Raw genomic sequence first — 228785 nt, 5'->3', positions numbered from 1 at the left:
GGCAGGACTTTGCCGCCCACACCGACGGGCATCCCGATCGACCCGCGATCGCCTTCCTTTCCAGTTGTCTATTTGCGGATCTTGTAAGAGGAAGCTGTACCCCGATATGGGGGTTGTGGAGGTCTCCGTTTTCGATGGACAATCAACGTACCCGAGCGCCTATGGTCTGGCCCCTTCCCAGACACGGCGAGATACCGCAGATCGTGGCTTGCACGCGACGCAGGTACCAGGCATCCGCCTAAAACTCTCTCTCCGCAGCGTTGCTAAAGGGTTCATTCTTGCTGTCCGATTTCGCGTGCGCCACCGCGTTCCCACCAACCCTGTTGCCCCGGACTCTTGGGCGGGCCAACACGTGACACCGCGCACCCCTTTACCGACCTGCCCACAGTGTGGGCGCACCGTCTGGACCGCCAGGAATGCCTTCTTCGGCATCGGACTCTCCGTCCACCGCTATGTACGGGTGTGTTCCGAGTGTTACTGGACCGAGTTTGTGCGCGGCAGGCCGGACAGGGTCGACGGCGACAAAAATACTGCACCGCCACCCAGGTTTCTCGTGTTCATCCACCTGCTTTGGAATCGAACTTTCGGCCGCAGTGAGGCACCGTGAGTCCCCGGCCTGCCAGTCCCATCTGCAACCGACCAACAGTTTTTGTTTCCACTGCGCTGGCGACGAGTCCACGAGGAGTCAAATGAGAATATTGCTGAAGACGGCTACGCGGTTCCTGTACGCGCGAATGCTGGCCGAGTCATCCTCGGCACCGTATCCGTCGGATGCACCGCAGGCACATGGCAGCGGACCAAACCCAGATCGAGTGCTCCTGATCGGCACAGGGCCTGCGGCAGGAAGGGGCGTGGTTTCCCATCAGATTGCGCTTCCCGGCCGACTGGCAACTGAGCTGTCGCACATAACTGGTCGCGGTGTGGACACTGACGTCATGATCAATAAGAAGCGCGGCATCAGCGCGGTGAATGGCGCACTGGACGGACTCGACCTGAGGAAATACGACGCAATTGTGGTGACTCTGGGCGCAACCGACGCGTTTGCCCTGATCCGGCCAGAGCGTTGGGCTGAGAAGATGATGGGATTGCTGAACCGGATTCTGGACGCGTCCGCACCCTCCACCGTGGTCGTCATCGCCGGAGTCCATCCAGCCACAGCGCCGGGCCAACACGGGCACATCCGATCCCGCGTCGATGAGCATGCCAGGATGCTGAACCGCATCACCCAACGGATCTGCGGTCAAATAGATCGAACCAGTTTCGTGCCGCTTCACTCCTCGACGCAATTGCTAGAGCCCCGTCGGACTTCCGATATCTATTTGGCATGGGCACAGCACATTGCGGGATGCCTTGCGCCTTCTCTCTCAGCGGTGGCATCCCAGCCGGACAATGCTTCGAATGCGCCCCGTGAACTGCGGATCCAGCCCCAACCTGTCGCCGAAAGGCAACGCTCCCTGGCCGATCTCGGCATCGCGGAGACCGGGCCCGAATGGCGATTTGATCGTGTCGTCGCGCTAGCCCGCGCCTACTTCGACACGCAGTTCGCAGCGTTCGTTTTGAGCGACGGGCACAGGGTGTCTTATAAATCCAGGAGCGGATTTCGCGGCACTCCGCGAATCGCCAAACTGGTCTCGGCAACCATAGACACCGCAGTGCCCTTGGCAATCGCAAACGCGAGAACGGACCAACGTTACAAGCCGTCCATCCTTGCAACCTGCGCCGACGTTGGCTTCTACCTCGGATATCCGATCGAGTCACCGGCCGGCTACCGCGTCGGTGTCCTTTGTGTGTTCGACCAGACTCCCAGAGTTACCCGCACCGCGGACAACATCATGCTTCGGGACCTGGCCATGACGCTCCAACGAGAGCTGTGGTCCCAAGCGGAGGTAGTAGAGAATGTTTGAGCAGGTCCACAACCCACAGCATCCCCAAGCTCAAGAATCCGACGACCATCCAAGCCTGACCATCGCCGGCTGGTACGCATTGACGCAAATTCAGGCTTGGGGATTGCTCGTTTGGCACCCGAGACAGGACAAAAAAACTGCCTTGGTTATCCTCAACGACCCGGCTCGAACTTCCCTAAACCCGCGAACAGTCAATCTCTTGATCGCGGCATGCGTCTTGACCGAGGTAGAAGGAACTCTGGTTGTAACCGACACAGGCATCGCGGCGCTCAACGACCGACCGCAAGTCAAGGCACGAATGCGCGCAACAGGTGTCATCTAAAGGGCATTCCTAGTAGGGCTCGTCACCGAAGCCCAGTCAGGTAAGGCCGGTGACTCGCGGACCGCGTCTTATCCGCCGCCGGAGGTCTCCGAGGGCAGCAGTTCGGCGGCCATCACCTGATTCCGCCGGCTCAGCCTGCATCCTGTGCATCTCACCCGCGACAGCGCGGGAGCGGCGGAGCCCGGCGCCCCAAGGCGATGAAGCGACTCATCTTTGCCTACGAGCAGTGGCACAAAGTCGCCAAGCCGAGGGGAGCACGTCGCACGAGTGTGGTTCATTTGCGCCGTGATCGCGGCAGCGAACGCCTTCGTCGGCGCCTGATGGGGGGCACGCAATTTCTTGTCGCCGTTGCTGTCGTCGACAGCCCTGTGCTGGACCCGACACACGCGTTTTTGAGTGCACTTCTACCCGAGATTTAGTGCGCGATACGACATACAATTGAGCTATGACACCCACGGTGACATCCGCTCAACGACCGGGTCTGCGCGCGTATGAAGACTCAGTCCGGCTCCCGTTCCCTGAGCTGGTCTCGCGACTTCGGGAGATCCTCGGAGTGCGGCTGGTGGCCTACATCGGCGGCGTGAAGTCTGCGCGATCCGTCTCAACGTGGGCTGAGGGCACAGGGGCGCCTGGTGAGGTCGATCGTGAGCGGCTGCGTCACGCATTCCATGCTGCAGCACTGCTGAGAGAGCAGTACGACGCGACGACGGTGCAATCATGGTTCAAGGGTATGAATCCCTCGCTGAATGACGACGCGCCGGCGCACGTTCTACACGGGGTTGACCCGCTGAAAGGTGCCCGAGACGTGATCGCCGCCGCAAAGGCGTTCGCGAACATCGGATGAGCGGACAATGACGTCATGCAAACACTCCCGATCTCGGCAGTCCAGAATCAGCTAAACGAGCTCGTCGATGCTGCGAACGTCACGCGCGAGCAGATCACGATTACCAAGAATGGCTCACCGGTTGCTGTGCTGGTTGGCGCTGACGAGTGGGAGTCCCTCCAGGAGACACTCTTCTGGCTGTCCCAGCCCGGAGTGAGGGACTCCATCCGCGTAGCGCGTGCTGAGACCGCCTCTGGTGAGGGCCTCTCCGAAGAGCAGATTCGCTCTTAGTTTCGGCAGCCTTCGCGAGCTGGACGTAAATCAAAGGGTGACCGTCAACTTCTGGGTACGCGGCCACCGGCACCACTGGTTGCAGCTGCACGGAAGAGGGCCGACAAGCTCGGGATGACGGTCAGCGACTATCTCATCACGCTGCTCGCCCGAGATCTCAACCTCCCCGAGTTCGCGCCCAAGCCAGACGATGCAGGCATGGTCGACGACGCTTTCAGCGGCTGAGCGCCACCAAATGACCCCACCGGCTGTAGCCGGAACAGCGCTTGATAAAGTTATCAACGGCCAAGTGCTTTGATAAAGTTATCAGCGGCGTGGCTTTACGGTGGTTATTCGGTGGGAATACAGGTAACTTTCGGTATGTACGCCCGTAGTGTTGCCGGAGACGCCAGAGAAATGAGGCCCCAGTGGTCAACCAGACAACAGAGACTCCCGCGGCCAACACCGCCTATGAGCGAACGATTCGACTCGGCATCCGAGAGATCACACGGCGCTTGAACGCTTGCCTGGGCGGGACGCTCGTCGCCACACTTGCAGGATCGAAGGACACCAAGGCTTCGCACAGGTGGGCCAAAGAGGGCGGCCCCCAGCCGAGACCTGAGGCGATCAAACGACTCACGTTTGCCTACGAGCAGTGGCAGAAAGTCGCTGAAGCCGAGGGCGAGTATGTCGCCCGGTTGTGGTTCATCGGGGCCAATCCCTGGCTCGGCTACGACACCCCCGTGAACGCGATCCGCGAGGACCGCCTCAAAGAGGTCGGCCACGCCGCGCAGGCCTTGGTCGACGACGCGTTCAGCGGCTGAGCCCGCCATGAGTGACTTCCAGGACATCCACGACGTCGTCCGCGAGCTGAACGCAGCCCTTGGCCCGACTCTCGTCGCAGCGCTGTCCGGGTCGAAGGACCGAAGCCTCCCCATCCGGTGGGAGAAGGCCGACGGCGCCGAACCTCGCGCAGAAGCGGCACGCCGGCTGACGTTCGCGCACCGCCAGTGGAGACTGCTCGCTGCCGCGGACGGAGAGCACGTCGCTCGCCAGTGGTTCATCGGCGGGAACCCGCATCTGAGCGAGAACACCCCGATCACCGCAATCCGCGAGGATCGCCATGGCGATGTCGCCAATGCAGTTGAGTCGTTCATCGCCGACGCACATGCACGTACCGCAAGCCCAACCCGGGCTGTTGACCAGGCAGAAGTCGAGCGCCGGATGAGTTTCGCAGATGCCGCTTTGGGGGTTGCTGGCCACCAGGTCACTGACCCCATTCTGAATGAACTGGCTCGGCAGACCGCTGGCGGTACGCTCACGACCGAAGAGGCAATCGCTCGTGGCCTCAAGCACATCGACGCCCGGTAACGGTGGCCACGAAGTTTCGTGCCTGGGATGACAATTTCATCTCAGGCACCACTGTTTGCGGCCGTCTGGACTTCCGAATACATTCCGAATACCGTGGCCACATGATCCTGAGCAACGAACCTCGCATCACGACTCGGCGCTCATCTGACCTAAGCAAGCACTCGGCCGATGTGTTCGCCGAGGCCGAGAATCACATGGTCCAGATCACTCGCCGCGACGGTGAGCCACTTGTGCTGATGTCTCAGCGCGAGGCCGACGCCCGCGCGGTGCTGCTGCAATTCGCAGCAGACCTCATCACTGTCACGCTCGATGATGAGGGCACCCTCGCATCACGAATGGCCGACCGGTTCCCGTGGATGCTGGCGTTGTCGCCGGAGGATCAGGCAAAGTGCGCGCAGGATCTCGTCGACGCCGCTCGAGCGTCGTTCGCCACGGGACAGCCCCACCTCGCCATCGCCGAGCTCACCTCCTGGCGCGAGACGGCAACCGCGATCGCTGCTGGACTCTCAGGCCACCCAGGCGCTCGTCGATGACTCTCACAATGATTGAGCCCGCCGAGGATTGACATATATAGTCCGCAATCGGACCATATATGTATGTCCTTGTCCACTTCGCAAGCCGCGGCAGAGCTCGGCGTCACCGCCCGGCAGATGCGGCGAGCCGCCGTCAGCGGACGCATCGTTGCCGCGAAGTCCGGGGCGGCCCACGCATTCTCTCCGCGTCAGGTGCAGGCGCTCGAGCGGACATCTCATCGGGGCCGTGACTGGACAGAAACCGCACAGCGGGCCGCTCTTGACCTGCTCGCCGACGGAAAGACCGCTGAGCTCACGAGCACAGAACGAAGCCGACTGAAGCGGCGCATTCGTGACTCTGAGGTCGGAGCACTTGCCGGCCAGATCCTCCGAGGCCGCGTCACGCTGAGACGAGCTGCAACTGACGAGACCAAGAGTCGTTTCGTTTCGGTGCTGGTCAGTGAGCTTGGCCTCTCCGCTGGAGGCGGGCTCGGTGTTCTGGTCGCCAAAGATGCTGCCCGCGAAGCCCGAAGGGCTCGTCTGGGACTAGACGACTCGGGAGACATTGCTGTCGTTGAGGGCGACGAGGCGCATCGCAAGGTTCTTGAGGCTTTGGCTCTGTACATGTACGGCGATGCGCGCGAAAGCTCAGCCGCGGCCAAGTGGATTGCAGCTGCTCAGGATGCCGTATGAACGACGCCCCCTGATCAGCGTCGACGCTCGATCCAGCAATTGGGAAGAGTCGCCCTGGCCATCAGCTTTCGAGCTAGCGCGCCTACTCCCGCAAAGCTCGTGGACGCTGGTCGGTGGTCTCATGGTGAAGCTGCATGCTGAGCTCGCTGAGTTACCAGCCCCGCGCACGACAGTCGATGTGGACTCGGCCCTCCACCTCGAGACCCAGGCGATCACTTTTGCGGAGGCAGCGGCAACCCTGCGCGTGGCTGGCTACGTCCTGGATACATCCACCAAGCACGCTTATCGCTTCGACCGAGGAGCTGACCGGGTCGACGTCATGTGCTCGGACCGACAGTCCATCTGGCGACGACACAGGTACCAGGGGCGACCGCTGTTCGGGATACCCGGAGGCACCCGCGCGCTCCAGCAGACCATCAACGTGGACGTGATGACCGGCGCCGACGCGGTCAGACTCGTCATCCCCACACTTCGTGGTGCCCTCGTGCTGAAAGGGGCTGCCTATCTGGCGGACTCCCGGGATCGAGGCTGTCACGCTGAAGACGCAGTGGTCCTTCTGGCGTGTATGGATGATGCCAGCGAGGCGCTGCTCGGGCTGAGCCAGCAGGGCCGTCGGCGGGTACGCGCACTTGTCAAAGTACTGACCGAGCAGACGGCGCCCTGGGCCAACCATGATGCCGTCGTTCAGGCGCTTGGTCGGGAAACACTCGCTGAGCTAGCCGAACTGCTCGGCAGGTAGTCATAAAGCGGTGACGCCAAGGCGGCTCTCGCGGTGCTCGTCAGGCCCCCGATGTCCGAATCTTGCAGGAAGGCCCCGACATGCCCCTCTCCGCACTGTTCCGAGACGAACGCATCGAGTCATGGAGCATGACTGCTGACGAGTGGGTTCAGCTCAAGCGCGACTACCGGACCTCTGGTCTCGTCATGACATGCGGCCATGACGGTATCCCGAAGACCAGCCGCCTCGGCACCCAGTTCTTCGCCCACAAGTCAGGTGTCGACTGCCAGCTCCACGAAGGCGGCCCGGAGTCGCCGGAGCACCTGGCGACCAAGGCGGCCGTTGCCCGTGCTGCGCGCGAGATCGGCTGGGAAGCCATCATCGAATTCCCGGCTGCCGACCGCTCGTGGATCGCCGACGTCTTAGTGTCGAACGGCGAGCGGATGATCGCCATCGAAGCTCAGTGGTCGCCGCAGTCGCTGTCCGACTTTGAGCGCCGCCAAGCTAGGTACCGGGCGGCCGGGATCGAGTGCTTCTGGCTCACGGCTCCGGCCAACTCTCTGAACGCGTCGACGGTGCCGCACTACGAGCTGGCAGGCGACATCGACAACCTGCAGCTGTGGATGCCCGTACTGCCGAGCCGACGGAGGTTTGCCTTGGAGCAGAGCATCAAGGACATCCTGCAAGAGACCATCTCGCCGGTCGCCGAGTTCGTGGCCACGAGCGCCGCCATCAAGACACAGATGTCCAAGTGCTGGAACTGTGACCGGTGGATGTCGCTATGGACCGTGCTCGAGCTGGACCTGGAATCACGCTGCGGCGAGAGCACGACACTGACGTGGCGAGACCCATGGCCACTGTGGGCGCCGCGCAGGCACGAGCAAGCCATTGAGGCACCGATCCGAAGCGCATTCGAGAAGAGTGACCTCCCGGCAGCGGCGACGCTGAAGCTGAAGCTGAAGCGTAGCGACATCGCCGAGACCAGGTACGTCGCAATGAACTGCCCGTCGTGTGGCTACGTCCAAGGCGACGGGTTGATCAAGTGGCACTGGGACGCCAGCCAGTTCACCATTCCGTTCGGCGCAGGCCTGCGGCTGCCCTTCACTGACCACGTGCGCGCGCGACGGCACGTCTGCCGCGACATCGGCCGCGGACGCTGCTCCCAGGAGCCGACGAGCGACTCCGGCTATCCCGACGCTCTTCTCTACCCGCCGGCACATGAGCACGTAGAGATCGACGGGTACCGCGAGGAACGGGATGGGCTTCCTCCGCGCGGGTCGAAATGGCTCCAGGAAACCCGGTAGTGATCCACCAGGGTCCCCCTGGCCGAGGTTTTGCAATCCTCGATCGGCGGACTGGTGATGGGTGCATGCGACTCGCATTGGACTCGAGCGCCACTCACGTTGTCCTCCTAACTGCCGACTATCCGACGATGCCTCAGTAGTGGTTTGATTGTGCTCACCCGGAGCTGCTAACCAGCAGTCCACTGATCTGCGGATCAGTGATCGGGTCACGAAATGATCGGAGTTGATCTTGAAAAAGTGGACAAGTAAGGCGCTGGCTATCGCCGGTGCACTCGCACTTGTGCTGACGCCCACAGGCGCAGCGTTCGCTGACCAGAGTGCTGCTGACCAGAGCGCCGCAGACAAGGTTTCTGCAGACAAGTCACATCCTGTGCCCTTCACTGAACCTATTGCCGACCACTTGATCATCGATGGGGAGAAGGTCGCCGTCACAGTGATGGAGCTTCCCCCTTCGGGCCCGGTGGAGATCATCGGCGCTGGACCGTCACAGTTGGCTGAGGTCGTAAGCGGCGAGATCGTAAACGGCGAGGTCGTCACCGACAACCCCGTCGCCGCCAAGAGCCTGACCGATGTCGCGCCGATGGCTGCCTGTAGCTGGAAGAACTGGGTAGCCCCTGCTGGAGGTGCCTACTACCAGTCGGTCGCCGGTTGCTACGTGATTGGCGCGAGCACATCGACACAGGTCGGATACAACATCTCGATCAACACGTCCACAGTTGCTGGCGCCTGCGGCCAGGCTCTCGGGTACAAGCTCGTCCCGGGCAGCAACGGCTCGTACTACTACGCCGGGTACTGGCAGGCCCTCGGATGCAAGAACCCTGGACAGCTCATTCAGGGGACCGTCAACTGGGGCAACGTTGCAGCGTCGAAGCGGGTCTTGATGGCCTCCACCGGCGGCATCGCCGGCTCGTCAGGACAGTTCCTGTAGCCGAGTGACGCTTAGTCTCAAAGCAACAGTGAGTGCCGCTGCCATCCTGGTGGCGGCACTCACTGCGTGCTCTAGCCCAGACAGCCCGTTTCCGGGGCAACCCGCCGACGAATCACAACCTGCGCCTAGCCGGCTCGAATTGGACTCCGTCTCCGACCTGGCCGGATCGTTCACCTGTGACGAGTTGTACATGCTCGAGGACGACATGTACTTCTACGATCGCATGAAGGGCTTCGACTGCTTCGAGGATGGCGAAGTCGCACTACTCTTTCGCGCATACCAGAACAGCGAATCACCGGGCCAAACACTCGAGATGCTGTTGGGAGTCGTGACAGAAGATCTCCGCCTCATAACTGACGCGAATTGGGTGGCCGTCGGAACTCAGGAGAACCTGCGGACCATCCAGGGCCTTGCAGGCGCGAGCACACAAGACTCCGGAGCACTTCCGGCTGCTGTGCCCCTGTCTGAGCGGCAGTACGCACTCAACTTCTGCGTCGTTACAGGGAGCACCATAACCGTGAGCCTCCTGGACCAGACTCCGGTGGTCGACTCATCCGAAACGTACCCTGGGCTCCTCTCGGTTGCTGAGGCAGTTACCGACAGGATCAAGAAATCCGATCTCCCCGCGCACCAGCGCACCGTCTATGGGCTATCGCAGTTCGGTTCACCCATCAAGAACTACTGCGAAGAGATCTTCCCGCTCGCGGGATAGTCGAGAGGGCTTTCATCTGCCCGAATGAATGCTGACCCATGAGCGGAGTACTCGTCGGGCCGGCGCCTCGGTGCCGGGTGGATCACCCGACCCAGGTAGAGATCCTGGATCGATTCACCGGCACTAGCGATCGGACCTCGGGCCCTCTCCCGCCGCTTGCTGGTGAGATCACGCACCAGTCGAACCGCGTACCCCACGGTGATGGTGGCCCACAGGATCCAGGCGAAGGTGGTGAGTGTTTGCGTCGCGACGACTCGACCGCCGAACATGTTCACGCCGGCGAGTAGGACAAATCCGATGACCACCGCCGTCAGCAGCAGAATGTTCATTGCTCTTCGTGTAGTTAGCCACCTCATCGAAACGTCACCTACTTCTTCGGGGTCAGTACTGCATCGTATTCTTCGATTGTACGCGCGCACCCCCGGTATGGCCCTAGGTCGTCCCCAGCGTCGGAACGGAAGGTCGACCGCTCTAACTAGTCGACGATCTCGAACTGATCGCCGAACTCCTTCGCCGTCAGGGCATCCGTCGCCACTATCAGCACTGCCCCATCACGGAGGAAGACATCAGACGGCCCCGCTTCGAGCTTCCCGCTTGCCAGGAACTCGTCCATCGCTCTCTCAGATGATGCCTCGTAGAAGAACACCAGCTTCCCGTTCTCGAGAGGCGTGCAGATGCCTGTCTTGGTGAGCTCAGGACCGACCGTGAATTCCGTGATCGAACCGTCGGTGCCCGTGCCATCGTCGACCTCGCACCCGATCTTGTCGAACACCCTCTCGATCGTCATCCGATCTGGCTCAGGCTGAGGCTCGGCAGTACAGCCGGCTAGCGATGCGCCGAGAATGACGAACGCCGCGGCAACCGTGAAAAGACGCAAGGAGGACCCCCTGTCGTGTGTGGTAGTGCCCACCTTAGTGGCCGTCCTCAAGTACCCGACGTGACGCGCAGTCAGAGACGCAACTTATCGGCCTCCGATGGCCAAGTGAGACCATGGTCTTCCACGCATCGAACCTCTGCTTCCCTTTTTTCAGCTCAGCCGCATGTCACTTCAAGGGGCGGTTTTCTATACCCGATAATCGCACTTATCCGCACTATCGGCCTTAAGAGCCGCGACGGCCTTAAGGCTCGAATCTGGCGATAGTGAGCTTCTCACAGGGTGTTACGCGCTTCGCCAGGAGTACGTCGACGCGGTGTTGATTTCGGTTCGCACGACACATCGGCGGCTGACCGCCATGAGATCGCGAGCATCACTCCGGTCGCTGAGACGTCGGAAATCGAGTGCTCGTACGGGAACGCTCAACGGGACAGCGACCTCAAGCGGATCCGCTTGCGGGTCCATAGGCGTTCAGGGGGCTTCGCCCGCGCACTGGGTCCGCAGCGTGCTTCAGCAGGGTGGCGTTAGACGCGCCTCTAAGCACATGGGGCCGAGGGGCGCGTCGATCTGTGGAGTCTCAAGCCCTTGCTTCGCGAGATGCTCCCACGGGGCCCACGCGGACGCGTCGGAGAAAACCGATAATCTCAGTGCGTGACTGATACTGGCCGAGCTTCTTGGGTGCACACGCCCACGGGGGTGATCATCGTCAACGGCGTCATCGCGGCTATCGTCGGGGCGGTGACCGGCTGGGTACTCAATAACGCCAGCTCGATTCCTTGGGATCGCGTTCTCTGGATCGGCCTCGCGGTTGCAGGTGCTGCGTTCATCGCCTTGTCACTGCTGGTGAAGCGGTTGCGCGAGATGATCTGGCGACGACCCGTCGTGTGGGTGTGGTCCCTACGTCCCGTCACCGCACGCCGCCACGCCCGCGAACTCGCGGCAGCTGAAGAGGCTCGGCGTGCGCTCGCAATGCGTGCTGACAAAGCCCTGGACCAAATCAGAACCTCGCTTCAAGGCGTCACTCTCCAATTTGCGACGCAATTGGGTGATAACAAGCAGCGAGTCGACCTGGTCGTGAAAGCTGTCGAGGATCTGGACAAGCATCTCAAGGCGATCAATGACAGATCGGCCGCGCTCACCATCGACCAGAAGTCGAACGCTCCCGCGACTCCCGCCGCCGAGAAGCCATCTCAGTCGGAGGTGCTACCCGCTTCCCCCTTACCGAGGTGGCGCCTGATCCACCCGGATCGACGTGACGATGCGCAGGCCGCAGACGGGCAATTCCTGCTGCAGAATCTCATCGACGGCAGCATCGCGAAAAACGTGCGCATCGAGAACACGGGTGAAGGCTATTTCGAGTTCGAAGATGCTGCGTTCTGGTCGGACATGTCCGGAAAGAAGTCGAACACGTTCGGCGGCACCATTGCTAAAACCGAGCCGTCGGGCAGTGTCCAGCTTCGAGTGAGCTACCTCGACTACCTCGAGAGGGAACGGGACGTCCTTTTCTTAGTCAACCGAGACGGCAGCGTTCGGCAACGAACCGACGAAGAGCGCACGCTGTACATCTGAGCGACCCAATGCAGGCGAGAGGGCAACGCCTTCGATCAGCCTCGCGACTATCAAGGGACAGAACTACGGGTTGAAGCTCGGGCACCCAGCAGTGGACCTCGTCGAACTGCGCGGGGCCTTGAATCGAACCTTCTCAATGGTCGCCATTGGGAGATACATACGGTGAAGGCGCTAGCCTCTGCCCATGACACCAACTCCGACGTCGCCGCCGCCCGAGAGCGCGACCGGTGCGCCGGCGTGGCCCGCCGACTGGAGCCAGTTCATCCCAGATCTGGACCTGAACCGCCCTACGACAGGGACGCGCCGTGGCACGCCGTCATCCCCCAGCATGTCGGCCCGCTCCGAGAAGATGGCTCGATGGACGATCCTCGCCTAGATCAGCGCCGTGAATGGAGCGGCGAATGGTGGCTCCCGGAGGCGCCCGAACAAACCTTCGGCGGCGTCCTCACCTACGAGCCCGGGAAGGAATTGAGCCTCCGTCTGATCGGTGGGTGGCGGTATACCGATCCGGTCGAACCGTTCCCGGGAGTCCGCTTCGGGCGAGGTGAATACCGCCGCTGGCCGATCATCCACGGCCGAACGGGCGAGACGCCGCTGACGGTCATAGACGCCTGGGTGGTTGAAGCGCGGGGCGGTGACGACGACCGGCCGGACGGGCTCAGCATCGGCGCGATGACGCTCCTCGTTGATCTCCACCTCGATGCGGAGAGCGACCGGGCATTCATCTCTGGCTGGGTGACGACCGAGAACCTCAGCGAGTGGACCCGACGAACTGGTTTACGCAATGACCGAGCAGCCGGACTGAAGGCTGAAAGGCTCGAGCCGTTGGAGGCGGCGACAGGCGACCTGACAGTTCGACTCCACACGCTGTCGTCGCACCAATCATAGAGTCGGAAACGGGACGGCTACCACGTTCAGCATTGGGAGCAGGCGGCGATGGAGTTCAAGTCGGACACGCCTCGGCCGATGGATGACTTCTTTGAGCCGATGGGAAGTGTGAGCGACCTCATGACGCTGTCGACGCTCGCGCCCTGCACCGACATCACTGTGCGTCTCTACACTCCTCCTATTCCGGGCCGATATCCCGAGGAGCATGTCCTCGCGACCGCCCCGCACAAGGTTGACGTCTATCAGTACCGGACGCTGACGCCGGAGCCAGCAGCCGGTGCAGCTATCTGGATCGACTTCATCATGAGTCGCGAGGACAAACCGTTCGAGGATTTGATCCCGCGGTGGTTCGAACTCCGCGCGATGTTCAAGGCCGCCCTCGACATGGTGCTTGGACTCACGTACCTAACGGACGGGTATTTGCAGACCCGAGTGGTGAGCGCGGTCTCGGCGGCCGAAGCCTTCCATCGCGCGCTCAACACGTCGCCGCCTCTATCCGACGCGGAGCACTCCAGCCTGCGAGACGTGCTGTTCGCCGCCGTGCCCGGCCAGTACAGGCAGTGGCTGCACGATAGGACGCGGTATAACCAACCCACTCTGAGGGAGCGCCTGGTCGACCTCGCTCGCCGCCCGGGCCCGTTCATGAAGGACCTCGTCCCGAATCCCGACTCCTGGGCCAAGGCGGCCGCGCACTCGCGCGATGGCGTCGCCCATTTCGGCACGGTCGGCCACTCCCGCTACGACGAGCTTCACGCGATTGTCAGAGTCACGGCCGCAGTCGTGACCATGAATCTCCTCGGCGAGCTCGGGATCTCTCAGGACCGGATGCTCCGGGCGCTCCATGAGAACCGCGACCTACGCTGGACGTGCGAGCTTGCGCGCGAGCACTTCGGGGAGGCACCCGCGGTCGAGGCGGCGCGCTAAGCCGGGTCGATGTCCGACTCCTCTACGGTCGAGTCGGCACCCGCCAGCGGCACCGTCTGTGCGCCAGATCCCGAAACTGGAGCGGAGTCCTTCAGTGCCCACCACGGCTTGTGTGCTCAGGCCGCGCGGCGGCTTCTCAACGAGCGTCGCCCGCATAGGGATCAATGATCGATACAGTGGAAAGTAAATTCACCCATGGCGACCTGACGCCTGCGAACGGAGCCTCGTTGACCTCCTCTTCATCCCCCGCAGTGGCGTCGTTCGGGCGCGTCGGATTCTGGCGCGGCGGCTCCCTTCTCACCCCCGAAATGACCTCCGCCATCGAGCGGCTCGGCTACAGCACGGTATGGATCGGCGGGTCCCCCGATGCCGACCTCGCCTTCGCGGAACGGCTCCTAGACGCGACCGAGCACCTCACGGTAGCCACCGGCATCGTCAATATCTGGAAGTCGTCAGCCGAAGAAGTCGCGGCATCCTTCCACCGCCTCGAACGAACACACCCAGGTCGGTTCATTCTCGGGATCGGCATCGGACACCGTGAGGCCCTCGGCGAGCAATACCAGAAGCCGTACTCGGCACTCGTCTCCTACCTCGACACACTCGACGCGGAAGGCGTGCCCGCCGAGCGGCGCGTGATCTCGGCACTCGGACCGCGAACCCTGAAGCTCGCCGCGGAACGCTCCGCGGGGACGCACCCCTACATGACCACGCCTGCACACACCCGTTTCGCGCGCAGCATCATCGGCCCGGGGCCCCTTCTAGCGCCAGAGCAACGACTCATTCCTAATACGGATGTTGCGGCAGCCCACGCGACGGCCCGCTCATTCCTTTCCCGCTACCTCTCGCTCTCGAACTACCGCCGGACCCTCGAGAACCACGGCTTCACGGCCGCCGATCTTGAGGATGGCGCGACTGACGACGCAGTCGACGCACTCGCGCCCCATGGCACATCGAGTGAACTGGCCGCCGCTGTGCAGGGGCACCTAGATGCCGGAGCCGACCATGTCTGTGTCCAGATACTCCCGGCGCGGGAGGACCCGCTGGCCGCGCTGGAGTCGCTGGCAAGCGAGCTGGGCCTCCGCTGAACACTCGCAGAACGGCCGAGAGCCCGCCGCCCGGTCCCGACCAGATCTGACAGCTGAGAAGGTCTAGCTTGGGCCGATACGCATCCCGTGACCAGCGTGTCTGTACGTGATCCGTTGCGGCGACCCTTGCCGGGACACCTGGGTTGTCTGGAAAGCGGATCCTCGAACGGACACCGGAACACTCTCTGGTCAGATTTCGCGCGCCTGCCGCCGCCACTGTGCGGTGCGGATCACGTTGACGATGTCGCACCCAGCGCGATACGCAGTTCACCTTTCGCTCGTTGGTAACGGCCTCTCGCGGTTGAGGCAGGGATCCCGACCACTTCCGCTGCCTCCGCGATTGTCAACCGCTCCCAATGGACGAGCGTCACAATCTCCTCAAGGTCTGGCCCGAGGCGAGCGATCGCGTCCCGAATTTCCAAGTTTTCGTCGGCGGACGGAGCCGTCGACTCGATGGAATGTCCACGGATGCGGTCTGAAAGTGCCCATCGACGACGTTCCCCGCGACGGTGATTGAGCAGTACTCCGCGCGCCACCCCGAACAGCCACATACGTGCGCGCTCGGAATCGGGCGGAACATCGTTAACCCGACGCCAGGCAATCACGAATGTTTCACCCAGAAGGTCGGGGGCGTCCTGAGCACCCACCCGACGCTTGAGATACGAAAGCAAATCGACCGAGCTCTCCTCCAATGCCCGTTCAAGAAGAGCCCTCGGACGAGTCCGGATCTCGATCACTCGGCTACGCGGACGCACTGGATCTCCATATTCGTGCTCCATTGAGCTTCGCTGAGCCCAAGCGTGAACGCTTCCGCCCGCAGGACGTCACCGAGCGCGTCATAGACGGCCGCAACATAGACATCATCCTCAGAAGGACCTTCGGGCGGACTCATCACATCCGAAACGCTACCGTCGGGGTTCACAGCCACCATCGACACGCTAGTGTCACGACCCAACACTTCCCGGATTGAGCCGTCGATATCGGCCGCCCCGATCGCGTCCATCGCCCGGAAATGGTCGGCGAGGTCTCGGTCGTACACCGTGGCCATCTGACCGTTTTCGTTGACGTTTGTTACATCGAGCATCTGCACGCGGGCTTCGCATTCGCGGTCACTCGGCAATGTGAACGGGTACACCACATCAGGGTCCTGCGCCCATGGCGCCCAGTTGAACATGGTCGTCGCAACAGCAGCACTCGCGCCGCCAACGAGTAGCACCACGAGCCCTGCCCCGACCACAATTCGGGTTGGTCGCCTCCGCGGGGGCAAGCTAGCCTGCCTCGCCTCGGACGACATCGAAGCAAGCTCCCGCCGGAGCTTTGGGTTGGCGTCCACTCCCGGGGGTGCGGTGCGTTCCAGCAAGGTGTCGAGCGGGTCCGGCGTGTCATTCATGCGTCCTCCTGAAGGGTTCACTACCTGACCTGTCCGACAGAGCGCGAAACGTCCACGACGCCGCCAAAAGACCTACCGGATCGCCTCCGGCCGCTTGCCGTCGGCGGATGCCCACGGACGACAACCAGGGCCACCCGCAAGTCGGACGTCTTGCGGGAGGGTTTCTGGCCGCTCCCCTCCTGGAATCTGAGGCGCCCGCAGCTTGCTCTGTACTGGTCGCCGTCCGTTATGTTCCAATGCTGTAATCGAAGCACGCACGTTCCATCTCGACTTCGCTAGAGAGGCAGCGCCTGTGATCGAATCCGCAACTTTCGTGATTAGTGCATGGCACCATGTCGTGGACTTCGTCATAGCGCCCTTTCCTCCGGCAGACCCCGTAGCTGCCCTGCAGACGGCGATGCGCGGCGGGATGCAGGAGTCTGCGCTGATAGTGCCGCTGGTTTCCACCGGCGTATATGCAGGTCCCATTGATTTGACTGTCGAGGTCCTCGACGCGAGGCCGGAGGCAACCCCGCCAGAGTGGGAAGACATCCACGAGCTGTCCCTGATGCTCCCGGAGGGACGGGCCTACTTCAACCGGTCGGCAAGCTTCGAGAGAAAGGATGTCGGGACCATCATGGGTGATGAGAAGGGCAGCTATCGTGCGCGGCTCCACGCCAGCGGCCGGGACGCAGCATATGACGGGGTCGTGGAGTCACCCTTCGAGCGGCACTTGGTCCAATTCTGGAAGGAACCGCCATCACCGGTGTCTGTCTTGTCCTCGCAATCACAGGGCGGCAAGAGTCTGCCGCGTTTCATCGAGATGTGGCAGGGGCCTCCCACCGCCACGAGCCCCACCGAACCACGCCCCATAACCCGCGAGTCACGGGCCGATCGGATGTACTGAGCTGTGATCACAAATGTTGTCGCGTGACAGGCCAATCCGGACATATTGCCAAGTCCGGACACGCCAACTGCGCGTGAATCGGGACGGGAGTTTTCAGGAGTCTCGCCATCGAACTTCGGACACTACATCGTTAGCGAGTCGACGGCCCGAGGGCAATGCGAAGTCGGTATCGCTCGCGCACCAGCCACACATTTCACAAGCCGAACCTTCAACGGGACGCTGTGCGATCCCACCCGATCACGCGAAGGCTTGGAGGAGCTAGCCGCTAAGCGGGGTCTAACTACACGAAAAGGCAACGAATTCGAAACGATCCGCGCGGACCGTTGATGATCTTCTACACACACCTGAGATAGTCGGGATTATGCCTCTCGTTTCAACTTGGAGAACTCCATGACGGTCGCCCGGCGTCGCGGCTGGTGGTTCGCGATCGGCGCTGCCAGCGGTGGCGCGGTCGTTGCGACAACCGTGGTCATATGGACATTCGTGCCGGTGGCATGCACCACAGTGGGTTACGAAGACATTGCACCAATCGAACTCAGCCTTCCCGCAGGGCTCAGCGACAATGCGGAGATTGCGGCGTGCTTCGATATGAACTGCACAATGGTTGTGTTGAAGTCCGACGACGCCGGTAACTATGCTGTCCCGCAGAAGGCGCCATTCCTCGGGCCTGGCGAGACACTGCCTGTCAGCACGACGGGGGTCCGTGTTGAGGTGCGCGACGGCGGTAAGGTCGTCGCCGATAACCGCTTCGGGATCTCAACGGTGTCGGATGCTCCGTTCTGGTCCCGTTGTCCCGCCCCGTTCCACTACTCGCCCGTCACCGTGGGTGGCTGACTCCAGGGTGCCAGGGGAAATCGTCCGAGGGACGGTTAGCGGAACCTTCAACGGTGCAGGAGGTAGTCGGCCACGCCGCGCGGGTTCGACAGTGCGATGAGGTGACCGCCGGGCACAACATCCGGCTCAAGGCTAAGGCGATCGCGCGCGATTCCGCGCTGGAAATCGAGTGGGAAGAAGCGGTCCCCTCCGCCAGTGAGCGCCCGGATCGGGATCCCTCAACGCGACAGCGCAAAGCACTCCGTACCGGGGAAATTTGGACATCAGCCTTGGTCGCATCAGATCCGCATTGGCTTCCTGGTGCATGAGGCCGCGCTAAGCAGATTTTGCCGCTTGGCTTGTTTCATTCGCGGCCGCGGCTTCAGTCACCGTGGTGCCTAGGCGGCCCCGATATGAGTCTGAACGCTTGGCGGCGCTGGTAGACGACGGGCTCAATTATTTTCAGGTCGCATAGGCGATCCAATGCCAACCCGGTAGCGTCTTCAGTCGTTGCCGCTAGGTCTATCGTGGACAGAAGATCAACAAAAGACCTCCGAGCCCCGCCCCTGTAGTTGTAAGCGACATCGCGTAGAGCATATCGATACAGGCTTCGATTGATGATGATTCCAGCACCGTCGTCAATCGCCCGATGTGATCTTCCGGGTTCGCCATCCATCTCAATGATTCTCTGGCTGTGGCTGCCGAAATAGTCTGAGGATTCCTCTCCGAGACGGTTCAACGCTTCTTCTTGGACGTCCGGATTATAGAGCGCCCGCAGGATACCGCTGGCTTTCCTCTGGGCCATAGTGGATGCGAGGTACCCGAATACGATGACAATGACTGCTACCCAAAACAGTGGATAAAACATTGCCGATGGGAGTTCCACGTCGCCAACGTTGAAGTAGGTTCTAAGTCCGTAGGCGGAAAGTATTAGCGCACCGACCCCAGCGAACGGTAGTGAGCGTGCTTTAGTAAAATCGGCCGATGCCTGGGTGGCTGTGACTCTGACGTTTGTCCTCATGGTCAAGGTTGGATCTGGACGTGACGGCGTGACAATCGGCTCCTTGGCAATGTTCTTTTGGAAGGCCTCCATCATCTGGCTCACGAGTGAGACGGGTACTAGATCTGTAGATGAGGACGCCCCTGCTTGGCTAGTCCCAAGAAGTTCACCGCGAGCCTCAATGAGAGCAAGTTGTCGCCTGTGTTGCTCAGGGCTGGGTTGGGGCACTTGTAGGTCTCTGAGCTCGACATTGATAGCGCTCAGGAGACTTTCTTTAGTGGGCTCAGCTCCAGGACCGAGATCGATTCCCAGTCGCGCAGCAAGGTCAGGTATTCCAAGGAGGGGCATCCTTGAAACTTACTCTGCGCTGGTCCGAGCCGACATCGGGTATGTCGATGGAAACTTCGAGGTGCTTCTCGGTTCAGAAAGGGGGGCCCGCAAGCCAGACGTCTAGCGGGAAACGGATGCGTCCGGAAGCCGATCCCTCAGCGGACGAGACGACTTGCATCAGTCTTGGGGACGATGTCGTGGTCAGGGCTGCGCTCTATCGCGCGGGCGGACGGATTCGAGTGCGAAGGGTGGGAGCAAGTGGGGCATACCGATACGCTCTCGCTATGGAGACCGACGAGAACGTGCGACGCAAGGCGCTGCTGCGCGAGCTCTCAGAGGTCGAGAACCGCACGATGTGGAGCGCGCAGGGCCAGTTCGAGCAGGCGAAAGGCTGGCAAAAGCTCAACCTCTGGCTCGGGTCGCTCGCGGCAGGATCAGCTGCTGTGTCGGGTGCGCTGGTTCTCTCGTCGTCCGGACTGGACATCCTCGGCGGAGTGCTCGCGCTCTTCGCAGCTGCCGGGGGCGCAGTGCTTACAGTCGTGAATGCCTCTCAACGCGCGACGGCGGCGACGGCCGCCGCAAACGCCTACCTTGAGATCCAGAATGCTGCCCGCCGGGCGCGTTTGGTCGACACCCCGTGGATGGACATCGAGGAAGGTCGAGCCATCCTGCAAGGCCTGACGGAGCGGATGGATGAGCAGAACAGGTCCGCCGAGCCCATCTCCCCTCGGGCTCACCGGAAGGCAGGGCGCAACATCAAGGCCGGCGGGCAGACGGCGACTTTCGACGAGCTTGCCACCAATGCCTGAGCGGACGATTGCGACTGCGTTCGAGGCTCTGCTGTCAAGGAAGGTACCGACGGATGGCGAGCGGTCAGCCGCCGCTCAGCACCGCGCATCCATCGAGAAATCACTCTCGCAACTGGAGAACTTCGGACTACGAGAAACAGGGTCGTTCCGTCACGGAACAGCGGTACGAGGGCACTCGGACGTTGATGTCCTCGTGAGCCTCGGCGGAGGTCGACCTGCAAGCTCCGACACCGCGCTCGAACGCGTGCGAAGTACTCTTGCGCAGTCGTTTCCGCTGACACCAGTGCGCGTCAGCCGTCCCGCTGTTGTCGTGAACTTCGCGAGCGGCGCCGAGCGTTGGGAGGTCATTCCCGGCTACTATTTGCGCGCGAGCGGCGACCACGTCGTCTACAGCATTCCCGCTCCGGGCGGCGGGTGGATGGAGACCGCACCGTCCGCGCATCTCTCGTATGTAACGGACGTGAACCGATCCCCCTCCGGCGGCGCAAAGGGCCTTGCTCGGCTGATGAAGAGCTGGAAGTACGCCAATCCGAGCGGCGTGAAGGTCTCGTCGTTCTATCTGGAGATGCGAGCCTCGCAACGAATGGCGGGAGAGTCGTCGTTCATTCCCTACCTCGACTTTGCTTACTTGATCCGCGGCCTCGCCAACAACGGGCTGGCTGACATGAACGACCCCACCGGGCTCACGGGTCGGTTCCGTGCGGCATCAACGGAGTCCTACCGCTCGACTGCCGTGGCGATGCTAGCCGCCGATGCAAAGCGCGTTGCGGATGCCATCGAGCTAGAGAAGGCCGGCAGACGGTCGGCAGCGTTCACGAAGCTCGCCTACGTCTTCGTCGGTACGACCTTCCCGTCGCAGTTCTACTGACGCCCCTGCGGCGTGGTCGCCCGGTCAGTCATCATCGCGAAACTCGCTGCGCGCCTCGTGCCGTATGGGGAGGCTCGGTGAACACTCCCTCTCGAACACTGGGTTCCGCGCTGCGTGTGCACGTGTGGTGCCCGTAGGGCCCGCCCGTAAAGACTTCGCACTCACCTACCTCAAACGCGACAATCACCTGAGGCATCACTGGCACATATCTCACCGACTCCGCCCATATGGAGACGAGGTCGGAAGGCGACATGGTTCAGTTGTTTAGATTCTGAGATCCAGCTTCGCCATCATCGGCCTTGTTCATCACTTGGACGAGCTCACGATGGAGACGAGGGCAGCCGTCTGGAATCATCGGCGCTACCCGATTATTCAAGCCTCTGCCGAGATCAATTCGTCGCGGTGCAGGTGTCGGTTCGCAGCGTTAGAGTGCGTCCATGAGAATCTTTGGCACCCCGGACGCAGAGTATTACGTCTCCGATCGTGTTGCTGAGTTGGTCGACACGCTGTCCGCAGAACTCTCAGCAACGGGGTGCTCCTGTCGCGTGACAGTCCCGGCGCACATGCTCGACCAGTTGCGCGAAAGCTACGTACGCGACCACTGGGCCGAGATTCTACTTCCAGCACAGATCAGGTGGGGTCGCACGGAGTCTGCTCTTGAGCCCAAAGAGGCCAGCAGCGCTGTCTTCCAGATTGCTGCCGCGCTGCACGAACTCGCACCGTCAAGTCACCCTCGCGTGGAGAGTCCGTACGTGCCCGAGGGCTCGGGCGAGTCCCGCAGCGACTCCTGGGACTATGTGCGAACCGTGACCGTGGATGGGGTCTAGACCATGTGTGCGTCGTATGGTCTGGATCCGCGTGAAGGTGACTACAAGACCCTGACCCGTTTGATGGACGAGGAGTCACTTCGCAGCCTTCAAGAGTGGGTCAAGAGGAACGAGCGCAAGCCGGTGCGGCCTACCGGGAGGAACCTCCGGAACCTGAATCCGATTGTGCGTGACGCCGGAGATGGTGCGCGTCTTGAGCTTGGTTGGTGGGGCTACTTGGCCAAGGGCGAGCCCGTGAAGTGGCCGACAATCAACACCAAGTCGGAGAGGTTGAAGGAACAACCCGGCACAGCCAACGGGCGTGTTCTGGTGCCGGCCACCGAGTGGTGGGAGAAGCAGAAGCCGTCAATGCAGTGGTTTGACTTCGCGACCTCCGAGCTGTTCTTTATGGCTGCCGTGACGAGGGGCGGCACGCCAGCGGGGGGAAGTCCTGTCACGTGCTATTCGCTGGTCATGCAGCCCGCACGCTCCGATCTGGCTCACCTTCACGACCGGATGCCGCTGCTCATCCCGGAGAGCTTCTACGGTGAGTGGCTTGACCCGGGCCAGGGCGGAAGTCGAGAGCTGATTGAAGCAGCGATCGCCGCCGGCCAAGAGGTCAATGAAATGGTGCGAGCTGCATCGAGCACGGGACCGGACCTGACGAAACCTACCCGCCAAGGCCGCGGGGATGCGACCCTGGACTTGCCTGGCTTATGAGGTTCGTGTGCGCTGCTGACGCTGCGCCCCTGAGCGTCCGGTAGTAGCCGATCAGCTGACGATCGGCCCGTGCAGATGCCCAGGTCACTACCCGATATCCGATCTCGTCACCCTTTCGAATGATCCGGATAATCCCGTAGCACTTCTCCATCGAGTCGACCATGTACCAAACGCCCGGCTCAGGCTCCCTCGCGGCCATGATTGGATGCCACTTCGGCTCCGACGTTCGTGCTCTTCGAGCGGCCGTGTCGAGCGCATCCTGACGAGAGTGCCGCATAGTAAGAAATCATCCTTTGGCGTGTCGCGAGGTTGGTCGTATGCTCGTTAACTCTCGAATGTATGTTCGAATGTTTGAGGAGTCAAGAATGATCGCAACCACCGACACCGTGGCCGTCTGGCTCACCGACGGCACCCCTGATCGACTCGTTTGGAACGGCAAACGATTTCGGGTCAGCGACCGCCCCACGCCGCTCGAGGATGAGTTCTATTGGGTCACTCACCCGCCAGCCGGAATCGTCGGATGGCGATTTCAGGGCACAACCGAAGATGGGACAACTCGCATGTTCGACATTCGACAGAACGGTGGTGGATGGACGCTCGTGCGGGTCTACGTGTAGGTGCGTGGATGCGACGTCCGAGTCCGGAGGCCCCAATCCGCAGGCTCAGAAAATACGTCCTAAAGCAGCTCGCACCGCGAATTTCGCACTCCTGAGCCCGCGCAAAAAATGCCTCAAACTGGCTTACGAGCAGCGGACGGCATGGCGCTTGGCGAATTGGTGGACGCTATTCGCTCCTTCTAATCGATGAGGCAGTCGTCAAATTTTCCCGGTCGTGCAAGACGGTCCGCAAACCGTCAGTATCATTCACCTCACTGTCTGCCAGGAACTCGAAGTCGGTATCGGGTAACTCGGGGGACTCATTGTTGTCTACTGGTCTGAGCATGGGCCGATGCTATCGGGCCTCGATCTCGACCTGTTCGAGTTATCCACAGTGACGCGGCGCGCTCCGGTGATCCTCTCGAAGGCCCTCCGTCAACTCTGTCAAATGGGATGGCGGCCGGACCCTGATTGACACATATTCGGCGGATTCTCGACCTGCTCGATTGGGTACACCCCGGTTGACAGCCCGCCGATAGGCTCGAACCATGCGCGAGGGATCAGGTTTCACCAGTCAACAGTGGTTCACTGGGCTACTCCCAGAGGTCACCTCTGCTCGCCGTGTCCTTGCCTCGGCCGACCGCCTTCTTCGGCAAGAAGGAACGCTGGAGCGCGACCTCGACGCTGTGCTTGCCACCTATTCGATCGGTGTAGAGCGTTTGATGAAGCTCGCGCTCGGAACTGCGGCCGTGTCCCGTGGCGAAGGGTGGCCCAAGAATATGGGTTTCACGCGAGATGGTTGGGGTCACGCGCTCGACGAGATGGACGCCCGGCTGCGTGACACCCTCCGAGAGGCCGTGGCCGAGGGCGACTGGGAGCACAAACGGCTTCTAGATTCGTGGATCTGCACTCTGGACAACGATCCAGTCTGGACTGCTGCGATCCAAGCGCTCAGGAACTACGCGGACGCCGGTCGCTATCACCACTTGGACCAGATCCGAGGTGGCGAGGTTAAGTCCCGATCGTCGCGCGACATGTGGGAAGAAGTAGAGCGAGCAGCGATCGACAGCGACAAGGCGCTCTCGGACCTCTATAAACGTGCACTCGACGGCGATGACTTCGATTCGTTTGAGTTAGTTCTACGCGGTGCGGTCGCGGACGCGATCAACCGCTGGGTGAGCATCATCTGCCTGTTCGGGTTTCACGGGGTCCTCGGAGAGGATTGGCGTGTCATTGGCGCCGACGCACTACCGGATGACGCGCTACCCGTGCGCTCGTTACCGGGGTGCGAAGGAACCTAGAAGGGAATTTCTGCCTGGATTCGATCCAGTCCATCTGGGGAACCGCCGAACCGGTCCGCTCTCATAGGTCGAAGGTCGTCTGGGAGCGCCATTCAGCGATGAATCTATCCGCGAGCGCTCTTGACGCTCCTCGGCCCTGGCCCTCTTCGCGGAACATGTTCGCGACAGATTTGCGGAAGATCCGCTGCCAGGCCGCCTCGAATCCCGTTGACGGAAGCTCCACGAGAATACGTGGCTGACCGTCGGTGCTCGTGAACGTTGAATCGACGTCGCCCTCAAGTAAGTACATGCTTCTCGCTCGAAGGATGTTGTCGATGGCACCCGCGAACTTGGGGAGCTCGAACCCGATTAGGAACTCGGTAGCCACCGGTCGCTCGAACTCGAGTTGGAGGCGCACGACGTCCGAGCTTCCAAGCGCGGTCGCCCATTGCGATTTGCAGTCACCGGCGGGTGTGTGTGCGTGTGCACGGATGAGCTCTGTGATTTCGGGGTGGCCCGTCGCATCGACCATGATTACTGGAATCAGCCTTCCACCGGCCGTGTCAACGTTGGCGATGGCTGCGGAACTGGTGGCCGGTACTACCCGATCTCGTGGGGATCGCTGCACTCTCATGAGGTGGGCGTCCTGGCATTAACTATCTCAACAGGTATCTCGCTTTTGTTCTCGAACGTGTCGGTGAAGATAGCCACGAAGTCTCGCGGCCTCCGCCCTTCGAGGAGCCCCACCGCAGCGAAGAACCTGACATCTCCTTCGAGACTCGTCCCCGCAGCGATGGTCGCGGGGAGGTTGAGCGCACCGTCGGCGTCAAGGCTATGGAGACGCAGCGAGACGAGGCTGGCGTCAACCATGTACCGGATTTCCAGCTCACCGGATGTGATCGCATTACTAGCGTCGGTTGGGTTCTTCGCTCTTACGCGAAAGGTGTACTCGGTGCCGAGGTCCGTCGTGACCGACGAGCTCTCCAGGTACGTGATCACGACCTTAGGTTGACGACGAGCTTCTTGGCGCCTCGTCGCGTTGAGTGAGCGGATCGCCGTAATGAGTCCACCAAAAGCGATAGCTGAAGTGACCAGCGACCAGCCAAGCGCAAGAACGCTGATCTTGATTGCGGGCTCGGCCGCGAAGAACCAGTCGACGGGATTGAGCGCGGGATTCATGTGCGTGATCCTCCGAATCAGTAAGCCACCGCTGCGCGGTCGTAGGCGAACCTGGCATCCGACTCGGCAAGGACCTTCGCTCTCACCTCGGCGAGCTTGAAGTCGAGCACGCGGAGCTCGCCATCGATCCGCGAGATCGACTCGATCCGGTGGAACCGGTCGCCATAGACCTCGGCGAACCTAGCCATGCCGTGAAGTTTCCAAACAGCGTCAGGCAGCCAGGAGCCATGCGGGTCGACGATGCTCGCTCGCACACCGGACTCGGTGTCGACGAAGAATAAGAAGTCAGGCCGCAGCGTGCGCCAGTCCCCATGGCGGTCCTGGTAGGCGATGCTCATGGAGTCACGCCCGCCGGTTGGGTTTCGGTACCACGCGAGCATGTCGCCGTGCGAGATCTCCGTGTCCAGCACTTGAATCTCATCGGGGTTTAGCTTCCCGACAGGAAACATGCCCTTTTCATCCGCGAGCAGATGGAGCGGACGTCGCTCGAGCAGCTGCGTCGACTCGCCAACGGAGCGCTTCATCTCCTCCTGCCGGTTTCTCGGTAGTGCCATCGAGATCAGCTGCGGGTCCGTGCTCATGGCGGTGATCTCGGCGTACAAGCTCTGGCGGGACTCGGACAGCGCCTTGATAGGGACGCGATGCTGGTTCAGCCATTCTGCCGAAATTTTGTCGGCCGCCTCGTCGAGCGCGGGCCGCGTTTGCGGCAGCATCGCCAGCGCAGCTACGCGGACGTGGGCGTCGCGAAGCATTTCCTCGTCGTCAATGTTCCCAGCGAGATGGTCGATGTATGTCCGAGCGATATCCGGCGTGATTGTACGCGCCCCATTGCGATATGAGTCTTGTATCGCACGGTCGTCGGCGACCTCCATCCAAGCGTCGTCCCGTCGGAGTCCGTGACGTGCGGAGCCGTGGAGGGTCGCGCCTGCGACGGTGAGCACGTCCGTCTTCGCCTTCTCCAGCTCGCTTGGGTATTGGGCTGCAAGCCCGTTTAGAACGCCGTGGAGCCGCTCGTGAGCGATCTTGCCAGCTTCCGGTACCAGCCGGTCCGCTGCAAGCGCGTGCGCCAGCGAGGTCAGCCGCTTGATCGGGTTCGCGTGCTTGCGAGGGAGCGTCTCCGCGGGGAGTTCAGTGAACAGGTCCCACACCTCGTGAGGCACGCCACTGTTCGGCGTCATGAGCTGCGGGTCAATGAGGACACGCTGCCCGGCTTCGCTGCCCCCGATCAGATCGTTGCCCATGATCTTCTCTAACACCAGGCTGGCAGTGGCCTTATTGAAGCGCGGCAGGATGCACTCGACGCTGTTCAGGAGGTTGTCACCCTCGATTCTGCGGGCGAGAGGACTTCGAATCATGCGGCCGAGAAGTTGCGTGATGTGCGTCTCGTCCTGCGCAGGACGGAACGACACCATCACTTCGGCGCGGGGGCAGTCCCAGCCGGTGCTGATTGCGTCCTTCGCGAGCAGCACGCGGACATACGTCGCGTCTTGGACGCGCTCAGGAGAGATGTACGGCACGCTATGCGGTCCGAACGTCTGCGCGGTGTGGTCGCCGAACACGTGAGCGAGCGAGTCCGGCTCCAGCTCTGGCCATTCGTCGCGAATCACATCGATTGCCGAGGACACCTCCGCTGGGGAAGGCTTGTTCGGCACTTGCAGCACCAAGAGCGGTTTGACCGGCTCGGGGTCGTCCTGTGCTCGAGCGTACTTCGCCCACGCATCGGAGAGCGCCTTGACTTTGCGAACGCCGCGGCGCAGAAGCACGGTGTTGAAGTCGCCCGTCTCCGCTGGGAAGTCGAGAATGATGTCGTCCTTGAGAAGACCGGACTCCTGGATGCGCATGGGGTCGACCGTGATCGTTCGGAGGTGAAGACGGTTTTCCTCCACCTGAGCCGCATGCATCGCCTCCTCGAAACGCTGCACTGTCGCTGAGATGCCCCACACGATTGGCATCGGAGGCACGCCGCTTTGGCCGTTGATAAGGCGCTTCACTATCGTCGGCGTGTCGGAGGCGCTCTTGCCCATTCCCCTGTGGGCCTCGTCGAGGACCATGTAGAGCGTGAGCTTTTCGTCCTCGATCGTGTTGCGCAGGGTGTCCCAAAATGTAAACGGCACAGTGTCGGGGTGCGCCTCGATGCCGGAGAGCACGTTCGAGTCGTCGTGCCCTCGCACGAGCAAGCTGTTTCGGGAGAGCTTCGAAGTGTTGAGAAAGTAGACGTGACCGGCCTGGAGCTTCGGGTACCTGAACGGGTGTTCGACGGTGACAAGGCGGTTCCGAAGCCGGTCAGACGCCTGCTCGAGCCGGTGCCGCGTCTGCTGGTTTAGCGACGGGTCGTCGCTAAACCACAGCACGACCGCGCCAGGATCCGGTATCACGTCGAAGTCGTCGCTACCCCAGAAGAGCGCCTCGATCACGGCAGCTGCCATTACAGTCTTGCCTGAGCCGGTTGCCGCAGTAAGTGCCACAGACCCGACGCGCCTGCGTGCGCCGTGGTAGATCTCGCGCGCGTCAGCGAGCTCACGCAGAGTGTCACCGACGGCGTCAGATTGATAGTCCTTGAGTGTGAAGCGCATCAGAAGTCCCCTGTGCTCTCGCAGTTGCGGAGGTAGTCCTCGTAGAGGCGCACAGTCTCAATTCCCGAGATCTCGTTCGCGACCTGCTGGTAGCGGCCCTCGTCGTCCGTGACGATATAGGCGATGCGCAGATCATCCATTTCCTGTAATGCAGCCACGAACTCGGAGGCCTGATCGAGGTCCTTGAGGATGCCGTACGTGTCGGCGACCTCCCAGCCGTCGGGTACGGCTTCGATGCGGTTGCCGGTGGCCCCTGCCCGAAGCCAAAGCATCGGCGCGATGGCGGCGAACGCACGATCGTTGCTCACCGTCCACGGCGACTCGTAAGTCAGCGTGAAAAACGCAGCGTTCTCCTCGAACCCGTCGGCCATGTTGAACTCGTCGGCGAACTTATAATCGCCCTTGATTGGCTCGCCGTCTGGTGTTGTGCCTGTGATTGCGGCGCGAATCCGCGGCTTAGTCACGTACTCGCAGATCCCGTGTTGCTCCCAGGCAGCATCGCCAGGTCGTAGTTCCTGCTTTCGCAGCTCGATTTGCTCCTCGGCGGAGACTTCGTTGTTTGTCACAAGGATGCACTGCCGTCGCCCGTTGTCTTGACGGTTGAGGCGCATGACGGCATGAGCTGTAGTCCCGGACCCCGAGAAGAAGTCGACGATTACCGCGCGAGGCTTGTGAGCGACGAAGAACCGAAGGACGTCCTCGACGGCGTAGAGGGACTTCGGGAATGGGAATCGACGTCCTGGCAAGATTCGCGCCAGCAACGCAGACCCAAATGTGCTTGCGTCGTGGGATGGGATATCCCACTGTGTGCCAGGAACGAGGGCGGTCCGATACTCTGAGTCGTCGACAATGACGGACCCGTCCGGACGGTGCCCGATGACGGGGTATGTGCCGTCAAGGACCTTTTTCTGCTCGCCAGAAGCCAGATGATAGAGCGCCATCCCTCTTGGCGTGAAACCACCCAACCGGACAAATCCCTGGCTGAGAGCGTTGCGCAACGACTCAGCATTTCGTCCCCAGGTTCCGTGCGACCCGTCCTGCCGAATTGGCCAGATCGCAATAGTTCCGGCGGGCGCCTTGACCGATTCAATATTTGCATCCGCCGAAATTTCATCACCAACTGAGTGAACTGAGGACCCATCCTCATGCACGTACAGCGGATAGAAGAGGTTTGGCCGCGCCACGCGGCGTCCGTTGTCGCCTCGCCGTGAAAGCTCTTGCCAACGTATACGGTCTTTGCGCTTTCCAGAGGTCTTACCGAACCAAGCCGGATCCAGCACCAGTGGCGAAGGGGCTGCCTCGCCGAAGTAGACGAAAAAGATGTACTCGTTGCTGCGCCCGAACTCGCCTCTTCGCGCAGAGCTCGCGGGATTGATCACCGACGAAACCATCTGGATGCGAGCCTCGGGGAAGGTCTGCTCCAGCAGCAGTCCAAGTCGGAGGTACTCCTTCTCATCGATCGTAACGATGAGCACCGAGTCGTCCGGTTTCAGTAGTCGCTTGGCGATCTTGAGTCGCCGCTCCATGAACGCGAGCCACTTCGAGTGCCTGTATAGATCGTCGCCCTCTACGTAATCGTTGTTGTATTTCCAGTCCCGAGCCCCCGTGTTGTAGGGCGGGTCGATGTAGATCGCATCTACCGCGTGCTCGTGTGTAAAGGTCAGCTGCTCGAGGACGTGGAAGTTCTCCCCGTTAATGACTGTGTGAAACGGCTTGTCTCCTCCGTGCTCCACTGTGTCGTCCGGTCTCAGGCCCGGGTAGATCCGGTCGCGGAACTCGGCGACTAGCACGAGATCGTCAAGTGGCACAGTGGCCGTCTCATCGCCGGCCTCGTCGAGGAGCGAGATCTCCGCACGCTCGCCTGTGATCGCCTCGACGCGCCACAGACGCTGGTCGCCGCGTGCGGTCGAGCCCCGGGGAGTGAGGACGCGTACCTTGCTTGCCTTGCGGGTCTTGTGCCCCGGAAGCTCGACTGCCTCGGGAGCGTGGCGCTCAAAGTTGAGGCCGAAGGGAAGTCGCTTCTGCAGCGGCCGGAGCTCTGCCTCCAGGTCCTCACCAAGCTGCGGATCAAGCTGTTTTGCAGCGCGCAAGAGGTCCGATAACCGCGACAATGAGCGTCCCCCTTTACGTAACTAAAGTTCGCCAACTCATGCAGACGTGGGCGGCGAACCTGATGCCGATCCTATCGGAGCGCGAAAGTGCTGGAAGAGCGCCATGGCCTAGGCACAGATCCCTCTGAACTAGCGCGAAACGCCTAGCCCCAACGTCGGCTGCTTCGAAAGGTCTGCGGAGTTGCTGTACTCGTGACTCGGACCGAGCTCGAAAGAGTGACGCGGGGAGCCTTACCATGCTGCCAAGCTGATCGAATGAGCTACGAAAGCAACCCACAGGCGTGGCGTGAACGGCTCAAAGCCAAGCTCTCGCCGGAGCGCGTTCGTTCGACATTGGCGTTCGCCGGTCTGTACCAAATGGTGCACGAAATGCTCAAGCGCACCGTCATCGAGGACGTCAAGGGCTTTTACGGACACAGCCCGCTAGACGACGGCACGTGGCTTACGGGCGAGCACGGGAAAGAGTCGTACAAGCGGGACGTGCTCGCTCTGGCGCCAAATGCACCGTTTCGCGCGTCTCTGGAATGGCTACGAACTTCGGAGGCAATTACGTCGACACAGGTTGCCCGGCTAGAAGAGATCTACGATCACCGTCATGAACTGACTCATGAACTCGCGAAGTTCATCGTCGACGTCGATTCAGAGCCTGATGTCGACCTACTGACGGATGCCGTTCAGATCATGCGCGATATCTCCCGCTTCTGGGTACAGGTCGAAAAAGACATAGGGACGTTCGACGACCACGGCGACGTCGATGTCAACGACGTCCATCCCGGGTCGCTGCTTGTCCTCGACATGTGTATCCAGGCCTACGTTGGTGGACTCAACCTGCCGGCAGCGGGAACGAGCAAATAGCGGGCTCCTGCTTGGTGCGGTTCAAAGCTCGCGTGGGGTCCGTCGCCCCGACTCAGTTGCAGTTTCCGCTCGACTCCCGGCATTTCAGGGGATTAGGCCCCGCTTATCCAAATTGTGCATTGCCTGATCTTGAGCGAGGAAGATACCAGCGATGTTCTCCACCAAGTTGTTCTGTTGCTCGCCAGTGAGTGCTTCCCATCGCGGTCGCTGCCCAGCTGTCGCAGCCGACTGCTGATCCGCCAGGCACCGGGCTGTCTCTTCTACGAGATTCACACGAAACACGGACCACTCATCGCGCCAAGTTGCTTCAGTCATTCGTTCCTCTTGATTGACCCGGATGCCCGGCATCGCCGACAACGGAGACACGCCAGCAAGGTACAAATTTATCGAGCAATTCATTCGACCAGTAGTCCACTCATATGTGAGCAAAATCGTGCACAAGGTGGACCTGGTCACGCTCACGTGGGCACGCTTTATGCCGGCAACAGCACTCGAAAAATGCTTCACTGTGCTCGTGGAGAAGTCACGTGGTGGACGTCCGTCAAAGGGTAGGCGGCAACTTCTTGGCACGCGCCCGCCACTTCCGCTCGCAAAAGCCGCACGTAACCGAGCCGACGAACTTGGGATGACCATGAGCGACTACCTGGTGACGTTGATCGCTCGAGACTTGAATTTGCCGCCATCCGCACTGCCTCAAAAAGAACAGCGCCAAGACGAATCTCCCAGCCATACTGAGGTTCTCGAGGCCTTCCAGTACCTCATGGATACGATCCAGTCGGAAGGCAATGGCGTTGAACTGGTCCTTCGGGTGGCTGTCGACCTGATCCAGAACGCCGGCACCCCCACTCACGCACCGTTCGACGCGCAGGGCACCCAGATCGAGTCCGGAGACTTCTCCGCCGAGTAGTCAAGTCTTGAGTCGGGCACCACGGCGGAGTTGGCGCCGCCGTTCGGACAGCGACACAGCGAACGCGTCAGAACGCCCGTCCACGTTCAGCGGCAGCGAAATGCCTGCCAGCAGTTCACTCTCGAGCTCCCAAGGCTCGTCATCCACAACCCAACTGATACGGGCGTGCTCGTTCATCCAGCGGGTGAGCTCAAGTTCGCCCTCCGGACCCCAGTTCAAGCGGCCACGGTGCATTCCGAGGGTGAGTCCCAGCTCGTCCAGCAATAAGACGCCGAGACTCAACCGGAGCGTCGATCGGGAGGCGTCCTTCCTTGCGTGCGTCGTCAGACGGGCACGGAGTCGACTGGCGCTCTCGATGCCGGCCGAACTCGGCTTCCGAGGAGCGATCCCGGCGTACAGTAGCTCGCGTCCTTCTGCCATGGCGTACCCGTTGGTTGGGACAGAAAGGGCGCTCGGGGTAAACCACCAGGCGTAGACGCCCTTCTCACGGGGAGCTGTATGAACGTCGACGAGCTTCGTGAGAAATTCCGGAGATAGGACACGGCCGGCGTTCGACAACGGGTTCACTGTGCCGCGATTTCCGCGTGAGCGTTGTCGACTTGCTTCTGAAACGAGGGCACCCAGCGCGTGAGTGTCGGGAGGTCGTCCCATCGGACAATCAAGGTGAAGCCTGCCTTCCTCTGCTTCCCGATGTTCAGTAACTCGACTCGGACAACGAACGGAATCTCCAACGTCTTGAAGTGCGCGCTGAGCTCCGGAATTCCCGCACTCCATTCCGTTGAGGCTCGCTGACTTCGCCAGATGCAGAAGCCAAAGTCAGGCTCGAACCACATGTAGCTCCTGAGGTTCAGCGTGCCGACGAGTTTCCGTTGGGCGGTGCGTTGCTCGGGGGTGAGGGCCATGCGCTCCACGCTAGGGGACGTTCGGCCGACGCGACGGGAGGCGCCACGAGGGCCGGCACCTCTCGTCGGACCGAACCTACTGACCGGGGACGTAGACGTTAGCCGCCCAAGGTGGGTCGCTCGGCGCTTCGTTTCGCCTCGATCATAGCGTCGTCTGCGACGAGTTCCGATCGGATGCGATCGCGACGATGCTGCCGCTTTCGCGCCGCTGCGAGATGCGGATCGACTCCCCGAGAGTTCCTGCCCGGCTCGTCGAGGACTGAACTGGTCCCGTCGACCAGCTCCGCGCCTGTCTGCTGCTCCGTTCCCACCGAGACGTCCGTGGGGGCCTCCGCGACCTTTGGAGCGCTTACAGAGGGCTCCTGGGCCTCCTGGGCGTGCTTCCTAAGATTCGCGGGCCTCACCTCAAGCGCCGCCATCGCCTTCGTCGGTTGCTCGGACGCTGGATGAGTCACTGTCTCAGCCTTCTGCGCCATCTGCGCCTGATCGATTGCCTTTGCCGCCTCCTTTTCCCGGAGGTACGCCGAGATCATCCGGTCGCTCTCGACCGTGATCTGCGCGTTGGCCTCTTCCAGCGATGCCTGCACTTGTTCCTTCCACAAGCGCGCCGACTTCGCGCGGCGAGTAGAACGCCGGGGCACAGGAACTTGGGAAGGAAGGACGACAGGCTGCTGCGTCGCGTCGAACGCTGCGGCGATGGCGTCGTGCGTGAACTCCGACGACAGCGCCGAGGCCTTGCGTCTACGGATGCGGTGCTTCGGCGTGGTCGTGTCCCGCATTTTGAAGGTGAACCCCACGGAGGTATCCCCCGGTTGCTTTCCCGCGCGGTTACGGCTCTTGACCTTGTGCTCATCGGTGACCAGCTCAACGCCCCGAGCATGACACGCCGCCGTGAATAGGGCGGTGAAATGCTCCATGCTCGGCGAGGGTGCGGCCAGGGTCTCGACCAGCGCCTCGACCTTTGCCTCGGCACACAAATCGCCGAGCTGCTGCTCGTACTCGGGTAGTTCGCTCCGCCTGGTGGCCCAGGCGTCAGTCGGTTGCTTCGGCTTCGCTTCGAGCACCTGCATCCCAAGGTCGACCATCAGCTCATCGTTGGCCTTCTTCACCTGCCAGTGCACACGGAAATCACGGAGCGCCTTGCCGGTCCCTGTGTCGTGATTGAGAACTTTGATGTGGGCGTGTGCCGCACGACCTTTGCCATCGGCGTGCACCACGACCAGACATGGAGAGTTCGGATGCATTTTCTTCGCCAGCATGAAGCCGGCATCGCCGACTCGTTGAAGATCCGCCCGGCTATCCACGTCGAACTCCTCGGGTGAAAACGACAGCACGTAGCTTTGAGCTTTCACCTTCCGGCTGTTCTGCCTGGCGAGCTCGTCGCCCAAGGCCACGAAGTCCTCGACGCTCGGAGCGTCGCAATAGAAGCCCGGCGCGAGACGGTTCGTACCCGCGACCTTGTGCTTCTTCTTCTTCGCACCGACACCGAACACCAGGTAGTCAGCGCTTGCGCGGATGTCATAGTCAGACTTGACATCAGTGACGCTCATGGCTGCCCTCTCCCACCGAGCACACCGATGGCCTGCGCAACCTGCTCAGCCAGCGCCTCGACCACGGGAGCGAGCGCCCCGAGGTCGAGCACGCCTTGGTGCGAGGCTCGCACGAGCTGATTCAGGTTCACGCCCACACGCTTCACCTCGACGCGCGTCGCATCGATGACAGCGACCTGCTCTGGCGTAATTGCCGGCGAGGCCGCCGATGCCCCTCCCTCGTCGGGGGCACGCCCCTCCATCGTGCTAGCCGCGGCGCAAGCCGCGCCGCGCACAAACGCCGAGGGAGCGAGCCCGCGTCGTCGAGAGACGCGCTCCACCAAAGCGAGTTCAGCGTCGCTGAACCGCGTGTCGATGCGCTGGTGGCGTGACTCCGGCGCCCGTTGCCTCGCAGCTCCACCGCTCATGGTGACACCTCCAAGGTCGGAGCATTGAAACGGGTTGTCTCCAAAGAAGGCAAGCAGGCACTCTGTCGGACATCGCTTCGCTCGTCCTCCAGTGCGCCGCTTGCGAGGGGCAGGGCTGCGCCCTTCCCCTTCGATCCCCAAACCCGAAGCACGGCATCGCGCCCTGGTGCTGACGCACCCGAGCACTCGCCGCGCGCAATCCACTGACCGCCCATTAGAGCGCACCTACGACGCCGCGCCCGCTGTGGCGAGCGTCGGCATCGCCGCTGCTGACCATCTCAGCACGCTGAGCATCAGCAGGCGGGCGAGGCAGGCGTCGAGCACGATCAGCTCGCCTGACCGCCTCGGCATCGAGCTGCGCCCGAGCCTCGGCACGTAGCTTCTCGTAGGCGCTCGGGTGCTGCTCTTGCAATAGCACGACGACGCGCAGGTCGAGCGCCTGCTGCTGTTTCCGCTCGCGCTCACGCAAGCCACGGAGCTTCCTCTGCGCAGCTTCCTTGACTGCTGCAATCTCTTCCTCGATGGTACTCATTAGGTCCTCTGTTTCGTCTTGATGATTGCTGATGAGCCCCTTCGGAGGGCTCGGTCATGGGGGTCACCCGAACATTGCGTAGTCGATCGGCAAGCCGGCAGCCTGATCTCGTCGGACCTGCTCATACACCTTCTGTTGGCGGAAATCCTTGAAGTCACCTTCAAGGCGATGGAGGTCGAGCATGCGATCGAGGTACACGTTCGGATAGCGCTCGCGCACATCACGAGCGGTCATTCGGCCCTGCATTACGTCGAGCCGAATCTGGCGAACGTTGGGCGTCGTGGCATTGCTTTCCCGCGCCGTCAGCGCATTCACCTCCGCGCGCCAGTCGAAACCCTCGGAGGCGAACACCTCCGCGTCTGGATAGAGGTACTTGCCCAGGTCCTGCTGGCTTTGATGCTCATGCGTCAGATAACGCACGGCCCGGGCGAAGGAGCCCGTATCGCCGCTCTTGCCGACGAGAGGCTTTACGATGGCGGGCTTGTCGAAGTAGTCCTTGACCTGGTCGACCGTACGTCCGTCCTTGAGTTCCACGAAGGCGTGCGCGTGAGTCGCCGTGTCGGGATCCTTGTCGTGAACTATGCCCGCATAGCGGATTACGTTCCTACGGTCGAAGGCCGTCTCGATGTCGATCCTTCGGATGAAGTTCGAAACCACCGAGAGGCGACGGGGGCGCTTGGGACCCTGTGATTCTGTTTCTGCTATCTTGACCATGTGAAATTGGTTCCTTGAAGGGATCACGAACGCCCGATACTCGACATGTCGGGCGTTCTTCTTTTGGTGGGCGAAGCGCTGGCGTTCTAAGCGGCGTCGGCGAAGAGTTCGCGGAGGGAGCGCTCGCTAACGCGCACAGTGCGGCCCTTGCGAAGAGGGCGGAAGGTTTTCAACTCGCCCGCGTCAATCATGCGTCGGACAGTCTTAAGACTCACGTCAAGGCGTTCGGCCACATCGGGCAGAGAGTAAGCACGCAGCATGTCGTCTGCGAGCGGTTCATTCATAGGGTGTGTTTTGAACACAGGTCATCCTTGCTAAGCGATTATTGCTTTTTGCAAGGGACCACCGGTGAGCCATCTCAGGCTCAAGCTCCGCTGTGTGCCCGGCTGGCACGCGTCCTCAAGTGTTGGCCGCCTTTGGCCCGCCCCGTGTTGATGTCTTAAGGGCAATGTCTAGAGATTCCGACTTTAGCCGGTTGACCGCCTATGGCGTCATCTGACACGCCGACATCTTCGACGGGTACCACGCTGGTACCACGGAGTCGTTGCGGAGTGCCGATAAATGCCAAAAACCCCCGGTTTCCCGGGGGTTTTTCTGTGTGGGCGATACTGGGATCGAACCAGTGACCTCTTCCGTGTCAGGGAAGCGCGCTACCGCTGCGCCAATCGCCCGGCGCTTGTTTCTACAAGTTGTTGAGTGGAGGTGGCGACGGGATTCGAACCCGTGTGGACGGCTTTGCAGGCCGCTGCCTCGCCTCTCGGCCACGCCACCATGGTGGGTTCTCACACGTTGCTTTGCTGCACGTACCGTTCTTTCGCTGGTGTGATACTTCACTCGAGCGGATGACGAGATTCGAACTCGCGACCCTCACCTTGGCAAGGTGATGCGCTACCACTGCGCCACATCCGCACTGCTCGCATTTCTGCGTGCTGCATGACTCTAGCCGATTATTTCTGGCATCGCCAAACCGTGACGGGTGTCGCGCAAAACCTGTGGCAAGATTATGGGCGCGGGCGATTGGCGCAGTTGGTAGCGCGCTTCCTTCACACGGAAGAGGTCATCGGTTCGAGTCCGGTATCGCCCACTCCGCTTCGCGTCTCCGCGGCCTTCCACCGGCTACCAGGGCCAGGGGAACCGCGACCAGCACGCAATACACCACGCACACGATCACCGCTGTGCCCTGGGCTACCGGCAGCGCGAACGAGCCGGTGTAGAAGAACCCGCGGGTGGGTTCGAGCAGCCCGATCATGAGAAGCCCGGTTGCTCCCCCGACGAGGTTCGTGATGGCGATAGCCCCCGCCAGGGAGAATCGCGCAGCCGTCTTCCTGAAGGCGATCACACTGGCGATCGTGCCCGCGAGGAGTCCGGTGATCCCGGCCGTGGCCGGCTCCAGGAAAGCGCAGGATGCCGTCGCAGCGGCCAGGCCGGTGATCAGGCCGATCACGGCACCATTCGTGCTGTTGCGCCCCCTGAGCATCCGCTCGAGGATGACCGCTACGACCAGGGAGGTTCCGGCGAGCACCACGCTGTTGATGACGATGGTGAGGACGAACGGGTTCAGGTCGAGCTCCATGACCATCAGCCAGCCGATCCACAGCGCGGCGATGCCGGCCAGGAGCACGGGCCTCGGCCAGCTGCGCGGGATACGTGGCGACCCCTGGCGATCACGATGCGGAATGAACAGCAGGATGGCGAGTGCGCCGACGCCGCCCCCGAGGTGGAACGGGATTGCCCCGGCGAAATCGTAGGCGCCGACCGCCTGCACGTACCACGCTGTCTGCCCGCCGAAGATGCCCCAGGCGACTGGGATGAACACCAGGAGCAACCAGCCGGCCGCGAAGATCGCAGCGGATGCGCGGCTGCCGCCTCGGTGCACCACGGCCGCCGCCTGCACGAGGGTGGCCGCAGCGCCCGCCAACACGAGCACCGCGACCAGGACGATTGTGCCAAGTGCCATAGCTGCCCTCCAGGTGAATCCGCCTGAAGACTAGCGAAAGATCGCCGACGCCGTTTCATTCTGAGACGTCCGTGATCACTGATCACCGTTCAGGCGTTCTGGATGGCGTAGCCTTCTTCGCCGTGCATGACCTTGTCGAGCCCGGCAAGCTCGTCCTCGTTCCTCACCCGGAAGCCCATCGTCTTCTCGATGGCGAATCCGAGTGCGAATGCGACAGCGAATGAGTAGGCCAGCACGGCGGAAGCAGCCACCAATTGCACCGTGAACTGTCCGAAGTCTCCCCCGGTGAACAACCCGGTACCGGTGGCGAACAAGCCGAGGTACAGCGTGCCGATGAGGCCGCCGACCAGGTGGATCCCGACGACGTCGAGCGAGTCGTCGTAGCGGAACCGGAACTTGAGTTCGATGGCCAGCGCGCAGGCGGTCCCTGCCAGCAGACCGAGGAACAACGCCCAGCCGGGAGTGAGGTTGGCGCAAGCCGGAGTGATCGCCACCAATCCGGACACAGCACCGGATGCCGCTCCGACCGCAGTCGCTTTGCCGTCCTTGAGCTTTTCAACCACCAGCCAACCCAGGATGGCTGCCGCCGTCGCACCCAGGGTGTTGACAACGATCAGACCAACCCCGGCCAGGCCATTGGCGAACTCCGCACCGGCGTTGAACCCGAACCAGCCGAACCAGAGGATCGCGGCGCCGAGGAGCACCAACGGGACGTTGTGGGGCTTGTGCGCACCCTTCTCGAAGAGCACGCGCTTGCCGAGAACCAGGGCGAGGGCCAGGGCTGCAGCCCCCGCGTTGATGTGAACGGCGGTGCCGCCGGCGTAGTCGATCACCGCGGGCAGCCCCAGCACTTCGCCGAGGTTGAGGATCCAGCCGCCACCCCACACCCAGGCGGCCACGGGGAAGTAGACGAGGGTGGCGAAAAGCCCGGCGAAGAGCATCCAGGCCCCGAACTTGGCGCGGTCTGCGATGGATCCGGAGATCAGCGCCACCGTGATGATCGCGAACGTGGCGCCGAAGGCGGCACCGATCAGCGTCTCATTGTCCGCAGATCCGAGGCCGAAGTCGCTGAACGGATTCCCGGCGAAGTCGCCCGGGTGTGCGACGGCCGACATATTGAACCCGTAGAGCACCCAGAGCACCGCCACCAGCGCGAGCGAGCCGAAGCTCATCATCATCATGCTGACCACGCTTTTCGCCTTCACCAGTCCGCCGTAGAAGAAGGCGAGCCCCGGCGTCATCAAGAGCACCAGGGCTGTGGCCGTTATCGCCCAGGACAGTTCGCCAGAATTCATGGTGTGCACCTCTCGTCGGTTTGGTGCACTCAGTGTCCGGCCGGGACGTTTCCGGTACGGCGCACGAGTGTTTCCGCGCTGTTACGAAGGTCGGCGCCGCGTGAACAACGTGTTTCGGCAGCAAGAGGCCGGGCCGGACCCGACGGCTATTCGGCGTCCTGGGAGGTCAGTGCGATCATCCGTGACACTGCACGGAGGTACTTCTTCCGGTAGCCGCCAGCCAGCATGTCGGCAGCGAAGACCTGGTCGATCGGGATCCCGGTGGCGATGATCCGGACCTGGGCGTCATACAACCGGTCAACGAAGGCGACGAGCCGCAGGGCATCCGTCTGGTTCCTCAGCAGGTGCACGTCACGGAAACCGACGGCTGAAAGCCCCTCGACCAACTTCACATAGCGGGAGGGGTGCACGCTCGACAGGTGCCCCAGCACGGCGCCGAACGAGTCGACGGTGATCGCGCCCTCGACCTCGGCGACCGCCGCAGCGAACTCCTCGTTGCTGAGCGAGATCGCGCTGCCAGAACGGTCCCGGTGCCGGTAATCGATGCCGTCCACCCGCAGCGTGGTGAACTGTGCGGCCATCGCATCGATTTCGCGGAGGAAGTCGACCGCCGCGAACCGGCCCTCGCCAAGCGCGTTGGGAGGAGTGTTGGAGGTGGCCGCTACCCGGGTGCCGCTGCCGATCAACTCGGAGAGCAGCCGGGTCATCAACCGGGTGTCGCCCGGATCGTCGAGTTCGAACTCGTCAATGCAGATCAGCGTCGCACCGCGCAGGGTCTTCACGGTTTCGGCGTAGCCGAGTGCGCCGACCAGGGCGGTGTATTCGATGAAGGTGCCGAAATACTTCCTGCCCCTCGCCAGGTGCCAGAGGGCCGCGAGCAGGTGGGTCTTCCCGACGCCGAATCCACCGTCGAGGTAGATGCCCGGTTTCGCCTCCGGGGACTTCCTCCGCGAGAAGAATCCCTTGCTCGATGTCGTGGCTGCAGCGGCGAAGTTCCGGATTGCGGCCACGGCCGCGCCCTGTGACGGATAGTCGCGGTCCGGTCGGTAGCTCTCGAGGGTCGCCGTCTGGAACTGCCGGGGAGGGGTCAGGTGGGCGACGATCTCCGCGCCGCTAAGCTGAGGACTGCGCTCGAGGATACTCGCGGGCGGCCCTGGCTGGTCGGCGGTCAAGTGTGTGGCCTTGTCTCTTTCGGCGATTGCTGCTGGCGGATTCTCGTTCGCGATCATCCGCCCACTGGCTTCCCGTCACACATCGACGCTGGCCGCGCCATCGGGCGACAGAAGGCATAAAGTCGAAGTACTGGGATATCTCCCAGCTTAACCCGACTATTCACTGCATTAATTCGCACGCCGTGAGCGTGCACTGGAGGAACAAGATGACCATCGAGGTCGACTCATCCGCAAAGTTCGCTGAGTACGCCCACCCGGAGCGCCTGGTTAGCACTGAATGGCTTCAGGCTCACCTGAAAACGCCCGGCCTGGTCATCGTGGAGTCGGATGAAGATGTGCTGCTGTACGAAACCGGGCACATTCCCGGCGCGGTGAAGATCGACTGGCACACCGATCTCAACGACCCGGTGCAACGCGACTACATCGATGGGGAGCGTTTCGCCGAGCTGATGATGTCGAAGGGCATCAGCCGCGACAGCACTGTCGTCATCTACGGCGACAAGAACAATTGGTGGGCCGCATACGCCCTCTGGGTCTTCACCCTGTTCGGTCACGAGGATGTCCGTCTCGTCGATGGCGGGCGGGTCAAGTGGGAGGCGGAAGGACGCGAATACACCACTGAGGTCCCGAAGCCGGCTCGCAGTGAGTACCCGGTGGTGGAGCGTGACGACTCGACAATCCGTGCCTTCCGCGAGGACGTCCTCGAGCACTTCGGCAACCCGCTGATCGATGTCCGGTCACCGGAGGAATACGTCGGCGACCGAACCACCGGCCCCGGCTACCCGGAAGAGGCGACCCTCCGCGCAGGCCACATCCCGACAGCCAACAACATCCCCTGGGGCAAGGCGGTGGCGGAGGACGGCACTTACCGGCCACTCGGCGAGTTGAACGCCCTCTACCGTGACGGTGCCGGCCTGGAGGACGGCGATGACGTTATCGCCTATTGCCGGATCGGCGAGCGTTCTGCACACACCTGGTTCGCGCTCACCCACCTGCTCGGGTTCGAGAACGTGCGCAACTATGACGGTTCGTGGACCGAGTGGGGCGCAGCGGTGCGGGTTCCCATCGTCCTCGGTTCAGAACCCGGCGAACTGCCAACGAAGTAGTCAAGGCGCGCGGGGGATAATGGAAGCACCATGGTGAACCCAGAAGCAACCACCGATCCACTCCCCCGCGCCCTGGCCGAAATCCGGGACGAGTTCCTCGCGCTCGACCAGCCGGACCGTCTCACCCTGCTGCTCGAATTCGCGAACGAGCTGCCCGATCTGCCTGAGCGGTATCGCGACCACCCCGACCTGCTCGAACGGGTCCTCGAATGCCAGGCGCCGGTGTACATGTTCGTCGAGATCGACGACGACCGGGTCGTGCACCTCTACGTGACGGCGCCGCGGGAGTCTCCGACAACCCGCGGCTTCGCCTCCATCCTCGCCCAGGGCCTCGCGGGGCTCACCGACACCGAAGTGCTCGCCGTTCCGGACGACTACCCCCATACGATCGGGCTCACTGCCGCCGTGAGCCCGCTGCGGCTGAGGGGGATGTCGGCACTGCTCGGACGAACCAAGCGCCAGGTCACCGAGAAGATGGCCGCCTGACGCCGCCCGGATCGCGCAGCCAGTCAGTGATGGCACTCCGCCACCGTTCCTCGTCGTAATTCCAGAGCCGGGTATGCCCCGCGCCGGCGAACGGCACATGGGTGACGATGTCAGGCCGAAGACCGGCCAGCGCCCGCGACCCCGTTGACGGGACGAACGTGTCGGAGTCGCTGTGCATCAGCAGGGTGGGCAACGACAGTTCGGCCGCCCGTGCCACGAAGTCGAGTCTCGCCAGGTCGATGGCCGCCGCCTGGCCGGTGAACCGCCTTCCCCACCCGCTGCCGATGAGCCGGTACGCCGCGGCGCGGATCGGCCCGGGGATACGCAGCGCGCCGGCCTGGTGGTCAAGCACCCGGATCCAGTCGACGACAGGAGAGTCGAGGATGACCCCGCGCACCACCCGGGACAGCGGAGACCTGGTAACGCATTGCAGCACCACCGCGCCGCCCATCGACCAGCCCATCAGCACAACATCCGTTGCACCTCGCGACAACGCAAAGCTGATTGCCGCCTCGACGTCCTGCCACTCAGTATCGCCCAGTGCGTACCGGCCGTCGCTGCTGAATGGGGCCACGCCGTCGTTGCGATAGGAGATCAGCAGGGAGGTATAGCCCGCGCGGTGGAACACCGGTACCGAGCGGAGCGGCTCCCGCCGGTCTGCGCCACGGCCATGCACCTGGATGACCCAGCGTCCCGCAGAGTCGGATGCGGGCACCAGCCATGCAGGCGCCGGCCCCAGGTCGGTCTCCACGACCACGTCCTCGAACTGCAGTTCCAGGTTCTCCGGCGACTCGAAGTACGTTCCGCTCACCCGGGTCCTGAGCCCCGGCCGAAGTGTCCCGCGCTCCTCCGAGATGAGGCGCCTGGTGACCGCCCCAGGCGCGATCGCGGTGATCTCCCCCACCTTCGCGTAACCGCGGCCGCCGGAGAAGTACAGCGAGTAGCGACCCGGGACCGTGGCATCCGGATGATCGCTGAGGGTGATGGTTCCGGCCTTGCGATCCACTCGCCGCACGACCACGTCCTCCGGCCGGACGCCGACCGGGATGATCACCAACCTGGCGACCCGCAAGGTCACGATGAAGGCGGCGACGGCGAGACCGAGGAGTGTCGCTGAGAGGATTGCGGGAAGGGCAAACCACCATCCGATGCGCCCGACGGCGTGCCTGCGCGAATCTCCCACGGTCAAACTTTAGTCTTCACGAGTGTCCGAAACTGCTGCAGGGCCACCCGTGCCCTCACCATTCGACGAAGCCGTGGCTTCTGTCCGCCGCGCCGCGCCGCGAACCGAGCTCAACGTCTCGGAGATTCCCGCCCCAGGCAACCTGGCACCGTACTCGATTGCGTTAGCCGCAGACGTCTCTCCGGCTCCGCACGGAACAGACTCCGATCTCGGCACCGGCCGCTTCATCCTGCTCTACGACCCTTCCGCCCCGGAAGCCTGGGGCGGTGTTTTCCGGGTGGTCTGTTTCGTGCAGGCACCACTGGAAACCGACATCGGAATCGACCCGTTCCTGGCCGATGTCGCCTGGTCCTGGCTGGTGGATGCGCTGGAGGCCAAGGGGGCGCGGTACGCCGCTGCCTCGGGCACCGCGACCAAGATCATCTCCACCGGTTACGGCGAGCTGGCCGATCAGGGCGACGGTGCGCAGATCGAGGTTCGGGCCTCCTGGACGCCGACGGATGCCGATATCGCCTCACATGTGGAAGGCTGGGGTGAGTTGTTGTGCATGCTTGCCGGGCTTCCGCCCGCTGAAGGAGTGAGTTCCCTATCTGCTCGAAGAGCCGGACGTGAGTAGCGCCCACCCCCCATCGACGCCTTCACGCGACCACGCTGTCTTCACGCCGATCGATACGCGCCAGGGCTACCTGGACGCGGTTGCCGCCATCTCCGCAGGAAACGGGCCGATCGCGATCGACGCTGAGCGGGCATCCGGTTTTCGCTATTCGCAACGCGCGTACCTGATCCAGATCTTCCGCCAGGATGCCGGTACCTTCCTGTTCGACCCTCCAGCCGTCGGTGACTTTGCCGAGCTGAACGCGGCGATCGAGGGGGCGGAGTGGGTGCTCCATGCCGCGAGCCAGGATTTGGCCTGCCTCCGCGAGGTCGGACTGCAGCCGACGAAGATCTTCGACACCGAATTGGGAGCACGCCTGGCCGGCCTGCCGCGCGTCGGCCTCGGCACGGTGGTCGAGTCGCTGCTCGGCATCCATCTGGCGAAAGAGCACTCAGCGGCCGACTGGTCGACCAGGCCGTTGCCGTCTTCCTGGCTGATCTATGCCGCCCTCGACGTTGAACTGCTGGTCGACCTGAGAGATGCAGTCGCCGCACTCCTGGAGACCCAGGGCAAGTCCCAGATCGCTGAAGCTGAATTCGATGCCGTACTGCATCGGGAACCGCGCGCCGGTTCACGAGGCGAAGGCTGGCGGCGGTTATCCGGAGTCAGTTCGATCAAGGGGGCAAAGAACCTGGCCGTGGCACGGGAACTGTGGGAGACGCGGGATCGGTACGCCCAGGAGATCGACACGGCGCCCGGCCGGTTGGTCCCCGACTCCTCCCTGGTGGCGGCCGCGAAGGCGCTCCCCGCAACCAAGCGGGACCTGGCCGCGCTCAAGGAGTTCAACGGCCGGGCCTCTCGCTCTGAACTGGATCGCTGGTGGGCCGCCATCGAGGTCGGTGCCGCCAGCACCGATGTTCCCCAGTTGCGCACCAACGGCGACAGCCTGCCACCGGCAAGGGCCTGGTCGGTGCGCAACCCTGAAGCGGATGCCCGGCTGAAGCTGGCCAGGACGCGACTCACCGACCTGTCGGCCGAACTGAGCATCCCCATGGAGAATGTGCTCACGCCCGACCTGCTGCGACGCCTGGCCTGGAACCCACCCGAGCCGGCGACACCATCGGCCGTCGGAGTGGAACTCGGCAATCTGGGCGCCCGGCAGTGGCAAATTGACGCAACCGCACAGTTGATTGCGGAAGCCTTTGTGGATGCGGGCCAAACGACTGAACCGCCTGCGGAATCAGCTTCGTAGGAACAGTCAAAGGATTCTGTCGGCAAAAACGCCCAGCCTAGGATCGGAACAGACCTGAAACCTAGGAGGCATTTGTGGCCGAGAGACATGAAGTCGTGTTCGTCGACGGGGTCCGCACCCCGTTCGGCAGAGCCGGCGAAAAGGGAATGTATTGGCAGACCCGGGCGGACGACCTCGTCGTCAAGGCCATGACGGGCCTGCTCGAGCGCAACCCGAGCCTGCCTCTGGACAGGGTCGATGACGTCGCGATCGCAGCAACCACCCAGCAGGGCGACCAGGGACTGACCCTGGGCCGCACCACGGCAATCCTCGCCGGACTGCCGCTCTCGGTGCCAGGCTTCGCCATCGACCGGATGTGTGCCGGCGCCATGACCTCGGTGACGACGCTCTCCGGTGGCATCGCCTTCGGTGCCTACGACGTTGCCATCGCCGGCGGCGTCGAACACATGGGGCACCACCCGATGGGTTCCGGTGTCGACCCGAACCCGCGCTTCGTCGCCGAGAAGCTGGTGAACGCTGAAGCCCTCAACATGGGGAACACTGCGGAGAAGATTCACGACCGCTTTCCGAGCCTCACCAAGGAGCGCTCAGACCGGTTCGCGCTGGGGAGCCAGCAGAAGCTCGCTGCTGCCTACGAGGCGGGGAAAATCCAGCCAGACCTGATTCCGGTCGCCATTCGCAGCGGTTCCGGATGGGGGCTCGCCACTCGTGACGAGGCTCCCCGCCCCGACACGACCATGGAAGGGCTGGCCGGGCTGAAGACCCCGTTCCGTCCACACGGCCGGGTCACGGCGGGAAACTCCTCCGGTCTCAACGACGGCGCCACCGTGAGCCTGCTGGCGAGCGAGACTGCCGCCAGGGAGCTCGGGCTCACCAGCAAGATGAAACTGGTCAGCTTCGCCTTCGCCGGCGTCGAGCCGGAGATCATGGGGATCGGCCCGGTGCCTTCCACGGAGAAGGCACTGAAGAAGGCCGGCCTGGGCATCGACGACATCGGGCTGTTCGAGTTGAACGAGGCGTTCGCGGTACAGGTCCTGTCACTCCTCGACCACTTCGGCATCGCCGACGATGACCCCCGGGTCAACAAGTGGGGCGGCGCGATCGCCATCGGGCATCCGCTCGCCTCGTCTGGTGTGCGACTGATGATCCAATTGGCTCGCCAATTCGAGGAACACCCCGAGGTGCGCTACGGGCTCACCGCCATGTGTGTCGGTCTCGGCCAGGGCGGATCGGTTATCTGGGAAAACCCCCACTACGACGGAAAGAAGCGCAAATGACTCTCGAAATCACTGCAGCATCCTTCGACGAGCTGCGCGCACGATCGGTGGACGAGGTCGTGAGTCACTCCCTCGTTCGCGATGTGCCCATCTCCGGCGGCAAGACGCTCGCCCTCATCACCCTGGACAACGGCCGGGATCACACCCGGCCGACCACCCTGGGCCCAGTCACCCTGCTCGAGCTGGCAGAAGTGCTGGATGCCCAGAAGAAGCGTGCCAGTGCAGGCGAGATCGCCGGCGTCGCCGTCACCGGTAAGCCGTACTTCCTTGCCGCGGGTGCCGACCTGAGCAAGGTCAGCGACATTCCGAGCAAGGACTTCGCGAAGAAGATGGCGCAATTGGGCCACTACGCCATCGGCAAGCTCGGAACCCTCGGCGTGCCGTCATTCGTCTTCATCAACGGGTTGGCGCTCGGCGGTGGACTCGAGATCGCGCTCAACGCCGATTACCGCACGGTGGACAGCACCGGCGCGGGAATTGCGCTGCCGGAAGTGTTCCTCGGAATGATTCCCGGATGGGGAGGCGCCTACCTGCTGCCCAATCTGATCGGGATCGAGAACGCGCTCAAGGTCGTCATCGAGAACCCGCTGAAGAACAACAAGATGCTGAAGCCACAGGAGGCGTTCGACCTCGGGATCGCGGACGCGATCTTCGACTCCACCAGCTTCCTGGAGCGTTCCATCGCCTGGGCCGACGGCGTGCTGTCCGGTTCCATCACGGTCAAGCGTCCGAATGAGCCTGGCAAGATCGAGCGCGCGGTGAAGTGGGATATCGCAATCGGCATGGCCCGCAAGATGCTGGAGAGCAGGATCGGCACAGTGGCGAAGTCGCCCTATGCTGCGCTGGACCTTCTGCAAGCCGCCAAGAAAGTGGATCAGGAAGCGGCATTCGCGCGGGAGGACGACGCCCTGGCCGAACTCGTCTCCGGTGACCAGTTCGCGGCGAGCATCTATTCCTTCAACCTGGTTCAGAAGCGCGCGAAGAAGCCGGCCGGGGCCCCGGACAAGTCGCTGGCGAAGCCGGTCACCAAGATCGGCGTCGTGGGTGCGGGGCTGATGGCCCAGCAGTTCGCCCTGCTGTTCGTACGTCGCCTGAAGGTTCCGGTGGTGATCACCGACCTCGACCAGGCGCACGTTGACAAGGGCATCGCCTACATCCACGGTGAGATCGACGCGCTGCTGGCGAAGGGCCGCCTCTCACCGGACGACTCGAACCGGCTGAAGGCGCTGGTCACCGGCACTACGGACAAGTCAGACTTCGCCGACTGCGATTGGGTGATCGAGGCGATCTTCGAAGAGCTCGAAGCGAAGCAGAACGTGTTCGCCGAGATCGAGAAGCACGTCTCCGACACCGCCGTCCTGGCCACCAACACCTCATCGCTGTCGGTAGAGCAGATCGGCTCCAGGCTGAAGCACCCGGAGCGGCTCGTCGGCTTCCACTTCTTCAATCCGGTCGCCGTCATGCCGCTGATCGAAGTCGTGAAGACACCGAACACGGATGATGAGACCCTGAGCACCGCGATGGTCACCGCTGCGAAGCTCTACAAGAATGCGGTGATCACTGCGGATACCCCCGGCTTCGTGGTGAACCGAATTCTCGCGAAACTGCTCGGCGAGGCAATGCATGCCGTCGACACCGGAACGCCGTTCGCGGTCGTCGACAATGCGACCAAGCCGTTCGGGTTGCCGATGACCCCGTTCGAACTGCTCGAACTGGTCGGCCTGAAGGTCGGAGCGCACGTGCTCGACACGCACCACGCTGCCTTCCCAGAGCGCTTCTTCGAGAGCGAGAACCTGCACCGCCTGGCTGAGCACGGCAAGATCTTCGAGCGTGACGGCAAGGGCAGGATCAAGGGCTACGACAAGACCGCAGAAAAGATCGTTGCAGGTGGGCCGAGTTCCCAGAAGAAGGCCCCGATGACAGGCGAGGAGATCCTGCGCCGGGTCGAAAACGGGCTGGCCGACGAGATCCACCGGATGCTCGAAGACGGGGTCGTCTCGGCGGCGGAAGACATCGACCTCTGCCTCATCCTGGGCGCCGGCTGGCCGTTCCAGATGGGCGGGGCAACGCCATACCTCGACCGGGTCGGAGCTTCAGAACGAGTGTTCGGCGCGACCTTCCACAACCCGACCATCAGCGGAGTCGCCTGACACCAGGCCGCCACCCGGCATTCAGCAGTCGCCTGCTCAGCTTCCGGGTGTGATCCGCTCATTCAGCGTGATCGCATCCGGAAGCTGGCGGGCGATGGGAATCTTGCTTCCCAGCACCTGGGCGACCACGTCGCGCGCGATCGCCTGGGGAGTCAAGCCGACCTGCTCCATGATCTCTGCACGCGAGGCGTGGTCCAGGAAGGCGTCGGGCAGGCCGAGTTCTGTCACCGCAGTGTCGACACCCGCCGCACGCAGATCCTGGCGGATCCTGGTGCCCACTCCCCCGACTCGTACCCCGTCTTCGATGGTCACGACGATGCGGTGATCCGCGGCAAGCTCGATGATGCTCTTCGGCACTGGGACGACCCAGCGGGGGTCCACAACCGTGGCGCCAATCCCCTGGGCGGCCAGCCGTTCCGCAACCTCTAGACCGAGTTCTGCCATCGGGCCGACGGTGACGATCAGCACATCCTTGTGGGCGGCTTCCCTCAGGACATCAACCCCGTCGTGCGTCCGGCGCTCGGCGTCGAAATCCTTGCCAACGCTGCCCTTCGAGAAACGCAGGACAGTCGGGCCGTCATCCACGAGGACTGCCTCAGCCAGTTCCTCGCGCAGGCGCGGGGCATCACGGGGAGCAGCCAGTTTGATGCCGGGAATGACCTGGAGGATCGCCAGGTCCCACATGCCGTGGTGGCTCGGTCCGTCCGGGCCGGTGACCCCGGCACGGTCGAGCACGAAGGTGACGCCGGCCTTGTGCAGTGCGACATCCATCAGCAGCTGGTCGAACGCCCGGTTGACGAACGTCGCGTACATGGCCACCACCGGATGCAGGCCGCCGAAGGCCAACCCGGCGGCCGAGGTCACTGCGTGCTGCTCGGCGATGCCGACGTCGAACACGCGTTCCGGGTGCTTGGCGGCCAGCTTGTGCAGCCCGGTGGGCCTGAGCATGGCAGCGGTGATGCCGACGATCTTCTCGTCGCCATCAGCGAGACGTACCAATTCGTCAGCGAACACCGAGGTCCAGGACTCCCGGCCGGGCTCACCAAGCGGTTCACCGGTCTCCGGGTCGATCTGCCCGACAGCGTGGAACTGGTCAGCCTCGTCGAGCATGGCCGGCTCGTAGCCCTTGCCCTTCTGGGTGATCACATGGACGATCACCGGGGCGGAATACTTCTTCGCCTGCCTCAGAGTCTCCTCGAGGGCACGGATGTCATGACCGTCGACAGGGCCCAGGTACTTGATATCGAGGTTCGAGTAGAGCGCGGTGTTGTTGGTGAACCGGCTCAGGAAGCCGTGCATCCCACCACGGACGCCGCGGTACACGGCACGGCCTGGGCCGCCCAGCCGATCGAAGAACTTCCGGCTGGACGCATGCAGGTCGCGATACGACCGCCGGGTCCGCACGTCGTTCAGGAAGCGCGCCATGCCGCCGATCGTCGGCGCATAGGATCGCCCATTGTCGTTGACGACGATGACCAGGTTGCGGCTGTTGTCGTCACTGATGTTATTCAGCGCCTCCCAGGTCATGCCGCCGGTGAGTGCGCCATCACCGACTACTGCGACGACGTGGCGATCCTGTTGACCGGTCATCTCGAGGGCGCGGGAAATTCCGTCGGCCCAGGAGAGCGAACTCGACGCGTGAGAACTCTCGACAACGTCGTGAACCGACTCCGAGCGCTGCGGATAACCGGCCAGCCCACCCTTGAGGCGGAGACGGCTGAAATCCTGCCTGCCGGTGAGCAGCTTGTGCACGTAGGACTGGTGACCGGTATCGAAGACGATCGGGTCACCAGGCGAGTCGAACACGCGATGGATCGCAATGGTCAACTCGACAACGCCGAGGTTCGGGCCGAGGTGTCCCCCAGTCTTCGAAACCTCGGTGATGAGGAACCGCCTGATCTCACCAGCCAGCTCGACGAGCTGCTGCCTGGTGAGAGCGTCCAGGTCGCGTGGGCCGTGAATTGTCTCGAGTATGCCCATCTTGCGAGCCTAAACCAGCGACCTCAAAACATACTGGAGGATGCCACCGTGGCGGTAGTAGTCGGCCTCACCCGGGGTGTCGATGCGTACCACTGCGTCGAACTCAACGGTCCCCTTGCCTGCCGGCGAGTGCTCAGTCGGTTCGGCAACCACGTGCACCGACTTCGGCACGCCACCATCGTTGAGCGCGGTGAGCCCGGAGATGCTGATCTGTTCGGTGCCATCGAGTCCGAGGGTCTCCCAGCTTTCGCCGGCCGGGAACTCGAGCGGAACGACGCCCATGCCGATCAGGTTCGACCGGTGGATCCGCTCGAAGCTCTCGGTGATGACCGCCTTGACGCCCAGCAGGCTGGTTCCCTTGGCCGCCCAGTCACGGGATGATCCTGAACCGTACTCCTTGCCGGCCAGCACCACGAGTGGCACCCCTGCGGCCTGGTAGTTCTGGCTGGCGTCGTAGATGAACGCCTGCGGAGCATCCGGCTGGGTGAAGTCGCGCGTGTAACCGCCCTCGACGTTGTCGAGAAGCTGGTTGCGGAGGCGGATGTTCGCGAAGGTTCCGCGGATCATCACCTCGTGGTTGCCGCGACGCGAACCGTAGGAGTTGTAGTCCTTGCGGTCGATGCCGTGCTCGCTCAGGTAGTGACCAGCCGGGCTCTCACCCTTGATCGATCCAGCCGGGCTGATGTGGTCGGTGGTCACCGAGTCGCCCAGCTTGGCCAGCACGCGAGCACCGGTGATGTCGGTCACCGGAGTCATCTCGAGAGTCATGCCGTCGAAGTATGGGGGCTTCCGTACGTACGTCGAGGACTCATCCCACTCGAAGATCCCGCCGGCAGGCGTCGGTAGTGAACGCCAGCGCTCGTCCCCATCGAAGACGCCCGCATACTCCCGGGTGAACATCTCGGAGTCGATGGAGTTGTCAATGGTGCGCTGCACCTCGGCGGCGTCCGGCCAGATGTCCTTGAGGAACACATCATTGCCCTCGGTGTCTTGGCCGAGCGCATCCGCTTCGAAGTCGAAGTTCATCGACCCGGCGAGGGCGTAGGCGATCACCAGCGGGGGGCTGGCCAGGTAGTTCATCTTGACGTCCGGGTTGATCCGACCCTCGAAGTTGCGGTTTCCGGACAGGACCGCCGTGACGGCGAGGTCGTTCTCATTGATGGCCGCGGAGATCTCGTCGGCGAGCGGTCCGGAGTTTCCGATGCACGTGGTGCAGCCGTAGCCGACGGTGTAGAAGCCGAGGGCCTCCAGATCACGGTCGAGGCCGGACTTCTCGTAGTACTCGGTGACGACCTTCGATCCGGGGGCCAGGGTGGTCTTGACCCACGGCTTCGACTTCAGGCCCTTCTTGGCGGCGTTCCGCGCGAGCAGGCCGGCCGCGAGCATAACTGACGGGTTCGAGGTGTTGGTGCACGACGTGATGGCCGCAATGGTCACCGCCCCATGGTCGATGACGAATTCATCGCCACCGTCCACCGAAACGATGCTCGGCTTGGACGCCGTCGAAGGCGAGTGACTCTTGTGGGTGTGGTGGTGGTGGCTCTGCTCACTCTCCGGAGTGTTTCCGGGAGGGTCGGATGCGGGGAAGGACTCGGCCACCTGCAGGTCGACCAGGTCGTGGTCGATGGTCGCGTAATTGTTGAGGTCGCTCTCGAACTGCGCCTTCGACCGGTTCAGCTCAATGCGGTCCTGCGGGCGCTTCGGGCCGGCGATGGATGGAACGACCGTGGCGAGGTCGAGCTCGAGGTATTCACTGAACGCGGGCTCGACCGATGGGTCATGCCACATTCCCTGCTCCTTCGAGTACGCCTCGACCAGCTGGACCTGCTCCTCGCTGCGCCCGGTCAGGCGCAGGTAGTCCAGCGTGACAGCGTCGATGGGGAACATGGCGGCGGTCGAGCCGAACTCCGGGCTCATGTTGCCGATCGTTGCCCGGTTGGCCAGCGGCACCTGGGCGACGCCTGCACCGTAGAACTCGACGAACTTGCCGACCACTCCGTGCTTCCGCAGCATGTCGGTGATGGTGAGCACGACATCCGTCGCTGTCACGCCGGCCGGAATGGAGCCGTTCAGCTTGAAGCCGACCACCTTCGGGATCAGCATGGAGACTGGCTGGCCGAGCATGGCCGCCTCGGCCTCGATACCGCCGACGCCCCAGCCGAGAACGCCGAGGCCGTTCACCATGGTGGTGTGCGAGTCGGTTCCAACCAGGGTGTCCGGGTAGGCCTGGAGCACAGTACCTTGTCCTGAGCCCGTCGAAGGGACCTCACGCGTGTAGGTGACGCGGGCCAGGTACTCGATGTTCACCTGGTGCACGATGCCGGTGCCTGGCGGGACGACTTTGAAATCTTCGAATGCGGTCTGGCCCCACCGGAGGAACTGGTAGCGCTCTCCATTGCGCTCGTATTCGAGTTCGACGTTGCGCTCCAGTGCATTGTCGCTGCCGAACAGGTCGGCGATCACGGAGTGGTCGATGACCAGTTCAGCGGGGGCGAGCGGGTTGATCTTGTTCGCGTCGCCGCCGAGGTCGGTCATGGCCTCGCGCATGGCAGCGAGGTCGACGATGCAGGGCACACCGGTGAAGTCCTGCATGATGACGCGGGCAGGCGTGTACTGGATCTCGGTGTCCGGCTCCGCTGCGGGATCCCATCCGGCAACCGATTCGATCTGCGCCTTGGTGACGTTCTTGCCGTCTTCGGTGCGCAGCAGGTTCTCCAGCAGCACCTTGAGGCTGTACGGCAGCTTCGCCGAGCCCGGTACCGCGTCGAGCCTGTAGATCTCGTAGTCGGTCGACCCAACCGTCAGTGTCTTCTTCGATCCGAAACTGTTGACTGACGACATCTGTCGACTCCCTTGCTGAACGTGATGGCTGCAAGCCTAAGACAGTGCGCTGCTTTGGGCCAATGCCGCTACCGGCTGTGCAGTTGCGCCAAAAGTATCTTGACGTCGAGATAAATATACCACTCTCACCCGGGCAGGGCTGAATCACCGGAGGTCGTGTCGCCGCCCAAAGCCGGCCGCGGATAGACGGTGCGCACCAGAAGCCAGGTCACCCAGACCATCCCGGCGTACAGCGGGACACCCATGATGAGCTTGGTCGCGGCGAGCCATTCGGTCTGGCCGGACAGGTACAGCGGCGCCTGCACCAGCAGTCGCGCCGAGAACAGGCCCACCCAGAGCCAGGTCGCCAGCACCAGCACCCGTCTTTTCTGCAGATTCTCGCGCCATGCGGTTCCCTCGTTGGCCAGGAAACCGACGATCACCCCGATGAATGGCCACCGGAGCGCGATGCTGGTCAGCAATACGACGACCGAAACGACGTTGATGATGAGCCCGGGGAGGAAGTTGTCCTCCGTGCGTCCGGTCAGCATCGCCAGGACGGCGGAAATGCCGACCCCGAAGAGGCCGGCGAAGGCCAGCGAAGCCGAAGTCCTGGAGATCAGCCGGATGGCGACGAAACACAGCGCGACCGCTACCGGTGCCAGCACCGACATCACCAATTCGTGCGTGATCGTGTAGACCACCAGGAAGCCGAGGCCGGGGAGGATCGATTCGATCAGCCCACGGGTGCCGCCAATCGCCTTCAGCAGGGAAGACGCACGCGGAACCTCGCCCGGAGCCAGGTGCCCGATCGATGACTTTCGAACGGCATCCTCGAGGCTGGCCCTGATGGCATCCTTCGCGGTCTCCGGAGTGTCCGCTGCCGGTTCGTCCACGGCTCTCACAGCTTGGTCGCGGGTGCGACCTGATCAGGGGCGCTGCCGGTCTTCGGCATGTGCAGGGGAATCAGGTCTCGCGGAGGCATGGGAGTCGAACCGCGGACGACAACGATACTGCGGAAGAGTTCCTCGATCTTCGCGGCGGCCTCCGGCTTCGTCGCGCCCTCACCGGCGATCACGCCGCGGAGAAACCACCGAGGCCCGTCAACGCCGATGAAACGGGCCAGCCGCTTGGTTCCGGGTTGCCCGGGGGCAGCCGCAGGCACCTCGGCGAGGAGCTCAGGCCCGAAAGGCCCAGTGGTGAGTTTCGTCGTGCCACCCTGTTTGGCGATCTGGTCACTGATCTGCTGGCGGATCTCGTGCCACAGGCCGGTGGACCGAGGAGCAGCGAACGGCTGCACCTGCAGTGTCGACCCGGCATAGTCCAGTCCGACAGCCACCACCCGCTTGCTGCCCTCCTCGACCTCGAGCCGTAATTGCAGGCCCTCGCGGGGAACGATCTTCACGCCGCCGAGGTCGACGTATGGTCGGACGGCGTTGGCCTCAGCCTCATCGAGGGGTCCTGCCTCCGCCCGGTCAGCAGGGGCGGACTTCGCCTGGCGCGCCGCTGCGTCCTGGTCGTCGATGGTGCCCTCGATGTTATCGCTCACGCGTGTTCTCCTTGCATAGGTTCACGGTACCCGGTGGACCCGAATCCCGCCTGGCCACGCTGGCTTCCGGGAAGGGAATCGACCTGGATGAAACGCGCACGACTGACCGGGGTGACGATCAATTGGGCAATCCGGTCGCCCACCGCGATCGAGTATGGCTCCCGCTTGTCGGTGTTCAGGATGGTCACCCTGATCTCGCCGCGATACCCGGCGTCCACGGTGCCCGGGCTGTTGACGATGGTCACGCCGTGCTTGGCCGCGAGCCCACTTCGAGGAACGACGAAGGCCGCGTAGCCGTCCGGCAGTGCTATCGAAACACCGGTTCCGACGGTAGCCCGCTCCCCCGGCGCCAGCACGACAGCCTCCGCCGCGACCAGGTCGGCTCCGGCATCCCCGGGATGCGAGTAAACGGGCAGCATCCCGCTGGCAATGAGTACTTCGACGGTTTCAACCACGAGACGAGGGTAGTGCAGAACCACTTCACCGGCGCGCGCACGCTGCAGGGCGATCATCTGATCGAATAGGGCCATGACCTACTACCGAGAACGCCTCTGGCCTTCCCCCTGGATCTACCTGTCGCTCGGCCTTGTCATACCGGCTTCGATACTCGTCTTCATGCCGATCAACCCCGTGGTCGGCGTCCTCACCGGTGCTGGACTGTACCTGGGTTGCGCCGGCCTGCTGACGGCGACAGCACCGACCCTGCTGGTGACAGACCATCAATTGGTGGCCGGTCGTGCCTCCCTGCCACTGAGCCTGGTTGGCGAGGCGACCGGGTTCGAGGGCGCAGAAGCCACCCTGGAGCGAGGCCAGCGCCTCGACGCCCGCGCCTGGCTCCTGATCCGCGGCTGGGTGGGGCCCGTCGTCAAGATCGTCGTCTCCGACGAGTCAGACCCCACACCCTATTGGCTGGTTTCCACGCGTGATCCGCGGGCTTTCATCTCGGCGATCACGACGGCGCAGGAGTCAGCGGCGTCGTGACGTGCGCATTGTCGAGCTGAACGCTCCGTTCAGGCAGCGCACTCGAGGCAGATCGCCCCGAGCTTCTCCTGATGATCGATCTGGGAACGGTGCTTCACCAGGAAACAGCTGATGCAGGTGAACTCGTCGGCCTGCGGAGGCAGCACGACAACGTCGAGGTCCATGTCGGACAGGTCAGCGCCGGGGAGTTCGAACCCACCGGGGTTGTCGGCGTCGTCGGCGTCAACCACCCCTGACATCTTGTCTGGGACGCGCTCCTTCAGTGCCTCGATGCTTTCAGAATCATCGTCGGTCTTACGAGGTGCATCGTAGTCGGTTGCCATGCCCATCCAGTTCTGGTTTGTGCCGACATGTTCGTATTCGGCGGCGACAGTTTGCATCATCCGGTAGTGAATTGCAAACCACTGTGAGACTCCCGGGAATGCTGCAACAGACCGAACTTGCGGCACGCCCGAGTTATTCCCGCCCGGATGATGAATCACGTGACAATCTAGACCCGAACATGACGGCCGGAAAGGCGATCAGCATGCAAGACCTGAGAGTCATCGGAGTGGAGAACGGCTCACTCCTGGTCACGTCCGACGACGGCGAGCACTACCGCATTCCCATCGATGAGGTGTTGCAGTCCAAGATCCGCCAGGCCGCACCGGCTGCGGGCAACGGGCGCAAGCTGTCTCCCCGCGAGATCCAGGCGCATATTCGCAGCGGAATGTCCGCTCAGGACGTCGCGTCGATCACCGGAGTGGCGCTCGAATACATCGAGAAATTCGAAGGCCCCGTTCTCGCCGAGCGTGAGTATGTCGTCAGCGCTGCGCTGAGCGTCCCGGTGCACACTGCGATGGAGACTGATCCGCTGGGCGAAGGTTCGACCTTCGGAACCGTCATTCGCGAACGGCTCCACGACCTGGGCGCCACCGGCGAACGCTGGGCGAGCTGGAAAGAGCAGGGTGGCGGCTGGGTCGTCAAACTCGCTTTCACCGCCGAACAGGTGGATCACGACGCCCGCTGGCAGTTCGACCCCAAGAAATCCGCACTGGCACCACTGAACGGCGACGCGGTGACGCTGTCGCAGCAGGGCGAGCTGGCTGGTGCATTGATCCCACGGTTGCGCGCCGTCAGCACCGAAGACCGGGTCCCGGACAACTCCCGCTTCGACAGCGGCGCCTTCACGGAAGAAGAGCTTTCCGGGCACGACACGGCACCCTACGTCGACCCGTTGCCGTTCAATCGCGGGGGTCACTCTGCTGTGGTTCCCGGCGCCATCAATACCGGCACCACCGGAACGACCGCCGATGGCGAAACCGCTGAACTGGGTCACACCGCAGACCTCCTTGAGGCCCTCCGTCGCCGGCGGGGCGAACGAGAATCCGCCGCCTTCGATGATCAGGATGACGCGCGCTCGGCCCACCCGTCGACCGGCAGCATCCGCGTCATCGATGTGCCACTCGATGACTTCTCAGCTGGCGACAGCGCTCCAACGCCACCACCGGCAAGTTCGGCGGCGCCACCGGCCGATGCGCATCCCGGCCCGACGAGGGTCGGCACGCCCAAGCCGGTCGTGTCCCTCTCCAGGCCGGGCAAGAAGGGCCGGGCGGCAATGCCCAGCTGGGACGACATCGTCTTCGGCGCCAAGTCTGACGACGACCTTTAGTCGACCGGAACGTGAGCCGACGCCTTCAGGCGAACGCTCCGAACCGTAATAGCGGCACCAGCTGCTCGTCCAGGGTCATCGAACCATGCTGTCCGATCATGGTGCGACCGGACGCGCGCTCGTCCCTGCCGTCGTAGTAGGCGATCGACTTGCGCGCGGCGACAAGCAGGTCCCCGATACGCGCTTCGACCTCGGCGTGAACGGATGCGCCGAACCAGCCAGCCGAAATCGCCTCGGCCCGGGTGGCGACCCACGACCTGCCGGACTCCGACTCCCGCCACCGAGAGGTGACCGTCTCGCGGAGAGGAGTCGAAGCATCCGGTTCGAAATGAAGCTGCAGGCAACGCGGTTCACCGGCGACATGGCGGATGCCGTCCAATAGTGCGGGATCGGAGTCGAAGAGCACATGGTTGTGAGCGGCCACGTCGATGACCCCGTGGTCCGCGGTGAGGATCAACCCCTCACGACTGCCCAGCGCTGGCGCGAAGGCACGCACAGCCGCGTCGAGCTCTTCCAACCGGTCAGCCCATTGTGCCGACTGCCACCCGTGCTTGTGCCCCGCCTGGTCGAGCTCGGGCACGTACACGTAAACCAGCGCACGATCGTGCGAATCCAGGATGCGTCGGGCCTCCGCCAGCCGTTCCTCCATGGAAACGGCGGCCCGGTATTCGGCCCCGCGCAGCACGGCATGGGTGAAGCCGGTGTTGCGGTAGCGTTCGACCCCGACCGCGAAGGCGGGCACACCGGCATCCGTCGCCCGCTCGAAAATCGTCCTGCTGCGCTGCCAGGTGGCCGGATCCAGCAGCGCATCCCACCCGGTGAGCTGGTTGACGATCCGGTCATGCTCGGGGTCGAGCACGGTGTAGCCGATCAGCCCATGCACTCCGGGCTCGTCCCCGGTGGTCAGGGATGCCAGCGCCGACGCCGTCGTGGTCGGAAAACCGGCGGTGGCCGTCGTGCCTGCGTTCAACAGCGGCGCAAGAGTACGGGCGTGACCCGCGGATGCCCTGAGCACGGATGCCCCCAGCCCGTCGGCGAGGAGCACCACCGTTTTGTCGACCGGCGGCAGCGAGAGCGGGTTCGCCTCACCAGAGGTGGCGGACAGGCAACTTCGCAGAACATCGGCAAGGCTAAACCGCACCGATTTAGGGGCCGATAGCATGAGGGCAATCCTATGACTACACCTGCATCCACGATTCCCGAAGACTCCGGTGAACGCATCGACGTTGTCGATGTCGCCTCTGAAATGGAGGGCTCGTTCCTCGAGTACGCGTACTCCGTCATCTATTCGCGCGCCCTGCCTGACGCACGTGACGGCTTGAAGCCTGTCCAGCGACGCATCCTGTACCAGATGACCGAGATGGGGCTGCGGCCCGACCGGGGCCACGTGAAGTCGGCCCGAGTCGTCGGAGACGTGATGGGCAAACTGCACCCGCACGGCGATGCCTCCATCTACGACGCCATGGTGCGCCTCAACCAGCCGTTCATCATGCGGGTTCCGCTCATCGACGGACACGGCAACTTCGGGTCGCTCGATGACGGCCCGGCCGCACCCCGCTACACCGAGGCCCGTCTGGCACCCGCAGCCACGGCATTGACCGCAGACCTCGACGAAGATGTCGTCGATTTCGTGCCCAACTACGACAACCAGCTGACCCAGCCGGAGGTGTTGCCCGCTGCCTTCCCCAACCTCCTGGTCAACGGGGCGAGCGGCATCGCGGTCGGCATGGCCACCAACATGGCCCCGCACAACCTCATCGAGGTGGTCGGGGCGGCCAGGCACCTGCTCGAGCATCCGGATGCCTCCCTCGATGACCTGATGAGCTTCGTCCCGGGTCCCGACCTGCCTACCGGTGGCACCATCAGCGGCCTGGAAGGCATCCGTGACGCCTATGAAACCGGGCGCGGAAGCTTCAAGACGAGGGCCAAGGTGTCGATCGAGCCGGTCACGGCCCGCAAGACCGGGTTGATCGTCACCGAGCTGCCGTTCATGGTCGGCGCCGAGAAGATCATCGAGAAGATCAAGGACGGTGTCACGTCCAAGAAGCTCAGCGGCATCTCGGATGTGACAGACCTCACCGACCGCAAACGCGGGCTGCGCCTCGTGATCGGCATCAAGACCGGGTTCAACCCGGAAGCGGTGCTCGAGCAGTTGTACAAGCACACCCCGCTGGAAGACCAGTTCAACTTCAACAACGTGGCGCTGGTGAACGGCGGCCCCAGGACCCTGGGTCTGCGAGAACTGCTGCAGGTCTATCTTGACCACCGCATCTCCGTGACGACGCGGCGAAGCCGCTTCCGGCTGGCGAGGAAGCAGGAGCGCCTGCACCTCGTCGAGGGACTATTGGTGGCCATCCTGGATATCGACGAGGTGATCCAGGTCATCCGCACCAGCGATGATTCGGAGCAGGCCCGCACCCGCCTGATGGACGTTTTCGACCTCAGCCACGTGCAGTCCGAGTACATCCTCGAGTTGCGGTTGCGCCGCCTGACCAAGTTCTCCCGCATCGAGCTGGAGGCCGAGCGCGACCAGTTGCGTGCTGAGATCGCTGAATTGGAGCTGCTGCTCAGCGATCCGGTTCGGGTACGTCACCTGGTCTCGCACGAGCTCGAGAATGTGGCCGAGAAGTACGGAACGCCGCGTCGCACCATGCTGACCCACGCGCGCCCCAGCGTCGCAACGGGTTCATCGAAACAGGCGGGTTCGTCGAAGCAGGCACCCATTCTCGAACATGCGGATGTTCCATGCCGGGTGATCCTGTCTACCACCGGGCGCGTGATCCGAGTCGACGTGAGCGACGATGCGGATGCACCGGCTCGCGCCTCGAGGCGGAGCAAGCACGACGCGATTCGGGCAAGTGTCTCCACCACCAGTCGAACCGAGATCGGCGCTGTCACGTCGACCGGACGGCTGATCCGCCTCTCGCCCGTGGACCTCCCGGTGCTTCCCGGAAACTCGATCCAGCTCGCTGCCGGTGTCACGATCGCGGAGTACCTCGCCATCGACACGAAACGTGAACGGGTCGTCGGCCTGGTCTCGCTCACCGCTGAGGAACCGGTAGCCCTCGGAACCAGGCAGGGTGTTGTCAAAAGGGTGGTGATGGCGGATGCGCCGCACCGGCCAGACTTCGAGATCATCTCCCTGAAACCCGGCGACGAGGTCGTTGGCGTGGTTCAGGGCTCGGACGACGATGAGCTGGTGTTCGTCACCTCTGACGCTCAGCTGCTGCGTTTCCCGGCGACGGCCGTGCGCCCTCAGGGGCGAAGCGCCGGCGGCATGGCGGGCATCAAGCTCTCGCCCTCAGCGGAGGTCATTCACTTCACGGCGATCGCTGACGCGAGCGACTCCGTCGTTGCGACAATCTCCACCTCTGCGGCGACCATTGCCGGAACCGACCCCGGGCGCGCGAAGGTCTCGCAGCTGGCCGAGTTCCCGGCGAAGGGTCGCGCAACGGGCGGCGTTCGCGCGCACGCCTTCCTCAAGGGTGAGGACATGCTCAGTGTGGCGTGGGCGGGACCGGCTCCCGCGTTGGCCGTGGCCTCCGACGGTGCGCCGCGCTCACTCCCCGAGGCTGGCGCCAAGCGTGACGCGTCCGGTACACCACTGGATGCCGTCGTCGGCTTCATCGGCCACGAGCTGTAGGTTCGGCTGCCCGTTGAGCCAGTACAAAATCGTGGATACGCCAGAGGCTGTCGCCTCAGCAATCGAACAGCTCCGCGTTGGAGGCACGCGCCTAGTGGTCGGGATTTCTGGGTACGCAGGCTCCGGAAAGTCCACTCTCACCCGAGACTTGCTGGCCCGCGTTGACGGCTCCGTTCGCATCCGTGGCGACGACTTCTTGGATCCGACGCGTTCTCACCACCGCTCCGCTGACTGGGATGGCGTCGACCGCATTCGGCTGCTGCGGCAAGTCATCGTCCCATTCCGTTCTGCGCAAAAGGGCTCATTCCAACGCTTCGACTGGAGCACTCGAACGCTGGCAAACCCGGAGCCGCTGCCGGATGCCGCCGTCCTGATCATCGACTGCATCGGGCTGTTCCATTCAGACCTTGAGGGAGCGTTCGACCTGACAATCTGGGTTGACGCCGAACCGGGAATTGCCGCGCAGCGGGGCAGAGAGCGCGACCATGACCTCGGTCGGCAACACGACGCCCTCTGGGAGGACGTCTGGGTGCCAAACGATCGCGACTTCGATGAAACCTTCAAGCCGCGAGAAGTGGCAGACATCATTTTTCTCGCCAATTGAAGCGAGTTTCCCAACCCTTCTTCTGCTTCGCGCATTGTTCCGTGGGTCGCTTGTGCATATGCGTGCGCGCTGCAGCGTTCGGCTAGCGGCGCCCGTGGCGCCCCGCAGATCCGTACACGCACCGTGGAACCGAGCGCGGACCTGCCGGGAGGTCGATCGGCGGAAGCAGCCGCGCTGTCGTTTGAGCGTTGCGCCGCGACGAATACTCCAGCGCACCACTCGAATCACCGCGCCGGCGACCAGGGGCAACCTGTCAACCAGTGAGTTCGACCCGCGCGTGCAAGAAACACCTACGAAGGGAGTGGGACGGTAGGCGACTGATGCTAGACGTCGATGCGCTCGCGCGAGAGGTCGTTGGAACCGGCAACGATGAACTCCTTGCGGGGGGCGACATCGTTGCCCATCAGGAGCTCGAACACCTTTTCCGAGCGCTCCGCATCCGTGATCTCCACGCGGCGAAGGGTGCGGTGGCTGCGATCCATGGTGGTGGTGGCCAACTGGTCGGCATCCATCTCCCCCAGGCCCTTGTAGCGCTGGATCGGATCCTGGTACCGCTTCCCCGACTTCTTCAGCGCAGCCAGGACGCCCTGCAGCTCAGCCTCGGAGTAGGTGTAGACCGTGTCGTTCGGCTTAGTGCCCGGGTTCATCACGACCACCCGGTGAAGCGGAGGCACGGCGGCATAAACGCGGCCGTCGCGGATAATGTCCGGCATGTAGCGGAAGAACAGCGTGAGGAGGAGCGTCCGGATGTGCGCACCATCGACATCCGCGTCGCTCATGATGATGACCTTGCCGTAGCGGGCGGATGACAGGTCGAAGCTGCGACCGGATCCGGCACCGATCACCTGGATGATCGACGCGCACTCGGCGTTCGACAGCATGTCCGAGATGGAGGCCTTCTGAACGTTCAGGATCTTCCCGCGAATGGGCAGGAGCGCCTGGTACTCGCTGTCCCTGGCCAGCTTGGCGGTACCCAGGGCCGAGTCGCCCTCGACGATGAACAACTCGCTGTTGGCGACATCGCTGCTGCGGCAGTCGACCAACTTGGCCGGCAGGGAGGAGTTCTCCAGCGCGTTCTTGCGACGTTGGGTCTCCTTGTGGGCTCTTGCCGAAACTCGCGACTTCATCTCGGCAACGACCTTGTCGAGCACCAGCGCGGCCTGCGTCTTGTCGTCACGCTTGCTGGAGCTGAACTTCTCAGCCAACGCCTTGGCGACGACGGATGAGACGATGTTGCGAACCGCAGGAGTCCCCAGGATCTCCTTGGTCTGCCCCTCGAACTGCGGCTCCGGGATGCGTACCGTCAGTACGGCGGTCAGGCCGGCAAGCATGTCGTCCTTCTCGAGCTTGTCGTTGCCGACCTTGAGCCGGCGCGCATTGACTTCGAGTTGGTTTCGGAGGAACTTCAGCATCCCGGCCTCGAAACCGGCCTGATGGGTGCCGCCCTTCGGCGTGGCGATGATGTTCACATAACTGCGGAAGACGGTGTCATATCCGGTGCCCCATCGCAGCGCAACGTCGACCTCGCACTCCCGGTGCAGTTCAGTCGGCACCATGTGCCCCTTGTCGTCGAGAACGGGGACGGTCTCGGTGTACTGCCCGGTGCCGGTCAGTCGCCAGATGCCGGTGAGCGCCGGATCTTTGGAGAGGAACTCGACATACTCGGCGATCCCACCGTCGTAGCGGAACGATTCCTCGGTGGGCGGGCTCTGGCGGTTGTCGGTGATCTCAAGGCCCAGGCCTTTCACCAGGAATGCCGTCTGGCGGGCTCGGGCGACAAGCTCCTCAGTCTGGAATGTCGCACCCTTCGTGAAGATCTGCGGATCCGCCCAATAGCGCACCCGCGTGCCGGTCACGCCCTTGGCAACCTTGCCGACCACCCTCAATTCACTGCGCTTCTCGAACGGGGTGAACGGGGAATCCGGGCTCGGCTCCCCCGAGTCGGCGAACACCCCGGGCTCCCCGCGATGGAAGGACATGGCCCAGGTCTTGCCGCCGCGGTCGACTTCGACGTCGAGCCTCGCTGACAGTGCGTTGACGACGGATGCTCCGACGCCGTGCAGTCCACCGGATGCCGCATACGATCCGGTGCCGAATTTTCCACCGGCGTGCAGCTTGGTGAGGACGACCTCCACGCCGGACAACCCGGTTTTCGGCTCGACATCCACCGGGATGCCGCGGGCACGGTCGCGAACCTCGACGCTGTCATCCTGGTGCAGGATCACCTCGATTTTTTCCCCGTAGCCGCCTAGCGCCTCGTCGACCGAGTTGTCGATGATCTCCCACAGGCAGTGCATGAGGCCGCGGGAATCGGTGGAGCCGATGTACATTCCTGGTCGCTTGCGGACCGCTTCAAGGCCTTCCAGGACCGAAAGGTGCCTCGCCGAGTAGTCCGAGTTTGTCACTGATTCTCCTTAGTGCGACCGAGCTGCGCACCGCCGAAGACCGCAGGGAATGGCGGCTGGGCGGGCGGTGTTAAGACTAGTGAGCCGCGCAGACAACCTTCGCATCCGACACCCGTCGGCCGAGGGTTTCCTACGCGGTCAGCGAAATGCGCCCGCCGCCTCACCCATCCTGCGGCAAGGCGTGCTTGTATAGATGCACGGAAGTTAGTCGTCAAGAAAATTGGAGGAGCAACGTGTCCCACATTGCACCCGGAACCACAGCTGTAGACGAGCTGGCCTCCGCCCACGAGCTCACGGCGTCAGACCGCTGTGACAGTTGTGGAGCCCAGGCCTACATTCGCGTTTCCATCGGAAACAGCGAGTTGCTCTTCTGCGCTCACCACGGCAAGAAGCACCAGGAAAAGCTGGCTGCGGTTGCCACCGAGTGGCACGACGAGTCAGCACGACTCCTCACCGAGGCGCGCGGCTAGAAAGTCCGCCCAGGGCCACAGCCGTTACCGGCCGGTGACGACCCGCGGGATCGTCGCCGTTAGCCGCGTCACGATTTCTTCACCGATGGTGCCCATGCCGTCAGCCCACTCCTGAAGGGTGGGCTCGCCGGCTGAGCCGTCGCCGAAGAGCGTCACGGTGTCACCGACTTCCGCAGCCCTTCCGGTCACGTCGATAAGCGTCTGAGACGGGTCGACGCGGATCACCGGCACACGGTGCCCACCGATTGCGACCGTCACATTGCCAGCAGCGTCGGCAAGGATTCCGGATGCGCCACCAATCGGCAACTCGCCCAGCACCCGGCCGTCTTCCTCCCTGATGCGATGAATCGGCGCGCGCAGCGTCATGACCGGTCGAAGCCCGAGCTCTGCCGGCCCAACTCCTCCGCCGGGAGCTATCCCGTACAGGAAGGCGCCAACCCGCACCAGGTCGAACCGGGCATCCGCCCTCGCGTAGGATGCTGCACTCGCGGCGACATGGACCACCACGTCGCGAACACCGTGCGCTTCGGCGATCGACACTCCGCTCTGGTGCTCGGCGATGGAGCGGCTGTCGTCATCATCCGTTTCCTCGGCCAGGTGCGTCCACAGCCCGGCGACCTTGACCAGCCCATCGCGTTCGAGCGCTGCCGCCCGTTGCACGAACCGCTCCCACTCAGCCGGAAGCACTCCAGCCCGGTGCAGGCCGGTATCGAGCTTCAGGTGGATGCGTGCCCGGGTCCCGGCTGCGGCGCCGGCGGTGGCCACGCGCTCCAGCACCGCCTCATCGGTGACCCCCAAGTCGATTCCGGCCCGAATGGCCTCGGTAAGGTCGTCACCACTGTCGAACACCCACGCGAATACCATTGCGTCCGGAGCCCGGCGGCGCAACGAGAGCGCCCCCGGAAGGTCCAGCGTGCCGAACCTCGTCACGCCTTCATCGAGGAGTACGTCTACAGCGGCGTCCACCCCATGCCCATAGGCGTCGTCCTTCACGACGGCGAGCAGCGCTGCCGGCGCCACTCGATCACGCAGCAGGCGCACGTTGTGGCGCAGAGCATCGACGGACACGAAAGCGGTCGCCTCGGTGATCCTCATGTGGCCACCACCCTGCTCACGCGATGGTCCAGGCAGGCGAGAACGCTGAACGGATGCTCGCCAACCGACTCCGCCCACTCCGCCAATGGGATCTCGGCAGAAGCCGGGTCGCCAAAGAACGTCACCCTGTCTCCGGCGGCAACGGAGGCGTCTCCGGCATCGATCACCAGGACATCCATCGCCACCCGGCCGACAATCGGCATCCGCACGCCGCGGGCGGTGACGGATGCCCGGTTTCCGGCTTTACGGGGAAGCCCATGCCCGTAGCCGATCGCCACCAGGGCGAGCGTTGTCGGTGTCGTGGTGCGGTAGGTGTGGCCGTAGGAGACTCCGGCACCTGGCCCCACTCGTTTGACTGTCAGGACCTCGGCATCCAGTCGGGGTGGATGCGTCTCCAGGGACTGCACGACGTTCGACACGGCAGCATCATTCACGGCTGCATTGTTCAGGGCGGCGGATGCCAGCAGTGAAGACTGCCCGGCGGAGAGGTGGAGGGCACGGGCGGAGAAGCTCACGATCACCCCGTCCCGCCTGCCGTCCAGATTCCTCCACTCTACCGCCCCGTATGATTGGGGGGCACGTTGTGATGGTGGCCGATGGGAGACACACCGCTGTGAAATTGAAGAACCTGGGTGTGAAGAGTCGCCTTCAGTACCTGTGGCGTCGGGCCCGTGGCTTCGACGCCGCTTCTCTGACGTCCCGGGCGAGCGCAGTCGCTGCCGCCCATGGCAAGGCGACGCCGATCATCGTTGTGGACATGCTCTGGTCTGCCGCCTTCCGCAACGTCGCGTTCCAGGATTATGTCGACTACGACTTCGCCATCCTGACGCGTGCCGAGCGTGCGACGTACATGACCCACTCCATCTCCAACCACATCGCGATGAAGTACGACCACCCCGATTACCGCGAGGTCTTTCACGACAAGACTGCGTTCAACCGTGCGTTCGACGCGTACCTCGGCCGCGAATGGCTCGACGTGAGCTCTTCTTCGGTCGATGCGGTGCGCGAGTTCACGCAGCGCCACGGTCGGGTGATGGGCAAGGTTCCGGTCAGCGACTCCGGCCACGGCGTTTCACGCTATGAGGCGGATGCGATCAGCGACTGGGAGGCCTTCCGCAGCGAGCTGATCGCCAAGGGGCAGACCCTGCTTGAGGAGTACATCAGGCAGCACCCCACGCTGGCGGCCGTTTGCCCCGGTACCGCGAACACCACCAGGGTCACCACGTTCTTCGACGGCGACAAGACCCATGTGCTCTCCATGGCGCAGAAGTTCGGTCGCGGCGAGGCAAGCGACCAGCAGACCTTCGGCGGCTTCTACACGATGCTGAACCTGGACGGCTCATCACGGGGACGCGGCTACGACTCTCACGACAGCGTGCACGAGACGCATCCGGAGTCCGGGGTGTCGATTCCCGATTTCCAGCTGCCGATGGTCGACGAACTGTTCGAGTTCATCGACCAGGTCGCCCGAGTGGTGCCGCAGATGCAGTATGTCGGCTGGGATGTCGTCATCGGGGAGACCAGGCCAATACTGGTCGAAGGCAATTGGGCGGCGGGCGTGTACGAGAACAAGCCGAGCGTCACCGGCATCCGTACTGGCAGCCTGCCGAGGTACCGCGAAGCGATCGGGTTCTAAGCGGGGCCTACGCCGTGCGGCGGATGATGCCCATCGGCGTGCTCTCGCGCCCCTGACCGAGGGGGTTGTCCAGCAGCAGCCGCTCCATGGCGCGGGTTCCGGCGCGGTCCATGGTGGAACCGAGCACATTCCCGCCCAGGTCGTTCATGTCGACGATCAGCACATCGACGTTCTTGCCGATGGCGTCGCGCAACTCGCGTGCGACGTGCGTCGGGCGATCGGGGGCGAGCACCACGTGCGAGTTGTATGGCGGGATGGTTCCGCTGGTCGGTCCATCGATTCCCCGGGCCTTGGGCCCGGCAACCCGATAGAAGTCGCCACGCCGGCCGAACAGCTTGGTCACCGCGGCGACCACGGCAGCAAAAAGGATGCGAGGGGTACCGCACTCTCGCAGCGCCATCTCCATGGTCTGCGGAAGTCCCAGGCCGATGCCGTTCGGGGTCTTGGTGACATGGTTGGACAGCCAGGTGGCCAGCTTGCGCGGCTCAATGGATTCCGTCGGAAACGAGCGACCCTGTGTGATGGCCACGATCTTCTCGGTCACGAAGAGAATGTCGCCGTCTTCCAGGCGGTCGACGGCGAAGTCGGTGACGACATCCGTGATGTCATCATCACTCAGCACCAGCTTGGTCTTGATGGGAATTCGCTGGTACCGCACGCCGTCCTGCACCGCTTCGAGCTGTTTGCCCGCGTTCGCCTCATCGGCCATCCCGGCGCACCTCTCTCCTGACCGCTCGCACCAGGCTTCTGCCTACTCCAGGTAGTCGCGCAGCGACTGGGAACGTGAAGGATGGCGGAGCTTGGCCATGGTCTTCGACTCGATCTGGCGGATGCGCTCACGCGTCACGCCGAAGGTGTCACCGATCTGGTCCAGGGTCTTCGGCATGCCGTCGCCGAGACCGAAACGCATCCGGATGACGCCCGCTTCGCGCTCGGACAGGGAATCGAGCAGCGACTCCAGTTGCTTCTGCAGCATGGTGAATCCGACCGCGTCAGCAGGCACGACAGCCTCGGTATCCTCGATGAGGTCACCGAATTCGCTGTCACCGTCTTCGCCGAGCGGGGTGTGAAGGGAGATCGGCTCGCGACCGTACTTCTGCACCTCGACGACCTTCTCCGGGGTCATGTCGAGTTCGCGGGACAACTCTTCCGGGGTGGGCTCGCGACCGAGGTCCTGCAGCATCTGGCGCTGCACGCGGGCGAGCTTGTTGATGACCTCGACCATGTGCACCGGAATGCGGATGGTTCGGGCCTGGTCGGCCATGGCGCGGGTGATCGCCTGGCGGATCCACCAGGTGGCGTAGGTCGAGAACTTGAAGCCCTTGGTGTAGTCGAACTTCTCGACGGCACGGATGAGCCCCAGGTTGCCTTCCTGGATGAGGTCGAGGAACTGCATGCCGCGGCCCGTGTACCGCTTGGCCAGCGACACAACGAGGCGGAGGTTCGCGCCGAGCAGGTGGCTCTTGGCCCGCTGCCCGTCCTTGGCGACCCACTGAAGTTCACGCCGGGCGGCGGGCGACAGCTTGTCGGCCTCGTTGGCCAGCTTGTCCTCGGCGAACAACCCGGCCTCAATGCGCATGGCGAGTTCGACTTCCTCAGCCGCGTTCAGCAACGCGACCTTGCCGATCTGCTTCAGGTAGTCCTTGACCGGGTCGGCGGTGGCGCCGGTGATGGCGGCGGAGTAGACCGGAACTTCGTCTTCGTCGTCAACGAGCGACAGTACCAATGCGCCGGTCGGGAGGGCTTCGTCCTTACTGGTCGACTTGGTCTCGTCCGAGTCGTCGGCGTCGTCGTGCTCGTGATCCGTCGCCTTCGACTCGTCTTCATGCTCGTCGGCCTTGGCCTTGGCCCTGGCGCCGCGCTTGGCCGGCGCTTTCTTGGCGGCCGGCGCCTTCTTCGCGGGAGCCGTCTCCGCCACAGTCTCAGCAGGCTCCTCGGGCGCAGCCTTCGTCCCCTTCACGGTCTTGGGGGCAGCCTTCGCGGCGGTCTTGGCCGCAGCCTTCTTGGCCGGCACCTTCTTGTCAGCGGGAGCCTCGTCCTTGACGGCAGGCGCAGCCTTCTTCGTCGCAGCAGCCTTGGGCGCAGCCGTCTTCGTCGTAGCCGTCTTCGTCGCGGAAGCCTTGGCCGCAGCTTTCGTCTCCGCCTTCTTAGGGGCGGTCGCTTCCGGCGTCTGGTCCGTGGTGTCGGTGGTGGTCTTGGTTCGGGCAGCCATACGGTTACCTTTCATTCGGGTCGAAGCGCTGAGTCAGCCGCGAGGCAGTGGAGCAGTGCAGCGTCGTTGTTTGACAGCATCGTTTTTGGACAGCACCGTTTTTTGACAGCCTCGTTTTTGGACAGCATGAAGACCCATGTCAAGTCCTGGACATGCGCGCACTTCGAGTGCCGTCACTCCAAGACCATCAAACGGGTCTTGTCAACAATTATTGCATGCTTTGACCGGGCTTCCCGCCACGGCGCCGACGCTTCCATTCTCTAACCCATACAACCCACAAGGGGGCTACCTGTATTCCCTCTTCCTCGTGAAGGAGGCGTCGAGTGCGACGCCTGGCGTGCAGCATGGCAGCGATACCGGCCCCCACCACCACGAACTGCACGAGGAACGCCACGCGGAAGCCCTCCCACGAGAACAGCTCGTCCGGCAGTCCGGTCGCCATCCGCCAATGGTTCATGAGGTCGAGAATGGTCCCGATGAGGAACATGATGACGAAGGTGGCGAGGAATCCGCCGACGTTGACGATTCCAGTGGCGGAGCCCAGGCTTCGTTGCGGGTTGAACTGCCGCGCGAAGTCGAAACCGATCAATGAACCGGGGCCGCCGACGCCCAGGACGAGGATCAGGATACTGACCAGCCACAGCGGAGGCTCGGTCGGCCAGGCGAGGACGACAGCCCAGGCGGTCAACATCATTGTCACGGCGGTCAGGACCAGGTTCGACCGGCGCAACGGGAACAGTGCGGACAGGAGTCCGAGGATGGGGCCGGCGACCATTCCAGCCACGACCAGGAGGGCAAGGAGTCCCGCGGCAAGCTCGTTCGAGTAATGGAGTGCCCCCACCATGAACGGAAACCCCCAGAGCAGAGCGAAGACCGTCCCAGGCGATTGGGTGACGAAGTGCGACCAGAAGCCGAGCTGTGTTCCCGGCCGTCGCATGGCTTCTTTCAGCTGGCGTATCGACTGCCGGAAACCCCGGGCATGTTCTGCCGGGTTCAGCTTCTGCGGGCTGTTGGCGACGAACACCAGAACGATTAGGAGGACAACCGCTGAGGCCACGCCTGCGCTGGCGAACGCGGTGGTCCACCCGAATCCCTGAAGCAGCCAGGAAAACGGGACAACCGAAAGGATCTGGCCCAACTGGCCGATGTTCCCCGTCCACTGCGAAACCTGCGGCAGGATTCGGCCGGAGAACCAGAACGAGAGGAGCCTCAGCACCGATATGAACGTCATGGCGTCGCCGGCGCCGACCAACAGGCGGCCGAATAATGCGAAGCCGAGGTCCGCGGTAGACGCCAGCATCAGCTGTCCGGTCAGCATCAGCACGCCGCCGAAAACGATCAACACCTTCGGTCCGACCCGATCGAGAACCATCCCGACGGGCACCTGCAGCGCGGCGTAGACCACGATCTGAATGACGCCAAGGGACGAGAGCAGCGAAGCAGAGATCTCGAACCGTTCGATGGCCTCCACCCCGGCGACCCCGAGGGATGAGCGCTGGAGCACGGCAACCATGTAGGCGGCTACCGCAGCCCCCCACACCAGCCACGCCCGCGACGAATTCACGGTTAGAGCCTAGGCGAGACTCCAACGGCCGAATGCCGGTCACACCCGGTGTTAGAGGTGGTCCTCCGACGAGCCGTTGTCTTCCCCGTGCCTCCTGGTGGCGAGGAATTTCTCGAGCTCCGCCGCGATCTCATCGGCCGTCGGAAGCTCGCCGTCTTCATCCGTCAGCGGGGACCGCATCGGGTTTCCCGCCATATACGAGTCGTGGCGTTCCTCAAGAGCGCCGACCAGTTTGGCGAGTTCGGGGTTCCCCTCAACCTGGGCATCGATCTTGGCCACGAACTCGCGGCCCTCCTCACGAAGCTGGTCGGTCGGGAAGAGCAGCCCGGTAGCTGCCGACACCCCGTTGAGGGCGGCAACCGCGGCATCGGGATACTCAGTGTCTGCCAGGTAGTGCGGGATGAGCAGTACGATCCCGGCCGTGGGGAGTTCGGTGTTCTGCAGGCGGTACTCCACCAGGTGCATTGCATTGGACGGAACCTGGGTGTGCGGCTTCCACACCGACATCGCGTCGATCAACTCGGTGCGGTTCCCGCTCACTGTGACGCCGATCGACCTGGTGTGGGGCACCGGCATCGGAATCGCATGGACCCAGGTGGCGGATGCGACGTTCAGCCCGTCGATGAGCTCGAGGACTGCGGAGGTGAAGCGTTCCCACTGGAAGTCGGGCTCGTAGCCGCTGAGCAGCAGGAATTGCTGGCCGATCTCATCCTTCACCAGGTACAGCGCCAGCCTTGCCGGCCGGTAGTTGGTGAGGTGGTCCTGGTCGAAGTAGATCGTCGGCCGGCGGGCGCGGTAGTCGAGCAGCGAATCGTTGTCGAAGGTTGCGACCAGCCGATAATCGAGGCTGTCGGTGAGATATTCGGTGAACTGGGTGACCGCAGAGCCGGCGTCGGCGAAGCCGGTCAGGCCGGCAACGAGCGGAAGCCCCTCCGGGACGACGAACGCGTCGTCCTCCCACTCGAACAGGCCCTCTGGTGTAAGCATGCATTCACTCTAACCGCGGGTAACTGGGCACTTCGGCTGAACCGGCCGTTAGCCGAACGCCGTCAGCGAACAGCCGTAGCATGGGGCACATGACTGTGCCTGCGCTCGCCGTTTCCACCCAATCCCCCACCACCATCAGTACCGACGTCCTGGTCGTTGGAGTACACGCGACGGATGATGGCCCTCGCCTGGCGACCGACCTTCCCGAAGTCGCTTCCCTCGCCCCCCAGCTGGCCGCTATGGGCGTGTCGGGCGGCAAGGACGAACTCACCCGGCTGCCCGGGATCGGCTCAGCTGCGAGCGTCGCCCTGATCGGGCTCGGGCCGGGCGACGTTTCGCCCACCACACTCCGCTACGCCGCCGGTTCAGCCGCGCGCCAGCTTGTCGGCGTCGACTCGCTTGTGATCGCGCTGCCGATCAGCACCGACGCGGATGCCCTCGCCGTCCTCGAGGGTGCCGGTATCGGCGCGTACTCCTTCACCCGGTACCGTCACGCGTCGAAGGAGAAGACCAAGGTTCCCGCGACCACGATCACCGTCCACTCCACGCTGGAGACCGCAGGCACGATCGTTGACCGCGCCCTTACGGTGAGTGAGGCCACGCACCAGGTGCGCGACCTGGTGAACATGCCGCCGCTCGACCTGTACCCGGAGACCTTCGCTGACGCCGTCATCGAATACGCGGAAGGGCTTCCGGTGGAGGTGGAGGTGCTCGCGCAGGATGAGCTGACAGCGGGGGGCTTCGGCGGATTGCTCGGGGTCGGCTCCGGCTCCCCCCGTGGCCCGCGCCTGGTGAAGATCAGCTACCAGCCGGCAGGGGCTTCCAAGCACCTCGCCCTCGTCGGCAAGGGCATCACCTTCGACACCGGCGGGCTTTCCCTGAAGCCGCCGGCCTCGATGGTCGGCATGAAGTACGACATGACCGGAGCCGCAACCGTCATGTCGACTGTGCTCGCTGCCGCCCGGCTCTCGCTGCCGCTGCGGATCACCGGCTGGTTGTGCCTGGCCGAGAACATGCCATCCGGAACGGCCATCCGACCGAATGACATCCTGCGGATTCGGGGCGGCAAGACGGTCGAGGTGCTGAACACCGATGCGGAGGGCCGCCTGGTCCTGGCCGACGGCCTGGTCGCAGCCGGTGAAGAGCATCCGGATGCCATCATCGACGTGGCAACACTGACCGGGGCCGCCATTGTCGCGCTGGGCAACCGCTATTCCGGCGTCATGGGTTCCGATGACCTGGTCGGCAGCGTGCTGGCGGTTGCCACCGAAGCGGGCGAGCCGATGTGGGGCATGCCCCTGCCCGAGGAGCTCCGCGCGTCGCTGAACACGGACGTCGCCGACATCGCCAACGCCAAGATCGGCAGCACGGCAGGCGGAATGCTGCTCGCCGGTGTCTTCCTGCAGGAATTCATCGGCACAGTGTCAGAGGATTCCTCCGACCGGATCCCCTGGGCGCACCTGGATATCGCCGGCTCCTCGAACAACGGTGCCGGAGGTTATGGCTTCACCGGAAAGGGCCCGACGGCGGTAGCGGTGCGCACGCTGCTCGGCGTGGCAGAGGAAATTTCTCGGGCGTAGTAAGGTTTTTTGGGTACGAAACTTCCCTGAATCAGGCCCGGGCGGATCAGCCATGGGGTCACGCAGAAACCTGAACCACTAGGAGTTGCCGGGTGTCCGAACAGAATTTTGATGTTGTTGTCGTTGGTGGCGGAAGTGGCGGTTACGCTGCAGCCATCCGCGCATCCGAGCTCGGTCTCTCGGTCGGCCTGATCGAGAAGGACAAGCTCGGCGGCACCTGCCTGCACGTCGGCTGCATCCCCACCAAGGCGCTTCTCCACGCCGCAGAAGTAGCGGATGTCTCGCGCGACTCCGCGAAGTACGGCGTCAAGACCGCCTTCGAGGGCATCGACATCGCCGCAGTGACCGCCTACCGCGAGGAAGTGGTCGCCAGCAAGTACAAGGGCCTCGGCGGCCTCATCAAGGCCCGCGGCATCACCGTCATCGAGGGTGAGGGCAAGCTCGTTGCGCCGACCACCGTCGAGGTGGCTGGAAACCGGGTCACCGGCAAGAACGTGATCCTCGCCACCGGGTCATACTCCCGCTCGCTCCCCGGCCTCGAAATCGGCGGGCGCGTCATCACCTCGGAGCAGGCACTCGAGCTCGACTTCGTTCCCAACAAGGTTGCCGTTCTCGGCGGCGGCGTCATCGGCGTGGAGTTCTCCAGCGTGTGGAAGTCGTGGGGTGCCGAAGTCAGCATCATCGAGGCCCTGCCGCACCTCGTGCCCAACGAGGACGAGGCGATCAGCAAGCAGTTCGAGCGCGCATTCCGCAAGCGCGGCATCGAGTACTCGCTCGGGGTGCGCTTCCAGAGCGTCACCCAGGATGAGAACGGTGTCGTCGTCACGCTGGAGAACGGCAAGACCATCGAAGCAGAGCTGCTTCTGGTGGCCGTCGGCCGCGGCCCGTCAACGGCAGGCATCGGGCTCGAGGATGTCGGTGTGGAGACCGATCGCGGATTTGTCACCACGAACGAGCGCCTGGCCACCAACCTGCCGAACGTCTACGCGGTCGGCGACATCGTGCCCGGCCTGCAGTTGGCTCACCGCGGCTTCCAGCAGGGAATCTTCGTCGCTGAGGAGATCGCCGGACTGAACCCGCAGGTCATCGCCGATGTCAACATCCCGAAGGTCACCTACTCCGACCCCGAGGTCGCGTCGATCGGCCTCACCGAGGCGAAGGCGAAGGAAGCCCACGGAGCGGACAACGTGTCGAGCTACGACTACAACCTCGCCGGCAACGGCAAGAGCCACATCATCGGAACCTCAGGGCTCATCAAGGTGGTGCGGGTCAACGACGGTCCGGTGGTCGGGGTCCACATGATCGGTGCTCGCGTCGGCGAACTGATCAGCGAGGCCCAGCTCGCCGTCAACTGGGAGGCATACCCCGAGGACGTTGCACCGTTGATCCACGCCCACCCGACCCAGAGCGAAGCGCTCGGCGAGGCGTTCCTGGCCCTCGCAGGCAAGCCTTTGCACGCGATGTAGCCCGAGCGCCGACGCGCACGAGGGGCAACCCGACGGTGAATCTCTGCCCGTTTCATGGCAGCCAGCCGCAGGCAAACTAAGCTGAACCCAACAACACTGCTATAAGGAGCAACCCTGATGAGCCAATCCGTCAACCTCCCGGCACTCGGTGAGAGTGTCACCGAGGGCACGGTAACGCGCTGGCTGAAGAACGTGGGCGACCACGTCGAGGTCGACGAACCGCTGGTCGAAGTATCCACCGACAAGGTGGACACCGAGATTCCTTCGCCGATTGCCGGTGTGATCGAGCAGATCCTCGTCCAGGAGGACGAGACCGTCGAGGTTGGCACCGCTCTCGTCACCATCGGAGATGGAACCGCCGGTGGAGCAGAAGAGGCGCCGGCAGCCCCCGCAGAGGAGGCGCCGGCAGCAGCCGAGGCTCCCGCTGAGCAGGCACCAGCAGCCGCCGAAGCGCCGGCTGAGGAAGCAGCAGCAGCTCCTTCCGAGGAAGCACCAGCCGCAGAAGCTCCAGCCGAAGCGGCACCAGCAGAGGCACCCACCGAGGAAGCACCTGCCGCCGCTGAACCCGCCCCGCAGGAGGCACCGGCTGCACCGCAACCGGCAGCGCCACAACCAGTAGCCGCGGCGCCGGCAGCTCCAGCCGCTGAGCCCCCGGCCCAGGAACCAGTCCAGGAGTTCCTGCCGTCATCAGTCCCATCGGCCGTGCCCTCCAATGACGCTCCAGTCCCAGCCGCCGCGCCGGAAGCTCCCACTGAGCCGTCTATCGTGGCGAATGCCGGCTACGTGACCCCCCTGGTTCGCAAGCTGGCCAACGAGCGTGGCATCGACCTCACCACCGTGAGCGGTACCGGCGTCGGTGGCCGCATCCGCAAGGAAGACCTCACGGTGGCTCCCGCACCGGCTGCGCCGGCTGCTGAGGTGGAGGTGTCACCGCTGCGCGGAACGACAGTTCCGATGTCACGCCTGCGCAAGATCATTGCCGAGCGCGCGGTTGCGTCGATGCAGGCATCCGCCCAACTCACCTCCGTGGTGGAGGTGGACGTCACCAAGGTCGCGACCTTCCGCGATCAGGTCAAGGCCGACTTCCTGAAGAGCACGGGCAACAAGCTGTCGTTCCTGCCGTTCTTCGCACTTGCCACCGCCGAAGCGCTGAAGTCGTACCCGATCGTCAATGCGACGATCGATGGCGACAGCATCGTCTACCCGGCCCAGGAGAACATGAGCATCGCCGTCGACACCGAACGTGGCCTGCTCACGCCGGTGATCAGTGACGCTGGTTCGCTCAACCTTGCCGAGCTGGCGGCTCAGATCGCAGATCTGGCCGCGCGCACCCGCGACAACAAGCTGACCCCGGACGAGCTCAGTGGTGGAACGTTCACGCTGACCAACACCGGATCCCGTGGGGCACTGTTCGACACCCCGGTGGTGTTCATGCCGCAATCCGCGATCCTGGGCACCGGAATCGTCACCAAGCGGCCCGTGGTCGTGACCGCTGAGGGAAGCGACTCGATCGCCATCCGCTCGATGGTCTACCTGGCGCTGTCCTACGATCACCGCATCGTCGATGGTGCGGATGCTTCGCGCTTCCTCGTGCAGGTCAAGAACCGCCTCGAGGCGGGCGACTTCGCGGGCGACCTCGGAATCTGAAGAGACGGCATCTAAAGAGACGGCATCTAACCAACGAACGGTGCAGGGCCTTCCAGGAGGCTCCTGATCCGCCAGCCAGCCTCGGTCCTGATCATCATCAGGACCGAGGCTGTGGCGTTTCCAGAAGGTTCACCGAGCCCTGGATCCACAGCCAGCAGTACCGTGTCGCCCATACGGTCGATGATGCTAATGCCGCTTCCCGCGAAAACGTCCTCGTCAAGCTCACCGCCGTCCTCCACGCCCTGGATGCGGGTGGCGTCCGCGTGCCAGGCAGCGGAGTCGGCCTGGTGCACGGTATCGAGACAGAGGATCGAGCGTTCTCGCAGGCATTGCTCACGGCGTTCCAGCAACGCCACTGCGGCGGCAACAGGATCGTCACCGGCGGCGACGCTCGGTGCGACTGGTTGTACCGGAACCGTCAGGGCATCGACAGTGGCATCGGCATTGCCGGCTCCTGGTGCAGCTTCCGGTACCTGGGCCAGGGTGATTGCCACGACTACGGCGAGAAGTCCGCTCCCGGCTACAAGCCAGACGCGCCTCCTGACCCGCCGGATCGCGTCCACCGTGCCGGCCAGACGGTCGACAAGCCACTCCGGTAGCCTCTCCGCCTGGCGAGCCGTCCACTCGGCTGCTCCCGTACGCTCCGGTGCGTCGACCACCGGGCTGACAGCTCGGCCCACCTCGAACCGGTGCGGAACCACAGCCTGCGTCGCGTCCGGGCTGAAGTTCACCGGGACAGCGTCAGAGAACGCGAACAGGCCGCGCGCCAATTGTGCCGGGTAGCCGGGGACGCGTCGTTGTTCAGCCACCCAGGCGGAGAAGTCGCCGGCACGCACCGCCGGGTCGACCACGCGGGCGAGCACCGACCTGACCAGGGCCGTCAGAGCATCCAGGTCGGTGGACACTCCGGCATTCGCATCGAGTTGTGCCGGTGTGATGGGCTGCCCATCACCGGGCGTGATCACCGTGGAGGCGCCGAACCCGCTCAGCACGGGGGCGCCCGTGGCGTCGAACAGCACCGCAGCGGGCCCGATGCGCCCGTGAGTCACACCCAGCCGGTGCAGCTCAGTGACCGCGGCGACAAGCGGGGCGAGTATGGTGACGGCCTCCCCCGCCTCCAGCGAACGCCGGTCCGCGAGCAGGCGAGCCAGCCCGCTCGGCTCCAACCGTTGCAGGATGAGGCTCGGGGTGTTCCGGGGCCCGGTGGCAAGGTCGAGGAGGCGCACGATGTGGGGGTGACCCAGGCGGCTCAGCGCGGTGATCTCCGCGTCGATGGCCTCGTCAGGGGTGCCGTCCTTGAACACCTTGACGGCTGCCAGCTCCGGTGTGCCATCCGGCCTGCGACCGGCGTGCCCCAGGTACACGTCTGCGCGGCTGCCCGAGCCGAGTCTCCGAATGATGCGATATCCGCCGATCGAGTCCACTCCCCCACCCTGAAGGCATGCCGCCGTCAGACTGGCTGCTCTACGGGACTGGTGAACTCCTCCTGCTTTGGCGACGCAGTGAGGAGAAGAGGGTGCGTGAGGCCGTATCCTTATGGGTATGGCCCGAACTAAAGACAAGGCACCCAAGCCGCCCAAGGAAGACGGTCGTCTGAAGCAGATGTACCGGGTCTTCCAGATGACCCGCCGCTACGACCCGAACTCCGTCTGGTGGATGGCGGGGGGCTTCGCGCTTCCCTTGATCCTCGGTGTCGTGATCGGTATCGTCACCTCCGGCGGTGCGGTGTTCCCACTGATCCTGTGGATCGTCTCAGGTCTGATGGCCGGCGTGCTCGCCTTCCTGATCATCCTCGGCCGGCGCGCGGAGAAGGCCGCCTACTCCCAGATCCAGGGCCAGCCTGGCGCCGTCGGCGCCGTGCTCAAGAGTTCGCTTCGGCGAGGCTGGACCGCCAGTGAGCTTCCGGTCGCCGTGAGCCCGAAAACCCAGGATGCCGTCTACCGGGCGGTCGGACGCGGTGGCGTCGTGCTGATCGCCGAAGGACCGAAATCGCGCACGACGAAGATGTTGGACGAGGAGCGTCGCAAGGTCGCGCGTATCCTTCCCAACGTCTCGGTGCACTTCCTGCACGTCGGGCCGGATGAAGGCTCTGTGCCGCTGCACAAGATCCCATCGACGCTCGGCAAGTACAAGAAGGCACTCAACAAGGCGGAGATCTACGCGGTCAGCAACCGGATGTCGTCGCTCACCAAGGGCAGCCTGCCGATCCCCAAGGGTGTCGACCCGTTCAAGGCGCGCGCGCCGAGGCCTCGCTAACGCGTCAGCGCCTCACCAGCACAGTTCCCGCGATCTTGTCGTGGAGTCCACGCTGGTCTGAATCCCAGATCAGTGGCGGAATCACCGCGCAGACCAGCACGGTGCGCACCACCGGCCGCCACCAGCCGATCCAGCCGCCTGTGATGGGCACAACCCTCAGCCCGACGAGAAGGTGGCCGATGCCGCCGGCGACGAGCGTGATGAACACGATTTGCGTGATGGCGAAGATCAGGGTGGATGCCAACCCGTTGTACTGGAAGAACACGGCTGACAGCAGGGCGGCCAAGGCGAAGTCGATGGCGAGTGCGGCAATCCGCCGGCCCGGACGGGCCACCGATCTGGGGCCGGATTCGGGAAGGCTGAGCCGCTCTCCCGGCCAGCGGGGGGAGGCGCCGGTAGGCTGGGTAGTGGTGGAGGGCATCCGTCAATCCTATGAGAACCGGCTGACGTAACACCGCCGAAACATTTGCGACACCGCCGGGAAATCCCGTGCCGCTAACCTCCCCACGTGGCTGCGAACGCAGTTGCATCGACAACCAGGACCAGTTGGAGTTCAACCACATGTTCACTGATTCAGCCGAGGTACTCCAGTACATCAAGGACAACGATGTGAAGTTCCTTGATATCCGCTTCACCGACCTGCCAGGAGTGCAGCAGCACTTCAACATCCCGGCATCGACGGTGGACGAGGAGTTCTTCACCGTCGGCCAGCTCTTCGACGGCTCGTCGATCCGGGGCTTCGCGTCGATCCACGAGTCGGACATGCAGCTCATTCCTGATGTCACCACCGCTTACATCGACCCGTTCCGCGTCGAGACCACGCTGATCATGCTCTTCGACATCTACAACCCGCGGAACGGCGAGATCTACGCCCGCGACCCGCGCCAGGTGGCCAAGAAGGCCGAGAAGTACCTGAGTTCGACCGGCATCGCCGACACCGCGTTCTTCGCCCCAGAGGCAGAGTTCTACATCTTCGACGACGTTCGCTACGAGACCAGGCAGAACTCCAGCTTCTTCTCCGTCGACTCCGAAGAGGGCGCGTGGAACAGCGGGCGCGTCGAAGACGGCGGAAACCTCGCCAACAAGACGCCGTTCAAGGGCGGCTACTTCCCGGTCAGCCCGGTCGACAAGCAGGCTGACCTGCGCGACGACATCTGCCTCAAGCTGATCGATGCCGGACTCATCCTCGAACGGTCCCACCACGAGGTGGGTTCCGGCGGGCAGGCCGAGATCAACTACCGGTTCGACACCATGGTCACCGCGGCAGACGACATCCTCAAGTTCAAGTACATCGTCAAGAACACGGCGGAAGAATGGGGCAAGACTGCCACATTCATGCCGAAGCCGCTGTTCGGCGACAACGGATCGGGCATGCACGTGCACCAGTCGCTGTGGAGCGACGGTAAGCCGCTGTTCTACGACGAGAGCGGCTACGGCGGCCTCAGCGACCTCGCGCGCTGGTACATCGGCGGACTGCTGAAGCACGCCCCGGCTGTTCTGGCGTTCACCAACCCGACGCTCAACTCGTTCCGTCGTCTCGTCCCCGGTTTCGAGGCTCCGGTCAACCTGGTCTATTCGGCCGGCAACCGCTCGGCTGCCATCCGCATCCCGATCACCGGTACCAACCCGAAGGCGAAGCGCATCGAGTTCCGGGCACCGGATGCCTCGGGCAACCCCTACCTCGCATTCGCGGCCCAGCTGATGGCCGGCCTGGACGGGATCAAGAACCGCATCGAGCCTCATGAGCCGGTCGACAAGGACCTGTACGAGCTGCCGCCTGAGGAGGCGCGGAACATCCCGCAGCTCCCGGCGTCGCTCGAGGCAGCCCTCGAGGCTCTGGAGGAGGACCACGACTTCCTGCTCGCGGGAGGGGTGTTCACGATGGACCTCATCGAGACCTGGATCGCGTACAAGCGCGAGAAAGAGATCCTGCCAGCAGCCCAGCGGCCGACTCCGATCGAGTACGAGCTGTACTACGGGGTCTAGCCTTCGACAAACCGGGCCAGTCAGCCGGTGGCGGGCTCGAAATCATCCGTGATGCCGTAGAAGTGCCGTTCGAAGACGGTCCTCGACAACCTGGTAACGCGCAGGTAGTCGTCCTCCAACTGGCTGGCTGAGCCCGGCGGATAGCCCATCAGCCGGGCGACGCCATCCAGTTGCTGCCGATCCCGGGGAAGCACATCGGAGGTTTTCGCGCTCCAGAGGGTCATCGCGGACCTCGCACGCGCGGCGAAGATCCAGGCGCTGCGCAGCTTGGCCGCATCCTCTTCGGGTACCAGGGAGTGCTTCACCGAGGTGGCCAGCGCGTCGAGAGTCGAGGTCGTCCGCAGCTCCTCGACAGCGGCGCCGTGCTGCAATTGAAGAAGCTGCACGAACCATTCGACGTCGCTGAGCGACCCGCGCCCCAGCTTCAGGTGGCGGTTGGGGTCGGCGCCCTGCGGGAGTCGCTCAGACTCCACCCTGGCCTTGATGCGCTTCACCTCACGAACCTGCTGGTCGGTGATCGCCAGCGGAAAGCGCACCTCATCGGCCAGGGCGTCGAAGGCGCGCCGAAGTGCCTCATCCCCCACCATGCCCTTGGCGCGGAGCAACGCCTGCGCCTCCCAGGTGAGCGACCAGCGCTCGTAGTACGCGCGATACGAGTCCAGGGAACGGACGACAGCGCCGTTCTTACCCTCCGGCCGCAAGTCGATGTCCAGGTCGAGCGTCAGCTTGAGGTCGTCCGAGAGCCTCAGCAACTCCGACACCAAGTGCTCCGCGCGCTTCTGGGCGTCTGCGGGGGTGGCGGACAATGCACGGTAGACGTACATGACATCCGTGTCCGAACCGAAGCCGAGTTCCCGGCCGCCGTACCTGCCCATGCCGATTATGGCGAATTCGATTCCGTCGTTGTCGCGGCGCAGGGAGTCCAACAGTCCGCTGAGCAGTGTCGTGGTGACATCCGCCAGCGCGTGGCCCAGCTGGGCTGAATCGATGAATCCGAGCATCCAGCCCAGCGCCAGCCGGAGCACCTCGCGACGGCGCGCCGCCTTCAGTACGGTGGCGGCAGCATCCGGGTCGTCATAGCGCGCAACGGTCGCCTTCGCCTCTTCCGCGAGGGTCGCCGCCGACCGCGGAAGCAGCTCAGCCTCGTGCTCAAGCCAGGCGGCGGCCTCAGGAATGACCTCGAACAGGCCGCCGATGTACCGGGAGCCGGAGAGCACCCGCGTCAGGCGGCTGGCAGCGCCAGAGGAGTCTCGCAGCATCCGCAGGAACCAATGCGACTCCCCCAGGTCCTCATTGAGCCTGCGGAAGCTGAGCAGGCCGTAATCGGGGTCCGCGCCGTCGGCCAGCCATTGCAGCATCACCGGCAGCAGCGTGCGCTGGATCTGTGCCCGACGCGAAACCCCGGCGATCATGGCACGGATGTGGCTGAGCGCACCCTTCGCATCGACGAAACCGATCGCAGCAAGGCGTGCGGATGCCTGGTCGCTGGTCAGCGCGAAATCCTCCTCCGGGAGAGCCGCCACCGCCGACAGGAGCGGCCGGTAGAACAAGCGTTCGTGCAGAGTGCGCACCGCGCGCTTGGTGGCATGCCACCGCTCGACCAGCGCATCCGCCCCCGCGTTGATGCCCACCGCACGCGCCAGCACCCGCAACTCGTCCCGGTCGCGCGGCATGTGGTGGGTGCGCTGCAGGCCCGTGAGTTGGAGCCGATGCTCCAGCAACCGGAGGAACCGGTAGTGCTCGGCGAACGCCGCGGACTCCGTGCGCCCGATATAGCCTTGCGCGGCCAGTGCCTCCAGGGCAGCGAGGGTTCCCCGCTGGTGGACAACATCATCCGTCTGCCCGTGAACCAACTGCAGCAACTGGATGGTGAACTCGATATCCCGCAGTCCGCCTGGTCCCAGCTTCAGCTGGACATCAACTTCGTCAGCCGGAATGTTCTCGGTGACGCGCTCCCGCATCCGCTGGACACCTTCGACGAAACCGTCACGGGAGGCGCTCGACCAGACCTTCGGGGCCATGCCGGCCACGTACCGGTCACCCAGCTCGCGGTCGCCGGCAAGCGGTCGGGCCTTGATCATGGCCTGGAATTCCCAGCTCTTGGCCCAGCGTTCGTAGTATGCCAGGTGCGACTCCAGGGTGCGCACCAGCGCGCCATCCTTGCCCTCCGGCCGCAGGTTGGCATCGACCTCCCACAGCGGTGGCTCCCGGCTCACCCCGTGGACGCCGCGCATCGTCTGGACGGCCAGGGCGGTGGCGACCTGCACGGCACGCTCCACCTCGATCCCCGTCGTTGCCTCCACCACGAAGATCACGTCGACATCGCTCACGTAGTTCAGTTCGCGGGCGCCGGCCTTGCCCATGCCGATCACCGCAAGCCGGGTCGCAGCCACCTCCTCCGGCGGGAACGGCACGTGCCGTCGGGCGACGGCGAGGGCGGCATCCAGCGCGGCGCCGGCAAGGTCCGACAGGGCGCGCGTCACCTCGTCGATCGCACCAACCGGATCCGGCCGACCAAGGTCGTAGGCGGCCAACCTGGCGAGCTGGCTCCGGTAGCGGATGCGCAGCGCGTCCCAGGCTTCCTCCTCCCCCGCGGCATCCGCCACCGACTGCAGCATGACGCTGCGGTACTCCTCGACTGAAGGTGGCTCGATGACCGGGTCGGCCAGGGCGGTGAGCTCCGTCGGGTGACGCAGGAAGAACTCCGCAATCCCGCCCGACGCGCCGAGAGTGCGGATGAGCCGCCGAGCGTCATCCGGTTTGCCCAGGAGCGGTTCGACGTCGGCGCGAGAGGCCAGCAGGAGGTCGTTCAGCCTGGCCAGCGCCTGATCGGGGTTGGCAGCATCCGAGAAGACCGGAAGCACCTGGTCGATCGGGTGAACCTCCGAGACCTCCGCGATGAGGGAAGCCGCCCGGCCGAGGGAGGCGAACCCGAGGCGCGCCAGCGCGGTGAGGCTGCTACTCGGACGTGACATCGCGGAACCCGGACAGCGGTCAGAGCATCTTCAGGTTGCGAGCCAACTCGTATGGCGTCACCTGTGCCCGGTATTCCTTCCACTCCTGGCGCTTGTTCAGCAGCACATAGTTGAAGACCTGCTCGCCCAGTGTTTCAGCGACCAGCTCCGAGTTCTCCATGAGCGAGACCGCGTGATCGAGGCTGGCCGGGAGGGGGCTGTAGCCGAGCGCACGCCGCTCAGAATCGGTGAGCATCCAGACGTTGTCTTCCGCCTCCGGCGGCAGCTCATAACCCTCTTGAACACCCTTCAGCCCGGCCGCCAGCATGAGGGAGAACGACAGGTAGGGGTTCGCTGCTGAATCGATGGCGCGATATTCGACGCGCGCACTCTGGCCCTTGTTCGGCTTGTAGAGCGGCACCCGCACCAGGGCGGACCGGTTGTTGTGCCCCCAGGTGACGAAGCTGGGAGCCTCGTCGCCGCCCCACAGCCGCTTGTAGGAGTTGACGAACTGGTTGGTGACTGCCGTGATCTCCGGGGCGTGCCGCAGCAGGCCGGCGATGAACTGGCGTCCGACCTTCGACAGCTGGTACTTCGCACCGGCCTCGTAGAACGCATTGGTGTCTCCCTCGAAAAGCGAGACGTGGGTGTGCATTCCCGAGCCAGGGTGATCGGTGAGCGGTTTCGGCATGAACGTCGCGTACACGCCCTGCTCGATCGCGACCTCCTTGACGACGGTGCGGAAGGTCATGATGTTGTCCGCTGTGGTCAGCGCATCCGCGTAGCGGAGGTCGATCTCGTTCTGGCCGGGGCCACCCTCGTGGTGGCTGAACTCGACCGAGATGCCGAGGTCTTCGAGCATCCGCACCGAGCGGCGCCGGAAGTCGTGGGCGGTGCCGCCCGGAACGTTGTCGAAGTAGCCTGCCGAGTCGACCGGGATCGGACCCTTCTTGCCGAACTTGGAGCTCTTGAGCAGGTAGAACTCGATCTCCGGATGCGTGTAGAAGGTGAATCCGGCGTCCGCGGCCTTGGCCAGGGTGCGCTTGAGAACGTTGCGCGGGTCGGCGATCGCCGGCTGACCGTCGGGAGTCATGATGTCGCAGAACATCCGTGCGGTCGGGTCGATCTCTCCCCGCCACGGCAGGATCTGGAAGGTTGCCGGATCGGGGTGGGCCAGCACATCCGCTTCGTACGTCCTGGTGAGGCCCTCGATCGCCGACCCATCGAAACCGATGCCCTCGGCGAACGCCCCCTCTACCTCGGCTGGCGCGATCGCGACGGATTTCAGGGTGCCGACAACGTCGGTGAACCACAGCCGAACGAACTTGATGCCCCGCTCCTCGATCGTGCGAAGAACAAAGTCGCGCTGCTTGTCCATTGGCTCCTCTTCGTGCATTCTTCATGCCTGGTGAGGCCAATAATCCCGGCCCCTGCTGCCCACCATTAGGCTAGTGGCTATGCCCAGAATTCGCTTGGCGCTGGCCCAAACCAACCCCGTAGTCGGTGACCTGGCCGGCAACGCGGGGCAGATTATCGACGCGGCCCGCAGCGCGGCCGCCCACGGAGCCGACCTGCTGGCTACCGGCGAGATGGCGATCTCTGGTTACCCGATCGAAGACCTGGCTTCGCGGCCCAGCTTCCTGGAGGCCGCACATCGCGAGGTTCGTCACCTCGCGAAGCAATTGCAGGATGCCGGGCTCGGCGACCTGCCGGTGATCGTCGGGCACCCGGATGGTCCGTTCGAGCCGCGGGCGATTGGCACCAGCAACGCGCCGACCGCCATCGCGCACAACAGCGCCAGCGTGCTGCATCACGGCCACGTGAAGGCGACCTACTCGAAGCACCACCTGCCGAACTACTCGGTGTTCGACGAGTATCGCGTCTTCATTCCGGGCGATGAACTACTGGTCCTGCGCGTCAAAGACGTCGACATCGCTGTGATCATCTGCGAAGACCTGTGGCGGGACGGCGGGCCGGTGGCCCGGGTTCTCGACGCTGACGCCGGAATCCTGCTCACCCTGAACGCCTCCCCCTTCGAGCGCGACAAGGACGAGGTGCGGCTGCCGCTGGTCACCCGCCGGGCCGTCGAGAGCGACACGATCGTCGCGTACGTGAACATTGTTGGCGGACAGGACGACCTCGTGTTCGACGGCGACAGTGTCGTCGTCGATGGGACCGGGGCGATCCTCGCGCGCGCACCGCAATTCTCTGAGCACCTGCTGGTCGTCGACCTTGATGCCGCCGCCGCGACCGATGCACCGGCCTCGACGGATATCCAGCGCGTGACACTCGACGTCGAGGCCGGCACGCCACCACCGATCTCCACACTGGTCGCCGAGCTGGGCGACGACCGGGAACAGCTCTGGAATGCGCTCGTTCTCGGTGTCGGCGATTACGTGCGCAAGAACGGCTTCCGTTCTGTCATCCTCGGGTTGTCGGGAGGTATCGACTCCGCGGTCTGCGCTGTCCTCGCTTCGGATGCCATCGGGCCGGAAGGCGTGTACTGCGTGTCGATGCCGAGCCGCTATTCCTCCGACCATTCGAAGTCCGACGCCGAGGACCTCGCGGAACGGGTGGGACTGAACTTCCAGGTGCAGGCCATTGCCGATCTGGTTTCACCGATCGAAGAGCAGCTCTCCCTGACCGGCATAGCGGCCGAAAACCTACAGGCACGGGTGCGTGCTGTGCTGCTGATGGGGCTCTCGAACACCCACGGGCACCTCGTGCTCACGACGGGCAACAAGTCGGAGCTCGCGGTCGGATACTCCACCATCTATGGCGACTCGGTCGGCGGTTTCGCGCCGATCAAGGACGTTCCCAAGTCACTGGTCTGGGAGTTGGCGCGCTGGCGGAATGATGAGGCCGTGCGTCGCGGCGAGACACCGCCGATCCCGGAGAACTCGATTGAGAAGCCGCCGTCGGCCGAGCTGCGACCCGGCCAAACGGACGAAGACTCGCTGCCGCCTTATGAGGTGCTGGATGGCATCCTGGACGCTTACGTCACCAGGAAGCTGGGAGCGAAGGATGTTGTCGCGCTCGGTTTCGATGCGCAAACGGTCGATGAGGTCACCACGCTGGTCGATCGGGCCGAGTGGAAGCGCCGCCAGGGCGCGATCGGCCCGAAAATCTCCGGAATGGCGTTCGGACGCGATCGCCGTCTTCCCATCACCTACCGCCCCAGCGTCAGCGACTGATCCACGTGATCCCGAACGGAATAGCCAATATCCGCAGAATAGAGTGGCCCCATGACTGATCCAGCAAAGGCAGCCGCGCAGGCGGGACTCAAGAAGGTTCGTACCCGGCATTTCCAGTCCGCGAAGGAGAACGGGATCAAGATCGTCGGCCTCACCAGCTATGACCAGCTGAGTGCGGGAATCTTCGACAAGGCGGGCATCGATTTCCTGCTGGTCGGTGACTCTGCCGGCAACAATGTGCTGGGATTCGACACGACCCTGCCGGTGACGGTCGATGAGTTGATCCCCCTCACCCGAGCGGTCGCCGGCGCGGTCTCGCGTGCTTTCGTCGTGGCGGACTTGCCGTTCGGCTCCTACGAGTCCAGCCCGGAGGAAGCCCTCCACACAGCGTTCCGGTTCATGAAGGAGACGCACGCGCACGCGGTCAAGCTGGAGGGCGGGGTGCGCAGTGCTGAGCAGATCCGCCGGATCGTGTCGGCTGGAATTCCGGTCATGGCCCACATCGGTTTCACCCCGCAGAGCGAACACGGGCTCGGTGGTCATATAATCCAAGGACGCGGCGAAGGGCTCGAACAGCTTCTCGCCGACGCACACGCCGTCGAAGATGCCGGCGCGTTCTCTGTGGTGCTGGAGATGGTTCCAGCCGAGGCCGCTGCACAAGTGACCAGGGAATTGCGTATTCCGACCATCGGCGTAGGTGCCGGCCCGGACGTCGACGGCCAGCTCATGGTCTGGACGGATTGGGCTGGACTGAGCTCTGGTCGTATTCCCAAGTTCGTCCGGCAATATGCAGACCTCAATGGAATTCTGACGGATGCCGCCACCGCCTATAGAACGGATGTTGCAAACGGCGCCTACCCGGCACCCGAGCACAGCTACGAGTGACGCCGATGATCCGGTGGCGCGTCTTCTGCCCCCAGATCTAGGGATATTAATGTACCTTTCCACCACTTCGACCAGCCAGGAATCCTACGAGCAGACCACCCTGGCCATCCACGATGTGTATGAGCAGACCGTCGCCCGCAACCCCGGGGAGCCTGAATTCCACCAGGCCGTGCGGGAAGTCCTGGATTCCATCGAACCGCTGATCGCGAGCCATCCCGAATACATCGAGGCCGGCATCCTTCAGCGCGTTGTCGAGCCCGAGCGGCAGGTGATGTTCCGGGTTCCGTGGGTCGATGACGCCGGCAAGGTGCGGGTGAACCGCGGCTTCCGCGTGCAGTTCAATTCGGCTCTCGGCCCGTACAAGGGTGGCCTGCGGTTCCATTCCACGGTCAATCTGGGCATCATCAAATTCCTCGGTTTCGAGCAGATCTTCAAGAACGCGCTCACCGGTCAGGGGATCGGTGGCGGCAAGGGCGGCTCTGACTTCGACCCGCACGGCCGCAGCGATAACGAGGTGATGCGCTTCTGCCAGAGCTTCATGAGCGAGCTCTACCGCCATCTCGGCGAGCACACCGACATCCCAGCCGGCGACATCGGCGTCGGCGGTCGGGAGATCGGCTACCTGTTCGGCCAGTACCGTCGCCTGACCAACCGGCACGAGTCCGGAATGTTCACCGGGAAAGGTGTGCAGTGGGGTGGCGCGCAGGTGCGCACCGAGGCCACCGGGTACGGCGCCGTCTTCTTCGCTGAAGAGATGCTCGCGACCAGGCACGACGGCATCGAAGGCAAGACCGCAGTCGTCTCCGGCTCGGGCAACGTCGCGATCTACGCGATCGAGAAGGTGGCGCAGCTCGGCGGGAAGGCGATCACCGCATCCGATTCCTCCGGCTACGTCGTTGACGAGGACGGCATCGATGTCGACCTTCTCAAGCAGCTCAAGGAGGTGGAGCGCGGGCGCATTTCCGAGTATGCCGAGCGCAAGCCGAACGCCCGCTTCATCTCGGGCGGCTCCGTGTGGGACGTTCCGGCAGAGTTGGCGTTCCCTTCGGCGACTCAGAACGAGTTGACGCTGCCCGATGCCGAGGCGTTGATCCGCAATGGGGTCATCGCGGTCTCAGAGGGCGCCAACATGCCGACGATGGCGGATGCCGTGCACCTGTTCCAGAACGCCGGCGTCCTCTTCGGCCCGGGCAAGGCGGCGAACGCGGGTGGGGTGGCGACCTCCGCGCTGGAGATGAGCCAGAACGCAGCACGTCAGCACTGGGACTTTGAGACGAGCGAGGAGCGCCTGCGGAGCATCATGAGCACAGTGCACTCTTCGGCCCGCAACGCCGCGGAAGAGTTCGGGCGCCCAGGCGACTATGTCGCCGGGGCGAACATCGCGGCGTTCCGCACCGTCGCAGACGCCATGCTCGCCCAGGGCCTTATCTGATCGACCGGCGTCAGCTGTTCTCCGCTGCGTCTTCCTCAGCCCATTTGCGGGCACGTTCCGCGATGATCTCGGGAGCCCGCGCGGCATCCTCGCGCGTCTCGAACGGACCGTCCCGCTCGGAACTGAGCGACTGCGGGCCTTCTTCGACTTCACCGGTAACCCGGTTGTACCACCACTCGGTCATGGGAACTCCCGTCGTGAACCTAACATGGATCATATGCCGAAGGACCTGAACGGACACCTCATCCCCGGGGCGCAGTCCCCGCCACGCGCGGTGCCGGCCGACATCGTGCGTCCAGAGTATGTGGGCAGGAAGGGTCCGACCCGGTTCACCGGGTCTGATGTCTATCCGCCGGAGAAGGTGGCCTTGATCCGGGAGTCGGGCAGGATCGCTGCTGAGGCAATCCGGCTGGTCGGTGAGAACGTGCGCCCGGGCATGACGACAGACGAGCTGGATGCCATCGCGCACGGCTTCCTGCTGGCGAACAACGCCTACCCGTCCACGCTCGGCTACCGCGGTTTCCCGAAATCCATCTGCAGTTCGGTGAACGAGGTCATCTGCCATGGCATCCCCGATGACACCGTCCTGGAAGACGGCGACATCGTGAACATCGACATCACCGCCTACAAGAACGGCGTACACGGCGACAGCAATGCCACCTTCATCGTGGGTACGGCGTCCGCGGAGGTCACTGACCTGGTGAACCGCACCCGTGAAGCGCTGGGCCGCGGCATCAAGGCCGTAGCACCCGGCCGCCAGGTGAACGTCATCGGGCGCGCCATCGAGTCCTACGCCCGGCGGTTCGGGTACGGGGTGGTCCGCGATTTCACCGGGCACGGCGTCGGTGAGGCCTTCCACTCCGGGCTCATCATTCCGCATTACGACTCGGCGCCCCGGTTCGACACCGTCATGGAGGTAGGGATGGTGTTCACGATCGAGCCCATGCTGACGTTGGGCACGCACGAGTGGGACATCTGGGCGGATGACTGGACGGTCACCACCAAGGACAAGAGCGTCACCGCCCAGTTCGAACACACCCTCGTCGTCACGGAGCGTGGCGCCGACGTGCTCACTCTCCCCTGACCGACCTGACCTGACTTCCTGACCGAAAGGCAGTACCTCGTGACGCGTGCAGTGGGAATCGACATCGGCGGCACCGGAATCAAGGCTGCCATCGTCAACGTGGACAGCGGTGAGCTGGAGTCCGACCGCCTCAAGGTGTCCACACCGGAAGGCGGGTCGCCAGAGGGCATTGTCGGGGCGGTTGTCTCGCTCGTCGAAGAGCTCGGCGTCGACGACGATCATGCCATTCCGGTCGGTGTCTGCTTCCCCGCCGTGATCCTGAACGGCACGACCATGTCGGCCGCCAACGTCAGCAGTGAGTGGATCGGGCTCGAGGCGGAGGCCCTCTTCGAGCGGAATCTGGCCAGGGACATCCATTTCGTCAATGATGCTGACGCCGCCGGATACGCGGAAGTGCGTTACGGCGCAGCGGCCGGTCGTTCCGGCCTCACCATCGTGACCACCCTCGGCACCGGCATCGGTTCGGCGTTCATCTACAACGGTGTGCTCATTCCGAACACTGAACTCGGGCATCTCGAGCTGGATGGCGCGGTTGCCGAGCACCGCGCAGCGAACAGCGCCCGTGAGGAGGAGGAGCTGAGCTGGGAGGTGTGGGCCGAGCGCCTGCAGCGGTACTACTCACATCTGGAAGTGTTGTTCTCCCCCGACCTATTCATCGTCGGCGGCGGCGTATCGAAGGCGCACGACGAGTTCCTGCCACTCCTGAAGCTGCGCGCGCCGATCGTACCGGCAGAGCTTCGCAACAATGCGGGCATCCTCGGCGCCGCCGCGCTGGCGGTCCGCGGACTCTGACAGGGGTGAATGGGCCGGCTGTTACGCCGGGTTCTGTCCCCACCTTGCGGTGCTGGACGGCCATCTATCTCGAGACTACGTTGCCGCAGCCCTCTAGCGGTCTACCCGGGAACTGGGCGAGCAGCCTGTAGCGTTCCCTGTCTGACCTTGCTCCGAACGAGGTTTACCTAGCCGGCCGGGTCACCCCGGCCGCTGGTGGTCTCTTACACCACCGTTTCACCCTTACCCCGGGCCTTGCGGCCCGTGGCGGTCTGCTTTCTGTTGCACTTGCTCGCGGGTTACCCCGGGTGGGCGTTACCCACCGTTCTGCTCTACGGAGCCCGGACGTTCCTCGGCACCCCTGCACCCTTTTCAGAGGCAGGGAGTGACGCGACCGTCTTGCCGACCCATTCGCCCTCATTCTACGGGCAGGTGCAGCGTCTACCGGCGACTACAGCCCGGATTCTGTTGTGCGGACGAGGATCGCCTGGCTGTCCGGGCAGATCAGCACGTCGTCAGGTGCGGCGGAACGGATCGCGTCGAGGTCGTTGGCATTGAGTTTGACGCCACTGGCCATCGACACGCCGCCCTGGAGCAGGGACGCCCCGAAGCCGTAACGCTCACGCTGGCGCTCGTACAGTGCCAGCAGGTCCTCCGGCAGCTTCCCGGCAATGGTCGCCCGGTTGGCTTCAGCGTGACCGCGCTCCGAGTTGATGCCGGTGAGAGCGGCGTCGCGTTCCTGCTCCTTGGCGCTGATCTTCGCTTCCAGCTCGTCGAGGGCGGTACGGGTCTTGGCCACCGCCTGCTCTCGCTCCTCCAGCGTCTCCATGACGCCGAGCTCGATCTCCTCCAGGTCGTTCTGGCGCTTCCTCAGCGCTGTCAGCTCTTGCTCAAGGCCAGCGACGTCCTTCACCGATGATGTGGTGTCCAGTCGGTCGCCATCGCGCTTGATCCGCGCTTCGACAACAGCGACGTCTGCCTCGATGCGCCCCAGCTCGAGCCGGGTGTCTTCTGCCTCGCCCGTCTCCGTACGAAGCTGCGCGCGCGTGGCATCCGCCTCGGCATTCAGGCCGGCAATCACCGCGATCTGCGGAAGGCTCTTCGCCTGGTGGCCGAGCTGGCTGAGCTTGGTGTCCAGAGCCTGAAGGTCGAGCAGGTGCTTCTGGATGTCTGGGCTGGCTTTCAGGGGCATTGGGGCCTCTCAGGCTTTCCGGCGGTCATGGTTGCTTGCAGTGCTATTGCACAATCGTAAAATCCCAGGGGTCGGTGCGCAGGTCGCTGACGGTAACGGTGAGCGCCGGGAGCGCTTCACGCAGTTCGGCGGCCGCGGTTTCGAGCCACAGCCACTCGCTCGCCCAATGCGACACGTCAATCAGTGCCGGGCCGCCGGCGATCGCGGAGTTCGCCCGCGATTCCGAGGCCGGGTGGTGGCGAAGGTCGGAGGTCACGTAGACATCCGCCCCCAGCACTGCCGGTGCGCTCAGGAGCGAATCACCGGCACCGCCGCAGAGGGCGACCCGCTGGACCTGCTGGTTGTAGTCGCCGGCGACGCGAACGCCGCTGGCAGTGGCCGGCAGCAGCTCACCGAGCAGGCGGGCCAGCTGGCCGAGAGTGGTCGGCTGAGGAAGCATGCCGACGCGGCCGATTCCCTGGCTCGGGTCGGCAGACGGGGCGATCGGCGAGACCTCGGTAAGTCCGAGCATGGACGCCAGCACACCGGATGTGCCCGTCTCGACGACGTCGGCGTTGGTGTGGGCTGCAATCAGGGCGCAATTGGCGCGGATGAGCCTGCCGACCATCGCCCCCTTGTACCGGTCTTCGGCGACCGTCGTCACGCCGCGCAGCAAGAGCGGGTGGTGCACCAGCAGCAGGTCTGCACCCAGCTCGATGGCTTCGTCGATGGTTTCGGCAACCGCATCGACCGCAAGGTGGACCGAGGTGACCGGCGCCGTCGGAACGCCCACGAGGAAGCCTGGGGCGTCCCAGCCCTCGGCGCCGGTAATGGGCCACAGCCGCTCAATGACGGCGTTGACTTCGGCGACGGATGCTGACACCTCGACAGTCTACCGACTAGCCGCGACCGGATTCCTGCCGCCGGACGGCACCGATGCCGACCAGGATCGGCATCAGGATGGCTATGCCCAGCGCGACCAGGACCCCAACATCGGACTGCGCCAGGTCACTGCCGAGCGGCATTCCCGCGGGCTCCAGCAGGTAGCCCTGCCAGGCGAGCCAGCCGACGGAGGCCGTCGTGAACCCGTAACCGACCGCGCTGGCGGCAACCAGCACTCCGAGGTTGACCCAGCGGAAGTCGGCGTATGTTCCCCCGCGCTGAACCAGCGAGCGGGTGTCGAACCGACGATTACGGATCATGACCTCGGCGGTGAAGATTCCCAGCCAGGAGGCTGTGGGTACGGCCAGGGTGGTGGCGACATCGCGGAAGATCCCGGACAGGTCGGCCGCCGTGAGCACCAGCACCACGGTGAGCGCGCCCAGAAGGGTCCCGACGGCCAGTACAGCCAGCTCCCGCCGCAGCGGCGCCAAGGCGACCAGCGCGAATCCTCCTGAGTAGATGGAGAGGATGACGCCGGAGAGCAACCCGATGCCGACGGCGGCGACCAGGGGCACCATGAACCACGCGGGGACCAGTTCCGTGAGGGTCGCGATCGGGTCGTCAACGAAGCCTGATGCCAGCGACGGGTTGGATGCCGCCAGCAGCGCCCCGAAGGCGATGAGAACGAACGCCGGCAGGGCGTTCCCGAACGAGGCGGTCAGCATGGAACCGGCGGCAGCGTTGGAGGGACGCTGGTACCTGGCGAGGTCGCCGGCCGACGTCGACCAGACCAACCCCACGAAACTGAACACCAGAATCGCCCCGGTGAGCACCAAGACCCACGGACCGTCGCCAATGGTAAGCGCTGCTCCCACATCGACGAGTGGCCAGCTGATCATGATGAGACCGATCACCAGTGCAGCGGATGCCACACTCAGCACCAGCTGGACCTTCGCGAGCAGCCGATAGCCGAAGAAGGCAACCACCAGTGCGATGAGGAACCCTATTCCGGCGGTGGCGATGGTCAACTGCAGCGTGCTCAGTCCGCCATCCGCCCGCGCTGCCACGAGAAGCCCGGCAGTGACCGACGCGAGCAGCCACAGCAGGACCCCACCCCACAGCAGGCGGGTTACCAGGGCGAGAATCCCGGGAACGGCATTGCCGATGAGGCCGAAGGTTGCCCGGGACGCAATGATGGTCGGCTGCCCACTCCACTTGCCGGCAAGGGTGCCCAACCCGATCGGCAGGAAGGACAGCGCCACCCCGGCAAGGGCTGCGACGATCGACTGGCGAAGGCTCATTCCCAGGGACATCAACACTCCCCCGAACACGATGCTCAGCACCGAGGAGTTCGCTGCAAACCAGAGCCAGAACAGCCGTAAGGCGCGACCTGTGCGCTGCTCCGGCAGCGTCGGCTCTGCGCCGCTGGGCTCGGGGCCGAACACCCGCTGGGCGGGGGTCACGGGTTCCGGAACGATGACGACCTCGCCCGGTTCGGTGCGGGGGCTCCCTACCGGGGCCGCTGGTGCGGCAACGTCGATGACATCATCATCGTCATCGTCATCGTCATCGTCATCATCCTCTTCACCGGCGTGGCTGTCCGTCGCTGAGGCGGAGCGGACATCCGCAGCCAGGACTGTCGATCCCGTGGTGTGCGGCGGTTCCTCCGGCTCCACCAGGTCGTAGACGACAGGCTCCGGTTTGTCCGGTGCCGTGGATGGAGCGGAGGCAGACGCATCCGGTGGTGCCGAAATCGGCGCCGAAACGGGTGCGGAGGCTGACGGTGGAATGATCTGGATCGCCCCGGTGAATGTGACGCGAGTCTCCTCGACGACGTCGAGCGCTTCCGGTGTGCCGATGGCGAGCATCGAGCTCTCCCAATTGCGGAACTCCCGGGCCTCCTGCTCCCGAATTCGAAGCTGTGCCTGCAGCTGCTCGATCGCCTCCAGGACTCCTCCGTCCTGAAGGCCCTGCTTGTCGAGCGTAGCAACCAAGTGGTCGTCGTCAAGAGAGCGTCGCTCCGGCGGCCGTGGGAACGCAGATCCGGGCGGCGGCGTCGCCACTGTCGCAGGGTTCGGTGGCGGAGCATCCGGGAGCTGTGTCGGCTGGAAACCGGACCGGGAGAACTGAGCATACGCGTCGGCCAGGGGCGGCGTGAAGGTCGCCCGCCGCGGACCGGCGCCTGCGCCGTCAGCCGACGTGGGCCGGCCGTCGCCCGCGCCGTCGTCCTGCTCCATGCCGCACATGTTATCGGCGAAATACCGGTCCGAGACGGTGACTGGCCGTGGCGGGTGCACGGAGTTTTCAGGGTCGTGGTGGGCCCTACCGGGATCGAACCGATGACATCCACGGTGTAAACGTGGCGCTCTACCAGCTGAGCTAAAGGCCCGTCTGCCCGGCTGGCCGGGCGACGAAAGTCAATAGTACAGCCCCGTGGGGGCCGACCTAGACTCGGCCACATGGCGCGTGCAACCGAAAGTTCAGGCAAGGCGAGCGATCGACGGAACCGGGCCGAGAAGAAGGCGGCCCGCGCCGAGCATCGCTGGCCGGCGGTTCTCGCCCTGTTCGTCGCGTTGACCCTCTACATGCTGTTGCCGAACAGCGTGTTGCCGCTCTGGCTTCGCCTGACCGTGGTCGGCATGGGCCTCGCGCTGCTGGTTCCCGTGCTCATCCTCAACCCCCATCGGTTGAGTCGGCAGACCGAGTGGTCGCGCTTGCTGTCGATCGGCCAGGCACTCCTTCTCATGGCGGTCAACCAGTACGCCATGGTGCACCTGATCATCCAGCTGGTAACCGCCAAGGAGTCCAACGGCCCGTCACTGCTCGTTGCGGCGGTGCAGGTCTGGGTGGCGAACGTCATCGCTTTTGCTCTGGTCTACTGGGAGCTAGATCGCGGCGGCCCGGTATCCAGGCGGCACGAGAAGCGGAGCGACCTGCCGTTCGCGGATTTCCGCTTCCCGCAGGACGAGGATGCCGACGCGATCGATGAGGTCGCAGCCAGGTCATCGGAGAAAATGGACTGGGCCCCGTCGTTCATGGACTACCTCTACTTCTCCGGCACCAACTCGATGGCGTTCAGCCCAACCGACACCATGCCGCTCTCCCACCGTGCGAAAGCCCTCATGCTTGCCGAATCGTTCGGCGGCTTCGTCATGCTCGCGCTGGTGATCGCCCACGCGGTCGGTCAGTTGGGCGGCTGAAGCTAAGCCATAGCGAGCGCGTCCAGGGCCTCCTGATACGCGTCCAGCGACCTGGCGGTTCCCGGCTCGCTGACGAAACGTGAGCGGATGACACCACCGACATCGATTACGAAGGTCGCCCTGGCAGCAGTCCCCCGGTCCTCCTGGAACACGCCGTAATCCCGGGCGACTCCCCCGTGCGGCCAGAAATCCGCCAACAGGGAGAACTGGTAGCCCTCCTGTTCGGAGAACACCCGCTGGGTCGCCTTCGAATCGACGGAGACGGCCAATAGCTCGACGCCCTGCTGCTCGAACAATGCGAAGTTGTCACGCAGCTCGCAGAGCTCACCCGTGCAAATCCCGGTGAACGCCAACGGGAAGAAGACCAGCGTCACCGGCTTCACACCCCGGAACTGCGACAACCGCACCGACTCGCCGAACTGGTTGCGCAACTCGAAATCCGGCGCTGCGGTGTTGATGTCTGCCATTCCGGCGGCTCCCTTCCAGGCCGGCCACCGGCATCCGGCGTCTCGGCGATCCAATTCAAACTAAGCTTGTTCAGCCTAGAGAACCAGCACACTGCCGCAATCCGGCCGTGCTGCGCCACTGGCTTGTACCTGTCTACGAAACGAGAACGAGGTAAGGGTGACGATTCACGATCAGGACCCGTACTCGGTGAACCACACCGATTCCGACCCGCAGGAGACTGCCGAATGGAACGAGTCCCTCGACGGGCTCGTGAAAACCCATGGCAGGGCCAGGGCCAGAGAAATCATGCTGAGCCTGCTCAAGCGGTCGAAGGAGTTGCAGGTCGGTGTTCCGATGGTTCCCACCACGGATTACATCAACACCATCCCGGTCGAGGACGAACCAGAGTTCCCCGGCGATGAGGAGATCGAGCGCCGCTACCGCCGCTGGATCCGCTGGAACGCCGCCATCACCGTGCACCGCGCCCAGCGGCCGGGCATCGGCGTCGGCGGTCACATCTCCACCTACGCGTCGTCCTCCTCGCTGTACGAGGTTGGACACAACCACTTCTTCCGCGGCCAGGACCACACCGGCGGCGGAGACCAGATCTTCTACCAGGGCCACGCCTCCCCCGGCATGTACGCGCGCTCCTACCTGGAAGGGCGCCTCTCCGAAGACCAATTGACGGGCTTCCGCCAGGAGAAGTCACATGCTCCGACGGGTATCCCGTCGTACCCGCACCCGCACCTGATGAAGGACTACTGGCAGTTCCCGACCGTGTCGATGGGCATTGGCCCGCTGAACGCCATCCACCAGGCGCAGATGAACAAGTACCTGACCAACCGCGGCATCAAGGATGCGTCCGACAGCAACGTCTGGGCCTTCCTCGGCGATGGCGAGATGGACGAGGTCGAAAGCCGCGGTGCACTGCAGCTGGCGGCCAATGACGGACTCGACAACCTCAACTTCATCATCAACTGCAACCTGCAGCGCCTCGATGGCCCGGTGCGCGGCAACGGCAAGATCATCCAGGAACTGGAGAGCTTCTTCCGCGGTGCCGGCTGGAACGTCATCAAGGTGGTCTGGGGTCGCGAATGGGACGACCTGCTCGCCAAGGACACCGATGGCGCCCTGGTCAACCTGATGAATCGCACGCCGGACGGCGACTACCAGACCTATAAGGCCGAGAGCGGCGCCTATGTGCGCGAGAACTTCTTCGGCCGCGACCCGCGCACGCTCCAGCTGGTTGAGCATCTCAGCGATGACGAAGTGTGGGGGCTCAAGCGCGGTGGGCACGACTACCGCAAGGTGTACGCCGCGTTCAAGGCTGCCAACGACCACAAGGGGCAGCCGACGGTCATCCTGGCCAAGACAGTGAAGGGTTACGGGCTCGGCACCTCCTTCGAGGGCCGTAATGCGACCCACCAGATGAAGAAGCTGACCCTCGACAACCTGAAGACCTTCCGCGACGAGATGCGCATCCCGATCACGGATGCCCAGCTCGAGGCCGACCCGTACAGCCCGCCGTTCTACCACCCCGGCGAGAACGACGAGGCCATCCAGTACATGCACGAGCGCCGGCGTGCGCTCGGCGGCTACCTGCCGGAACGACGGTCCAGGTACACGCAGGTGAACCTTCCGGACGTGTCGACCTACGACGTCGTGAAGAAGGGCTCCGGCAAGCAGGAGATCGCCACCACCATGGCGTTCGCCCGCCTGCTGAAAGACCTGCTGCGGTCGAAGGAATTCGGCCAGCGCATTGTTCCGATCATCCCGGATGAGGCGCGCACCTTCGGCATGGACGCGTACTTCCCGACCGCGAAGATCTATAACCCGAACGGCATGCACTACACCTCCGTCGACCGTGAGCTTCTGCTCGCGTACAAGGAGAGCGTTCAGGGCCAGATCCTCCACGTCGGGATCAACGAGGCCGGCGCGTTCGCCGGTTTCACCGCAGCCGGAACGTCCTACTCCACGCATGGCGAAGCGCTGATCCCGTTCTACGTCTTCTACTCGATGTTCGGTTTCCAGCGCACCGGCGATGCCATGTGGGCGGCCGGCGACCAGATGGCGCGCGGCTTCATCATGGGTGCTACTGCCGGCCGCACGACGCTCACCGGTGAAGGCTTGCAGCACGCTGACGGCCACTCGCCTCTGCTCGCCTCGACGAACCCGTCGGTGGTGTCCTACGACCCTGCCTACGGCTATGAACTCGGTCACATCGTGCGGGCCGGACTCGACCGAATGTATGGCGGGAATCACCCGGACCCGGATGTCATGTACTACGTGACCATCTACAACGAGCCGCTGGTGCAGCCGGCCGAGCCGGAAGAGCTCGACGTCGACGGACTGCTCAAGGGCCTATACCGGCTCAAGCAGGGCGCCGACGCGCCGCTCAAGGCCCAGCTGATGGCATCCGGTGTCGCGGTGCCCTGGGCCCTCGAAGCCCAGGAGCTGCTTGCCAACGACTGGGGGGTGTCGGCGGATGTCTGGTCGGTCACCTCGTGGGGCGAACTCCGCCGTGACGGTCTCGCCGCGAACGAGCACAACTTCCTCAACCCCGGCGAAACCAAGCAGGTTCCGTACCTGACTGAGAAGCTGTCACAGGCCGGCGGACCTTTCGTCGCGGTCTCGGACTACATGCATGCAGTGCCAGACCAGATTCGCCAGTTCGTTCCCGGCGACTACGCGACATTGGGCGCCGACGGTTTCGGCTTCTCCGACACCCGGGCAGCCGCACGCCGCTTCTTCAAGATCGACGGGCCGTCGATTGTGGTGCGCACCCTGCAGTCATTGGTGGAGCGAGGCGAACTCGACCCGACCGTCTTGCGCCAGGCGATCGAGAAGTACCAGCTGCACGATGTGAACGCCGGCACGACGGGTTCGGCCGGCGGCGAGAGCTGACGGTCGGGTAGGCAGCCATGGCGACAGTGCGAACCAAACAGCAAACCCTTGCCTGGCTGAAGACTGTCTCCGGAGAGCTCGCCACCGCCACGCTCAAACGCCTCGAAGACACGCTGCCGTGGTACGGCGACATGCCCCCCGGTCGTCGCTCGGCGGTGGGCATGGTGGCGCAGAACGGCATCACGTCGTTCATCCACTGGTACGACGATCCGACCTCGACGCCGTGGATTGCGGCGGATGTCTTCGGTGCAGCGCCGCGGGAACTGCTCCGCTCGGTCAGCCTGACCCAGACACTCCAGTTGATCAAAGTCACCGTCGAAGTGGTCGAAGACCGGGTCAAGGGCGGTGACGAGTCGCTGCGCGAGGCCATCCTGCTCTACTCGAGGGAGATCGCCTTCGCTGCGGCGGATGTCTACGCGCGGGCCGCCGAGGCACGCGGACTCTGGGACGCGCGGCTGGAAGCGCTGGTCGTCGACTCGATCCTGAGTGGCGAGTACGACGATGAACTGCCCAGCCGCATCGCCGCGCTCGGCTGGCATGGCCACGGCGAGGTGTCGGTTCTCGTCGGCACCGCGCCGAAGATGCTCGACGTCGACATGCTGCGACGCACCGCGAGGCACCTGGACGCCGACGTTCTGATCGGGGTTCAGGGCAGCCGACTGGTGCTGGTGATCGGCCGTGCGCGGCCGATGCCGCTTGAGGGCGAAGACGATGACGGCGCCGAGTTGGTCCCGTTCATCGACATTGCGAAGGCTCTCGAGCCCGGCTTCGGCGACGGTCACCTGGTGCTCGGGCACGAGGTTGGCTCACTGGTGGACGCCTCACGCAGCGCGAAGGCCGCGCTCGCCGGATTCGCTGTCGCGCGATCGTGGCGAAACGCTCCCCGGCCCACCCTCGCAGACGACCTGCTTCCCGAGCGTGCCCTGGCCGGCGACGCCCTGGCACGGGCAACCCTGATCAACCGCATCTACCGGCCTCTTCAGGCGCACTCGACCGAGCTGCTGGCCACCCTCTGGTGCTACCTCGACAACGGCCGCTCGCTGGAGGCCACCGCCCGAGAGCTCTTCGTCCACCCCAACACGGTGCGGTACCGGTTGAAGCGGGTGTCTGAGGTGATCGGCTGGGACGCCACTGGTGCGCGCGAATCGCTCATCCTCCAATCAGCACTGATTGTCGGTTCGATAGCCGATGTCGAGCCAGGCGCTCGACGGAGACAGACCTGATCAGGGCAGACCACTTGATTGTGGGACACGAACAAGGCTCCGCCGAATTCTTGGTCGCACCTGCACAGCCCAAACACTCGATCGATTGGGAGACTAGATAAGTGATCGTCGTCGTCTGCCCAGGCCAGGGCTCCCAAACTCCCGGTTTCCTCGACCCCTGGGTTGCCGAACCGCGCTTCCGCGAGCATCTGGATGCGCTCTCCGACGCCGCATCGATGGACTTGCTCGCGCACGGGACCGTTTCGGATGCCGACACCATCCGAGACACTGCCGTGGCACAGCCGTTGATCGTCGCCGCAGGCCTGCTCACCCTTCGCGCGTTACTCGATGGCCGCCGGGACAAGGTCGCCGGCGTTGCTGGCCACTCGGTGGGCGAGTTGACGGCCGCAGCTGCCGCCGGCATCCTCTCCGAGCATGACGCCATGACGGTGGTGCGCGAACGTGGAGCAGCCATGGCGGATGCTGCCGGCCAGGCGAAGACCGGAATGAGCGCGGTCATCGGCTCCTCCGAGGAGGAACTGCTGTCCACATTGGAATCGCTCGGCCTCGAACCGGCGAACTTCAATGGTGGCGGGCAGATCGTCGTCGCCGGCGACCTTGGCGCCCTCGACCGGCTCAAGCAGGACCCGCCTGCCGGAGCTCGCGTGATTCCGCTGCAGGTCGCTGGTGCATTCCACACCCGGTATATGGCTTCCGCGGTCGAGCGCCTTCGTGCCGTGACTGCAACGGTGGACAGTCACGACCCCTCGCTGACCATCTGGACGAACCACGATGGCACCGCGGTGGATAGCGGTGCGCGGTTCGTCGAGCTGCTGGTCGGCCAGGTCTCCTCCCCGGTACGGTGGGACAGGACCATGGAGTCTCTCGCAGCTGTCGGAGTCTCCGGAATTATCGAGGTCGCGCCAGCGGGCGCCCTCGTCGGCCTTGCAAAACGCGCACTCAAGGGCGTGCCGACCGTCGCAGTGAAGACGCCGGACGACCTGGATGCCGCATACGCCTTAATCGATGGGAACTCATGAGCACTCCAATTCTGAAGCAATCACGCGGGGTCGAGTTCACTCGCATCTACAGTTACGGTGCCGCTCGAGGCGACCTCGTGGTCCCCAACAGTGAGCTGATCGGACCGATCGACTCCAGCGACGAGTGGATCCAGCAGCGCACTGGCATCATCACTCGGACACGGGCATCCGTCGGCGTGCTCGCCGTCGACCTGGCAACGGATGCTGCCAAGGAAGCGATTGAGAAGTCGGGTATCGCACCCGACAAGATCGACCTGGTCGTCATAGCGACCATCAGCAACGTGATCCAGACGCCATCGATGGCCGCCGTCGTAGCAGACCGCGTCGGAGCCAACCCAGCTGCGGCCTATGACACCAACGCAGCCTGTGCCGGGTTCAGCTACGCCGTAACCCAGGCGGATGCGCTCATCCGTTCGGGTGCAGCACATTACGCACTGGTGATCGGCGCCGAGAAGCTGTCTGACGTGGTCGATCCCACCGACCGTTCCATCTCGTTCCTGCTCGGCGATGGCGCCGGCGCCGTCGTGATCGGGCCGAGCGACACGCCCGGCATCGCGGCACCGGTCTGGGGTTCCGACGGGTCGAAGGCGCACGCCGTGAGCATGAATGCGACGCTGATCGATTTTCGTGAGGGCGATGCCAACTGGCCGACGCTCCGCCAGGAAGGCCAGACGGTTTTCCGCTGGGCCGTCTGGGATATGGCGAAAGTGGCCAAGCAGGCGTTGGAGGAGGCCGGGATCACCTCAGCCGACCTCGCCGCGTTCATTCCGCACCAGGCCAACATGCGCATCATCGACGAGTTCGCCAAGCAGCTGAAACTGCCTGAGACCGTGGTGATCGCACGCGACATCGCCACCACAGGCAACACCTCGGCCGCATCGATTCCGCTCGCCACTCATCGGTTGCTTGAGGAGCATCCGGAACTCAGCGGTGGCCTCGCCCTGCAGATCGGATTCGGTGCCGGGCTCGTATTCGGCGCCCAGGTTATCCGGTTGCCCTAAACTTGACCACGGTCATAACGACACCCCCAAGGAGAAAACAACAATGGCATTGTCAACCGAAGAAGTTCTGGCCGGCCTCGCCGAGCTGATCAATGACGAGACTGGTATCGCAACCGACACGGTTGAGCTGGACAAGTCGTTCACTGACGACCTGGACATCGACTCCATCTCGATGATGACGATCGTCGTCAACGCTGAAGAGAAGTTCGATGTGAAGATTCCGGACGACGAGGTGAAGAACCTCAAGACTGTCGGCGACGCCGTCAGTTTCATCGTCAACGCGCAGGCGTAGTACCACCACAACGCGGGCGGCCAGCCAGCACTGCCCCGTCTGGGACCGTGTCTCGGCTGGTCCGGCCCGCGTTTGTCACCGTGTGACCCACTGGAGATGTCATGACCAAAAAGATCGTTGTCACCGGGCTGGGAACCAGCTCACCGCTAGGCGGAAACGTCGCCGACTCGTGGAAAGCGCTACTCGCCGGAGAATCGGGCGTCAGCACCCTCGAGCAGGACTGGGTCGCCGAGTACGAGCTTCCCGTCACTTTCGCCGCCCAGGCCAAGGTTCCGTCGTCCGAGCTCCTGGAGCGCGTGGAGACCAAGCGTCTCGACCCCAGCAGCCAGTTCGCCCTGATCGCAGCCAGGGAAGCCTGGGCAGATGCCGGCTCCCCCGACATTGATCCCCTGAGGATCTCCGTTGACTTCGCCACCGGTATTGGTGGCATCTGGACCCTCGTCGACGCATGGGAAGCCCTCCGCACCCGCGGCCCTCGCCGCGTGCTGCCCATGACCGTTCCCATGCTGATGCCGAATGGCCCTGCCGCGGCCGTGAGCATGGCGCTCTCCGCGCGCGGAGGTGCGCGCACCACGGTGTCTGCCTGCGCATCCGGAACCGAGTCCATCGTCAACGCGTACGCACACCTGCAGGCCGGGCTGACGGATGTTGTCATCGCCGGTGGAAGCGAAGCGGCCATCCACCCGCTGCCCATCGCCGCGTTCGCCGCCATGCAGGCGCTGTCGAAGCGCAACGACTCTCCCGCAACGGCCTCGCGCCCGTACGACGTCTCTCGGGACGGTTTCGTGCTCGGTGAGGGTGGTGGCGCCATCGTCCTGGAGACGGAGGAACACGCCCTTGCCCGCGGTGCCCGCATCTACGCCGAGCTGACCGGCGGGTCGGTCACCAGTGACGCCCACCACATCACCGCACCCGACCCCGAAGGATCGGCCGCGGCTCGGGCAATGAAGATGGCCATCGACCAGGCAGGCGCTTCCATCGATCAGGTGTCGCACATCAACGCCCACGCCACCAGCACCCCGGTCGGCGATATCGCCGAGTACAACGCCCTGTTGCGCATCTTCGGTGATCGCCTGCCCGAGATCCCGGTCTCGGCGACGAAGGCGGCGACCGGCCACCTGCTCGGCGGAACCGGCGCGCTGGAAGCCATCTTCACGATCCTGGCCCTCCACGAGCGCACCGCGCCGCCGACCATCAACCTGAACGAGCAGGATCCGGCGATTCCCCTGGACGTGGTCACTTCACCGCGTCCGCTCGGTGGCGGGCCGCTGTTCGCGCTCAGCAACTCCTTCGGCTTCGGCGGCCACAACGCCGTCGTCGCGTTCCGCAGCGTCTGATCGGGGCCTCCGACCGTATGCGCATCGCCATCGTCAGCGACTACTTCCTGGATTATGTCGGCGGGGCGCAGACCTCCATGCTGCAGCAGCGGCTGGCACTGTTGCAGGCCGGCCACGAGGTGGTCTTGGTGTCTGCGACCCGGGAACGCGGGCGCCGCTTCCAGGTCGGGGCCGAGGGCTTGCGCATCCGCCCGCTGTTCACCCTGCCCGGCGTCGAGTTGCCCGTCATCCCGAACAACACGACGACGACGGATGCCCTGGAGACCTATTTTCGGAAGCTCGGCGTCGAGGTCGTCCATGTTCAGACGGAGTTCGGGCTGGCGCATGCTGCGGCTCACGTCGCGCGCCGGATGGGAATCCGGGTCATCCACACTGTTCACACGTTCTACTGGGCGAGCGACGGCGGCTGGCACGCCCCATTGGCGCCGGTGCTGCGGAGCGCACTCACCCGGTTCACCCGTTCGACCATCCCCCGGCTGGAATTCACTCCCCGGCCGGTGGACAACTTGTTGCGCAATGTCACGCTCGGCATGGCGTTGGCGGCGGACGCCGTCGTCTCGCCGTCCGCGCATCAGGCTGCGGACCTCCAGAAGGCCGGGGTCGTGGGGCCGATCGCTGTCGTTCCCAACCCGATCGCCGATTCGCCGCGGCCGCCGGTGCCGCTCACAGCCGAGTTGGCCGCCGAGCCGCGTTTCCTCTGGGTGGCGAGATGCGAGGCGGTGAAACGGCCGCTGGTCTTCGCTGAGGCGGCGATCAAGGCACTGGAGCGAACCGGCAACGGCTTCAGCGTGGACTTCGTCGGCGACGGTTCTGAACTTCCGGCCTTGCGGCGCCTTGCGGAAGGCCACCCGAACATCCGCGTGCACGGTTCCCTGCCGCACGAGAGGGTCCTCGATCTCATGGACGGTTCGGCCGCAGTCGTGCTCACTTCCCTCGGGTTCGACAACCAGCCGATGACCATCGCCGAGGCCGTCAGCCGGGAACGCGGGGTGCTCTACTGCGACCCGAAACTGATCGAGGGGCTCGGTCAGGCGGGTTTCCTGTCGACGACTCCGGATGCCGACGGGCTGGCGGATGCACTTGTCGCCCTCGCCAATGAGCCGTCACGGCTGGTTGAGCTGTCGCAGGGCGCCGCCCGTGACCACGCGCTGTTCAGCGCTGCCGCCTATGTGACCAGCATCCTCAGGGCGTACGTGGGCTGAGTCACTCGCTGACCGAGGGTATCGAAATCCCTGGACCCAGGTTTCGATACGCTCCCTGCGCGAGCTACTCAACCCGCAGAAAAGGCGTCAGCCGACCTTGTGCAGCCACACCACCTGATTGTTGTCGCTCGCGTGACGGAACGCCTCGAGTTCGTCATCCCAGGCCTGGCCGAGGGCGAGGCGAAGTTCACGGTGCAGTTCGAAGGCGTCGGACCCGGCGATCTCCATCGCGTAGCGAATCCGGTCTTCCGGGATGACGACGTTGCCGGCGGTGTCGGTCTGGGCGAAGAAGATGCCGAGGTCCGGGGTATGAAGCCACCGTCCGCCGTCACTGCCCGGGGTGGGATCTTCGGTGACTTCGAAGCGCAGGTGTTCCCAGCCGCGCAACCCGGAGGCGATGGCGGCGCCGGTCCCCTGGTCGCCTTCCCAGTAGAACTCCGTGCGCATCGAACCCTTGAGCACGGGTTGTTCGGCCCAATCGAAGTTCACGGCGCGGTCGAGCGCGCGCCCGGCAGCCCACTCAACATGCGGGCAGAGAGCACGAGGAGCGGAGTGAACATAGATCACTCCGCGTGCGGTTGCTGCAGCCACAATTTCTCCATTCCGTTTGGTTCGACTTCCCCATCGACCACCGGAATGTGCATTGTGTTCACAGCGTGGTTGTTCAGTTAGCTGAAGTTGCCTTCACCTGCATTATGCCTGATCACGGGGGCGAATCACAACAGTGTCATTAGTGTTTCCCGCGATTCTCCCTATACTCGGTATGGCATTCCTGTCCCGAGAAAGGATGTCCCATGTCTGTGCGTGACGGAATTCTGGGCATCCTGACCCTTGGTCCGGCGTACGGCCTGCAACTGCACGCCGAGTTCATGGCGAGGGCACCACACCGGAAACCGGTGAATGTCGGGCAGATTTACGGCACCCTGGAGCGCCTGACCGGGCAGGGTCTCGTCGAGAGCGCCGGCGCAACGGATGATGGACTCCCCCTCTACGCGCTGACCGTGCCCGGGCGAGAGGCTGCGGCGAGCTGGCTGTCGAGTCCGGTCACCACGTCGTTGCCGGAATGGACCGAGATGCTCGACCAGGTGCTGGTGGCGAGCTCGGTAGACCCGGCCGGGGCTTTGGCGCTGAGCAAGGGCTTCCGCCGCTGGTGGGAGCAGGACCTTCGCGAGTTGCGAGCCACGAGCACCAATGAATTGGCGCACGATGAGCGACTCGCAGTGCTCGCCCGGGATGCGCAGGGTGTTGCCGCGTTGGCGTGGCTGAGCGCGGCCATCTCCGACCTGGCGGAGCTGGATACGGCCCGCGGGTTGTCGCCGCACCGGCCCAAGCGAGGACGTCGGCCCCTACGCTGATCGAGTCTGCCCTCGCTGATTGAGCTTGTCGAAGTCCCGGCACAGGTTACTTGATGCGGGAGACCGGCTACTTGGCCTGGCCGTAGTTGTCAACGACGGCGACGGTGAGCGGGAACTCCACCGGGAGGCTGCCGAACAGCAACCGGCCCGCCTCGGCCGCCGAGGCGCGCACCGCCTCGGCTACGGCATCCGCTTGATCAGCCGGGCAATGGATGACCACCTCGTCGTGCATGAAGAACACCAGGTGGGCGGACCTGGTCAGCCACGAGCCTCCCGCGAGCTCGTGCAGGCTTCGACGCAGAGACGCCATCCAGCACATCGCCCACTCGGCAGCGGTTCCCTGCACCACGAAGTTGCGGGTGAACCTGCCCCAGGACCGCGCTTCGGTCCGCGCGCGCGATTGCGCGGCATCCGTCGCCCCTTCCCCTGAAGCGTTGGACTGGATGTCGTGCCACTCCTCACCCGGAAACGGGGAGCTGCGCCCCAGGCGCGTTGTCACTTTCTCGCCGCGCTCACCCGCACGTGCCGCACGCTCCACCAAACCGATCGCCTGTGGGAACGCCCGGGTCAACGCCGGCATCAGCCGACCGCTCTCCCCCGTCGTCGCACCGTACATGGCGCCGAGCATCGCCACCTTCGCCTCGTCACGCGTCTTCACGGTGCCCCTGGCGACTATCCCGGCGTAGAGGTCGCCCGCACTGCCCGCCTCCACCATCCCACGATCGGCAGCCATACCGGCCAGGATGCGCGGCTCCAGTTGCGAGGCATCCGCCACCACCAGCTTCCAGCCGGTGTCCGCCACCACAGCCCCGCGAATCTGCTTGGGCAGCTGCAGGGCGCCGCCACCTCCCTTGCTCGCCCAGCGACCGGTGACGACCCCTCCGACCACATACTCGGGCCGAAAGCGACCGTCGCGCACATTCGTCTCGAGCCAGTGCCAGCCGTTCGCACTGAGCAGTCGGGCAAGCTTCTTGTATTCGAGCAACGGGCGAATGGCCGGATGCTTCACCTTCTCGAGTTCCCATTTGCTGGTCGACGAAACCTGCATCCCGGCACGCCCCAGCGCCTTGAGCAGCTCGACAGGCGAATCCGGGTTCAGTTCGGGTGCGGCCAGGTGGAGCCGTACCTCATCGAGTACGCGCTCCATCACGGCGGGCCGAACGCCAGGCAACGGTCGGACGCCCAGCGTGCGCGTCAACAGCTCGTCGTGGAGGTCCGCACGCCACGGCAACCCGGCGTAGTGCATCTCTGCCGCGATCAACGAGCCGGCCGACTCGGCAGCGAGCAGGAGCCCGATCGCTGGAACAGCGGCATCCTGTTGCCGGGCGAACTCCGCGACCGGGTCGAGCCTCGGCTTCTCGTCCAGGTCGAACAGGCCGTCGGGCGGCCTATCGGCAGCGGCCGGGTCGTCCCACCCGTCTGGTGCGGCCGTGGCAAGCACCGACGCTGCCGTGAGCTCCGAATTCCGCAGGATCGCCCGGCACAATCGCAAGTCGACGCAACGCTCGACCCGTACCCCGGCGGCAAGCAACGGTGGATACCAGCGCGAAGTGTCATCCCACACCCAGCGCGGATGCTGAGCCTCCAGCAGGGCGACCGCCGCGGGCAGGGCGGCACGGGTCACCGATTGTTGCACGCCCGGCCCGTCGATGGGAGTGATCGTCACCCGATCGTCGCGGTCGGAAGAAAGGGCGATGTGCACGAGACCAGTCTTCCGTGTACGGGCGACATTGCAGCCGGTTTCGATACGGCGCTTCGCGTCTACCTCAATCCGCAGAGATCCTAGTGGAGGAGGGCGCCGTCCTTGGCCAGTACGTTCTTCTCGCCGGCCTCGATCGGTACGGCGAACCGGTTCTGCCTGGGCGGCATCGGGCAATTGAATGCGTACGAGAAACCGCAGGGCGGGAGCACCGCCTGGTTGAAGTCCAGCGTGACGTTGCCCTCGGCATCCGGTGCCACAAACAGGAAGCGCCCAACGCTGTACGTGGTGTCGCCACTGGTCGCATCGGAGAAGACGATTTGCAGGGCGCGGCCCGACTTGATCGCCGCCAGCCGGTAGTCGATGCCGTCCTTGCTGAACGTGATCTCTCCCGGAACCTCAAGCTCGCGGGTCTCGCCCTCGTCCTTGCTGTGCTCGAACGGGATGGTCGTACCAGGCAGCTCGGCGAACTTCGCAGCTACCACCCAGTCCGGGTTGTACGCGAACGCGTCGATACCGCCGAAGTTCTGGATCGACTCGGAGTTGGCGTCCCACACCCGGAGCGCATACTGGCCGTCCTGCCCCGCGATAACGAATCCGCTCACGGTGTCGCTGAAGACCACGTCGCCCGGAGCATCCGAATCCTTGCCACGCACCGTGACGGTTCCGTCAACCAACTGCCCATCGACCACGATGTTGTCGGAGGCGGTCGCGGTGAGCCTGAGGCCGGACGCACCAGCCGGCAGCGGGGCCCAGGTTCCCGGAACACCCCAGATGGTCTGCTCGGAGTCGACCCACTGCGTGGTCACCAGCGCCAGGCTGCCCTTCGGCTGCACGACGGCCAGGTCACGCCGCTGGCGGAAGGTCGCGAGTCGTTCTTCGGGGGTCGTGGTGGTTGTCGTCGTGGTGTCGGTCATTCGTCCATCCTTGTCGAGGTCACTGACAGTAACCTTCGGCGACACGGCGATTGTTCCCGTTCCGGAGAATAGTGCCCGGCGGAATGGGCACTTTTCTCCGGAACGGGCACTCGGGGGCGGCGCACAAAAAGGTCGACCCCCACCGAAGTGGGGGTCGACCGAAGTTTTACGAGACGCCCCGGAGGGTGTCAGGTCTAACTAGAGGGGACGGATGTTCTCCGCCTGGGGACCCTTGGGGCCCTGTGCCAGATCGAATTCGACCTTCTGGTTCTCGTCAAGCGACTTGTAGCCGCTGGTCGAGATTGCCGAGTAGTGTGCGAACACATCCGGGCTGCCGTCTTCGGGGGCAATGAAGCCAAATCCCTTTTCAGCGTTAAACCATTTCACGGTTCCTGTTGCCATTTTGCTTTTCTCCTTCAGGAGTTTCGTTCGTGTAACCCCGACTGCCGGGGCTACTCGTCGCGGTCATCGTCCGCTCCCGAAAGTTCCAAGCGACCAAACGGCGCTCAGCATTCAAGATCTGCGAGGTACTGCAACTGCAATACACGACAGTAGTGCACGATGCTGACTAAATACAGCCTTTCCTGTGGATGTAATCAATCGTTACCCGTTTCATTGGACAGTTTCACCGTCGTGCGTAGGCTCTGGGCAGAGGCGGTCGAAGCAATTCTCACAAGGAGGTAACGATGTCCACCCGCGATACTGCTCCCCTCGGAGCACCGTGCTGGATCGATTTACCGTCATCAGACACTGAGCAGGCACGCACCTTTTACGGTGGCCTGTTCGGCTGGACTTTCGAGGTCAGCGACGGAGGTGACGGCGACTACATCAATTGCCTGCGGGGCGGCTCCCGTGTTGCGGGAATCATGCAGAAGGGCCCGGAATCGGAGACGGCGGAGAGCTGGATCACGTATTTCGCCTCGGCGGATGCCCAGGTAACGGCCGACCTCGCCGACGACTCGGGCGGCCAGTCCACAGTCGCGCCGATGGAAGTGGGGTCAATGGGGACCGTTGCGATGCTCGAGGACCCGGGCGGTGCGGCAGTGGGAGTATGGCAGCCGGGGCAGCACACCGGATTCACGCGGCTCGACGAACCGGGCACACCGGTGTGGCACGAGCTGATCACCCCCAACTACCGCGCCTCGGTGCTCTTCTACGAGACGGTTTTCGGCTGGATGACCAAAGTCGAAAGTGACACGGACGATTTCCAGTACACGACCGCCGATTTCGACGGCACCTCGCTCGCCGGGATCATGGACGGCACCGTCGACCTGGCGGAGGACGCCCCTGCGCGGTGGGATGTCTACTTCGGCACGGAGAACGTCGACAGCACGGTTGCGCTGGCCGAGTCGCTGGGCGCTCGGGTGGTCGATGCTGCTGAGGACTCGCCTTACGGTCGCTTCGCGACGCTTGCCGACCCGTCCGGGGCGGAGTTCAAAGTGATGACCCCGTCGGAGTGGCAGAGCCCCTCGCCGGGGGCATCCTGAGCGCGTAGGCGGATGCGATCAGCATCAGCACGACAGCTGTGCCGAAGGCAGCCGGGAATGAGACGGCGTCGACCAGTGCGCCGGCAACCAGCGGTCCGATGATCGCGCCAACATCGGAGAACGCGGAGAAGACGGCAACCGGCTGACCGCCGCGCGAGCCTGCGGCGTCGCCGACCGCGGCAGCCGGGGCTGTCCCCATGAACGCGGCTGCGACCCCGTAGAGGCAGAGCATGGCCATGAGCATCCAGATGTCCGCTGCGAACGGGATGACCAGCATTGCCAGCGCCCCGACGGCGTAGGCGCCCACGATCGCAGGGCGCCGCCCCACCGTGTCGACGAACTTGCCTGCCGGTCCGAGCGCGATCGTCTGCGCGACAGCGGCAACCGCGAAGGCGATGCCGGTCCAGACCGGCGGCCGGTTCAGGATCTCAACGACCAGAACCGGCACCAGGGCACTGCGCACGCCGAAGGATGACCAGCCTTGCGCCAGGTTTGCGAGGCAGGCGGCAATGAACCGCGGATCCCGCGCAACCAGCCGGAACGGGACCGGCTCGGTGGTCGGGCCACCGGCAACCTCGAGCGTCTTCGGCTGAAGCAGGAACAGGCCGACGAGTCCAGCGACGGCAAGGGTTCCCGCGTAGAAGAAGAATGGCGCCTGGAGTGAGATGACGGCGAGAAGTCCGCCGATCGCCGGCCCCGCCATGCCACCGATGAGGAAGCCGCCCTGATAGAAGCCCATGGCGCGGCCACGCAGTGTCGCGGGGGTGGACCCGAGCAGGAGGGTCATGGCGGAGATGGTGAACATGGCTGACCCGACACCGCCGACACCACGAAGAATCAGCACCTGGGGGTACGTCTCTGCGATCCCGACCAGGCCACTCGATACCGCGACGATTCCGATGCCGATGGCCAGGATGGTGCGCTCACCCCCGCGGTTGATCAGCCAACCGCAGAACGGGCTGGCAACGAGCCGCACCAGCGCGAAGGCGGAGACCACGGCGCCCACCTCGACGTAGCCGACCCCGAAACTGCGGACGTACACCGGAAGCACGGGGATGACGACGCCGAACCCGACCATGACGAAGAAGGCGATCACCCCGAGGACGAGGACGTCCCGTGGAAGCCGCTGCGAAGCATCCGGTGTCAGCTTGCTGACAAGACGACGGATGAGGCGCACCCGTCTAGGCTATGGCCTCCACAGCAGGCACCAGCCCAGTCTGACTAGCCCAGCGCGACGATGAGGGTGAGCACAGCGAGGACGACCGTCACCGGAACCATGGTGTTGCGTTCGAGCTTGCTGCGGGAGATGCCGTTCATCAGGATGCCCAGCGTGAAGTACCCGAACAGCACCCAGGATGCAACCTGGACGAACGGGTCGCTGCCGAACACTGTCATCAGGCCGGCCCTCTCCAACAGGATGAGCGCAAAGAGCACATAGAGGATGATCGACACCGCACTACCGACGCGAAGCTTGGTGGGCAGCACTCGGTGCTGACCGCCCCAGGCGAAATGCCCGATCGGCGCGCCGAGGATCAACCCAAGCTGGAACACGGCGAGTGCCGCGAGAATCACGCAGGCGGCGATAGCAGCGAAAGTGGACATTCGCTCAATCTAGCGGATGCGAGTGTCCACTCTGTCGTCGGCCTCGGGGTGACCCTCATCCGGGGGTAATTCACCCGCCGTATCACCCTGGTATCACCCTTGGGTCGCCCTGCCATGCCTCGTCCAGCACGTTAGCGTGAGGCACCGCACCTGAGTCGGCTGAACCCGAAGCCAGCCGACTGACCCGACAGAGTGCCTCAAGAAGGTGATCCCCCACACCGAATTCTCCGGCCGACCCTACGGCCGCATCACCGAGCCGAACGTTCAGGATCCCGCCCTGGCATGCAGACGCCACCTCAGCCGTCGCGCCGTGCGTGGACGGGCTCCCATGACGATGCATCCCACCCCCAGCTCTACAGCTCGCTATCAAGGAGATGACCATGCAACCCAAGAGGCAACCACTCTCGGTGGCACCCCGCACACCAGACGGACACAACAAACGCCCTTTAGTGAAATTTCTCGCAATGATCGGCAGTGTTGCCGTAGTGGCGGTAAGCCTGCTTGCCGTCAACCCGGCAATGGCGAACACGGACAACTCGAATCATGAGTCTTTCTGGGAGACAGCCGCCGGCGAGAGTTGTTACAAGATCGACAACGGTGTTCCCGTCCCGTATGTGTTGCCAGCCGCCCCCGAAGGCAAGACCTATTCGAAGGTCGTGATCAAGGCGGGAAGCGGTATCGATGAGAACAAGGTCTACACCACCGGGCTCACGGCCGGAACACCGTTCATGCATGCGACGAAGGACAGTATCAGCCACGTCATCGTCTGTACGATCCCGACCCCATCAATCGTGGTAGCGGACGTCCCTGTACCGAGCTTCGCGGATCTGTGTGGCACCGACAATGACGGCTACGGGCTGCCCACATCGACCCAGGTCTCCTACGCAGTCGACGACCAGCGCGTCAACGGCGTCGGCACCGTCACGGTGACCGCCACGGCGAATCCCGGGTTCACCATCGAGGCCGGCGTGACAGCATCCTGGACCTTCACCTTCACGGATGAGCCCTGTGTGGTGGTCCTGGAGGTGCTTGCCGATCCGACGATGACCGACGACTGCGGCATCGCGAACGACAAGCTCACCGTACCTTCGGACTCGGATGAGGTCAGCTACGACGTGGACGACCAGCGCGCCGACGGCGTCGGAACAGTCACGGTGACCGCAACAGCGAATGCCGGGTTCCAGTTCGCCGACAACATGCAGACTGTGTGGACAATTGAATTCACCGATGTGGATTGCCCCAGCACCGTGGTGCCCGTGACACCGGGAGTGAACGGACAGTTGTGTTTCCTCGGTAACTTCATCGCCGGATCGATCAACGTCGAACTGAATGATGCTGTCGCATACCGCATCACGGGCAACGGAATCGACATGGTGGCCACCAAGGCGATCACGAACGTTGCCCCGGGGAACTACACGGTGACGGCGGAGGCGAAGCCCGGCCATGTCCTGGACGGCAAGTCCAGCTGGCAAGTGACGGTCGCCGCCGCGCAGGCGTGTGGCGAGCTGGAAACGCATCCGTTGGTAACTCCATTGGCGTCCATGACGAATATGGGCTGTGCCACCGATGGTTCGTACACGCTGAACGCGATCGAGGGTGTTCTCTGGCTCGTCGATGGCGAGCCGACAGCGGCCGGAACGTATCCGGTGAGGACTCCGGGCGCCGTGAACGTGACGGCGCAGGCGGATGGACCCGAGTTCGGTCTCGAGTTCGAGGCACAGACGGAGTGGACGTTCACGTTCACCGCGGCGGAGGCGTGTGGCGACCTGCAAACGCTGGCCATGACCGGTGGCGGGCAGTCGATGAACGGATTGCTGATGTCCAGCGGTCTGCTGCTGCTGTTCGGCGGCGTCCTTCTGGTGATGTCGCGTCTGAAAGCATCTCGCGTCGAATAGGTTTCGGCGCGGACAGAGTTCGGGTGTCCGGTCCTCCCCGTTCGGGCGGGGAGACCGGATGTCCGAACACCAAATGTCCAGAATCACCCGAAGCAATACAGGAAACCTGTAGGGCGGACGGGACTTGAACCCGTGACCGACGGATTATGAGTCCGCTGCTCTAACCAGCTGAGCTACCGCCCCGGATCGCCGGCGGGACCGCTACGCGGACTCGTCCAGCGAAACCTCGGTGACCGGATCGGTGACCGCTTCACCACGATACAGGCTCTCAAACGTGTTCAGCGTGCGCTCGATGTCGTGCGCCTCGATGAATTTGAGGCTCGTCTCCTTGAACCGTTTCAGGTCCGAATCCGACGCCTTGAGCACGTCGGTCAGCTTCTCTGCGAGGTCGGCAACATTGCCCGGCTCGAACAGGTAGCCGTTGACGCGGTGGTGCACCAGGTGCGGCAGCGCCATCGCGTTCGCCGCCACGATCGGAAGAGCGGATGCCATCGCCTCCATCGTCGCGATGCTCTGAAGCTCGGCGATCGACGGCATGGCGAAGACGGTCGCGCGCGTGAGGATCGCGCGGAGCTCCTCGTCGGAGACGTACCCGGTGAAGTTCACCCGATCGCGGATGCCCAGCTCGACGGCGAGCAGTTGCAACTCCCTGAGCTGGTCACCACCCCCGACGATGTCGAGCTGGACGTCCAGCTCGCTATCGAGCCTGGCGACCGCCTTCAGGAGCACGTCGATGTGCTTCTCCCCGGTGACCCTTCCGACGAAAACGACTCGGTTGCCCTGACGCGGTGCGAACGACGGCGTGTAGAGACTGGCGTTGATGCCGCAGGAAATCGCGTGGACTCCCGTGACCGAGGTTTCCGCTTCGAGGAACGCTGCCGCCTTGCGGGTCGGCGTCGTCACCGCCGAGCAAAGCCGGAACGTCCTTGCGGCATCCTGCCAGGCCAGGCTGATCGCCGGGCGGCGCAGGAATTTCGGCAGCAGCGTGTGCTCGATCATGTTCTCGGGCATGAAGTGGTTGGTGCCGATGACCCGGATGCCACGCTTCGTCGCCTGCCGGGCCAGACCGCGACCGACGACGATGTGCGACTGGATGTGGACGACATCCGGCTTCACCTCATCGAGGATGCGCGCGGCGTGCGCCTGACTGCGCCACGGCAACACGAAACGCAGCCAGTCGTGCGGGAACCAGCGCCATGAGTACACGCGGTGGACGGTGAACGCAGCGCCATCGTGCTCTTCGGTGAACTTGCCGTGCTTGCTGCTGAACGCCGGCGCCTCAACGTGCACCTCATGCCCGCGCTGCGTCAGTCCGGCAGCGAGGCGGGACGCGAAATTCGCTGCACCATTCACATCCGGTGGGAAGGTGTCGCAGCCGATTAGCACCCGAAGTGGTGCGGAATTCGGGGACCCTTGCGGGTCAGCCTGCTGGCTTCGATCGGGGGTGTCGGGCACGACGTGTAGCTGTCCCTTACGGTTCATTCCCGCGCGGCGTTCACGAGGGTCTTGCTCAAAACTTGGATCAATCTAGCTTAGTGCTGGCTCTGCGGGTGGTGTTTCGCCAGCTCGAAGACGCCATACATGGCGACGATTCCGGCGAGCACGAACCCGATCACCGCGAACAGCGGGGCGCCGGCCGCCTCGTTCAGCACCACAATTCCGATGGAAACGGCGATCAGCGGATCGATGACCGTGAGCCCGGCGATCACCAGGTCGGGAGGGCCGGATGCGTACGCGTTCTGAACGAAGTATCCGCCGAGCACCGTCGCCAGCAGGAGCGCGCCCAGGCACACCAGCGTGAACACTTCGAAGAAGTCACCGGTCTTCGTGCGATCGATGATCACCTTCGCCAGGGTTGCGACGAAGCCGTAGAGCACCCCGGCACCGATGATGTACATGATCGCCTTGAACCGCTTGCGGTAGAGGGCGAACAGCACGGCGAATGCGACGGTGACGCCGCTCAGGATGCTCAGGATGATGATCAGCTGGGCATCCGAAACCGGGCGCGACGTGGTGGTGAATGCGGCCAGGGTGACGAAAACGGCTACACCGAGGACGCAGAATCCGATTGCCCTGATCGACAATCGGTCGATCCGCACCCCGGTGATACGAGCGTTCATGATCGCCGTGATCACCAGCGCCACAGCGCCCAGCGGCTGCACCAGCGTGATGGGCGACAGCCCCAGGCTGGTCAGCTGCGCGACGATCGCCAGGCCGAGCATGAGCGTGCCGAACAGCCACGACGGTCTCCGCGCAAGCGCGACCAGTTGGCTCATGCTGAGGCCGGCCGTGCTCAGCACCGGAGGGGTCAGCCCCTCGATGTCCTGCAGGGCACGGGCGTGAGCATCCACTTTGCCAACGCCGCGGTGTTGCAGTTGCGCGCCGACCGCAAGGAAAACCGCCCCGATCAACGCAATCGGAATGCCGAGAAGGGCGAGCGGGGTCAGGGACTCCGTCAAGTCAGTCAGATCCGCCAGCACGCAACGACACTACCGGCTGACGCCCGATATTCTTGGCGAATGGCCGTACTTCCCATCCAAATCACCGGTGAGCCGGTACTCCACACCCCAGCCAGCCCGGTGACGGACTTCTCCGACGAACTCGCCACCCTGGTCTCCGACATGTTCGAGACCATGGAGGCCGCGCCGGGGGTCGGCCTGGCGGCCCCGCAGGTGGGAGTCGGGCTGCGACTTTTCGTCTATGACTGGACCGACGACTCGGACAGGCACTTCAGGGGCGCTGCCATCAACCCACAACTGTGGATCAGCCCGACAGCCACCGGGGAAGCGGATGAAGAGGACGAGTCCGAAGGCTGCCTCTCGGTGCCCGGGGAAAGGTTCGCCCTGCGACGCTCCGAGCTGGCCATCCTGAGGGCGGTCGGGCTGGACCATAAACCATTCGAGGTTCGCGCGGAAGGCTGGTTGGCCCGCATCTTCCAGCACGAGTACGACCACCTCGACGGGGTGCTCTACGTCGACCGCCTCGACCCGGCGCAGGCGAAGGCCGCAGCCAAGGCCGTGAAGCGAAACGGCTGGGGATCGCCGGGGAGCAGTTGGTTGCCCGGGGTTGACCACCTGGATGACTGAGGTGGTTCATTAGAGCAGGCGCAGGATGGCGGCCGTTGCGGCAGCCGCAATGATGACGAGGACGAACGGCACGCGCAGGGCGAACAGGCCGGCAGCAACCAGCAGCGCAGGCACCCGAGCGTCGAGCACGACCTGACTGCCGGAAGCGAAAGTCTGGGTCGCCACCAGCGCCGCCAGGAGCGCCACGGTCAACAGGTTCGCGACCCTCGATGGGCGCGGTTTCTCCATGAAGGAGGGCGGCACCAGGTATCCGGACAGCTTGAGGGCCAAGCATCCGACCGACGCAATGATGATGATCGTCCACAGGGTCATGGGTGCTCATCCCCCGTCACGATGGTGTCTGCGCTGACCTCTTCCTCCAGGGTGTGTCGCTGCTTCACGCCCAGCCAGTTGGTAAGCCCGACAACCACAGCAACCACGGCGGCTGCGAGTACCGGAAGTCCGGCAGGCAGCATGGGGGTGAGGACGGCCGCGACGACAGCCGCCGCCACAGCGACGACCACCGGTTGCAGTTCCTTCAGCCGTGGCCAGAGAAGTCCGAGGAATGCGGCCGCGGCTGCAGCATCCAGCCCGTACGCGCTGACATCGCCGAGCGCATCCCCGACGAACGCACCGATGAGCGTGCTGAGGTTCCACCCGATGAAGATCAGGATTCCCGTCCACCAGAAGCCGACGCGCTGCGCACGCAAGCTGTGCTGTGCGGTCGAGACGGCGGTGCTCTCGTCGATCGTCAGGTGTCCCGCGGCGGCCCGCCTGAAGAAGCCGTCGCCGATGATCGGGCCCATCCGCATCGCATAGATGGCGTTGCGGCTTCCGAGCAGCACCGCGCTGGCAATCGCAGCGGGCCCGGCAGCCACTCCGCCGGACGCGAGGACGCCGATCAGGGCGAACTGGGAACCGCCGGAGAACATGAGCAGGCTGAGTACGCAGGTCTGCCAAATGTCAAGGCCGGCGGTCACCCCGAGCGCGCCGAACGACACGCCGTACGCAGACACCGCCAACCCGACGCTGACCGCCTGACGGATGGCGACCGCATCTTCGGCACTCCGAGCCATCAGGCCGGGAACCGTCCAGCCATGGCTACGACATCCGTTCGCGGTCGGCGAGCGGCCCGGTTCGAAGCGCAGGGAAGGTGACGGCAACCGAGAAACCTACGCCGGGAACCGTCTCAGCGTGGAACACTCCCCCGAACAACTCTGCACGCTCCCGCATCTCAGTGATGCCGGGGCCACTCGGTGTGGAGGTCAGGGCAGCTGCGTCCTCATCAACGGTGTAACCGCCGGCCTTGGCGAGGCTGTTCGGGTCGTCGCCCTCGCGGCGGGTCGCAGCACGGATGCCGTCGTCGTCAATCAGGACACGGATGCCTTGGTCACTCCAGCGGAAGGCCACGGTGACCGAGGTACCTTCCCCGCCGTACTTCAACGCGTTCGACAGCGACTCCTGCAGGATGCGGTAGATCGCAAGCTCCGCACCGGACTTCAGCTCGAAGCGTTCGCCCGTCTCCTCGAACCGGATCTCAAGCCCCGCCTCGCGCATGACGCGAAACAGCTCCCTGGCCGTTTTGATGCCAGGCTGCGCACCGGCATCCGCCTCGCCGTGCTTCACGATGTCGGTGACGCGGCGCAGGTCATCGAGCGTGGCCCGGGCGGCGTCCGCGATGGACGCGACCGAACGCACCGCTGCACCCGGGTCGCTCTCGGCTGCATACCGCGCGCCATCCGCCTGCCTGACGATGGCCGTGATGGAGCTGACGGCGACACCACCCAGTTCACCGACCATGCGCAACCGGGCAGTCTGCTCTGCCAGCAAGGAGTCCAGGTCGAGGAGTGATCGTTCACTCTCGGCACGAACGGCCGACTCGCGCCGTCGACGGCGCGAAGCCCGCACCCACAACAGCAGGAACACCAGCGCAAGAAGCAGAAGCGCGGCGGATGCCACCGCGAGGATGACTGTCGTCTGGGACGCATCCTCACCGAGCAACGCGTCCATCTACGACTCCTGAACTATGGCTCATCGGCTGACGGCCCGGCCTCCGAAGAGACCGGGCCGCACGCTGTGCTCCCCGAGATGGACTCGAACCATCAACCTGCCGGTTAACAGCCGGCTGCTCTGCCAATTGAGCTATCGAGGATTGCTGAAACAGCTTGGCTACTTTACCAAGGATTCGGGTACGACCAAATCGGCACCCGCGTTTCGTGCTCAGTAACCCGCTTTCGGGTCGACAACGCCCACGAATCTGCCGTGGTCGAGGAAAGCTTCCACGTTCAGCCGCAGGCGTTCGGCGAGCAGCGGACCGGTCATATCGGGAGTATCCGCACTGTGTGGCGTGATGATCACGCGAGGCTCGTCCCAGAGCGGATGTCCGTCCGGGAGTGGCTCCGGATTGGTGACATCGAGCCCGGCCCCGTGGATGGATCCGTCAGCGAGGCCTGCGGTGAGGGCATCCGTGTCGATCAGGCCGCCGCGCGCAACGTTGACGAGTACGGCGGAAGTCTTCATGAGTTGGAGCTCTTCTGCCCCGATGAGGTTCGCCGTTCCCGTCGTCATGGCTGCCGCCACAAAGACCACGTCAGCCGTTGGCAGTACCTCGTGGAGCTGGTCCGCGGTCACGGTCCGGTCGGCGCCGGGGAACGGGTCAGTGCTGCGGCGAACCACGGTCAACCGCACGCCGAACGGTTGCAGCAGGCGCGTCAGTTCGACCGCGATACCGCCCGCTCCGATGAGCACGACGTTCAGTCCGTAGAGCGAACGCCCTTCTGGCAGTGTCGACCAGCTGCGGGCACGAACCCGGGTGGGGATCACCCGCAGAAGGGACAGTGCGAGCATCAGCGCGTGCTCGGCAACCGGTTGGGCGTATGCACCTTTCGCGCTCGTCCAGAGAGGTAACGCGGAATCTGTGTGCTGGGCGAGAACGTCGGCAAACGCGTCCACCCCAGCCCAGGGCAGCTGCACCCACTCGATCTGCGGGTTGGCGTCCAATACCTTTGCCAGCTCGGCTGCACCCTTCGATGCCAGCCAGACCAGGCCGCGGGTCTGGGGACCCAGTTCGGCCAGCGCTCCCCCGGCATGGCGTACCGCGTTCTCGAACAGAGGCTTCGACTCGGGCAGGAGCGCGATGGGCCCCGGGTTCGGGCGCCGGTCGCCGGCAACCTGTTCGACCAGCTCGGACCCCATGACTGCCCGATGTTGCGGCGGAACGTGACCTTCGAATGATTCAGGCATGGTGAACCTCCGGATGAGCTGGTGAACGTCGGGCCGCAGCCAGCCCCTTCAGGTACGGATGCGTTGGGGCGGCCAGCACTTCGTCCAGAGTTCCGAGCCCGATCATGATTCCATGCTGCAGCACGGCGACCCGATCCGCGACCCTGTCGACAACCCCGATATCGCTGCTCACGATCAACGCGGAGAACCTGCGCTCAGCCTGCAACTCGCGGATCACGTCGAGCACTCCCTCCCGCACCGTCGCGTCGACACCCCTGGTCGGCTCGTCGGCGACCAGCAGTGTCGGCTCGAGGATCAGCGCACGGGCGAGCGCGACCCGCTGGCGTTGCCCGCTGCTCAACTCGTGCGGCATCCGGTTCATCATGCCGAGGGACAACCGCACGGAGTCGATGAGGGCAGCGACAGCATCCGCTGCCTCGTACTGGTCGAATCGGCGATCACGCTGGTAGATCGGCTCTGCCACATTCTCGGCGACCGTCAACCGCGGGTCGAGGCGCACGGCCCCATCCTGAGGCAGGTAGCCGACACGCAGGGTCAGCCGGTTGCGTTGCCTGGCGGTCACGCCGCGCACCTCGGTTCCGTAGACGCTGAGGGTGCCGCCGCAGATCTCCGCGATGCCGTCATCGATGAGGCCGCGTCCCGCTCTCGCCGCCACGGTGAAGGCCAGGGACGACTTTCCTGACCCGGATTCCCCGACGACGCCGAGCACCTCGCCCTCCGCGAGGTCGAAGCTGACCCCGGAGACAGCAAGCGAGTATGAGGCGGAATTGCGAGTGCGATAGTGCACCGAAAGGTCCCGCGCTGAGACCACCACTTCCGGCACGTCGCCGGCCGAGTCGAGATCGACCATGCGGCTCACGCTCCGTTGTGTCTCAAGCGGTGCAGTTCCCTGCGACGCTCCGCCTGCTCCTTCGGGTTGGGCACCGGCAATGAGGCGAGCAGTCGCTGAGTGTACGGATGCTGTGGGGCACCCAGGACCTGCTCCCCCAGGCCCTCCTCGACGAGCTCACCGTGGAAGAGTACGCCGATCCGGTCGGCGAGGAGGTCGACGACAGCCAGGTCGTGGCTGATGAACAGGGCGGCGAAGCCGAAGTCGCGCTGGAGCTCTGCAAAGAGCTCGAGGACCTTGGCCTGCACCGACACATCCAGTGCGCTGGTCGGCTCGTCGGCGATCAGGAGCTTCGGTTTCAGCGCCAGCGAGCGGGCCAGGCTGGCGCGCTGCCGCTGCCCACCACTGAGTTCGTGCGGGTAACGGTCACCGAAGCTCTTGGGCAGTTGCACCGCCTCCAGCAGCTCATCGACCTGCTTACGGGCCGCCTGGGCGCTCTGGGTCCTGCCGTGGACGAGCAGGGGCTCCGCGACGCACTCTGCAATGGTCAGGAGCGGGTTGAAACTGGTTGCCGGGTCCTGGAACACGAAACCGATCTCGCTGCGGAGCGGCCGGAACTTGCGTTCACGAACCCCGAGCATCTCCTGCCCGAGTACCTCGAGTGAGCCACCGGTGACCTTCGTGAGCCCAGCGATGGCACGGCCGATCGTGGTCTTGCCCGAACCACTCTCGCCGACCAGGCCGAGCACCTCGCGCTCGCCGATCTCGAAACTGACCTGGTTGACGGCTCGAAAACTCGGCCTGCCGAGGCGGCCGGGATATTCGATGATCAGGTCACGGGCGACGACCAGTGGTTTGGTGTCGAGCATCGCGCGGTCCATCGCCCGCTCCCGGGTGCTCGCGGCACCCGTGCCGATGTGCGGAACCGCGGCCAGCAACTTCTTGGTGTACTCGTGCTGCGGGTTTCCGAACAGCGAGGTCGCGTCGGCCTCTTCGACCACTTTGCCCTCGTACATCACGACAACGCGGTCGGCCAGGTCGGCGACGACTCCCATGTTGTGCGTGATGAGCACGATGGCGGTGTTGAACTCGTCTTTCAGGTCGCGCAAGAGGTCGAGGATCTCGGCCTGCACCGTGACGTCCAACGCGGTGGTCGGCTCGTCGGCAACGATCAGCCCGGGGTCCAGCACCAGTGCCATGGCGATCACGATGCGCTGCTTCTGGCCACCGGAGAACTGGTGCGGATAGTAGTCGACCCTGTTCTTCGCGTCGGGGATTCCCACCTTCTCCAACACGGCGATCGCTTTCGCCCGGGCTTCGGTGCGCGTGAACTTGCCGTGCGCGCGAAGTCCCTGGGCGATCTGCCAGCCAACGGTGAAGACCGGGTTGAGCGCTGTTGATGGTTCCTGGAACACCATCGCCACGTCCTGGCCCCGAATCTGGCGCAGCTTCGATGCCGAGAGACGGATGACGTTGGTGCCGCCGATCAGTACCGCCCCCGACGTCGTGGCGGTCTCGGGCAGTAGCCCGAGGATGGTCTTCGCCGTAACGGTCTTGCCGCTCCCGCTCTCGCCGACGATCGCCAGCACTTCGCCGGCGCGAACGGACAGGCTGACGCCGTCAACAGCTCGGACGTCTCCGCCGTCAGTGGCGAACGTGACACTCAGATCGTCAATGCGAACCGCTTCTTCACCAGCAACCAGAGTGCTCATGCGCGTCCCTCCTCAATTGTGAAAACGGATGCCGTGTCCAGCCCGGCGACCCCGTCGAGGGAGCCTCCGGGGACCACTGCGGCTGCTGCCCCCACAGTGGGTGTTCCGTCGGCACGTCTGCGGGTGCGAAGGCGCGGGTCGGCGAGGTCGTTCATGCTCTCACCGATCAGGGTGACACCGAGCACGACCATCACGATGGCGAGGCCGGGGAAGACCGAAGTCCACCAGATACCGCTCGTGACGTCTGAGATCGACTTGTTCAGGTCGTAGCCCCACTCGGCCGCCGACGTCGGCTCGATGCCGAAGCCGAGGAAGCCCAGGCCGGCCAGGGTCAGGATCGCCTCAGACGCGTTCAGCGTGAAGATGAGCGGCAGCGTCCTGGTGGCGTTCCGCAGGATGTGCCGGAACATGATCCGGAAGCTGCTTGCCCCGAGAACCTTGGCCGATTCAACGAACGCCTCAGCCTTGATGCGGACCGTCTCCGCCCGGATCACCCGGAAGTATTGCGGGATGAAGACCACGGTGATGGAGATCGCCGCCGCCAGGATTCCGCCGAACAGGCTCGATTGACCGCCAGAGATGACGATGGCCATGACGATGGCCAGCAGCAGGGTGGGGAACGCATAGACAGCGTCGCAGATGACGACCAGTACCCGGTCCACCCAGCCGCCCAGGTATCCGGAGAACAGTCCCAGGAACACCCCGGCGAAAATCGACAGGAGGACCGCGATCACGATGACCAAAACCGCCGTCTGGGATCCCCAGATCACCCGGGAGAGCACATCGTACCCGCCGACCGTGGTGCCGAGCAGGTGTTCGGCGGACGGCGGCTGTTGGGCGCCGAACGTTCCGTTATCGTCGCGCAGTTGACCGTAGCCGAACGGGGCGAGCAGCGGGGCAAAGGCGGCGCACAGCACGAAGATGCCCGTGAGGACGAGCCCGGCGACCAGCATTCCGCGCTGGAGGCCGACGCTCTGGCGCAGCTGGTGGATGACGGGGAGTCGCTTCCACAATGGAGGGCGGGACCGCTGCACGTCGGGGATGGTTTCTACCGACATGTCAGTACCTCACTCTCGGGTCGATGAGCGCCGCAATGATGTCGACGATGAAGTTGGTGACGGCTACGATAACCGCGAGCAGCATGACGATGCCCTGCACCGCGACGTAGTCTCGCGCGGACAGGTACTCCACGAGCATGAACCCGAGGCCCTTCCACTCGAACACCGTCTCGGTGAGCACCGCGCCGCCGAGGAGCAGGGCGATCTGCATGCCCATGACCGTGATGATCGGGATGAGAGCCGGCTTGTAGGCGTGCCTCGTCACCAACCGCAGTTCCCGGACACCGCGTGACCTGGCCGCGTCGACGTACTGCGCAGAGAGCGTGCCGATCACGTTCGTGCGCACGAGGCGAAGGAAGACGCCGGCCGTCAGCAGCCCGAGAGCGAGACCCGGCAGGACCGCGTGGGAGAGGACATCCGCCACATTGTTCGAACTGCCGGTCTGGAACGCGTCGATCAGGTGGAATCCGGTCGGGTTCTCGAGAAACTGGATGTCCAGCTCGGTGCGAGTGGATGCGCGGCCTGCGACCGGGAGCCACTTCAGCCAGACGGCGAAGACCAGCTTGAACAGGAGCGCGGAGAAGAAGACGGGCGTGGCGTACCAGAGGATGGCCGTGACCCGCAGCACGGCGTCTGGCCACTTGTCGCGGAAGTAGGCGGCGACCATGCCGAGCGGAATGCCGAGGATGAACGCGACGATGAGCGAGTAGAAGGCGAGTTCCAGCGTCGCGCCGCCATAGGTCACGAGGATCTCGGTGACCGGGCGTCCGTCGCTGATGGTGCTGCCGAAGTTTCCGGTGAACACCTGGCCGATGTACTCGAGGTACTGCACGATCAGCGGGCGGTCATACCCGGCTGCGTGGATGCGCTCCTGCAGCTGCTCGGCGGAGAGCCGGCCACCCAGTGCTGCGGTGATCGGGTCGCCGATCAGCCTCATCAGCATGAAGACCATGGTCACCAGGATGAACACGGTCGGGATGATCAGGAGCAGCCTGGTGACGATGTAACGGCCAAGATTGCTGCCTCCGGAAGCCTTCGGCTTCCTGGGCGGCGCCACCGGACCTTGTGGGTCCGAGACCGCCAGCGCGGGTGAAGTCATTGTCGCCTATCTGGTTCGGGAGGCACCCGAAACGAAGGGGCGATCCGCATAATCACGGATCGCCCCCGATTCGGTTTGTTGCCGATTTAGCTATTCGATAGTAACCGGATCGCGACTAGCCCCGCCCGATGACACCGAAGCGGAACTTGAACGACGCGTCGAGCGTGTCAGCCACGCCCGTCACGCCAGCGGAGGAAACCGCAACCTGGGCTCCCTGCAGGAACGGCAGGGTCGACAGCTGCGCCGCAACCTTGTCCTGGATGTCCTCGATCAGCCCAACACGGGTGTCAGCGTCCATCTCGACAGCCTGCGCCGGAATCAGCTTGTCCAGCTCAGCGTCGCTGAAGTGGTTGGCCAGGAAGTTGTCGGTCTGGAAGAACGGCGACAGGTAGTTGTCAGCGTCCGAGTAGTCCGGGAACCAACCCAGCTGGTACATCGGGTAGACATCAGCCGAACGCTCTTCAGCGTAGGTGACCCACTCGGTGGACTGCAGGTTGACCGTGAACAGGCCATCCGTCTCCAACTGGCTCTTGATCAGCGCATACTCGTCACCTGAACTCGGGCCGTAGTGGTCCGGGTTGTACTGCAGGTTGAGCACGACCGGCTCGGTGATTCCGGCACCGGTGAGACGCTCCGCAGCCTTGACTGCATCAGGTCCGCCGTCGCCGTCGCCGTAGAGGCCCTTGAGCGACTCAGTGGCACCCGTCAGTCCGTCCGGAACGTAGGAGTACAGCGGCAGGTAGGTGCCCTTGTAGACCTGGCTGGCGATCTCTTCACGGTCGATCAGGTCGGCCATGGCCTGGCGGACCGCGAGAGCCTTGTCCGCGTCTGCCTCAGCCGTTGATGCGCCGAACGGCATCGTGTTGAAGTTGAACACGATGTAGCGGATCTCTCCACCGGGACCGTAGTTCACCGTGACGCCGTCGTCGCCCTCGAGGTCTTCGACGTCGGTAGCCGAGAGGCTGCGCGTCGCGACATCGATGTTGCCCTCCTGAACGTCGAGCTTCAGGTTCGACGAGTCAGCGTAGTAACGGAGGTTGATGGTGTCGGTGACCGGCTCCCCCAGGACGCCCTGGTAGTCGGGGTTGGCCTTGAACTGAACCAGCTCGTTGAACTTGTAGCTGGCGATCACGTACTGGCCGGCGAAGGCGTTGCCGTCGATGATCGCGTCGTCGTCGGTGACCGCGTCAGCGGCGAATACCTCTTCATCGACGATCGGACCGGCCGGGCTGCTCAGGATTTGCGGCCAGATCTGGTCGTTGTCCTGCTTCAGGTGGAAGACGACGGTGGTGTCGTCGACAGCCTCGGTCTCCTCCAGGTTGTACAGCAGCGTGGATGGACCGTTCTCGTCCGCAATGGCGAGCTGGCGGTCGAAGCTGAACTTGACGTCCGACGAGGTCAGCTCGTTGCCATTCGCGAAGGTCAGCCCTTCCTTGAGCTTGACCGTGTACTCGGAGGGAGCGGTGAACTCGGCGGACTCTGCGATGTCTGGTTCGACATCCGCTGTACCGGGCTGTGAGTTCATGATGAACGGGTACACATTGTTCATGATCGCGAACGAGCCGTTGTCGTACGAGCCGGCGGGGTCGAGGAACGTGACCTTGTCGGTGGTGCCGATGGTGATGGCGTCGCTCGAAGGCTCGTCGCCACTGCCACCTCCTGCACAACCGGTGAGCACGAGTACCGCGGTGGCCGTGCCACCGAGCACTGTCAGCGCTCTTTTCTTGAAGCTTGATCCGGACGTCATATCCGTCTACCTCTCTGTTGTTCTGTCGTGATGAGCACCCCCGGCTGGTGGGCTGGGGGCGCCGGTGACGCAGCGGCGCAGTTCGTGCGCGCTGTCTATGTCTTGCTAACACAGGTTACGAGCAATGGCCCGGAGCAAACGACTTCGCCGGGCAATGTTTATGGATCTGCAATGAGCCCGGATCGGCTGATCAGTCTTCGCGCAGAGCGCGCCGCTCCGCTTCCACCCTGACCAGCTCGCGCTGGACCTCGGCATAGCGCTCCGGCTCCTGCGCGCTGTCGGTGCGCTGGAGCCGTCCGAGCAGGTCGGCCTTCCGTCGCAGCAGGTCGCGATCGATGAGCGACGATGCGATCCCCTGGCAGTATGCGGCGAGCTCGCGGCCCGACTTCTCCGGGATGGGCGCCAGCCCGAGCTCCTTCACCAGCATCGAGAACGGGGCAGGGACCTCGTCGATGATGCGCTCCAGCCAGCCGGCCGATTCCAGTGCGTCCAGGCTTGCGGCGATCGCGTCCCTGACCACTGCCAGCGAAGCGTTGGAGAACCCGGTCTGGGCCGCGCGTTCCACCAGGGGACGCCCCACTTCGAGCGGCTGCTGGAGAATCGCCATGATCGCATCGCGCTCGAGCCTGGTGGCGGGGTCGGACGGAAGGTGCACGAGTGACGGACCGGTCTCCTGTGATTGGCCGTCAGGGTTCTCGGCGGTTGTCCCGGCTTGGGGCGGTCGGGCGTCCCTTGCGTCTGTGCCCCGGGCATCCGCCGACCGTGACTTGGCGGCGTTGACAGCGCGACCGACCTCCCCCAGGTCCATGCCCAGCCAGCCGGCCAGGTTGCGCACGTAGCCGATACTGAGGGCCTGGTCCCGTATTCCGGCGACAACGGGGGCGGATGCCCGCAGTGCGGCAACGCGGCCTTCAACAGTGTCGAGGTCGAAGCCCCCCAGCACCCGCCTGACCATGAACTCGAACATCGGCTTCTTGCCCTGGACCAGGCGGCGCACGGCGTCATCCCCGCGCTTCAGCCGGAGGTCACACGGGTCGAGCCCCTCAGGGGCGACGGCGACGTAGGTCTGGGCTGCGAAACGCTGCTCCTCGCTGAACGCGCGGCTGGCGGCCTTCTGGCCCGCCTCATCCGGGTCGAAGGTGAACACCACCTCCCCCAGCCCGCGCGAGTCGGCGTTGTCGACATCGCCGAGCACCCGGCGAACAACCTTGATGTGGTCGACGCCGAACGCGGTACCGCAGGTGGCGACTGCGGTGGTGACGCCGGCCAGGTGGCAGGCCATCACATCCGTGTACCCCTCGACAACCACGACCTGCTTGCCGCGGGAGATGTCCCGTTTGGCGAGGTCGAGCCCGTAGAGCACCTGCGACTTGTGATAGACCGCGGTTTCGGGCGTGTTGAGGTACTTCGGCCCTGAGTCGTCTTCGAGCAGTTTTCGCGCGCCGAAGCCCAGGGTCTGGCCGGTGACATCGCGAATCGGCCAGATCAGGCGCCCGCGGAAGCGGTCGTACAAGCCGCGATCGCCCTGCCCGACCACGCCGGAGGCCAGCAGCTCGTCATCCGTGAATCCGAGTGTTCTCAGGTGCTTGCTCAGGGCGTCGTAGCTCTTCGGGGCGAACCCGATGCCGAACCGCTCGGCTGCGGAGGAGTCGAACCCACGCTCCCCCAGGAAGCTTCGCCCGGGCGCTGCATCCGGCTCCGTCAGCCTGGCGACGAAGAATTCCGCCGCCGCCTTGTTGACGGCGAGGATGCGCGCACGGTTGCCGTGGTCGCTGTTCGCCTGCCCGCCGTCCTCGTAGTGCAGTTCGAAGCCGAGACCAGAGGCGAGCCGCTCGACGGCCTCGGTGAACGAGACGTGGTCCATGCGCTGCAGGAAGCTGAAGACGTCGCCATCCTCGCCGCAGCCGAAGCAGTGGTAGCGGCCGACCTGCGGGCGGACGTGGAAGCTCGGGCTGCGTTCGTCGTGGAAGGGACACAGGCCCTTCAGCGAGCCGACCCCGGCGCCCTTCAGCGTGACGTAGTCACCGACCACATCGGCAATATTGATTCGAGCACGGACCTCATCGATGTCGCTTCGTCGAATCAGGCCGGCCATGGGCCAATTCTAGGCTGGTGGCGGCAGCCGACCCGGCCCGGTGGACAATAGAGTCGACTCGCGAAGGGGTGAGGGATGAGACAGATCACGAACGTGGTGCTGACCGGAGCGTGTGGAGGCATCGGGCGCGAACTGGCGGCAGCGTTGCTGGGAAGTGGAGCATCCGTCGCCCTGGTCGGTCGCGACGAGACCATACTGGCCGGCCTGGCCGCGCTCGCCCCCACGCGGGCACGAAGCTACACCCCTGACGTGAGCGACAGCGCAGCCATGAACGCCGTCGCCGAGGACTGGATCGCCGCCTTCGGGGTGCCGGATGTCGTGATCGCCAACGCCGGCGTCGCCAGCGGGTTCGACACCGCTGAAGAGGGCGACCTGGCCGTGATGAAGCGGATGCTCGAAATCAACCTGCTGGGCGTTGCCACCACCTTCCAGCCATTCATCTCCGGGATGCGCGGGCAGCGCAGGGGCACCCTCGTCGGGATCGCCAGCATCGCCGGGTGGCGCGGGATGCCCGGAAACGGTGCCTACGCAGCCAGCAAGGGTGGGCTCATCCGTTATCTGCAGAGCCTGCGTGCCGAGTTGAGGCCGCACGGCGTGACTGTGACAACCATCTCGCCCGGCTACGTGAAGACGCCGCTAATCGCGGGCAACACCATGCACATGCCCGGGATGATCCAGCCGGCCGAGGCGGCCAGGCGAATCGTCGCCGCCATCCGCGCCGGCCGGGAGAAGGCCACCGTGCCGAAGCGCACCGGGCTGATCTCGCGCGGGTTGGGCGTGCTGCCCGACCGCCTGGTTGATCGCATCCTGCTGCGGGAGCCGCGGAAGCCGCGGGCCGGCGAGCCGGGCTCAACCGAGATTCCCGGGCTGCAGCGCCGGTAGCTAGGAGTGCATGAGCCTCTCGTGCCAGGTGAGGGCGGACTGGTCGGTCAGGCTCGCCACCTGGTCGACGACAGCCCGCTTGCGGCCGGCATCCGTCTGCGCAGCCTGCCAATCGGCGGCGAACCCGATGTCCAGGCTGTCCGGACCGCGCTCGAAGAGCGTTGTGGCCAGCTGGGTCAGGATGTCACGCTGCTGCCGGTAAATCGGCTGCCGCGTGTTCTTCGACATGACGAAGGCGGCGACGATGCCCTTCAGCACGGCGATCTCCGCCTGCACCGCGCGCGGAACCACGACGTCGGCGCCGAAGCGCACCAGGGATCCGGAAGAGTGGGCTTCCCGCGTCGCATTCACCGCGCCGGCACCGAACCGGCCGATGAGCTGGCTGGTCAGGTTCTTGAGCCTGCCCTGCTCGATGCGGCTGCCGTCCCAGGTGTCGATCCAGGCGTCCAGGCTGGCCAGGCGGTCGAACGCCGCGATGAGCTCGTCATGGTCGAATTCGCCGCCGATCCAGGCGAACATCGAGTCGACCAGCTCGTCGTGGTCGACGCGAGCGCTCAGGGCGGCGACATCCACATACCCGCCGACGATCGCATCTTCGAAGTCGTGCACGGAGTATGCAACATCATCGGAGAGGTCCATGACCTGGGCTTCGACGCACAGCTTCCCCTCCGGCGCGCCGTCACGCAGCCATTCGAAGGCGGCGAGGTCATCCGAATAGAAGCCGAACTTGGCCCGACCGCTCGGGTCGGCCACTGAGCGTGTGTCCGGCCAGGGGTACTTGCAACTGGCATCCAGGCTCGCCCTGGTCAGGTTGAGGCCGTACGGCGCACCGTCCGGCCCGAAGACCTTCGGCTCGATCCTGGTGAGCAGTCGAAGGGTCTGCGCGTTCCCCTCGAAACCGCCGATGTCGGCTGCCCAGGCGTTCAGTGCCCGCTCTCCGTTGTGCCCGAACGGCGGATGTCCGAGGTCGTGTGCGAGGCAGGCTGTGTCGACGACGTCGGGGTCCAGTCCGAGGCTGGTGGCAAGCTCACGCCCGACCTGGGCAACCTCGAGCGAGTGGGTGAGGCGGTTGCGGGCGAAGTCCAGCCCCTGCGTCGGGGACAGCACCTGGGTTTTGGCCGCCAGCCGGCGCAGGGCGCTCGAGTGCAGCAGCCGAGCCCGGTCGCGGGCGAAATCGCTGCGCCGGGAGTAGTGCTCTTCCGGCAGGAACCGCGCTGTGTCGTGTGCGCCGTACGCCGCGTCAACCACCGGTGGTATCCGCTTCGCCCTCGGTCAGCTGGCTTCGGTGCACGTCGCCGAGCTCGCGGCTGGAAAGCCAGCCCTCCGGCAGCGCTGTACGTTTCGGCGTACCGGCGCGACCGCGCGGGCCCTCGGCGCCCTCCCCGGGGTATGGCATGTCCCAATCGAGGGTGCCCAGCAGGTCGTCGAGCTGCTGCAGGGATTCGACGGTGGCCAGGCTGGCACGAAGCTCGCCACCGACCGGATACCCCTTGAAATACCAGGCGACATGCTTGCGGATGTCCCGGCAGGCGCGTTCCTCGCTGTCGAAGAACTCCACCAGCAGTTCGGCGTGGCGGCGGATGGTTGCGGCCACCGTGCCGAGTGAAGGCCGGGCAACCTCCGCCTCACCGCGGAATGCGGAGGCGAGGTCTCCGAAGAGCCACGGCCTGCCGAGGCATCCGCGACCGACCACGACGCCATCACAACCGGTCTCGCGGGCCATGCGGATGGCATCCGCCCCGGACCAGATGTCGCCGTTGCCGAGCACCGGAACGCCGGAAATGGTCTCCTTGAGCTTCGCGATCGCCGACCAGTCGGCCTGCCCGCTGTAGAACTCCGCAGCGGTGCGGGCGTGCAGCGCAATGCTGGCGACCCCGGCACCCTCAGCAGCCTTCGCCGCCTCCAGATAGGTCAGGTGGTCGGAGTCGATGCCCTTGCGCATTTTGACCGTCAGCGGCAGGTCGCCTGCGGCCTTCACCGCGCTCTCCACGATGTCGCGGAACAGGCCGAGCTTCCAGGGGAGAGCTGCACCGCCACCCTTGCGGGTGACCTTGGGCACCGGGCATCCGAAGTTCAGGTCGATGTGGTCCGCACGGTCCTCGGCGACCAGCATGGTGACCGCCTCGGAGACCGTCTTCGGGTCGACTCCGTAGAGCTGGATGCTGCGGGTGGTCTCCGACTCGTGGTGCTGGATGAGCCTCATTGAGGCCGGCGTGCGCTCGACCAGGGCGCGGCTGGTGATCATCTCGCTCACGTAGAGACCAGCGCCGAACTCGCGGCACAGGCGGCGGAACGCCGTGTTGGTGATGCCCGCCATCGGGGCGAGAACGACCGGAACCTCGAGCTCGAGTGGCCCGATCCTGAGCGCAGGGAGGTCAGTTTTCGGCGCGTCCGATTGCACCCCGGAGGTGCTCATGGCGGTTGCGTCGAGGACTGTCACCCCACAATTCTCCCAGAAACTCGGGCGCGGCTCGCCACTCGGGGGAACTAGCTGCCGATGGACGGCGTCGCCGGCACCTCTGGCCGCTTCTCAGCCTTCTCTGTCGGGACCGTGACCATGATGGACACGATCGCCACGACCACGATGAACAAGTTGAACAGCAGGCCGATGGCCCCGCCGAAGCGGAGGGCAACGTTCGTCTGATCCCCGATGAAGAGTCCCCAGGAGCGGATTGTCTCCGGGTCCATGGCCTGCGCAGCCACATAAAGCGCGGCCGAGACGGCGACACCGATCGCGTTTCCGAGCGACGACGCCATCTTGTAGATACCGGAGGCGGCACCCACCTCGTTGTCCGGGACGTTCGCGAGTGCGGCATCCGTCGACGGAGTCGCATAGAACCCCAGTCCGATGCCGAACAGCGTGAATCCGATGACGGCGAGCACAACATATTGTTCGATGAGAACGAATGTCATGGAGGTCAGCAGGATCCCCGCACCGGCGATCGCACTGCCCCAGATCATCGGGCGTTTCGGCCCGAAACGCTGGAGTAATTTCTCGCCCACCCGGATCGTCGCGAGGATGGCGACCAGATAGCCGATCGTCAAGAGTCCGGATTGCAGGGACGACATACCGGCCGCGACCTGGACCAGCCCGAGTGACACGATGAGCGTGCCAGCCGCCCCGTTCAGCAGGAAGTTCGACAGCGTCGCCCCGGAGAACGTCAGGTTACGGAACAGCGAGAGATTCAGGAACGGCGCGGCGCGTTTCGTCTCGATCGCGAAAAAGGCGAGCACCCCGATGACCGTGAGCGCGACGAGCCCGATGCCGCTCCAGCTGAGCCAGCCGATCGCCGGACCCTGCGAGATGTAGACGTTGAGCGCCACGAGGGCGACGATGAAGGCGATGAGGCCGCCCCAGTCGAAGGAATCGTGACCCGCATGCGGTTCCGCCCTGGACTCGGGTGTACCTCGAACCAGGAACAGCGCAAGGATCGACAGCACGATGGAGATCCAGAAGATGGATCGCCAGCCCAGCACGGATGTCGCCATCAGGCCGCCGAAGAGAGCAGTGAACCCCGAGCCACCCCACGAACCGATAGACCAGAAGGAGAGAGCCCGCTGCCGCGCCTTCCCTTCGTAATAGGTCTTGATGAGCGCCATCGTGGACGGCATGATGCAGGCGGCCGACAGGCCCTGGATGATGCGCCCACCCAACAGCGCTGCGTCCGTGATGGCACCGGCCTGCTCCGGCGTGATCGCGATCAGCAGCGACCCCGCAATGCTCAGGTAGATGCCGATGTACATGATCTTGACCCGGCCGATCCGATCGGCGAGACCGCCGGCGACGACGATGAAGATCCCGGAGAACAGCGAGGTGATAGACACCGCCAGGTTGGCCAGTGTTCGTTCGACGCCGAGGGACTCCTGGATTCCCGGGATGACATTAAGCAGGGTCTGGGCGAACAGCCAGAAGTTGATGACGGCCAGGACAACGCCCAGCAACCAGGCGTCGGTCGGTTTCCACTGGGTTCCGGCCTTGGTCACAGTCGGGGAACTGGACATGTGCTACTCCTCCTTCGCCAGGTATGACAGCGCGGCGACCACCTGCGCCTGAACGCCGATCGACAGCGTCGGGTCGATCATGGGCGCGAACCGGGGCGAGTGGTTGGCCGGAATGTCCTGGGCCACCGTGCCCTTTTCTGCCGCCACCCGATACGCTTCGGCATCGACTCCGCCGAGGAACCAGAACGTGTACGGAACGCCGAAGGCATCCGGTATCCGACTGAAGTCCTCTGATGCGGTTTGCGGATCGGCACGGCTCACCGTCTCGGCGCCGAAGTGGGCGACGAAGGCGGCAGTCACCTGGTCGGTCGCCACCGCGTCGTTACTGGTCAACGGAAACTGGTCGTACCGTTCCAAATCCGGCGGCCTGGGCGAACCGGCCGCGGCGCACTCCCCCGCGACGATCCGCTCGATCGATGCCAGAATTCGCGCGCGAAGCTGGTTGTCGTAGGTGCGGATGTTCAGCAGCAGCGTGGCCTGGTCGGGGATGATGTTCGACTTGGTGCCGGCATTCAGGGCTCCGACAGTGACGACGGCGAATTCGCCCGGCCTCGTCTCGCGGGAAACGATGGTCTGCAGCCCCAGGACGATGGATGCGGCCAGCACCACCGGGTCGATCGACAGGTGCGGCATCGAGCCGTGCGCACCCGACCCGTAGACCGTGATCCTGATCGAATCGCCCGCCGAGAGCACCGGCCCGGGTGCCGTAGCCAGTGTCCCCGCTGGAAGCGGCATGACGTGCTGGGCGAGCGCGACATCCGGTCTCGGCAGGCTGGCAACGAGCCCGTCGTCGACCATCGCCTGCGCGCCGGAACCGGTCTCTTCGGCCGGCTGGAACAAGGCGATGTAGGTGCCAGCCCACGACTCGCGGGCATCGGAGAGCAGTTTCGCCGCCCCCAGCAATGCGGTCACGTGCACGTCATGCCCGCAGGCGTGCATGACCCCGTCCACTTCGGAGCTGTAAGGCAGTCCGGTTGCCTCGCTGACAGGAAGCGCGTCCATGTCGGCGCGGGCCAACACCACCGAACCGTCGCCGTTGCTGAGAACTCCGACAACACCGGTGCCGCCGAGACGCATCACCTCGAAGCCGAAAGACGCGAGGTGCTCGGCGACCAGCTTCGAGGTCGCAGTCTCTTCACCGCTCAGTCCGGGGTTCCTGTGAAGGTCGGTGTACAGGCGCCGCAACCACTCGAGCTCACCGTCGAGCCTGGTCAGTACATCCTCGTCTACGCTCACAATTTTCCCGTCCGGAGGGTCGGGCGCCTGGGCGATGCCCTGGGGAAAGACTAAGTGCGATGCGCGGAATTGCACCAGAAAGTCACCACTTGATTCGAACTACAGTGGTTCCATGACCCAGCCCACAGGACGTGACCGTGTTGAGGCGGATGCCGCGGCTCGCGGTCTCGATATCGAGATCGTCGACCGGGTCGGGGCCACCAGCCTCGAACACGCCGCCGAGCTGCTGGGCATCGAGCCGTCAGGAATCGTGAAGACGCTCGTGGTCAAGCACAAGGACGGCTCGTACCTGTTCGCCCTCATCCCGGGTGACCGCCAGATCTCCTGGCCGAAGCTGCGCGCCCTCATCGGAGTGAACAAGCTGTCGCTGCCCGACGAGTCCAGGGCACTCGAGGCCACCGGTTACCCGCGCGGCACCATCACCCCGCTCGGCAGCACCACTGCCTGGCCGATCTACGCCGACGCCGGCATGGTCGGCAAGCGGGTGTCGCTGGGGGCGGGGGAACACGACATCAGCCTGTTCGTCGAGGCAGATGCCCTGCTCGCCTCGTTCGACGCTACCGTCGCCGACATCACCGAGCCGCTGGCTCCCCGCTCGTAGCGGCAGGTGGGATCAGGCAGGCATCGCCCTCGCAGGCAATCGCCTCGGGGTCGCCGAGCGGAATGAGGCCGCTCACGCTGATGCCGCCTTCTCGTCGCGCGCCTGCTGCAGTACCTGCGTAAAGGTGGCAGCCTCCTGCGCACCGGAGACGCCGTACTTGCCGTCGATCACGAAGAACGGCACGCCCTGGATGCCGTACTCAATCGCCTGCGCCTGATCGGCCTTCACGGCGGACAGGTACTGCTCCTCGGTGAGTGAGCGGATGACATCCGCCCGGTCGAAGCCGACCTCAACTGCCAGGTCGGCGAGATCCTCGATGCGCCCGACATGGTGGCCCTCCTCGAAGTAGGCCTTCAGCAGGCGCTCCTTCATCTCCAGCTGCTTGCCCTGGGCCTTGGCGTAGTGCAGCAGCTCGTGCGCCTTGACCGTGTTCGTCTGCTTGACCGAGTCGAAGTCGTAGTTGAGACCGACACTCTTGGCGATGCCGGTCACGTTCGCCAGCATCCCGTGCACCTGGTCGAGCGGCATCCCCTTGCGCTTGCTCAGGTAGTCGGCGGTGCTGCCCTGGAAATCAACCGGGGTGTCCGGGGAGAGTTCGAAGGAGTGGTATTCGACCTCCACCTCTCCCCCGAATTCCTGTGCACCCGCCTCGAACTTGCGCTTACCTATGTAGCACCAGGGACATTGCACATCGGACCAGACGTCGACTTTGATCTTTTCGCTCATACCCGGTGCAACTCATGCATTCGTGTCAACATTCCCAGCGATAGGAATAGAACCCGTGTTCCATGCATTTGCATAGATAACTGGCATTACCAGAGAGGCGTCTACGCCTCAGAAGAGAGGAAGATCGACATGGCTCGATTCACAGGAAAAACCGTACTCGTCACCGGCGGAGCCAGTGGCATCGGCAAGGCAGCATCCCTGCAGTTCGCTCAGGGTGGTGCGAACGTGGTCATCGCAGACATCCAGGACGACGCAGGGAGGACTGTCGCACAGGAAATCACGGATGCCGGTGGCCAGGCCACCTACGTGCACCTCGACGTGACCAGCGAAAGCGACTGGAACGCGGCCGTTGCGAAGACCGTCGAGACCTATGGTGGCCTCACCACCCTGGTCAACAACGCCGGAATCGGTGACACCCTCCCGATCGAGGAGACCCCGCAGTCCAGCTGGGACAAGGTCATCGCGGTCACCCAGACCAGCGCGTTCCTCGGCATGAAGGCCGCCAGCGCCGAACTGCAGAAGTCCGGCAACGGCTCGGTGGTCAACATCAGTTCCATGTACGGCATCGTGGGCGGCCTTGGCGGACCGAGCTATGCGGCAGCCAAGGGGGCAGTACGCATCCTCACCAAGAACACCGCCCTCGGCTGGGCCAAGAAGGGTGTCCGGGCGAACTCGGTCCACCCCGGCTACATCAACACGCCGATCCTCGGCGACACCGACCGCGAATACCTCATCAACACGACCCCGATGGGCCGGCTGGGCGAGCCGGAAGAGGTCGCCAACGTCATCGCGTTCCTCGCCAGCGACGAGTCGTCGTTCATGACCGGGTCAGAGGTCGTCGTCGACGGTGGCTACACCGCCGGCTAGTTTTCACCACTGCGCGGTGTTTTCCGTGGTTCGCTGTCACTTTTGTGGCCGCGAACCACGGAAAAGGCCGCGCGCGGCAGTGTTTCGTGGTTGAAGGCGGCTACGCGCCGAGCAGGCGCTCAGCCAGGTAGCCCTGCAGCCGGTCGAGCGAGACACGCTCCTGTTCCATGCTGTCGCGCTCGCGCACCGTGACGGCCTTGTCGTCGAGGGTGTCGAAGTCGACCGTGATCGCGAACGGGGTTCCGATCTCGTCCTGACGGCGGTAACGGCGGCCGATCGCCCCGGCGTCGTCGAAGTCGATGTTCCAGTACTTGCGAAGGTCGGCCGCCAACTCGCGAGCCACCGGCGAGAGCTGCTCGTTACGCGACAGCGGCAAGACGGCGGCCTTGACCGGTGCAAGGCGGCGGTCGAGGCGCAGCACAGTGCGCTTGTCGACGCCGCCCTTGGTGTTCGGCGCCTCATCCTCGGCGTAAGCGTCGACCAGGAAGGCCATCACCGACCGGGTGAGGCCGGCCGCCGGCTCGATCACGTAGGGAACCCAGCGCTCATTCTTGGCCTGGTCGAAGTACGACAGGTCGACACCGGAGGCCTTCGAGTGGGTGGTGAGGTCGAAGTCGGTGCGGTTGGCGATGCCTTCCAGCTCGCCGAACTCGCTGCCCTGGAACCCGAAGCGGTACTCGATGTCGACGGTGCGCTTCGAGTAGTGGGAGAGCTTCTCCTGCGGGTGCTCGAACAGTCGCAGGTTCTCCGGCTTGATGCCGAGGTCGGTGTACCACGACATCCGCGCATCGATCCAGTACTGGTGCCATTCCTCATCCGTGCCCGGCTCGACGAAGAACTCCATCTCCATCTGCTCGAATTCGCGGGTGCGGAAGATGAAGTTGCCTGGCGTGATCTCGTTGCGGAAACTCTTGCCCATCTGTCCGATGCCGAACGGCGGTTTCATCCGCGAGACACCGAGCACGTTGGCGAAGTTGACGAAGATGCCCTGGGCGGTCTCCGGGCGCAGGTAGTGCAGGCCGGATTCGTTGTCGACAGGGCCGAGGTAGGTCTTCAGCAGGCCGGAGAACTCCTTCGGCTCCGTCCACTGGCCGCGGGTTCCGCAATTGGCGCAGGCGATCTCGGCCAGCCCGCCCTCCGGCGCGCGGCCCTTCTTCTCTTCGAACTCCTCCTCGAGGTGGTCGGCGCGGTACCGCTTGTGGCAGCTGAGGCACTCGACGAGCGGGTCACTGAAGACATCGACGTGGCCGGATGCCTCCCAGACCTTCTTGGGGAGGATTACCGAGGAGTCGAGGCCCACGACATCGTCGCGACCGTTGACCATGAACTGCCACCACTGCCGCTTGATGTTCTCCTTCAGCGCGACGCCGAGGGGCCCGTAGTCCCAGGCTGACCGCGATCCGCCGTAGATGTCACCGGCCTGGAAGACGAACCCGCGGCGCTTGGCGAGGTTGATGACAGGGTCGAGGGATGAGGCGTTGGCCAAGAAAACTCCAAAGGTCTTACCGTGCTGGATGCGCGGTCGAGGTGAGGGTTACCAGCCTACTTGTCCGAGCTACCGCCCCAACGCAGCCACGACAGCGGCCACGTCGCTCAGGTTGTTCCAGAGGTGGAACGCGGTGCGCAGGCGTCCGGCGCGTCCGGACACGGTCAGTCCGGCATCCGTCAACCGCTTCAGGTCGCTGCCATCAGGGTCAGCCCAGGTGACGATGGCCTGGTGCTGCTGCGGCATCCCGAGGGCGTCGCACAGCGCGTCGCCCAGCCCGGACGCATGCTGCCACACTTCAGCGATATCGAGCGAGGCGAACAGGCGGATGGCCGGCTCGGCGCCGATCCACGCGGGCCAGGCCGGCGACACGTCGTAGCGACGGGCCGACGGTGACAGCTGCATCGCCGGGCCGTAGCAGGAGTCCCACACCGAGTCGCCGGCGTACCAGCCGGCCTGGGTCGGCGTGACCTGCTGGCCCAGCCGTTCGTTGATGGTCAGGAAGGCGACACCGCGCGGCGAGCAGAGCCACTTGTAGGCGTGGCAGACGGTGGCGTCGAAAATTGCGGCGTCGATGGGGTGCACGCCGGCAGCCTGGGTGGTGTCGCACAGCGTGAAAGTGCCGGTTCGAGTGGCCGCCGCAACGATGGCATCAACGTCGGCAATGGCGCCGGTCGCGGATTGCGCGAAGGAGAAGGCGACCAGCCAGGTCTTCTCGGTGATCTCGCTCGCCAATGCCTCGAGCGGCACGGAACGCACCCGGATATCGGCGCGCTGGAGGAACGGGAAGACCACCGAACTGAAATCTCCGTCGACGCACAGCACCTCGGCGCCGCTGGGGACGGCGGAGCAGAACAAGCTCACCATCACCGATGTCTGGGATCCCATGGCGACGCGCTCGGCATCGACGCCGACCAGCGTCGCGTAGTGCCGCCTGGTCCGCTCGATCACCTGGTCGTAGTCGCCCGGGCTGAGCTTCGCCGTGCGCCACGCTTCGATATCGGCCAGCTGCGCATCAACCGTCTCGCGGGTGGGAATGCCGATCGAAGCGGCGCCAAGGTAACCGCGCACGGCGTCGGGATCGAATTGCGAGATCGCGTTGCGTAGCGCGACGGAAGGGGTACGGCTCGTGGCCGACGTCGTTGTCATGCTGCAAGCCTAGGAGTTGGTCGGCGTATCCACAGCACCACCGAACCGCCGGTTCCTGGACGCGTAGAGCTCGGCGGCATGCCACAGGTCGGTGCGCGAGAAGTCCGGCCAGAGGGTGTCGAGGAAGACCATTTCGGCATACGCGCTCTGCCACAACATGAAGTTGCTGGTGCGCTGCTCCCCCGAGCTGCGGATGAACAGGTCGACGTCCGGAAGCTCAGGCGCGTACAGGTTTCGCTGGATCGCCTTCTCGGTGATGCCGGAGACTTTCAACCGCCCGGCCGCGACGTCCTCGGCCAGGGCGCGAACAGCATCCGTCAGCTCCGTGCGTCCCCCATAGTTGACGCACATGGTCAGGGTGAGCACGGAGTTGCCTGCCGTCAGGCGTTCGGCGAACTGAAGCTCCTTGATGACGGATGCCCACAGCCGGGGTTTCCTCCCGGCCCAGCGAACCCGAACACCCCAGTCGTTGAGCTGGTCGCGCCTGCGGTGCAGCACGTCACGGTTGAACCCCATCAGGAACCGCACCTCGTCTGGTGACCGCTTCCAGTTCTCGGTGGAGAACGCGTAGACGCTGAGGTGCTTGATGCCAAGCTGAATCGCCCCGGCGACGACGTCGAGCAGTGCTGCCTCCCCGGCCTTGTGCCCTTCCACCCGGGTGAGCCCCCGGCCGTTCGCCCACCGGCCGTTGCCGTCCATGACGATGGCGACGTGCTCCGGGACGACGGATGCCGGCAGCTTCGGTGGGTAGAGTCCGGACCAGTCGACGGGCTTGAAGTCGAGCGCGTCGCGGTGGGTCTTGGGCGCCGGTGTCATGCGGGGGCCGACTCGCGAGTTGCCCGGTCCACGTGCTCCAGCGACCGCAGCTTCCGCTCCAGATGGAACTGCGCGTATGCCGCGACGATGCCGCTCGCCTGTGACCTGGTGCGTTCATCCGCCGCATCCGCCACCGGCCAGTCACCGGTGAGGAGCGCGGACAGCAACGCCAGGGTCTGCTTGTCGAGCCGTGGCGCGCCGGGGGGCGCGACCGCGTCGGCGACCACGCCGCCCAGCTGCACCACGAAAGCCGAGTGCGGGCCGGGCGCCCCGGTCATCGCGCAATCGTGGAAGCTCGGCGACCACCCGGCGATGGCGAACGAGCGCAGCAGGAAGGAGTCGAGGGTCAGACTGGAGGTGTGCTCGCGACGGGCCAGCGAGCGAAGGGCTCCCACCAGCAGGAGGTACTGCTGCAGGCTTCCGTTGTCTTCGGTCAGCTTATCGGCGGTTTCGACCATGGCACTGGCCGCCGTGTAGCTGCCGTAATCGGACGTGATCGCGGCACCGTACGAACCGATGGATTCGGCCTGGGTGATGATGTCGAGCGAGCGCCCCTCGTAGAACTGGGCGTCGGCCACCATGAACGGCTCAAGCCGCGAACCGAACTTCGATGCGGTACGCCGCACCCCCTTCGCCACCGCCCGGATCTTCCCATGCTGCCGGGACAGCATGGTGACGATGCGGTCGGCTTCGCCCAGCTTGTGGGTGCGAAGCACGACGACTTCATCGCGGTACAGGGGCATGAGTCAATTATCGGATGCCAACCCGGGTTTGGCTGGGAGGCGCCACCGGCACGGCCGAGGCAGCCGGCTGGAGCAGAATATGAGCATGGAACAGAACATCCTCGTCACCGGCGGCACTGGCACCCTGGGTCGGGTGCTTGTCGCCACGCTCCGGTCGAGTGGGCAGCACGTGCGGGTGCTCTCCCGCCGGCCAGGCCAGGACACCGCAGTCGCCGACCTGTCAGCGAACACCGGTCTGGATACCGCTCTCTCGGGAATCTCCACGATCATCCACTGCGCGACGGATGGGCGCAGGGATGTGGAGGCCACTCACAACCTCATCGAAGCGGCCAAACGTGCTGGCGTCACCCACTTCGTCTACATCTCGATCGTCGGGGTCGACCGGCATCCGCTGTTCTACTACCGAACGAAGCTTCGCGCCGAGCGACTGGTCGAGCGCTCCGGGATCCCCTGGACGATCCTGCGGGCCACGCAGTTCCACAACCTGGTGCTCGCAGTGTTCCGAGCGCAGCGCTTCCTGCCGGTGCTTTTCGCTCCGGCGTTCTCGATCCAGCCGATTGCGGTCGATGATGTCGCGAAGCGCCTCGTCGAGCTCGCGCAAGCCGAACCCAGCGGTCGGGCAACGGACATCGGCGGGCCGGAAATCCTCAGCAGCAAGGAACTGGCCGGCATGTTCCGGGCACGAACCGGGAGTCGCCGACCGATAGTTCCGTTGCGGCTCCCCGGCAAGACGTTCGCCGCTTACGCAGCGGGCTATCACCTGACGCCGGAGAACCGCTACGGGACCGTGACGCTCAGCGAATTCCTGAGCTAAACGGCTGCGATCAGTGTCTTGCTTTCCTCCGACTCGCGGAGACGGAGCGCCCGGTTGACAGCCGAGACGATGGCCTTCAGCGACGCCGTTGCGATGTCCGGGTCGATGCCGACCCCCCAGAGGGTCTTCCCGCCGACTCCGAGCTCGACGTACGCTGCGGCGAACGCGTCTCCCCCGGAACCCATGGCGTGCTCCACGTAGTCGAAGAGCTTCACGTCGAGCCCCTGTCCGGCGAGCACCTGCAGGAAAGCATCGACCGGGCCGTTGCCGACCGCTTCGACCGAGATCTCGTCATCCTTGACCCGAAGGTCGGCGTGCAGCTTCACCGAGCCGGACAGATTACTCGAGGTCTGGGTACGCAACAGTTCGTACTGTCCCCACTTGTGGCCGGCATCCGTCGCCGGAAGGTACTCGTCGTTGAAGATCGCCCAGATCTCCTGACTGGTCACCTCTCCGCCATCGACCTCGGTCTTCGCCTGGACGACACCGCTGAACTCGATCTGGAGGCGCCTCGGCAGGTCGAGCGCGTGGTCCGCCTTCAGCAGGTAGGCCACACCGCCCTTCCCTGACTGGGAATTCACGCGGATGACTGCTTCGTAGCTGCGGCCAAGATCTTTCGGGTCGACCGGCAGGTACGGGACGGCCCACGTCAGCTCGTCCACGGACACGCCCTCGGACTCGGCCTGGGCAGCCATGGCTTCGAAGCCCTTCTTGATGGCGTCCTGGTGGGAGCCGCTGAAGGCGGTGTAGACGAGGTCGCCAGCCCACGGGCTGCGCTCGTGCACCTTCAGCTGCGTGCAGTGCTCCGCCGTGCGCTTGATCTCGTCGAGGTCGCTGAAGTCCAGCTGCGGGTCGATGCCCTGGGTGAACAGGTTGATGCCCAGCGCGATCAGGTCGACGTTGCCGGTGCGCTCGCCATTGCCGAACAGGCAGCCCTCGATGCGATCGGCGCCCGCCATGTACCCGAGTTCGGCCGCCGCTACGGCGGTGCCGCGGTCGTTGTGCGGGTGGAGGCTCAGGATGACATTCTCACGGTGGGCGAGGTTGCGCGACATCCATTCGATCGAGTCCGCGTAGACGTTCGGGGTGGCCATTTCGACGGTCGCGGGCAGGTTGATGATGACCTTGCGCTCGGGGGTGGGCTCGAATACTTCGATGACCTGGTTGCAGACGTCGACCGCAAATTCGAGCTCAGTTCCGGTGTAGCTCTCCGGGGAGTATTCGTAGTAGATCTCGGTACCGGGCGCGAGGTGCTCCGACGCCTTGCAGAGCCTGGCTCCCTCGAGCGCGATGTCGATGATGCCCTGCTTGTCAGTGCGGAAGACGACCTCGCGCTGCAGCACGCTGGTCGAGTTGTACAGGTGCACGATGGCACGCTTGGCACCGCGGATCGACTCGTAGGTGCGGGTGATCAGCGCCTCCCGAGCCTGCGTGAGCACCTGGATGGTGACGTCGTCCGGGATCACATCCTCGTCGATGAGGCTGCGGACGAAGTCGAAGTCCGTCTGGCTCGCGGAGGGGAAGCCGACCTCGATCTCCTTGAAGCCCATCTTCACGAGCAGGTCGAACATGATCCGCTTGCGCTCGGGGCTCATCGGGTCGATGAGTGCCTGGTTGCCGTCACGGAGATCGACGGCACACCAGCGCGGCGCCTGGGTGATCCGGTTGCCCGGCCAGATTCGATCCGGCAGGTCGACGTTCAACATCTCGTGGAACGGACGGTACTTGTGAATCGGCATTGCCGATGGCTTTTGCGTGTTTTTCATGGTGTTTCGCTGCTCCTTTGCCGGCCTTGTGGGCCACGTACTGGACCTTTCAGCCCTGGTCTGCTCAGCCAACGACGAACTCCGCGACGAGTGAGGCCTGGGTTAGGACTCGTCGCGGCAGCTAAGGAGGAGCAGACCGAACAACACGAATTCAGGTTAGCATCGCGGCCGGGCACCCGGCGACTGCGGCCGGATTGCTACCGAACCGAGACCCGTGACTAGTCTTCAAGTGCCACCCCACGCCGCTCGGGCAGCCAGAACGAGCTGAGCGCCGCCAGGCCGAAGAATGCGGCGAAGACGATGAAAAGCGTGAGCGTTCCGCCGAGGTCTCGGAGGAATGGCACCGCGAGTGGCGCGAGAATCGAGGCCACGCGTCCGACGCCGGCTGCCCACCCCGCTCCCGTCGCGCGCATCCTGGTCGGATACAGCTCAGGCGTCACGGCGTAGAGCGCTCCCCAGGCGCCCAGGTTGAAGAACGACAGCAGCATTCCGGCCGCGATCACCTGGGAGACGTCGCCAGCGAACCCGAACAGCACCGCGGATGCCGCCGAGCCGACGAGGAATGTCGCCAGTGTGCGCCGGCGCCCCCATTTCTCGATCAGCCAGGCCGATACCGCGTAGCCGGGCAGTTGCGCCAGCGTGATGATGAGCGTGTATTCGAAGGAGCGGATCAGGGAGAATCCGGATGCCACCAGGATCGTCGGCAGCCAGATGAATGCGCCGTAGTAGGAGAAGTTGACGCAGAACCACACCAGCCAGAGCGCTGCCGTGCGAGCACGGAGTTTCGCTGAGAGCAGGTCTCGCACTCGTGCCTTTGGTGCGGGGGCGGCATCCGAGACAGGCAGTTCCGCCCTCGCGGGCGCTGGCGGCTGGCCGGCGGAGGTCTCGAACCGTCGCACTGTCGCTTCCGCCTCCGCAAAACGGCCGCGCGCCTCGAGGAAGCGAACCGACTCCGGCAATCCCAACCGCACGATCACCGAATACAGTGCAGGTGCGGCACCGATGAGCAGGGCCCAGCGCCAGCCATCCGCGGACAGCGGCACGACCAGGTAGCCGATGACCGCCGCGGCGGTCCAGCCGACTGCCCAGAACGACTCCAGGATGACGATGATGCGACCGCGGATGCGCGGCGGCGCAAACTCGCTGACCAGCGTCGATGCCACCGGGAGTTCCGCACCGAGCCCCAAGCCGACCACGAATCTCAATGCGATCAAGACCGCGACTGTGCCGGCCAGGGCGGATGCGCCGGTGGCCAGGCCGTAGACCAGCAGCGTGATTGCGAAAACGTGTCGGCGACCGAGCCGGTCGGCCAGCAGCCCGCCGAGCGCCGCTCCGATCGCCATCCCGACGAATCCCGATGACGCGATGAGCGAAAGTTCGAGGCTCGTCGCATTCCACTGGATCGCCAGTTGTGCAAGCACGAACGAGATCAGGCCGACATCCATCGCGTCCAGCGCCCAGCCGAGGCCCGAACCGACGAGAACCTTGCGGTGCTCCCGGGTGAATGGGAGGGCATCCAGTCGCGTTGAACGGGTGGGCCGGGCGGGAGCGTCGATCGCCATGATTCCAATCTCGGGGTCGATTCGGTCGCCTGGGGGTGCGACGACGTTCAGAGGTTACTGCACGGAAAGCGCCTGAAACGAATTGTTTCGCTCAGTCCAACAAACCAGCTGAACCCCAGACGACGAAGTGGTCGAAAAGGTTGGGTGGCGGGGCGCTTGCCCTGCCGCCACAGTTGAACCATGACCAGACTTCTCGTCCGCGGGCTCGTTACCGCTTGTGCCGGTGTCATGATCCTCACCGGGTGCGGGCAGGCGATAAGCGGAGGCGACGGCATCGACATCAATCCCCCGGTGCCACGAGCAGCGATCCCCGCCGCAGGTGAGGTGCTCGGCCAGGGCACGGTTCTACAGCTCGACGGCGGGCCGGTCGAGTTCTGCCTCGGCGCAGTGGCCGAGTCGTATCCCCCGCAATGCTCCGGCCCCGAGCTCATCGGCTGGGACTGGGCATCCGTCGACGGAGAGGAGGCAGCCAGCTCCGTCACCTGGGGAACCTACGCCGTGCAGGGCACCTGGGACGGCGAGCGGATGACCGTGACCCAGCCGCCCATCATGCTCGCGCTGTACGACCCCATGGCCGTGCCCGACCCCCTTCGGGACCCGGCCAACGCCGGAGAGACTCCAGAAGCAGAGCTGATGGCGATCCAGGACGAACTGCACGAGCTTGGGACTGTCGACCTACTGGCATCCGGTGCCCAGAATGGCTACCTCTTCGTCAGCGTCGTCTACGACGACGGCCAGATTCAGGAGTACTACGACGAACTGTACGGCGAGGGCGTGGTGGTCGTGGAGTCGGTGCTGCGCCCGGTCACCGGCTGAGCTCGGCGACCGGACACAGCGACCGGACACAGCGTCAATCGATGGCGAGTGCCAGCACGGGTGAAACGGACGTTGCCCGCCTGGCCGGCACCTGGGCGGCGGCCAGGGTCAACGCGGTGGCGCCGACACCCAGCACCAACACGAGCAGCCACGGTATCGACGGCCACATCAGGCCAGGGCTGCCGTAGATGCCTCCGAGGAGGGATTGGGCACCGGCCCAGCCGTAGCCGATGCCGAGGAGGAGACCGAGGCCGACCGCGGCGATGGTCATCTGCGCACTCTCCGCCACGATCATGCCCCGCACTTGGCGAGCCGAGAAGCCGAGCGCACGCAGCAAACCCAGCTCCCTGGTGCGCTGAAGCACGCTGAGTGAAAGGTTGTTGATCATCCCGAAGGCGGCAATGATCGCCGAGAACCCGATCAGGGCGGAGAAGACACCAACGGTCACGTACAGGATGTCGTCGATCTCGCCGAATTCCTGCGGCTGGTTCTCCTGCGCGGCCAGGATCATGTCGACGTATCCCTGGGACGCCACCGCAAAAGTGGTCACGAGCGTGACGCCGATCACCAGACCGATCGTCGTGCGGGAACTGCGCTCCGGATAGCGGGTCGCGTTCTCCGCGGCCATCCGCGATGCCGGTGAGCGTCCAAGCATCCGCCCGGCAAGTCTCAGCATCGGCGGCATGACGACATGGGCTCCGCTGACGACGCCGCTGAACGACACGATGCCGCCAAGGAATGCGATCAGGAAACCGAACGGCGACACCAGTCCGAGTGCGACACCCAGGGCCAGCAGGGCGAGGCCGCCGAAGAACATCACCCCGGCAAGGGCGTTGCGGACGGGGCGCTTGAGCGTCTCCTCCCTCGACGCCTCCTGCGACGTGCCCGTCGCCTGGATCGGGGTGACCGCCAGCACTCTTCGAGAGCCCACCCAGGACGCCGCCCACGTCGCCAGCACGACGATGACCAGGGGCAACAGGATGGCCGGTTCGACGATCGCGTAGTCGATGTCTGGGATGCTGCCAGCCGCGACTCCCCACCGGACACCGACGGTCGCCAGCAGGAGCCCGAAAGCGCCTCCGGCCAGGGCACCTGTGACCCCGACGAGCAGCCCCTCGCGCGCGACCGACCGTCGCTGCGCCGATGCACTGGAGCCGATCAGCCGCATCAGCGCGATGGTGCGGGTGCGTCCGGCGATGATGGTGGCGAAGGTGTTCGCGGTGACGATCGCCCCGACGTAGACGGCGATGACGATGAACACCCCGGCAACCATCACCAGGGCGAGCTGCACGGCAGCGCGGCTCCCGATGTCATCCGCCGTGACAAGCGAAGTCAGATACGACGTTCCCTGGATCAGCGCGACGCCGAACGCCGCACTGAGGGCCGTGACGATCAGGCTGGACCGGTGCTCAGCGGGCCTGGACACTTTCGATTGAAGCGAGCTCATGCGTGCTGCTCCATTCCCAGCATGTAGCGGCTCACGTCTTCGGCACTCGACCGCTCACGCTCTTCGACGACCTTGCCGTCGGCGAGGAACAGGATGCGATCGGCATAGCTCGCCGCGATCGGGTCGTGGGTCACCATGGCAATGCTCTGCCCGTAGCCCGCGCTTGCTGCCGCCAGCAGCGACAGCACTTCACGACTGGTCCGCGAATCCAGGTTGCCGGTCGGCTCGTCGGCGAAGACCAGGTCTGGCCTGGTGGCCAGGGCGCGAGCGATCGCCACACGCTGCTGCTGTCCACCGGAAAGCTCGTGCGGCCGGTGACTGAGCCGGTCGGCCAGGCCGAGCGAACCGATGAGCTCGTCGATCCATGCCCCCTCAGTGGTGGACGGCCTGCGCCCATCGAGCTCGAACGGAAGGAAGACGTTCCCGCGAATGTCGAGCGTCGGTACCAGGTTGAACGACTGGAAGATGAAGCCGATACGGCGGCGCCTCAGAACGGTCAGCTCGGAGTCGCCGAGGTCGGTGATCTCGGTGTCGCCCAGCCAGGCGCGCCCCGTGGTCGGGGAGTCGAGGCCGGCCATGATGTGCATCAGCGTGGACTTGCCTGAACCGCTCGGGCCCATGATGGCGGTGAACTCTCCCTGGCGGATGCCGATGGACACGTCATCGAGGGCTGTGACCAATGATGACCCGTCGCCGTACGACTTGGTCAGGTGGGATACGCGGGCGACGAGGCCCGCTTCTGCGTGATTGAAGGACATGGCTCAACGCTATTTTCGCCAGGCGTCCGAAACATCGGGCGCAGGATGGCTGTCGCTACATCCAGCGGATGACTCCGTGACGCCCCAATAGTGCCCGTTCCGGATAGAAGTGCCTGTTGCGCGGGGCACTTCTATCCGGAACGGGCACTATTGCTACGCGGTGAGGCTGTGCTCGAACGCGAAGACCACCAGTTGCACGCGATCGCGCAGCCCGAGCTTGCCGAGGATGCGGCTGATGTGGGTCTTGACGGTCGCCTCGCTGAGGAACTCGCCCTTCGCAATCTCCGCATTGCTGAGCCCACGGGCGGCCAGAAGGAAGATGTCGCGTTCCCTCGAGGTGAGGCTGCGGAATGCTTCCGGCTCGACCGGCTTCGCGGATCGGCCGTCGAAGTGTTCGAAGAGTTCACGGGTGGCGGAGGCGGCAATGACCGCGTTCCCGGCGTGAACGGTGCGGATGGCCGCCAGCAAGAACTCCGGATCGGCGTCCTTGAGCACGAACCCGCTGGCACCGCCACGGATGGCGCGCGTCGCCGCCTCGTCGAGGTCGAACGTGGTGAGCACGATGATCCGCGGGACTTTTCCCTCCCGCTCCGCTGCTGCGGCCAGGATGGCGCGAGTGGACTCGATACCGTCCATGACGGGCATCCGGATGTCCATCAGCACCACATCGGGACGGCTTGCCGCCGCCATGGCGATCCCTTCGACCCCGTTTCCGGCCTCCCCGACGAACTCCAGGTCGGGCTGCGACGCCACGAGCATCCGGATGCCGGCACGGAACAGCGCCTGGTCGTCGACCAGTCCCACTCGGATCGCCCTCGTCACTCGCTCACCTCTCGTGGGATGCCCGCTGACACGACGAACAACCCTTGACGGGGTTCAGCTGTCAGCCAGCCGCCGACGAGCGCTGCCCGCTCCCGCATGCCGACGAGGCCGTGGCCGGCGGTTGCCGCCGGCGCGGGCGTGGGATTGAGTGCATTGATCACGGTGAGTTCCACGCCGTCCGGGTTCCACTCGAACCGCAATTGCACCTCATCCTCCGCCAGGCCGTGGCGGAGTGCATTGGTCAGCGCCTCCTGCACGATGCGGTAGATCGCGAGTTGTTGGCTGGTACCGAGAGACATCGGTGTGCCGGTTTCCGACCGGGCGATGGTCAGCCCGGATGAGCGCAGCTGTTCGATGAGGCGGTCGAGGTCATCCAGCGCAGGCTGGGGCGACTCCCCCTGGCTGTGGCGAAGCTGGCTGAGGAGCACCCGCACATCCGAGAGGGCCTCTCTCGCGGTGGTCGAGATCGTGGTCAGTGCGGCGACGGTGGCGCCAGGGTCTTTCGCCTGGGCATACCGGGCGCCATCCGCCTGCGCAATCACGACCGCGAGCGAGTGGGCGACGACATCGTGCATGTCGCGCGCGATGCGGTTGCGCTCCTGTTCGACGATGACGTCCTGCCGAGCGCGGGCCTCCTCCTCCTCAGCCAGCTGCTGAGCTATGCGGCTCTCACGCGCCGTTCGGCGGGTCCTGGACAGCAGCCCGAGGGTCCAGCTGAGTCCGAAAGTGGCGAGCAACGCGCCGAACAGGAAGACCGTGTACAGCAGGAATTGCGGGATGGCGTTCGGAGAATCAAGCCGCACATCCACGAGGAAGGATCCGAACAGCGGGTACAGGGCCAGGTAACCTGTCGCAATGACGGCCCCGGCGCCCGCCGAGATCAGGCCGGCCCACTTCGTACGCGACGGTCCGTACGCCGCGGTCGCATAGAGCACGGGCAGTATCGCCAGGTTCGACGGGTCAGGTTCGAGGCGGAAAGTGAGCTGGGTAACCGCCCCCAGCCAGGCGACGGACAGGGCGAGCGACGGGCTGAGCCTGCGGAGCGCGAGAGCCGCCGCCATGAGCAGCACTACGGGAACCATGGGCGCTTCCCGGATGGTGATCGAAACCCGCAGGAGCAGGCACGCGACTGCCAGCACCACGTCGAACGTCAGCTGACCGGGGGTCAGGCGGCGGAACTCGAGAAGCGAACGCATCCCTCAACGCTAGGGCCTGCCGCAGTCCGGCCGGGCCTAGCGAGGCCAAGATCATCCTGGGGATGTACTCCCACCCTCTCAATTCCGTCGAGACCGCACTTTCGGCCCTAACCGCTAGCGTTTTCGAGCCAGAACTGCGGTCTCGGGGTTCCACCCACCGTGGATGAGAGCGGTTCGGACCCGGTTGAGGACCATCGCCGGGCGATACCGCAGTTGACCCTTGAGGACGCGGATGATCCGCCAGCCCTCTTCGATGATCTCGTAAATTCGGTCGGAGTCCGTTTCGTACTGCTGGTCGTCCGTCCGGTGCTGTTGCCCGTCGTACTCCACGATGGTTCGAAACTCCGAATACACCATGTCGCCAATGCCGATCTGCGCTCCGAACCGGTTGATGATGGGAACGTTGATTTCCGGCTCCGGTAGCCCGGCGTGCACCAGGAGCAGCCGAAGTTCCGTTTCCTTCGGAGAGTCGACACGGGGCCGGATCAGCTCGAGAGCCTCGCGCAGCTTCCGGACCCCTCGACGGCTTGCGAACGCCCTGACTGCCGATCGCAATTCCTGAATCGTGCACAGGGGGTCGCTCCGCGCTAGGAGCCGATCGCCCGCAATGACCAGTTCTTGCACTGTCAGCACTGTCGACAACTCGCACCAGGTGTCGAGCACGGATGTCACACGCAAGTCGTGTACCGTCACAACGCGCACGAGCTCAGTCTGGACAGTGTGACCGACCACGCCGCGCATTCGAGGCTCCTGTTCGGAATCGAACGCTGACACGTGAATTGGACGGCCCGAAACGAACCGCCACGGCAATGGAATCGAGTGGATTGCAGCCGCCGTCTGATGACTGAAGAAGTGATGGGGTGGCATCCGCGCTGCGTAATGTCTGAACGCGCCCAGAACTGTGGTCGCTTGGGAGCTGGCTCGCACTCCACGGAACGGTGTCGTCAGGTCCTTGCCGCGCATTCGCGACCTGGACAGCCCGACCGCTGCGCCGTCCGCAACCGTGAACGACTCGTCAGGCAGTCCGGGTGGGATCGGGACGCGTCTGGGCACCGCCCGATACTCCCATCGCGCGCTGCCGCTCCTCCCAATCTATCCACACCCATCGCCGAGACCGCAGTTCGGGCCCAAAACCACACGCGCAACGGGCCGAAAGTGCGGTCTCGCGGAAATAGTGGGGTCGTCGAGAGGGCGGGAGGGCGAAGCTCGAGGGCGGGGCCTAGAAGCCGAGGCGACCGAGCTGCTTGGAGTCCCGCTGCCAGTCCTTCGCGACCTTGACCCGCAGCGACAGGAACACCTGCTTGCCGACGAGCGGTTCGATCTGCGCTCGCGCACGCGCACCGACCTCCGCCAGCCGCTTGCCCTGGTGCCCGATGATGATGCCCTTCTGACTGTCACGCTCCACGAACAGGTTCGCGAAGATCTCGATGAGGTCTTTGTCGTCCCGCTCGATCATGTCGTCGATGGTGATCGCGATCGAGTGCGGCAGTTCATCTTCGACTCCCTCCAGCACGGCTTCCCGGATGAGCTCGGCCACCCTGGATTCCAGCGCCTCCTCGGTCACGGTGTCGGCCGGGTACAGGGCCGCCGACTCCGGCAGCAGCTTGATCAGCTCACTCGCCAGGATGTCCAACTGGATGCTGGTGAGCGCAGAGACGGGGATGATCGCCTCCCAGTCGCGCAGTTCCGAAACCTCCTGCAGCTGCTCGGCAACGGCCGGCCGTGACGTTGCATCGATCTTGGTGACGATGGCGACCTTCTTGGCGCGCGGGAACGCGTCCAGCTGCTCGTTGATGTAGCGGTCCCCCGGGCCGATCTTCTCGTTCGCGGGCACGCAGAAACCGATGACATCGACCTCGCCGAGGGTGTCTTGCACGATCGAGTTCAGCCGTTCGCCGAGAAGGGTGCGCGGTCGGTGCATGCCGGGAGTGTCGACCAGAATGAGCTGGCCGTCACTCTGGTGCACGATGCCGCGGATGGCACGCCGCGTCGTCTGCGGCTTGCTGCTGGTGATCGCCACCTTCTCACCGACGAGTGCGTTCGTGAGTGTCGACTTCCCCACGTTGGGGCGGCCGACGAACGAGACGAAGCCGGCACGATACGGCGAATCGGAGGGCGTCATCGGTCTTGGGCCTTTCGGTTGGGGGTTGCTTCGGCGCGTTCGTTGCGACGCTCGACCAGCGGTTCGGCGTCAATCAGTGACTGGTCGCGCTCCACGAGCACCGTGCTGAGCCGCTTGCGCCTGCCCTCGGTGCGGTCGGCGGTCAGCACCAGTCCGGAGACGGATGCCGTGGAGCCCGCCTGAGGGAGGCGCCCCAGCTGCTTGGTCAGCAGACCGCCGACCGAGTCGACGTCGTCGTCGTCGAGGTCGAGACCGAAGAGTTCCCCCAGCTCGTCGACCGGCAGTCGGGCGGACACCCGGAAGCGACCGTCCCCGAGATCCTTGACCTCCTCGACGGCGTGGTCGTACTCGTCGGCGATGTCGCCCACCAGCTCTTCGATGAGGTCTTCCAGCGTCACCAGGCCGGCGATTCCGCCATACTCGTCTACCACCATGGCGAGATGGTTCGACTCCAGCTGCATCTGGCGCAGCAGGTCGTCGGCTTTCATGGATTCGGGCACGAACATGCCGGGGCGCGCGAGTTCGCCCACGGTGATGGCCGCCGCGTCGATCGGCTGCTCGAAGGTGAGCCGGGCGACGTCACGCAGGTATGCGATACCGAGCACCTCGTCGATGTCATCGCCGATCACCGGCATCCGCGAGACACCCTTGCTGAGGAACAGCCCCATGGCCGCCCCGATGTCGTCGGTGGCGTCGATGGTCACCATGTCGATGCGCGGGATCATCACTTCGCGAACCACCGTGTCGCTGAACTCGAAGATCGAGTGGATGAGCTCGCGGTCCTCTTCTTCGAGAACGTCGGCCTCGGTGGCCTCGTCGACCATGCTGAGCAGTTGCTGCTCGGACGAGAACGTCACCGTCTTGGGGCGGCCGGGGGTCACCCGGTTCCCGATAGCGACCAGGGCCGCCGCGACAGGGCCGAGGAAGACGCGGATGCCCCGCACCAACCAGCCGAAGGTGCCGATGATGACGCGCGCGTTCTCACGGCCGACACTCCTCGGGCTGGACCCGACGAGCACGAACGAGGTGACGATCATGATGAACGCGGAGCACAGGAGGGTGAGCCACCATTGGTCGAAGATTGAGGCGAAGGTCAGGGTGACGAGTACGGCGGCCGCGGTCTCGGCGACGACACGAACGAAATTGACGGCGTTGACGTGCGCTCCGACGTCGGTCGCGATGGCGGTCAGCGACTTGGCTGACCGCGACTTGCCGGCCAACTCCAGCAGGTCGATGCGGGAGAGTACCGTCAGCGCGGCATCGGCTGCCGCCATGAGCCCGCCGAAAGCGACGAGCAGCACCGCGATGCTGATGAAGACGGCGATCACGGCCGGGGCTCCGGACGTCGGGGCATCAGTTGTTCCGGCGTTCGTCCATGGTGAAGCCAATGAGGATGTCGCGCTGCAGCCCGAACATCTCCTTCTCCTCCGCAGGCTCAGCATGGTCGAATCCGAGCAGGTGGAGGATGCCGTGAACGGTCAGCATGAGCAACTCATCCAGGGTGCTGTGCCCAGCCGTCTCGGCCTGCGCATCCGCTACCTGCGGGCAGAGCACGACGTCACCCAGCAACCCGGCCGGGCTGATCGCGTCTTCCGTCCCCGGGCGCAGCTCGTCCATCGGGAAGCTGAGCACGTCGGTGGGACCGGGTTCATCCATCCACTGCACGTGCAGTTGCTCCATCGCCGCCTCGTCAACCAGCACGATCGACAGGTCGGCATCCGGATGCACGTGCAGTTGATCGAGCGTGTAGACCGCCAGTCGCTGCAGGGTTGCTTCATCGACGGGTATGACCGACTCGTTGTTGATCTCGATGCTCATCGGCGATTCCCCTGCTTGTTGGCCTGTTGTTCGGCGTCGTACTTCGTGTAGGCGTCAACGATCTGGCCTACCAGGGTGTGGCGCACGACATCCGCACTCGTAAGCCTGGCGAAGTGGATCTCGTCCATTCCGTCGAGCACCCTGGTCACCAATTGCAGACCACTCGTGCCGACCGGGAGGTCAACCTGCGTGACATCGCCGGTGACCACCATCTTGGAGCCGAAACCAAGCCGGGTCAGGAACATCTTCATCTGCTCCGGCGTGGTGTTCTGCGCCTCATCGAGCACGACGAAGGAGTCGTTCAGGGTGCGGCCGCGCATGTACGCCAGCGGGGCCACCTCGATGGTTCCGACAGCGAGCAGCTTGACCACCACCTCCGGGTCCATCATCTCGTTGAGGGCGTCGTACAGGGGACGCAGGTATGGGTCGATCTTGTCGGTGAGGGTTCCGGGCAGGAAGCCGAGCCGTTCGCCCGCCTCCACTGCCGGCCGGGTCAGGATGATGCGGTTGACCTCTTTGCGCTGCAGGGACTGCACTGCCTTCGCCATGGCCAGGTAGGTCTTGCCGGTTCCAGCCGGACCGATGCCGAACACCACCGTGTTCTCGTCGATGGCATCGACATAGTCCTTCTGGCCCAGCGTCTTGGGGCGGATGCTCTTGCCCCTGGTGGTGATAATGGCCTGGCTCAGCGTGCTGGCCGGGTTCGAACCCGCGTCTTCGCTGAGGAGACGAGCGGATTCGGTGACATCGATCGCGGCCAATTCTTCGTCGTTGCGCACCAGTTGAACCAACTCCTCTATCAGGCGTGCAGCCGCCTTGGTGTCCTTGTCTTCACCGTCGATGGTGATGCGATTGCCACGCACCATCACGTCGACCAGCGGGAATTGCTGCTCGATCGTGAGCAACAACCGGTCTTGCGGTCCGAGCAGGCGCACCATGGCGACATCGTCGACGACGACTTCCACTCTCTTACTCGCCAAGGGTGCCTTCCGGAAGGTTGCCGCCCAGAACGTGGGCGTGCACGTGGAAGACCGTCTGCCCTACGGAGGAGCCGGTGTTGAAGACCAGGCGGAATTCTCCGCTGCAATGCTCGTCGGCGAGTTGCTGCGCCGTGGCCACAATGTCGGCCAGCAGGGCTGGGTCGCCGGCCGCCAATTCGGCGATGTTGCGGTACTCCGGGTTCTTCGGCACCACCAACAGGTGCACCGGGGCCTGCGGGGCGATGTCGCGAATCGCGATCACCGTGTCGTTCTCGAACAGGATGTCGGCGGGGATTTCGCGCGCGATGATCCGGGAGAAGACCGATGGCTCAGCTGTAGGCATGCAGCAATCTTAACCGGGTTTGTTTATCGTCGGCACTGTCTCACCAGCGCCCGAGTGCGGTGTTGAGCACGGCGATGGCCGCCGGACCCGCCGTCGAGGTGCGCAGGATCGGTGAACCGAGGCTTACCCGCTCGGCCCCCGCACGCGCGAACTGATCCAGCTCAGTGTCGGAGATTCCGCCCTCCGGCCCGACCACCAGTACCAGGTCGCGCCCATCGGGTTTGATCCCGGACAGCGGCGAACCCGCCTGCGGGTCGAGCACGAGCATCCGGGCATCCGCCCCGAGTGCGCAGAGCATGCCGGTGGAGGCCAGGGCGGATACTTCCGGAATCCACGGGCGGATCGACTGCTTGCTCGCCTCGCGCACGATCGCGCTCCACCGATCGTGGCCCTTGCGCACCTTGGCGCCCTCCCACTTGACGATCGAGCGCTTCGCGGCCCAGGGGATGACGCCGTCGACACCCAGCTCGGTCGCGGCCTGCACAGCCAGCTCGTCGCGATCGCCCTTCGCCAGCGCCTGGGCGAGCCAGACGGCCGGGCTGGCGGCCGGCGTCATCTCGGCGCCGGCGACCCGCAGGGACAATTCTTGTGGCGTTGCGGTTTCCACCGTGCCCGTCACCACCAGGCCGGCGCCATTACCAATCCGCAGCGTCTCGCCGACCTGAACCCGGCTGACACTGACCGCGTGCCTGGCTTCCGCCCCCTCGATGGACACCAGCGAGCCGACCTCGGCCGTCTCAAGGAGCTCATTCAGGTAGAAGTGCGCCACGATGCCGCGACTACAGGTTCAGGAACCGGTCGCGAAGCTTGCCGAACAGCCCCTGCTGGAACTGCGCGAGCGTCGGTGGAACGGCTTTTTGCACTTTGACGAACTGCTTGATCAGTTCTTCCGACTTGGAGTTCAGCTTGGTGGGGGTCAGCACTTGAACGCCGATCTTCAGGTCTCCGCGTCCGGTGCCCTTGAGGTGGGTGACGCCGCGGTCCTTGACGGTGATGACCTCGGCACTCTGGGTTCCCGGGTGGATATCGAGATTCACGAAGCCGTCCAGCGCCTCGAATGAGGCGCTGGTGCCCATGATCGCATCCGTCATCTGGATCTCGAGCGTCGCCAGCAGGTCGTCACCGTTGCGGCTGAACACATCGTGGTGCCGCACCTTGATTTCGAGGTACAGGTCGCCGTGCGGTCCACCGGCAGGCCCCACCTCGCCCTGGCCCGGCATCTGAAGGCGGATGCCGGTGTCCACCCCGGCAGGGATGTCCACCGGGATCTTGCGGCGGGCGCGTACGCGACCCTGGCCCTGGCAGGTGGCGCAGGGATTGGGGATGACGGTTCCGAACCCGCGGCAGGTGCCGCACGGGCTGGACGTCATGACGTTGCCGAGGAGGCTGCGAACGGTGCGCTGGATGAGGCCGCTGCCGTGGCAGATGTCGCAGGTTGCCGGCTCGGTGCCCGGTGCGCAGCACGACCCCTGACAGGTCTTGCACAGCACCGCAGTGTCGACCTCGACCTCGTGCTGGGTGCCGAAGATCACTTCGGCGAGCTCAACGTCGACCCGGATCAGCGCATCCTGGCCGCGCTCGCTGCGGGACCGTGGTGGCGAGTTCCGCCCGCCACCGCCTCCGCCGAAGAAGGTCTCGAAGATATCGCCGAACCCGAAGTCGCCGCCGAAACCGCCCTGGCCGCCCATGTCGTACTGCTGCTTCTGCTTGGGGTCGCTCAGCACGTCGTAGGCGTGAGTGACCTCCTTGAAGCGGTCAGCGGCATCCGCCCCGGAATTCACGTCAGGGTGCAGCTCACGTGCGAGCCGGCGGTACGCCTTCTTGATCTCTTCAGCCGTAGCGCTGCGCTCGACCCCGAGTACTTCGTAATGGTCAGCCAAAACCGTTCCTTGAATATGTTGTGGATTGTTGAATCTGGGTCGCCGAGGCTCAAGCCTCGCCGAGGTGACGCGTCACGTAGCGGGCGACAGCCCTGATGGCGGCCATGTTGTTCGAATAGTCCATGCGGGTCGGTCCGAGCACCCCGAGGCGGGCGAGTTCGCCGCCCGACGAGGTGTAGCCGGTCGCGACCACGGACGTCTCACCGAGGCCGAATGAGGCGTTCTCGGCGCCGATCCGCACCGACATGCCGTGCTGGTCCGGTTGCATTTCGCCGAAAAGCTTCAGGAGGGTGACCTGCTCCTCGATCGCTTCGAGCACGGGCAGGATGCTCCCCTGAAAATCTTCTTCGGTGCGAACAAGATTAGCTGCACCAGCCATCACCAGTCGATCCTGACGATTGGCCGCAACCTGTTCGATCAGTCTGGCCGCGATCTTCCGAACCGTTTCGCGGCGCTCCGCCGAGAAGGTGTCAGGAAGGTCGGCGAGAATCTCGGACGCTTTGGCCAGTTCGTGACCGCCAAGGGCCGCGTTGAACTTCGCCCTCAGCTCTGCGAGGAACTCTTCTTCCATCCCTGCGGTGATTTCGAGGATGCGCTGCTCGACCCGGCCGGTGTCGGTGATCAGCACCGTCATCAGTCGCGTGTCGCTGAGCAGCACAAGCTCGATGTGGCGGATGCGGGACCGGGTGAGGGATGGGTACTGCACCAATGCGACCTGGTGCGTGAGTTGGGACAACAGGCGCACCGTTCGAACGAGCACCTCATCGAGGTCGGTGGACTGGCCGAGGAAGGCCTCAATGGCGTGCCTCTGCGCCGCGGTCAGCGGGCGAAGGTCGGCAAGCTGGTCGACGAATACCCGATAACCCTTATCGGTCGGGACCCGACCGGACGAGGTGTGGGGAGCGGTGATCAGCTCCTCTTCTTCGAGCTGTGCCATGTCGCTGCGGATGGTGGCAGCAGAGACACCGAAGGAGTGGCGCTCGACAATCGACTTCGAACCGACAGGCTCCCGGGAGGCGACGTAATCCTGAACGATCACGCGGAGAACTTCGAGGCTGCGCTCGGAGACCATGTCGCACCCACCCTCAGTTTCTTGGCACTCTTACCTTCCGACTGCCAATTGTATCGCCTCGACCCGCCCGGATGTCCTTGCCAGAGGGCTGTGTCCGGCACTAGCTTATGGGTGCGCTTGATTAGCGGCCCCGTCATGGGGGTCTGGCATTCACCCGCCAGGAGGCTCTACCCGATGTCTAGCAGCAACTCGCAACCGAAAGGCAAAGTCAATGACCGAACAAGCTCCTTCCCCCGCCGCAGCAGCGCCGCTGTCTCAGGCGGAAGACAACCAGTGGGCGTCATTTGCGCACCTCGGCGGCATCCTCTGGATCCTGCCGCCACTGATCATCTGGCTGGTCTTCAAGGACCGCGGAGCTCACACCAACGCTGAGGGCAAGGAGTCCCTGAACTTCCAGATCACGGTGACCATTGGACACATCGCGATCATGATCATCAACGCGATCCTGACCGCCGTCACGTTCGGGTTCTGGGTTCTCATCAGCTGGATCTTCCCGCTGGCGCTCTGGGTGATCACCATCATCTTCTGCGTGCAGGGCTTCAACAAGGCGAAGGCCGGCGTGGCCTACCGCTACCCGATCAACATCCGCTTCATCAAGTAGCAGTCGGTTCGTCAAGTACAGCGAGCGGGCCGGGACACACAGTCCCGGCCTTTCTTGCTTTAATGGACCCATGACCAATTCAGCCCCACCGCCTCCCGGCGACTACCAGCCCGTCCAGCCGATGAGCCCCAGCGACGAGAAGCTGTGGGCGACGCTCGTGCACATTGGCGGTATCTTCCTCGGGGTGATCTCTCCACTGATCGGATACCTGGTGCTGAAGGACCGTGGCCCGTTCGTCCGCGCTCACACGCAGTCTGCGCTCAACTTCCAGATCACCATGACCATTGCAGCGGTGGTTGGGCTCCTGACGCTATTCGTGCTGATCGGGTTCGTGATCCTCATGGCTGTCAGCATCGTCATCATCGTGTTCAGCATCATCGCCGCGGTGAAGGCGACCAACGGTGAGTACTACAACTACCCGTTGTCGATTCCGCTGATCAAGTAGGTTTCGAAGCTACTGGACCAACCTTCGGACAACGGCGTCCGCCAGCAGCCGCCCACGCAGCGTCAACTCGATTGACCCGCGCAGGGCGGCTGCTGCGTTAACCAGCTCGTCGGCGATGAGGCCGGCGACGGCGGTGCGACCGGATGCCGGAAGCTCGCCGATCCGAAGCCCGTCACGGATGCGAGTCAGCAAGAGCACGCGTTCGACCCGCCGGGTTTCATCATCGAGGGTCTCCCGTCCGGCGGCCGGGGAGTGCCCGGCCAGGATGCGGTCGGCGTAGGCGGCCGGATGCTTGACGTTCCACCAGCGGACGCCTCCGATATGGCTGTGGGCACCCGGACCGACTCCCCACCAGTCGTGACCCTGCCAGTAGGCGAGGTTGTGGAGTGAGCGATGGCCGTTCCGGGCCCAGTTGCTCACCTCGTACCACTCGTACCCGGCGGCATCCAGCAGGGTGTCCGCCAGTTCGTACATGTCGGCCTGCAGGTCTTCGTCTGGCTGGTCGACCTCGCCGCGACGAATCTGGCGCGCCAGCTTGGTGCCGTCTTCGATGATCAGGGAGTAGGCGGACAAGTGGTCCGGCTGCTGGGCGATCGCGTGCTCGAGGGAGCGCCGCCAATCGTCCAGGGTCTCCCCCGGCGTTCCGTAGATGAGGTCGAGGCTGACGTCCAGGCCCGCCTCCCTGGCCCAGGCGACAACCAGCGGGACCCGCTCCGGATCGTGGGTGCGCTCCAGCGTGGCGAGCACGTGGGGCACCGCCGACTGCATGCCGAACGAGACGCGCGTGAATCCGGCACGCTTCAGCCTGAGCAGGTACTCGAGGTCGACCGAGTCTGGGTTGGCCTCGGTGGTGATTTCGGCATCCGCTGCCAGGTTCCAGGCATCCGCCACCGACCCCAGCATCGCCGCGAGATCCGCGGCGGGGAGCAGGGTGGGTGTTCCTCCGCCGAAGAAGACCGTCGAAACGGGTCGGCTGGGCAATCCGGCAGCGTCCATCACCTGTGCGGCGAGCCTCACCTCCTGGATGGCCTGACCGGCGTAGTCGCTGCGCTTGGCGCCGCGCAGCTCCTCCGAGGTGTAGGTGTTGAAGTCGCAGTACCCGCAGCGGACGCGACAGAACGGCACGTGCAGGTAGACGCCGAAGTTGCGGTTCTCAGCGTCGAGCGCGACCGAGGCGGGCAGGTTTCCGTCGGCAGGGGCCGGATCGGCGATGGGCAGGGCGGAGGGCATCTGGGTTCAGTCGACCGGTCCGGTCAACGCCTTGAAATAGCGGCGGGTGTAGAACCATTGCGCGATACGCAGTACCGGGTACGCGAGCCACCAGCCGACATTCGCCGGACGGGAGAACGCGCGGATGGTGAGCCACACCGATCCGTCGTCGGTGCGCTCCACGATGAACGCCTCCTCACCGCTCTCCGGATGCCCGGCCAGGGTGCCGTAGGCGAACCCCTTGCGGTCCTTCTCATCGACGATGTAGACGACCCGGCACGGCGCGCCGATGCGGAGCGGGCCCACCGGTATGGACAGCTTGGCAGTCACCCCTGGGACCACGAACTCCGTGCCGTCAGGGCCGTAGGTGAGCTCGTCCGGCGTTTCGGTGCTCGCCGGCTTTACCGGAACTCCCCCGGTGTCGAACTCGACGGGGGTGTAGGTGAGGCCGGTCACGGCATCCGGAGTCTCCGTCACATCGACCTGGAAGCCGCTGTTCGTCTGGATGCCCCAGGACAGCGCGGCTGCCCAGGCATACTCCCAGCGCGCGGGGCCGTGACCGATGCGCGCACGCTTCTCGAACGGCCGGTATCCGGACGGCGGGTAAGCCATCAGGTCAGCGGCCTTGGTGCCGCCCACCGCCGCGTAGGTGACCGGCCGATTCCACCACTGGGCCCTGCTCATCTACTTCTTTTCCTTCTTCTCCGTATCGCCGGAGAGCGCCGCGATGAAAGCCTCCTGAGGTACTTCGACGCGGCCGACCATCTTCATCCGCTTCTTGCCCTCCTTCTGCTTCTCCAGAAGTTTGCGCTTGCGGGTGATGTCGCCGCCGTAGCACTTGGCCAGGACGTCCTTGCGGATGGCGCGGATGCTCTCGCGAGCGATGATTCGAGCGCCGATGGCCGCCTGGATGGGCACCTCGAATTGTTGCCGCGGGATCAGCTCACGCAGTCGCCCGGTCATCAGCACACCGTAGGCGTACGCCTTGTCGCGGTGCACGATCGCGCTGAACGCGTCGACCTGTTCGCCCTGCAACAGGATGTCGACTTTCACCAGGTCGGCTTCCTGCTGACCGCTGGGCTCATAGTCGAGCGACGCGTAGCCCGCCGTCTTGCTCTTGAGCTGATCGAAGAAGTCGAAGACGATCTCGCCGAGCGGCATGCTGTAGCGGATCTCCACTCGGTCCTCACCGAGGTAGTCCATGCCGAGCAGCGCTCCGCGGCGGCCCTGGCAGAGTTCCATGATGACGCCGACGTAGTCTTTCGGCGCCAGGATGGCCGCCTTCACCATCGGCTCGGTGACTGAGGCGATCTTGCCGCCGGGGAATTCGCTCGGGTTGGTGACGGTGACCGACTTCTTGTCGTCGGTGGTCACCTCATAGATCACCGAAGGCGCTGTGGCGATCAGGTCGAGGTCGAACTCGCGCTCGAGCCGTTCGGTGATGATCTCCAGGTGCAGCAGGCCGAGGAAGCCGCAGCGGAATCCGAAACCGAGGGCGACGGATGTCTCCGGCTCGTAGACGAGGGACGCATCCGACAGCTTCAGCTTGTCCAGTGCCTCGCGCAGCACCGGATAGTCGCTCCCATCGATCGGATACAGCCCGGAGAAGACCATCGGCTTGGGCTCCGTGTAGCCGGGCAGCGCCTGGGTCGCCGGCTTCGCGGCCGTAGTAACGGTGTCCCCGACCTTCGACTGGCGAACATCCTTCACGCCGGTGATCAGGTAGCCGACCTCGCCGATGCCGAGCCCCTGACTGGGGGTCGGTTCTGGCGAACTGACGCCGATTTCGAGGATCTCGTGGGTTGCCCTTGTGGACATCATCTGGACCTTCTCGCGAGGGCTCAGCTTGCCGTCGATCATCCGCACGTAGGTGACGACACCGCGGTAGCTGTCGTAGACGGAGTCGAAGATCATGGCGCGTGCAGGGGCGGATGCGTCGCCGACCGGTGGCGGGATGAGCTTGGTGACGCGATCCAGCAGCTCGGGAACTCCGACACCCGTCTTGCCGGACACCCGAAGCACGTCGTCGGGTGAGCCTCCGATGAGGCCGGCCAGCTCCTTCGCGTACTTGTCGGGGTCGGCGGCCGGAAGGTCGATCTTGTTCAGCACCGGGATGATCGTGAGGTCGTTCGCCAGTGCGAGGTAGAGGTTCGCAAGTGTTTGCGCCTCAATGCCCTGGGCCGCATCCACCAGCAGGATGGCGCCCTCGCAGGCCGCCAGGCTGCGGGACACCTCGTAGGTGAAGTCGACGTGGCCGGGAGTGTCGATCATGTTGAGGGCGTAGACCTGGTCCGGTCCCTCAGCCTGCTCGAGGGCCCACGGCATCCGTACTGCCTGGCTCTTGATGGTGATTCCGCGTTCGCGCTCGATGTCCATCCGGTCCAGGTACTGCGCACGCATGTCGCGGTCGCTGACCACGCCGGTCACCTGCAGCATCCGGTCGGCGAGGGTCGACTTGCCGTGATCGATGTGGGCGATGATGCAGAAGTTGCGGATGAAGGCGGGGTCGGTCGATGCCGGTTCAAGGGCCTTCAATGCTTTGGGGCTCACGTGTACCTCAGGGGTTGCTGGGAAGAGTCGTCCAATTCTCCCATGCCTGCGCGCCGGCAGAATCTGCTATTGACGGCCGAATCGTTATGACAAATTTTTAGAGAATCCGGTATATCTGTCCCCAAGGAGGAGTAGCGTCGAGGAATCGTTGTTTTTGCACGACCCGAAAGTAAGGAACACACACGACATGAAGTTTTCCCGCATGCTCGCAGTGGGGGCTGCCACAGCCCTCGTAGGCGTGTCAACACTCGCCATCGGTGGCACCGCAAGCGCCGCCGACTTCTATGTGAACGATACCCAGTTCCCGGCCGAAACCTCACCGTACTCACCGGGTTGGTTCACCGGTGGAGGTTCTACCGGAACGATCGACTCCACCCCCTCTGGCCTGCTGGTTGATGGAACAACCGGGCTCTACCAGATCCTCAACGGCACAACCCCGACGACTGACATTCTGGGCCTTGTCAACGGCGCCGAGATGACGATGGCGAGCGGCAACGCGATATTCCAGATCCCCGTCTTCTACGACCACGATCAAAACCCAGCCACCAACCCGAGGTTCACGACGTTGCGCCCCGACGGGTTCAATCAGGCCGGGATCGATGGCGCCAACTGGGTTTCTAGCTGGAACATCGTGAGTGCCGACGGAACTACTGTCGTAGTGCCTGCTGATACATCCACCCCTCTGACCACAATCGTCACCGCGTTGCAGGCGAACTACGAGATTCTCGCCTTCGGCGCGTATGTAAACGCCGGCACCACCGCAACGATTGTGTCAATCACCTGGGCGGGTAACACGCACTGGTTCCTGCCCGCGGCGCCGACCGCGGCCATCACCCCTGCTTCGTTGACCATCGCTGCGATGGGCACGACCGGCGTCTCCGGAGTGTTCACCGGCTTCATTCCCGGCGAGGCCGTTGAAGGCGGATTTGGTAACGGCGGCTCCGGCGGAGCTATCCCCGGGTCCTTCACCGCTGACGCCAACGGTTCGGTAACCATTCCGTACAGCGAGGCTTCCTTGGTTGCAGGCACCTATTTCCTCGGTGCCTTCGGTCTAAGCTCAGGCGTTTCGACCTCGGGCTCTTTCGCTGTCACCGCTAACCCGGCGACACTCGCAGCCACCGGCACGGACTTCACGCCCGCCATCGCTGGCGGCGGCGTGATGCTCCTGCTCGGTACTGGCCTCGTACTGGCCGGCCGCCGTCGCGCAGCAGCCCACCGTCGCTAGGCAGTAGTACCGGGAAGGGGCGGGCCCGCCGGGCTCGCCCCTTTTCCATGTCACCGACACCGGACGATTGCTGAAACAGGCCCGTCCTCTGGTAAAGTTGACCCTTGGCTTGCGCACCGCGTTCATTTCCCACGATCACGGGTGCGAATCGCAGCTCTCAATCGGAACGATGCCCTCTACATCGTTTCGGCCACAGCTGCCAAAACACCGTCCAGAACTAGAGAAAGAACCCTAAGTGGCAAACATCAAGTCGCAGATCAAGCGCATCCTCACCAACAAGAAGGCGACGGACCGCAACAAGGCACACAAGGCCGAGCTTCGCACCGCCATCCGCGCCACCCGCGCCGCTGTCGTTGCCGGGGACAAGGAGAAGGCCGCAGCCGCCCTCCTCCTCGCCTCGAAGAAGCTCGACAAGGCCGCCAGCAAGGGCGTCATCCACAAGAACCAGGCCGCCAACAAGAAGTCGGCCATCGCCAAGCAGGTCAACGCCCTGTAGGCACACCAGCTGAACAAGAACCCCGTCTCCTCGTGAGGCGGGGTTTTTTGTTGGTTTGCGCAGTTCTTGACGTGAGCGGGAATCTCGGCGAGCTCGATGGGTTTCGACAAGCTCAACCCACCTGGGCGCTCAACCCGCCTGGGCGCCCATCCAGCCTGGGCGCTGGACCCACCCGGGTGCTCTCCTGTGGAACGCGGTTAGGCGGCGAAGTGGACGGTGGGGTCGGGTGTGTCGGTGTGGACGTATCCGTTGGGACTGGTCCATTCCAGTACTCCGGGTTCGAGTTGTTTCACACTCCACCCGCCGTGGTGTTTCAATGTGTGATCGCCGCGGCATAAATGGGCCAGGTTGCCCACCGTGGTCGGCCCACCGGTTTCGGCGGCTATGGTGTGGTCGATGTCGCACCGGTTCGGCGGCCGGGTGCAGCCGGGGAATCGGCACCTGCCGTCTCGGATGCGGAGGAATCGTCGGAGTTTCTCCGATGGTCGGTAGGTGTCCACGCTGAGCACCAGATCGGTAGCCGGGTGGGTGAGGATCCGCACCATGGACGGGGCTTTGGCCGCCAACAGTTTGGCTTCGGCCAACCCGATCGGTCCCTGCCCGGCCAGGGTGGCCGGCTCCTTACTGTGACCGAGGAGGGTCAGGGCGGGGATGACGATGGCGACCTCGGCGGTGATCCCCCGGGCCAGGGCATGCGGGGACCCGTCCGCACTGTCCAGGTCGCCGGTCAGGAGCAGGTCGGTGGCCAGGTCGGCCCGCAACTGGTCAAACGAGCGCGGATCCCCGGCCCGGGACAAAGTTCTGGCCTGGGCGGTGAGGCGGTCCCAGACGCCGGCGGCCAGCAGGGTCGGCAACACCAGGATCAGCTCCGACATGCCGTCGGGCAGTTTCCCGACCCGCACCTGCCGTTCGGCGGCCGCCCGCTCGTGGCGTTCCTGAAACGCCTCGGTGCCCAGTTTCGCGGCGGTCAACTCCGCCACCCGCCGCAACCGACCCGGCGTCGTCGTGACCGCTTGGTTGAGCACAATGGACTCATAGACCGCCCGCACCGCAGCATCCGCGATGGGGAGGCCGTGTTCGACGATCACCCGCACATGCCCGGCATTGATCGACCCGACCGCCAACTCTTCCAGGGTGTGCGGGAACCCGGTGGCGATCAGCTCCGACTCGGCAACCCGGGCCGCCATGCTCCGGGCCGACACCCGGGAGACCATCGCCACCTCGGCCACCATCGTCCGATAGGCGACCTCTTTGGCATCATGGTCACCGTGTTCCGGGACGATCACCAGCTCGGCACCCTCCCGGGCCAACACGGACAGGCGGGCCAACGCCCGATACTCCTCCGCCTGACACTCCGCCATGCGTTGCCGGTTGGCCACCACCCGCTCGATCGCCGCCCGCATCGACCCCCCATCCACCGGGACAGTGTCATACAAGGCGTCGTACATCGCGTCATACTGGTCAGCCAACGGATCCGGCGGCAGATCATCCACGGTGAAATCAAGATCATCCACCGGGATACCCAGGTCGGCCATCGCCGCCTCATCCAGGGTGACCTCCACCATCCGCTTCATACTCCAAGACCACACCCGACCACCGACATTCCGGCGGACACTACAGAGACGCTGTGGATAACCTGCAGGGTGAGCGAATCTCGGCAAGCTCGATGGGTCTCGACAAGCTCGACCAGCCCTAGTCGCGCAACCCGACGAGCTCGACCAGCCTCAGTCGCGCAACCCGACGGAGGCCTCGACACGCCCGACCAGCCGATAAGTGAATTACCCCGCTACTCGCCGCGGGCCGCGATCTTGCTGACCATGCGCTCCAGCGCGAAGACCGGGTCGCGCTCGGCACCCTTGACCGCGGCATCCGTCTCTGCCAGTAGCTCGATGCAGCGCCCTAGCCCCGCCTCCGTCCAGCCCTGGAGGTCGCGCTGGGCGCGCTCGACCTGCCACGGCGCCAGGCCGAACTGCGCGGCCAACTGGCCAGACCCGCCCCGCCGTCCGACCAGCTTCGCCATTGTCCTCAGTTTCATCGCGAAGGCCGCGACCACCGGCACCGGGTCGGCCCCCGAGGCGAGTGCATGCCGCAACAGGATCAATGCCTCACCGTGCCGACCGGCGATGGCGCTGTCTGCGACCTTGAACGCGTTCGTCTCGACCCGGCCGGAATAGTATTTCTCGACCGTCGCCTCGGTCACCTCCGCCGCGGCATCCGCAATCAACTGCTGGCAGGCGGAAGCCAACTCGGCCAGGTCGTCTGCGAAGGCGGAGACCAGCGCGCGGAGCGCCCCAGCGCTGACCTTCTTGCCCGCCGTGGAAAACTCGTCGCGCGCGAAATCGAGCTTGTCGGACTCCCGTTTCAGCTCCGCACAGACCACCTCAATGCCGCCGCCGGTTCCCGACCGGATGCCGTCGAGCAGTTTCTTGCCACGCACTCCCCCGGCGTGACGCAGCACCAGGTAGGTGTCATCGGCCGGCGCCTCCAGGTACTCGAGGCACTCGGAGATGAACGCGTCAGTGCACTTCTCGACGTTGGTGACGCGAATCAGGCGTGGTTCGGCGAACAGGGAGGGGCTGGCGAGGGTGATCAACTCACCGGGCGCGTAGTTGTCGGCCTCCAGGTCGCTGACCTCGAGGCTCGGATCCTCCAGCTTGAGCGTGTCGCGAAGAAGGCGGATCGCACGATCGGCAAGCAGTGTCTCGGTTCCCGACACCAGCACCACCCGGGCGGGGCGGATGCTCGACCAGCCGACCTGGGGAATCGCTGCGGCCTTGGCTGAACCGGTGCGGGACGTCGACGATTTCGCAGCGCCTGCCTTCGACGAACGTTGCACTGCCATGGAACTCCTCTGGACACCGGGGGCGACACCCCAGCCTATTCTGGTGCGCCGACACCGCTCGAATCAGCACTGCCCGTATTGGTACTGTCGTGCTCGGTCCACAGGACGAGTTCCCCGCCCCGCAAGGAGATCAGTGCCAGCCCTGAGCGGTCGGTGCGCACCACCTCCGTGCCGGTCGCGCCGAGGAGGTCGAGCGTCTGTTCGGTCGGATGACCGTAGTCGTTGTCAGCACCGACGCCGATCAGGCCGACGGTTGCGCGCAGCGTCTCGTAGAGCCGACTGTTCTGGTCCCGCGAACCGTGGTGCGAGACCTTCACCAGGTCGACCCCGGCCAGACCGGCTCCGCCGAGGTTGGCTGCTCCGAGCATCCGCCCCTGCGACTCCTCGCCCAGGTCGCCGAGGAATACGCCGGTGAAGCAGCCGTGCTCGCATCCGGATGCCGGCGTGAACTGCAGAACTACGCTGGCGTCGTTGCCCGGTTCGATGCCGCCCAGTCGTGCCGGCGGCCACAGGACGTCCCACCGCAGCTCCCCCAGCGTCCCCGTATTACCGCCTGCCACCTGCTCGACGGCCGCGCCGGCATCCGCCAATTGCTGCACGACGCGATCATCGTCCTGGCCGGCGCTCGGGCCGACCAGCACACGATCGACTCGACCGGTCACCGCCATGGACCCGCCGACATGGTCGAGATCGAAGTGCGTGAGCACCAGCACATCGATGTGGGCAACGCCCAGAGTCGACAGGCACTCGTCGAGGAGCGCCAGCTCCGGCCCGGTGTCGATCAGCGCCACCTGCCCGGAGCTGCGCACCAGCATCGCATCGCCCTGGCCGACATCGCAGGCCGCGACGACCCAGTCCGCGGGCGGTGCCACGCGGCGGCGCAGTTGTTCGCCTCCCGCAACGCCCACATATGCGACGACCAGCAGCACCAGGCCGGCGGATGCGGCGGCTCGCCCCCTCCCCGACCGGCCGGCCGGCAGCAACCACACCAGCAAGGCGAGCGTCCCAGCCAGCAGGCACAACGCCACCCCGGCAGCGCCCGAGAGCCAGGGCAGGTTCGCACCGGGCAGCGCGCTGAAGAACAACGCCACAGCGGCGATCCAGGCCGACGGAAGCCATGCCACCTGGGCGATCACGGCGGCGAGTGGAGCGAACACCGGGGAGGTCACGCAGGCGATCAACCCGAGTACGGTCGCCACTGGTGCTGCCGGCGCCGCGAGGATATTCGCCAGCACCCCGTAGGTCGGAATCGAGGGTGTGAGCAGGATGAGCACCGGCTGGCAGGCCAGCTGCGCCGCAGCGGGTACCGCCACCAGCAGCGCGAGCGGCAGTGGCAACCACCGGGAGAGTGCACGAGCCAGCGGCGCGGCAAAGAGGAGCAGTCCCGCGGTGGCGCAGACCGAAAGGACGAAGCCGAAATTGCGTGCCAGCCAGGGGTCCATCACCAGCAGCACGGTGACCGCAAGACCGAGAACAGGCAGCCCGCTCAGCGGCCGGCCGGAGGCGAGACCGGCAAGCACCAGCGCCGCCATGACGGATGCTCGCAGCACGCTGGGCTCCGGCGTCACCAGCACGACGAATCCGGCGAGTACTACCAACGCTGCGCCGATACGCACCGAGCGTGGAAGCCCGATCGCCGAACCGCCGAAGACGATCAGCGCGATGATTACGGCACAGTTCGCTCCGGAGACGGCGGTGAGGTGGCTGAGTGATGACGCCTTCATGGCGGAGTCCAGGGACTCGGTGACCGCGCCAGTGTCGCCGATGGCCAAGCCAGGAAGCAGGTCACCGCCATCGCCTGGCAGCGACGTTGCCAGGTCGCGGAATCCGTCGCGCAGGCTACCGGTCGCCCTGAGGAGCCACGGTGGTCCGCGCTCCACTGACGCGTCATCGGTCAGGAAGAACAGGAAGGCCACATTCCCGGCGTCGTCTGCCTGGCCCAGAGTTCCAGTCAATCGCAGCTCAGCCCCAATACCGACCGGAGTTTCGGCTGCACCGAAGACCAGCACAGGAACCGAGGCGGTGAACGCCGTACCCGCCACCGTGCCGCTCATCAGCATTGCGGTGAACCTGCCGTCACCGTTGTCCGTCGCCTGCGTCGTGCTGGCAACAGCCCGGACCACCCCGCCGCTGCCGACAGCATCGACCAGCGGCTTCGGCCACCGGCTGGGCGCGGAGATTGCCGCTGAGGTGAGCATCAGGGCCGCCAGCGTCGACCCGAGCACAACGCTGAGGGTGACCCCACGCAGTCGAACCGGCAACGATGGCGTCGCCAGCAGCGCGAGAACGGCCACCAACCAGCATCCGCCCGCTGTCCAGGGAAGTGCTGCCGGCGTGGCAATGACGATCGCCAGGACGCCCCACCCGACGGCCGCAGGGATCGCCAGCCGTGCATCCGCCTTCATATCGTGATGAGGTCGCGCATGGCCTCAAAGGTCTTGTCACCGATGCCGCTCACGCTCTTGAGGTCTTCCACCGCCGCGAATCGCCCGTTGGCGGCTCGCCAGGCGATGATGCGCGCCGCCATCGCCGGTCCCACCCGCGGAAGCGTCTCGAGTGCCGCCGCGTCGGCGGTGTTCAGGTTGACCTTGCCGCCGAAAGCGCCGATCGCACCCGGCTGGGCGAGCGGCGCCTCGCCCTCCTTCGGCACGTACACCTGCTCGCCATCGGACAGGATGCGGGCCAGGTTGAGGCTGGTCCGATCAGCACCCTCGATGAAGCCGCCGGCCGCGGCCACAGCATCCACCGCACGGGAGCCCTCCGGCAATTGGTACAACCCCGGGGTGGCGACTTCCCCCAGCAGGTGCACATAGATGGTCGCCTGCATCCGCTCAGGAGCGGATGCTGAACGCACCGTGCCGACGGGTTCCGACGTTCCGTGGGAGCCGAGCGCGGAGATCAGGACGGCGATCGCGATCGCGATCAGGAGGAGAACGAAGACCGCACCCTTCGACAGGCTCAGGGGGCGGCGGGTGCTCAGGGAGCCGGGGGTGCCCGAGCGGGGGGTGCTCATCCCACGACGCTAACCAGCCGCATTCCGACCAGAAGGCCATCGGCGCGTCTCTGTGCACAGAACCGCACCGTGCGGGCAATGGAGGACTACCGGTCTTCCGGTGGCCCTACCTCCCCTACTTGGTCGACAGGCTCACCACCCGCGGAGCGCGGACGGTGACTCCGGTGATGGTGCGATCGCCGACCGCGCGCTGAACAGCATCCGACGCCCGTGCCAGGGCTTCCAGCTCAGCCGGGTCGATGCTGGGACTCACCTCGAGGCGGTCACGCACCTTCCCGTCGACCTGCACGATCGCGGTGACCGAGGTCTCCACCAGCAGCACCGGGTCGGCCTTGCGCCAACCGGCCAACGCGACCGGCGCCGGGTAACCCAGGCGCTCCCACATCTCCTCCGCCACATAGGGCGAGAACAGGCTGAGGGCGAGCGCGACCGTCTCGGTCGCCTCCCGAACGGCGGGATCGCCGCCGCCGACGCCGCCATCGATCGCCTTGCGGGTGGCGTTCACCAACTCCATGATGCGGGCGACCACGACGTTGAACTTGAAGGACTCGGTCAGCGCCGGCGCCTCGGCGAGGAACCGGTGGGTCACCCGGCGCAGCGACTCGTCGCCGGTGCTCCAGTCCACTCCGGGCTTGCTGGTGACATCGCCGGAGAGCCTCCATGCGCGGGCGATGAACTTCGCGGATGCGTGTGGGGAGACGTCCGCCCAGTCGATGTCGTCTTCCGGAGGGCCGGCGAATGCCATGGTGAGCCGCACGGCATCCACGCCATGCTCGTCGAGCTGCTCGCTCAGCTGCACGATGTTGCCCTTGGACTTGCTCATGGCGCTGCCGTCCATGAGAACCATTCCCTGATTGAGCAGTGCGCTGAACGGCTCGGTGAACGAGACGTAGCCCAGGTCGTACAGCACCTTGGTGATGAACCGGGCGTAGAGCAGGTGAAGGATGGCGTGCGTCACGCCGCCTACGTACTGGTCGACCGGCGCCCACCGGTCGGCCGCCGCAGGGTCGAACGCCTGGGTGTCATCGTGAGGATTCAGGAACCTCAGGAAGTACCACGACGAATCGACGAAGGTGTCCATGGTGTCCGGGTCGCGCCTGGCCGGGGTGCCGTCGTTCGGGTTGGGCACGTTCACCCAATCGGCGGCAGCTCCCAGCGGTGACGAGCCCTTCGGCTTCAGGTCGAGGCCCTCGCTCGGCGGGAGGGTAACGGGCAGCTGATCCTCCGGTACCGGAATCAGCTCCCCGTTCTCGCCGTGGATGATCGGGATCGGCGTCCCCCAGTAGCGCTGGCGCGAGATCAACCAGTCGCGGAGGCGGTAGTGCTTGGACGAGCGACCGCGTCCGTCTTTCTCCAGTTGTTCGATGATCCGGCTGATGGCATGAGACTTGCTGAGCCCGTCCAGGGGGCCGGAGTTGGTCATCCGCCCCTCACCCGACAGCGCGATGCCGGTGGACACCGGGTCGAGCGGAGGAAGCTCGTCCGGAAGGATGGCCTCGCCGGTCTCTGGGTCGGTCTCGAGCACGGGGATCGTGCCGGTGATCGGGGCGTTCGTGTCGACTACCACGCGCACCGGCAGGCCGAATTTGCGGGCGAAGTCCAGGTCGCGCTGGTCATGTGCCGGCACCGCCATGACAGCGCCATGGCCGTAGTCGGCCAGCACGTAGTCGGCGACCCAGATCGGCAGGCGCTCCCCATTGACCGGGTTGACGGCGTACCGCTCAAGGAAGACGCCAGTCTTCTCCCGCGTGGCATCCTGCCTGTCGATTTCGGTCTTCTTCTGAACCTCGGTGAGGTACGCGGCGAATGCGGCCTTCACCTCAGCGGATGCTCCTTCGACCAGTTCGGCTGCGAACTCCGAGTCGGGGGCCACCACCATGAAGGTTGCCCCGTACAGGGTGTCCGGTCGGGTGGTGAACACGGAGATCGGCTCTGCCCTGCCCTCGATCTCGAAGTCGACATCCGCACCGCGCGAGCGCCCGATCCAGTTGCGCTGCATGCTGATGACCTTCGACGGCCAGGTTCCCTCCAGCTGGTTGAGGTCGTCCAGCAGCCGGTCGGCGTAGTCGGTGATCTTCAGGTACCACTGGGTGAGCTTCTTCTTCTCGGCCAGGAACCCGCACCGTTCGCAACGGCCGTCGACGACCTGCTCGTTGGCCAGCACTGTCTGGTCGTTCGGGCACCAGTTGACCCAGCTGTCCTTGCGATAGGCGAGGCCCTTCTCGAACATCTTCAGGAACAGCCACTGGTTCCACTTGTAATACTCGGGGTCGCTGGTGTGGAGCACCCGGTCCCAGTCGAAGGATGCGGCGTACAGCTTCATGCTGCGCTTCTGCTGTTCGATGTTCTCGTAGGTCCAGCCGCGCGGGTCGATTCCCCGTTTGATGGCAGCATTCTCCGCCGGCAGCCCGAACGAGTCCCAGCCGATCGGGTGCAGCACGTTGAAGCCCTGCTGCCGCCAGTAGCGTGCAATCACGTCGCCCAGCGCGTACGCCTCCGCGTGACCCATGTGCAGGTCGCCCGACGGGTACGGGAACATGTCCAGGATGTATTTGCGCGGGCGGTCGTCGTCGTCGCCGCCGGCCGCGAACGGCTTGAGTTCATCCCAGACGGCCTGCCACTTCTGCTGGATGCGGGCGACGTCGTATTCGGCGTCGTCGCCGTGCTCTGGTGTCAGGCGCTTTGATGTCAGATGCTCTGATGCCACGGGGTCACTCAATTCGTTGCGGGTGGGAGGGTGCACCGCCCGAGAATTCTTCTCGCGCGATGGCCAGCCTCCAGATTACCGAACGGAGCGGCCCACCCCGAGCACCTCGAGCAGGGCAGCCGCCTTCAGGTACACCTCGTCGAGCTCTTCCTCCGGAACGGAAAGCGCCGTGATCCCGCCCCCGGCTCCCACGGTCGCACCTTCCCTATCGATGACGATGGTCCGGATGACCATGGAGAGGTCGATCCGCCCGTCCAGTCCGAAGTACCCGAGCACACCGGAGTAGATGCCCCGCGGACGCCCCTCCAACCGGTCGAGGATCTCGGTCGCGCTGCGCTTCGGCGCACCCGTCATGGATCCGGCCGGGAAGCAGGACACGACCGCGTCGACACCGCTTACCCCGGCCGCGAGGTCTCCGCGAACGGTGCTGACCAATTGGTGCACCTGGGCATAGCTCTCCACGGTGAGCAGGCTGGACACCCGCACTGACCCGACCGTCGCGATGCGGCCGATGTCGTTGCGCATCAGGTCGACGATCATCAGGTTCTCGGCGCGTTCCTTGTCGCTGGCGAGCAGCTCCTCCCTCAGGCGGGCGTCGTCCTCCGCGCTCTCCCCGCGGCGACGGGTGCCCTTGATGGGACTGGTCTGCACCTCACCGGACGGCGAAACCGAGATGAACTGTTCCGGCGACGAGCTCAGCACCGACACGTCGCCCATCCGCAGGTATGCCCCGTGGTGCGTCGGGCTCGACTCCCTCAGCGCCAGGTAGGTCGCCAGTGGGTCCGGCTTCGCTCCCACGCTCGCTTGAGTGGTCAGGCACAGCTGGTAGGCATCCCCGGCGGTGATCGCGTCCTGGCACTGGCGGATCATGCCCAGGTACTCGTCATCGGAGTGAGCCCATTCGACAATGGGCGGTGGGGACGGCGCCTGCGCCTGTTCCTGGACTGGATGGTGCCGCTCGCCACCTCCGGCCAACTCGGCGAGACTGCCCACGACCTGATCCCGCCAGGCAAGCAGTTCTCCGTCCCAGGAATCCCCGAGGGCCTTCAGCGCCACAGACCCGGACTCGTGGTCGAAGACGATGCAGCGGTCGAGGAACACGAGCGCGGCATCCGGGTGCCGTGACTGGCCGCTCAGCTTTACCTGCATCGTTTGGGCTCGCAATTCGTAGCCGAGCCAGCCCACCCAGCCGAGAGCGAATCCCGGATGCTCTGCCACACCGTGGCGCCCGAGGTCCGCTTCCAGGAATTCGAAGATTGTTCCGCTTCGCGTGACACCATCAAGGGTCACTGTGTGCTCGGCAACTGAGGCTTGCACCCGGCGGGCAGCCGTCCCCATGACACTCATGCCGGCCGCGGCATGCCTTCCGCTGTCGAGCCAGACGGCGTACTGCTCGGTGCCGTAGACAGCCTCGAAGACAACGCTCGGCTGCAGTCGGTCGGTCACCGGGTAGGACAGAACGCGCATACCCTAACTCTATGAGCACGACAGGGACCGCATTGTTCCGCTGGCAGGGTGGCAACCTCACGCCGCTTGAGTATTGCGACCCGGGTGAAACCCGCATTCTTGCTGCCGACTCCTGGCTGGTCAGCAGCGGCCGAGCCCTGGCGATCGACCTCCACCGGGACCGGTTCTTCGCCGCCGTTGACCTGCAATTGCCAGAGCAGGCTGCTGAACTGAGGCTCGGCGACTTCTGGTCCGCGGCCCTCGCGGCAACGCCCCGGTCCGACGACCAGTTCCCCAGGGTCGAGCTTCAACTGCTCCGCGGCTCCCCCACCCTGGTGGTGCGGCAGCGACCCGCTCCTGGGCTCAGGCTTTCCGTCACGGTGGCCAGCCTCACCGGCCCCGATCCACGCACTCGGCCCACCATCAAGGGACCCGACACGGCGGCTCTACTTCACGCCAGAACGCAGGCGCAGCAGCGGGGCGCAGACGAGGCGATCATCCTGTCGCCGGAAGGCTTCATCGTTGAGGGTGCCTACAGCGCGATGCTCTGGTGGCGTGGCGACGTCCTGTGTGCACCGTCACCCGACCTGGAGCGCGTCGACAGCGTCACCGCCAGAAGTGTGATCGCCCTTGCGACCGCGTTGGGAGTCGAGGTCCACTACGAATCGGTGCCGCCAGAGAATCTCGATGGCCTGGAGGTGTGGGCGCTCAGCGCACTCCATGGCATCCGCATCGTCACCGCCTGGATCGACGGCCCTTCGCCGGCTGAAGAACCCGGCCGCCTGGGCCAATGGCGCGCACGTCTTGATCGGCTGAGAAAACCCCTTCCTGCCCGCTCTGCTCATTAAGCTCTAACCCGTGGACGACATCCTGAGCTGGATTCTCAGCACCGCGCAGGGAGTGGACCCTGTTCTGCGCACGCTGCTGGCGGCCCTCGCAATGGCGCTGGAGACGTCTGTGCTGATCGGGTTGATCGTGCCGGGCGACACGGTGGTGATCGTCGCGAGCACCGGAATTGCCAACGTCGTCGAATACGTTGCGCTCATCGTGGCAGTGGTCCTGGGCTCACTGCTGGGCGAAAGCGTCGGCTTCGCGCTTGGCAGGTACTTCGGTCCGAAAATCCAGTCCAGCCGACTCGGCCGACGCCTGGGCGAAGACCATTGGGTGCGGGCAGAGAACTACCTGGACCGCCGGGGCGGAATAGCCGTCTTCATCTCACGGTTCCTCCCCGTGCTCCATTCGCTCGTCCCGCTCACCGTGGGGATGAGCACCATGAGCTACCGCAAGTTCCTGGCGTGGACGGTCCCCGCCTGCGTCATCTGGGCCACGGCGTACGCATCGGTGGGGTGGGCGGCCGCAGAAAGCTATCGGGAACTTTCGGAGCGACTGCACTATGCCGGCTACATATTCGCCGGCATCTTCGCTCTCTTCGCCATCATCGTGCTGGTGGTGAAGAAGGTACTGGCGCGCACCGAGGCCCGGTACATGACTCATCGGGGCGACGGTGACGCCAACACCATTGATGCCGAGCCAATCGAAGTCACGGAGACCGACGACTGACTCGGCATCAAGGTCTAGCGAAAACAGCTAGCGAGTACAGCTAGCCGATAAGGCCGTTCTCGGTCAGCCACTGCTTTGCGATGTCCCCTGACGACATCTGGTCGACCGTGCTCTGCACGTTGAGTGCCACCAGGCCCTCTGCGGTGAGCGCTGCACTGACCGCGTTGATGACATCGGCTACCTCATCCGCCACATCGTCATTGACCAATGGCACCACGTTCGACGCAAGGAAGAGCCCTTCGGGATCGTCGAGGGTGACAAGGCCTTCGGTCTGGATGCGCGGGTCTGCGCTGTAGACATTGGCAATGTTGACCACGCCCTGGAGAAGCGCGTCCACGGTAGTATCGCCCGTGGCTTCGAAGTCGACAGTTACGCCATAGACGTCGAGAAGCCCGGACGGCCCGTACGGCCGTTCCTCAAGCTCGGGAGCACCGCCCAGCACCAGCGGGGTACTCACGTCGGCCAGGTCGGCCAGACTCGCGAGCCCGTTCTCGTCGGCGAATGCCTTCGTGACGTTGTAGGAGTCCTGGTCCGTGGCCGGCGACTGGTCGAGCACGGTCAGCCCGTCGGGGAGCACGCCTTGGAGCTCTGCATATACCTCGTCACTCTGGGTGGCAGTGGCCTCCTCATCGTAGAACTGCAGCAGGTTTCCGGTGTATTCGGGGAAGAGATCGACTTCCCCGCTTTCCAGTGCCGGCATGTAGGCATCGCGCTGCCCGATCTGGAACTTGCGCTCCACCTCGAATCCGGCTTCCTCCAATGCCTGGGCGTAGATCTCGGCGATGATCTCGTTCGAGTAGTACGCCTGTGACCCGACGACAATCGTGTCGCCGGGAGCATCGGCATCCGTACCCGGGTCTAGCGGGTCACCCGATGCGCACCCTGACAGGGCCAATGACACCCCGACCACGGCTGCGCCGATGGCGAGCCGGCCTTTGTTCCTTAGTGTGAACATTCCTATCCTCTTTCCGGTTCGATGGAACTTCCCATCACCGCGCGCCGCCGGGTTGGCGGCGTACGGAGTTCTTGTCGTTGCCCTGCGGTAACTCCATGCGGCACCGCAAGCTTCTGCAGGAGGCCGAACAACCCGTCGATGACCAGCGCAAGCACCATGATCACGATCGCGCTGCCGAGCATCTGGTCGAAACGGCGCAACGGAAGGCCCTGAAGAATGTCATACCCGAGACCGCCCAGGTTCACGTACGCCGCAAGGGTCACAGTTGCCACGACCTGCAGGGCACCGTTTCGCAGGCCGCCGATGAGCAGCGGCAGCCCGAGCGGGATCTCGACCCCCAGCAGGATCTGCCACTCGGTCATCCCGATCGCCCGCGCCGCGTCGATGGTGCTCCGGTCGATGGCCTGGATGCCGGAGTACGCACCGGCGAGGATGGACGGAATCGCGAGGAGCACGAACGCGACTACCGACGCGAAGGACACCTGCAGCACCCCGAGCAGCAGGACGAGCAGCAGGATCAGGCCGAAGGACGGCAACGCTCGGGCAGCACCGGAGATCCCGACCGCAATCTCGCGGCCCTTGCCGGTGTGACCGATGAGATAACCGAGCGGGATCGCGATGATGGCGGCGAAAAGCACAGAGATCGCCGTGAAGAACAGGTGCTCGCCGATTCGCACGGTGAGGGCGCCCGAGCCCTCGAGGCGTTCCGGAGAGAACAGCCAGGCCAGGGCTTCGGCGAACAACTCCACGACTACACCCCCGCCGGTTCGCTGGTGCGGCGAAGGCGTGCACCATTGGTTCCCGCTCGCGTAGCGTCCGTTCGGGTCCACGGCATCACCAGGCGCCCGAGCAGCATGAGGGCGACGTCGAACAGCAGCGCGACGATGACGGTCATCACGACTCCGGCAGCAATTTCTTCCATGATTCGCCGCTGGAATCCATTGGTGAACAGGTACCCGAGGCTCTGCACCCCGATCAGGATGCCGACGGTCACCAGGCTCACCGTGCTCACCGCGGTCACCCTCAGGCCCGCCAGGATTACAGGACCGGCCAGCGGCAGCTCTACCGCCCAGAACCGCCGCCAGGCCGAGTAACCGAGGGCTGTGGCCGACTGCCGGACGTCTTCTTCGACCGAGTCCAGCGCATCCGCCACTGAGCGGGACATGATCGCCACCGCGTAGACGGTCAGGGCGATGGTCACGTTCAGTTCACTCAATGCGCTTATTCCGAGTATCGGCGGGAGCAGGATGAACAGCGCGAGAGACGGGATCGTGTACAGCAGGCCGGCCAGGGTCAGCACCAGCCCCTTGGTCAGCGCGAAACGATAGGCGAGCCACCCGAGCGGCAGGGAGATGACCAACCCGAGCACGATGGGCGAGATGCTGAGCCGAACGTGCTCGAGCGTGAGCCCGCCGATGAGCCCGAGATTGTCCAGGACCCAGTTCACTCGTTCGCCGTCTCCACCAGAACGCCGGCCGGCCTGCCGTCCGAGTCGACGAGAACATCCCGCCCATCGGTGCGGCGGATGCTGAGGGCGCGCTTTCCACGGTCGGCGCCGATGAAGGTGGCGACGAAGTCGTTCGCGGGCTCGGCCATGATCTCTGCCGGCGTGCCTCGCTGGGCGATCCCGGCACCCTTCTGCAGGATCACGATCTGGTGCCCGAGCAGGAAAGCCTCGTCGATGTCGTGGGTCACGAAGACGATCGTCTTGTCGAGTTCGCGCTGAAGCCGCAGCAACTCCTGCTGCAGATCGGCGCGCACGATCGGGTCGACCGCCCCGAATGGTTCGTCCATCAGCAGGATGTTCGGATCGACGGCGAGGCCACGGGCCACCCCCACCCGCTGCTGTTGTCCGCCGGAGAGTTGACTGGGATACCGGTCGGCGAGGTCGCGAGACAGCCCGACGGTGTCGAGAAGTTCGAGTGCGCGCTCGTTCGCCTGCTTGCGGGGCACCCCTTCGAGCCGCGGAACGGTTGCGACGTTGTCGATCACCTTGCGGTGCGGGAGAAGGCCGGAGTTCTGCATGACGTAGCCGATGCGGCGCCGCAACGTCACCGGGTTGAGGGTTGCCACGTCTTCGCCGTCGATCTCGATGGCGCCGCCGCTCGGCTCCACCATGCGGTTGATCATTCTCAGGATGGTCGTCTTGCCACAGCCGGATGAGCCGACCAGCACCGTGGTCTTGCGAGAGGGTATGACCAGGCTGAAGTCGTCAACAGCCGTTGTGCCATCAGGGAACGTCTTCGAGACGTTGCGAAATTCGATCATTCGGTCGGCTCCCTTATCTCGAGGACACAGGCCTGGTGCTGCGACGCGGGTTGACTTACCCCTTGCGTCAACACTAAACGTGGGCCCTGTCATTCCCGAAGGCCGCCGACTCGTCGCCGGGCGTCAGACACCGGGCGTCAGACACTGGCCATCAGGCATTCACGCGCCAGCCGGGCGCCCGACGCCTCAGTCGGGAGCGCCGAGCTCTTCGATCAGGTAGCCGCGCGCAACAGACTTCGCTGCGGCGCTGAACTCCGTATTGGCGGAGCCCGCCGCGAACGAGCGCGCCAGCAGGGCATCCGCCATGGTCATGGCGACTTCGATGGTGAAGGCGAGATTTGCGGCCTTGAGTTCGAAACGCGATGCCAGCGCACCGGCGATCGCGTCGGCAACGACAGCGCTGTTGGTCGTCGAACCTTCATCCGTTCGCAGGTCGATGACATCTCCGAACCGCAACGAGCGGAAGCCGCTCTTGTTACGGAACGCCTCGTGCAGCAGTTCGAGGGCGGCGTCCATCGCCTGCAACCAGTCGGAGTGCGACTCGTTGCGAAGGGTCGCGGTCACCTCGTCGATGAAAACAGCCGTGGCGCGAACGCTGAGGCTCTGGAGCACCGCGATGCGGTCGGGGAAATAGCGGTACACCGTGCCGATGGATGCGCCGGCACGTTCGGCGACCATGGCGGTGGTCAGGCGCTCGAATCCGATCTCGTCGATGACCTCGGCGGCCGCGTCGAGCAGCCTGGTGAGTCGCGCCGTACTCCGCGCCTGCACCGGCTCATTTCGGAGCTTCGAGGTGATAGCCGGCTGTGAATCGCCGGTATTTTGCTGCGCCAATGAGACTCCCTCTGAGTAGATCATCTCGAATTGTACAGTCCGTGACCTGCGCCGAACATGAGTGTTTTGAGCATTAACGATTTGTCTCGGCAAACTGTCAGAATGCCTTCCCGAGCGGCCCGTGGGCGCACCTGTCAACCGGAGCATGAAAGACTGGCGCGATGGAGAGCACGCCGGGTGGGACTCACGAGAACCGGAGTCCGATGAAGGCGAACGCGCCGGCCAAGGTAAAGCTCCACCTCGGTGCCCGCATCGACGACGCCGTCCATGAGTTCCGGGAATTGATCGCCAGACGGCGTGGACACCAGCCGGTCGTCGTGCCGTACACCGGCTACGGAGCCCCAGGTTGGGTGCGCATCATGTGCCGCGTGCTGCTGGACAAGCCGCGGAAGCCGTCGGAGAAGTCCGCGAAGAAGATCCGCGGCTGGCGCAGCTTCGCCACCGTGCCCCTCGATGACGTCGAGGTGACCATCGTCGCCGGCGACGTCGAGCATTCCGTCATGACCGACCGCGGTGGCCTGGTGGACACCGTCATGCGCGTGGACCTCGCCCCCGGATGGCACACCGTGACCATCCAGACCGCCGGCTCCGAGCAGGTTGAAGCCCCGGTGTTCATTGTCGACCCCGCTGCACGGCTCGGCCTCATCTCAGATGTCGATGACACCGTGATGGTGACCGCACTCCCCCGGCCGTTGCTCGCCGCCTGGAACACCTTCGTTCTCGATGAGCACGCGCGCCGGCCGGTACCGGGAATGGCGGTGCTCTACGAGCGGCTGTTGCAATTGAGCCCCGGCGCGCCGGTGTTCTACCTGTCGACCGGCGCCTGGAATGTTGCCCCCACCCTGACACGCTTCCTGGAGCGGCACCTGTACCCGAGCGGGCCGCTGCTCCTCACCGATTGGGGTCCGACCCACGATCGTTGGTTCCGCAGCGGGCGAGACCACAAGGCCAGCACCCTCGAGCGCCTGGCCACCGAGTTCCCGGATATCAAGTGGTTGCTGGTCGGGGACGACGGGCAGCACGACGAAGAGCTGTACGGCCAATTCGCCGATGAGCACGCTGAGCGCATCAGGGCGATCGCGATCAGGCAATTGTCGACCAGCGAGGCTGTGCTGGCCGGTGGCCGCAGCAGGGACGACGAGAAGCACCGGCCCAATTCGGTTCCCTGGGTCTACGCACCTCATGGGGCGGGGCTCGCCGACCAGTTGACCGACCTCGGCGTCCTCGGTGACTGACGACGTGCCATTAGCGATGGGCCATTAGCGACGGCGATTAGTGACCAGCAGCAAGCGATGCTGCAATCGGCTAGCGTGGTTGGTGAGCGGCCTTGTCCGCATGACTTCCAGGAGACCCCCATTGATCGAACCCGGCACCATGCTGCGCCACGAACCTGCGGTGCGCAACCTACAGGTCACCGCCGTCCGCGAACTGAGCCCCGGTTACCTGAGGATCACCCTCAGCGGCGACGAGCTGACCGGATTCGTTACGGCTGGGCCGACTGACCACAGCAAGCTTTTCTTCCCCGACCCGGCGACCGGAACCATCACCGCACCACAATTGGTGGAGGGGCGGATGCAGCGGCCGGAGACGGGAACCGTCACAGTGCGGGACTTCACGCCTCGCGAGTTCAGGGACGGGGATACCCCCGAAGTCGACTTCGACTTCTTCCTGCACGGTGAGGGTCCCGCATCCGCCTGGGCCGCTGCGGCCGCCGTCGGAGACCCGATCGTCATCGCCGGACCTCGCGGTTCCCGCATGCCGCCATCCGGGATCTCCCAGGTGATCCTGGCCGCCGATGAAACCGCGCTGCCCGCGCTGGCCAGGTGGATCGAGGCCCTGCCGGAGGAGGTTGAGATCGTGGCGTTCGCCACCGTCTCCAACGAGTCGGACGCCGCCTACCTGGAGCCGGCACACGTCAACCGCGCCCGCGTGGTCTGGATCGACAAGCATCCGGATGCTCTCGAGAGGGCCTTCCGCGCGTACGGGCCAATCTCGGACGACACCTACGTCTGGGCGGCAGGAGAGGCAGCCTCGCTCATCCCGATTCGCCGCTACCTTCGCCGGGAACTCGGCCTCCCGACCGCCCAGGTGAAAGTGGATGGCTACTGGAAGCGCGGCGAAGCCGGGCGCGATCATCACGCTCCGGTCGATCCGGCGGATCCGGAAGACTAGCCAAGTCGCCGGCAGGGCCGGTTACTGGGCCCACTCTGCTGGGCCGGTCGTTCCCGCCGCATAGTGGTCAAGGGGCACTGCGTTGTCACTCCACGCGGCCAGGGCCGGGGCGACGATTCGCCAGCACTGCTCGACGGCATCCGCCCGAACCGACAGGGTCGGGTCGGCGCTCAGGATGCCGTGGAGCACTTCGGCGTACGGTCCAAGCGTTCCGGCGCCGAACGTCGCCGTCAGTGTGGATCGGTCGAGCACGAACGGGTCGCCGGCGCCATTCATCATGACATCGAGGGCAATCTCGTCAGGGCTCAGGGAGATGCGAAGCTCCACCGGGCCTTCTCGCCCGGACAGGCCACTGGGGAGGTGCGGAACGTCGCGGAATTTCACGACAACTTCCTTCTTCAGGTCGGACAATGCCTTTCCTGACCGCAACAGGATGGGCACCCCCGCCCACCGCCAGTTCTCGACCTCGACGGTGAGTTCGGCGAGGGTCTCGGTGGTGCTGCCCTGCCGGATGCCCGGCTCGTCGACATACGCGGGGATGGCCCGGTCGCCCAGCTTGCCTGCGGTGTACTGTGCCCGGCGGCTGTGCACAGCGGGGTCGCGGACTTCGGTCGCTCGCAAGACCTGCGCCATCGCCCCGCGCAGGTCGTCGGCATTAACACTCGACGGCGGCTCCATCGTCACCAGCGCCATCACCAGCAGCAGGTGGCTCTGGATCATGTCGACGAGTGCGCCGGCGCCGTCGTAGTAACCCGCGCGGCCCTCCAGTGCGAGCTGTTCGTCGAAGATGATCTCGATCCGCTCGATGTTGTCGCGATTCCACACCTGTTCGAAGATGCGGTTCGCGAAGCGCAGGCCCAGTAGGTTGAGCACCGTCGACTTGCCGAGGAAATGGTCAACCCGGTGCACCTGGTTCTCGGGGACCAGCCGCAGCAGCTGCCGGTTGAGTGACTCGGCGCTGGGCAGGTCGGATCCGAACGGTTTCTCCAACGCCAGCACAATGCCCTCGGGGAGGTCCGCCTTCTCCAGGGCGGCACATGCGGCAATGGTGACGGTGGGCGGAAGGGCGAAGTAGAGCGCAGGAATGCCCGTGCAGGCAGCCAGGATGCGTTCCAGCTCGCCGGAATCCGTCACATCCGCCTGCAGGTAGACCGACCCTTGCAGGACCTTGTCAACCCGAGCGCCCTCTGCGCCGCCGGCCGCGAAGGAGCCCGCCACTCGGGAGCGCCACTGCTCATCCGTCATCGGGTCCTGTCCGACGCCGATGAGCTGGAAGGAGTGGCCGCGGCCGCTCGCCAGCAATTGACCGACCCCGGGAAGCAGCAATCTCTGGCTGAGGTCTCCCCCGGCACCCAATATGACCAGTGCTCCGATTGGTTCCGTCATTCACAACACACTAGGTGGAAGGATGGAGCGATGGCGTTGAACATCGAAGATTATGCATTGATCGGCGACTGCCACACCGGTGCCCTCGTCGGAAACGACGGGAGCATCGACTGGCTCTGCTTCCCCCGGTTCGACTCGGCCTCCATGTTCGGCGCCCTCCTGGGCACCGAAGACCACGGCCGCTGGCTGCTCGCTCCGGCCGAGGAGGTGACCGAGACCTCTAGGCGCTATGACGGCAACACCTTCATTCTGCTCACCAGGTGGGTGACCCCGACTGGCGAAGTCGAGGTGACCGATTTCATGCCGATCGGGGATCGACGGGCCAACGTCGTACGGCGCGTGCGCGGGGTGAGCGGCACTGTCGACATGCACCAAGAACTGCGCATCCGCTTCGGCTATGCGGATGCGCTGCCGTGGATCAGGCAGGTACCGGCTGCCGGTCGCCACGCGATCATCGCTGCCGCCGGTCCCGACGCCGCGGTAGTGCGCGGCCAGCACCTGACCGCCCATGGTCAGTCCCACGTGAGCGACTTCACTGTCTCAGAGGGTGAAGTGATGGACCTCACGATGACCTGGTACCCCTCCCACCGCGCAGTGCCGGAGCCCCCGGATGTCGATGCCGGCATCCGCAACACCAGGAAGTGGTGGGAGGACTGGGCCTCACAGACCGATTGCAGCGGCACTTACGGGACGTTGGTCCAGCGGTCACTCCTGGTGCTGCGCGCGCTCACGCACGAGGACACCGGCGGGATCGCAGCCGCGGCGACCACGAGCCTCCCGGAGCATTGGGGTGGGGTGCGCAATTGGGACTACCGCTTCGTCTGGCTTCGCGATGCATCCGCCACCATGGAGGTGCTGCTCAGCCGCGGGTTCACCGGGGAGATCGAAACCTGGCGGGGCTGGCTGCTGCGGGCCATCGCCGGCGACCCGGCCGACATCCAGATCATGTACGGCCTGGGCGGCGAACGCGAACTCCTCGAAGTCACCATCGACAGCCTGCCGGGATACGGGGGCGCTGCGCCGGTGCGCAAGGGCAACGGAGCATTCACCCAATACCAGGGCGACGTCTTCGGCTCGACCATGATCGCCCTGCAGAAGGCGCGCGAGGTCGGGGTGGAGGAGGGCCGATTCTCCTGGCCGCTCCAGCGGGCGATCATGAGTTACGTCGAGGAGAACTGGCAGCGCGCCGACCACAGCCTGTGGGAGATTCGCGGGCCGCTGCGCCATTTCACCCACTCCCGGGCGATGATCTGGGCCGCATTCGACTGCGCGATTCGAGGGGTGCGCGATTACGGGCTCGATGGGCCGGCCGACCACTGGGAAAAGCTGCGCGACCAGGTACGCGACGAGATCGAGGAGAAGGGGTTCGACAGCGAACGCGGAACCTATACGCAGTACTACGGGAGCACCGGTGTCGACGCGGCCCTGCTGCACCTGGCACAGATCGGCTACCTGGAACACAATGACCCGCGGATGCTCGGAACGGTTGCCGCGATCGAGGAAGAGTTGCTGCACAATGGTCTGCTGATGCGCTACCGCACCGAGTTGGGTGTCGACGGGCTGCCGCCCGGCGAGCATCCGTTCCTCGCCTGCTCCTTCTGGCTGGTGGAGCAGTACGCATTGAGCGGTCGGCTTCAGGATGCGCAGACGCTGATGGACCGGCTCGTCGGGTTCGGAAACGATGTCGGACTCTTCTCGGAGGAGTACGACACCGAGCAGGAACGCCACGTGGGCAACACGCCTCAGGCCCTCACCCACCTGGCGTTGGTGCGGGCGTGCGGCGCCATCCAGTACGCGGCGGGCGCGAAGGATCGCACGGAGCTCGCGACGGTGTCGAAGCGCAGGCAGGGATGACGAAGTCCGCCCGGCGCCTGCTGGGACGGATGCGCTTGCACAGCCAGCTGGTGTGGCCCACCCGCTCCGACCTGGGCTCCGCGGTTGACGTCGTCCGCTGGATGACGGCCGTGCAGGCGCAGGACTTCCTCGGGGCGAAGTGGTCGATCGGGCTACGGCTGCCCGGGTCGACTGACGCGATCGTCGAGGCTGCCCTGGCCGACCGCAGCGTGGTGCGCTCCTGGCCGCTGCGGGGAACGCTCCACTTCGTGGCGGCCGAAGACCTGCACTGGATGCTGTCGCTCACCAGGGAGCGGATGATCAAGCGGTCGGCCACCAACTTCAGCAACGAGGGGTTGACCGCTGCTGTACTCGACCGGGCCACCGATGCTGCACGTGGGTCGCTGACCGGGGGCCGGATTCTCACCAGGGATGAGCTCTACGACCTCCTGGCGGGTGCCGGTGTGTCCACGGAAGGTCAGGCGCGCTACCACGCCCTCTGGTACCTGTGCCAGACCGGCCTCTTGTGCCTGGGTCCGCCGAGCGGAAAGACCCAGACGTTCGTTCTGCTCGACGAGTGGGTGACCGAGCCTCGCCGGCTCGATCACGATGAGGCCCTGGGCGAGCTCGCGCTGCGCTACTTCCTCAGCCACGGACCGGCCACCGATCGAGATTTCGCCTGGTGGTCGTCCCTGACCTTGACCCAGGCGCGGAAAGGCCTGGCAACGGCCAGCACCCAGCTGCGACACCTGGAACTGGATGGTGTGGACTACTACCTCTCCCCCGACCTACCGGAGAAGCCGCCAGCATCCGCTGCCCGATTGCTGCCCGGATTCGATGAGTACCTGCTCGGCTACACGGACCGGAGCGCCGCCCTGGCCGAAGAGCACTCGCCGCTGGTCTTTCCCGGCAAGAACGGAATGTTCCTGTCAACCATGGTGATCGACGGGGCCGTGGCCGGCACCTGGAGACGGACGACGACTGCGAAGGCGGTCACCGCCGAATTCCGTCCATTCGAACCACTGACCGCCAGGGAATCCGCTTCCGTGCAGGCTGCGGCGCAGGAATACGCGAACTTCATCGGTTTGGAACTCCGCGCGCCTGCTTGACCGCCCCGATTCTCCACTGGTACCGTTGATCTGCTGCCCACAGGTCCCCCAAACTGCGGACAAGCATGTGACCCGCACTGTGACCCACCCGAGAACACGCTTACCCCACCGAAAGCACCCCCGATGCTTGCGCTACCCGCTCTCGCAGTTCCCGCTGCGCCCGACGCGACACCTGCCGCGTGGCTGCTGGCTGCCGTCGTGGCGGTCGCCATCCTGGTGCTGGTGAGTATCGCCCTCGACCTGCGCAAGCTTCGGCGCGCATCACGTCTTCGTGCTATTCACGGGGTGCTTGGTGCCGCGTTCTCGATGATCGTCGTCGGCGGCGCGCTGGCAATGAGCATGGCACTCGGCTCCGCTTCGACAGCAACGGCCGGTCCGGGCGATGCGCCGGTCGCCGGCTACGAGGAGCCGGTTGCCGTACCTGAACAGCTCGACACGAGTGACGTGACCGATCCGTCGACCGACATCCAGCTGCCGACGCTCAGTCTCGACTGACCAGCCAGAACCGGCTGACCCCGCGGGACGCCCCGCTTGCCGACTACTGTGGGCGGATGCGAGTGCTCAGCAATGTGCGCGGGACCTCCCGTAGTCCGCTGCTCCAGGTTTTCAAGACCTCAGTCGCTGTGGTCGCCGCCTGGCTCCTCTCCAACATGCTGCTCGCCCAGCCACTGCCGATCTTCGCGGCCATCGCAGCCCTCCTCGTGGTGCAGCCGAGCGTCAACCAGTCGCTGGCCAAGGGTGTCGAGCGAAGCCTGGGCGTCATCCTCGGAGTGATACTGGCCTACGGTGCCGGGATGGTGTTCGGCCAATCCACCTGGATTGTCCTCACCATTGTCGTCGTCTCACTGTTGCTCGCCTGGGCGCTTCGCCTGACCCCGGGCTCGGCCAACCAGATTCCGATCAGTGCCATGCTGGTGCTCGCAATCGGTGGTGCCCAGAACTCCGAGTACGCGATCGAGCGGGTCGTGGAGACGCTGATCGGTTGCATCGTCGGCCTGCTCATCAACATGCTCATCGTGCCGCCGGTGCTCAGCGCACCCGCACATCACGCGGTCGTGCGGCTCGCCACGTTGATAGCGGCGACGCTGGATGCGCTGTCCAACACCTTGAAGAAGCCCCAAACGGCCGCAGAGTTGGCAACGATGCTGGAGAACGCTCGCGCACTGCGTCCATTGCAACGCCAGGCGCAGGCCGCCATCACCAGCGCAGAGGAAAGCCTGCTGCTGAATCCGCGCAAGGGGGCGCACCGCCAGTCGATAGAACGGGACCGAGTCCTGATGGGCAAGCTGGCGATCCTGGTGACCAGGGTTCTGGGACTCGCCCGCGCCGTGCACGACCGTTACGACGAAGACCTTCCGAACGAGCCTATGGTGCGCTCGATCGCCCAGGAGCTCTCGCGAGCGGCGCACGACCTTCGGCTACTGGCTGACCGGCGAACCGTGGATGACGGTACGGACCCCTCCGGGGACGAGGTTCCGGCGCTGACCGCACCGCTTGTCATTGCTGTCCCCCACCCGGAACACTGGATCCTGATCGGGTCACTGATGGAAGACATCCGCCGGGTGCGCGAGGAGATCACCGGCAGTTCAGACGGTTAGGGCTGATGGCCCGCCGGCACCGGGAACCAGTTGAGGCTGGCGAAGTCCTCGAGGGTCAGTTGGAAGGTCTCGGCTTCGCGCGCGACCAGTGCGCGCACCTCGGTGGTATCCGATCCCTCGCGCACGAGCACGTCGATACCTTCAGCAGGCGATCGTCCCGTGCCGTGCTTGACCACGATCACGTTTCCGTCGTCACTGGCACCGCGCACCGTCCAGCGACGGGCGTTCGGGCGCCGGAGTGCCACCGTGCGCGTCACAAAACTGTCTCCACTCCAGACGGAGCGCGAACGCACGACGCGATCCTTGCCCTCGCTGGTCGCAAACTCCACCTGCTCCCCCAGGGCCAGCGGCCGGGTCGAGCTCAGGCTCAACTCCACGACCGGGTTCAGGCGTTCACCACTCAGCCAGTGGAGGAGGTTGGAGGCGCGGATTCGCCACCGGCCGGGCAGGATCTCCGCCAGGTTGCTCGGTGTCGGCTCGATTCCCATGGCGCCCACGTTACCGAGCCAAGCTGAACGCGCATGTGCGACGTGCCGGGTGAAGACCGACTCAGTCCGTGAACGTCGCGGGGGCCTACTATGTGCACATGTCGACAGCCATTGCGCTGGCCAGGGCCACCCACCCCGGTCCGACTGTCAGCGTCACGATCGTTGCGCTCCTCATCGGCGTAGCGGCCGACCTGTCGCTGCTTCGACTCGTCATTCTCGCAGTTGTCATCCTCACCAACCAGGCGTCGATAGGGCTGTCGAATGACTGGCTGGATGCAGAGCGCGACCGCACCAGTGGGCGGCGTGACAAGCCGATTCCGCTCGGCCTGGTCCGGGTGGAGACCGTACGAGCCTGGGCTGTCGGCACGGCGATGGCATCGGTTGCCGTTTCGATCGTGCTCGGTCCGTCGGCGACCATCGCTAACGTGGCCTTCCTCGCATCCGCCTGGGGCTACAACCTCGGCCTGAAGGCCACCCCATATTCCGTCTTGCCGTACCTGGTGAGCTTCGGCCTGCTGCCCACTATCGTGACGCTGTCGCGTGAGGAAGCCGCGCCGGCTGCGTGGTGGGCGATGGGCATGGGTGCCCTGCTGGGCGCTGCTGCTCACTTCGCCAATGTGTTGCCCGATTTCGACGACGATCGGCGCACCCGCATCCGTGGCCTGCCCCATCGCCTGGGGCGTGCGGCATCCGGGATCGTGATCGCTGTGGCGTTGGTCGGTGCCTCCGTCTTGGCCGTAGTGGGGTGGAGCGACGACGCCCGCTGGTTTGCCTGGGTCGGTCTCGGGCTGACCGCCGCCATCGCAGTGGTGTGCGCGATACTGCTGAGCCGACGACCGCCGACCCGCCTGCTGTTCCGCCTGATCATCCTTGCCGCGCTGGTGAACGTCGCGCTGCTCGTGGTGTCAGGCGACAGCCTTCTCGCCTGACGGCTCAGTTTCCGGCTGCAGGTTGCGGATGCCGGCCCACGAGATCAGACCACCCAGGATGAGCAGCGCAGCGGTCGCAATCAGCCCGCGGTGTAAACCGGCCAGGTCCAGTTCGTAGCCGACGATGATGCCGAGGGCGGCGATCGCAACCAGGCCCGCAACTCGTGCGACCGCGTTGTTGATGGCTGAGCCGATGCCGGCCTGCTTGTCGTCGATCGCCCCGAGGATCGCGGAGGTGAGCGGCGCCACCGTGATGGCGAGCCCGAGGCCGAAGATCAGCACCCCGGGAAGGAGCTGCGTCCAGTAGTTGACTTCGGAAGTCACCGTGAGCATCAACAGGGTTCCAATGCCGGCGACGATCGGACCGATCGTCATGAACAGTCGCGGGCCGTGCTTGGCTGCCAGGGCGCCGAAACGCGACGAGAGCAGCATGAGGATGATCGTCTCGGGAAGCAGCGCCAGCCCGGCGAGGGTAGCCGCGTATCCGCCGACCTGCTGCAGGAACACGGTGATCAGGAAGCCGCTGAGCGACAGGGCTGCATAGATGGCGACCGTGGCCAGGTTGCCCATGCCGAAGTTGCGCACCGTGAACAGCTCGAGCGGCATCATCGGCTGGCGGGCAACACGCTGTCGCCAGAGGAAGGCTGCGAAGGCCACCAGTCCGATGATCAGCGGGATGTAGATGATGGGGTTGCCCCAGCCGAAGTTGCCCTGCTCGATGAGCGCGAACACCGGTGCACCGACGCCGATCACGGCGAGCACGGCTCCGAGGAAGTCGACTCGCACACCCACCCGGCGGACATCCTTCTGTTTCAGGATGATGAGCAACCAGATCGTCACGGCAATGGGGAGGATGTTGATAGCGAACACCAGGCGCCACGACATGAGGTCGACGAACAGACCGCCGATCAGTGGCCCGACGATGAAGGCGGCACTGGTCCAGGCAGTCCATTGGCCGATCGCCTTGCCTTGGGCGACGCCACGGAACGTCGACATGATCAGGGCGAGCGAACTGGGGACCAGCAGGGCACCGCCGATGCCCTGGAGTCCGCGCGCGATGATGAGGATTTCGGCGTTCGGTGCGATGGCGCAGAGCACGGATGCGACGCCGAAGCCGATCAGGCCCCAGCGCAGGATCGCGATGCGGCCGAACAGGTCGGATAGTGACCCGGCCACCAGGATGAGGGCGCCCAGGGTGATCAGGTAGGCGTCGACCACCCACTGCTGCGTGCTGAGCCCACCGCCCAGCTCTTCGCTGATTGCCGGGAGTGCGACCGTGATGACTGATCCGTCGAGGAAGGCGACGAACGAGCCCAGGATCGCGATGATGAGCACCAGCCGCTGATTCCGTTCCATCCCGCTATTGTCTACCCTCTTGGGCTAATTTCCGACGGCCGTCACTCGCACCACTGCCTGGCCTTCGGCGTTCGACTCGGCGAGGTCCACCGTCGCGCTGATTCCCCAGTCGTGGTCGCCGGCCGGGTCGGCGAAGATCTGGCGCACCGTCCACTCGCCGACTCCCTGCTCGATGATCAGCATCTTGGAACTGCGGGCATCCGCGTCTGTAGCCAGGTAGTCGTGTTCCGCGTAGTAGGCGTCCATGGCATCCGCCCACGCGTCCGCGGTGAATCCGGATGCGGCATCCAGCTCTCCGAGGTCGTCGTACTTTTCCAGCGCAGCCAGTTGCACTCGGCGGAACAGCTCGTTGCGCACCAGGATCATGAACGCCCGCGGGTTGGAGGTCAGCTTGTGGGGAGGCGGTGGCAATACGGTCTGACCCGGCTGTGACGCAGCCAGGTCCGCCGGGTTGACCAGTTGCTCCCACTCGTCGAGCAGGCTGGAGTCGACCTGCCGAACCAGCTCCCCCAGCCACTCGATGATGTCGCGCAGTTCATCGGTCTTCAGCTCGTCGGGGATGGTCTGCCGAGCCGCCCGGTAGGCGTCCGAGAAGTAGCGCAGCACCAGGCCTTCTGAGCGGTTCAGCTTGTAGAAGCCGATGAAGTCGTTGAACGTCATCGCCCGCTCGTACAGGTCGCGCACGACCGACTTCGGGCTCAGTTCGAAATCGCCGACCCAGGGCTGGGATGCCCGGTAGGTGGCGAAAGCAGCGTCGAGCAGTTCCTCGAGTGGTTTGGGGTGGGTGACGCTCTCGAGCAGTTCCATCCGCTGGTCGTACTCGATGCCGTCCGCCTTCATCGCCGCGACCGCTTCGCCACGAGCCATGTGCTGCTGGGCGGAGAGCACCGGGCGCGGGTCGTCGAGGGTCGCTTCCAGGACGGAGATCACGTCGAGCGAGAAGCCCGGGCCATGTTCGTCGCCCTCCGCCGGGCTGATCAGGTCGAAGACGGCGAGGGCGAACGGGGAGAGCGGCTGGTTCAAGGCGAAGTTGGGCTGGAGGTCGACGGTGAGGCGGATGCCGCCATCCACCTCCTCGACCACGCCGGCAGTGCGCAGGGTGCGGTAGATGGCCAGTGCCTGCCGCAGCAACTGGAGTTGCTGCTTGCGCGACTCGTGGTTGTCCTCGAGCAGGGCGCGCACCGCGGTGAAGACGTCGCCACCGCGGGCGATCATGTTCAGCAGCATGGCGTGGTTCACCCGCAGGTGGGAGGTGAGCCGCTCCGGTTCCGCCTCCATCAGGCGGGTGAAACTCGGTTCACCCCAGGAGACGAAGCCCTCCGGCGCCCGCTTGCGCACCAGCTTCTTCAGCTTCTTCGGGTCGTCCCCGGCCTTCGCCACGGCCTTCGCGTTCTCGGTCTCGTGTTCCGGAGCCTGGGCGATGACCGTCCCCGCCGTGTCGTAGCCTGCCCGGCCTGCCCGGCCCGCGATCTGGTGGAACTCCCGGGCGCTGAGCTGGCGCATCCGGGTTCCGTCGAACTTGGTGAGCGCGGTGAGCAGCACAGTGCGAATGGGCACGTTGATGCCGACCCCCAGGGTGTCGGTTCCGCAGATGACGCGCAGCAGTCCCTGCTGGGCGAGTTGCTCCACCAGGCGGCGGTACTTGGGAAGCATTCCGGCGTGGTGCACTCCGATGCCCGAGCGGATGAGCCGCGACAGCGTGCGTCCGAAGTTGGTGGTGAAGCGGAAGTCGCCGATGGCATCCGCGATCTCATCCCGCTGCGCCCGGGTGGCGACGTTGATGCTCGTGAGCGCCTGCGCACGCTCGAGGGCGGCCAGCTGCGAGAAGTGCACGATGTAGATGGGCGACTGGCCGGTCGCAAGCAGGTCTTCGACGGTCTCATGCACCGGGGTCAGCGCGTACTCGAAGCTCAGCGGTACCGGGCGCTCGACGCCGGTCACGACCGTGGTCTCGCGCTCCGTGCGGCGGGTGAGGTCGTCGGCCAGCCAGCCCACGTCGCCCAGGGTCGCCGACATCAGGATGAACTGCACCTTCGGCAGGGTGAGCAGTGGCACCTGCCACGCCCAGCCGCGCTCCGGGTCGGCGTAGAAGTGGAACTCGTCCATCACCACCTGGTCGACCGGGGTTTCCGACCCGTGCCTGAGGGCCAGGTTGGCCAGGATCTCCGCGGTGCAGCAGATGATCGGGGCATCCGCATTGACGCTGGAATCCCCCGTCACCATGCCGACGTTCTCGGCGCCGAACACCTCGACCAGGGCGAAGAACTTCTCGGAGACCAACGCCTTGATCGGTGCTGTGTAGAACGACCTCTTGCCCTCGGCCAGGGCGGCGAAATGCGCGGCGATGGCCACCAGGGACTTCCCGGTGCCGGTGGGCGTGCTCAGGATGACGTTGGCGCCGGAGACCAGCTCGATGACCGCTTCCTCCTGGGCCGGGTAGAGGATGAAACCTTCGTTCGTGGACCACTCGACGAACGCGCTGTAGACGGCATCCGGGTCGCCGGCCAGGGCGCGGTCGAGGCGTGGAATCTGCACGCTTAACCGTTGCACATCCGACCGGCGCTCAACTGCCAGTCGGGTTCTATGCTGGAAAACGCCACCACAACGCGAGGACGCGAACATGACAGGCAACGATCACTGGGTGCGTGCTGCACTGGCGGGTGTCGCAGCCGTCAGCGGCGGTTTAGGCGCAGCAGAACTCATCGCAGCACTGGCGATCCCGGGCGCGAGCCCGTTGTTGGCGGTCGGCTCGTTCGTGATCGACCTCGTCCCACCATGGGTCAAAGACCTGGCCATCTCTCTTTTCGGTACCGCGGACAAGATCGCGCTTCTTCTCATTCTGGGAGTGCTCCTCGCGCTGCTGGCGGCGGCCGCCGGTCTGGTAGAACAACGGAAGCCTCCGCTGGGGCGGTGGCTGGCCGTGATGGTCGGTCTGATCGGGGTGCTGGCAGCCGCAACCAGGGCGAATTCCGGTGTCCTGACGGTTCTACCGTCGATCGTGGCCGCCGCCGTCGCGGTCATCGCACTGGGCTTCCTCATGCGGCAGCTTCGGGAACAGCCGGCCGAGGGCGCGGCGGATGGCTCCCGTCGCCGCTTCCTGATCGTCGCGGGCACCACGACCGCACTGGGGATCCTTGCGACCGTCGGCGGCCGGATCCTCTCCGCCGGCACGCAGACCCTGGAAGCCGCGCGCTCACTGTTCACGCTCCCCACCCCCGCAGTCTCTGCACCGCCGATCCCGGCCGAAGCGTCGCTCGACGTCCCTGGCGTCGTACCGCTCATCACCCCCAATGCGAATTTCTACCGAATCGACACGGCCCTGCTGGTCCCGCGGGTGGAACCGAAGGACTGGAACCTGCGGATCACCGGGATGGTCGAGAACGACGTCACGCTGTCGTTCGACGAACTCATAGCGCTCCCGCTGGAGGAGAGCACCACCACGCTGGCCTGCGTCTCCAACTACGTCGGCGGGGACCTGATCGGCACCGCAACCTGGCTCGGCTACCCGATCCGTCACCTGCTCGCCAGGGCTGGGCCGAGTCCCGACGCCGACATGGTGCTGTCGAGAAGCATCGACGGATTCACGGCCAGCACACCGCTGACCGCCCTGACCGACGATCGGAACGCCATCCTGGCCGTCGGCATGAACGGTGAACCGCTACCGCTGGAACACGGCTACCCGGTGCGCATGGTCGTTCCAGGGCTGTATGGCTACGTCTCCGCCACCAAATGGGTCACCGAGCTACGCGTCACCCGCTTCGCCCGAGAGGTCGCCTACTGGACCCAGCGCGGCTGGAGCGAGCGCGGGCCCATCAAGCTGTCATCCCGGATCGACGTTCCCAGGCAATCCCAAACCCTCGGTGCGGGAACCGTCGTGGTCGCCGGCGTCGCCTGGTCACCCCACGTCGGCATCTCGAGCGTGCAGGTGCGGATCGATGACGGACCGTTCAATGATGCCGAGCTCGCCGAGGCGATTTCGATCGACACCTGGCGGCAATGGGCGTTTGCCTGGCGCGCGACGCCCGGCGAGCATCGGCTGAGCGTGCGTGCGGTCGATGCGGCCGGAAAAGTTCAAGTCTCCAGGCAAGCAGACGTGGTGCCGGATGGCGCGACCGGGCTGCACAGCATCGGTGTGACCATCTCCTGACCGAGCCCGCGACTCAGCCGTCGTGTCGCACGGAGACCCGCGCGTATTGCGCCAACACGTAGTCCCAGAAGCCGTCGACGTCGAGCTCCACCGCGACGGAGGCGTTGGGGATGGCTGAGCGGAAGTCGGTGACCGTCATGCCTGCGGTCCACTTGCCTTCAGTTTCCACCTCGACCCGTGCCGGGACCGTGGTGAACAGGTCGGGTCGGCTGACGTACGCCACGGCGCAGACGTCGTGCACGGCCTGACCTCCCCAATTCGGGTCTTGCGGGTCGTTCCAGAATGTCGCCAGCGGCACCACCAGGTCGCGTCCCAGCTTGCCGAGCTCGAGCATCCGCTGCTTGATGGTGTCGGTGACCATGGCCTGGAGGGTGAGGTCGAGGCCGACCATGACGGTGTTCCAGTCGGCGGCGAAGACTTCCGCTGCGGCCTCGGGGTCGGCGTAGATGTTGAACTCGGCGGCCGGAGTGGTGTTGCCGCGCGTGTAGGAGCCGCCCATGATGACGAAAGACGCCGCCCACTCGGCAATGCGCGGCTCTTGACGGAGGGCGAGCGCGACATTGGTCATCGGGCCGACAGCGACCAGGTGGATCTCGCCCGGCGCATCCTTCAGCGTGTTGATGATCAGGTCGGCGGCGTGGGCGCCGTCCAGGGGAAGCTCGGCCTTCGGAAGGATGACGTCGCCGAGCCCGCCGGCGCCGTGCACTTCAGCCGCGTTCTTAGCTTCCCGAACCAGCGGTCCGGCAGCGCCCGCGGCGACCGGAACTCCGGTGAAGCCGAGGTACTCGCGAAGCTCCAGGGCGTTCCGTGTGGTGTTCTCGAGGGCGACATTGCCGCCGACGGTGGTGACCGCGACCAGCTCGAGGTTCGGGTCGCCGTGCGCGAGCACCAGCGCGAGGGCGTCATCGAGGCCCGGGTCACAGTCGAGCAGGAGTTTCGTGACGGTCATCCCCCCAGCTTATGGCCGGTCAGGAGCCGGTAGAATCGGCCTAATGACCGCCGAAGCATCCTCCCCTCAGCAGTTCGACGGCGGAATCGACCCGCACGACCTCGACGTGACCCTGCGCGTGCTCGCATCGCTGAACGACCTCGACGAGGAGCACCCCGATTTCATCACGGTGCGCCAGGCCACTGCGCGCATGTTCAAATCGGTGAAGCAGAATCGCCGGCTGGAGAAGCGTGCGCTGATCGCCGAGGCCGACCGTGCGGTCGTGGCCGCAACCGCGACCGGTGCTGCCGACCGCATTGATGACGAGACCCGAGGCATCCCGCTGCAGGCGGGAACGGATGCCCCCACCGCCGGCACGCTGCAGAAGTCGCGGGCCTGCTACATCTGCAAGCAGCACTACACGCGGGTCGACGCGTTCTACCACCAGCTGTGCCCGGACTGCGCCGCCTTCAGCCATGCCAAGCGGGATGCGCGCACCGACCTGGCCGGCAAGCGCGCCCTGCTGACCGGCGGCCGGGCGAAGATCGGGATGTACATCGCGCTGCGGCTGCTGCGCGACGGCGCCCACACCACCATCACCACGCGGTTCCCGCGCGATGCGGTGCGCCGGTTCTCCGGCCTTCCGGACTCAGCCGAGTGGCTGCACCGGTTGCGGGTGGTCGGCATCGACCTGCGCGACCCGGCCCAGGTCATCGGCCTCGCCGACTCGGTTGCCGAACAGGGGCCGCTCGACATCCTCATCAACAATGCCGCCCAGACGGTGCGGCGCTCCCCCGGCGCCTACAGTGCCCTGGTCGACGCCGAGCTGGCGCCGCTGCCCGACGGCCCGAAGCCGGAACTGATCACCTTCGGTCATACCAACGACGCGCATCCGCTGGCGATTGCTGCTTCGGTGGCATCGCATCCGCTGCTCGCGCGCACAGCGCAGACAGCCGAACAGTTGACCGAGGCCGCCATGGCAGCGGGATCTTCGTCGCTGGAGCGGCTGGCTGCGGGAACCGCCATCGACGCCGGTGGGCTGATCCCCGACCACCACGACGTGAACAGCTGGACCCAGCACGTGCACGAGGTTGAACCGCTGGAGATGCTGGAAGTGCAGCTGGCCAACACCACTGCGCCGTTCCTGCTGATCAGCCGGCTGCGGCCGGCGATGGCTGCCGCCTCGGCCAGGCGCAAGTACGTGGTGAACGTCTCCGCGATGGAGGGCCAGTTCTCCCGGCGTTACAAGGGTCCAGGGCATCCGCACACCAATATGGCCAAGGCCGCGCTCAACATGCTCACCCGCACCAGTGCCGGCGAGATGCTGGAGACGGATGGCATCCTGATGACCGCGGTCGACACCGGCTGGATCACGGATGAGCGCCCGCACCCGACCAAGGTGCGCCTGGCCGAGGAGGGCTTCCACGCCCCGCTCGACCTCGTCGACGGCGCGGCGAGGGTCTACGACCCGATCGTGCGCGGGGAGGCTGGCGAGGACCTGTTCGGTGTCTTCCTGAAGGACTACAAGCCGGGCGCCTGGTAGGTCAGCCGGCCGCGGGAGCGCCTACAGCTGCGCCGGCCAGACTCGAAGCGCCGAGGTCTTCGTAGAAACGAGCGTGAGCGCGCGCGAAGATCTCAAGCGAGAAACGTTGCTCCACCCTGCGCCGGACCGTGGAACGATTCAGGCTGCCGACCTCGTGAATGGCGGCAACGGCATCCGCTGCCCGCTCTCGCAGCATTCCGGTCCGTCCATCCTCGATGATCTCCGGGGCCGCACCCCGCGGAGTGGCGATGACCGGTGTTCCCGTCGCCATCGCTTCGATCATCACCATCCCGAACGGCTCCGGCCACTGGATCGGGTTCAGCAGGGCGAGCGCAGATCCCAGCAGGGCGTACTTCTCGACTCGGTTCAGCTCACCGAGGTATTCGACGTCGCCACCCAGCATCGGGGCGATGACGCTGCTGAAGTAGTCCCACTCTCTCGGCTCGCGCATCTTTGCCGCAATCTTGAGGGGGACCCCGCTGTTCCGGGCGATCAGGATCGCCTCACGAACGCCCTTGGCCGGAGTCATGCGGCCGAGGAATGCGAGGTAGCCCCCGGCGCCGTCGCCCGGCCTAATCGCCGTGACATCGATCCCATGGTGGATCACCCGATTGATGCGCACCCCGGCGGCGGTGCTTGCCTGGTGCTGCGAGATGGCGACGATCGCGACATCCGGCGGCAACGAACCGTACAGCCGGCGCATCTCTCGGGTGAAGGGACCGTGCACGGTCGTGACATTCGGCACACCGCGCGGCCGACCACCGTACCCCGGCCCGCAGAGGGTGTGGTCGTGCACCACGTCCACCCCGGCGTGACGGCACGCAGCATACGCGAGCACGACATGGTGTCGTTCGCTCTCCACATCCCCGATCGGTCTCGGAGCGCACCGCTCCGTCGCGGCGATCCGGCTGACCGCGCAGGTACTTCCGGCGCCAGCTGCGAGAAGGACGTCGTGACCGAGACCGTGGAGTCCGCGAGCGAGTCCGTCGACCACTTCTTCGATGCCGCCGTAGGCGGGAGGCGGCACCGGAATCCACGGCGGGGCAATGATGCCGATACGCATGTCAGCTCCTCGGTGAGGCGCCGTGAGGGACGGCGTAGCTGAGCGGTCGTGGTGTCCGGTGAACAACAATGCCCTCCGGAAGGCCGCTGATCTGCGCCTCTGTTCCGGCTATGTCGACGGACAACCGGGCACCTGACAGCGGCAGGTTCCGCACCGATATGCTGAACCCCTCAGGGAAAACGGGGGCCAGCCACAACTCGCCTTCCGGCATGCTCGGGTCGAAGCGGCACAGGCTCCTCATCAGCTGAATCGGTGTGGCCGACGCCCACGCCTGCGGGGAACAGGACGTGGGGTACGGCACCGGTTCCGGATAGTCGGCGCGGTCGAAACCGCAGAACAGTTCGGGCAAACGTCCGTCGAAATGCTCGGCTGCATCCAGAATCCCGGACGCGACTGTGTTGGCCTCATCAATGAAGCCGTACCGCGCCAATCCGGTGACGATCATGGCGTTGTCGTGGGGCCAGACCGATCCATTGTGATAGCTCACCGGGTTGTACGCGCCCATCGTCGACGCGAGGGTACGGATGCCCCACCCGCTGAACATTTCGGGCGACAACAGCCTGTCGACGACCATGGGCGCCTTGTCCTCGTCGATGATGCCGCTCCAGAGACAATGCCCGATGTTGGAGGCGCAGGCATCCACCGGCTGCTTGTCCCGGTCGAGCGCAATGGCGAAGCAGCCTTGTTCGGGCATCCAGAAGCGATCATTGAACTGCTCCTTGAGCGTCGCCGCCCGCGACTCCCACTGCTGTGCCGCGTCCTCGTCGCCGGCGTCCCTGGCCAGGTAGGCGCGCGACAGATAGGCGCTGTACACGTAGCCCTGCACTTCGCAGAGGGCGATCGGAGGCACGGCGAGGGTTCCGTCGGCGAAGTTGATGCCGTCCCAGGAGTCTTTCCAGCCCTGGTTCAGCAGGCCCTGCTCGTTCAGCCGCTCATACTCGACAAATCCATCGCCGTCGCTGTCGCCGTAGTCGCGTATCCAGTCCAGGGCAGAGTCGGCGGCAGGAAGAAGTGCCGCCACATCCGTGTCGCGCTGCCCCCAGCGGCGCAGTTCGGCCAGCGCAACCACGAAGAGCGGCGTCGCGTCCACTGAGCCGTAGTAGACGCTCTCGCCGCCGAGCGACAGTCCGACCGTGACTCCGAGCCGTACTTCGTGGAGAATTCGGCCCGGTTGTTCCTCGGTGAGCTCATTCACGTCAGTGCCCTGATAGTCGGCAAGGGTCTGCAGGGTTCCCAGCGCCAGCGACGGGTCGACTGGGAGTGCCATATACGACGTCAACAGCGAGTCTCGGCCGAACAACGCCATGAACCACGGTGCTCCTGCCGCCACCACGTCTCGGTCGGGTCTGTCCGGGTCGGAAATGCGGAGGGCACCGAGGTCGAACTGGCTCCGTTCCAGCGTCCTCGTCAGGGCGGGGTCGCTCGCCATCGGAACCGGCACCGCCTCGCCCCAAGCGCGGAAGCGCTGGGCGGCAGCGCTCTGTCCCACCGGCAGGTGGCTGTGAAATCCCGATCCCATGGCCTGGCCGTCGATCTTGGGGGTCACGATTATCGTGGTGCTCCAGCTGCTGCGCGCCGGGACGATGAGGTCGTAGTGCAGCGTCTGACCGTCGATGATCGCGTCGGCGGCGAGGATCTCCAGGCCACGCTGGTGGCCGCGCCATTGCGACTCGATCTGCAGGCCCGTACTCGTGGCCACGGTGACGCTGTCCCAGTGGTGAACGACCTTGCCACCCTTGACCTCGAACAGGTCGGCGAAGTCCGCCTCCACCTGCAGGTCGATCCTGCAGTCGATGGCGGTGGCGGAGAAGTTGCGGATAACCAGGTCTTCCCGCATTCCGGCTCCGACCAGGCGCGAACGTTCCACTACCAACGGGGTGTCGGCCCGGTGGGAGTTGCGCACCACTCGGCCGATGAACTTCGCGCGATAGGGTTCCGGGATGACCGCAGTGAGAGATTCGATCGGGTTCCCGTTGACGGTCATCAACCACCCCGAGATGAACCTGGTGTCCTGGAAATAGGCGCCGTGGTGGCCACCGGGAAGTATGTCACCGGTCGTCGAACTCACCGAGAAGGATGAGCCCTCCACGATGGTCGTATTTCCTGTCGCTGCCGCTCGTGCAGCGTTGTCCTCGTTCCAGCCAGACACGCCTGCCGCTCCTCAACCGCTCCCACACCCGTTCACCTAGCTGACCAGTGTGCTCCGCAGTGGTTTCGGCGGCGAGTTGCTCCGGTGAAACTCACAGGGTGCGGCGTCAAGACCCGTTGTAGGCGTCTTCCAGCTCCGCAATATTGATCTTCTGCATCGCCAGCATGGCCTGCATGACCCGGCCAGACTTCTCCGCGTCGGGGTCAGTCAGGAGCTGCCCAAGGATGGGTGGGACGATCTGCCAGGACAACCCGTACTTGTCTTTCAACCAGCCGCACATACTCGGCGCGCCGCCGTCGGCCGTCAGCCTGTTCCACAACTCGTCGATCTCGTCCTGCGTTGGTGCATCCACAGAGAACGAGACGGCTTCCGTGAATGTGAAGGCCGGTCCGCCGTTGAGTGCCTGGAAGGAAACGCCCTCCAGCACGAAGTTCACGACCAGCGCGGTACCAGCCGGCATGGGAGCACCGTCGCCGTAGCGCGAGATGTCGGTGATTGCGGAGTTCTTGAAGATGGACACGTAGTAGTTGGCGGCTTCCTCGGCCTGATCGTCGAACCACAGGCATGGAGTGATTTTCTGCACAGTGCGCTCCTGACGTTATTCCGGATGTCCATATTCGCCGATGAGCGGAACGAACGCCACACCGAGCACAGCGTCTTCTTCATAGCCGTCCTCCGTCCGTTCGACGACCATCAACTGTTGATGGCCGAACCGGCGCTCCACCGGTATGACCAGGCGCCCACCCACCGTGAGCTGTTCGATGAGCGGTCTCGGAACATCCGGACCCGACGCGGTGGCGAGGATGGCGTCGAAGGGCGCCTCGGCGGGCAGCCCTCGTGTGCCGTCCCCGACAACGATGTCTACGTTGGTCGCGCCGGAATCTGCCAACCTCGTTCGCGCAGCGTCTGCCAGCTCGGGATGCCGCTCAATGGTGTAAACCTGCGCGGCAAGGGCCCCGAGCACGGCCGCCGCATACCCGGAACCGGTGCCAATCTCGAGCACGCGCGCATCCGGGCCAATCCGGGCCTGCTCGGCCATGAACGCCACGATGTACGGCTGCGAGATGGTCTGTCCGCTCCCGATCGGCAGGGGGCGGTCGTCGTACGCGTAGTCCGTCTGGTCAGGCGGCACGAAGAGGTGGCGGGGAACCGTGCGCATGGCTTCCAGCACCCGACGGTCGCGGATGCCACGGGCAGCCAATTGGGTCTCGACCATCACATTGCGGCTGGCCTCGAATTCGTCCATGCCGAAGTCTTTCTCCCGTGCCTGAGAGTCCTATGGACGGGCCACAGGAACCGCGGGGCCCAGCATTCACGGGTGCAACTGCAACACCCGTGGCCGGGTCCTCATGGTTGTGGACGACGACGCAGGCTCAGCTAGGCGGTTCCTCCATGGTGCAGTAAATGGCGTGACTGAGCCCCTTACCGGTTTGGTGGTAGTAGTCGTAATCGGAAGCCGGCCATCCAATGACATCGTTGGCGGAATCGCCGCTGCCCGCCTTCAATACCAGCATCGTGTAGGTCAGGCCATACTGAGAAGGCAGCGAGAATGACGTGACACCGTCTGCGAACTCCACTTTCGTGCAGTCAGTTGTGGATGTCTCCCAATATGTTTCGTGGTTCATACTCGCGGATTCTGGGCTTGCGGCGACAGGCGCGCTGATGCCGACGGTCGCGATACAGGCAATGGCACTTGCCGCTAGTAGTTTCTTCATTTCCGTGCCCTTCTGTGGGGTAAGACGAAAACCGAGAGGGCTGGGCCATCGGTTCAGAGCACTCGGTACCGTCCTAAGGGAAGCGTGGCAGTCGCCAAGTGAACACGGCCGTTTCCGGCCGGTTCATGAATCAGGTGAGGCGATGATAGCCCCACCCCCCGAACGGGGGCAATACTCAAAAGTTGACCGGCTACGAAAGCCGACTTCTAGCGCTCTCCGAACCCTGTACCTGTCGCTCAGGGCGCGCGTCCGAACGGCACCGCGACAGGCCCGGGCTCCGGGTCTATGAACGGACGGTCGATGACTTCGCGAACCAGCAGTTCGGCCAGCCAGTACGGTGCAAGTGAGCAGAGCTGGAGCAGCACCAGGGGCGCCAGCAGGGCGAAACCGTAGCTCAACCAGAGCAGGAGAACGTAACGGCGACCCCAGGCGATGGCTGCGATCGCCGGCAGCGCAACGCCGAGCAGCCAGAGCGGTGAGCCGAACGACAGCACGACGGAAGCGTAGATGACGGCGAGCCCGAGAACGGCCTGCAGAATCAATGCACAGGCGCGGGACCGGGCATAGAGCAAATAAGCCTCCACCGAGACCGTCGCCCACATCAGCCAGGAGCGGAGCAGCGGAACCTTCTGATGGCGCAACCCCACCCGGAACAGGCGATCATCTTCTTCCGCATGCGAGAACGCATCCGCCGACCCCAGCCGGCTGGTCACCCCACGGCGATGGTCATGCATGATGGCGGGAGCGCTCTGGCGGCCATACGACGCAATGAAGGCGCGAAACAGCCAGGGTACGGATGCCAGGTCCGTGCGATTGCCCTGCTCAGGGTGGGTGGCCGGGATGTGTGCGGGAACCCAATGGGTCTCGCTGGAGTCGTCCTCGCGGAACCCGATCGGTCGAACCAATTGGAAGTAGTGGCCGGTGGCAGGTGCCTGCGTCAGCGGAATCACCCTGAGCGGTTCGCCACCCTCGTCAATGAACGGCATCCGAACTCCTAACCCGTCGTGCCGACGATGATAGCCCGGTCGGGGCACATCATTCGAGAACTAATCTTGTACAACTAGTTTTCGCTGACTATTATGGTTCCATGGCGAATCCCAGTTCTTCAGCGCGCAAGAACGTCCTCGGCCTTGCGGTGCTGTCTTATCTCACGCAGCGCCCAATGCACGCCTACGAGCTGTATCGGCAGCTGAAGGACAATGACGCGGCAAAGACGTTCAAACTGAGCTACGGGGCTTTGTACGGCGTGGTGAAGCAGTTGCTCAATGCGGAGTTCATCGTGCCAGCCGGTACTGGTCGTACCGGCAACCTCCCGGAGCACACGATGTACGAACTGACGGATGCCGGTCGTGTCGAAACTCGAACCTGGTTGTGCGACCTCATCGAGAACCCTCCAGCCGAGTACCCATCGCTGGCTGCCGCGCTCTCCCTCGTGGCGATTCTGGAGGTGGATGACGCCGTCACCTCGCTGCGCCGCCGACAGGCAGGGAATAAGGCCGAAGCGGCGGCGCTTGCTGAGCAGGTCGCAGCTACCGTCGCTGGCGGCGTGCATCCGATCTTCCTGGTCGAGGACGAGTATCGCATTGCCCTGCTCAAGGCCGAGAGCGAGTTCATCGGCTCCCTGATCCAGAAGATCGCCAGCCCCGAGTGGGCGTCGTCCGGGGAAGGGCCGCTGATCGATCCGGACATTCAGGAAAGGAATGCAACATGACCCAGGTGCGAACCGCACTCATAATCGGAGGCGGGATCGCCGGCCCGGCCACTGCGATCGCCCTGCAGAAGGCCGGCATCCGGGCGACGGTCTTCGAGGCGCGGCAGGAAACCGCAGCGGAGCGCGGAATCATGCTCACGCTCGCGACCAACGGCATCGACGCTCTCCGCGCCATAGACGCAGACTCCCGCCCCGCGGCGGTCGGCTTCCCGACGCCCGCGATCACACTCCGCTCCCACACTGGAATGGCGCTCGGGGTCGCACCGACGGGCGGGAGCCTGACGGACGACACAATCAGCCGAACCGTGCAGCGGGAAGCCCTCGGCCGAGCGTTGAATGACGAAGCTGTGGGTCGGGGCATCGTGATTCGGCATGGCAAACGACTTATAGCCGCTCACGTCACCCGGGATGGTGTGCGAGCAGAATTCGCCGACGGCACACTGGAGGAGGCCGATATCCTTATCGGCGCTGACGGCATCCACTCGACAGTCAGACGAATCATCGACCCGGATGCGCCGAAACCGTCTTACAGCGGACTACTCACCACCGGCGGGTACGCGCGCGGCGTCAAAGTATCGGCCGCGCCGGGAAGCTACGAAATGATCTTCGGCAAGCGGGCTTTCTTCGGCTACGCCACGGCACCAGACGGCGAAGTCTGGTGGTTCGTCAATGTTCCGCAACGACGCGAGCCGACACGCGGTGAACTGGAGTCGATCAGCACGGACGATTGGCGGAGCCGATTCACTGGTCTCTTTCGCGATGATGCCGGCCCGGCACTCCAACTGATCGAGGCAACCGACGGGTTCGCCCCGATGACGGCTATTCACACGCTTCCGTCGCTGCCCCGGTGGCACTCCGACCGGATGATCGTGCTCGGCGATGCAGCCCACGCGCCATCCCCCACCTCCGGACAGGGTGCTTCGCTCTCGATCGAAGACGCCGTCGTGCTGGCCAAGACCCTTCGGGACGAGGACTCGCCCCAGAAGGCTTTCGCCACGTTCGAGCGGGTCCGGCGTCCGCGCGTCGAGAAGATAGTCAAGGCGGCAGCGCGAATCAACAACAACAAGGCTCCCGGACCCCTCGGCCGCAGGCTGCGCGACGCGATCCTGCCGGTGGTGTTGCGGGCTACCGCAGACACCAAGAGCTCCCGCGAGATCTATGACCACCACCTCGACTGGGGGCAGCGCACAACCGTTGAAAGTCCGCTGCCGTGAGTCAGTGCCGTTCATGGCGAACGAAAAAGCCCCGCGATCTCGAGATCACGGGGCTTTCGTTGGTGGATCCAAGGGGATTCGAACCCCTGACCCCCTGCATGCCATGCAGGTGCGCTACCGGGCTGCGCCATGGACCCATGTCTCCCCTTGTGGAGCAACCTGTTCAGATTACTACAGAATTCGCGGTGCCTCATCCAGCCGCTCGCCCGCCAGCAGCGACCGGCGCAGCGACCGCATCCCGCGGATGGCCGAGCGCACCTCCTGCAGATAATGCATGGCCTCGTAGTCCTGCGCGTACCGACCGAGGTGACCGGTGCGCCGACGGATGCCGACGGTTTCCACCGCGAGTCCGTACTCGATACCCAGCACCTCCACCGCACCCGCGCCCTGGTACGGGACATACACCGGCGCAGTCACCACCAGCACCGACTGCTCCGACGGCCGACGCCGGTGCTCTGCCCAGAACCGGTAGGTATCGACGGTATTCGCCCGGCGCACTTCCGGGCGCGACGACGGCGCGGCCACCGCGCTGACCCGAAGGCCGAATGCCTCCCACGAGAGGTCACGCCAGGACGCATTCAGGGTGGGTGCCATGAGCTCCTCCACACGCGGCTCCCCCAGCGGCCCGAACGCCCGGTGCAGACCGGCCACCATCGCATCGAACTCGTTGTCCCCGTCGACCTCCAGCCCGGCTGCGACGTCGTGCTCGTCGCCGGCGAACGGACGGAACCCGCCGAGGAACACCACATTGTCGACCCGCAACCCGTCGTCGAGCAGCATCCGCACATAGCGTGGCTTGGCGATCCCGGCACGAACCATGCCACCGGTCATCACCACGGTGTCGTAGTGTTCATGCCGCGGCGGCACCTGAGCCAGCCCCAGCTCCGCAGCGCACTCGAAGATCACGGCGTCACGCTCAGGCGTGAATTCCACCCGCTCCGCCAGGTTGCGCTCCCGCCCGCCGCGAAAATCCCAGTGGGTCGCCGAGAACGTGTCGAGAAAGTCGAGCAGGGCATCCGTCGTCATCCCGGCGGTGGAACCTCCGAACTCGGCCACCAGGCGCGCCATGGCGTCGCTGGTAGCCCATCGCTCGACGGCCAGGAGGTTGTTGCGGGCATCATCCGGGCCCCCCGTCCACCGGGGCAGGTCGAGCGGTGCCACAGCGACCGCTAGTCGGCTATTTCGTGAGCCGGCAGGTCGATCGGGATTGCGGGGCAATCCTTCCAGAGCCGCTCGAGCGAGTAGTACATCCGGTCTTCAGCGTGGAACACGTGAACCACCAGGTCACCGAAGTCGAGAAGAATCCACCGGCCTTCCGCCCGGCCTTCGCGGCGCAGGGGCTTGTTGCCCGATTCGATGAGCTTGTCCTCGATTTCACCAGCAATGGCGACGACGTTCCGCTCATTGTTGCCGGTCGCCAGCAGGAAGATGTCGGTCAGCGGCAGCGGTTCCGACACGTCCAGCGCCACAAGGTCCTCCGCCCGCTTCGAATCTGCCGCCAGGGCGGCGATCCTTAAAAGCTCATGGGCGTGCGCGGTAGCAGTCACTGGTTCCTTAGAAGACGGATGATGGAAGAAAGTGTAGGTCGCATGGCTTAGAAGTATCCGAAGATCATTCCCGCCGCAAAGAGCGCGGCAACGCCAACGGCAAGGATACCCGCGGTCACAGCCATCAACATCGGCAGGCGATTGTTCGCGGGCTTCTTGGCGGAGATCACGCCGTGGGTCGACGTGTGAGTGCTGACCGCGCGAATCGCACGAACCGGAGCCGAATCGGCCGGAGCGTAGTCGTGGTCCTCCTGCGCGAACAGGGCGTCAATGTCGGAGTGGTCGAACCTCGACGAGTTCGCCCCGGTCGACGCCAGGCTCATCGGCAGGTCGATCGAACCGGTGACCAGGATCTCCCCGGTGCTGCTGAACGGCCGTGTGATGTCGCCGGCCTGCGGGATCGAGGGGATGACGAGCGCACTGGTGGTGAACGATCCGCTGCTGCTGCCAACCGTCCTGATGAAACTGTCGCCTGCCTGGAACTCGGAGCCGACGTTGTCCTGAGCGGCGCGTACGTCCGGTGAGGTGAAGATCAGCGGCGCAGAATCGATTCCGCGGCTGGAAGCCAACGAGACTGGAGCAGCTGGCTGTGGTGCAACCGGTGCACGGTTGGCCGGCGCCGATCCGGAGGCGTCAGTGAAGACGATCGGTTCGGGCGAAACCTGGCCCGGTAGGCCCTCTGGCGCAGCCACACGCATCGGTATTGGCGGAGCCAGCCGGATAACCGGCGGCATCGCCGGCTGGGGCATTGCCGGCTGGGGCATTGCCTGCCGGGGTGCAGATGGAGCGGCAGGTGCAGGGGCCGGCGGCAGCGGCGCGGACTGCAACGGCACTGAAGGCGATTGCGCCGGGGGCACGGAAACCGGTGGGGCGACTGGTCGGGCTGCGGATGCCGGCGGGACGATGAGTGCTGGCGCAGGCGGTGCGGCGGCAGCCGGCGCCTGAGGAATCTCGGGAATCTCGGGAGCGTCATCCGCCTGGGGACGGATGCCCTGGCTGACTTCGAGTTCCCTGAGTTGGCGGCGGGTCATCGGACGCGGGGGTGCGGCGAACTCCGAGGGAACACTGTTGACGACCGCAGGTGGCGGGGTCGGCTGTATCGGCACGCCCTGGGTGTAGTAGTCGAGGCGCCCGTCATCATCCGAAGACGGAGGGCTCCAGCTGGGAACATCACGCGTCGGCCCCGAACGCGGCGTCGTCGGAACGCTGCCACGCGGCGTCGCGAAATCGCCGCGGGCCTCAGGGCGGAAATCGCGCACCCTGAATTCGGTGTGGCGAGCATCGGGATGTGCCGGTGAGTCGGCAGGGAACCGCTGCGCGGCCCTGACGTCGGCTGCCCTGACGTCGGCTGCCCTGTCGTCGGCTGCCCTGTCGTCGGCTGCCCTGTCGCCGGCTCCCGCATCCACCGCTCGACGACTACGTCGGCTGTAAGCGGATGCGAGTTCCTGCGCAGCATTTTCCGGTTTCCCGGTGAAGTCTGAACGTTCGGATCGACGGAACGCCTCGCCGGAGAGTGAGTTCTGGCCGGCTGTCTGATCCGATGCTGAGTTCTGGTCGGAATCCTTGGGAGCGCGCTCGAACTCTGCGGCGGGTTGTTCCCGCTCGTTCATCCGAGCCTGCCGCCTGGTTCGAGGCGGCAAGTCTTGCCACGCTGTCATATCAGACTCCGATAGAGGTGGTGTTTGGCGATGTATTGGACAACACCGTCGGGAACCAAATACCAAACCGGGAACCCCCGGCCGACCCGGCTGCGACAATCTGTTGACGAGATAGCCAAAGCAGGCACTTCCAACAAGCTTACGTCCCCGGCGGGCAATCCGGAAATGGTCAGCGGATGCCCCGGACGGGTGACCGCGACGAAATGTGCCAGCTCCCACAGCTCCGAAACGTCCCGCCAATCAAGGATTTGCGCGATAGCGTCGGCCCCGGTGATGAAGAACAGCTCGGCGCCGGGGCGCTCCCTGTGAATATCCCGAAGAGTGTCGATCGTGTAGGTTTCGCGGTCGCGATCCAGATCCACTCGGCTCACCGTGAACGACGGGTTGGATGCTGTCGCGATCACCGTCATCAGGTACCGGTGCTCACCTTCGGAGGCGTCGGGCTTGCCTGCCGGAATTCCGGTGGGCACGAAGATGACCTCATCCAGGTCGAAATTCCGGGCCACCTCGCTGGCGGCCACCAGGTGGCCGTTGTGGATCGGGTCGAACGTGCCGCCCATAACGCCGATTCGTTGGCGCCCCGGCACTCGTTCGCTGGCGCTCATGCCTGCCTAGTGAGCTCCGTGCGTTGGATCCTCGTCGGTGACCGGGCCACGGTGGTGATGCCGGTTCGACACATCCCGGAAGCTCCAGACGACGAGGCCCAGGAGCAGGAAGACGGCACCGGCGATCACGGCGAACCAGATCGGGTCCATGACCATCGGGGCGAGCTCATGCCCCTCGGCAGCAGCAAAGGCAAGCAACGACATATGTTCTCCGTTTCACGCTGCTCGGGAGCACCGAGCGCAGGTTCACTAATCTACCGTGGAAGGGTCATCCTGGCTGGTATCGCTCGCGCGTGTATCCGAAGAGCGGTCGACCGCGAAGCCTTCATCGTCGTGCCAGATTCCAGCCTCCCGCTCACGAATCAGCTCTGCGCGGGCAGCAGCCTTGGCATCCATGCGTTCGAAGTAAGCTTCGCGGCGCGCGTTCCGCGTCGGTCGCTCATTCGGCGCCAGGCGCGCATCCGTACCGCGAGGACTGGTCATGAGCTCGGCTGTCGATGTCAGCGTCGGCTCCCAGTCGAACACGTTGGTTCCGATCACGACAGTCGAGCCCGCAACGGCCCCGGCCTTGAAGAGCTTGTCTTCGACGCCCAGCTTGGCGAGCCGATCGGCCAGGTAGCCGATAGCCTCTTCGTTGGTGAAGTCACACTGGGCGACCCAGCGCTCCGGCTTCGCGCCGACGACCCGGTAGACGCTGCCGAACGACCCGCCCTCGACCACGATCTGGAAGCCGGCATCATCGACAGCGCGCGGACGCAACACAATACGTTCCGGTGGCGGGGTGGCAGCCAATTGAACCCGGTGCTCCTCCACCAGCGCGGCCAGGGCGTAGGTCAACTCGCGAAGGCCATCGCGGCTGACTGCTGAAATGTCGAATACCCGATACCCGCGGGCCTCAAGTTCCGGACGAACCAGCTGGGCGAGTTCGCGCGCATCCGGCAGGTCCAGCTTGTTCAGGGCGATCAGCTGCGGACGCTCCAACAGCGGCAATTGCCCATCGGGAACAGGGTAGGCAGCCAGTTCGCCCAGGATGACGTCAAGGTCGCTCAGCGGGTCGCGCCCTGGGTCGAGCGTGCCGCAGTCGAGTACGTGCACCAGCGCGGTACACCGCTCAACGTGGCGCAGGAACTCCAGCCCAAGGCCCTTGCCTTCACTGGCACCCTCGATGAGGCCGGGGACGTCTGCCACCGTGAACCGGGTATCCCCCGCCTGCACGACACCGAGGTTCGGGTGAAGTGTGGTGAACGGGTAGTCGGCGATCTTCGGCTTTGCCGCCGAGATGGCTGCCACCAGACTGGACTTTCCGGCGGATGGGAAGCCGACCAATGCGACATCCGCCACCACTTTCAGTTCAAGCTGGATGTCGCCCTCCCAGCCGGGAGTGCCGAGCAGGGCGAAGCCGGGTGCCTTGCGCTTGGTGTTGGCCAGTGCCGCGTTGCCGAGGCCGCCCTGCCCGCCGGGCGCGACAACAGCGCGCATCCCGGGCTCGTTCAGGTCGATCAGGTCGTTGCCGTCCGAGTCCTTCACCAGCGTGCCGACCGGCACCGTCAGTTCGAGGTCGGCCCCGCTGACTCCGCTCTTGTGGTCGCCCATGCCGGGCTGTCCGTGATCGGAGTTGCGGTGCGGACCGCGGTGAAAGCCGAGCAGAGTGGTCACCTGCGGGTCGCTGACCAGCACGATGTCGCCGCCGTTGCCGCCGTTGCCGCCGTCCGGGCCTGCGAGGGGCTTGAACTTCTCCCGCTTGACCGAGACGCAGCCGTTGCCACCGTGGCCGGAGCGCAGGTGCAGGGTCACATGGTCCACGAAGGTTGCCATTGCCGTGATCCTTTCCTGAAGAGCCGCGAGTTGCGGCTGAAATACGTAAGGGCGAGCCGAAGCTCGCCCGAACGTTGAAGTGCTTGTGTGAAGCGGTTGAAGCCCTAGGAAGCTGCAGCCACGATGTTGACGACCTTGCGGCCGCCCTTGGCACCGAACTGGACAGCACCGGCCTCGAGGGCGAACAGCGTGTCGTCGCCGCCACGGCCGACGTTCACCCCGGGGTGGAAGTGGGTGCCACGCTGGCGGACGATGATCTCCCCCGCGCTGACAACCTGGCCGCCGAAGCGCTTCACGCCGAGGCGCTGCGCGTTGGAGTCGCGACCGTTACGTGTGGACGATGCGCCCTTTTTGTGTGCCATTTTTCAGCCCCTAATGCTTTCGAAGTCTTTGGTTGTTACTTGATGCTGGTGATCTTGACGCGGGTGAGCTCTGAGCGGTGGCCCATGCGACGCTTGTACCCGGTCTTGTTCTTGTAGTTCTGGATGACGATCTTCGGTCCGCGAAGGTCGGAGAGAACTTCAGCGGTGACCTTGATCTTCGCGAGGGCCTTGGCCTCATGCGTGATCTTGTCGCCGTCAACGTGCAGCACGGGTGCCAGCTCGATGTTGCCGTTCTCGTCTGCTGCGATGCGGTCGAGTACGACGATGGTGCCGACCTCCACCTTTTCTTGCCGGCCGCCGGCGCGCACAACTGCGTAAACCACTTGGAACCCTAACTATTGAATAACCGAATCACGCGAAAATTTGCGGTGCTGAAAGCGGGCTTAGCCCAGCCACACCAAGGGTCAATACTACTCGATGTTTTGCGACTCGGTCAAACGCTGGTCGTGTCGGCGGAAACCGCGTGTGGCGACGGATGCCTGGCAGGCCAGATCCAGAGGAGAACGCACCCCAGGACCACCATCGCCAGATGGAGTGTGAACGCACCGATGCCAGCCTGAACGCCGAACATCAGGCTGTGTCCAAGCCTCTCGTGCGGGAGGGCCGGGAAGGCATGGCCGAACCAGGGACCCACCCCCTGGAGTGCCCAGACGGCATCCCAGGCAACGCGCACGACCAGCGCCAGGACTGCGCCGATTCCGGACGCAACCAACGCTCGCACCACGACGCGAGACAGGCTGAGCCCCGCCGAGATCGGCGCCACCAGCCACAGACTGGCGAAGACTCCCAGCGCGAACGGCAGGTGGTAACTGAAGATGCCGGTGATCGCGCCGCCCCAGATCGACTCCCAATACATCGGTGGAATAGAGTTCAGGCCGATCCCGATCAGCGTGGAGGATGCTGCACCCACCAATTGCTGAACGGCAGCGAACACCAGGACGCCTCCGGCAACGATCAGGGCCGCTAGCCCGCCTCTTCCATGCCACAAGCCTGTGAGTTTCTGCGTTTCCACCTTGTCTAGACTCCCATCATGACGGTGTTGATCGACCAGCCGATGTGGCCTGCCCACGACAGGCTGTGGTCACATCTGGTCAGCGATACTTCACTCGAAGAATTGCACGCATTCGCCGAGAAAGCGAGACTGCCTCGCCGTTCATTCGATCTCGACCACTATGACGTGCCTCAGGAACGCTACGACGCCCTGGTGAACGCCGGCGCCGAGCCGGTCAGCAACCGCGACCTGGTGCGGAGGCTGCAGGCAAGCGGTTTGCGGGTGACCCAACGCGAGCGTCGGGCTGAGGGGTCGAACGGCTGAGGGGCCGCTCATCGAGCAGCCCCTCACCGCTACTTCTTGGCCGCGTTCTCCTCGGCGGTGACGATACCTGCGCTGGATGCCCGGCGCGAGACGCGCCCACGGCCCTGACCGGGCTGCTTGGGTTCCGGCAGTGCCTCGAGCACCGAGCCGAGGATGTCTTCGGCGTCCTTGGTGCTGATGCGACGTTCGACACGCGGCGACTTCTTCACTGGGATGTCGAGGATCTCGACAACAGCCTCAGCTGCGGCGACCTTCTCCTCCGCAGATGCCGAGGCAGCGCCTGAATCCTCTCCGCCGGCTGAGCCGGCAGGTTCGGAAGCCTGCTTGCCTCGTCCACGCCCGCCGGAGACGACACCGGTCCTGATCGGTTCCGCCGCCTTACGGACGTCTGCCGCGACATCCGTCGCCCTATCCTCCTGAGCTGACTGGGCCGTTGCGTTCACGGTGGGAATCGAGCCCGTCTCGGTGGGAACGATGGTGCTGGCGGCGATCTTCGCGAGGGCGTTCTTCACGTCCTCGGTGATCGCGTGCGTGCCTGCGTTCGGCTTGCTCGTCTCCGAACCGTTGGAGCCGTTGCCACGTGAGCTGTTGTCGCCCCCATTGCCGCCGCGGTTGCCGCGACCGCGACGCGGCTCCGGCTGTGCCGACTGGCGGTGCCTGGTCACTGGATCGTGGTGGATGATGATGCCCCGACCCGCACAGGTCTCGCACGGCTCGCTGAACGACTCGATGAGCCCCAGCCCCAGCTTCTTGCGAGTCATCTGCACCAGGCCGAGCGAGGTGACCTCGGCCACCTGGTGCTTGGTACGGTCGCGTCCCAGGCATTCGACCAGGCGTCGCAACACCAGGTCGCGGTTGGACTCCAGCACCATGTCGATGAAGTCGACAACGATGATGCCGCCGATATCGCGCAGCCTCAGCTGGCGGACGATCTCTTCCGCGGCTTCCAGGTTGTTCTTGGTGACCGTCTCTTCCAGGTTGCCGCCCGAGCCGACGAACTTGCCGGTGTTGACATCAACGACGGTCATCGCCTCGGTGCGGTCGATGACCAGCGAACCACCCGAAGGCAGCCAGACCTTGCGGTCAAGGGCCTTCTCGATCTGCTCGCTGACCCGGTACTTGTCGAACGAATCAGCAGAGTCCTCGTAGGTCTCGACACGGTCGATCAGGTCGGGAGCCACCTGGGCGAGATAGGTGTTGATGGTCTTCGCAGCATCCTCGCCGTCGATGACCAGCTTGTGGAAGTCCTCGTTGAAGACGTCGCGGATGATCTTGATCAACAGGTCCGGCTCGCTGTGAAGCAGGGCGGGTGCCGGCGAGTTCTCCAGCGTCTTGCTGAGCGCCGCCCACTGCGAAGTGAGGCGATTGACGTCGAGGGTCAACTGCTCCTCGGTTGCACCTTCAGCAGCGGTGCGCACGATGACACCGACGTTCTCAGGGAGGACCTCCTTGAGGATCTTCTTGAGACGGGCACGCTCGGTGTCCGGGAGCTTGCGGCTGATGCCGTTCATGGAGCCGTTCGGCACGTAGACCAGGTAGCGACCGGGCAGGGACACCTGGCTGGTCAGCCGGGCACCCTTGTGCCCGATCGGGTCCTTGGTCACCTGTACCAGGACCTTGTCGCCCGGCTTCAGTGCGAGCTCGATACGACGGGCCTGCTGGCCTTTACCCTCACCGGAGGCGTTCTCCGCTGCGGCTTCCCAGTCGACCTCACCGGAGTACAGGACGGCATTGCGACCGCGTCCGATGTCGACGAATGCCGCCTCCATGCTGGGGAGCACGTTCTGCACGCGACCGAGGTAGACGTTGCCGATGAGCGACGCTTCCTGCGACTGGGCGACGTAATGCTCGACGAGCACGCCGTCCTCCAGCACACCGATCTGGATACGGTTCTGCTTCTGGCGCACCACCATGACGCGGTCGACGCTTTCGCGACGGGCCAGGAACTCTGCCTCGGTAATGACCGGCCTACGACGACCGGCGTCCCTGCCGTCACGCCGACGCTGCTTCTTCGCCTCAAGGCGAGTGGATCCGCGGACCTTCTGGGGCTCATTGCTGGGCTCAGGGTGCTGGCGCGGCTGACGCACCTTGACCACGGTGTTGGCCGGCGCTGCCTCGTCGTTGTGGTTCTCTTCACCGGAACGCCGACGCGAACGACGGCGCACCGTCGGGGACTCGTCGTCGGGCTCGTGGTCGTCACCGCGACCAGAGTGGGACGGCACCATGGTGGGCAGGTCGGGCGCCTGGAACAGGAGCGACGTCGTCGGACGGGCAACCGGAGCGGATGCGCTCTCAGGCTCCTGAGCCGGCTTCTTGCGGCTGCGGGCGGGAGCCTTGGCCGGGCTGTCACTCGCCGCTGCTTCAGGCGCTGCGGCCCGTTTCGTGGCGGGCTTTTCAGCGGGCTCCGCTGGCTCCTGAACCTTCCTGGCCGGCTCTGGCACGATCGCCGGTGTCTCGGCCGCCTTGTTCTTGCGACCACCGAAGAGCCGGGTGCGCTTGCGCGGCTTGTCGCTGGAGTCGTCGCTGTTCGGGTTGTCGTTGCTCGGATTGTCGTTAGTTGTCTCCACCATTACTGGTGCACTCCTCGCCCGGAGCGGGTAACCGCGCTACCCCACCGGGTACTCTCGTGCGGAGGCTGCCTGAGCAAGCCCCCCGCTAATTCTTCACGTTGTGAGAGCGGCACAATCCTTTACCCACCGGCCTGTTCGGCCTGGTGAAGGTTGCAGCCCTGCTCTCAGTCGTCTGTGGACAAAAATCTTCGAAACTTGCTATTCGACACGATCTCAATTCAGGCACGGTGTGCCGATTCGTCGTGGCCCGGTTTGGTGCCCGGAAAGCCTTCTTTGGCGTCACTGCGGGCGCGGCCCACGTGACTACCTCAAATTATCGCATGCATTCGCCGGAGAACCGCATTTGACGCGTGCAATAATCCGAGCATGTCCCAGGGAACAAGCCAGCGTGCGAACCTGGCGCGGTTTGTCGGTGTGACCGTCACGCTGGTCGTACTGGGAGCGCTGGGTGCGCTGGTCGGCTTTTTGCAGACGGTTCGGGACTACGCGACACTGCCCACAACTGACGAGTTTTCGCCCGCCCTGGGTGTTCCCATCGGCGTGTTCACCCTCTCCTTCGGCGTGGTGACCCTCGTGCTGGCGACGGCCATCCTGGCACGCGGACGCTCACCTCGGACCCAGGCGGTCCGGCGGGACACTTCGCTCGGTTTGTGGCTGCTCGTTTTCGGTGCGATCGGGTGGTACGCCGCGTTCGCGCTGGCTGCGGACAAGGTGCAACTTCTCCTGGAGCCGAGCGCGGATCTGAGCTGCAACGTCAGCTTGCTGGTGCAGTGCGGCACGAACCTCGATTCCTGGCAGGGTTCCGTGTTCGGGTTCCCGAACCCGTTGCTCGGTATCGCCAGCTGGGCTGCCGTCTTCACCGTCGGATGCCTCCTGCTCGCCGGCATCCGCCTGGCTCGGTGGTTCTGGATCGCCTTCACCGCCGGCGTTGTCTGCACAATGGTTTTCGTGGTGTGGTTCATCGGCCAGAGCGTTTTCGTGTTGGGCACGCTCTGCCCATGGTGCATGGCCACCTGGGCGGTCACGATTCCGCTGTTCTGGGCGGTCACCTTGCGCGGCGCCAGGGACGGGCATTTCGGAACCGCGGCCAAGCGCGTCATCGGGCGCGCCTACGGCTGGGTTCCGTTGATCACCGTCGCAAGCTACCTGGCCGTCGCGGTCATCGCGCAGTTGCGACTGGACGTGCTGTCGTACCTGTGACGCCGACCGGCCAGGCGATCAGCGGAAGCCCTCCTGCTGGGTCTGCTCGTCGGCCACCCGAACTCCGTAGTGGAAAACCAGCTTGCCGCCGAGCCAGCCCGACATGCCCAGCACGGCAAGGCCGATGATGCTGAGCACCACACCCAGCACGTTCACCTCATCGTGCTCTGCTCCAGCGCGCACGAAATAGTTGATGATGAACAGCCCGACCACGCCGAGGTTGAGCGACATGTGCGTGACCGCCGTCGCCTTGGCCTTGGTGCCGGCCGCGATCATCAGGAAGTCCAGGAACCCGAAGATCGCCGCGAGAAGCGCACCGATGATGCCGATGGCGATCAGCGCCTGTGCCCCGGTGACGAAGACGGTCGGATCGTCGCTGACGCCGCCCAGGATGTCGAAAATGATGCTGGCCACCCACGTTCCGATCGGAATGGTGACGAGAATCGGGTGGAACGGATGCCCGTACGGGCCGGCCAGCGGGGTGCGCGGGTGTTTGGCCGCCTGAAGCGGTGTGTGCTTGTCCACAATGCCTCCGAGTTCATCGGTCGGCCCGACGGATGCGACGGGGCCGCTCTCATGGGCAACATAGTCCGCTCGCCGGGTTCCGGCCACGGTGGGCGGCCCTCTGGCACGACGCCGTCGGCGCTGAACCCTGGCGTCAGGCGGCCGCGGTGGGGTTGGCCGCCCGGCTCTCGGTGCTGAGCAGCACGATGACGGCGCGCTCCCCCATCGCGACGGCGCTGCGGCGCGCCGGGTCCGATGCGACAGTGCGAACGCCGGCCAGCGACGATGCGCCGCACGGTCCGGCATCCACGCCGAGGGCTTTCAAGTCGTGTACCGCCTGGCGGGTCGCGTCCTCGGAGACGGTGACCGCAGCATCCAGCCCCTTCTCCAGGTAAGGCCACGAATTCGTCGACGGGGTGCCGCAGTTCAGTCCGGCCATGATCGTGTACGAGGTCGGGACGGTGGTCAGCGCCTGGTTCTTCAGCGAGACGATGACGGATGGCGCGTTCACCGGCTCCACGCTCAGCACGGCCGGCGCCTCGGGCGATTCACGGTAGTGGCGGATGCCCGCCTCGGCCAGCGATCCCACCCCGACCGGGATGGCGACCAGGTCGGCGGTCTCGATTCCCGCTTCCCGGAGTTGCGCGTCGGCTTCGACGAAAATCGTCGAGTAGCCGTCGACGATCAACTGCGGTATTTCCGTGTAGCCGGGCCAGGCGGTGTCCTGAATGTGCAGCGCTCGAGCACCGGCCTCGGCAACCCAGGCTCGCGCAGCCTCGACCACCTGGTCGTACTCCGCATCCACTCCGACCACGTGTGCGCCCTCGGACTCGATGGCGGACCATGCGTCCTTTGACAGGTAGGCGGAGACGAAGATGCGGGAGGGCAGACCAAGCAGGCGCGCCATGTGGGCGACCGCGCGGCCATGGTTTCCGTCGGTGGCGGCGACCAGTGTCACCGGGTCTTCGCCGGCCAACCTGGCACGCAACTCATCGAAGCCGAGCGCCACGTCAGGCGACCCGACTCGCGCCGAGAGGATACGGGAGACCGCGTACGACGCACCAACCATCTTGAATGCCGGCAACCCGAACCGCGACGACTCGTCCTTCACGAAAACCCGCCCGACGCCAAGTTCGGCTGCCAGCGAAGGCACCTCGGTGAGCGGGCTCGGCCGGTACCCGGGCAGGCTGCGGTGAAACTCCTGGATGGCGCTCGGGACGGGCTCGGTGCGCCAATCGCGCGCATCCGGATTCGAATAGAACTCCTCGGTCATGATGCTTGAACTCCTCCGCAGTAGTCGGTGATGACGTCGGTCAGTACCTGGGTGACGGTTTCGAGGGAGCGCAGGGTCACCCATTCCGTTGCGGCGTGCGCTCCACCGCCATCGACGCCGAACAACAGGCACGGGATGCCCGCCTCGGCGAGCAGCGCGCAGTCGGTCCAAAAAGGCTCGCCGCGCCGAACGGCGGGGAGACCCGTCACTGACTCGACGGCCGCCAATGTCGCCTGCACAATGGCTTCGGACTCATCCGCCTGGAACGGATGCCGTTCAATGCCGCGAGAAATGGCGTACCGGAACTCGGGTTGCACCGCCCGGATGCCTTCGAGCATCCGCCTCAGTTCTGCCTCCACCGTGTCGGCGTTCTCGCCCGGGACCGTCCGGCGTTCGATGGATACCGTGCAGCGTGCCGGGTAGCTCGAGAGTTCCTCCCCGCCCGTAATCATCGAGGCATGCACACTGCCAGGCCCGAGCACCGGATGCGCGGGGCCGGCCGCCAGGGAATCAGCCCACTTGTCGATCTCGACCAGCAGGTAGCCGGCCTTCGCGATCGCGTCCACGCCGAGGTCGGGACGGGAGCCGTGCGCCGCCACCCCTTCGATGGTCACGTCGAACCAGGCGAATCCCCGGTGGGCGAGCGTGACCTCGAGGTGGCTCGGCTCGGTGACGATGGCGGCGTCCGCGGTGAATGATCGCAGCACCTCCTCGGTGCCTGCACTGCCGTATTCTTCGTCTGCGACGAGGGCGAGAATAATGTCGCCGGCGTGCGGTCGGGCCGCGGCATCAGCGGCGGCCACCATCATCGCGGCCATGCCGCCTTTCATGTCGAAGGCGCCGCGGCCGAACATGCTGCCATCGCGAATCACCGGCTCCAGCGGGTCGCCGTCATACCCGGCAAGGGTCACGGTGTCGAGATGCCCATTCAGCATGAGGCTCCGGCCACCGCCCGTGCCTGCCGCGATCGCGACGATTGACGGGCGGCCAGGGCGCTCTTCCAGCCGATGGATCTCGAAACCGCGCGCCCCGAGCCAATCGCTGACGTGGTCTGCGATTGCCGACTCCCCCGCAGCGCCCGGAACCAGGTCGGGATTGCTCGAATCGATGGCGATGAGTTCCGCCAGAAGCCCGGAGCTCGGTGTGCCTGTGTTCACGAATGTCCTCCCGGCTCCCACCATGGCACGCAACTCAGCGTGAAGTCGCTCGTCTCACGCGACTCGCCGTGATGCGCAGCTCAGCCGAACCAGAGGGCGAGCTCGCGCTGTGCGGACTCCGGGGAATCAGAGCCGTGCACCAGGTTCTGCTGCACGCGCAGGCCCCAGTCGCGACCAAGGTCACCGCGGATGGTGCCCGGCGCAGCCGTGGTGGGGTCTGTGGTGCCGGCCAAGGACCGGAAACCGTCGATCACACTGTTGCCGACCACCCGGGCGGCGACGATCGGGCCGGACTCCATGAACTCGACCAGCGGCTCGTAGAAGGGCTTGCCCTGGTGCTCCTCATAGTGAGCGGCCAGTAGGTCGCGATCGGCGGTCACCATCTTCAGGTCGACCAGCGAGTAGCCCTTCGCCTCGATGCGGCGCAGGATCTCCCCGGTCAGGTTGCGTGCAACACCGTCCGGCTTGATCAGGACGAGTGTTTCTTCGACGGTGGCGGTCATGGGTTCTCCTTGGTCTGGGGGTTGGACTTGCTGGAATCGGGGGTGCTGGAAGCAGGGTTGTCAGAATCGGCGGCGTTGCGACGGTCCAGGCGCCGACCGGCGTAGAAGCAGTAGATCCATAGGCCGGCGAACAGTGCACCGACGAAGAACATGGCCGGGAGCACGAAGCCGAACGCAATGAGCACCAGCTGGAGCGCGTGGCCGATCCAGACGCCCCAGGGCTTGTCCATCACTCGGCTGGCTGCCGCGAGGACGACGATGAGGCCGATGCCCACACTGAAGACAATGCCGGGCGGATGCAGGTGAAGACCGAAAGCGGTCATCATGACGAAGAACACCAACACGGCGTCCAGCGCCAGGACGATGGAGAGCAGGCTCTGGGTGGCAGAGCGCCTCCGGCGGGGCTTCGCTCCCGATGCCGCACTCATCGCATCCATCCCTGCCTGGCGGCCAACGCCATGGTTTCGCCGACGAGAGTGATCGAACCGGTGACCAGCACCGCTCGGGTGGTCGTCTCCCCCGCCCAGCGACGAGCCTCGTCGACGGCCTCTTCGAGGGTATCGAACTCGTAGGTGGCATCCGCCCCGGCAATATCCCGAACCTGGTAGGCGAGATCGTCGGGCGAGATCGCGCGTTCGGAGCTCGACGTGGTCACGTGGAACCGGCTGGTCAACGGGGCGAGAGCCTGGATGATGTGCTCGGTGTCCTTGTCTTCGAGCACGCCCAGCACGATGGCGATCTCCTCGAAGGTGAAGTATTCGCCCATTGCCTCGGCGACCGCTTTCGCGCCGTGGGGGTTGTGGGCGGCATCCACGATGACGCTCGGCTCGATCCCAATCAGCTGGAGGCGGCCCGGGGATGTCACCGTTGCGAATCCCTCTGCGACGACGTCCTGCGAGATGGGCTGGCTTCCATCGCCGAGGAAAGACTCGACGGCGGCGATCGCGACTGCGGCGTTCTGGGCCTGGTGATGCCCGAACAACGGGAGGAACAGGTCCGGATAGGTTGCGGCGCGGCCCTTCACGGTGATCAACTGCCCGCCGACGGCGACCGAGCTGCTCACCAAAGAGAACTCCCGCTGCTGCACCGACATTGTCGCGTTGTTCTTCTCCGCCGCACGAGAGAGCTCTGAGAGGGCGTCCGCTGACTGCTCAGCGCTGACCACGATCGCATCCGGCTTGATGATGCCCGCCTTGGTGCGGGCGATCTCGGTGATCGTAGAACCCAGACGCGCCACATGGTCCAGCGCGATCGGGGCGAACACGGCAACCTGGCCGTCGCCCACGTTGGTGGAATCCCACTCCCCGCCCATGCCGACCTCGATGACGGCGACATCGACCGGGGCATCGGCGAAACTGGCGAATCCGAGCACGGTGAACGCCTCGAAGAAGGTGAGGGGGAGTTCGCCCTCCTTCTCCAGCTCAGCGTCGACCATGGCCAGGTACGGTTCGATGTCACGCCAGTTCGCGACGAACGCCTCGTTGCTGATCGGCTCCCCGTCGATCATGATGCGCTCGTTCACCCGCACCAGGTGCGGGCTCGTCAGCAGACCGGTGCGCAGCCCGTGGGCACGCAGGAGGCTCTCGGTGATGCGGCTGGTGCTGGTCTTGCCGTTCGTTCCGGTCACGTGGATGATCGGGTACGCGCGCTGCGGGTCGCCGAGCAGTTCGACGGCCCGTCGAGTGGCGTCCAGTCGGGGACGGGGATTGGCCTCACCCACGCGCCTCAGGAGCTCGGCGTAGACGGCATCCGCTTCCCCCTGGAACAGGGCGTCGTCACCCAGCTCCGGGTCGTCAGTCAGCGGCTTCTTAGACATTCCTGGCTCCTTAGACATTGCTGGCTGCTCCTACCACGGCCACGTCAATGGTGACCCCACCTGAATTCGCGTATTGACCGGCCGCAACCTGCGAGCGGAAACCGCCGACCGGAACGGTCAGCTCTGGCGGGACTCCGGACGTGACAGTCACCTCGGTCGCCAGCGTCTCATCTGCAAGGAGGGTCTGGAAACCGGCGACAGCGGTCGCATCCGCCCCCAGCTCGAACACCAGGGACAACCGGATGCGGTCGCTCACCTGGTACCCGGCCGAACGCCTGGTCTCCTGCACGGCGCGCACCAGGTCGCGGGCGAGGCCCTCGGCTTCGAGCTCAACCGTCGTCTCGGTGTCCAGAAGCACGAAGCCACCAGCGGGCAGGAAGGTGATCGCACTCGAGTCGTCGCTCGCAGTGAGCTCGAGGTCGAACTCCGCCGGCAGCAGTTCGATCCCGTCGACCGTGATCGTGTCACCGGTTTGCTCCCAGAAACCCTCCCTGGCGGCCTTGATCACCTGCTGCACGGCCTTGCCGATGCGCGGCCCCGCCGCGCGGGCGTTCACCGAGAGCTTGCGCACGATGCCGAACCTGGTGAGGCTGTCCTCCACCAACGGCGTGAATTCGACCTGCTTCACATTCAGTTCGTCGCCGAGGATGTCTGAGAATTCCTGCAGCCGGTTGCCGTCGTCGCTGACCACGGTGAGCCTGGCAAGCGGGAGGCGAACGCGAAGTCCGGTCGACTTGCGAAGGGCGAGGCCGGCGGATGCGATCTCACGCACCCGGTCCATCGTCTCGGCGAGCGAGTCGTCATCGGGGAAAAGCTCCGCGTCGGGCCAATCCTGCAGGTGAACGCTGCGCCCGCCGGTGAGGCCCTTCCAGACCTCCTCGGACACGAGCGGGATCAACGGGGCTGCGACCCGCGTGACCGTCTCCAGCACGGTGAAGAGGGTGTCGAAGGCGTCACGCCAGCCGGCTGAGCCGTCGTCGCCCGCCCAGAACCGGTCGCGGCTGCGGCGCACGTACCAATTGGTGAGAACATCCGCGAAGTCGCGGAGCTTGGCGGCCGCCATCGGGGAGTCGAGGGCTTCCAGGTCATTCGTGACGTCGCCGATCAGCTGGCGGGTCTTGGCCAGGAGGTAGCGGTCGAGCACGTGCGTCGAGTCGGTGCGCCAGACGGCCTCGTAGCCGCCGGACACACTTGCGCTGGGGCCCGTCGAGGCGTTCGCATACAGCGTGAAGAAGTAGTAGCTGCTCCACAGCGGCAGCAGGAACTGGCGTACACCTTCGCGGATGCCCTCCTCAGTGACTACCAGGTTGCCGCCGCGGATGACGGATGACGACATCAGGAACCAGCGCATCGCATCCGCGCCGTCCCGGTCGAAGACCTCGGAGACATCCGGATAGTTGCGCAGTGACTTCGACATCTTCTGGCCGTCGCTGCCCAGCACGATGCCGTGACTGAGAACGCTGCTGAAAGCCGGGCGGTCGAACAATGCGGTCGACAGCACGTGCATCGTGTAGAACCAGCCGCGGGTCTGGCCGATGTACTCGACGATGAAGTCGGCCGGACTGTGGTTGTCGAACCACTCCGCGTTCTCGAACGGGTAGTGCACCTGGGCGTACGGCATCGAGCCGGAGTCGAACCAGACGTCCAGTACATCCTCGATGCGGCGCATCGTCGACTGGCCGGTCGGGTCGTCGGGGTTGGGCCGGGTCAGCTCGTCGATGTACGGACGGTGCAGGTCGGTCTCGCCTGCCTCGTTCTGCGGCAACCGGCCGAAGTCGGCCTCCAGTTCGGCGAGGGAACCGTAGACGTCGATGCGCGGAAAGTCGGGATTGTCGCTCTTCCAGACCGGGATCGGGGAACCCCAGTAGCGGTTGCGGGAGATCGACCAGTCGCGCGCGCCGGCCACCCACTTGCCGAACTGGCCGTGCTTGACGTTCTCCGGAACCCAGGTGATCTGCTCGTTCAGCTCGCCCATGCGGTCTCGGAACTCGGGCACCTTGATGAACCAGCTCGACACCGCCTTGTAGATCAGCGGGTTGCGGCAGCGCCAGCAATGCGGATAGCTGTGCTCGTAGCTGGCCACGCGCAAGAGCCGTCCGTCGGCACGAAGTAGCTGGGTCAGGGGCTTGTTCGCGTCGAACACCTGAAGACCGGCGACCGGCTCGATGATGGGCAGGAACTTGCCGCCCTCATCCACGGAAATGAGTACCGGTATGCCGGCAAGGCCGGTGACGATCTGGTCATCCTCACCGAAGGCCGGTGCCTGGTGAACGATGCCTGTGCCCTCACCGGTAGCGACATAGTCGGCGACCAGGATCTGCCAGGCGTTCTCGGTGCCGTAAGTGTCGGCATCCGCATAGAAGTCCCAGAGGCGGTCGTAACGCACGCCGTCGATCTCCTCGCCCCGAATCGTGCGCGTCACGGCATCCGTCGCTGCCGCAGCCGACTCGTAACCGAGATCCTTGTGGTACGCCGCGACCGTGTCGGCCGCCAGCAGGTAGTCGGCCACGCCATCCGCGGCCCCATCGCCGGCGCCCAGCGGTCCGGCCGGAACAACGGCATACTCGATCTGCGGTCCGACGGCGAGGGCCATGTTCGTCGGCAGGGTCCACGGGGTGGTCGTCCAGGCGAGCGCGCGGACAGCAGTCAGCCCCAGCGCCTCGGCTTTCGGCCCGACCAGCGGGAAGGTGACCGTCACGGTCTGGTCCTGGCGCATCTTGTAGACGTCGTCGTCCATGCGCAGCTCGTGGTTCGACAGCGGGGTCTCATCGTTCCAGCAATACGGAAGCACGCGGAAACCCTCGTAGGCGAGATTCTTGTTGTGCAGCGTCTTGAAAGCCCACAGCACCGACTCCATGAAACCGGGGTCGAGGGTCTTGTAGTCGTTCTCGAAGTCGACCCAGCGCGCCTGCCGGGTCACATACGCCTGCCAGTCATCGGTGTACCTGAGCACCGATTCGCGCGCCGACTTGTTGAAGGCGGCGATGCCCATCTTCTCGATCTCGCTCTTCTCGGTGATACCGAGTTGGCGCATGGCCTCGAGTTCTGCCGGCAACCCGTGGGTGTCCCAGCCGAAACGACGGTGCACCTGCTTGCCGCGCATGGTCTGGAACCGCGGGAACAGGTCCTTGGCGTAGCCGGTGAGCAGGTGCCCGTAGTGGGGAAGGCCGTTCGCGAACGGCGGGCCGTCGTAGAAGACCCACTCCTCGCATCCGTCTCGCTGGTCGACAGAGGCGCGGAAGGTGTCGTCCTGCTTCCAGAAGGCGAGGATGCCGGTCTCGATGTCGGGGAAGCGCGGGCTCGGGCTCAGCGGCTTCGGAGCGCCGTCACGGGCATCCGGTGCGGTTCGCGGGTAGGTCATGTCACTCCTGGCAGGAACTTCGTCTGCACGAGGGCGGTGAATGAGCTTCCCATCCATCGCGGTACCACCCCGCTTGCCAGGCGTCACCGCCTGACCGCTTGTTCTTTGGCTGTGACGGGCCAGACCCGTTCGGTTCTACTGGGTTGCCCCCCTGAGGTTGGCAGCTGTTCTTCCGAAGGCTCCCCGGTGATGGCCGGATCGATGCCTATCCGCCTACTTTAGCCGATCGGTTCGCGAGCCGATCAACGCTGCGAGAACGGATGCCGCGGTGTCGGCATCATCGACGGTGACCACGAACTTCTTTCCGGACGCCCGCGTCACCTGTACCGCGGAACCGGTCCGCATGATGATCCCGGTTCGCCCGGCGCCGTCCAACCGCCAGCCCCATCCACCGAACTCAGCCGTCGGACTCACCTGGACCGCGTTGACCTCGGCGATCTCGCTCAGCGGGATGACCATGCGCGGCCAGCCGAAAACACTCACCACGCGGAGGCCGCGGCGGTCTGCCGTCACCGTCCACCAACTGGTCATCAGCGTGAGCAGGGTCACCACGATCAATGAGGCGAGGGCAAACCCCAGTGCCTGGGGCGCGGCCACCGCCGTGAACACCGCCGTCGCAACAGTGATCAACACGATGCCTGAGACGAAGATGATCACGCGACGGGACAACCGCACGCTGCGGGACCAACTGACACGTTCACCGGGGGCCAGGGTCAGCGGCTCCGGTTCGTCGGCCGGAATGTCGACACGGCCCGTCTTCGGCAGGATGAACCACGCCCCGACGGCCAGCACGAGGCCGGCCAACGCCCCGGCGAGCATCAGCCATCCGATGTCGGCGGCCTCCCTTGCGTCGTCCAGTCCACGCGCCTCGATGGATCCGCCGATTCCGATGCTGAGCAGCGCGCTGAGCCACAGTCCGGTCGCCAGCACGAACTTCTGATTCCAGGTCAGGAGTCCGCTCTCCAGTGTCTTCCAGGCTGCTCCGACCGCAAACGCCGCGTACAGCAGGGTCAAGCCACCAGGAAGCAGCACCATCGGCCATGCCGGGCCGAAACCGTCCGGCCCCGCGCCGCTCCAGTGCACCGCGATCGGGTCGGGCAGTTCCGGCAGCCAGCCGATCATCAGCACGGTTGTGACGACGGCGATCATCAGGGGCAATGCGCCGCCGACCAGGAGAGCCAGCCGTCGCGTTCGCCGCTGCTGATCGGCAGGGGTGGTGGTCATTGGTAGGCCTCTCGGATCAGGGCAGTCAGGGTGGTCGGCGATACGTCGAGTTTCCGCGCCTCGTCGACGACCGTGCGAATGGCGCCACTGAGGTCGGCGTAGTCGGCGGCCCGGTCAGTGACGATGGCGCCCCTGCCGCGGCGCAATTCGATGAGCCCCTCGTCACGCAGCAATTGGTAGGCGCGCAGTACCGTATGCACGTTCACGTCGAGGGATTCGGCGAGTTCGCGGGCGCTGGGGAGCCTTTCACCGGCCGCCACCCGTCCGGTGATGGCGGAGGCGCGGATGCTGGCGGCAAGCTGGTCGAACAGCGGAACCGCCGAGGAGGCATCGACGCGAATGAGCATGAACCAAGCATAGTTGTTCTAGTGCTAATAGATCAACTTGTGTTGCGAGCATCCGCTCACCACAAAGAATCGGCCATAGTTTGTTTGATTTCCTCCCAACCACCCCGGAGCGCGCCTCTACTATGAATTCATCCCCACAATCTGAAGCATTCGCCGAACGCTGAAAGGAGAGTCGCGTGT

215 protein-coding genes, 8 tRNA genes and 1 other RNA gene (1 of these 224 cut by a window edge) are annotated in these 228785 nt (G+C 64.8%); 87 read left to right on the top strand and 137 right to left on the bottom strand.

Features of this window, described 5'->3' with window-relative positions; translation table 11 throughout:
* Positions 1-935 precede the first annotated feature (935 nt).
* From ACX3PH_RS08405 to ACX3PH_RS08350, 12 genes are all read left to right on the top strand, one after another.
* A complete protein-coding gene (locus tag ACX3PH_RS08405) occupies positions 936-1904 on the top strand; it encodes a GAF domain-containing protein (RefSeq protein ID WP_459091334.1) in 969 nt (322 codons plus the stop codon).
* The gene (locus ACX3PH_RS08400; RefSeq protein WP_459091332.1) at positions 1897-2226 is read left to right on the top strand and encodes a hypothetical protein; all 330 of its coding nucleotides are present in this window, start codon (positions 1897-1899) and stop codon (positions 2224-2226) included. Before ACX3PH_RS08405 ends, ACX3PH_RS08400 begins: the two co-directional genes overlap by 8 nt.
* 445 nt (positions 2227-2671) lie before the next feature.
* Positions 2672-3070, top strand: coding sequence for a hypothetical protein (locus tag ACX3PH_RS08395; protein ID WP_459091330.1), 399 nt, complete (start codon positions 2672-2674; stop codon positions 3068-3070).
* A 15-nt stretch (positions 3071-3085) separates the two neighbouring features.
* Positions 3086-3340, top strand: coding sequence for a type II toxin-antitoxin system Phd/YefM family antitoxin (locus ACX3PH_RS08390; protein WP_459091328.1), 255 nt, complete (start codon positions 3086-3088; stop codon positions 3338-3340).
* A gap of 407 nt (positions 3341-3747) precedes the next feature.
* Positions 3748-4143 (top strand): hypothetical protein, encoded by a 396-nt coding sequence (locus ACX3PH_RS08385; RefSeq protein ID WP_459091326.1) that lies wholly within the window; start codon positions 3748-3750, stop codon positions 4141-4143.
* A gap of 7 nt (positions 4144-4150) precedes the next feature.
* Entirely contained in the window at positions 4151-4690 is a 540-nt protein-coding gene (locus ACX3PH_RS08380; RefSeq protein WP_459091324.1) for a hypothetical protein, read from the top strand.
* Positions 4691-4791: 101 nt separating this feature from the next.
* Positions 4792-5223, top strand: a complete 432-nt coding sequence (locus ACX3PH_RS08375) for a prevent-host-death protein (RefSeq protein WP_459091322.1) — start codon at positions 4792-4794, stop codon at positions 5221-5223.
* Positions 5224-5286: 63 nt separating this feature from the next.
* Positions 5287-5895: a hypothetical protein gene (locus ACX3PH_RS08370; RefSeq protein WP_459091320.1), complete on the top strand. Its 609-nt coding sequence runs from the start codon at positions 5287-5289 to the stop codon at positions 5893-5895.
* A 121-nt stretch (positions 5896-6016) separates the two neighbouring features.
* On the top strand, positions 6017-6634 hold the full coding sequence (locus ACX3PH_RS08365; RefSeq protein ID WP_459091318.1) for a hypothetical protein: 618 nt from the start codon (positions 6017-6019) through the stop codon (positions 6632-6634).
* Positions 6635-6714: 80 nt separating this feature from the next.
* Entirely contained in the window at positions 6715-7917 is a 1203-nt protein-coding gene (locus tag ACX3PH_RS08360) for a competence protein CoiA (protein WP_459091316.1), read from the top strand.
* Between the two features lie 229 nt (positions 7918-8146).
* A complete protein-coding gene (locus ACX3PH_RS08355; RefSeq protein ID WP_459091314.1) occupies positions 8147-8845 on the top strand; it encodes a hypothetical protein in 699 nt (232 codons plus the stop codon).
* Between the two features lie 139 nt (positions 8846-8984).
* Positions 8985-9557 carry a hypothetical protein gene (locus tag ACX3PH_RS08350; RefSeq protein WP_459091312.1) on the top strand — a complete coding sequence of 191 codons (573 nt, stop codon included), beginning with the start codon at positions 8985-8987 and terminating at the stop codon, positions 9555-9557.
* On the opposite strand, the gene ACX3PH_RS08345 is transcribed toward ACX3PH_RS08350, so the two are convergent.
* Complete coding sequence (locus ACX3PH_RS08345; RefSeq protein ID WP_459091310.1) at positions 9524-9886, bottom strand: hypothetical protein; 363 nt, start codon at positions 9884-9886, stop codon at positions 9524-9526. The genes ACX3PH_RS08350 and ACX3PH_RS08345 overlap by 34 nt on opposite strands.
* 146 nt (positions 9887-10032) lie before the next feature.
* Positions 10033-10344, bottom strand: coding sequence for a hypothetical protein (locus ACX3PH_RS08340; protein WP_459091308.1), 312 nt, complete (start codon positions 10342-10344; stop codon positions 10033-10035).
* Positions 10345-11082: 738 nt separating this feature from the next.
* Between ACX3PH_RS08340 and ACX3PH_RS08335 the strand changes: the two genes are divergently transcribed.
* From ACX3PH_RS08335 to ACX3PH_RS08315, 5 genes are all read left to right on the top strand, one after another.
* On the top strand, positions 11083-12000 hold the full coding sequence (locus ACX3PH_RS08335) for a hypothetical protein (protein ID WP_459091306.1): 918 nt from the start codon (positions 11083-11085) through the stop codon (positions 11998-12000).
* A gap of 184 nt (positions 12001-12184) precedes the next feature.
* The gene (locus ACX3PH_RS08330; RefSeq protein ID WP_459091304.1) at positions 12185-12376 is read left to right on the top strand and encodes a hypothetical protein; all 192 of its coding nucleotides are present in this window, start codon (positions 12185-12187) and stop codon (positions 12374-12376) included.
* Positions 12358-12888, top strand: a complete 531-nt coding sequence (locus tag ACX3PH_RS08325; protein WP_459091302.1) for an ApeA N-terminal domain 1-containing protein — start codon at positions 12358-12360, stop codon at positions 12886-12888. Before ACX3PH_RS08330 ends, ACX3PH_RS08325 begins: the two co-directional genes overlap by 19 nt.
* 48 nt (positions 12889-12936) lie before the next feature.
* Positions 12937-13812, top strand: a complete 876-nt coding sequence (locus ACX3PH_RS08320) for a HEPN domain-containing protein (protein WP_459091300.1) — start codon at positions 12937-12939, stop codon at positions 13810-13812.
* Between the two features lie 227 nt (positions 13813-14039).
* Positions 14040-14897, top strand: a complete 858-nt coding sequence (locus ACX3PH_RS08315; RefSeq protein WP_459091298.1) for an LLM class F420-dependent oxidoreductase — start codon at positions 14040-14042, stop codon at positions 14895-14897.
* A 230-nt stretch (positions 14898-15127) separates the two neighbouring features.
* On the opposite strand, the gene ACX3PH_RS08310 is transcribed toward ACX3PH_RS08315, so the two are convergent.
* Together ACX3PH_RS08310 and ACX3PH_RS08305 are read right to left on the bottom strand one after the other, a co-directional pair.
* Entirely contained in the window at positions 15128-15634 is a 507-nt protein-coding gene (locus ACX3PH_RS08310) for an RNA polymerase sigma factor (RefSeq protein ID WP_459091296.1), read from the bottom strand.
* The gene (locus tag ACX3PH_RS08305; RefSeq protein WP_459091294.1) at positions 15631-16116 is read right to left on the bottom strand and encodes a hypothetical protein; all 486 of its coding nucleotides are present in this window, start codon (positions 16114-16116) and stop codon (positions 15631-15633) included. Before ACX3PH_RS08305 ends, ACX3PH_RS08310 begins: the two co-directional genes overlap by 4 nt.
* Before the next feature lie 463 nt (positions 16117-16579).
* Here ACX3PH_RS08305 and ACX3PH_RS08300 point away from each other — a divergent pair, with 463 nt between their 5' ends.
* Positions 16580-17173 carry a hypothetical protein gene (locus ACX3PH_RS08300; RefSeq protein ID WP_459091292.1) on the top strand — a complete coding sequence of 198 codons (594 nt, stop codon included), beginning with the start codon at positions 16580-16582 and terminating at the stop codon, positions 17171-17173.
* A 390-nt stretch (positions 17174-17563) separates the two neighbouring features.
* Positions 17564-18007, top strand: coding sequence for a hypothetical protein (locus ACX3PH_RS08295; RefSeq protein ID WP_459091290.1), 444 nt, complete (start codon positions 17564-17566; stop codon positions 18005-18007).
* 361 nt (positions 18008-18368) lie between these two features.
* Here ACX3PH_RS08295 and ACX3PH_RS08290 read toward each other — a convergent pair whose 3' ends face one another.
* Positions 18369-19334, bottom strand: coding sequence for a hypothetical protein (locus ACX3PH_RS08290; RefSeq protein ID WP_459091288.1), 966 nt, complete (start codon positions 19332-19334; stop codon positions 18369-18371).
* A 266-nt stretch (positions 19335-19600) separates the two neighbouring features.
* On the opposite strand from ACX3PH_RS08290, the gene ACX3PH_RS08285 reads away from it, so the two are divergent.
* From ACX3PH_RS08285 to ACX3PH_RS08260, 6 genes are all read left to right on the top strand, one after another.
* Complete coding sequence (locus tag ACX3PH_RS08285; protein ID WP_459091286.1) at positions 19601-20125, top strand: SLATT domain-containing protein; 525 nt, start codon at positions 19601-19603, stop codon at positions 20123-20125.
* The gene (locus tag ACX3PH_RS08280) at positions 20010-20993 is read left to right on the top strand and encodes an SMODS domain-containing nucleotidyltransferase (protein WP_459091284.1); all 984 of its coding nucleotides are present in this window, start codon (positions 20010-20012) and stop codon (positions 20991-20993) included. Before ACX3PH_RS08285 ends, ACX3PH_RS08280 begins: the two co-directional genes overlap by 116 nt.
* Before the next feature lie 437 nt (positions 20994-21430).
* The gene (locus ACX3PH_RS08275; RefSeq protein WP_459091282.1) at positions 21431-21820 is read left to right on the top strand and encodes a hypothetical protein; all 390 of its coding nucleotides are present in this window, start codon (positions 21431-21433) and stop codon (positions 21818-21820) included.
* Between the two features lie 63 nt (positions 21821-21883).
* Positions 21884-22519, top strand: a complete 636-nt coding sequence (locus ACX3PH_RS08270; RefSeq protein WP_459091280.1) for an SOS response-associated peptidase family protein — start codon at positions 21884-21886, stop codon at positions 22517-22519.
* A 365-nt stretch (positions 22520-22884) separates the two neighbouring features.
* Positions 22885-23136: a DUF6504 family protein gene (locus ACX3PH_RS08265; protein WP_459091278.1), complete on the top strand. Its 252-nt coding sequence runs from the start codon at positions 22885-22887 to the stop codon at positions 23134-23136.
* Between the two features lie 527 nt (positions 23137-23663).
* Entirely contained in the window at positions 23664-24416 is a 753-nt protein-coding gene (locus ACX3PH_RS08260) for a hypothetical protein (RefSeq protein ID WP_459091276.1), read from the top strand.
* Positions 24417-24477: 61 nt separating this feature from the next.
* Here the strand turns inward: ACX3PH_RS08260 and ACX3PH_RS08255 are convergent, their stop codons facing one another.
* From ACX3PH_RS08255 to ACX3PH_RS08240, 4 genes are all read right to left on the bottom strand, one after another.
* Positions 24478-24927, bottom strand: a complete 450-nt coding sequence (locus ACX3PH_RS08255) for a hypothetical protein (RefSeq protein WP_459091274.1) — start codon at positions 24925-24927, stop codon at positions 24478-24480.
* Positions 24928-25025: 98 nt separating this feature from the next.
* Positions 25026-25574, bottom strand: coding sequence for a hypothetical protein (locus tag ACX3PH_RS08250; protein ID WP_459091272.1), 549 nt, complete (start codon positions 25572-25574; stop codon positions 25026-25028).
* 17 nt (positions 25575-25591) lie between these two features.
* Positions 25592-28147, bottom strand: a complete 2556-nt coding sequence (locus tag ACX3PH_RS08245) for a DEAD/DEAH box helicase (protein ID WP_459091270.1) — start codon at positions 28145-28147, stop codon at positions 25592-25594.
* Positions 28147-30237, bottom strand: a complete 2091-nt coding sequence (locus ACX3PH_RS08240; RefSeq protein WP_459091268.1) for a site-specific DNA-methyltransferase — start codon at positions 30235-30237, stop codon at positions 28147-28149. The genes ACX3PH_RS08245 and ACX3PH_RS08240 overlap by 1 nt, the downstream gene beginning before the upstream one ends.
* A gap of 276 nt (positions 30238-30513) precedes the next feature.
* Here ACX3PH_RS08240 and ACX3PH_RS08235 point away from each other — a divergent pair, with 276 nt between their 5' ends.
* Both ACX3PH_RS08235 and ACX3PH_RS08230 read left to right on the top strand, forming a co-directional pair.
* A complete protein-coding gene (locus ACX3PH_RS08235) occupies positions 30514-31113 on the top strand; it encodes a hypothetical protein (protein ID WP_459091266.1) in 600 nt (199 codons plus the stop codon).
* 337 nt (positions 31114-31450) lie between these two features.
* Positions 31451-32020 carry a hypothetical protein gene (locus ACX3PH_RS08230; protein WP_459091264.1) on the top strand — a complete coding sequence of 190 codons (570 nt, stop codon included), beginning with the start codon at positions 31451-31453 and terminating at the stop codon, positions 32018-32020.
* On the opposite strand, the gene ACX3PH_RS08225 is transcribed toward ACX3PH_RS08230, so the two are convergent.
* From ACX3PH_RS08225 to ACX3PH_RS08180, 10 genes are all read right to left on the bottom strand, one after another.
* Positions 32021-32671: a GIY-YIG nuclease family protein gene (locus tag ACX3PH_RS08225; RefSeq protein ID WP_459091262.1), complete on the bottom strand. Its 651-nt coding sequence runs from the start codon at positions 32669-32671 to the stop codon at positions 32021-32023. It abuts the gene before it with no gap.
* Entirely contained in the window at positions 32584-32922 is a 339-nt protein-coding gene (locus ACX3PH_RS08220; RefSeq protein ID WP_459091260.1) for a hypothetical protein, read from the bottom strand. The genes ACX3PH_RS08225 and ACX3PH_RS08220 overlap by 88 nt, the downstream gene beginning before the upstream one ends.
* A gap of 98 nt (positions 32923-33020) precedes the next feature.
* Positions 33021-34415, bottom strand: a complete 1395-nt coding sequence (locus tag ACX3PH_RS08215) for a relaxase/mobilization nuclease domain-containing protein (RefSeq protein ID WP_459091258.1) — start codon at positions 34413-34415, stop codon at positions 33021-33023.
* Positions 34416-34468: 53 nt separating this feature from the next.
* Positions 34469-34879, bottom strand: coding sequence for a hypothetical protein (locus ACX3PH_RS08210; protein ID WP_459091256.1), 411 nt, complete (start codon positions 34877-34879; stop codon positions 34469-34471).
* Positions 34880-35093: 214 nt separating this feature from the next.
* A complete protein-coding gene (locus ACX3PH_RS08205) occupies positions 35094-35411 on the bottom strand; it encodes a hypothetical protein (protein WP_459091254.1) in 318 nt (105 codons plus the stop codon).
* A 63-nt stretch (positions 35412-35474) separates the two neighbouring features.
* On the bottom strand, positions 35475-36125 hold the full coding sequence (locus ACX3PH_RS08200) for a hypothetical protein (RefSeq protein ID WP_459091252.1): 651 nt from the start codon (positions 36123-36125) through the stop codon (positions 35475-35477).
* Between the two features lie 86 nt (positions 36126-36211).
* A complete protein-coding gene (locus ACX3PH_RS08195; protein ID WP_459091250.1) occupies positions 36212-36409 on the bottom strand; it encodes a helix-turn-helix domain-containing protein in 198 nt (65 codons plus the stop codon).
* Between the two features lie 315 nt (positions 36410-36724).
* Positions 36725-36796 (bottom strand) — tRNA-Val (locus tag ACX3PH_RS08190).
* Positions 36797-36822: 26 nt separating this feature from the next.
* Positions 36823-36896, bottom strand: a tRNA-Cys gene (locus ACX3PH_RS08185).
* A 66-nt stretch (positions 36897-36962) separates the two neighbouring features.
* A tRNA-Gly gene (locus ACX3PH_RS08180) sits at positions 36963-37034 on the bottom strand.
* Positions 37035-37136: 102 nt separating this feature from the next.
* Between ACX3PH_RS08180 and ACX3PH_RS08175 the strand changes: the two genes are divergently transcribed.
* A tRNA-Val gene (locus tag ACX3PH_RS08175) sits at positions 37137-37209 on the top strand.
* Here ACX3PH_RS08175 and ACX3PH_RS08170 read toward each other — a convergent pair.
* The 3 genes from ACX3PH_RS08170 to zapE all read right to left on the bottom strand — a co-directional run bounded on the left by ACX3PH_RS08170 (position 37183) and on the right by zapE (position 40549).
* Positions 37183-38082 carry a hypothetical protein gene (locus ACX3PH_RS08170; protein WP_459091248.1) on the bottom strand — a complete coding sequence of 300 codons (900 nt, stop codon included), beginning with the start codon at positions 38080-38082 and terminating at the stop codon, positions 37183-37185. The genes ACX3PH_RS08175 and ACX3PH_RS08170 overlap by 27 nt on opposite strands.
* Positions 38083-38171: 89 nt before the next feature.
* The gene (locus tag ACX3PH_RS08165) at positions 38172-39377 is read right to left on the bottom strand and encodes an ammonium transporter (RefSeq protein ID WP_459091246.1); all 1206 of its coding nucleotides are present in this window, start codon (positions 39375-39377) and stop codon (positions 38172-38174) included.
* Between the two features lie 146 nt (positions 39378-39523).
* Positions 39524-40549 carry a cell division protein ZapE gene (gene zapE, locus ACX3PH_RS08160; protein ID WP_459091244.1) on the bottom strand — a complete coding sequence of 342 codons (1026 nt, stop codon included), beginning with the start codon at positions 40547-40549 and terminating at the stop codon, positions 39524-39526.
* 206 nt (positions 40550-40755) lie between these two features.
* Between zapE and ACX3PH_RS08155 the strand changes: the two genes are divergently transcribed.
* Together ACX3PH_RS08155 and ACX3PH_RS08150 are read left to right on the top strand one after the other, a co-directional pair.
* Positions 40756-41655, top strand: a complete 900-nt coding sequence (locus ACX3PH_RS08155) for a sulfurtransferase (RefSeq protein ID WP_459091242.1) — start codon at positions 40756-40758, stop codon at positions 41653-41655.
* A 30-nt stretch (positions 41656-41685) separates the two neighbouring features.
* On the top strand, positions 41686-42141 hold the full coding sequence (locus tag ACX3PH_RS08150) for a SufE family protein (RefSeq protein WP_459091240.1): 456 nt from the start codon (positions 41686-41688) through the stop codon (positions 42139-42141).
* Here the strand turns inward: ACX3PH_RS08150 and ACX3PH_RS08145 are convergent.
* The gene (locus tag ACX3PH_RS08145; RefSeq protein ID WP_459091238.1) at positions 42119-43324 is read right to left on the bottom strand and encodes an alpha/beta hydrolase family protein; all 1206 of its coding nucleotides are present in this window, start codon (positions 43322-43324) and stop codon (positions 42119-42121) included. The genes ACX3PH_RS08150 and ACX3PH_RS08145 overlap by 23 nt on opposite strands.
* Before the next feature lie 22 nt (positions 43325-43346).
* On the opposite strand from ACX3PH_RS08145, the gene ACX3PH_RS08140 reads away from it, so the two are divergent.
* The 4 genes from ACX3PH_RS08140 (at position 43347) to ACX3PH_RS08125 (ending at position 48598) form a co-directional block, all read left to right on the top strand.
* A complete protein-coding gene (locus tag ACX3PH_RS08140) occupies positions 43347-43940 on the top strand; it encodes a DUF3000 domain-containing protein (protein WP_459091236.1) in 594 nt (197 codons plus the stop codon).
* The gene (locus tag ACX3PH_RS08135; protein WP_459091234.1) at positions 43933-45171 is read left to right on the top strand and encodes an HRDC domain-containing protein; all 1239 of its coding nucleotides are present in this window, start codon (positions 43933-43935) and stop codon (positions 45169-45171) included. The genes ACX3PH_RS08140 and ACX3PH_RS08135 overlap by 8 nt, the downstream gene beginning before the upstream one ends.
* A 74-nt stretch (positions 45172-45245) precedes the next feature.
* A complete protein-coding gene (locus tag ACX3PH_RS08130; protein ID WP_459091232.1) occupies positions 45246-46448 on the top strand; it encodes a thiolase family protein in 1203 nt (400 codons plus the stop codon).
* A complete protein-coding gene (locus ACX3PH_RS08125; protein ID WP_459091230.1) occupies positions 46445-48598 on the top strand; it encodes a 3-hydroxyacyl-CoA dehydrogenase NAD-binding domain-containing protein in 2154 nt (717 codons plus the stop codon). Before ACX3PH_RS08130 ends, ACX3PH_RS08125 begins: the two co-directional genes overlap by 4 nt.
* 36 nt (positions 48599-48634) lie before the next feature.
* Here the strand turns inward: ACX3PH_RS08125 and dxs are convergent, their stop codons facing one another.
* From dxs to dut, 5 genes are all read right to left on the bottom strand, one after another.
* A complete protein-coding gene (gene dxs / locus ACX3PH_RS08120; RefSeq protein ID WP_459091228.1) occupies positions 48635-50578 on the bottom strand; it encodes a 1-deoxy-D-xylulose-5-phosphate synthase in 1944 nt (647 codons plus the stop codon).
* Positions 50579-50587: 9 nt separating this feature from the next.
* Positions 50588-53419 (bottom strand): aconitate hydratase AcnA, encoded by a 2832-nt coding sequence (gene acnA, locus ACX3PH_RS08115; RefSeq protein WP_459091226.1) that lies wholly within the window; start codon positions 53417-53419, stop codon positions 50588-50590.
* Between the two features lie 125 nt (positions 53420-53544).
* Entirely contained in the window at positions 53545-54294 is a 750-nt protein-coding gene (locus tag ACX3PH_RS08110; protein ID WP_459091224.1) for a DUF3159 domain-containing protein, read from the bottom strand.
* Positions 54295-54299: 5 nt separating this feature from the next.
* The gene (locus ACX3PH_RS08105) at positions 54300-54947 is read right to left on the bottom strand and encodes a DUF3710 domain-containing protein (protein ID WP_459091222.1); all 648 of its coding nucleotides are present in this window, start codon (positions 54945-54947) and stop codon (positions 54300-54302) included.
* The gene (gene dut, locus ACX3PH_RS08100; protein WP_459091468.1) at positions 54944-55402 is read right to left on the bottom strand and encodes a dUTP diphosphatase; all 459 of its coding nucleotides are present in this window, start codon (positions 55400-55402) and stop codon (positions 54944-54946) included. Before dut ends, ACX3PH_RS08105 begins: the two co-directional genes overlap by 4 nt.
* Positions 55403-55475: 73 nt before the next feature.
* On the opposite strand from dut, the gene ACX3PH_RS08095 reads away from it, so the two are divergent.
* The gene (locus ACX3PH_RS08095) at positions 55476-55928 is read left to right on the top strand and encodes a DUF3093 domain-containing protein (protein ID WP_459091220.1); all 453 of its coding nucleotides are present in this window, start codon (positions 55476-55478) and stop codon (positions 55926-55928) included.
* Positions 55929-55957: 29 nt separating this feature from the next.
* On the opposite strand, the gene ACX3PH_RS08090 is transcribed toward ACX3PH_RS08095, so the two are convergent.
* Complete coding sequence (locus ACX3PH_RS08090) at positions 55958-56251, bottom strand: DUF4193 domain-containing protein (protein ID WP_459091466.1); 294 nt, start codon at positions 56249-56251, stop codon at positions 55958-55960.
* Positions 56252-56454: 203 nt separating this feature from the next.
* Between ACX3PH_RS08090 and sepH the strand changes: the two genes are divergently transcribed.
* Positions 56455-57579: a septation protein SepH gene (gene sepH / locus ACX3PH_RS08085; RefSeq protein WP_459091218.1), complete on the top strand. Its 1125-nt coding sequence runs from the start codon at positions 56455-56457 to the stop codon at positions 57577-57579.
* 25 nt (positions 57580-57604) lie between these two features.
* Here the strand turns inward: sepH and ACX3PH_RS08080 are convergent, their stop codons facing one another.
* Positions 57605-58741 carry an alkaline phosphatase family protein gene (locus ACX3PH_RS08080; RefSeq protein ID WP_459091216.1) on the bottom strand — a complete coding sequence of 379 codons (1137 nt, stop codon included), beginning with the start codon at positions 58739-58741 and terminating at the stop codon, positions 57605-57607.
* A 12-nt stretch (positions 58742-58753) separates the two neighbouring features.
* On the opposite strand from ACX3PH_RS08080, the gene ACX3PH_RS08075 reads away from it, so the two are divergent.
* Positions 58754-61222 carry a DNA gyrase/topoisomerase IV subunit A gene (locus ACX3PH_RS08075; protein WP_459091214.1) on the top strand — a complete coding sequence of 823 codons (2469 nt, stop codon included), beginning with the start codon at positions 58754-58756 and terminating at the stop codon, positions 61220-61222.
* A gap of 94 nt (positions 61223-61316) precedes the next feature.
* Entirely contained in the window at positions 61317-61826 is a 510-nt protein-coding gene (locus ACX3PH_RS08070) for a uridine kinase family protein (protein ID WP_459091212.1), read from the top strand.
* Positions 61827-62149: 323 nt separating this feature from the next.
* On the opposite strand, the gene ACX3PH_RS08065 is transcribed toward ACX3PH_RS08070, so the two are convergent.
* A complete protein-coding gene (locus ACX3PH_RS08065; RefSeq protein ID WP_459091210.1) occupies positions 62150-64231 on the bottom strand; it encodes a DNA gyrase/topoisomerase IV subunit B in 2082 nt (693 codons plus the stop codon).
* A 242-nt stretch (positions 64232-64473) separates the two neighbouring features.
* Here ACX3PH_RS08065 and ACX3PH_RS08060 point away from each other — a divergent pair, with 242 nt between their 5' ends.
* Entirely contained in the window at positions 64474-64701 is a 228-nt protein-coding gene (locus ACX3PH_RS08060; protein ID WP_459091464.1) for a DUF7455 domain-containing protein, read from the top strand.
* A gap of 24 nt (positions 64702-64725) precedes the next feature.
* Here ACX3PH_RS08060 and ACX3PH_RS08055 read toward each other — a convergent pair whose 3' ends face one another.
* Both ACX3PH_RS08055 and ACX3PH_RS08050 read right to left on the bottom strand, forming a co-directional pair.
* Positions 64726-65796, bottom strand: coding sequence for an alanine racemase (locus ACX3PH_RS08055; RefSeq protein ID WP_459091207.1), 1071 nt, complete (start codon positions 65794-65796; stop codon positions 64726-64728).
* Positions 65793-66311, bottom strand: coding sequence for an alanine racemase C-terminal domain-containing protein (locus tag ACX3PH_RS08050; protein WP_459091205.1), 519 nt, complete (start codon positions 66309-66311; stop codon positions 65793-65795). Before ACX3PH_RS08050 ends, ACX3PH_RS08055 begins: the two co-directional genes overlap by 4 nt.
* A 119-nt stretch (positions 66312-66430) precedes the next feature.
* On the opposite strand from ACX3PH_RS08050, the gene ACX3PH_RS08045 reads away from it, so the two are divergent.
* Positions 66431-67432: a sugar-transfer associated ATP-grasp domain-containing protein gene (locus ACX3PH_RS08045; protein ID WP_459091203.1), complete on the top strand. Its 1002-nt coding sequence runs from the start codon at positions 66431-66433 to the stop codon at positions 67430-67432.
* A 7-nt stretch (positions 67433-67439) separates the two neighbouring features.
* Here the strand turns inward: ACX3PH_RS08045 and ACX3PH_RS08040 are convergent, their stop codons facing one another.
* From ACX3PH_RS08040 to ACX3PH_RS08025, 4 genes are all read right to left on the bottom strand, one after another.
* Positions 67440-68141, bottom strand: a complete 702-nt coding sequence (locus tag ACX3PH_RS08040) for a coenzyme F420-0:L-glutamate ligase (protein ID WP_459091201.1) — start codon at positions 68139-68141, stop codon at positions 67440-67442.
* Positions 68142-68183: 42 nt separating this feature from the next.
* Positions 68184-69644, bottom strand: a complete 1461-nt coding sequence (locus tag ACX3PH_RS08035) for an RNA polymerase sigma factor (protein WP_459091199.1) — start codon at positions 69642-69644, stop codon at positions 68184-68186.
* A 208-nt stretch (positions 69645-69852) separates the two neighbouring features.
* Complete coding sequence (locus tag ACX3PH_RS08030; RefSeq protein ID WP_459091197.1) at positions 69853-71208, bottom strand: MFS transporter; 1356 nt, start codon at positions 71206-71208, stop codon at positions 69853-69855.
* 51 nt (positions 71209-71259) lie between these two features.
* Complete coding sequence (locus tag ACX3PH_RS08025; protein WP_459091195.1) at positions 71260-72195, bottom strand: proteasome assembly chaperone family protein; 936 nt, start codon at positions 72193-72195, stop codon at positions 71260-71262.
* Positions 72196-72284: 89 nt separating this feature from the next.
* Here ACX3PH_RS08025 and ACX3PH_RS08020 point away from each other — a divergent pair, with 89 nt between their 5' ends.
* From ACX3PH_RS08020 to ACX3PH_RS08010, 3 genes are all read left to right on the top strand, one after another.
* Positions 72285-73775, top strand: a complete 1491-nt coding sequence (locus ACX3PH_RS08020; RefSeq protein ID WP_459091193.1) for a leucyl aminopeptidase — start codon at positions 72285-72287, stop codon at positions 73773-73775.
* 92 nt (positions 73776-73867) lie between these two features.
* The gene (gene lpdA / locus ACX3PH_RS08015; protein WP_459091191.1) at positions 73868-75241 is read left to right on the top strand and encodes a dihydrolipoyl dehydrogenase; all 1374 of its coding nucleotides are present in this window, start codon (positions 73868-73870) and stop codon (positions 75239-75241) included.
* 117 nt (positions 75242-75358) lie between these two features.
* Positions 75359-76888 (top strand): 2-oxo acid dehydrogenase subunit E2, encoded by a 1530-nt coding sequence (locus tag ACX3PH_RS08010; protein ID WP_459091190.1) that lies wholly within the window; start codon positions 75359-75361, stop codon positions 76886-76888.
* Between the two features lie 26 nt (positions 76889-76914).
* Here the strand turns inward: ACX3PH_RS08010 and ACX3PH_RS08005 are convergent, their stop codons facing one another.
* Positions 76915-78312: a protein kinase domain-containing protein gene (locus ACX3PH_RS08005; protein WP_459091188.1), complete on the bottom strand. Its 1398-nt coding sequence runs from the start codon at positions 78310-78312 to the stop codon at positions 76915-76917.
* A 118-nt stretch (positions 78313-78430) separates the two neighbouring features.
* Here ACX3PH_RS08005 and ACX3PH_RS08000 point away from each other — a divergent pair, with 118 nt between their 5' ends.
* Complete coding sequence (locus tag ACX3PH_RS08000) at positions 78431-79144, top strand: DUF4191 domain-containing protein (RefSeq protein ID WP_459091186.1); 714 nt, start codon at positions 78431-78433, stop codon at positions 79142-79144.
* 4 nt (positions 79145-79148) lie between these two features.
* On the opposite strand, the gene ACX3PH_RS07995 is transcribed toward ACX3PH_RS08000, so the two are convergent.
* The gene (locus ACX3PH_RS07995; protein WP_459091184.1) at positions 79149-79565 is read right to left on the bottom strand and encodes an RDD family protein; all 417 of its coding nucleotides are present in this window, start codon (positions 79563-79565) and stop codon (positions 79149-79151) included.
* Positions 79566-79705: 140 nt separating this feature from the next.
* Here ACX3PH_RS07995 and glnA point away from each other — a divergent pair, with 140 nt between their 5' ends.
* Positions 79706-81130 carry a type I glutamate--ammonia ligase gene (glnA, locus tag ACX3PH_RS07990; protein WP_459091182.1) on the top strand — a complete coding sequence of 475 codons (1425 nt, stop codon included), beginning with the start codon at positions 79706-79708 and terminating at the stop codon, positions 81128-81130.
* A 20-nt stretch (positions 81131-81150) separates the two neighbouring features.
* Here glnA and ACX3PH_RS07985 read toward each other — a convergent pair whose 3' ends face one another.
* The gene (locus ACX3PH_RS07985) at positions 81151-84105 is read right to left on the bottom strand and encodes a bifunctional [glutamine synthetase] adenylyltransferase/[glutamine synthetase]-adenylyl-L-tyrosine phosphorylase (protein WP_459091180.1); all 2955 of its coding nucleotides are present in this window, start codon (positions 84103-84105) and stop codon (positions 81151-81153) included.
* A gap of 19 nt (positions 84106-84124) precedes the next feature.
* Positions 84125-85462, bottom strand: a complete 1338-nt coding sequence (locus tag ACX3PH_RS07980; protein ID WP_459091178.1) for a glutamine synthetase family protein — start codon at positions 85460-85462, stop codon at positions 84125-84127.
* Positions 85463-85541: 79 nt separating this feature from the next.
* Here ACX3PH_RS07980 and ACX3PH_RS07975 point away from each other — a divergent pair, with 79 nt between their 5' ends.
* From ACX3PH_RS07975 to gdhA, 3 genes are read left to right on the top strand one after another with little or no spacing between them, the layout of a single operon-like run.
* Positions 85542-87278: an NAD+ synthase gene (locus ACX3PH_RS07975; RefSeq protein ID WP_459091176.1), complete on the top strand. Its 1737-nt coding sequence runs from the start codon at positions 85542-85544 to the stop codon at positions 87276-87278.
* A gap of 51 nt (positions 87279-87329) precedes the next feature.
* Positions 87330-88163, top strand: coding sequence for a 3-methyl-2-oxobutanoate hydroxymethyltransferase (gene panB, locus ACX3PH_RS07970; protein ID WP_459091174.1), 834 nt, complete (start codon positions 87330-87332; stop codon positions 88161-88163).
* Positions 88164-88212: 49 nt separating this feature from the next.
* Entirely contained in the window at positions 88213-89595 is a 1383-nt protein-coding gene (gdhA, locus tag ACX3PH_RS07965) for an NADP-specific glutamate dehydrogenase (protein WP_459091172.1), read from the top strand.
* Between the two features lie 10 nt (positions 89596-89605).
* Here the strand turns inward: gdhA and ACX3PH_RS07960 are convergent, their stop codons facing one another.
* Positions 89606-89779 carry a methionine aminopeptidase gene (locus tag ACX3PH_RS07960; protein ID WP_459091170.1) on the bottom strand — a complete coding sequence of 58 codons (174 nt, stop codon included), beginning with the start codon at positions 89777-89779 and terminating at the stop codon, positions 89606-89608.
* A gap of 33 nt (positions 89780-89812) precedes the next feature.
* Here ACX3PH_RS07960 and map point away from each other — a divergent pair, with 33 nt between their 5' ends.
* Both map and ppgK read left to right on the top strand, forming a co-directional pair.
* Entirely contained in the window at positions 89813-90679 is an 867-nt protein-coding gene (map, locus tag ACX3PH_RS07955) for a type I methionyl aminopeptidase (RefSeq protein ID WP_459091168.1), read from the top strand.
* 39 nt (positions 90680-90718) lie between these two features.
* Entirely contained in the window at positions 90719-91471 is a 753-nt protein-coding gene (gene ppgK, locus ACX3PH_RS07950; protein WP_459091166.1) for a polyphosphate--glucose phosphotransferase, read from the top strand.
* Positions 91472-91477: 6 nt separating this feature from the next.
* Here ppgK and rnpB read toward each other — a convergent pair.
* From rnpB to ACX3PH_RS07925, 5 genes are all read right to left on the bottom strand, one after another.
* Positions 91478-91860: RNase P RNA component class A (rnpB, locus tag ACX3PH_RS07945), an RNA gene on the bottom strand.
* A 41-nt stretch (positions 91861-91901) separates the two neighbouring features.
* Positions 91902-92642 (bottom strand): zinc ribbon domain-containing protein, encoded by a 741-nt coding sequence (locus tag ACX3PH_RS07940; protein WP_459091164.1) that lies wholly within the window; start codon positions 92640-92642, stop codon positions 91902-91904.
* 43 nt (positions 92643-92685) lie between these two features.
* Positions 92686-93504, bottom strand: coding sequence for a Nif3-like dinuclear metal center hexameric protein (locus ACX3PH_RS07935; RefSeq protein WP_459091162.1), 819 nt, complete (start codon positions 93502-93504; stop codon positions 92686-92688).
* 16 nt (positions 93505-93520) lie between these two features.
* Positions 93521-95740 carry a cytosine permease gene (locus ACX3PH_RS07930; protein WP_459091160.1) on the bottom strand — a complete coding sequence of 740 codons (2220 nt, stop codon included), beginning with the start codon at positions 95738-95740 and terminating at the stop codon, positions 93521-93523.
* Positions 95741-95816: 76 nt separating this feature from the next.
* Positions 95817-95892 (bottom strand) — tRNA-Val (locus tag ACX3PH_RS07925).
* A gap of 70 nt (positions 95893-95962) precedes the next feature.
* On the opposite strand from ACX3PH_RS07925, the gene ACX3PH_RS07920 reads away from it, so the two are divergent.
* Positions 95963-96703, top strand: coding sequence for a hypothetical protein (locus ACX3PH_RS07920; RefSeq protein WP_459091158.1), 741 nt, complete (start codon positions 95963-95965; stop codon positions 96701-96703).
* 2 nt (positions 96704-96705) lie between these two features.
* Here the strand turns inward: ACX3PH_RS07920 and ACX3PH_RS07915 are convergent, their stop codons facing one another.
* Complete coding sequence (locus tag ACX3PH_RS07915; RefSeq protein ID WP_459091156.1) at positions 96706-97170, bottom strand: peroxiredoxin; 465 nt, start codon at positions 97168-97170, stop codon at positions 96706-96708.
* Between the two features lie 157 nt (positions 97171-97327).
* Between ACX3PH_RS07915 and aceE the strand changes: the two genes are divergently transcribed.
* From aceE to ACX3PH_RS07880, 7 genes are all read left to right on the top strand, one after another.
* The gene (gene aceE / locus ACX3PH_RS07910) at positions 97328-100054 is read left to right on the top strand and encodes a pyruvate dehydrogenase (acetyl-transferring), homodimeric type (protein WP_459091154.1); all 2727 of its coding nucleotides are present in this window, start codon (positions 97328-97330) and stop codon (positions 100052-100054) included.
* A gap of 17 nt (positions 100055-100071) precedes the next feature.
* Entirely contained in the window at positions 100072-101277 is a 1206-nt protein-coding gene (locus ACX3PH_RS07905) for a PucR family transcriptional regulator (protein ID WP_459091152.1), read from the top strand.
* A gap of 101 nt (positions 101278-101378) precedes the next feature.
* Positions 101379-102296, top strand: a complete 918-nt coding sequence (locus tag ACX3PH_RS07900) for an ACP S-malonyltransferase (protein ID WP_459091150.1) — start codon at positions 101379-101381, stop codon at positions 102294-102296.
* Entirely contained in the window at positions 102293-103297 is a 1005-nt protein-coding gene (locus ACX3PH_RS07895) for a beta-ketoacyl-ACP synthase III (RefSeq protein ID WP_459091148.1), read from the top strand. The genes ACX3PH_RS07900 and ACX3PH_RS07895 overlap by 4 nt, the downstream gene beginning before the upstream one ends.
* A 43-nt stretch (positions 103298-103340) precedes the next feature.
* Positions 103341-103589: an acyl carrier protein gene (locus ACX3PH_RS07890; RefSeq protein WP_459091146.1), complete on the top strand. Its 249-nt coding sequence runs from the start codon at positions 103341-103343 to the stop codon at positions 103587-103589.
* Positions 103590-103690: 101 nt separating this feature from the next.
* Positions 103691-104926: a beta-ketoacyl-[acyl-carrier-protein] synthase family protein gene (locus ACX3PH_RS07885; RefSeq protein WP_459091144.1), complete on the top strand. Its 1236-nt coding sequence runs from the start codon at positions 103691-103693 to the stop codon at positions 104924-104926.
* Positions 104927-104943: 17 nt separating this feature from the next.
* Positions 104944-106128: a glycosyltransferase family 4 protein gene (locus ACX3PH_RS07880; protein ID WP_459091142.1), complete on the top strand. Its 1185-nt coding sequence runs from the start codon at positions 104944-104946 to the stop codon at positions 106126-106128.
* A gap of 87 nt (positions 106129-106215) precedes the next feature.
* Here the strand turns inward: ACX3PH_RS07880 and ACX3PH_RS07875 are convergent, their stop codons facing one another.
* The gene (locus tag ACX3PH_RS07875; RefSeq protein WP_459091140.1) at positions 106216-106719 is read right to left on the bottom strand and encodes a DUF3145 domain-containing protein; all 504 of its coding nucleotides are present in this window, start codon (positions 106717-106719) and stop codon (positions 106216-106218) included.
* Between the two features lie 203 nt (positions 106720-106922).
* Here ACX3PH_RS07875 and ACX3PH_RS07870 point away from each other — a divergent pair, with 203 nt between their 5' ends.
* Complete coding sequence (locus ACX3PH_RS07870) at positions 106923-107483, top strand: PadR family transcriptional regulator (RefSeq protein ID WP_459091138.1); 561 nt, start codon at positions 106923-106925, stop codon at positions 107481-107483.
* Positions 107484-107550: 67 nt separating this feature from the next.
* On the opposite strand, the gene ACX3PH_RS07865 is transcribed toward ACX3PH_RS07870, so the two are convergent.
* The 3 genes from ACX3PH_RS07865 to ACX3PH_RS07855 form a co-directional block, all read right to left on the bottom strand.
* Positions 107551-109185 carry a bifunctional 3'-5' exonuclease/DNA polymerase gene (locus ACX3PH_RS07865; RefSeq protein WP_459091136.1) on the bottom strand — a complete coding sequence of 545 codons (1635 nt, stop codon included), beginning with the start codon at positions 109183-109185 and terminating at the stop codon, positions 107551-107553.
* 80 nt (positions 109186-109265) lie between these two features.
* Complete coding sequence (locus ACX3PH_RS07860; protein ID WP_459091134.1) at positions 109266-110099, bottom strand: DUF1684 domain-containing protein; 834 nt, start codon at positions 110097-110099, stop codon at positions 109266-109268.
* A gap of 198 nt (positions 110100-110297) precedes the next feature.
* The gene (locus tag ACX3PH_RS07855; protein ID WP_459091132.1) at positions 110298-110501 is read right to left on the bottom strand and encodes a cold-shock protein; all 204 of its coding nucleotides are present in this window, start codon (positions 110499-110501) and stop codon (positions 110298-110300) included.
* 284 nt (positions 110502-110785) lie between these two features.
* On the opposite strand from ACX3PH_RS07855, the gene ACX3PH_RS07850 reads away from it, so the two are divergent.
* A complete protein-coding gene (locus tag ACX3PH_RS07850) occupies positions 110786-111586 on the top strand; it encodes a VOC family protein (protein ID WP_459091130.1) in 801 nt (266 codons plus the stop codon).
* Here ACX3PH_RS07850 and ACX3PH_RS07845 read toward each other — a convergent pair.
* Both ACX3PH_RS07845 and ACX3PH_RS07840 read right to left on the bottom strand, forming a co-directional pair.
* Positions 111534-112763 (bottom strand): MFS transporter, encoded by a 1230-nt coding sequence (locus tag ACX3PH_RS07845; protein WP_459091128.1) that lies wholly within the window; start codon positions 112761-112763, stop codon positions 111534-111536. The two genes, ACX3PH_RS07850 and ACX3PH_RS07845, sit on opposite strands and share 53 nt — an antisense overlap.
* Before the next feature lie 44 nt (positions 112764-112807).
* Positions 112808-113188: a hypothetical protein gene (locus ACX3PH_RS07840; RefSeq protein WP_459091126.1), complete on the bottom strand. Its 381-nt coding sequence runs from the start codon at positions 113186-113188 to the stop codon at positions 112808-112810.
* Positions 113189-113637: 449 nt separating this feature from the next.
* Here ACX3PH_RS07840 and ACX3PH_RS07835 point away from each other — a divergent pair, with 449 nt between their 5' ends.
* Positions 113638-115083, top strand: coding sequence for a hypothetical protein (locus ACX3PH_RS07835; protein ID WP_459091124.1), 1446 nt, complete (start codon positions 113638-113640; stop codon positions 115081-115083).
* Between the two features lie 109 nt (positions 115084-115192).
* On the opposite strand, the gene ACX3PH_RS07830 is transcribed toward ACX3PH_RS07835, so the two are convergent.
* From ACX3PH_RS07830 to ACX3PH_RS07820, 3 genes are all read right to left on the bottom strand, one after another.
* A tRNA-Ile gene (locus ACX3PH_RS07830) sits at positions 115193-115266 on the bottom strand.
* An 18-nt stretch (positions 115267-115284) separates the two neighbouring features.
* Positions 115285-116538 carry a glycosyltransferase gene (locus tag ACX3PH_RS07825; protein ID WP_459091122.1) on the bottom strand — a complete coding sequence of 418 codons (1254 nt, stop codon included), beginning with the start codon at positions 116536-116538 and terminating at the stop codon, positions 115285-115287.
* Positions 116539-116615: 77 nt separating this feature from the next.
* Positions 116616-117563: a DMT family transporter gene (locus ACX3PH_RS07820; protein ID WP_459091120.1), complete on the bottom strand. Its 948-nt coding sequence runs from the start codon at positions 117561-117563 to the stop codon at positions 116616-116618.
* A gap of 39 nt (positions 117564-117602) precedes the next feature.
* On the opposite strand from ACX3PH_RS07820, the gene def reads away from it, so the two are divergent.
* The gene (def, locus tag ACX3PH_RS07815) at positions 117603-118169 is read left to right on the top strand and encodes a peptide deformylase (protein ID WP_459091118.1); all 567 of its coding nucleotides are present in this window, start codon (positions 117603-117605) and stop codon (positions 118167-118169) included.
* A gap of 9 nt (positions 118170-118178) precedes the next feature.
* Here def and ACX3PH_RS07810 read toward each other — a convergent pair whose 3' ends face one another.
* The 11 genes from ACX3PH_RS07810 to dnaG form a co-directional block, all read right to left on the bottom strand.
* Positions 118179-118481, bottom strand: a complete 303-nt coding sequence (locus tag ACX3PH_RS07810) for an AzlD domain-containing protein (RefSeq protein ID WP_459091116.1) — start codon at positions 118479-118481, stop codon at positions 118179-118181.
* On the bottom strand, positions 118478-119224 hold the full coding sequence (locus tag ACX3PH_RS07805) for an AzlC family ABC transporter permease (protein WP_459091114.1): 747 nt from the start codon (positions 119222-119224) through the stop codon (positions 118478-118480). Before ACX3PH_RS07805 ends, ACX3PH_RS07810 begins: the two co-directional genes overlap by 4 nt.
* Before the next feature lie 25 nt (positions 119225-119249).
* Positions 119250-120158, bottom strand: coding sequence for a sensor histidine kinase (locus ACX3PH_RS07800; RefSeq protein ID WP_459091112.1), 909 nt, complete (start codon positions 120156-120158; stop codon positions 119250-119252).
* 69 nt (positions 120159-120227) lie between these two features.
* A tRNA-Asn gene (locus ACX3PH_RS07795) sits at positions 120228-120300 on the bottom strand.
* Between the two features lie 68 nt (positions 120301-120368).
* Positions 120369-121391 carry a D-isomer specific 2-hydroxyacid dehydrogenase family protein gene (locus ACX3PH_RS07790; RefSeq protein WP_459091110.1) on the bottom strand — a complete coding sequence of 341 codons (1023 nt, stop codon included), beginning with the start codon at positions 121389-121391 and terminating at the stop codon, positions 120369-120371.
* The gene (locus tag ACX3PH_RS07785; RefSeq protein WP_459091108.1) at positions 121384-122241 is read right to left on the bottom strand and encodes an ATP-binding cassette domain-containing protein; all 858 of its coding nucleotides are present in this window, start codon (positions 122239-122241) and stop codon (positions 121384-121386) included. The genes ACX3PH_RS07790 and ACX3PH_RS07785 overlap by 8 nt, the downstream gene beginning before the upstream one ends.
* A gap of 5 nt (positions 122242-122246) precedes the next feature.
* Entirely contained in the window at positions 122247-123932 is a 1686-nt protein-coding gene (locus ACX3PH_RS07780) for an ABC transporter ATP-binding protein (protein ID WP_459091106.1), read from the bottom strand.
* Positions 123929-124990 (bottom strand): ABC transporter permease, encoded by a 1062-nt coding sequence (locus tag ACX3PH_RS07775; protein WP_459091104.1) that lies wholly within the window; start codon positions 124988-124990, stop codon positions 123929-123931. The genes ACX3PH_RS07780 and ACX3PH_RS07775 overlap by 4 nt, the downstream gene beginning before the upstream one ends.
* 1 nt (position 124991) lies before the next feature.
* Positions 124992-126089, bottom strand: coding sequence for an ABC transporter permease (locus ACX3PH_RS07770; protein WP_459091102.1), 1098 nt, complete (start codon positions 126087-126089; stop codon positions 124992-124994).
* A gap of 115 nt (positions 126090-126204) precedes the next feature.
* Positions 126205-127836 carry an ABC transporter substrate-binding protein gene (locus ACX3PH_RS07765; RefSeq protein ID WP_459091100.1) on the bottom strand — a complete coding sequence of 544 codons (1632 nt, stop codon included), beginning with the start codon at positions 127834-127836 and terminating at the stop codon, positions 126205-126207.
* Between the two features lie 190 nt (positions 127837-128026).
* On the bottom strand, positions 128027-129931 hold the full coding sequence (gene dnaG, locus ACX3PH_RS07760; protein WP_459091098.1) for a DNA primase: 1905 nt from the start codon (positions 129929-129931) through the stop codon (positions 128027-128029).
* Positions 129932-130006: 75 nt separating this feature from the next.
* On the opposite strand from dnaG, the gene ACX3PH_RS07755 reads away from it, so the two are divergent.
* A complete protein-coding gene (locus ACX3PH_RS07755; RefSeq protein ID WP_459091096.1) occupies positions 130007-130813 on the top strand; it encodes an SDR family oxidoreductase in 807 nt (268 codons plus the stop codon).
* On the opposite strand, the gene ACX3PH_RS07750 is transcribed toward ACX3PH_RS07755, so the two are convergent.
* From ACX3PH_RS07750 to ACX3PH_RS07735, 4 genes are all read right to left on the bottom strand, one after another.
* Positions 130814-132061 (bottom strand): deoxyguanosinetriphosphate triphosphohydrolase, encoded by a 1248-nt coding sequence (locus tag ACX3PH_RS07750; RefSeq protein WP_459091094.1) that lies wholly within the window; start codon positions 132059-132061, stop codon positions 130814-130816. It abuts the gene before it with no gap.
* Positions 132054-133229 (bottom strand): tRNA dihydrouridine synthase DusB, encoded by a 1176-nt coding sequence (gene dusB, locus ACX3PH_RS07745; RefSeq protein WP_459091462.1) that lies wholly within the window; start codon positions 133227-133229, stop codon positions 132054-132056. Before dusB ends, ACX3PH_RS07750 begins: the two co-directional genes overlap by 8 nt.
* Positions 133230-133300: 71 nt before the next feature.
* Positions 133301-134815 (bottom strand): MFS transporter, encoded by a 1515-nt coding sequence (locus ACX3PH_RS07740; RefSeq protein ID WP_459091092.1) that lies wholly within the window; start codon positions 134813-134815, stop codon positions 133301-133303.
* Between the two features lie 3 nt (positions 134816-134818).
* Positions 134819-136051 (bottom strand): amidohydrolase, encoded by a 1233-nt coding sequence (locus ACX3PH_RS07735; protein WP_459091090.1) that lies wholly within the window; start codon positions 136049-136051, stop codon positions 134819-134821.
* 112 nt (positions 136052-136163) lie between these two features.
* On the opposite strand from ACX3PH_RS07735, the gene ACX3PH_RS07730 reads away from it, so the two are divergent.
* Entirely contained in the window at positions 136164-136652 is a 489-nt protein-coding gene (locus ACX3PH_RS07730) for an aminoacyl-tRNA deacylase (RefSeq protein ID WP_459091088.1), read from the top strand.
* Between the two features lie 72 nt (positions 136653-136724).
* Here ACX3PH_RS07730 and ACX3PH_RS07725 read toward each other — a convergent pair whose 3' ends face one another.
* A complete protein-coding gene (locus tag ACX3PH_RS07725) occupies positions 136725-137378 on the bottom strand; it encodes a DsbA family oxidoreductase (RefSeq protein ID WP_459091086.1) in 654 nt (217 codons plus the stop codon).
* 129 nt (positions 137379-137507) lie between these two features.
* Between ACX3PH_RS07725 and ACX3PH_RS07720 the strand changes: the two genes are divergently transcribed.
* Positions 137508-138245 (top strand): SDR family NAD(P)-dependent oxidoreductase, encoded by a 738-nt coding sequence (locus tag ACX3PH_RS07720; protein WP_459091084.1) that lies wholly within the window; start codon positions 137508-137510, stop codon positions 138243-138245.
* Between the two features lie 100 nt (positions 138246-138345).
* Here the strand turns inward: ACX3PH_RS07720 and ACX3PH_RS07715 are convergent, their stop codons facing one another.
* From ACX3PH_RS07715 to recO, 4 genes are all read right to left on the bottom strand, one after another.
* Complete coding sequence (locus tag ACX3PH_RS07715; RefSeq protein WP_459091082.1) at positions 138346-139731, bottom strand: glycine--tRNA ligase; 1386 nt, start codon at positions 139729-139731, stop codon at positions 138346-138348.
* 69 nt (positions 139732-139800) lie between these two features.
* Positions 139801-140880: an aminotransferase class V-fold PLP-dependent enzyme gene (locus ACX3PH_RS07710; RefSeq protein WP_459091079.1), complete on the bottom strand. Its 1080-nt coding sequence runs from the start codon at positions 140878-140880 to the stop codon at positions 139801-139803.
* 9 nt (positions 140881-140889) lie between these two features.
* The gene (locus ACX3PH_RS07705) at positions 140890-141696 is read right to left on the bottom strand and encodes an isoprenyl transferase (protein ID WP_459091077.1); all 807 of its coding nucleotides are present in this window, start codon (positions 141694-141696) and stop codon (positions 140890-140892) included.
* Positions 141693-142439, bottom strand: a complete 747-nt coding sequence (gene recO, locus ACX3PH_RS07700) for a DNA repair protein RecO (protein WP_459091075.1) — start codon at positions 142437-142439, stop codon at positions 141693-141695. The genes ACX3PH_RS07705 and recO overlap by 4 nt, the downstream gene beginning before the upstream one ends.
* An 85-nt stretch (positions 142440-142524) precedes the next feature.
* Between recO and ACX3PH_RS07695 the strand changes: the two genes are divergently transcribed.
* Positions 142525-143253: an SDR family oxidoreductase gene (locus ACX3PH_RS07695; RefSeq protein ID WP_459091073.1), complete on the top strand. Its 729-nt coding sequence runs from the start codon at positions 142525-142527 to the stop codon at positions 143251-143253.
* Here the strand turns inward: ACX3PH_RS07695 and leuA are convergent.
* A complete protein-coding gene (gene leuA / locus ACX3PH_RS07690; RefSeq protein WP_459091071.1) occupies positions 143250-145019 on the bottom strand; it encodes a 2-isopropylmalate synthase in 1770 nt (589 codons plus the stop codon). The two genes, ACX3PH_RS07695 and leuA, sit on opposite strands and share 4 nt — an antisense overlap.
* A 218-nt stretch (positions 145020-145237) precedes the next feature.
* On the bottom strand, positions 145238-146581 hold the full coding sequence (locus ACX3PH_RS07685; RefSeq protein WP_459091069.1) for an MFS transporter: 1344 nt from the start codon (positions 146579-146581) through the stop codon (positions 145238-145240).
* 180 nt (positions 146582-146761) lie between these two features.
* On the opposite strand from ACX3PH_RS07685, the gene ACX3PH_RS07680 reads away from it, so the two are divergent.
* On the top strand, positions 146762-147397 hold the full coding sequence (locus tag ACX3PH_RS07680; RefSeq protein ID WP_459091067.1) for a hypothetical protein: 636 nt from the start codon (positions 146762-146764) through the stop codon (positions 147395-147397).
* 34 nt (positions 147398-147431) lie between these two features.
* Here the strand turns inward: ACX3PH_RS07680 and ACX3PH_RS07675 are convergent, their stop codons facing one another.
* The 13 genes from ACX3PH_RS07675 to hrcA all read right to left on the bottom strand — a co-directional run bounded on the left by ACX3PH_RS07675 (position 147432) and on the right by hrcA (position 159835).
* Positions 147432-148844, bottom strand: a complete 1413-nt coding sequence (locus ACX3PH_RS07675; protein WP_459091065.1) for an ABC transporter permease — start codon at positions 148842-148844, stop codon at positions 147432-147434.
* Positions 148841-149602 carry an ABC transporter ATP-binding protein gene (locus tag ACX3PH_RS07670; RefSeq protein ID WP_459091063.1) on the bottom strand — a complete coding sequence of 254 codons (762 nt, stop codon included), beginning with the start codon at positions 149600-149602 and terminating at the stop codon, positions 148841-148843. The genes ACX3PH_RS07675 and ACX3PH_RS07670 overlap by 4 nt, the downstream gene beginning before the upstream one ends.
* A 153-nt stretch (positions 149603-149755) precedes the next feature.
* Positions 149756-150424: a response regulator gene (locus ACX3PH_RS07665; protein ID WP_459091061.1), complete on the bottom strand. Its 669-nt coding sequence runs from the start codon at positions 150422-150424 to the stop codon at positions 149756-149758.
* The gene (locus ACX3PH_RS07660) at positions 150421-151620 is read right to left on the bottom strand and encodes a sensor histidine kinase (protein ID WP_459091059.1); all 1200 of its coding nucleotides are present in this window, start codon (positions 151618-151620) and stop codon (positions 150421-150423) included. Before ACX3PH_RS07660 ends, ACX3PH_RS07665 begins: the two co-directional genes overlap by 4 nt.
* A gap of 114 nt (positions 151621-151734) precedes the next feature.
* Positions 151735-152322, bottom strand: coding sequence for an endonuclease domain-containing protein (locus ACX3PH_RS07655; RefSeq protein ID WP_459091057.1), 588 nt, complete (start codon positions 152320-152322; stop codon positions 151735-151737).
* Positions 152323-152839: 517 nt separating this feature from the next.
* Positions 152840-153742 carry a GTPase Era gene (gene era / locus ACX3PH_RS07650; RefSeq protein ID WP_459091055.1) on the bottom strand — a complete coding sequence of 301 codons (903 nt, stop codon included), beginning with the start codon at positions 153740-153742 and terminating at the stop codon, positions 152840-152842.
* Complete coding sequence (locus ACX3PH_RS07645) at positions 153739-155067, bottom strand: hemolysin family protein (RefSeq protein ID WP_459091460.1); 1329 nt, start codon at positions 155065-155067, stop codon at positions 153739-153741. Before ACX3PH_RS07645 ends, era begins: the two co-directional genes overlap by 4 nt.
* Positions 155068-155095: 28 nt before the next feature.
* On the bottom strand, positions 155096-155560 hold the full coding sequence (gene ybeY / locus ACX3PH_RS07640; RefSeq protein WP_459091053.1) for an rRNA maturation RNase YbeY: 465 nt from the start codon (positions 155558-155560) through the stop codon (positions 155096-155098).
* The gene (locus ACX3PH_RS07635; RefSeq protein WP_459091458.1) at positions 155557-156498 is read right to left on the bottom strand and encodes a PhoH family protein; all 942 of its coding nucleotides are present in this window, start codon (positions 156496-156498) and stop codon (positions 155557-155559) included. Before ACX3PH_RS07635 ends, ybeY begins: the two co-directional genes overlap by 4 nt.
* 31 nt (positions 156499-156529) lie before the next feature.
* Positions 156530-156883, bottom strand: a complete 354-nt coding sequence (locus ACX3PH_RS07630) for a histidine triad nucleotide-binding protein (protein WP_459091050.1) — start codon at positions 156881-156883, stop codon at positions 156530-156532.
* 40 nt (positions 156884-156923) lie between these two features.
* Positions 156924-157652 carry a 16S rRNA (uracil(1498)-N(3))-methyltransferase gene (locus ACX3PH_RS07625; RefSeq protein WP_459091048.1) on the bottom strand — a complete coding sequence of 243 codons (729 nt, stop codon included), beginning with the start codon at positions 157650-157652 and terminating at the stop codon, positions 156924-156926.
* 10 nt (positions 157653-157662) lie between these two features.
* Positions 157663-158763, bottom strand: a complete 1101-nt coding sequence (gene dnaJ, locus ACX3PH_RS07620) for a molecular chaperone DnaJ (RefSeq protein WP_459091046.1) — start codon at positions 158761-158763, stop codon at positions 157663-157665.
* A gap of 49 nt (positions 158764-158812) precedes the next feature.
* On the bottom strand, positions 158813-159835 hold the full coding sequence (gene hrcA, locus ACX3PH_RS07615; RefSeq protein WP_459091044.1) for a heat-inducible transcriptional repressor HrcA: 1023 nt from the start codon (positions 159833-159835) through the stop codon (positions 158813-158815).
* Positions 159836-160046: 211 nt separating this feature from the next.
* On the opposite strand from hrcA, the gene ACX3PH_RS07610 reads away from it, so the two are divergent.
* Both ACX3PH_RS07610 and ACX3PH_RS07605 read left to right on the top strand, forming a co-directional pair.
* Positions 160047-160436: a DUF4870 domain-containing protein gene (locus tag ACX3PH_RS07610; RefSeq protein WP_459091042.1), complete on the top strand. Its 390-nt coding sequence runs from the start codon at positions 160047-160049 to the stop codon at positions 160434-160436.
* A gap of 70 nt (positions 160437-160506) precedes the next feature.
* Complete coding sequence (locus ACX3PH_RS07605) at positions 160507-160881, top strand: DUF4870 domain-containing protein (protein ID WP_459091040.1); 375 nt, start codon at positions 160507-160509, stop codon at positions 160879-160881.
* 9 nt (positions 160882-160890) lie between these two features.
* Here ACX3PH_RS07605 and hemW read toward each other — a convergent pair whose 3' ends face one another.
* From hemW to lepA, 3 genes are read right to left on the bottom strand one after another with little or no spacing between them, the layout of a single operon-like run.
* Positions 160891-162111, bottom strand: a complete 1221-nt coding sequence (gene hemW / locus ACX3PH_RS07600; protein WP_459091038.1) for a radical SAM family heme chaperone HemW — start codon at positions 162109-162111, stop codon at positions 160891-160893.
* A gap of 6 nt (positions 162112-162117) precedes the next feature.
* Complete coding sequence (locus ACX3PH_RS07595; protein ID WP_459091036.1) at positions 162118-162774, bottom strand: DUF1990 family protein; 657 nt, start codon at positions 162772-162774, stop codon at positions 162118-162120.
* Positions 162775-164640 (bottom strand): translation elongation factor 4, encoded by a 1866-nt coding sequence (lepA, locus tag ACX3PH_RS07590; protein ID WP_459091034.1) that lies wholly within the window; start codon positions 164638-164640, stop codon positions 162775-162777.
* A 187-nt stretch (positions 164641-164827) separates the two neighbouring features.
* On the opposite strand from lepA, the gene ACX3PH_RS07585 reads away from it, so the two are divergent.
* Together ACX3PH_RS07585 and rpsT are read left to right on the top strand one after the other, a co-directional pair.
* A complete protein-coding gene (locus tag ACX3PH_RS07585) occupies positions 164828-165865 on the top strand; it encodes a hypothetical protein (protein ID WP_459091032.1) in 1038 nt (345 codons plus the stop codon).
* Between the two features lie 235 nt (positions 165866-166100).
* Entirely contained in the window at positions 166101-166361 is a 261-nt protein-coding gene (rpsT, locus tag ACX3PH_RS07580; protein ID WP_459091030.1) for a 30S ribosomal protein S20, read from the top strand.
* Positions 166362-166558: 197 nt separating this feature from the next.
* Here rpsT and ACX3PH_RS07575 read toward each other — a convergent pair whose 3' ends face one another.
* The 6 genes from ACX3PH_RS07575 to pabB form a co-directional block, all read right to left on the bottom strand.
* On the bottom strand, positions 166559-167935 hold the full coding sequence (locus tag ACX3PH_RS07575; RefSeq protein ID WP_459091028.1) for an HNH endonuclease signature motif containing protein: 1377 nt from the start codon (positions 167933-167935) through the stop codon (positions 166559-166561).
* Positions 167936-168147: 212 nt separating this feature from the next.
* Positions 168148-169203 (bottom strand): DNA polymerase III subunit delta, encoded by a 1056-nt coding sequence (gene holA, locus ACX3PH_RS07570; protein WP_459091026.1) that lies wholly within the window; start codon positions 169201-169203, stop codon positions 168148-168150.
* A gap of 35 nt (positions 169204-169238) precedes the next feature.
* Positions 169239-171608, bottom strand: coding sequence for a ComEC/Rec2 family competence protein (locus ACX3PH_RS07565; protein ID WP_459091024.1), 2370 nt, complete (start codon positions 171606-171608; stop codon positions 169239-169241).
* Positions 171605-172216 carry a helix-hairpin-helix domain-containing protein gene (locus tag ACX3PH_RS07560; RefSeq protein WP_459091022.1) on the bottom strand — a complete coding sequence of 204 codons (612 nt, stop codon included), beginning with the start codon at positions 172214-172216 and terminating at the stop codon, positions 171605-171607. Before ACX3PH_RS07560 ends, ACX3PH_RS07565 begins: the two co-directional genes overlap by 4 nt.
* 115 nt (positions 172217-172331) lie before the next feature.
* Positions 172332-174923 (bottom strand): leucine--tRNA ligase, encoded by a 2592-nt coding sequence (leuS, locus tag ACX3PH_RS07555; protein ID WP_459091020.1) that lies wholly within the window; start codon positions 174921-174923, stop codon positions 172332-172334.
* 75 nt (positions 174924-174998) lie between these two features.
* Positions 174999-176390, bottom strand: coding sequence for an aminodeoxychorismate synthase component I (gene pabB, locus ACX3PH_RS07550; protein ID WP_459091018.1), 1392 nt, complete (start codon positions 176388-176390; stop codon positions 174999-175001).
* An 11-nt stretch (positions 176391-176401) separates the two neighbouring features.
* On the opposite strand from pabB, the gene ACX3PH_RS07545 reads away from it, so the two are divergent.
* Both ACX3PH_RS07545 and ACX3PH_RS07540 read left to right on the top strand, forming a co-directional pair.
* Positions 176402-177217, top strand: a complete 816-nt coding sequence (locus tag ACX3PH_RS07545) for an aminotransferase class IV (RefSeq protein WP_459091016.1) — start codon at positions 176402-176404, stop codon at positions 177215-177217.
* 10 nt (positions 177218-177227) lie between these two features.
* A complete protein-coding gene (locus ACX3PH_RS07540) occupies positions 177228-177929 on the top strand; it encodes a DedA family protein (RefSeq protein WP_459091014.1) in 702 nt (233 codons plus the stop codon).
* A gap of 40 nt (positions 177930-177969) precedes the next feature.
* On the opposite strand, the gene ACX3PH_RS07535 is transcribed toward ACX3PH_RS07540, so the two are convergent.
* The 5 genes from ACX3PH_RS07535 to ACX3PH_RS07515 all read right to left on the bottom strand — a co-directional run bounded on the left by ACX3PH_RS07535 (position 177970) and on the right by ACX3PH_RS07515 (position 182010).
* Complete coding sequence (locus ACX3PH_RS07535; protein ID WP_459091012.1) at positions 177970-178884, bottom strand: ABC transporter substrate-binding protein; 915 nt, start codon at positions 178882-178884, stop codon at positions 177970-177972.
* Between the two features lie 2 nt (positions 178885-178886).
* A complete protein-coding gene (locus ACX3PH_RS07530) occupies positions 178887-179633 on the bottom strand; it encodes an ABC transporter permease (protein WP_459091010.1) in 747 nt (248 codons plus the stop codon).
* A gap of 2 nt (positions 179634-179635) precedes the next feature.
* Positions 179636-180331 (bottom strand): ABC transporter permease, encoded by a 696-nt coding sequence (locus tag ACX3PH_RS07525; RefSeq protein ID WP_459091008.1) that lies wholly within the window; start codon positions 180329-180331, stop codon positions 179636-179638.
* The gene (locus tag ACX3PH_RS07520; protein ID WP_459091006.1) at positions 180328-181152 is read right to left on the bottom strand and encodes an ABC transporter ATP-binding protein; all 825 of its coding nucleotides are present in this window, start codon (positions 181150-181152) and stop codon (positions 180328-180330) included. Before ACX3PH_RS07520 ends, ACX3PH_RS07525 begins: the two co-directional genes overlap by 4 nt.
* Before the next feature lie 186 nt (positions 181153-181338).
* On the bottom strand, positions 181339-182010 hold the full coding sequence (locus ACX3PH_RS07515) for a TetR/AcrR family transcriptional regulator (protein ID WP_459091004.1): 672 nt from the start codon (positions 182008-182010) through the stop codon (positions 181339-181341).
* A gap of 137 nt (positions 182011-182147) precedes the next feature.
* Between ACX3PH_RS07515 and ACX3PH_RS07510 the strand changes: the two genes are divergently transcribed.
* On the top strand, positions 182148-183221 hold the full coding sequence (locus tag ACX3PH_RS07510) for an App1 family protein (RefSeq protein WP_459091002.1): 1074 nt from the start codon (positions 182148-182150) through the stop codon (positions 183219-183221).
* 121 nt (positions 183222-183342) lie between these two features.
* A complete protein-coding gene (locus tag ACX3PH_RS07505) occupies positions 183343-184158 on the top strand; it encodes a siderophore-interacting protein (protein ID WP_459091000.1) in 816 nt (271 codons plus the stop codon).
* Between the two features lie 21 nt (positions 184159-184179).
* Here the strand turns inward: ACX3PH_RS07505 and ACX3PH_RS07500 are convergent, their stop codons facing one another.
* Positions 184180-185544 (bottom strand): glucose-6-phosphate dehydrogenase, encoded by a 1365-nt coding sequence (locus ACX3PH_RS07500; RefSeq protein WP_459090998.1) that lies wholly within the window; start codon positions 185542-185544, stop codon positions 184180-184182.
* Between ACX3PH_RS07500 and ACX3PH_RS07495 the strand changes: the two genes are divergently transcribed.
* The 4 genes from ACX3PH_RS07495 (at position 185437) to ACX3PH_RS07480 (ending at position 190084) form a co-directional block, all read left to right on the top strand.
* Positions 185437-187398 (top strand): glycoside hydrolase family 15 protein, encoded by a 1962-nt coding sequence (locus ACX3PH_RS07495; RefSeq protein WP_459090996.1) that lies wholly within the window; start codon positions 185437-185439, stop codon positions 187396-187398. The genes ACX3PH_RS07500 and ACX3PH_RS07495 overlap by 108 nt on opposite strands.
* The gene (locus tag ACX3PH_RS07490) at positions 187395-188486 is read left to right on the top strand and encodes a winged helix DNA-binding domain-containing protein (RefSeq protein WP_459090994.1); all 1092 of its coding nucleotides are present in this window, start codon (positions 187395-187397) and stop codon (positions 188484-188486) included. Before ACX3PH_RS07495 ends, ACX3PH_RS07490 begins: the two co-directional genes overlap by 4 nt.
* Positions 188487-188609: 123 nt before the next feature.
* Positions 188610-188981 (top strand): hypothetical protein, encoded by a 372-nt coding sequence (locus ACX3PH_RS07485; protein ID WP_459090992.1) that lies wholly within the window; start codon positions 188610-188612, stop codon positions 188979-188981.
* Between the two features lie 56 nt (positions 188982-189037).
* Positions 189038-190084, top strand: coding sequence for an FUSC family protein (locus tag ACX3PH_RS07480; RefSeq protein WP_459090990.1), 1047 nt, complete (start codon positions 189038-189040; stop codon positions 190082-190084).
* Here the strand turns inward: ACX3PH_RS07480 and ACX3PH_RS07475 are convergent.
* Positions 190081-190572, bottom strand: a complete 492-nt coding sequence (locus ACX3PH_RS07475; protein ID WP_459090988.1) for a hypothetical protein — start codon at positions 190570-190572, stop codon at positions 190081-190083. The genes ACX3PH_RS07480 and ACX3PH_RS07475 overlap by 4 nt on opposite strands.
* Positions 190573-190670: 98 nt before the next feature.
* On the opposite strand from ACX3PH_RS07475, the gene ACX3PH_RS07470 reads away from it, so the two are divergent.
* Positions 190671-191501, top strand: a complete 831-nt coding sequence (locus ACX3PH_RS07470) for a UbiA family prenyltransferase (RefSeq protein WP_459090986.1) — start codon at positions 190671-190673, stop codon at positions 191499-191501.
* Here the strand turns inward: ACX3PH_RS07470 and ACX3PH_RS07465 are convergent.
* The gene (locus tag ACX3PH_RS07465; protein WP_459090984.1) at positions 191478-192857 is read right to left on the bottom strand and encodes a DHA2 family efflux MFS transporter permease subunit; all 1380 of its coding nucleotides are present in this window, start codon (positions 192855-192857) and stop codon (positions 191478-191480) included. The genes ACX3PH_RS07470 and ACX3PH_RS07465 overlap by 24 nt on opposite strands.
* A 24-nt stretch (positions 192858-192881) precedes the next feature.
* On the bottom strand, positions 192882-195392 hold the full coding sequence (locus ACX3PH_RS07460; protein WP_459090982.1) for a DEAD/DEAH box helicase: 2511 nt from the start codon (positions 195390-195392) through the stop codon (positions 192882-192884).
* A gap of 85 nt (positions 195393-195477) precedes the next feature.
* On the opposite strand from ACX3PH_RS07460, the gene ACX3PH_RS07455 reads away from it, so the two are divergent.
* Positions 195478-197004, top strand: coding sequence for a molybdopterin-dependent oxidoreductase (locus ACX3PH_RS07455; RefSeq protein WP_459090980.1), 1527 nt, complete (start codon positions 195478-195480; stop codon positions 197002-197004).
* A 13-nt stretch (positions 197005-197017) separates the two neighbouring features.
* Here ACX3PH_RS07455 and ACX3PH_RS07450 read toward each other — a convergent pair whose 3' ends face one another.
* A complete protein-coding gene (locus tag ACX3PH_RS07450; protein ID WP_459090978.1) occupies positions 197018-197953 on the bottom strand; it encodes a nucleoside hydrolase in 936 nt (311 codons plus the stop codon).
* A 43-nt stretch (positions 197954-197996) separates the two neighbouring features.
* Here ACX3PH_RS07450 and ACX3PH_RS07445 point away from each other — a divergent pair, with 43 nt between their 5' ends.
* Complete coding sequence (locus tag ACX3PH_RS07445; RefSeq protein ID WP_459090976.1) at positions 197997-199475, top strand: SDR family NAD(P)-dependent oxidoreductase; 1479 nt, start codon at positions 197997-197999, stop codon at positions 199473-199475.
* Position 199476: 1 nt separating this feature from the next.
* On the opposite strand, the gene ACX3PH_RS07440 is transcribed toward ACX3PH_RS07445, so the two are convergent.
* The 6 genes from ACX3PH_RS07440 to ACX3PH_RS07415 form a co-directional block, all read right to left on the bottom strand.
* Positions 199477-200538 carry a glycosyltransferase gene (locus ACX3PH_RS07440; protein ID WP_459090973.1) on the bottom strand — a complete coding sequence of 354 codons (1062 nt, stop codon included), beginning with the start codon at positions 200536-200538 and terminating at the stop codon, positions 199477-199479.
* Position 200539: 1 nt separating this feature from the next.
* The gene (locus ACX3PH_RS07435) at positions 200540-202687 is read right to left on the bottom strand and encodes an amylo-alpha-1,6-glucosidase (RefSeq protein WP_459090971.1); all 2148 of its coding nucleotides are present in this window, start codon (positions 202685-202687) and stop codon (positions 200540-200542) included.
* 106 nt (positions 202688-202793) lie between these two features.
* Positions 202794-203270 carry a VOC family protein gene (locus ACX3PH_RS07430; protein WP_459090969.1) on the bottom strand — a complete coding sequence of 159 codons (477 nt, stop codon included), beginning with the start codon at positions 203268-203270 and terminating at the stop codon, positions 202794-202796.
* Between the two features lie 15 nt (positions 203271-203285).
* Entirely contained in the window at positions 203286-203933 is a 648-nt protein-coding gene (locus ACX3PH_RS07425) for a protein-L-isoaspartate(D-aspartate) O-methyltransferase (RefSeq protein ID WP_459090967.1), read from the bottom strand.
* A 127-nt stretch (positions 203934-204060) separates the two neighbouring features.
* Positions 204061-204402, bottom strand: coding sequence for a hypothetical protein (locus ACX3PH_RS07420; RefSeq protein ID WP_459090965.1), 342 nt, complete (start codon positions 204400-204402; stop codon positions 204061-204063).
* 236 nt (positions 204403-204638) lie between these two features.
* A complete protein-coding gene (locus ACX3PH_RS07415) occupies positions 204639-205388 on the bottom strand; it encodes a DUF1353 domain-containing protein (protein WP_459090963.1) in 750 nt (249 codons plus the stop codon).
* Positions 205389-205489: 101 nt separating this feature from the next.
* On the opposite strand from ACX3PH_RS07415, the gene ACX3PH_RS07410 reads away from it, so the two are divergent.
* Both ACX3PH_RS07410 and ACX3PH_RS07405 read left to right on the top strand, forming a co-directional pair.
* On the top strand, positions 205490-206113 hold the full coding sequence (locus tag ACX3PH_RS07410) for a PadR family transcriptional regulator (RefSeq protein WP_459090961.1): 624 nt from the start codon (positions 205490-205492) through the stop codon (positions 206111-206113).
* Entirely contained in the window at positions 206110-207327 is a 1218-nt protein-coding gene (locus ACX3PH_RS07405) for an FAD-dependent oxidoreductase (protein ID WP_459090959.1), read from the top strand. Before ACX3PH_RS07410 ends, ACX3PH_RS07405 begins: the two co-directional genes overlap by 4 nt.
* Before the next feature lie 60 nt (positions 207328-207387).
* On the opposite strand, the gene ACX3PH_RS07400 is transcribed toward ACX3PH_RS07405, so the two are convergent.
* The 10 genes from ACX3PH_RS07400 to ACX3PH_RS07355 form a co-directional block, all read right to left on the bottom strand.
* Positions 207388-207464 (bottom strand) — tRNA-Ala (locus ACX3PH_RS07400).
* A gap of 34 nt (positions 207465-207498) precedes the next feature.
* The gene (locus ACX3PH_RS07395) at positions 207499-208488 is read right to left on the bottom strand and encodes a hypothetical protein (RefSeq protein ID WP_459090957.1); all 990 of its coding nucleotides are present in this window, start codon (positions 208486-208488) and stop codon (positions 207499-207501) included.
* Positions 208489-208496: 8 nt separating this feature from the next.
* Positions 208497-208874, bottom strand: a complete 378-nt coding sequence (rsfS, locus tag ACX3PH_RS07390; protein ID WP_459090956.1) for a ribosome silencing factor — start codon at positions 208872-208874, stop codon at positions 208497-208499.
* 47 nt (positions 208875-208921) lie between these two features.
* Positions 208922-210532: a hypothetical protein gene (locus ACX3PH_RS07385; protein WP_459090954.1), complete on the bottom strand. Its 1611-nt coding sequence runs from the start codon at positions 210530-210532 to the stop codon at positions 208922-208924.
* On the bottom strand, positions 210529-211137 hold the full coding sequence (gene nadD / locus ACX3PH_RS07380) for a nicotinate-nucleotide adenylyltransferase (RefSeq protein WP_459090952.1): 609 nt from the start codon (positions 211135-211137) through the stop codon (positions 210529-210531). Before nadD ends, ACX3PH_RS07385 begins: the two co-directional genes overlap by 4 nt.
* Positions 211138-211143: 6 nt before the next feature.
* Complete coding sequence (locus ACX3PH_RS07375; RefSeq protein ID WP_459090950.1) at positions 211144-211341, bottom strand: hypothetical protein; 198 nt, start codon at positions 211339-211341, stop codon at positions 211144-211146.
* Positions 211342-211386: 45 nt separating this feature from the next.
* Positions 211387-212952, bottom strand: coding sequence for a GTPase ObgE (obgE, locus tag ACX3PH_RS07370; protein ID WP_459090948.1), 1566 nt, complete (start codon positions 212950-212952; stop codon positions 211387-211389).
* Between the two features lie 104 nt (positions 212953-213056).
* A complete protein-coding gene (rpmA, locus tag ACX3PH_RS07365; RefSeq protein WP_459090946.1) occupies positions 213057-213314 on the bottom strand; it encodes a 50S ribosomal protein L27 in 258 nt (85 codons plus the stop codon).
* 35 nt (positions 213315-213349) lie between these two features.
* Positions 213350-213658, bottom strand: coding sequence for a 50S ribosomal protein L21 (gene rplU, locus ACX3PH_RS07360; protein WP_459090944.1), 309 nt, complete (start codon positions 213656-213658; stop codon positions 213350-213352).
* A gap of 110 nt (positions 213659-213768) precedes the next feature.
* Positions 213769-214323: a hypothetical protein gene (locus tag ACX3PH_RS07355; RefSeq protein ID WP_459090942.1), complete on the bottom strand. Its 555-nt coding sequence runs from the start codon at positions 214321-214323 to the stop codon at positions 213769-213771.
* A gap of 42 nt (positions 214324-214365) precedes the next feature.
* On the opposite strand from ACX3PH_RS07355, the gene ACX3PH_RS07350 reads away from it, so the two are divergent.
* Entirely contained in the window at positions 214366-214650 is a 285-nt protein-coding gene (locus tag ACX3PH_RS07350) for a DUF4031 domain-containing protein (protein ID WP_459090940.1), read from the top strand.
* A 29-nt stretch (positions 214651-214679) separates the two neighbouring features.
* Here the strand turns inward: ACX3PH_RS07350 and ACX3PH_RS07345 are convergent, their stop codons facing one another.
* Positions 214680-217220 (bottom strand): Rne/Rng family ribonuclease, encoded by a 2541-nt coding sequence (locus ACX3PH_RS07345; protein WP_459090938.1) that lies wholly within the window; start codon positions 217218-217220, stop codon positions 214680-214682.
* Positions 217221-217586: 366 nt separating this feature from the next.
* Here ACX3PH_RS07345 and ACX3PH_RS07340 point away from each other — a divergent pair, with 366 nt between their 5' ends.
* Positions 217587-218420 carry a vitamin K epoxide reductase family protein gene (locus ACX3PH_RS07340; protein WP_459090936.1) on the top strand — a complete coding sequence of 278 codons (834 nt, stop codon included), beginning with the start codon at positions 217587-217589 and terminating at the stop codon, positions 218418-218420.
* Positions 218421-218438: 18 nt separating this feature from the next.
* Here ACX3PH_RS07340 and ACX3PH_RS07335 read toward each other — a convergent pair whose 3' ends face one another.
* From ACX3PH_RS07335 to ACX3PH_RS07295, 9 genes are all read right to left on the bottom strand, one after another.
* A complete protein-coding gene (locus ACX3PH_RS07335; protein ID WP_459090934.1) occupies positions 218439-219032 on the bottom strand; it encodes a DUF2231 domain-containing protein in 594 nt (197 codons plus the stop codon).
* Positions 219033-219078: 46 nt separating this feature from the next.
* Positions 219079-220197, bottom strand: a complete 1119-nt coding sequence (locus ACX3PH_RS07330) for a pyridoxal-phosphate dependent enzyme (RefSeq protein WP_459090932.1) — start codon at positions 220195-220197, stop codon at positions 219079-219081.
* Positions 220194-221354 (bottom strand): ArgE/DapE family deacylase, encoded by a 1161-nt coding sequence (locus ACX3PH_RS07325; RefSeq protein ID WP_459090930.1) that lies wholly within the window; start codon positions 221352-221354, stop codon positions 220194-220196. Before ACX3PH_RS07325 ends, ACX3PH_RS07330 begins: the two co-directional genes overlap by 4 nt.
* Positions 221355-221434: 80 nt before the next feature.
* Complete coding sequence (gene ndk / locus ACX3PH_RS07320) at positions 221435-221857, bottom strand: nucleoside-diphosphate kinase (RefSeq protein WP_459090928.1); 423 nt, start codon at positions 221855-221857, stop codon at positions 221435-221437.
* The gene (locus ACX3PH_RS07315) at positions 221854-222285 is read right to left on the bottom strand and encodes a DUF4233 domain-containing protein (RefSeq protein ID WP_459090926.1); all 432 of its coding nucleotides are present in this window, start codon (positions 222283-222285) and stop codon (positions 221854-221856) included. Before ACX3PH_RS07315 ends, ndk begins: the two co-directional genes overlap by 4 nt.
* Positions 222282-223673, bottom strand: a complete 1392-nt coding sequence (locus ACX3PH_RS07310) for a bifunctional folylpolyglutamate synthase/dihydrofolate synthase (protein WP_459090924.1) — start codon at positions 223671-223673, stop codon at positions 222282-222284. The genes ACX3PH_RS07315 and ACX3PH_RS07310 overlap by 4 nt, the downstream gene beginning before the upstream one ends.
* 10 nt (positions 223674-223683) lie before the next feature.
* Positions 223684-227034 carry an isoleucine--tRNA ligase gene (gene ileS, locus ACX3PH_RS07305; protein ID WP_459090922.1) on the bottom strand — a complete coding sequence of 1117 codons (3351 nt, stop codon included), beginning with the start codon at positions 227032-227034 and terminating at the stop codon, positions 223684-223686.
* Between the two features lie 213 nt (positions 227035-227247).
* Positions 227248-228258 carry a hypothetical protein gene (locus ACX3PH_RS07300; protein ID WP_459090920.1) on the bottom strand — a complete coding sequence of 337 codons (1011 nt, stop codon included), beginning with the start codon at positions 228256-228258 and terminating at the stop codon, positions 227248-227250.
* Positions 228255-228605 carry a GntR family transcriptional regulator gene (locus tag ACX3PH_RS07295; RefSeq protein WP_459090918.1) on the bottom strand — a complete coding sequence of 117 codons (351 nt, stop codon included), beginning with the start codon at positions 228603-228605 and terminating at the stop codon, positions 228255-228257. The genes ACX3PH_RS07300 and ACX3PH_RS07295 overlap by 4 nt, the downstream gene beginning before the upstream one ends.
* Before the next feature lie 176 nt (positions 228606-228781).
* Between ACX3PH_RS07295 and ACX3PH_RS07290 the strand changes: the two genes are divergently transcribed.
* Positions 228782-228785, top strand: the beginning of a protein-coding gene (locus tag ACX3PH_RS07290; protein ID WP_459090916.1) for a biotin transporter BioY. 596 nt of this gene lie beyond the right edge of the window; 4 of the gene's 600 nt are visible here — the first part of the coding sequence; its start codon is at positions 228782-228784; its stop codon lies beyond the right edge, outside the window.

This window comes from Homoserinimonas sp. A520, from assembly GCF_054489245.1.
Note: the sequence above shows the minus strand (reverse complement) of the source record. Positions and strands in the feature narration are given on the sequence as shown.

Bases quoted from the DNA above. Each gene is read 5' to 3' on its own strand.
- ACX3PH_RS08405 (WP_459091334.1), top strand. From the start codon at position 936: ATGATCAATAAGAAGCGCGGCATCAGCGCGGTGAATGGCGCACTGGAC.
- ACX3PH_RS08400 (WP_459091332.1), top strand. From the start codon at position 1,897: ATGTTTGAGCAGGTCCACAACCCACAGCATCCCCAAGCTCAAGAATCC.
- ACX3PH_RS08395 (WP_459091330.1), top strand. From the start codon at position 2,672: ATGACACCCACGGTGACATCCGCTCAACGACCGGGTCTGCGCGCGTAT.
- ACX3PH_RS08390 (WP_459091328.1), top strand. From the start codon at position 3,086: ATGCAAACACTCCCGATCTCGGCAGTCCAGAATCAGCTAAACGAGCTC.
- ACX3PH_RS08380 (WP_459091324.1), top strand. From the start codon at position 4,151: ATGAGTGACTTCCAGGACATCCACGACGTCGTCCGCGAGCTGAACGCA.
- ACX3PH_RS08375 (WP_459091322.1), top strand. From the start codon at position 4,792: ATGATCCTGAGCAACGAACCTCGCATCACGACTCGGCGCTCATCTGAC.
- ACX3PH_RS08370 (WP_459091320.1), top strand. From the start codon at position 5,287: ATGTCCTTGTCCACTTCGCAAGCCGCGGCAGAGCTCGGCGTCACCGCC.
- ACX3PH_RS08365 (WP_459091318.1), top strand. From the start codon at position 6,017: ATGGTGAAGCTGCATGCTGAGCTCGCTGAGTTACCAGCCCCGCGCACG.
- ACX3PH_RS08360 (WP_459091316.1), top strand. From the start codon at position 6,715: ATGCCCCTCTCCGCACTGTTCCGAGACGAACGCATCGAGTCATGGAGC.
- ACX3PH_RS08345 (WP_459091310.1), bottom strand. From the start codon at position 9,886: ATGAACATTCTGCTGCTGACGGCGGTGGTCATCGGATTTGTCCTACTC.
- ACX3PH_RS08340 (WP_459091308.1), bottom strand. From the start codon at position 10,344: ATGACGATCGAGAGGGTGTTCGACAAGATCGGGTGCGAGGTCGACGAT.
- ACX3PH_RS08330 (WP_459091304.1), top strand. From the start codon at position 12,185: ATGACACCAACTCCGACGTCGCCGCCGCCCGAGAGCGCGACCGGTGCG.
- ACX3PH_RS08325 (WP_459091302.1), top strand. From the start codon at position 12,358: ATGGACGATCCTCGCCTAGATCAGCGCCGTGAATGGAGCGGCGAATGG.
- ACX3PH_RS08320 (WP_459091300.1), top strand. From the start codon at position 12,937: ATGGAGTTCAAGTCGGACACGCCTCGGCCGATGGATGACTTCTTTGAG.
- ACX3PH_RS08295 (WP_459091290.1), top strand. From the start codon at position 17,564: ATGACGGTCGCCCGGCGTCGCGGCTGGTGGTTCGCGATCGGCGCTGCC.
- ACX3PH_RS08290 (WP_459091288.1), bottom strand. From the start codon at position 19,334: ATGCCCCTCCTTGGAATACCTGACCTTGCTGCGCGACTGGGAATCGAT.
- ACX3PH_RS08285 (WP_459091286.1), top strand. From the start codon at position 19,601: ATGGAGACCGACGAGAACGTGCGACGCAAGGCGCTGCTGCGCGAGCTC.
- ACX3PH_RS08280 (WP_459091284.1), top strand. From the start codon at position 20,010: ATGAGCAGAACAGGTCCGCCGAGCCCATCTCCCCTCGGGCTCACCGGA.
- ACX3PH_RS08275 (WP_459091282.1), top strand. From the start codon at position 21,431: ATGAGAATCTTTGGCACCCCGGACGCAGAGTATTACGTCTCCGATCGT.
- ACX3PH_RS08270 (WP_459091280.1), top strand. From the start codon at position 21,884: ATGGACGAGGAGTCACTTCGCAGCCTTCAAGAGTGGGTCAAGAGGAAC.
- ACX3PH_RS08265 (WP_459091278.1), top strand. From the start codon at position 22,885: ATGATCGCAACCACCGACACCGTGGCCGTCTGGCTCACCGACGGCACC.
- ACX3PH_RS08260 (WP_459091276.1), top strand. From the start codon at position 23,664: ATGCGCGAGGGATCAGGTTTCACCAGTCAACAGTGGTTCACTGGGCTA.
- ACX3PH_RS08255 (WP_459091274.1), bottom strand. From the start codon at position 24,927: ATGGTCGATGCGACGGGCCACCCCGAAATCACAGAGCTCATCCGTGCA.
- ACX3PH_RS08250 (WP_459091272.1), bottom strand. From the start codon at position 25,574: ATGAATCCCGCGCTCAATCCCGTCGACTGGTTCTTCGCGGCCGAGCCC.
- ACX3PH_RS08245 (WP_459091270.1), bottom strand. From the start codon at position 28,147: ATGCGCTTCACACTCAAGGACTATCAATCTGACGCCGTCGGTGACACT.
- ACX3PH_RS08235 (WP_459091266.1), top strand. From the start codon at position 30,514: ATGAGCTACGAAAGCAACCCACAGGCGTGGCGTGAACGGCTCAAAGCC.
- ACX3PH_RS08230 (WP_459091264.1), top strand. From the start codon at position 31,451: ATGCCCGGCATCGCCGACAACGGAGACACGCCAGCAAGGTACAAATTT.
- ACX3PH_RS08225 (WP_459091262.1), bottom strand. From the start codon at position 32,671: ATGGGACGACCTCCCGACACTCACGCGCTGGGTGCCCTCGTTTCAGAA.
- ACX3PH_RS08220 (WP_459091260.1), bottom strand. From the start codon at position 32,922: ATGGCCCTCACCCCCGAGCAACGCACCGCCCAACGGAAACTCGTCGGC.
- ACX3PH_RS08210 (WP_459091256.1), bottom strand. From the start codon at position 34,879: ATGAGCGGTGGAGCTGCGAGGCAACGGGCGCCGGAGTCACGCCACCAG.
- ACX3PH_RS08205 (WP_459091254.1), bottom strand. From the start codon at position 35,411: ATGAGTACCATCGAGGAAGAGATTGCAGCAGTCAAGGAAGCTGCGCAG.
- ACX3PH_RS08200 (WP_459091252.1), bottom strand. From the start codon at position 36,125: ATGGTCAAGATAGCAGAAACAGAATCACAGGGTCCCAAGCGCCCCCGT.
- ACX3PH_RS08195 (WP_459091250.1), bottom strand. From the start codon at position 36,409: ATGAATGAACCGCTCGCAGACGACATGCTGCGTGCTTACTCTCTGCCC.
- ACX3PH_RS08170 (WP_459091248.1), bottom strand. From the start codon at position 38,082: ATGGCACTTGGCACAATCGTCCTGGTCGCGGTGCTCGTGTTGGCGGGC.
- ACX3PH_RS08165 (WP_459091246.1), bottom strand. From the start codon at position 39,377: ATGAATTCTGGCGAACTGTCCTGGGCGATAACGGCCACAGCCCTGGTG.
- ACX3PH_RS08155 (WP_459091242.1), top strand. From the start codon at position 40,756: ATGACCATCGAGGTCGACTCATCCGCAAAGTTCGCTGAGTACGCCCAC.
- ACX3PH_RS08150 (WP_459091240.1), top strand. From the start codon at position 41,686: ATGGTGAACCCAGAAGCAACCACCGATCCACTCCCCCGCGCCCTGGCC.
- ACX3PH_RS08125 (WP_459091230.1), top strand. From the start codon at position 46,445: ATGACTCTCGAAATCACTGCAGCATCCTTCGACGAGCTGCGCGCACGA.
- dxs (WP_459091228.1), bottom strand. From the start codon at position 50,578: ATGGGCATACTCGAGACAATTCACGGCCCACGCGACCTGGACGCTCTC.
- acnA (WP_459091226.1), bottom strand. From the start codon at position 53,419: ATGTCGTCAGTCAACAGTTTCGGATCGAAGAAGACACTGACGGTTGGG.
- ACX3PH_RS08095 (WP_459091220.1), top strand. From the start codon at position 55,476: ATGACCTACTACCGAGAACGCCTCTGGCCTTCCCCCTGGATCTACCTG.
- ACX3PH_RS08090 (WP_459091466.1), bottom strand. From the start codon at position 56,251: ATGGCAACCGACTACGATGCACCTCGTAAGACCGACGATGATTCTGAA.
- sepH (WP_459091218.1), top strand. From the start codon at position 56,455: ATGCAAGACCTGAGAGTCATCGGAGTGGAGAACGGCTCACTCCTGGTC.
- ACX3PH_RS08080 (WP_459091216.1), bottom strand. From the start codon at position 58,741: ATGCTATCGGCCCCTAAATCGGTGCGGTTTAGCCTTGCCGATGTTCTG.
- ACX3PH_RS08075 (WP_459091214.1), top strand. From the start codon at position 58,754: ATGACTACACCTGCATCCACGATTCCCGAAGACTCCGGTGAACGCATC.
- ACX3PH_RS08055 (WP_459091207.1), bottom strand. From the start codon at position 65,796: ATGAGGATCACCGAGGCGACCGCTTTCGTGTCCGTCGATGCTCTGCGC.
- ACX3PH_RS08040 (WP_459091201.1), bottom strand. From the start codon at position 68,141: ATGGCCGATGAGGCGAACGCGGGCAAACAGCTCGAAGCGGTGCAGGAC.
- ACX3PH_RS08035 (WP_459091199.1), bottom strand. From the start codon at position 69,644: ATGGCTGCCCGAACCAAGACCACCACCGACACCACGGACCAGACGCCG.
- ACX3PH_RS08025 (WP_459091195.1), bottom strand. From the start codon at position 72,195: ATGCTTACACCAGAGGGCCTGTTCGAGTGGGAGGACGACGCGTTCGTC.
- ACX3PH_RS08020 (WP_459091193.1), top strand. From the start codon at position 72,285: ATGACTGTGCCTGCGCTCGCCGTTTCCACCCAATCCCCCACCACCATC.
- ACX3PH_RS08010 (WP_459091190.1), top strand. From the start codon at position 75,359: ATGAGCCAATCCGTCAACCTCCCGGCACTCGGTGAGAGTGTCACCGAG.
- ACX3PH_RS08000 (WP_459091186.1), top strand. From the start codon at position 78,431: ATGGCCCGAACTAAAGACAAGGCACCCAAGCCGCCCAAGGAAGACGGT.
- ACX3PH_RS07995 (WP_459091184.1), bottom strand. From the start codon at position 79,565: ATGCCCTCCACCACTACCCAGCCTACCGGCGCCTCCCCCCGCTGGCCG.
- glnA (WP_459091182.1), top strand. From the start codon at position 79,706: ATGTTCACTGATTCAGCCGAGGTACTCCAGTACATCAAGGACAACGAT.
- ACX3PH_RS07985 (WP_459091180.1), bottom strand. From the start codon at position 84,105: ATGTCACGTCCGAGTAGCAGCCTCACCGCGCTGGCGCGCCTCGGGTTC.
- ACX3PH_RS07980 (WP_459091178.1), bottom strand. From the start codon at position 85,462: ATGGACAAGCAGCGCGACTTTGTTCTTCGCACGATCGAGGAGCGGGGC.
- ACX3PH_RS07975 (WP_459091176.1), top strand. From the start codon at position 85,542: ATGCCCAGAATTCGCTTGGCGCTGGCCCAAACCAACCCCGTAGTCGGT.
- panB (WP_459091174.1), top strand. From the start codon at position 87,330: ATGACTGATCCAGCAAAGGCAGCCGCGCAGGCGGGACTCAAGAAGGTT.
- gdhA (WP_459091172.1), top strand. From the start codon at position 88,213: ATGTACCTTTCCACCACTTCGACCAGCCAGGAATCCTACGAGCAGACC.
- ACX3PH_RS07960 (WP_459091170.1), bottom strand. From the start codon at position 89,779: ATGACCGAGTGGTGGTACAACCGGGTTACCGGTGAAGTCGAAGAAGGC.
- map (WP_459091168.1), top strand. From the start codon at position 89,813: ATGCCGAAGGACCTGAACGGACACCTCATCCCCGGGGCGCAGTCCCCG.
- ACX3PH_RS07940 (WP_459091164.1), bottom strand. From the start codon at position 92,642: ATGCCCCTGAAAGCCAGCCCAGACATCCAGAAGCACCTGCTCGACCTT.
- ACX3PH_RS07930 (WP_459091160.1), bottom strand. From the start codon at position 95,740: ATGGAGCAGGACGACGGCGCGGGCGACGGCCGGCCCACGTCGGCTGAC.
- ACX3PH_RS07920 (WP_459091158.1), top strand. From the start codon at position 95,963: ATGGCGCGTGCAACCGAAAGTTCAGGCAAGGCGAGCGATCGACGGAAC.
- ACX3PH_RS07915 (WP_459091156.1), bottom strand. From the start codon at position 97,170: ATGGCAGACATCAACACCGCAGCGCCGGATTTCGAGTTGCGCAACCAG.
- ACX3PH_RS07905 (WP_459091152.1), top strand. From the start codon at position 100,072: ATGGCGACAGTGCGAACCAAACAGCAAACCCTTGCCTGGCTGAAGACT.
- ACX3PH_RS07895 (WP_459091148.1), top strand. From the start codon at position 102,293: ATGAGCACTCCAATTCTGAAGCAATCACGCGGGGTCGAGTTCACTCGC.
- ACX3PH_RS07890 (WP_459091146.1), top strand. From the start codon at position 103,341: ATGGCATTGTCAACCGAAGAAGTTCTGGCCGGCCTCGCCGAGCTGATC.
- ACX3PH_RS07885 (WP_459091144.1), top strand. From the start codon at position 103,691: ATGACCAAAAAGATCGTTGTCACCGGGCTGGGAACCAGCTCACCGCTA.
- ACX3PH_RS07880 (WP_459091142.1), top strand. From the start codon at position 104,944: ATGCGCATCGCCATCGTCAGCGACTACTTCCTGGATTATGTCGGCGGG.
- ACX3PH_RS07870 (WP_459091138.1), top strand. From the start codon at position 106,923: ATGTCTGTGCGTGACGGAATTCTGGGCATCCTGACCCTTGGTCCGGCG.
- ACX3PH_RS07860 (WP_459091134.1), bottom strand. From the start codon at position 110,099: ATGACCGACACCACGACGACAACCACCACGACCCCCGAAGAACGACTC.
- ACX3PH_RS07855 (WP_459091132.1), bottom strand. From the start codon at position 110,501: ATGGCAACAGGAACCGTGAAATGGTTTAACGCTGAAAAGGGATTTGGC.
- ACX3PH_RS07850 (WP_459091130.1), top strand. From the start codon at position 110,786: ATGTCCACCCGCGATACTGCTCCCCTCGGAGCACCGTGCTGGATCGAT.
- ACX3PH_RS07840 (WP_459091126.1), bottom strand. From the start codon at position 113,188: ATGTCCACTTTCGCTGCTATCGCCGCCTGCGTGATTCTCGCGGCACTC.
- def (WP_459091118.1), top strand. From the start codon at position 117,603: ATGGCCGTACTTCCCATCCAAATCACCGGTGAGCCGGTACTCCACACC.
- ACX3PH_RS07810 (WP_459091116.1), bottom strand. From the start codon at position 118,481: ATGACCCTGTGGACGATCATCATCATTGCGTCGGTCGGATGCTTGGCC.
- ACX3PH_RS07805 (WP_459091114.1), bottom strand. From the start codon at position 119,224: ATGGCTCGGAGTGCCGAAGATGCGGTCGCCATCCGTCAGGCGGTCAGC.
- ACX3PH_RS07800 (WP_459091112.1), bottom strand. From the start codon at position 120,158: ATGGACGCGTTGCTCGGTGAGGATGCGTCCCAGACGACAGTCATCCTC.
- ACX3PH_RS07790 (WP_459091110.1), bottom strand. From the start codon at position 121,391: ATGCCTGAATCATTCGAAGGTCACGTTCCGCCGCAACATCGGGCAGTC.
- ACX3PH_RS07785 (WP_459091108.1), bottom strand. From the start codon at position 122,241: ATGGTCGATCTCGACTCGGCCGGCGACGTGCCGGAAGTGGTGGTCTCA.
- ACX3PH_RS07780 (WP_459091106.1), bottom strand. From the start codon at position 123,932: ATGAGCACTCTGGTTGCTGGTGAAGAAGCGGTTCGCATTGACGATCTG.
- ACX3PH_RS07775 (WP_459091104.1), bottom strand. From the start codon at position 124,990: ATGTCGGTAGAAACCATCCCCGACGTGCAGCGGTCCCGCCCTCCATTG.
- ACX3PH_RS07770 (WP_459091102.1), bottom strand. From the start codon at position 126,089: ATGACTTCACCCGCGCTGGCGGTCTCGGACCCACAAGGTCCGGTGGCG.
- ACX3PH_RS07765 (WP_459091100.1), bottom strand. From the start codon at position 127,836: ATGACGTCCGGATCAAGCTTCAAGAAAAGAGCGCTGACAGTGCTCGGT.
- dnaG (WP_459091098.1), bottom strand. From the start codon at position 129,931: ATGGCCGGCCTGATTCGACGAAGCGACATCGATGAGGTCCGTGCTCGA.
- ACX3PH_RS07755 (WP_459091096.1), top strand. From the start codon at position 130,007: ATGAGACAGATCACGAACGTGGTGCTGACCGGAGCGTGTGGAGGCATC.
- dusB (WP_459091462.1), bottom strand. From the start codon at position 133,229: ATGAGCACCTCCGGGGTGCAATCGGACGCGCCGAAAACTGACCTCCCT.
- ACX3PH_RS07740 (WP_459091092.1), bottom strand. From the start codon at position 134,815: ATGTCCAGTTCCCCGACTGTGACCAAGGCCGGAACCCAGTGGAAACCG.
- ACX3PH_RS07730 (WP_459091088.1), top strand. From the start codon at position 136,164: ATGACCCAGCCCACAGGACGTGACCGTGTTGAGGCGGATGCCGCGGCT.
- ACX3PH_RS07725 (WP_459091086.1), bottom strand. From the start codon at position 137,378: ATGAGCGAAAAGATCAAAGTCGACGTCTGGTCCGATGTGCAATGTCCC.
- ACX3PH_RS07720 (WP_459091084.1), top strand. From the start codon at position 137,508: ATGGCTCGATTCACAGGAAAAACCGTACTCGTCACCGGCGGAGCCAGT.
- ACX3PH_RS07710 (WP_459091079.1), bottom strand. From the start codon at position 140,880: ATGACAACGACGTCGGCCACGAGCCGTACCCCTTCCGTCGCGCTACGC.
- ACX3PH_RS07705 (WP_459091077.1), bottom strand. From the start codon at position 141,696: ATGACACCGGCGCCCAAGACCCACCGCGACGCGCTCGACTTCAAGCCC.
- recO (WP_459091075.1), bottom strand. From the start codon at position 142,439: ATGCCCCTGTACCGCGATGAAGTCGTCGTGCTTCGCACCCACAAGCTG.
- ACX3PH_RS07695 (WP_459091073.1), top strand. From the start codon at position 142,525: ATGGAACAGAACATCCTCGTCACCGGCGGCACTGGCACCCTGGGTCGG.
- leuA (WP_459091071.1), bottom strand. From the start codon at position 145,019: ATGAAAAACACGCAAAAGCCATCGGCAATGCCGATTCACAAGTACCGT.
- ACX3PH_RS07685 (WP_459091069.1), bottom strand. From the start codon at position 146,581: ATGGCGATCGACGCTCCCGCCCGGCCCACCCGTTCAACGCGACTGGAT.
- ACX3PH_RS07680 (WP_459091067.1), top strand. From the start codon at position 146,762: ATGACCAGACTTCTCGTCCGCGGGCTCGTTACCGCTTGTGCCGGTGTC.
- ACX3PH_RS07675 (WP_459091065.1), bottom strand. From the start codon at position 148,844: ATGAGCTCGCTTCAATCGAAAGTGTCCAGGCCCGCTGAGCACCGGTCC.
- ACX3PH_RS07670 (WP_459091063.1), bottom strand. From the start codon at position 149,602: ATGTCCTTCAATCACGCAGAAGCGGGCCTCGTCGCCCGCGTATCCCAC.
- ACX3PH_RS07660 (WP_459091059.1), bottom strand. From the start codon at position 151,620: ATGCGTTCGCTTCTCGAGTTCCGCCGCCTGACCCCCGGTCAGCTGACG.
- era (WP_459091055.1), bottom strand. From the start codon at position 153,742: ATGACGCCCTCCGATTCGCCGTATCGTGCCGGCTTCGTCTCGTTCGTC.
- ybeY (WP_459091053.1), bottom strand. From the start codon at position 155,560: ATGAGCATCGAGATCAACAACGAGTCGGTCATACCCGTCGATGAAGCA.
- ACX3PH_RS07635 (WP_459091458.1), bottom strand. From the start codon at position 156,498: ATGGTGCGCCTGCTCGGACCGCAAGACCGGTTGTTGCTCACGATCGAG.
- ACX3PH_RS07630 (WP_459091050.1), bottom strand. From the start codon at position 156,883: ATGCCTACAGCTGAGCCATCGGTCTTCTCCCGGATCATCGCGCGCGAA.
- hrcA (WP_459091044.1), bottom strand. From the start codon at position 159,835: ATGGTCTCCGAGCGCAGCCTCGAAGTTCTCCGCGTGATCGTTCAGGAT.
- ACX3PH_RS07610 (WP_459091042.1), top strand. From the start codon at position 160,047: ATGACCGAACAAGCTCCTTCCCCCGCCGCAGCAGCGCCGCTGTCTCAG.
- ACX3PH_RS07605 (WP_459091040.1), top strand. From the start codon at position 160,507: ATGACCAATTCAGCCCCACCGCCTCCCGGCGACTACCAGCCCGTCCAG.
- hemW (WP_459091038.1), bottom strand. From the start codon at position 162,111: ATGCCCTCCGCCCTGCCCATCGCCGATCCGGCCCCTGCCGACGGAAAC.
- ACX3PH_RS07595 (WP_459091036.1), bottom strand. From the start codon at position 162,774: ATGAGCAGGGCCCAGTGGTGGAATCGGCCGGTCACCTACGCGGCGGTG.
- ACX3PH_RS07585 (WP_459091032.1), top strand. From the start codon at position 164,828: ATGAAGTTTTCCCGCATGCTCGCAGTGGGGGCTGCCACAGCCCTCGTA.
- ACX3PH_RS07575 (WP_459091028.1), bottom strand. From the start codon at position 167,935: ATGAAGCGGATGGTGGAGGTCACCCTGGATGAGGCGGCGATGGCCGAC.
- holA (WP_459091026.1), bottom strand. From the start codon at position 169,203: ATGGCAGTGCAACGTTCGTCGAAGGCAGGCGCTGCGAAATCGTCGACG.
- ACX3PH_RS07565 (WP_459091024.1), bottom strand. From the start codon at position 171,608: ATGAAGGCGGATGCACGGCTGGCGATCCCTGCGGCCGTCGGGTGGGGC.
- ACX3PH_RS07560 (WP_459091022.1), bottom strand. From the start codon at position 172,216: ATGAGCACCCCCCGCTCGGGCACCCCCGGCTCCCTGAGCACCCGCCGC.
- pabB (WP_459091018.1), bottom strand. From the start codon at position 176,390: ATGCGCGTTCTGTCCTACCCGGTGACCGACCGACTGCAGCCGAGCGTT.
- ACX3PH_RS07545 (WP_459091016.1), top strand. From the start codon at position 176,402: ATGAGCACGACAGGGACCGCATTGTTCCGCTGGCAGGGTGGCAACCTC.
- ACX3PH_RS07535 (WP_459091012.1), bottom strand. From the start codon at position 178,884: ATGTTCACACTAAGGAACAAAGGCCGGCTCGCCATCGGCGCAGCCGTG.
- ACX3PH_RS07520 (WP_459091006.1), bottom strand. From the start codon at position 181,152: ATGATCGAATTTCGCAACGTCTCGAAGACGTTCCCTGATGGCACAACG.
- ACX3PH_RS07515 (WP_459091004.1), bottom strand. From the start codon at position 182,010: ATGATCTACTCAGAGGGAGTCTCATTGGCGCAGCAAAATACCGGCGAT.
- ACX3PH_RS07510 (WP_459091002.1), top strand. From the start codon at position 182,148: ATGGAGAGCACGCCGGGTGGGACTCACGAGAACCGGAGTCCGATGAAG.
- ACX3PH_RS07500 (WP_459090998.1), bottom strand. From the start codon at position 185,544: ATGACGGAACCAATCGGAGCACTGGTCATATTGGGTGCCGGGGGAGAC.
- ACX3PH_RS07490 (WP_459090994.1), top strand. From the start codon at position 187,395: ATGACGAAGTCCGCCCGGCGCCTGCTGGGACGGATGCGCTTGCACAGC.
- ACX3PH_RS07485 (WP_459090992.1), top strand. From the start codon at position 188,610: ATGCTTGCGCTACCCGCTCTCGCAGTTCCCGCTGCGCCCGACGCGACA.
- ACX3PH_RS07480 (WP_459090990.1), top strand. From the start codon at position 189,038: ATGCGAGTGCTCAGCAATGTGCGCGGGACCTCCCGTAGTCCGCTGCTC.
- ACX3PH_RS07475 (WP_459090988.1), bottom strand. From the start codon at position 190,572: ATGGGAATCGAGCCGACACCGAGCAACCTGGCGGAGATCCTGCCCGGC.
- ACX3PH_RS07470 (WP_459090986.1), top strand. From the start codon at position 190,671: ATGTCGACAGCCATTGCGCTGGCCAGGGCCACCCACCCCGGTCCGACT.
- ACX3PH_RS07465 (WP_459090984.1), bottom strand. From the start codon at position 192,857: ATGGAACGGAATCAGCGGCTGGTGCTCATCATCGCGATCCTGGGCTCG.
- ACX3PH_RS07455 (WP_459090980.1), top strand. From the start codon at position 195,478: ATGACAGGCAACGATCACTGGGTGCGTGCTGCACTGGCGGGTGTCGCA.
- ACX3PH_RS07450 (WP_459090978.1), bottom strand. From the start codon at position 197,953: ATGACCGTCACGAAACTCCTGCTCGACTGTGACCCGGGCCTCGATGAC.
- ACX3PH_RS07445 (WP_459090976.1), top strand. From the start codon at position 197,997: ATGACCGCCGAAGCATCCTCCCCTCAGCAGTTCGACGGCGGAATCGAC.
- ACX3PH_RS07440 (WP_459090973.1), bottom strand. From the start codon at position 200,538: ATGCGTATCGGCATCATTGCCCCGCCGTGGATTCCGGTGCCGCCTCCC.
- ACX3PH_RS07425 (WP_459090967.1), bottom strand. From the start codon at position 203,933: ATGGACGAATTCGAGGCCAGCCGCAATGTGATGGTCGAGACCCAATTG.
- ACX3PH_RS07420 (WP_459090965.1), bottom strand. From the start codon at position 204,402: ATGAAGAAACTACTAGCGGCAAGTGCCATTGCCTGTATCGCGACCGTC.
- ACX3PH_RS07415 (WP_459090963.1), bottom strand. From the start codon at position 205,388: ATGCCGTTCATTGACGAGGGTGGCGAACCGCTCAGGGTGATTCCGCTG.
- ACX3PH_RS07410 (WP_459090961.1), top strand. From the start codon at position 205,490: ATGGCGAATCCCAGTTCTTCAGCGCGCAAGAACGTCCTCGGCCTTGCG.
- ACX3PH_RS07405 (WP_459090959.1), top strand. From the start codon at position 206,110: ATGACCCAGGTGCGAACCGCACTCATAATCGGAGGCGGGATCGCCGGC.
- ACX3PH_RS07385 (WP_459090954.1), bottom strand. From the start codon at position 210,532: ATGACAGCGTGGCAAGACTTGCCGCCTCGAACCAGGCGGCAGGCTCGG.
- nadD (WP_459090952.1), bottom strand. From the start codon at position 211,137: ATGAGCGCCAGCGAACGAGTGCCGGGGCGCCAACGAATCGGCGTTATG.
- ACX3PH_RS07375 (WP_459090950.1), bottom strand. From the start codon at position 211,341: ATGTCGTTGCTTGCCTTTGCTGCTGCCGAGGGGCATGAGCTCGCCCCG.
- obgE (WP_459090948.1), bottom strand. From the start codon at position 212,952: ATGGCAACCTTCGTGGACCATGTGACCCTGCACCTGCGCTCCGGCCAC.
- rpmA (WP_459090946.1), bottom strand. From the start codon at position 213,314: ATGGCACACAAAAAGGGCGCATCGTCCACACGTAACGGTCGCGACTCC.
- ACX3PH_RS07350 (WP_459090940.1), top strand. From the start codon at position 214,366: ATGACGGTGTTGATCGACCAGCCGATGTGGCCTGCCCACGACAGGCTG.
- ACX3PH_RS07345 (WP_459090938.1), bottom strand. From the start codon at position 217,220: ATGGTGGAGACAACTAACGACAATCCGAGCAACGACAACCCGAACAGC.
- ACX3PH_RS07340 (WP_459090936.1), top strand. From the start codon at position 217,587: ATGTCCCAGGGAACAAGCCAGCGTGCGAACCTGGCGCGGTTTGTCGGT.
- ACX3PH_RS07330 (WP_459090932.1), bottom strand. From the start codon at position 220,197: ATGACCGAGGAGTTCTATTCGAATCCGGATGCGCGCGATTGGCGCACC.
- ndk (WP_459090928.1), bottom strand. From the start codon at position 221,857: ATGACCGCCACCGTCGAAGAAACACTCGTCCTGATCAAGCCGGACGGT.
- ACX3PH_RS07315 (WP_459090926.1), bottom strand. From the start codon at position 222,285: ATGAGTGCGGCATCGGGAGCGAAGCCCCGCCGGAGGCGCTCTGCCACC.
- ACX3PH_RS07310 (WP_459090924.1), bottom strand. From the start codon at position 223,673: ATGTCTAAGAAGCCGCTGACTGACGACCCGGAGCTGGGTGACGACGCC.
- ileS (WP_459090922.1), bottom strand. From the start codon at position 227,034: ATGACCTACCCGCGAACCGCACCGGATGCCCGTGACGGCGCTCCGAAG.
- ACX3PH_RS07300 (WP_459090920.1), bottom strand. From the start codon at position 228,258: ATGACCACCACCCCTGCCGATCAGCAGCGGCGAACGCGACGGCTGGCT.
- ACX3PH_RS07295 (WP_459090918.1), bottom strand. From the start codon at position 228,605: ATGCTCATTCGCGTCGATGCCTCCTCGGCGGTTCCGCTGTTCGACCAG.